This is a genomic window from Egicoccus halophilus (assembly GCF_004300825.1).
In the GTDB taxonomy this organism is placed as follows: Bacteria; Actinomycetota; Nitriliruptoria; order Nitriliruptorales; family Nitriliruptoraceae; genus Egicoccus; species Egicoccus halophilus.
In genome coordinates this window covers 457,532-685,653 of record NZ_CP036250.1, presented here as the reverse complement: position 1 = coordinate 685,653, position 228,122 = coordinate 457,532, and the positions used below count along the sequence as shown (strand labels likewise).

The 228,122-nt window shown below is 72.4% G+C and carries 214 protein-coding genes, 7 tRNA genes and 1 pseudogene (2 of these 222 running past the window's edge); 46 read left to right on the top strand and 176 right to left on the bottom strand.

Annotated elements, in window-relative coordinates; translation table 11 throughout:
* The 27 genes and pseudogenes from ELR47_RS03230 to rpsL form a co-directional block, all read right to left on the bottom strand.
* A protein-coding gene (locus ELR47_RS03230) for an adenylate kinase (protein ID WP_130648578.1) crosses the window boundary here: on the bottom strand, window positions 1-45 show its 5' end (the start). Its footprint begins 606 nt before the window's first position; the window shows 45 of its 651 coding nt (coding positions 1-45); its start codon is at window positions 43-45; its stop codon lies off the left edge, out of view.
* A gap of 76 nt (window positions 46-121) precedes the next feature.
* Entirely contained in the window at window positions 122-1,420 is a 1,299-nt protein-coding gene (gene secY / locus ELR47_RS03225) for a preprotein translocase subunit SecY (RefSeq protein WP_130648577.1), read from the bottom strand.
* Window positions 1,421-1,652: 232 nt separating this feature from the next.
* Window positions 1,653-2,093, bottom strand: a complete 441-nt coding sequence (gene rplO, locus ELR47_RS03220) for a 50S ribosomal protein L15 (RefSeq protein ID WP_130648576.1) — start codon at window positions 2,091-2,093, stop codon at window positions 1,653-1,655.
* A 1-nt stretch (window position 2,094) separates the two neighbouring features.
* A complete protein-coding gene (gene rpmD, locus ELR47_RS03215; RefSeq protein ID WP_130648575.1) occupies window positions 2,095-2,313 on the bottom strand; it encodes a 50S ribosomal protein L30 in 219 nt (72 codons plus the stop codon).
* Complete coding sequence (gene rpsE / locus ELR47_RS03210; RefSeq protein ID WP_130648574.1) at window positions 2,313-2,915, bottom strand: 30S ribosomal protein S5; 603 nt, start codon at window positions 2,913-2,915, stop codon at window positions 2,313-2,315. Before rpsE ends, rpmD begins: the two co-directional genes overlap by 1 nt.
* Window positions 2,916-2,955: 40 nt before the next feature.
* Window positions 2,956-3,315 (bottom strand): 50S ribosomal protein L18, encoded by a 360-nt coding sequence (gene rplR, locus ELR47_RS03205; RefSeq protein ID WP_130648573.1) that lies wholly within the window; start codon window positions 3,313-3,315, stop codon window positions 2,956-2,958.
* Window positions 3,316-3,488: 173 nt separating this feature from the next.
* Complete coding sequence (rplF, locus tag ELR47_RS03200; RefSeq protein ID WP_130648572.1) at window positions 3,489-4,031, bottom strand: 50S ribosomal protein L6; 543 nt, start codon at window positions 4,029-4,031, stop codon at window positions 3,489-3,491.
* 8 nt (window positions 4,032-4,039) lie between these two features.
* Entirely contained in the window at window positions 4,040-4,438 is a 399-nt protein-coding gene (rpsH, locus tag ELR47_RS03195) for a 30S ribosomal protein S8 (protein ID WP_130648571.1), read from the bottom strand.
* Between the two features lie 133 nt (window positions 4,439-4,571).
* Window positions 4,572-4,757 (bottom strand): type Z 30S ribosomal protein S14, encoded by a 186-nt coding sequence (locus ELR47_RS03190; RefSeq protein WP_130648570.1) that lies wholly within the window; start codon window positions 4,755-4,757, stop codon window positions 4,572-4,574.
* Between the two features lie 10 nt (window positions 4,758-4,767).
* Window positions 4,768-5,367 carry a 50S ribosomal protein L5 gene (gene rplE, locus ELR47_RS03185; protein WP_130648569.1) on the bottom strand — a complete coding sequence of 200 codons (600 nt, stop codon included), beginning with the start codon at window positions 5,365-5,367 and terminating at the stop codon, window positions 4,768-4,770.
* Between the two features lie 141 nt (window positions 5,368-5,508).
* Complete coding sequence (gene rplX / locus ELR47_RS03180) at window positions 5,509-5,838, bottom strand: 50S ribosomal protein L24 (protein WP_130648568.1); 330 nt, start codon at window positions 5,836-5,838, stop codon at window positions 5,509-5,511.
* Window positions 5,839-5,840: 2 nt separating this feature from the next.
* Window positions 5,841-6,209 (bottom strand): 50S ribosomal protein L14, encoded by a 369-nt coding sequence (gene rplN, locus ELR47_RS03175; RefSeq protein ID WP_130648567.1) that lies wholly within the window; start codon window positions 6,207-6,209, stop codon window positions 5,841-5,843.
* A gap of 90 nt (window positions 6,210-6,299) precedes the next feature.
* Window positions 6,300-6,569, bottom strand: a complete 270-nt coding sequence (gene rpsQ, locus ELR47_RS03170) for a 30S ribosomal protein S17 (RefSeq protein WP_130648566.1) — start codon at window positions 6,567-6,569, stop codon at window positions 6,300-6,302.
* Window positions 6,570-6,574: 5 nt separating this feature from the next.
* Window positions 6,575-6,790, bottom strand: coding sequence for a 50S ribosomal protein L29 (rpmC, locus tag ELR47_RS03165; RefSeq protein ID WP_130648565.1), 216 nt, complete (start codon window positions 6,788-6,790; stop codon window positions 6,575-6,577).
* Window positions 6,787-7,209 carry a 50S ribosomal protein L16 gene (gene rplP, locus ELR47_RS03160; RefSeq protein ID WP_130648564.1) on the bottom strand — a complete coding sequence of 141 codons (423 nt, stop codon included), beginning with the start codon at window positions 7,207-7,209 and terminating at the stop codon, window positions 6,787-6,789. The genes rpmC and rplP overlap by 4 nt, the downstream gene beginning before the upstream one ends.
* Before the next feature lie 107 nt (window positions 7,210-7,316).
* Window positions 7,317-8,369, bottom strand: a pseudogene (gene rpsC / locus ELR47_RS19300) (30S ribosomal protein S3); the annotation flags it as partial.
* Window position 8,370: 1 nt separating this feature from the next.
* Entirely contained in the window at window positions 8,371-8,721 is a 351-nt protein-coding gene (gene rplV, locus ELR47_RS03150; RefSeq protein WP_130648562.1) for a 50S ribosomal protein L22, read from the bottom strand.
* 38 nt (window positions 8,722-8,759) lie between these two features.
* On the bottom strand, window positions 8,760-9,047 hold the full coding sequence (rpsS, locus tag ELR47_RS03145) for a 30S ribosomal protein S19 (RefSeq protein ID WP_130648561.1): 288 nt from the start codon (window positions 9,045-9,047) through the stop codon (window positions 8,760-8,762).
* A 3-nt stretch (window positions 9,048-9,050) separates the two neighbouring features.
* Window positions 9,051-9,884, bottom strand: coding sequence for a 50S ribosomal protein L2 (gene rplB / locus ELR47_RS03140; RefSeq protein WP_130648560.1), 834 nt, complete (start codon window positions 9,882-9,884; stop codon window positions 9,051-9,053).
* 33 nt (window positions 9,885-9,917) lie between these two features.
* The gene (gene rplW / locus ELR47_RS03135) at window positions 9,918-10,208 is read right to left on the bottom strand and encodes a 50S ribosomal protein L23 (RefSeq protein ID WP_130648559.1); all 291 of its coding nucleotides are present in this window, start codon (window positions 10,206-10,208) and stop codon (window positions 9,918-9,920) included.
* A complete protein-coding gene (rplD, locus tag ELR47_RS03130; RefSeq protein ID WP_130648558.1) occupies window positions 10,205-10,864 on the bottom strand; it encodes a 50S ribosomal protein L4 in 660 nt (219 codons plus the stop codon). The genes rplW and rplD overlap by 4 nt, the downstream gene beginning before the upstream one ends.
* Window positions 10,864-11,514 (bottom strand): 50S ribosomal protein L3, encoded by a 651-nt coding sequence (rplC, locus tag ELR47_RS03125; protein WP_130648557.1) that lies wholly within the window; start codon window positions 11,512-11,514, stop codon window positions 10,864-10,866. Before rplC ends, rplD begins: the two co-directional genes overlap by 1 nt.
* 127 nt (window positions 11,515-11,641) lie before the next feature.
* Window positions 11,642-11,953 carry a 30S ribosomal protein S10 gene (gene rpsJ / locus ELR47_RS03120; protein ID WP_130648556.1) on the bottom strand — a complete coding sequence of 104 codons (312 nt, stop codon included), beginning with the start codon at window positions 11,951-11,953 and terminating at the stop codon, window positions 11,642-11,644.
* Between the two features lie 252 nt (window positions 11,954-12,205).
* Window positions 12,206-13,393, bottom strand: coding sequence for an elongation factor Tu (gene tuf / locus ELR47_RS03115; RefSeq protein ID WP_130648539.1), 1,188 nt, complete (start codon window positions 13,391-13,393; stop codon window positions 12,206-12,208).
* A gap of 53 nt (window positions 13,394-13,446) precedes the next feature.
* Window positions 13,447-15,567 carry an elongation factor G gene (fusA, locus tag ELR47_RS03110; protein WP_130648555.1) on the bottom strand — a complete coding sequence of 707 codons (2,121 nt, stop codon included), beginning with the start codon at window positions 15,565-15,567 and terminating at the stop codon, window positions 13,447-13,449.
* A 143-nt stretch (window positions 15,568-15,710) separates the two neighbouring features.
* Window positions 15,711-16,184 carry a 30S ribosomal protein S7 gene (gene rpsG / locus ELR47_RS03105; protein ID WP_130648554.1) on the bottom strand — a complete coding sequence of 158 codons (474 nt, stop codon included), beginning with the start codon at window positions 16,182-16,184 and terminating at the stop codon, window positions 15,711-15,713.
* Between the two features lies 1 nt (window position 16,185).
* Window positions 16,186-16,557, bottom strand: a complete 372-nt coding sequence (gene rpsL / locus ELR47_RS03100; protein WP_130648553.1) for a 30S ribosomal protein S12 — start codon at window positions 16,555-16,557, stop codon at window positions 16,186-16,188.
* 539 nt (window positions 16,558-17,096) lie between these two features.
* Here rpsL and ELR47_RS03095 point away from each other — a divergent pair.
* Window positions 17,097-17,300, top strand: coding sequence for a hypothetical protein (locus ELR47_RS03095; RefSeq protein WP_130648552.1), 204 nt, complete (start codon window positions 17,097-17,099; stop codon window positions 17,298-17,300).
* A gap of 255 nt (window positions 17,301-17,555) precedes the next feature.
* Window positions 17,556-19,298, top strand: a complete 1,743-nt coding sequence (locus ELR47_RS03090) for a zinc metalloprotease (protein WP_130648551.1) — start codon at window positions 17,556-17,558, stop codon at window positions 19,296-19,298.
* Between the two features lie 219 nt (window positions 19,299-19,517).
* Here ELR47_RS03090 and ELR47_RS03085 read toward each other — a convergent pair whose 3' ends face one another.
* From ELR47_RS03085 to ELR47_RS03010, 16 genes are all read right to left on the bottom strand, one after another.
* A complete protein-coding gene (locus ELR47_RS03085) occupies window positions 19,518-23,504 on the bottom strand; it encodes a DNA-directed RNA polymerase subunit beta' (protein ID WP_130648550.1) in 3,987 nt (1,328 codons plus the stop codon).
* A 214-nt stretch (window positions 23,505-23,718) separates the two neighbouring features.
* Window positions 23,719-27,201, bottom strand: a complete 3,483-nt coding sequence (gene rpoB / locus ELR47_RS03080; protein ID WP_130648549.1) for a DNA-directed RNA polymerase subunit beta — start codon at window positions 27,199-27,201, stop codon at window positions 23,719-23,721.
* 594 nt (window positions 27,202-27,795) lie between these two features.
* Entirely contained in the window at window positions 27,796-28,182 is a 387-nt protein-coding gene (gene rplL, locus ELR47_RS03075) for a 50S ribosomal protein L7/L12 (RefSeq protein WP_130648548.1), read from the bottom strand.
* A 74-nt stretch (window positions 28,183-28,256) separates the two neighbouring features.
* Window positions 28,257-29,027, bottom strand: a complete 771-nt coding sequence (gene rplJ, locus ELR47_RS19055; protein WP_130648547.1) for a 50S ribosomal protein L10 — start codon at window positions 29,025-29,027, stop codon at window positions 28,257-28,259.
* A gap of 378 nt (window positions 29,028-29,405) precedes the next feature.
* A complete protein-coding gene (rplA, locus tag ELR47_RS03065; protein WP_130648546.1) occupies window positions 29,406-30,128 on the bottom strand; it encodes a 50S ribosomal protein L1 in 723 nt (240 codons plus the stop codon).
* A gap of 102 nt (window positions 30,129-30,230) precedes the next feature.
* Window positions 30,231-30,656 (bottom strand): 50S ribosomal protein L11, encoded by a 426-nt coding sequence (gene rplK, locus ELR47_RS03060; protein ID WP_130648545.1) that lies wholly within the window; start codon window positions 30,654-30,656, stop codon window positions 30,231-30,233.
* Between the two features lie 136 nt (window positions 30,657-30,792).
* Window positions 30,793-31,968, bottom strand: a complete 1,176-nt coding sequence (gene nusG, locus ELR47_RS18795; RefSeq protein WP_130648544.1) for a transcription termination/antitermination protein NusG — start codon at window positions 31,966-31,968, stop codon at window positions 30,793-30,795.
* A 9-nt stretch (window positions 31,969-31,977) separates the two neighbouring features.
* Window positions 31,978-32,250 carry a preprotein translocase subunit SecE gene (gene secE, locus ELR47_RS03050; protein ID WP_130648543.1) on the bottom strand — a complete coding sequence of 91 codons (273 nt, stop codon included), beginning with the start codon at window positions 32,248-32,250 and terminating at the stop codon, window positions 31,978-31,980.
* Window positions 32,251-32,411: 161 nt separating this feature from the next.
* Window positions 32,412-32,485 (bottom strand) — tRNA-Trp (locus ELR47_RS03045).
* A 211-nt stretch (window positions 32,486-32,696) separates the two neighbouring features.
* On the bottom strand, window positions 32,697-33,086 hold the full coding sequence (locus ELR47_RS03040; RefSeq protein ID WP_130648542.1) for a MaoC/PaaZ C-terminal domain-containing protein: 390 nt from the start codon (window positions 33,084-33,086) through the stop codon (window positions 32,697-32,699).
* Window positions 33,083-33,604, bottom strand: coding sequence for an FAS1-like dehydratase domain-containing protein (locus tag ELR47_RS03035; protein WP_130648541.1), 522 nt, complete (start codon window positions 33,602-33,604; stop codon window positions 33,083-33,085). The genes ELR47_RS03040 and ELR47_RS03035 overlap by 4 nt, the downstream gene beginning before the upstream one ends.
* Before the next feature lie 132 nt (window positions 33,605-33,736).
* Window positions 33,737-33,901: a 50S ribosomal protein L33 gene (rpmG, locus tag ELR47_RS03030; RefSeq protein WP_130648540.1), complete on the bottom strand. Its 165-nt coding sequence runs from the start codon at window positions 33,899-33,901 to the stop codon at window positions 33,737-33,739.
* A 193-nt stretch (window positions 33,902-34,094) separates the two neighbouring features.
* Window positions 34,095-35,282 carry an elongation factor Tu gene (gene tuf, locus ELR47_RS03025; protein WP_130648539.1) on the bottom strand — a complete coding sequence of 396 codons (1,188 nt, stop codon included), beginning with the start codon at window positions 35,280-35,282 and terminating at the stop codon, window positions 34,095-34,097.
* A gap of 156 nt (window positions 35,283-35,438) precedes the next feature.
* A tRNA-Met gene (locus ELR47_RS03020) sits at window positions 35,439-35,510 on the bottom strand.
* A 74-nt stretch (window positions 35,511-35,584) separates the two neighbouring features.
* Window positions 35,585-35,657: transfer RNA gene (locus ELR47_RS03015), tRNA-Thr, on the bottom strand.
* Between the two features lie 97 nt (window positions 35,658-35,754).
* Window positions 35,755-35,836 (bottom strand) — tRNA-Tyr (locus ELR47_RS03010).
* Window positions 35,837-35,985: 149 nt separating this feature from the next.
* Between ELR47_RS03010 and ELR47_RS03005 the strand changes: the two genes are divergently transcribed.
* Complete coding sequence (locus ELR47_RS03005) at window positions 35,986-36,477, top strand: YajQ family cyclic di-GMP-binding protein (RefSeq protein ID WP_130648538.1); 492 nt, start codon at window positions 35,986-35,988, stop codon at window positions 36,475-36,477.
* Between the two features lie 46 nt (window positions 36,478-36,523).
* Here ELR47_RS03005 and ELR47_RS03000 read toward each other — a convergent pair whose 3' ends face one another.
* Complete coding sequence (locus ELR47_RS03000) at window positions 36,524-38,317, bottom strand: heparinase II/III domain-containing protein (protein ID WP_130648537.1); 1,794 nt, start codon at window positions 38,315-38,317, stop codon at window positions 36,524-36,526.
* Between the two features lie 188 nt (window positions 38,318-38,505).
* Here ELR47_RS03000 and ELR47_RS02995 point away from each other — a divergent pair, with 188 nt between their 5' ends.
* From ELR47_RS02995 to ELR47_RS02980, 4 genes are all read left to right on the top strand, one after another.
* Entirely contained in the window at window positions 38,506-39,222 is a 717-nt protein-coding gene (locus ELR47_RS02995; protein WP_130648536.1) for a DUF998 domain-containing protein, read from the top strand.
* 32 nt (window positions 39,223-39,254) lie between these two features.
* Window positions 39,255-39,722, top strand: a complete 468-nt coding sequence (locus ELR47_RS02990) for an HIT family protein (protein ID WP_205745414.1) — start codon at window positions 39,255-39,257, stop codon at window positions 39,720-39,722.
* Between the two features lie 125 nt (window positions 39,723-39,847).
* The gene (locus ELR47_RS02985; RefSeq protein WP_130648535.1) at window positions 39,848-40,699 is read left to right on the top strand and encodes an Fpg/Nei family DNA glycosylase; all 852 of its coding nucleotides are present in this window, start codon (window positions 39,848-39,850) and stop codon (window positions 40,697-40,699) included.
* A complete protein-coding gene (locus ELR47_RS02980) occupies window positions 40,696-41,397 on the top strand; it encodes a DedA family protein (protein WP_130648534.1) in 702 nt (233 codons plus the stop codon). The genes ELR47_RS02985 and ELR47_RS02980 overlap by 4 nt, the downstream gene beginning before the upstream one ends.
* A 106-nt stretch (window positions 41,398-41,503) precedes the next feature.
* On the opposite strand, the gene ELR47_RS02975 is transcribed toward ELR47_RS02980, so the two are convergent.
* The 31 genes from ELR47_RS02975 to ELR47_RS02825 all read right to left on the bottom strand — a co-directional run bounded on the left by ELR47_RS02975 (window position 41,504) and on the right by ELR47_RS02825 (window position 76,891).
* The gene (locus tag ELR47_RS02975; RefSeq protein ID WP_130648533.1) at window positions 41,504-42,424 is read right to left on the bottom strand and encodes a M48 family metalloprotease; all 921 of its coding nucleotides are present in this window, start codon (window positions 42,422-42,424) and stop codon (window positions 41,504-41,506) included.
* A 201-nt stretch (window positions 42,425-42,625) separates the two neighbouring features.
* Window positions 42,626-44,092: an NADH-quinone oxidoreductase subunit N gene (locus tag ELR47_RS02970; RefSeq protein ID WP_130648532.1), complete on the bottom strand. Its 1,467-nt coding sequence runs from the start codon at window positions 44,090-44,092 to the stop codon at window positions 42,626-42,628.
* Between the two features lie 61 nt (window positions 44,093-44,153).
* Window positions 44,154-45,692: a complex I subunit 4 family protein gene (locus ELR47_RS02965; protein ID WP_130648531.1), complete on the bottom strand. Its 1,539-nt coding sequence runs from the start codon at window positions 45,690-45,692 to the stop codon at window positions 44,154-44,156.
* A gap of 105 nt (window positions 45,693-45,797) precedes the next feature.
* Entirely contained in the window at window positions 45,798-48,335 is a 2,538-nt protein-coding gene (locus tag ELR47_RS02960) for an NADH-quinone oxidoreductase subunit 5 family protein (protein ID WP_165403809.1), read from the bottom strand.
* Window positions 48,336-48,346: 11 nt separating this feature from the next.
* Window positions 48,347-48,658, bottom strand: coding sequence for an NADH-quinone oxidoreductase subunit NuoK (gene nuoK, locus ELR47_RS02955; RefSeq protein WP_130648529.1), 312 nt, complete (start codon window positions 48,656-48,658; stop codon window positions 48,347-48,349).
* Window positions 48,655-49,272: an NADH-quinone oxidoreductase subunit J family protein gene (locus ELR47_RS02950; protein WP_130648528.1), complete on the bottom strand. Its 618-nt coding sequence runs from the start codon at window positions 49,270-49,272 to the stop codon at window positions 48,655-48,657. Before ELR47_RS02950 ends, nuoK (ELR47_RS02955) begins: the two co-directional genes overlap by 4 nt.
* Before the next feature lie 22 nt (window positions 49,273-49,294).
* The gene (locus ELR47_RS02945; RefSeq protein ID WP_130648527.1) at window positions 49,295-50,587 is read right to left on the bottom strand and encodes a NuoI/complex I 23 kDa subunit family protein; all 1,293 of its coding nucleotides are present in this window, start codon (window positions 50,585-50,587) and stop codon (window positions 49,295-49,297) included.
* Entirely contained in the window at window positions 50,587-51,693 is a 1,107-nt protein-coding gene (gene nuoH, locus ELR47_RS02940; RefSeq protein WP_130648526.1) for an NADH-quinone oxidoreductase subunit NuoH, read from the bottom strand. Before nuoH ends, ELR47_RS02945 begins: the two co-directional genes overlap by 1 nt.
* Window positions 51,694-51,733: 40 nt before the next feature.
* Window positions 51,734-52,921: an NADH-quinone oxidoreductase subunit D gene (locus ELR47_RS02935; protein ID WP_130648525.1), complete on the bottom strand. Its 1,188-nt coding sequence runs from the start codon at window positions 52,919-52,921 to the stop codon at window positions 51,734-51,736.
* Window positions 52,918-54,369 (bottom strand): NADH-quinone oxidoreductase subunit C, encoded by a 1,452-nt coding sequence (locus tag ELR47_RS02930; protein WP_130648524.1) that lies wholly within the window; start codon window positions 54,367-54,369, stop codon window positions 52,918-52,920. Before ELR47_RS02930 ends, ELR47_RS02935 begins: the two co-directional genes overlap by 4 nt.
* A 7-nt stretch (window positions 54,370-54,376) precedes the next feature.
* On the bottom strand, window positions 54,377-54,928 hold the full coding sequence (locus tag ELR47_RS02925; protein WP_130648523.1) for an NADH-quinone oxidoreductase subunit B: 552 nt from the start codon (window positions 54,926-54,928) through the stop codon (window positions 54,377-54,379).
* The gene (locus tag ELR47_RS02920) at window positions 54,919-55,302 is read right to left on the bottom strand and encodes an NADH-quinone oxidoreductase subunit A (RefSeq protein ID WP_229730552.1); all 384 of its coding nucleotides are present in this window, start codon (window positions 55,300-55,302) and stop codon (window positions 54,919-54,921) included. Before ELR47_RS02920 ends, ELR47_RS02925 begins: the two co-directional genes overlap by 10 nt.
* Before the next feature lie 226 nt (window positions 55,303-55,528).
* Window positions 55,529-56,134 carry a GNAT family N-acetyltransferase gene (locus ELR47_RS02915; RefSeq protein WP_205745413.1) on the bottom strand — a complete coding sequence of 202 codons (606 nt, stop codon included), beginning with the start codon at window positions 56,132-56,134 and terminating at the stop codon, window positions 55,529-55,531.
* Between the two features lie 10 nt (window positions 56,135-56,144).
* Window positions 56,145-56,828 (bottom strand): uracil-DNA glycosylase, encoded by a 684-nt coding sequence (locus tag ELR47_RS02910; protein WP_130648522.1) that lies wholly within the window; start codon window positions 56,826-56,828, stop codon window positions 56,145-56,147.
* 13 nt (window positions 56,829-56,841) lie between these two features.
* The gene (locus tag ELR47_RS02905; RefSeq protein WP_440588484.1) at window positions 56,842-57,876 is read right to left on the bottom strand and encodes a polyprenyl synthetase family protein; all 1,035 of its coding nucleotides are present in this window, start codon (window positions 57,874-57,876) and stop codon (window positions 56,842-56,844) included.
* Window positions 57,877-57,917: 41 nt separating this feature from the next.
* Window positions 57,918-59,564 carry an NADH-quinone oxidoreductase subunit N gene (locus tag ELR47_RS02900; RefSeq protein WP_130648520.1) on the bottom strand — a complete coding sequence of 549 codons (1,647 nt, stop codon included), beginning with the start codon at window positions 59,562-59,564 and terminating at the stop codon, window positions 57,918-57,920.
* 4 nt (window positions 59,565-59,568) lie between these two features.
* A complete protein-coding gene (locus ELR47_RS02895) occupies window positions 59,569-61,074 on the bottom strand; it encodes an NADH-quinone oxidoreductase subunit M (protein WP_130648519.1) in 1,506 nt (501 codons plus the stop codon).
* Between the two features lie 3 nt (window positions 61,075-61,077).
* Window positions 61,078-63,027: an NADH-quinone oxidoreductase subunit L gene (gene nuoL / locus ELR47_RS02890; RefSeq protein WP_130648518.1), complete on the bottom strand. Its 1,950-nt coding sequence runs from the start codon at window positions 63,025-63,027 to the stop codon at window positions 61,078-61,080.
* A 1-nt stretch (window position 63,028) separates the two neighbouring features.
* Entirely contained in the window at window positions 63,029-63,328 is a 300-nt protein-coding gene (gene nuoK, locus ELR47_RS02885) for an NADH-quinone oxidoreductase subunit NuoK (protein WP_130648517.1), read from the bottom strand.
* A gap of 3 nt (window positions 63,329-63,331) precedes the next feature.
* Window positions 63,332-64,129 (bottom strand): NADH-quinone oxidoreductase subunit J, encoded by a 798-nt coding sequence (locus ELR47_RS02880; protein ID WP_130648516.1) that lies wholly within the window; start codon window positions 64,127-64,129, stop codon window positions 63,332-63,334.
* Window positions 64,130-64,909 carry an NADH-quinone oxidoreductase subunit NuoI gene (gene nuoI / locus ELR47_RS02875; RefSeq protein ID WP_130648515.1) on the bottom strand — a complete coding sequence of 260 codons (780 nt, stop codon included), beginning with the start codon at window positions 64,907-64,909 and terminating at the stop codon, window positions 64,130-64,132.
* Window positions 64,909-66,159 carry a complex I subunit 1/NuoH family protein gene (locus tag ELR47_RS02870; protein WP_130648514.1) on the bottom strand — a complete coding sequence of 417 codons (1,251 nt, stop codon included), beginning with the start codon at window positions 66,157-66,159 and terminating at the stop codon, window positions 64,909-64,911. The genes nuoI and ELR47_RS02870 overlap by 1 nt, the downstream gene beginning before the upstream one ends.
* On the bottom strand, window positions 66,156-68,681 hold the full coding sequence (locus ELR47_RS02865; protein WP_130648513.1) for an NADH-quinone oxidoreductase subunit G: 2,526 nt from the start codon (window positions 68,679-68,681) through the stop codon (window positions 66,156-66,158). Before ELR47_RS02865 ends, ELR47_RS02870 begins: the two co-directional genes overlap by 4 nt.
* 5 nt (window positions 68,682-68,686) lie before the next feature.
* Window positions 68,687-70,111 carry an NADH-quinone oxidoreductase subunit NuoF gene (nuoF, locus tag ELR47_RS02860; protein WP_165403808.1) on the bottom strand — a complete coding sequence of 475 codons (1,425 nt, stop codon included), beginning with the start codon at window positions 70,109-70,111 and terminating at the stop codon, window positions 68,687-68,689.
* Window positions 70,112-70,113: 2 nt separating this feature from the next.
* Window positions 70,114-71,226 carry an NAD(P)H-dependent oxidoreductase subunit E gene (locus tag ELR47_RS02855; protein ID WP_130648512.1) on the bottom strand — a complete coding sequence of 371 codons (1,113 nt, stop codon included), beginning with the start codon at window positions 71,224-71,226 and terminating at the stop codon, window positions 70,114-70,116.
* A 63-nt stretch (window positions 71,227-71,289) separates the two neighbouring features.
* The gene (locus ELR47_RS02850; RefSeq protein ID WP_130648511.1) at window positions 71,290-72,630 is read right to left on the bottom strand and encodes an NADH-quinone oxidoreductase subunit D; all 1,341 of its coding nucleotides are present in this window, start codon (window positions 72,628-72,630) and stop codon (window positions 71,290-71,292) included.
* 61 nt (window positions 72,631-72,691) lie between these two features.
* Entirely contained in the window at window positions 72,692-73,402 is a 711-nt protein-coding gene (locus tag ELR47_RS02845) for an NADH-quinone oxidoreductase subunit C (RefSeq protein WP_130648510.1), read from the bottom strand.
* Window positions 73,399-73,887: a NuoB/complex I 20 kDa subunit family protein gene (locus ELR47_RS02840; protein WP_130648509.1), complete on the bottom strand. Its 489-nt coding sequence runs from the start codon at window positions 73,885-73,887 to the stop codon at window positions 73,399-73,401. The genes ELR47_RS02845 and ELR47_RS02840 overlap by 4 nt, the downstream gene beginning before the upstream one ends.
* A complete protein-coding gene (locus ELR47_RS02835) occupies window positions 73,878-74,237 on the bottom strand; it encodes an NADH-quinone oxidoreductase subunit A (RefSeq protein ID WP_130648508.1) in 360 nt (119 codons plus the stop codon). The genes ELR47_RS02840 and ELR47_RS02835 overlap by 10 nt, the downstream gene beginning before the upstream one ends.
* A gap of 197 nt (window positions 74,238-74,434) precedes the next feature.
* On the bottom strand, window positions 74,435-75,724 hold the full coding sequence (locus ELR47_RS02830) for a geranylgeranyl reductase family protein (RefSeq protein ID WP_130648507.1): 1,290 nt from the start codon (window positions 75,722-75,724) through the stop codon (window positions 74,435-74,437).
* 417 nt (window positions 75,725-76,141) lie between these two features.
* Window positions 76,142-76,891 carry a class I SAM-dependent methyltransferase gene (locus ELR47_RS02825; RefSeq protein WP_229730550.1) on the bottom strand — a complete coding sequence of 250 codons (750 nt, stop codon included), beginning with the start codon at window positions 76,889-76,891 and terminating at the stop codon, window positions 76,142-76,144.
* A gap of 185 nt (window positions 76,892-77,076) precedes the next feature.
* Between ELR47_RS02825 and ELR47_RS02820 the strand changes: the two genes are divergently transcribed.
* Window positions 77,077-77,643 (top strand): MerR family transcriptional regulator, encoded by a 567-nt coding sequence (locus ELR47_RS02820; protein ID WP_130648506.1) that lies wholly within the window; start codon window positions 77,077-77,079, stop codon window positions 77,641-77,643.
* Window positions 77,640-78,932: an isochorismate synthase gene (locus tag ELR47_RS02815; RefSeq protein WP_130648505.1), complete on the top strand. Its 1,293-nt coding sequence runs from the start codon at window positions 77,640-77,642 to the stop codon at window positions 78,930-78,932. Before ELR47_RS02820 ends, ELR47_RS02815 begins: the two co-directional genes overlap by 4 nt.
* A gap of 47 nt (window positions 78,933-78,979) precedes the next feature.
* Here ELR47_RS02815 and menD read toward each other — a convergent pair whose 3' ends face one another.
* From menD to ELR47_RS02795, 4 genes are read right to left on the bottom strand one after another with little or no spacing between them, the layout of a single operon-like run.
* Window positions 78,980-80,737, bottom strand: coding sequence for a 2-succinyl-5-enolpyruvyl-6-hydroxy-3-cyclohexene-1-carboxylic-acid synthase (gene menD, locus ELR47_RS02810; protein ID WP_205745412.1), 1,758 nt, complete (start codon window positions 80,735-80,737; stop codon window positions 78,980-78,982).
* Window positions 80,738-80,742: 5 nt separating this feature from the next.
* Window positions 80,743-81,723: an o-succinylbenzoate synthase gene (locus ELR47_RS02805; protein ID WP_130648504.1), complete on the bottom strand. Its 981-nt coding sequence runs from the start codon at window positions 81,721-81,723 to the stop codon at window positions 80,743-80,745.
* Window positions 81,720-82,616, bottom strand: coding sequence for a 1,4-dihydroxy-2-naphthoate polyprenyltransferase (locus ELR47_RS02800; protein ID WP_130648503.1), 897 nt, complete (start codon window positions 82,614-82,616; stop codon window positions 81,720-81,722). The genes ELR47_RS02805 and ELR47_RS02800 overlap by 4 nt, the downstream gene beginning before the upstream one ends.
* Window positions 82,616-83,548 carry a 1,4-dihydroxy-2-naphthoyl-CoA synthase gene (locus ELR47_RS02795; protein WP_130648502.1) on the bottom strand — a complete coding sequence of 311 codons (933 nt, stop codon included), beginning with the start codon at window positions 83,546-83,548 and terminating at the stop codon, window positions 82,616-82,618. The genes ELR47_RS02800 and ELR47_RS02795 overlap by 1 nt, the downstream gene beginning before the upstream one ends.
* Before the next feature lie 85 nt (window positions 83,549-83,633).
* Here ELR47_RS02795 and ELR47_RS02790 point away from each other — a divergent pair, with 85 nt between their 5' ends.
* Window positions 83,634-84,854: an AMP-binding protein gene (locus tag ELR47_RS02790; RefSeq protein WP_130648501.1), complete on the top strand. Its 1,221-nt coding sequence runs from the start codon at window positions 83,634-83,636 to the stop codon at window positions 84,852-84,854.
* 17 nt (window positions 84,855-84,871) lie between these two features.
* Here ELR47_RS02790 and ELR47_RS02785 read toward each other — a convergent pair whose 3' ends face one another.
* From ELR47_RS02785 to ELR47_RS02680, 22 genes are all read right to left on the bottom strand, one after another.
* On the bottom strand, window positions 84,872-85,606 hold the full coding sequence (locus ELR47_RS02785) for an anti-sigma factor (RefSeq protein WP_130651188.1): 735 nt from the start codon (window positions 85,604-85,606) through the stop codon (window positions 84,872-84,874).
* Entirely contained in the window at window positions 85,603-86,175 is a 573-nt protein-coding gene (sigK, locus tag ELR47_RS02780) for an ECF RNA polymerase sigma factor SigK (RefSeq protein WP_130651187.1), read from the bottom strand. Before sigK ends, ELR47_RS02785 begins: the two co-directional genes overlap by 4 nt.
* A gap of 179 nt (window positions 86,176-86,354) precedes the next feature.
* On the bottom strand, window positions 86,355-87,593 hold the full coding sequence (gene ccsA / locus ELR47_RS02775; protein WP_130648500.1) for a cytochrome c biogenesis protein CcsA: 1,239 nt from the start codon (window positions 87,591-87,593) through the stop codon (window positions 86,355-86,357).
* Window positions 87,590-89,365, bottom strand: coding sequence for a cytochrome c biogenesis ResB family protein (locus tag ELR47_RS02770; protein WP_130648499.1), 1,776 nt, complete (start codon window positions 89,363-89,365; stop codon window positions 87,590-87,592). The genes ccsA and ELR47_RS02770 overlap by 4 nt, the downstream gene beginning before the upstream one ends.
* Window positions 89,366-89,463: 98 nt before the next feature.
* On the bottom strand, window positions 89,464-90,213 hold the full coding sequence (locus ELR47_RS02765) for a cytochrome c biogenesis CcdA family protein (RefSeq protein ID WP_130648498.1): 750 nt from the start codon (window positions 90,211-90,213) through the stop codon (window positions 89,464-89,466).
* 2 nt (window positions 90,214-90,215) lie between these two features.
* Complete coding sequence (locus ELR47_RS02760) at window positions 90,216-90,815, bottom strand: TlpA family protein disulfide reductase (RefSeq protein WP_130648497.1); 600 nt, start codon at window positions 90,813-90,815, stop codon at window positions 90,216-90,218.
* A 173-nt stretch (window positions 90,816-90,988) separates the two neighbouring features.
* On the bottom strand, window positions 90,989-91,930 hold the full coding sequence (locus ELR47_RS02755) for a hypothetical protein (protein ID WP_130648496.1): 942 nt from the start codon (window positions 91,928-91,930) through the stop codon (window positions 90,989-90,991).
* Window positions 91,927-92,943 (bottom strand): c-type cytochrome, encoded by a 1,017-nt coding sequence (locus ELR47_RS02750; protein ID WP_130648495.1) that lies wholly within the window; start codon window positions 92,941-92,943, stop codon window positions 91,927-91,929. The genes ELR47_RS02755 and ELR47_RS02750 overlap by 4 nt, the downstream gene beginning before the upstream one ends.
* Before the next feature lie 18 nt (window positions 92,944-92,961).
* Entirely contained in the window at window positions 92,962-93,555 is a 594-nt protein-coding gene (locus ELR47_RS02745; RefSeq protein WP_130648494.1) for a QcrA and Rieske domain-containing protein, read from the bottom strand.
* Between the two features lie 52 nt (window positions 93,556-93,607).
* A complete protein-coding gene (locus ELR47_RS02740; RefSeq protein ID WP_130648493.1) occupies window positions 93,608-94,447 on the bottom strand; it encodes a cytochrome b family protein in 840 nt (279 codons plus the stop codon).
* A gap of 42 nt (window positions 94,448-94,489) precedes the next feature.
* On the bottom strand, window positions 94,490-95,260 hold the full coding sequence (gene extP, locus ELR47_RS02735; RefSeq protein ID WP_205745411.1) for a selenite/tellurite reduction operon b-type cytochrome ExtP: 771 nt from the start codon (window positions 95,258-95,260) through the stop codon (window positions 94,490-94,492).
* Window positions 95,261-95,342: 82 nt separating this feature from the next.
* Window positions 95,343-95,687 carry an NADH-quinone oxidoreductase subunit I gene (locus ELR47_RS02730; RefSeq protein ID WP_130648492.1) on the bottom strand — a complete coding sequence of 115 codons (345 nt, stop codon included), beginning with the start codon at window positions 95,685-95,687 and terminating at the stop codon, window positions 95,343-95,345.
* Between the two features lie 42 nt (window positions 95,688-95,729).
* Window positions 95,730-96,245, bottom strand: a complete 516-nt coding sequence (locus ELR47_RS02725; protein WP_130648491.1) for a hypothetical protein — start codon at window positions 96,243-96,245, stop codon at window positions 95,730-95,732.
* Window positions 96,246-96,510: 265 nt separating this feature from the next.
* Complete coding sequence (gene hemL / locus ELR47_RS02720) at window positions 96,511-97,791, bottom strand: glutamate-1-semialdehyde 2,1-aminomutase (RefSeq protein WP_130648490.1); 1,281 nt, start codon at window positions 97,789-97,791, stop codon at window positions 96,511-96,513.
* A 134-nt stretch (window positions 97,792-97,925) separates the two neighbouring features.
* Window positions 97,926-98,669 (bottom strand): glycerophosphodiester phosphodiesterase family protein, encoded by a 744-nt coding sequence (locus tag ELR47_RS02715; protein ID WP_130648489.1) that lies wholly within the window; start codon window positions 98,667-98,669, stop codon window positions 97,926-97,928.
* Complete coding sequence (gene hemB / locus ELR47_RS02710) at window positions 98,669-99,649, bottom strand: porphobilinogen synthase (RefSeq protein ID WP_130648488.1); 981 nt, start codon at window positions 99,647-99,649, stop codon at window positions 98,669-98,671. The genes ELR47_RS02715 and hemB overlap by 1 nt, the downstream gene beginning before the upstream one ends.
* Before the next feature lie 74 nt (window positions 99,650-99,723).
* On the bottom strand, window positions 99,724-101,022 hold the full coding sequence (locus ELR47_RS02705) for a YhjD/YihY/BrkB family envelope integrity protein (protein WP_130648487.1): 1,299 nt from the start codon (window positions 101,020-101,022) through the stop codon (window positions 99,724-99,726).
* A gap of 99 nt (window positions 101,023-101,121) precedes the next feature.
* Complete coding sequence (locus ELR47_RS02700; RefSeq protein ID WP_130648486.1) at window positions 101,122-101,895, bottom strand: uroporphyrinogen-III synthase; 774 nt, start codon at window positions 101,893-101,895, stop codon at window positions 101,122-101,124.
* Window positions 101,895-102,866: a hydroxymethylbilane synthase gene (gene hemC / locus ELR47_RS02695; RefSeq protein WP_130648485.1), complete on the bottom strand. Its 972-nt coding sequence runs from the start codon at window positions 102,864-102,866 to the stop codon at window positions 101,895-101,897. The genes ELR47_RS02700 and hemC overlap by 1 nt, the downstream gene beginning before the upstream one ends.
* Window positions 102,866-104,161, bottom strand: a complete 1,296-nt coding sequence (locus tag ELR47_RS02690) for a glutamyl-tRNA reductase (protein ID WP_130648484.1) — start codon at window positions 104,159-104,161, stop codon at window positions 102,866-102,868. The genes hemC and ELR47_RS02690 overlap by 1 nt, the downstream gene beginning before the upstream one ends.
* A gap of 186 nt (window positions 104,162-104,347) precedes the next feature.
* The gene (locus ELR47_RS02685; protein WP_130648483.1) at window positions 104,348-104,995 is read right to left on the bottom strand and encodes a redox-sensing transcriptional repressor Rex; all 648 of its coding nucleotides are present in this window, start codon (window positions 104,993-104,995) and stop codon (window positions 104,348-104,350) included.
* 111 nt (window positions 104,996-105,106) lie between these two features.
* Window positions 105,107-105,379 carry a glutaredoxin family protein gene (locus ELR47_RS02680; RefSeq protein ID WP_130648482.1) on the bottom strand — a complete coding sequence of 91 codons (273 nt, stop codon included), beginning with the start codon at window positions 105,377-105,379 and terminating at the stop codon, window positions 105,107-105,109.
* Window positions 105,380-105,475: 96 nt separating this feature from the next.
* Between ELR47_RS02680 and ELR47_RS02675 the strand changes: the two genes are divergently transcribed.
* Complete coding sequence (locus tag ELR47_RS02675) at window positions 105,476-106,381, top strand: sugar phosphate isomerase/epimerase family protein (protein WP_130648481.1); 906 nt, start codon at window positions 105,476-105,478, stop codon at window positions 106,379-106,381.
* 145 nt (window positions 106,382-106,526) lie between these two features.
* Here the strand turns inward: ELR47_RS02675 and ELR47_RS02670 are convergent, their stop codons facing one another.
* From ELR47_RS02670 to ELR47_RS02635, 8 genes are all read right to left on the bottom strand, one after another.
* The gene (locus ELR47_RS02670; RefSeq protein ID WP_229730546.1) at window positions 106,527-107,795 is read right to left on the bottom strand and encodes a lysophospholipid acyltransferase family protein; all 1,269 of its coding nucleotides are present in this window, start codon (window positions 107,793-107,795) and stop codon (window positions 106,527-106,529) included.
* Window positions 107,792-108,862, bottom strand: coding sequence for an NAD-dependent epimerase/dehydratase family protein (locus tag ELR47_RS02665; protein ID WP_188584390.1), 1,071 nt, complete (start codon window positions 108,860-108,862; stop codon window positions 107,792-107,794). The genes ELR47_RS02670 and ELR47_RS02665 overlap by 4 nt, the downstream gene beginning before the upstream one ends.
* An 82-nt stretch (window positions 108,863-108,944) precedes the next feature.
* Entirely contained in the window at window positions 108,945-110,144 is a 1,200-nt protein-coding gene (locus tag ELR47_RS02660; RefSeq protein ID WP_205745410.1) for an acetoin utilization protein AcuC, read from the bottom strand.
* Between the two features lie 82 nt (window positions 110,145-110,226).
* Window positions 110,227-110,442, bottom strand: a complete 216-nt coding sequence (locus tag ELR47_RS02655) for a hypervirulence associated TUDOR domain-containing protein (RefSeq protein WP_130648480.1) — start codon at window positions 110,440-110,442, stop codon at window positions 110,227-110,229.
* Window positions 110,443-110,550: 108 nt separating this feature from the next.
* Window positions 110,551-113,070: a putative bifunctional diguanylate cyclase/phosphodiesterase gene (locus ELR47_RS02650; RefSeq protein ID WP_130648479.1), complete on the bottom strand. Its 2,520-nt coding sequence runs from the start codon at window positions 113,068-113,070 to the stop codon at window positions 110,551-110,553.
* Window positions 113,071-114,897, bottom strand: coding sequence for a S8 family serine peptidase (locus tag ELR47_RS02645; protein WP_165403806.1), 1,827 nt, complete (start codon window positions 114,895-114,897; stop codon window positions 113,071-113,073). It lies immediately after the preceding gene.
* A gap of 366 nt (window positions 114,898-115,263) precedes the next feature.
* Window positions 115,264-116,949, bottom strand: a complete 1,686-nt coding sequence (locus tag ELR47_RS02640) for a catalase (RefSeq protein ID WP_130648477.1) — start codon at window positions 116,947-116,949, stop codon at window positions 115,264-115,266.
* The gene (locus tag ELR47_RS02635; protein ID WP_130648476.1) at window positions 116,942-117,376 is read right to left on the bottom strand and encodes a Fur family transcriptional regulator; all 435 of its coding nucleotides are present in this window, start codon (window positions 117,374-117,376) and stop codon (window positions 116,942-116,944) included. Before ELR47_RS02635 ends, ELR47_RS02640 begins: the two co-directional genes overlap by 8 nt.
* Before the next feature lie 127 nt (window positions 117,377-117,503).
* On the opposite strand from ELR47_RS02635, the gene ELR47_RS02630 reads away from it, so the two are divergent.
* From ELR47_RS02630 to ELR47_RS02625, 3 genes are all read left to right on the top strand, one after another.
* Entirely contained in the window at window positions 117,504-118,877 is a 1,374-nt protein-coding gene (locus ELR47_RS02630) for a pyridoxal phosphate-dependent decarboxylase family protein (protein WP_188584389.1), read from the top strand.
* Between the two features lie 95 nt (window positions 118,878-118,972).
* Complete coding sequence (locus tag ELR47_RS18115) at window positions 118,973-119,140, top strand: hypothetical protein (protein WP_165403805.1); 168 nt, start codon at window positions 118,973-118,975, stop codon at window positions 119,138-119,140.
* The gene (locus ELR47_RS02625) at window positions 119,137-119,556 is read left to right on the top strand and encodes a hypothetical protein (protein WP_130648475.1); all 420 of its coding nucleotides are present in this window, start codon (window positions 119,137-119,139) and stop codon (window positions 119,554-119,556) included. The genes ELR47_RS18115 and ELR47_RS02625 overlap by 4 nt, the downstream gene beginning before the upstream one ends.
* Before the next feature lie 455 nt (window positions 119,557-120,011).
* On the opposite strand, the gene ELR47_RS02620 is transcribed toward ELR47_RS02625, so the two are convergent.
* From ELR47_RS02620 to ELR47_RS02565, 12 genes are all read right to left on the bottom strand, one after another.
* Window positions 120,012-120,404, bottom strand: coding sequence for a plastocyanin/azurin family copper-binding protein (locus ELR47_RS02620; protein ID WP_130648474.1), 393 nt, complete (start codon window positions 120,402-120,404; stop codon window positions 120,012-120,014).
* 77 nt (window positions 120,405-120,481) lie between these two features.
* Entirely contained in the window at window positions 120,482-121,777 is a 1,296-nt protein-coding gene (locus ELR47_RS02615) for an MATE family efflux transporter (protein WP_165403804.1), read from the bottom strand.
* 104 nt (window positions 121,778-121,881) lie between these two features.
* Window positions 121,882-122,415, bottom strand: coding sequence for a CGNR zinc finger domain-containing protein (locus tag ELR47_RS02610; protein WP_130648472.1), 534 nt, complete (start codon window positions 122,413-122,415; stop codon window positions 121,882-121,884).
* Between the two features lie 140 nt (window positions 122,416-122,555).
* Window positions 122,556-122,933 carry a hypothetical protein gene (locus ELR47_RS02605; protein ID WP_130648471.1) on the bottom strand — a complete coding sequence of 126 codons (378 nt, stop codon included), beginning with the start codon at window positions 122,931-122,933 and terminating at the stop codon, window positions 122,556-122,558.
* An 88-nt stretch (window positions 122,934-123,021) separates the two neighbouring features.
* Window positions 123,022-123,486 (bottom strand): hypothetical protein, encoded by a 465-nt coding sequence (locus ELR47_RS02600; protein ID WP_130648470.1) that lies wholly within the window; start codon window positions 123,484-123,486, stop codon window positions 123,022-123,024.
* The gene (locus ELR47_RS02595) at window positions 123,483-123,842 is read right to left on the bottom strand and encodes a hypothetical protein (protein WP_130648469.1); all 360 of its coding nucleotides are present in this window, start codon (window positions 123,840-123,842) and stop codon (window positions 123,483-123,485) included. The genes ELR47_RS02600 and ELR47_RS02595 overlap by 4 nt, the downstream gene beginning before the upstream one ends.
* Before the next feature lie 31 nt (window positions 123,843-123,873).
* On the bottom strand, window positions 123,874-124,056 hold the full coding sequence (locus ELR47_RS02590; RefSeq protein WP_130648468.1) for a hypothetical protein: 183 nt from the start codon (window positions 124,054-124,056) through the stop codon (window positions 123,874-123,876).
* A 130-nt stretch (window positions 124,057-124,186) separates the two neighbouring features.
* Window positions 124,187-125,092 (bottom strand): type II secretion system F family protein, encoded by a 906-nt coding sequence (locus ELR47_RS02585; RefSeq protein WP_130648467.1) that lies wholly within the window; start codon window positions 125,090-125,092, stop codon window positions 124,187-124,189.
* Window positions 125,089-126,009, bottom strand: a complete 921-nt coding sequence (locus ELR47_RS02580) for a type II secretion system F family protein (RefSeq protein ID WP_130648466.1) — start codon at window positions 126,007-126,009, stop codon at window positions 125,089-125,091. Before ELR47_RS02580 ends, ELR47_RS02585 begins: the two co-directional genes overlap by 4 nt.
* On the bottom strand, window positions 126,006-127,349 hold the full coding sequence (locus ELR47_RS02575) for a TadA family conjugal transfer-associated ATPase (RefSeq protein ID WP_130648465.1): 1,344 nt from the start codon (window positions 127,347-127,349) through the stop codon (window positions 126,006-126,008). Before ELR47_RS02575 ends, ELR47_RS02580 begins: the two co-directional genes overlap by 4 nt.
* On the bottom strand, window positions 127,346-128,677 hold the full coding sequence (locus tag ELR47_RS02570) for a CpaE/TadZ family protein (RefSeq protein WP_130648464.1): 1,332 nt from the start codon (window positions 128,675-128,677) through the stop codon (window positions 127,346-127,348). The genes ELR47_RS02575 and ELR47_RS02570 overlap by 4 nt, the downstream gene beginning before the upstream one ends.
* Window positions 128,677-129,507, bottom strand: coding sequence for an SAF domain-containing protein (locus ELR47_RS02565; protein WP_229730555.1), 831 nt, complete (start codon window positions 129,505-129,507; stop codon window positions 128,677-128,679). Before ELR47_RS02565 ends, ELR47_RS02570 begins: the two co-directional genes overlap by 1 nt.
* A gap of 221 nt (window positions 129,508-129,728) precedes the next feature.
* Between ELR47_RS02565 and ELR47_RS02560 the strand changes: the two genes are divergently transcribed.
* Window positions 129,729-129,965 (top strand): helix-turn-helix domain-containing protein, encoded by a 237-nt coding sequence (locus ELR47_RS02560; RefSeq protein ID WP_130648462.1) that lies wholly within the window; start codon window positions 129,729-129,731, stop codon window positions 129,963-129,965.
* A gap of 17 nt (window positions 129,966-129,982) precedes the next feature.
* On the opposite strand, the gene ELR47_RS02555 is transcribed toward ELR47_RS02560, so the two are convergent.
* From ELR47_RS02555 to purF, 5 genes are all read right to left on the bottom strand, one after another.
* Window positions 129,983-130,606, bottom strand: a complete 624-nt coding sequence (locus tag ELR47_RS02555) for a hypothetical protein (RefSeq protein WP_130648461.1) — start codon at window positions 130,604-130,606, stop codon at window positions 129,983-129,985.
* A complete protein-coding gene (locus tag ELR47_RS02550) occupies window positions 130,603-131,496 on the bottom strand; it encodes a LysM peptidoglycan-binding domain-containing protein (protein ID WP_130648460.1) in 894 nt (297 codons plus the stop codon). Before ELR47_RS02550 ends, ELR47_RS02555 begins: the two co-directional genes overlap by 4 nt.
* Before the next feature lie 137 nt (window positions 131,497-131,633).
* Window positions 131,634-131,957 (bottom strand): DUF202 domain-containing protein, encoded by a 324-nt coding sequence (locus tag ELR47_RS02545; RefSeq protein ID WP_130648459.1) that lies wholly within the window; start codon window positions 131,955-131,957, stop codon window positions 131,634-131,636.
* 13 nt (window positions 131,958-131,970) lie between these two features.
* A complete protein-coding gene (locus ELR47_RS02540) occupies window positions 131,971-132,339 on the bottom strand; it encodes a YidH family protein (RefSeq protein ID WP_130648458.1) in 369 nt (122 codons plus the stop codon).
* A gap of 65 nt (window positions 132,340-132,404) precedes the next feature.
* Window positions 132,405-133,997 carry an amidophosphoribosyltransferase gene (gene purF, locus ELR47_RS02535; protein WP_370469414.1) on the bottom strand — a complete coding sequence of 531 codons (1,593 nt, stop codon included), beginning with the start codon at window positions 133,995-133,997 and terminating at the stop codon, window positions 132,405-132,407.
* Between the two features lie 182 nt (window positions 133,998-134,179).
* Here purF and ELR47_RS02530 point away from each other — a divergent pair, with 182 nt between their 5' ends.
* Both ELR47_RS02530 and ELR47_RS02525 read left to right on the top strand, forming a co-directional pair.
* Entirely contained in the window at window positions 134,180-135,004 is an 825-nt protein-coding gene (locus ELR47_RS02530) for a class I SAM-dependent methyltransferase (RefSeq protein WP_165403802.1), read from the top strand.
* Window positions 135,005-135,065: 61 nt separating this feature from the next.
* Window positions 135,066-136,085 (top strand): amidohydrolase family protein, encoded by a 1,020-nt coding sequence (locus ELR47_RS02525; RefSeq protein WP_205745408.1) that lies wholly within the window; start codon window positions 135,066-135,068, stop codon window positions 136,083-136,085.
* On the opposite strand, the gene ELR47_RS02520 is transcribed toward ELR47_RS02525, so the two are convergent.
* On the bottom strand, window positions 136,072-137,253 hold the full coding sequence (locus ELR47_RS02520; protein ID WP_130648456.1) for an endonuclease/exonuclease/phosphatase family protein: 1,182 nt from the start codon (window positions 137,251-137,253) through the stop codon (window positions 136,072-136,074). The genes ELR47_RS02525 and ELR47_RS02520 overlap by 14 nt on opposite strands.
* A 133-nt stretch (window positions 137,254-137,386) precedes the next feature.
* Entirely contained in the window at window positions 137,387-139,666 is a 2,280-nt protein-coding gene (gene purL, locus ELR47_RS02515) for a phosphoribosylformylglycinamidine synthase subunit PurL (protein WP_130648455.1), read from the bottom strand.
* A 102-nt stretch (window positions 139,667-139,768) separates the two neighbouring features.
* Between purL and ELR47_RS02510 the strand changes: the two genes are divergently transcribed.
* Complete coding sequence (locus ELR47_RS02510; protein ID WP_130648454.1) at window positions 139,769-139,975, top strand: hypothetical protein; 207 nt, start codon at window positions 139,769-139,771, stop codon at window positions 139,973-139,975.
* Between the two features lie 11 nt (window positions 139,976-139,986).
* Here the strand turns inward: ELR47_RS02510 and ELR47_RS02505 are convergent, their stop codons facing one another.
* The 4 genes from ELR47_RS02505 to purS all read right to left on the bottom strand — a co-directional run bounded on the left by ELR47_RS02505 (window position 139,987) and on the right by purS (window position 143,127).
* Window positions 139,987-140,937: a glutaminase gene (locus tag ELR47_RS02505; protein ID WP_130648453.1), complete on the bottom strand. Its 951-nt coding sequence runs from the start codon at window positions 140,935-140,937 to the stop codon at window positions 139,987-139,989.
* 406 nt (window positions 140,938-141,343) lie between these two features.
* Entirely contained in the window at window positions 141,344-142,021 is a 678-nt protein-coding gene (purQ, locus tag ELR47_RS02500; RefSeq protein ID WP_130648452.1) for a phosphoribosylformylglycinamidine synthase subunit PurQ, read from the bottom strand.
* A gap of 58 nt (window positions 142,022-142,079) precedes the next feature.
* Window positions 142,080-142,844, bottom strand: a complete 765-nt coding sequence (locus tag ELR47_RS02495) for a hypothetical protein (protein ID WP_130648451.1) — start codon at window positions 142,842-142,844, stop codon at window positions 142,080-142,082.
* A 19-nt stretch (window positions 142,845-142,863) separates the two neighbouring features.
* Complete coding sequence (purS, locus tag ELR47_RS02490) at window positions 142,864-143,127, bottom strand: phosphoribosylformylglycinamidine synthase subunit PurS (protein WP_130648450.1); 264 nt, start codon at window positions 143,125-143,127, stop codon at window positions 142,864-142,866.
* 150 nt (window positions 143,128-143,277) lie between these two features.
* Between purS and ELR47_RS02485 the strand changes: the two genes are divergently transcribed.
* A complete protein-coding gene (locus ELR47_RS02485; RefSeq protein WP_130648449.1) occupies window positions 143,278-144,477 on the top strand; it encodes an ABC transporter ATP-binding protein in 1,200 nt (399 codons plus the stop codon).
* Between the two features lie 135 nt (window positions 144,478-144,612).
* Window positions 144,613-145,815 (top strand): cysteine desulfurase-like protein, encoded by a 1,203-nt coding sequence (locus ELR47_RS02480; RefSeq protein ID WP_130651179.1) that lies wholly within the window; start codon window positions 144,613-144,615, stop codon window positions 145,813-145,815.
* A 60-nt stretch (window positions 145,816-145,875) separates the two neighbouring features.
* On the opposite strand, the gene ELR47_RS02475 is transcribed toward ELR47_RS02480, so the two are convergent.
* From ELR47_RS02475 to ELR47_RS02455, 5 genes are all read right to left on the bottom strand, one after another.
* Window positions 145,876-146,385 (bottom strand): RrF2 family transcriptional regulator, encoded by a 510-nt coding sequence (locus ELR47_RS02475; protein ID WP_130648448.1) that lies wholly within the window; start codon window positions 146,383-146,385, stop codon window positions 145,876-145,878.
* A gap of 118 nt (window positions 146,386-146,503) precedes the next feature.
* Window positions 146,504-147,808, bottom strand: coding sequence for a hypothetical protein (locus ELR47_RS02470; RefSeq protein ID WP_130648447.1), 1,305 nt, complete (start codon window positions 147,806-147,808; stop codon window positions 146,504-146,506).
* Between the two features lie 287 nt (window positions 147,809-148,095).
* Window positions 148,096-149,451, bottom strand: a complete 1,356-nt coding sequence (gene nirK / locus ELR47_RS02465; protein WP_188584348.1) for a copper-containing nitrite reductase — start codon at window positions 149,449-149,451, stop codon at window positions 148,096-148,098.
* A 299-nt stretch (window positions 149,452-149,750) separates the two neighbouring features.
* Window positions 149,751-151,151 (bottom strand): DUF418 domain-containing protein, encoded by a 1,401-nt coding sequence (locus ELR47_RS02460; RefSeq protein ID WP_130648446.1) that lies wholly within the window; start codon window positions 151,149-151,151, stop codon window positions 149,751-149,753.
* A 46-nt stretch (window positions 151,152-151,197) separates the two neighbouring features.
* Window positions 151,198-153,669 carry an efflux RND transporter permease subunit gene (locus ELR47_RS02455; RefSeq protein ID WP_130648445.1) on the bottom strand — a complete coding sequence of 824 codons (2,472 nt, stop codon included), beginning with the start codon at window positions 153,667-153,669 and terminating at the stop codon, window positions 151,198-151,200.
* Between the two features lie 40 nt (window positions 153,670-153,709).
* Here ELR47_RS02455 and ELR47_RS02450 point away from each other — a divergent pair, with 40 nt between their 5' ends.
* Window positions 153,710-154,306, top strand: a complete 597-nt coding sequence (locus ELR47_RS02450) for a TetR/AcrR family transcriptional regulator (protein ID WP_165403800.1) — start codon at window positions 153,710-153,712, stop codon at window positions 154,304-154,306.
* A gap of 4 nt (window positions 154,307-154,310) precedes the next feature.
* Here the strand turns inward: ELR47_RS02450 and ELR47_RS02445 are convergent, their stop codons facing one another.
* The 5 genes from ELR47_RS02445 to ELR47_RS02425 all read right to left on the bottom strand — a co-directional run bounded on the left by ELR47_RS02445 (window position 154,311) and on the right by ELR47_RS02425 (window position 161,456).
* On the bottom strand, window positions 154,311-156,635 hold the full coding sequence (locus ELR47_RS02445; RefSeq protein ID WP_130648443.1) for a SpoIID/LytB domain-containing protein: 2,325 nt from the start codon (window positions 156,633-156,635) through the stop codon (window positions 154,311-154,313).
* A 286-nt stretch (window positions 156,636-156,921) separates the two neighbouring features.
* Window positions 156,922-158,760 carry a metallophosphoesterase family protein gene (locus tag ELR47_RS02440; protein ID WP_130648442.1) on the bottom strand — a complete coding sequence of 613 codons (1,839 nt, stop codon included), beginning with the start codon at window positions 158,758-158,760 and terminating at the stop codon, window positions 156,922-156,924.
* A 392-nt stretch (window positions 158,761-159,152) separates the two neighbouring features.
* Window positions 159,153-160,901 carry an LVIVD repeat-containing protein gene (locus ELR47_RS02435; protein ID WP_165403799.1) on the bottom strand — a complete coding sequence of 583 codons (1,749 nt, stop codon included), beginning with the start codon at window positions 160,899-160,901 and terminating at the stop codon, window positions 159,153-159,155.
* Between the two features lie 370 nt (window positions 160,902-161,271).
* A tRNA-Arg gene (locus tag ELR47_RS02430) sits at window positions 161,272-161,346 on the bottom strand.
* Between the two features lie 17 nt (window positions 161,347-161,363).
* Window positions 161,364-161,456 (bottom strand) — tRNA-Ser (locus ELR47_RS02425).
* A 140-nt stretch (window positions 161,457-161,596) separates the two neighbouring features.
* On the opposite strand from ELR47_RS02425, the gene ELR47_RS02420 reads away from it, so the two are divergent.
* A complete protein-coding gene (locus ELR47_RS02420; RefSeq protein WP_130648440.1) occupies window positions 161,597-162,529 on the top strand; it encodes a YihY/virulence factor BrkB family protein in 933 nt (310 codons plus the stop codon).
* On the opposite strand, the gene ELR47_RS02415 is transcribed toward ELR47_RS02420, so the two are convergent.
* The 3 genes from ELR47_RS02415 to ELR47_RS02405 form a co-directional block, all read right to left on the bottom strand.
* Window positions 162,465-163,784 (bottom strand): GAF domain-containing sensor histidine kinase, encoded by a 1,320-nt coding sequence (locus tag ELR47_RS02415; protein ID WP_130648439.1) that lies wholly within the window; start codon window positions 163,782-163,784, stop codon window positions 162,465-162,467. The genes ELR47_RS02420 and ELR47_RS02415 overlap by 65 nt on opposite strands.
* Window positions 163,781-164,962, bottom strand: coding sequence for a GAF domain-containing protein (locus ELR47_RS02410; RefSeq protein WP_130648438.1), 1,182 nt, complete (start codon window positions 164,960-164,962; stop codon window positions 163,781-163,783). The genes ELR47_RS02415 and ELR47_RS02410 overlap by 4 nt, the downstream gene beginning before the upstream one ends.
* Window positions 164,963-165,012: 50 nt before the next feature.
* Window positions 165,013-165,100, bottom strand: a tRNA-Ser gene (locus ELR47_RS02405).
* A 193-nt stretch (window positions 165,101-165,293) separates the two neighbouring features.
* Here ELR47_RS02405 and ELR47_RS02400 point away from each other — a divergent pair.
* Together ELR47_RS02400 and ELR47_RS02395 are read left to right on the top strand one after the other, a co-directional pair.
* Entirely contained in the window at window positions 165,294-166,085 is a 792-nt protein-coding gene (locus ELR47_RS02400) for an ABC transporter ATP-binding protein (protein WP_130648437.1), read from the top strand.
* Window positions 166,082-168,937 (top strand): ABC transporter permease, encoded by a 2,856-nt coding sequence (locus ELR47_RS02395; protein ID WP_130648436.1) that lies wholly within the window; start codon window positions 166,082-166,084, stop codon window positions 168,935-168,937. The genes ELR47_RS02400 and ELR47_RS02395 overlap by 4 nt, the downstream gene beginning before the upstream one ends.
* 130 nt (window positions 168,938-169,067) lie before the next feature.
* Here ELR47_RS02395 and ELR47_RS02390 read toward each other — a convergent pair whose 3' ends face one another.
* The 6 genes from ELR47_RS02390 to ELR47_RS02365 form a co-directional block, all read right to left on the bottom strand.
* Window positions 169,068-170,333 carry a Gfo/Idh/MocA family protein gene (locus ELR47_RS02390; protein WP_205745406.1) on the bottom strand — a complete coding sequence of 422 codons (1,266 nt, stop codon included), beginning with the start codon at window positions 170,331-170,333 and terminating at the stop codon, window positions 169,068-169,070.
* Between the two features lie 23 nt (window positions 170,334-170,356).
* Entirely contained in the window at window positions 170,357-171,352 is a 996-nt protein-coding gene (locus ELR47_RS02385) for an ABC transporter permease (protein WP_130648434.1), read from the bottom strand.
* Window positions 171,349-172,380: an ABC transporter permease gene (locus ELR47_RS02380; protein WP_130648433.1), complete on the bottom strand. Its 1,032-nt coding sequence runs from the start codon at window positions 172,378-172,380 to the stop codon at window positions 171,349-171,351. Before ELR47_RS02380 ends, ELR47_RS02385 begins: the two co-directional genes overlap by 4 nt.
* Window positions 172,377-173,894: a sugar ABC transporter ATP-binding protein gene (locus tag ELR47_RS02375; RefSeq protein ID WP_205745405.1), complete on the bottom strand. Its 1,518-nt coding sequence runs from the start codon at window positions 173,892-173,894 to the stop codon at window positions 172,377-172,379. The genes ELR47_RS02380 and ELR47_RS02375 overlap by 4 nt, the downstream gene beginning before the upstream one ends.
* 118 nt (window positions 173,895-174,012) lie before the next feature.
* Window positions 174,013-175,104, bottom strand: coding sequence for a substrate-binding domain-containing protein (locus ELR47_RS02370; RefSeq protein WP_205745404.1), 1,092 nt, complete (start codon window positions 175,102-175,104; stop codon window positions 174,013-174,015).
* A 96-nt stretch (window positions 175,105-175,200) separates the two neighbouring features.
* Entirely contained in the window at window positions 175,201-176,403 is a 1,203-nt protein-coding gene (locus ELR47_RS02365; protein ID WP_205745403.1) for an ROK family transcriptional regulator, read from the bottom strand.
* Between the two features lie 330 nt (window positions 176,404-176,733).
* On the opposite strand from ELR47_RS02365, the gene ELR47_RS02360 reads away from it, so the two are divergent.
* The 10 genes from ELR47_RS02360 (at window position 176,734) to ELR47_RS02315 (ending at window position 189,300) form a co-directional block, all read left to right on the top strand.
* A complete protein-coding gene (locus tag ELR47_RS02360) occupies window positions 176,734-177,675 on the top strand; it encodes a sugar phosphate isomerase/epimerase family protein (RefSeq protein WP_165403798.1) in 942 nt (313 codons plus the stop codon).
* 140 nt (window positions 177,676-177,815) lie between these two features.
* Window positions 177,816-178,949, top strand: coding sequence for an inositol-3-phosphate synthase (locus ELR47_RS02355; protein WP_205745402.1), 1,134 nt, complete (start codon window positions 177,816-177,818; stop codon window positions 178,947-178,949).
* Window positions 178,946-179,827, top strand: coding sequence for an SCO3242 family prenyltransferase (locus ELR47_RS02350; RefSeq protein ID WP_130648430.1), 882 nt, complete (start codon window positions 178,946-178,948; stop codon window positions 179,825-179,827). The genes ELR47_RS02355 and ELR47_RS02350 overlap by 4 nt, the downstream gene beginning before the upstream one ends.
* The gene (locus ELR47_RS02345) at window positions 179,824-180,678 is read left to right on the top strand and encodes a sugar phosphate isomerase/epimerase family protein (protein ID WP_205745401.1); all 855 of its coding nucleotides are present in this window, start codon (window positions 179,824-179,826) and stop codon (window positions 180,676-180,678) included. Before ELR47_RS02350 ends, ELR47_RS02345 begins: the two co-directional genes overlap by 4 nt.
* Window positions 180,675-181,436, top strand: a complete 762-nt coding sequence (locus tag ELR47_RS02340) for an EboA domain-containing protein (RefSeq protein ID WP_188584344.1) — start codon at window positions 180,675-180,677, stop codon at window positions 181,434-181,436. The genes ELR47_RS02345 and ELR47_RS02340 overlap by 4 nt, the downstream gene beginning before the upstream one ends.
* Before the next feature lie 13 nt (window positions 181,437-181,449).
* Window positions 181,450-182,313: a TatD family hydrolase gene (locus ELR47_RS02335; RefSeq protein WP_130648428.1), complete on the top strand. Its 864-nt coding sequence runs from the start codon at window positions 181,450-181,452 to the stop codon at window positions 182,311-182,313.
* A complete protein-coding gene (eboE, locus tag ELR47_RS02330) occupies window positions 182,313-183,473 on the top strand; it encodes a metabolite traffic protein EboE (RefSeq protein ID WP_130648427.1) in 1,161 nt (386 codons plus the stop codon). The genes ELR47_RS02335 and eboE overlap by 1 nt, the downstream gene beginning before the upstream one ends.
* Entirely contained in the window at window positions 183,470-184,855 is a 1,386-nt protein-coding gene (locus tag ELR47_RS02325; RefSeq protein ID WP_205745400.1) for an alkaline phosphatase family protein, read from the top strand. The genes eboE and ELR47_RS02325 overlap by 4 nt, the downstream gene beginning before the upstream one ends.
* A 183-nt stretch (window positions 184,856-185,038) precedes the next feature.
* Entirely contained in the window at window positions 185,039-186,253 is a 1,215-nt protein-coding gene (locus ELR47_RS02320; RefSeq protein WP_130648425.1) for an ROK family transcriptional regulator, read from the top strand.
* Window positions 186,254-186,498: 245 nt separating this feature from the next.
* Window positions 186,499-189,300: a PQQ-dependent sugar dehydrogenase gene (locus tag ELR47_RS02315; protein WP_130648424.1), complete on the top strand. Its 2,802-nt coding sequence runs from the start codon at window positions 186,499-186,501 to the stop codon at window positions 189,298-189,300.
* A 302-nt stretch (window positions 189,301-189,602) separates the two neighbouring features.
* On the opposite strand, the gene serS is transcribed toward ELR47_RS02315, so the two are convergent.
* From serS to ELR47_RS02300, 3 genes are all read right to left on the bottom strand, one after another.
* Window positions 189,603-190,865 carry a serine--tRNA ligase gene (serS, locus tag ELR47_RS02310; protein WP_130648423.1) on the bottom strand — a complete coding sequence of 421 codons (1,263 nt, stop codon included), beginning with the start codon at window positions 190,863-190,865 and terminating at the stop codon, window positions 189,603-189,605.
* Between the two features lie 47 nt (window positions 190,866-190,912).
* Window positions 190,913-191,911, bottom strand: coding sequence for a prephenate dehydratase (gene pheA, locus ELR47_RS02305; protein WP_165403797.1), 999 nt, complete (start codon window positions 191,909-191,911; stop codon window positions 190,913-190,915).
* An 89-nt stretch (window positions 191,912-192,000) separates the two neighbouring features.
* Window positions 192,001-192,579 (bottom strand): DUF4446 family protein, encoded by a 579-nt coding sequence (locus tag ELR47_RS02300; protein ID WP_165403796.1) that lies wholly within the window; start codon window positions 192,577-192,579, stop codon window positions 192,001-192,003.
* A gap of 258 nt (window positions 192,580-192,837) precedes the next feature.
* Between ELR47_RS02300 and ELR47_RS02295 the strand changes: the two genes are divergently transcribed.
* From ELR47_RS02295 to ELR47_RS02270, 6 genes are all read left to right on the top strand, one after another.
* The gene (locus ELR47_RS02295) at window positions 192,838-194,184 is read left to right on the top strand and encodes a branched-chain amino acid ABC transporter permease (RefSeq protein ID WP_205745399.1); all 1,347 of its coding nucleotides are present in this window, start codon (window positions 192,838-192,840) and stop codon (window positions 194,182-194,184) included.
* The gene (locus ELR47_RS02290) at window positions 194,184-195,170 is read left to right on the top strand and encodes a branched-chain amino acid ABC transporter permease (RefSeq protein ID WP_130648420.1); all 987 of its coding nucleotides are present in this window, start codon (window positions 194,184-194,186) and stop codon (window positions 195,168-195,170) included. The genes ELR47_RS02295 and ELR47_RS02290 overlap by 1 nt, the downstream gene beginning before the upstream one ends.
* Window positions 195,163-196,161 (top strand): ABC transporter ATP-binding protein, encoded by a 999-nt coding sequence (locus ELR47_RS02285; protein ID WP_130648419.1) that lies wholly within the window; start codon window positions 195,163-195,165, stop codon window positions 196,159-196,161. The genes ELR47_RS02290 and ELR47_RS02285 overlap by 8 nt, the downstream gene beginning before the upstream one ends.
* On the top strand, window positions 196,158-196,886 hold the full coding sequence (locus ELR47_RS02280; RefSeq protein WP_130648418.1) for an ABC transporter ATP-binding protein: 729 nt from the start codon (window positions 196,158-196,160) through the stop codon (window positions 196,884-196,886). Before ELR47_RS02285 ends, ELR47_RS02280 begins: the two co-directional genes overlap by 4 nt.
* 232 nt (window positions 196,887-197,118) lie before the next feature.
* On the top strand, window positions 197,119-197,973 hold the full coding sequence (locus ELR47_RS02275; RefSeq protein ID WP_130648417.1) for a DUF4397 domain-containing protein: 855 nt from the start codon (window positions 197,119-197,121) through the stop codon (window positions 197,971-197,973).
* An 82-nt stretch (window positions 197,974-198,055) separates the two neighbouring features.
* Window positions 198,056-198,796, top strand: coding sequence for a class F sortase (locus ELR47_RS02270; RefSeq protein ID WP_130648416.1), 741 nt, complete (start codon window positions 198,056-198,058; stop codon window positions 198,794-198,796).
* Window positions 198,797-198,876: 80 nt separating this feature from the next.
* Here the strand turns inward: ELR47_RS02270 and ELR47_RS02265 are convergent, their stop codons facing one another.
* Window positions 198,877-200,238, bottom strand: coding sequence for an ABC transporter substrate-binding protein (locus ELR47_RS02265; protein WP_130648415.1), 1,362 nt, complete (start codon window positions 200,236-200,238; stop codon window positions 198,877-198,879).
* Between the two features lie 214 nt (window positions 200,239-200,452).
* On the opposite strand from ELR47_RS02265, the gene ELR47_RS02260 reads away from it, so the two are divergent.
* On the top strand, window positions 200,453-200,818 hold the full coding sequence (locus tag ELR47_RS02260) for a DsrE family protein (RefSeq protein ID WP_130648414.1): 366 nt from the start codon (window positions 200,453-200,455) through the stop codon (window positions 200,816-200,818).
* Window positions 200,819-200,988: 170 nt separating this feature from the next.
* On the opposite strand, the gene wrbA is transcribed toward ELR47_RS02260, so the two are convergent.
* The 3 genes from wrbA to ELR47_RS02245 all read right to left on the bottom strand — a co-directional run bounded on the left by wrbA (window position 200,989) and on the right by ELR47_RS02245 (window position 203,450).
* The gene (gene wrbA / locus ELR47_RS02255) at window positions 200,989-201,603 is read right to left on the bottom strand and encodes an NAD(P)H:quinone oxidoreductase (RefSeq protein ID WP_130648413.1); all 615 of its coding nucleotides are present in this window, start codon (window positions 201,601-201,603) and stop codon (window positions 200,989-200,991) included.
* 221 nt (window positions 201,604-201,824) lie between these two features.
* A complete protein-coding gene (locus ELR47_RS02250) occupies window positions 201,825-202,718 on the bottom strand; it encodes a phosphoribosylaminoimidazolesuccinocarboxamide synthase (RefSeq protein WP_130648412.1) in 894 nt (297 codons plus the stop codon).
* Window positions 202,719-202,829: 111 nt separating this feature from the next.
* Window positions 202,830-203,450 carry a nucleotidyltransferase family protein gene (locus ELR47_RS02245; protein ID WP_130648411.1) on the bottom strand — a complete coding sequence of 207 codons (621 nt, stop codon included), beginning with the start codon at window positions 203,448-203,450 and terminating at the stop codon, window positions 202,830-202,832.
* Window positions 203,451-203,492: 42 nt separating this feature from the next.
* On the opposite strand from ELR47_RS02245, the gene ELR47_RS02240 reads away from it, so the two are divergent.
* A complete protein-coding gene (locus ELR47_RS02240; protein ID WP_130648410.1) occupies window positions 203,493-203,990 on the top strand; it encodes a MogA/MoaB family molybdenum cofactor biosynthesis protein in 498 nt (165 codons plus the stop codon).
* A gap of 118 nt (window positions 203,991-204,108) precedes the next feature.
* Here the strand turns inward: ELR47_RS02240 and ELR47_RS02235 are convergent, their stop codons facing one another.
* From ELR47_RS02235 to ELR47_RS02190, 10 genes are all read right to left on the bottom strand, one after another.
* The gene (locus tag ELR47_RS02235) at window positions 204,109-204,879 is read right to left on the bottom strand and encodes an SRPBCC family protein (RefSeq protein WP_130648409.1); all 771 of its coding nucleotides are present in this window, start codon (window positions 204,877-204,879) and stop codon (window positions 204,109-204,111) included.
* 30 nt (window positions 204,880-204,909) lie between these two features.
* Window positions 204,910-206,049 carry an XdhC family protein gene (locus tag ELR47_RS02230; RefSeq protein WP_130648408.1) on the bottom strand — a complete coding sequence of 380 codons (1,140 nt, stop codon included), beginning with the start codon at window positions 206,047-206,049 and terminating at the stop codon, window positions 204,910-204,912.
* Window positions 206,042-207,334, bottom strand: a complete 1,293-nt coding sequence (locus tag ELR47_RS02225) for a vWA domain-containing protein (protein WP_130648407.1) — start codon at window positions 207,332-207,334, stop codon at window positions 206,042-206,044. The genes ELR47_RS02230 and ELR47_RS02225 overlap by 8 nt, the downstream gene beginning before the upstream one ends.
* Entirely contained in the window at window positions 207,327-208,337 is a 1,011-nt protein-coding gene (locus tag ELR47_RS02220; protein ID WP_205745398.1) for an AAA family ATPase, read from the bottom strand. The genes ELR47_RS02225 and ELR47_RS02220 overlap by 8 nt, the downstream gene beginning before the upstream one ends.
* Window positions 208,334-209,185 carry an FAD binding domain-containing protein gene (locus ELR47_RS02215; protein WP_130648406.1) on the bottom strand — a complete coding sequence of 284 codons (852 nt, stop codon included), beginning with the start codon at window positions 209,183-209,185 and terminating at the stop codon, window positions 208,334-208,336. Before ELR47_RS02215 ends, ELR47_RS02220 begins: the two co-directional genes overlap by 4 nt.
* Window positions 209,182-211,602: a xanthine dehydrogenase family protein molybdopterin-binding subunit gene (locus ELR47_RS02210; RefSeq protein WP_130648405.1), complete on the bottom strand. Its 2,421-nt coding sequence runs from the start codon at window positions 211,600-211,602 to the stop codon at window positions 209,182-209,184. Before ELR47_RS02210 ends, ELR47_RS02215 begins: the two co-directional genes overlap by 4 nt.
* Window positions 211,599-212,171, bottom strand: coding sequence for a (2Fe-2S)-binding protein (locus ELR47_RS02205; RefSeq protein WP_130651172.1), 573 nt, complete (start codon window positions 212,169-212,171; stop codon window positions 211,599-211,601). Before ELR47_RS02205 ends, ELR47_RS02210 begins: the two co-directional genes overlap by 4 nt.
* A 292-nt stretch (window positions 212,172-212,463) precedes the next feature.
* Entirely contained in the window at window positions 212,464-213,645 is a 1,182-nt protein-coding gene (locus tag ELR47_RS02200; protein WP_130648404.1) for a hypothetical protein, read from the bottom strand.
* 94 nt (window positions 213,646-213,739) lie between these two features.
* Window positions 213,740-214,765 carry a GTP 3',8-cyclase MoaA gene (gene moaA / locus ELR47_RS02195; RefSeq protein ID WP_130648403.1) on the bottom strand — a complete coding sequence of 342 codons (1,026 nt, stop codon included), beginning with the start codon at window positions 214,763-214,765 and terminating at the stop codon, window positions 213,740-213,742.
* Between the two features lie 41 nt (window positions 214,766-214,806).
* On the bottom strand, window positions 214,807-215,124 hold the full coding sequence (locus ELR47_RS02190) for a spore germination protein GerW family protein (protein WP_130648402.1): 318 nt from the start codon (window positions 215,122-215,124) through the stop codon (window positions 214,807-214,809).
* Between the two features lie 169 nt (window positions 215,125-215,293).
* Here ELR47_RS02190 and ELR47_RS02185 point away from each other — a divergent pair, with 169 nt between their 5' ends.
* Both ELR47_RS02185 and ELR47_RS02180 read left to right on the top strand, forming a co-directional pair.
* A complete protein-coding gene (locus ELR47_RS02185; protein ID WP_130648401.1) occupies window positions 215,294-215,989 on the top strand; it encodes a molybdenum cofactor biosynthesis protein in 696 nt (231 codons plus the stop codon).
* Window positions 215,990-216,087: 98 nt separating this feature from the next.
* Window positions 216,088-216,936, top strand: coding sequence for an NAD(P)H-binding protein (locus ELR47_RS02180; RefSeq protein ID WP_130648400.1), 849 nt, complete (start codon window positions 216,088-216,090; stop codon window positions 216,934-216,936).
* Window positions 216,937-216,958: 22 nt separating this feature from the next.
* Here the strand turns inward: ELR47_RS02180 and ELR47_RS02175 are convergent, their stop codons facing one another.
* The 8 genes from ELR47_RS02175 to ELR47_RS02140 all read right to left on the bottom strand — a co-directional run bounded on the left by ELR47_RS02175 (window position 216,959) and on the right by ELR47_RS02140 (window position 225,758).
* Window positions 216,959-218,008 (bottom strand): ABC transporter ATP-binding protein, encoded by a 1,050-nt coding sequence (locus ELR47_RS02175; RefSeq protein WP_130648399.1) that lies wholly within the window; start codon window positions 218,006-218,008, stop codon window positions 216,959-216,961.
* A 19-nt stretch (window positions 218,009-218,027) separates the two neighbouring features.
* On the bottom strand, window positions 218,028-218,897 hold the full coding sequence (locus tag ELR47_RS02170; RefSeq protein WP_130648398.1) for an ABC transporter permease: 870 nt from the start codon (window positions 218,895-218,897) through the stop codon (window positions 218,028-218,030).
* Entirely contained in the window at window positions 218,894-219,694 is an 801-nt protein-coding gene (modA, locus tag ELR47_RS02165) for a molybdate ABC transporter substrate-binding protein (RefSeq protein WP_130648397.1), read from the bottom strand. The genes ELR47_RS02170 and modA overlap by 4 nt, the downstream gene beginning before the upstream one ends.
* Window positions 219,695-220,744 (bottom strand): helix-turn-helix domain-containing protein, encoded by a 1,050-nt coding sequence (locus ELR47_RS02160; RefSeq protein ID WP_130648396.1) that lies wholly within the window; start codon window positions 220,742-220,744, stop codon window positions 219,695-219,697.
* Between the two features lie 50 nt (window positions 220,745-220,794).
* Complete coding sequence (purD, locus tag ELR47_RS02155; RefSeq protein ID WP_229730439.1) at window positions 220,795-222,069, bottom strand: phosphoribosylamine--glycine ligase; 1,275 nt, start codon at window positions 222,067-222,069, stop codon at window positions 220,795-220,797.
* Window positions 222,070-222,236: 167 nt separating this feature from the next.
* Window positions 222,237-223,547: an adenylosuccinate synthase gene (locus tag ELR47_RS02150; protein WP_130648395.1), complete on the bottom strand. Its 1,311-nt coding sequence runs from the start codon at window positions 223,545-223,547 to the stop codon at window positions 222,237-222,239.
* Window positions 223,548-223,761: 214 nt separating this feature from the next.
* Entirely contained in the window at window positions 223,762-224,133 is a 372-nt protein-coding gene (locus ELR47_RS02145) for a hypothetical protein (RefSeq protein ID WP_130648394.1), read from the bottom strand.
* Complete coding sequence (locus tag ELR47_RS02140; protein ID WP_165403795.1) at window positions 224,133-225,758, bottom strand: PspC domain-containing protein; 1,626 nt, start codon at window positions 225,756-225,758, stop codon at window positions 224,133-224,135. The genes ELR47_RS02145 and ELR47_RS02140 overlap by 1 nt, the downstream gene beginning before the upstream one ends.
* A 474-nt stretch (window positions 225,759-226,232) precedes the next feature.
* Between ELR47_RS02140 and ELR47_RS02135 the strand changes: the two genes are divergently transcribed.
* Together ELR47_RS02135 and ELR47_RS02130 are read left to right on the top strand one after the other, a co-directional pair.
* The gene (locus ELR47_RS02135) at window positions 226,233-227,663 is read left to right on the top strand and encodes an ATP-binding protein (RefSeq protein ID WP_130648392.1); all 1,431 of its coding nucleotides are present in this window, start codon (window positions 226,233-226,235) and stop codon (window positions 227,661-227,663) included.
* Window positions 227,660-228,122, top strand: the 5' portion of a protein-coding gene (locus ELR47_RS02130) for a response regulator (protein ID WP_130648391.1). The gene runs 188 nt beyond the window's last position; 463 of the gene's 651 nt are visible here — the first part of the coding sequence; it begins with the start codon at window positions 227,660-227,662; the stop codon falls past the right edge of the window. Before ELR47_RS02135 ends, ELR47_RS02130 begins: the two co-directional genes overlap by 4 nt.

Below are 228,122 nucleotides of genomic sequence, written 5' to 3'. Positions count from 1 at the left end.
CGTGCCTTTCCCGGCTCCGGGCGGTCCCAGCAGGATCACGCGCACGTGCTCGTCCTCTCGTGGATTACGGCGTGGCCGCGGAGTCTCCCATCCGCGGCCACGTGCGTCCAAGCTGCGCGGCTCAGCGCAGGAAGCCCTCGTAGTTGCGCTGCATCAGCTGGCTCTCGACCTGCTGCATCGTCTGCAGGGCGACGCCCACCATGATCAGCAGGCTGACGCCACCGAGCGGGAAGGCCGTGACGTTGCCGACGGCGAGCAGGATGAACGGCAGCACCGCCACCGCAGCCAGGTACAACGACCCCGGCAGGGTGATGCGCGTCAGCACGCGGTCGAGGTACTCCGCCGTCTGGCGACCCGGCCGGATGCCCGGGATGAAGCCGCCGTAGCGCTTCATGTTGTCGGCGACCTCGACCGGGTTGAACGCGATCGCGGTGTAGAAGTAGGCGAAGAAGATCGTCAGCGCCGCGAACAGGACGATGTAGAACCAGTTGCTGGCGTCGGCCAGGTAGGTCTCGGTCCACACCCGCATGCGTTCGGACCCGGCGACGTTGGCGATCAGCCCCGGCAGGTACATCAGCGACGAGGCGAAGATGACCGGGATGACGCCCGACTGGTTGACCTTCAGGGGGATGTAGGTCGACTGCCCGCCGTAGCTGCGGCGGCCGACCTGACGGCGGGCGTACTGCACGGGGATGCGCCGCTGGCCCATCTCCATGAACACGACGGCCACGGTCAGGAACACGCCCATGAGCAGCACGCCGGCCACCCATTCCCAGCCCTGGAACGGCGACTCGAGCTGCTTCTCGGAGCGCAGCGCGTACAGCTGCGAGGGGAACTGGCTGATGATCGAGACGTAGATCAGCAGGGACATCCCGTTGCCGATCCCGCGCTGGGTGATCAGCTCACCGAGCCACATGATCAGTCCGGTGCCGGCGGTCAACGTCAGCACCATCAGGATGATCGTGCCGGTGCCGGCGTTGGGCACGACGTTCACCCCGAACGCCACGCCGTTGCGCGCCAGGGTCACCAGCGTGGTCGACTGCAGCAGCGCGAGACCGATGGTGATGTAGCGCGTGTACTGCGTGATCTTGCGCCGTCCCTGCTCACCCTCGCGCTGGAGCGCCTCGAGCTTGGGGATCACCACCGCGAGCAACTGCATGATGATGCTCGCGGTGATGTAGGGCATGATGCCCAACGCGAAGACCGCCATCTGCTGCAGGGCGCCGCCGGCGAACAGGTTGATGATGCCGACGATGCCGCCCGCACCCGCGCCGGCCACGGCGTCGCGCAACAGGTCGATCTCGACCCCCGGGACCGGGATCCAGCCGCCGAGGCGGTAGAGGGCGATGATCCCCAGGGTGAACAGCAGCTTGCGCCGCAGGTCGGGGATCTTGAAGGCGTTGACGAACGCTCGGAGCATGGGGTCCTCGGGCTGCACAGGGAACTACACGGCCCGGGAGTCGCCGCTCACGAAGCGTCACTCCCCCGGGCGCCACACGACGATTCGCGGTCGCGGTCGCGAGCCTACCGGTTCGATCGGACACCGTCCTTCGCGCCGAACCGCCGGTGGCCGCGAGGCGCGCGGCCCGGTCCTGCCGGGTCGTGCACCCGCAGCCACCGGCGGTCGGTCGAACGGTGGAACCGGGACGGCGTCAGTCGCGGACGGTGCCGCCGGCCGCGGTGATCTTCTCCCGGGCGGTGCCGGTCAGCGCGTCCACGTCGACGGTGAGCGCCTTGGAGAGCTCACCGTGACCGAGCACCTTGACCGGGCGCTTCTTCTTGACCAGCCCCTTGGCGGTCAACGTCGCGACGGTGACCTCGTCACCGGCCTCGAACGCCTCCTCGAGCCGGGCCACGTTGATGACCGCGTACTCGATCTTGTTCGGGTTGTTGAACCCGGGGCGCTTGGGCTGCCGACGGATCAGCGGCATCTGGCCGCCCTCGAACCCGGCGGGCACGTTGCCGCGCGCGCCGGTGCCCTTGGTCCCGCGACCAGCGGTCTTGCCGCCCTTGCCGCGGTCACCACGGGCGACGCGCTTCTTGTCGGTCTTGGCGCCCTCGGCGGGCTTGAGGTGGTGCAGCTTGATGGTCATGTCAGGCCTCGTCCTGCGTGCTCGACGGCGCCGCGTCGAGAACTTCCCACTCGACGAGGTGCGGCACCTTGCGGAGCATCCCGCGGATCTCGGGGCGGTCCGGCTGCTCGACGGTGTGACGGATGCGCTTGAGGCCCAGGGAACGCACGGTGGCGCGCTGGTCCTGGGTGCGGCCGATGACCGACCGCGTCTGCGTGATGCGGAGCGTCTTGTCGGCCATCACTTCCCGCCCTGTCGCATGGTCTCGAGCATCTTCTTCGGGGCGACGTCCTCGACCGCCTTGTCACGCAGGGTGGCGATCTCATGGGCCGAGCGCTGGCTCTGGAGGCCGGCGACGGTCGCGTGCACGACGTTGATCGGGTTCGCGGTGCCCAGCGACTTGGCGAGCAGGTCGGCGATCCCGGCGGCCTCGATGACCGCACGGACCGGACCACCGGCGATGACCCCGGTACCCGGGGCGGCCGGCTTCAGCATGACCTGGCCCGCACCGGCGCGCCCGACGACCGGGTGCACGATGGTGCTGCCCACCATGGGGACCTTGAAGAAGTTCTTCTTGGCCTCCTCGACGCCCTTCTGGATCGCCGACTGGACTTCCTTGGCCTTGCCGTGACCGACGCCGACCATGCCCTTGCCGTCGCCGACGACGACGAGGGCGGTGAACTGGAAGCGACGACCACCCTTGACGACCTTGGCGACGCGGTTGATCGCGACGACGCGCTCGTCGTACTGCTCGCGCTCCTGCTCGCGACCCCGACCGCGACGGTCGTCCCGGCCGCGTCCGCCGCGACCCGGGCCCCCGCCTCCACGGTTGTTGGCTGCCATTGGTTGACTCCTTTGTACCCCGGGAACCGGGGAGACCTGTCTAGAACTCGAGCCCCGCCTCGCGCGCGCCCTCGGCGAGGGCCGCGACACGACCGGCGTAGCGGTTGCCACCGCGGTCGAACACGCAGGTGGTGATGCCCGCGTCCTTGGCCCGCTGGCCGACGAGCGTGCCGACCTGCTTGGCGACGCCGACCTTGCCGTCCTCACCCTTGGCGACGTCGGTCTCCAGCGAGGAGGCCGCGGCCACCGTGCGTCCGGCGACGTCGTCGATCAGCTGGGCGTAGATGTTGGTGTTGCTGCGGTAGACGGACAGCCGTGGCTTGCCGGCGGTGCCGCGTACCTGCTTGCGGATGCGCTGCTGCCGCCGCTGGCGGGCGAGGCGCTTCTTGCTCGCGTCCATGAAGGTCTGCTCCTCCTCGTGCAGCCACCGGTTGCTGCTCCGGTGGCCACGAGCCCGGCACCGGTCGGTGTCGCGGGCGGCGGCACCGCCGTCCGTTCCGGCGGCACCGCTGGTGGTGTGGTGTCGTGGTCGTTGCGTCGGCGTACCGGGCGCCGGTCCCGAGTGGGACCGGCTCAGCGGCCGGCGGCCTTTCCGGCCTTGCGGCGGATGCGCTCACCCTCGTACTTGATGCCCTTGCCCTTGTAGGGCTCCGGCGGGCGCACCTTGCGGATGTTCGCGGCGATCTGGCCGACGAGCACCTTGTCGATGCCGCTGACCTCGATACGGGTCGGGGCCGGCACGTTGAGGGTGATGCCCTCGGGGGCCTCGATCGTGACCGGGTGGCTGTAGCCGACCTGGAGCTCGATGTCCGAGCCCTTGGCGGCGGCGCGGTAGCCGACGCCGACCAGCTCGAGCGCCTTGCGGTAGCCCTCGGTCACGCCGACGATCATGTTGGCGATCAGGGTACGCACCAGGCCGTGACGCGACCGCTCGGTCCGGGTCTCGCCGTTGCGGGTGACCACGATCGCGCCGTCGTCGTCACGCGAGAGCGTGACGCCCTCGGGCATCGTGCGGGTCAGTTCGCCCTTGGGTCCGGTGACCGTGACCGTCAACCCGTCGAGGGTGACGTCCACGCCGTCCGGGACCGGGACGGGGAGCTTGCCAATGCGGGACATGGGTTCTCCTACCAGACGTAGGCGACGACCTCGCCGCCGCGGCCTTCGGCGCGGGCGGTGCGGTCGGTCATCAGGCCGGCGTTGGTGGACACGATCGCGACGCCGAGGCCGCCCAGAACGCGGGGCACCTCGTCCTTCTTGACGTACACGCGCAGGCCCGGCTTGGAGATGCGGCGCAGCCCGGTGATGACCCGCTCGCGGTTCTGCCCGTACTTCATCTTGACCGTCAGGTTCGGCTGCGGCGTCGCGTCGTCCACGGACCAACCGGTGATGTAGCCCTCCTGCTCGAGGATCCGGGCGATGTTCACCTTGATCTTCGACGAGGGCATGGTGGTCGTGTCGTGGTAGGCGATCGACGCGTTCCGGACACGCGTCAGCATGTCCGCCACGGGGTCGGTCATCGTCATGGGGAGTTCCTCCTGGGGTTACGGGCCCGACGCGGACCCGCACTTCCCGTCGTGGTACGCGCTCGCCGGCTGGCGGCGTGCGGTGGGATGTGGTCGGGCGCTGCTCGGTGGGGCGACTGCCTCCACCGGGCTGCTACCAGGACGCCTTCTTGATGCCCGGCAGCTCGCCGGCGTGCGCCATCTCGCGGAAGCAGACGCGGCACAGACGGAAGCGCTTGAACACCGCGCGCGGACGACCGCAACGGTCGCAACGCGTGTAGTTCTGCACGCCGTACTTCATGCCCCGTCGCTGCTGGGCGATCTTGGACTTCTTCGCCATCGTGTTTCCCTCAGGCCTGGTTGTCGCGGACGAACGGGAAGCCGTAGGCGTCGAGGAACGCCCGGCCGTGCTCGTCGTTGTCGGCGGTGGTGACGATGGTGATGTCCATGCCACGCACGGCGTCGATCTGGTCGTAGTCGATCTCCGGGAACACCAGTTGCTCGGTGAGCCCGAAGGTGTAGTTGCCGTTGCCGTCGAAGGAGGTCGCCTTCAGGCCGCGGAAGTCACGGATGCGGGGCAACGCCACGGACAACAGCCGGTCGAAGAACTCCCACATGCGCTCACCACGCAGGGTGACCTTGGCGCCGATCGGCATGCCCTCGCGGAGCTTGAAGGCGGCGATCGACTTGCGCGCACGGTTCACGCGCGGCTTCTGCCCGGTGATCGTCTGCAGGTCGCGCAGGGCGCCCTCGAGGGCCCGGGAGTCGTTGACCGCCTCGCCGAGACCGACGTTGACGACGATCTTCTCGAGCTTGGGGATCCGCATCGCGTTGACGCCGAGCTGCTCGAGCAGCTGCGGGCGGATCTCGTCGACGTAGCGCTGCTTGAGGCGCGGGGGAACCCGGGTGGCCGCGGTGGCCTCGCCGGTGGTGGTCTCGGTGTCGCTCATCGAAACGTCTTCCTCGTGGATCGCGGCCGACTCGGCCGCACCGCCGGGTCACGTGCTGGCGGTGTGGCGCCGATCCCGCTGCCATGGAAGGCCGGGCCGGCTCGCGGTGGGGTGTCGAAGCTGGTCAGGGCGTCGAGCGGCTCAGAAGGTGGCGTCGCACTTCTTGCAGACGCGGACCTTGCTGCGGCGCTCGTCCTGGTCCTCGTAGCGGTAGCCGACGCGGGTCGGCTGGTCGCACGAGGGACAGATGGGCTGGACGTTGGAGGCGTGGATCGCAGCTTCGGTCTCGATGATGCCGCCCTCCTGGGCGCCACCACGCTGGTTCTGGATCCGCTGGTGCTTCTTGACGTAGTTGCGACCCTCGACCAGCACGCGGTCGCGGTCGGTGTACACCTTGATGACGCGGCCCGACTTGCCCGCGTCCTTGCCGGCGATCACCTGAACCTGGTCGTCCTTGCGAATGCGGCGCATGGTTAGAGGACCTCCGGCGCGAGCGAGATGATCCGCATGAACTTGTTGTCCCGCAGCTCACGAGCGACGGGACCGAAGATACGGGTCCCGCGCGGGCTGCCGTCCGGGCGGATGATCACGCACGCATTGTCGTCGAACTTGACGTAGGAACCGTCCGGCCGCCGGCGCTCCTTGCTGGTGCGCACGACAACGCAGCGGACGACCTCGCCCTTCTTGACGTTGGACTGGGGGATCGCGTTCTTCACGGTGCCGACGAAGACGTCACCGACCGACGCGTACCGCCGTCCGGACCCGCCGAGCACCCGGATGCACAGCACTTCGCGTGCCCCCGAGTTGTCCGCGACCTTCAGCCGCGATTCCTGCTGGATCATCGTAGATCGTCTCTCTGCTAGTGCGGGTCGTCACCGCGCGGCGCGGACGTGGCGTCGAGACGCCGGCCGTCCGCGCCACCGGGACGAGATTTACTTGGCGCGCTCGACGATTTCGGCCAGCCGCCAGCGCTTGAGCTTCGACAGCGGCCGCGTCTCGATGATGCGGACCGTGTCGCCGACGCCGGCGTCGTTCGACTCGTCGTGGACGTGGTACTTCTTCGACGACTTCATCGTCTTGCCGTACAGCGGGTGGGTGGTCCGCCGGTCGACGCGCACGACGATCGTCTTGTCCTGCACGTCGGACACGACGACGCCCTGGCGCTCCTTGCGGGTGGTGCTGCGCTCGGTGGTCTCTGCCATGGGTATCAGGCCTCCGTGGTCCGTGCGGCGGCGATTTCGCGCTCCCGCATCACGGTCAGGATGCGCGCGATCTCGCGCTTGACGGTGTTGATCCGACGGGGGTCGTCGAGCTGGCCGGTCACGACCTGGAAGCGGAGGTTGAACAGCTCCTCTTTGCCCTCGGCCAGTGCCTGCCGGAGCTCGTCGTCGGGCAGCTCGCGCAGCTCGGTCGCGGTGCTCATTCGCCGGCCTCCTCGCGCTTGATGAACTTGGTCTTGACGGGGAGCTTGTGCGAGGCCTTTCGCATGGCCTCGCGAGCCAGGTCCTCCGGGACGCCGGACAGCTCGAACATGATCCGCCCGGGCTTGACCGCCGCGACCCAGTGGTCGGGCGAACCCTTGCCCGAGCCCATGCGGGTCTCGAGCGGCTTGCGGGTGATCGACCGGTCCGGGAAGATCGTGATCCGCACCTTGCCGCCACGCTTGATCGCGCGGGTGATGGAGATACGTGCGGACTCGATCTGGCGAGCGGTGATCCAGCCCGGCGTGGTCGCCATCAGGCCGTAGTCACCCACGTAGACCTGGGTGTGGCCCTTGGACAGCCCCTTGAGCGGGCGCGGCCGGTGCTGCTTGCGGTGCTTGACGCGCTTCGGAGCGAGCATCAGCGCTCCCCTTCCTGACCGGCCTCGGAGTCCGTGCCGGCAGCCGGGACGTCCCCGGCCTGCTCGACGTCGGTCACGGAGGTGGACGGCTTGTCGGTGTCGGCCTCGGCGTTGGTGCCCTCGGGCGTGCCCGCCGGGACGGCGTCGGCCGGTGCGGCCTCGTCGCCGGGGGTGACGTCGGGCTCGGTGACGCTCTCGACGGTCATCGGACCCGACTGCGGCGGCAACGACTCGGTCGTGGCCTGCTCGACGTCGGTCTTGGGGGTGTGGCCGGGCTCGGTCACCGAGGTCGGCACCGTGTGGCCCTGCCCGCCCGGCTGCGCCGGCGAGCCGGCGGTGTCGGAGGTGTCGGCCGGGGTGTTCTCCGCCTTGGCCGGCTGCTGCTGCCGCGAGCCGACGCCGGTGACCTTCTTGGCCACGCTGGCGGCCTTGCGGGCCGACTTGCGACGGCCCGGACGGTCGTCGACGGGACGACCCTCGGCGAGGGCGCGGGCGCGCTCCATGGCGCGCTGTGCCTCGGCCTCCTCACCGGTGCCGATCTGCTCACCGGTGTAGACCCACACCTTGACGCCGATGCGACCGTAGGTCGTACGGGCCTCGTCGAAGCCGTAGTCGACCTTGGCGCGCAGGGTGTGCAGCGGGACGCGCCCCTCGCGGTACCACTCGGTCCGGCTCATCTCGGCGCCGCCGAGGCGACCCGAGACCTGGATCCGGATGCCCTTGGCGCCGGCCTTCATGGCCGACTGCACCGCACGACGCATGGCGCGCCGGAACGAGACGCGGCCACGCAGTTGCTCGGCGACGTTGAACGCCACGACCTGCGCGTCGAGCTCGGGGTTCTTGATCTCGATGATGTTGAGCTTGACCTTCTTGGAGGTCAGCTTCTCGAGATCGCTGCGGATCGCGTCGGCCTCGGCGCCACGGCGACCGATGACGATGCCGGGGCGCGCCGCCTGGACGCTGACCTCGACGTTGTCACGGGTACGCGTGATGTCGATGCGGCTCACGCCCGCGTGTCGGACACGCTGACGCACGTACTTGCGCACGCGGTCGTCCTCGTGGAGGTACGCGGCGTAGTCCTTCTTGTCCGCGATCCACTTGGACTTCCAGTCGGTGGTGATTCCGAGGCGGAAGCCGTACGGGTTGACCTTCTGACCCATGTCAGTTCTCCTCCGCGGGCGAGACCACCACGGTGATGTGGCTCGTCCGCTTGCGGATGCGGTAGGCGCGACCGAGGGCGCGCGGCTGGAAACGCTTGAGCGTCGGACCCTCGTCGGCGAACGCGCGGTGGACGACCAGCTCGTCGGCGTCGAGGCCGTCGTTGTTCTCCGCGTTCGCGATCGCCGAGTTCAGGACCTTCAGCAGCGGCGCGGCGGCGGCCCTCTTGTCGGTGAAGGTCAGCACGCGCTGCGCCTCGGTCACCGGCAGACCGGTGATCAGCGGCGTCAGCTGCCGGACCTTGTACGGCGAGACGCGCACGTACTTCGCGGTCGCCTTGACCTTGGTGATCATGTCGAAATCCTTCGCGCCCCCCGGAAGGGGCGATTCTCCTACCGGCGCTTCTTCTGGGCCTGCTTCTCGCCGGCCCCGCCCCACTTGATGGCGCGGGTGGGAGCGAACTCACCCAGCTTGTGGCCGACCATCGACTCGGAGACGAAGACCGGCACGTGCTTGCGGCCGTCGTGCACCGCGATCGTGTGGCCGACCATCTCCGGGAAGATCGTGGATCGACGCGACCAGGTCTTGATGACGCGCTTGTCGCCCGCTTCGTTCTGGGCGTCCACCTTCTTCATGAGGTGGTCGTCGACGAAGGGACCCTTCTTCAGGCTGCGGGGCATGTGTCAGCGCCTCCGGTTCTTGCCGCGACGGCGGATGATGTACTGGTCGGAGGCCTTCTTGCCCCGACGGGTGCGGCGCTCGGGATTGCCCCACGGGTCGACCGGGTGTCGGCCGCCGGAGGACTTGCCCTCACCACCGCCGAGCGGGTGGTCGACCGGGTTCATGGCGACACCGCGGGTCTGCGGACGTTGGCCGCGCCAGCGGGTCGCACCGGCCTTGCCGTGGTTGAGCAGCTCGTGCTCCTCGTTGCCCACGGCGCCGATGGAGCCGCGGCAACGGGCGTCGACCAGGCGGATCTCACCGGAGGGCAGCCGCAGCGCGGCCATCTTGCCCTCCTTGGCGAGCAACTGGATCGAGGTACCCGCGGAGCGACCGAGCTTGGCGCCACCACCCGGGCGCAGCTCCACGGCGTGCACCGTGGTACCGACCGGGATGTTCGCCAGCGGCAGGGCGTTGCCGACCTTGATGTCAGCACCCGGACCGGACTCGACGAGCGCCCCGACGACGAGGTTCTTCGGCGCCAGGATGTAGCGCTTCTCCCCGTCGTGGTAGTGCAGCAGCGCGATGCGCGCCGAACGGTTCGGGTCGTACTCGACCGCCGCGACCGTGGCCGGCACGCCGTCCTTGTTGCGACGGAAGTCGATGACGCGGTACTTGCGCTTGTGCCCGCCGCCGCGGTGGCGGCTGGTGATGCGGCCGTGCGTGTTGCGGCCGGCCTTCTTGGGCAGCGGCGCCAGCAGCGAGCGCTCGGGCGACGACTTCGTGACGGTGCCGAAGTCGTTGACCGAAGCACCACGCCGCCCGGGCGACGTCGGCTTGAACTTGCGAATGGCCATGATGGAAAACCTCTGGGAGGTCGTCGGACGGACTTAGAGCCCGGCCTCGAAGAGTTCGATCTCGTCACCGGGCGCCAGCGTCACGATGGCGCGCTTGGTGTCGGGGCGCTTGCCGACGATCCAGCCCCGGCGCTTCTTCTTGCCGGGCCGGTTCAGCGTGTTCACGCTGACGACCTTGACCTCGAAGATCTTCTCGATCGCCTGCTTGATCTCGGTCTTGTTGCTGCGCGGGTCGACGACGAACGTGTACTTGTTCTCGTCGAGCAGCCCGTAGGTCTTCTCGGAGATCACGGGGCGCAGGATGATGTCGCGAGGGTCCTTCACTGGGAGACCTCCTCGGTGCTCTGACCGGCGAGGCGACCGGTGCCGATCAGTTCGATGGCGGCCTCGTCGATCACCACGGCGTCGCTGTTGAGCACGTCGTAGGTGTTGAGCTGGTCGACCGTCAGGGTGTGGACCCGTTCCAGGTTGCGCAAGGAGAGCAGCGTCCCGGCGTGCTTGTCGGCCAGGACGACCAGCACCTTGCCCTCGGCCAGACCGAGTGCCCCGAGCGCCGTGACGGCGTCCTTCGTCCTCGGCGAGGCGAACTCGAGGCCGCGCACGACCGTGACCAGCTCGTTGTTGACACGGTCGGCCAGCGCCGAGCGCAGCGCCGAACGCTTCATCTTCTTGTTGACCCGCTGCGACCAGTCGCTGGGGGTGCGGCCGTGGGCCACGCCACCGCCGACCCACTGCGGCGAGCGGATCGAGCCCTGACGGGCGCGACCGGTCCCCTTCTGACGCCAGGGCTTGGCGCCACCACCGGCGACCTCGCCGCGGGTCTTGGTCTTGTGGGTGCCCTGGCGGGCCGCCGCGAGCTGCGCGGTGACGACCTGGTGCATCACGTGCACCTTGACCTCGCCACCGAACCACTCGTCGGGCAGGTCGATCGAGCCGACCGTCGCGCCCTGCAGGTCCTTCACGTCAACCGTGCTTGCCATCAGGCCTCACCGCCCTTCCGCGCCTTGACCGCCGACTTGAGGAACACGACCTGACCGTCCGCCCCGGGCAGTGCGCCCTTGACGAGGATGAGGTGGTGCTCGGTGTCGACGTCCACGACCTCGAGGTTCTGCACGGTGACGCGTTCGCCACCCATGCGACCCGCCATGCGCTGGCCCTTGAAGGTGCGCCCCGGGGTCGAGGCGTTGCCGACCGAACCCGGGTGGCGGTTCTTCTTCTTGACGCCGTGCCCGTCACCCATGCCGCGGAAGTTGTGCCGCTTCATGACGCCGGCGTGGCCCTTGCCCTTGCTGGTGCCGGTGACGTCGATGACGTCACCCTTGGCGAACGCCTCGACCGACACGTTACTTCCCACCTCGGGAAGCTCGTCGGCAGCGGCCAGGCGCAGCTCGGCGAGCACGCGGGCGCTGTCGACGTTGGCCTTGGCGAGGTGGCCGGCCATCGGCTTGGTGGTGCGCTTGCGGGTGCCGTAGGCCAGCTGGACGGCGACGTAGCCGTCGGTCTCGCTGGTCTTGACCTGGGTCACGGTGTTGGGCTCGGCCTGGACCACGGTCACGGGGACGATGCGGTTGTCCTCGTCGAAGACCTGCGTCATGCCGAGCTTGGTCCCCAAGATGCCCTTGGAAGCCATGGAGCGTCTCCTACCGGTTGGCCGTCATACGGCCCGTGTGCCTGCGTGTGTGCACGGTGGCGCAGCGGGGCGGCGTAGCGGACGGCGTTGTACTCGTCGGGGGTCGTCCCCCGGTGACCCTGCAGGGTCAGAGCTTGATCTCGATGTCCACGCCGGCCGGAAGCGACAGACCCATCAGCTTGTCGATGGTCTTCTGCGTCGGCTGGTGGATGTCGATGAGGCGCTTGTGGGTGCGCATCTCGAAGTGCTCCCGCGAGTCCTTGTACTTGTGCGGCGAGCGGATGACGGCCCACACGTTGCGCTCGGTCGGCAGCGGTACCGGCCCGGTGACGTGCGCCCCCGTGGCCTCGACGGTGTCCACGATCTCGCGCGCGGATCGGTCCAGGACCTCGTGGTCGTACGCCTTCAGGCGAATGCGGATCTTCTGGTCAGCAGCCATGTCTCGTCTTCTTCGTCTCCACCTGCAGGAACTGAGCCGTGAGATGCCCAGCGCCCCGGTGGTTCGGCTGGTGTTTGTCAAAGCTGGGATGTCGCCGCGCCCCGGTGCGCTCCCCCGGACGTGCCGGTGTGGTGCAGCGGGTGCGAATGCCCGTGGGCAGCGCCGCCGGGCGGACGTCTCGGCCGACCGCGGGTATGTCCGCGGGGCCGTTGCCGGCCGGCGGTCCCTGACGGGCCGCCGGCCGACGTGGGACTACTTGTTGATGTTGGTGACCCGACCGGCACCAACCGTGCGGCCACCCTCACGGATCGCGAACTTCAGACCCTCGTCCATCGCGATCGGCTGGATCAACTCCACCGTCATCTCGGTGTTGTCACCCGGCATCACCATCTCCACCCCATCGGGCAACGTGACCGCACCGGTCACATCCGTCGTCCGGAAGTAGAACTGCGGCCGGTAGTTGTTGAAGAACGGCGTGTGACGGCCACCCTCCTCCTTCGAGAGGATGTACACCTGCGCCTCGAAGTCCGTGTGCGGCGTGATCGAGTTCGGCGCCGCGAGCACCTGACCCCGCTCCACGTCCTCCTTCTTCGTCCCACGAAGAAGCACACCCACGTTGTCGCCCGCCATGCCCTCGTCGAGCAACTTGCGGAACATCTCCACACCGGTCACCGTCGTCGTCGTCGTGTCCTTCAGACCGATGATCGCGACCGTGTCACCGACGTTGACCTTGCCACCCTCGATACGACCCGTGACCACCGTCCCACGACCCGTGATCGAGAACACGTCCTCGATCGGCATGATGAACGGCTTGTCCAGCGCCCGCTCCGGCTCCTCGAAGTACTCGTCGACCGCGCCCATCAACTCCATGATCGACGACTCGTACGACTCATCACCCTCGAGCGCACGCAACGCCGACACCCGCACCACCGGCGTGTCGTCACCCGGGAAGTCGTAGCTGTCCAACAGCTCACGAACCTCCATCTCCACCAGCTCGAGCAGCTCCTCGTCATCGACCATGTCGACCTTGTTGAGCGCCACGATCAACTTCGGCACACCAACCTGACGCGCCAACAACACGTGCTCACGCGTCTGCGGCATCGGACCATCCGCCGCACTGACCACCAGGATCGCGCCATCCATCTGCGCCGCACCCGTGATCATGTTCTTCACGTAGTCCGCGTGACCCGGAGCATCCACGTGCGCATAGTGACGCGCATCCGTCTCGTACTCCACGTGCGACACGTTGATCGTGATCCCGCGCTCACGCTCCTCCGGCGCCTTGTCGATCGCGTCGAACGCCATCGACTGCACATTCGGGTTGTGCTTGTGCAGCACATTCGTGATCGCCGCCGTCAACGTCGTCTTCCCATGGTCGACGTGACCGATCGTGCCGATGTTCATGTGCGGCTTGTTCCGCTCGAACTTTTCCTTGGCCATGGTGGCTGGCCTCCTCGTGCGTCAGGTCTGGTGCCGGCAGTGACGGGGGCTCGTCACTCGCCTCGGGTCTTGGCGACGATCTCTTCCTGGATGCTCGACGGCGCCGGTTCGTAGGCGCCGAACTGCATCGTGTAGCTGGCGCGGCCCTGGGTCATCGAGCGCACGTCGGTCGCGTAGCCGAACATCTCCGACAGCGGGACGCGGGCGTTGACGACCGTGGCGTGACCGCGGGGCTGCGAGCCCTGGATCAGACCGCGACGACCCGACAGGTCGCCCATGACGTCGCCCATGAAGTCGTCGGGCGTGGTGACCTCGACGTCCATGACCGGCTCGAGCAGCTGGATGCCGGCCTTGCGGGCGGCTTCCTTGATCGCCATCGAACCGGCGATCTTGAACGCCATCTCGGACGAGTCCACGTCGTGGTAGCTGCCGTCGACGAGCGTGACCTTGACGTCGACGAGCGGGTAGCCGGCGAGCACACCCGAGGCCAGCGCCTCCTGGATGCCCTGGTCGACCGAGCCCACGTACTCCTTGGGCACGGAACCACCGACGGTCTTGTTCTCGAAGAGGTAGTGCACGTCCTCCTCGAGCTCGAGCTCGGTCTTGAGGTCCGCGGTGAGCGGCTCGACGTCGATGACGACGTGGCCGTACTGACCGCGACCACCGGTCTGCCGGGCGTACTTGAGGTCGACCTTCTCGACCTTCTTCTTCACGGCTTCGCGGTAGGCGACCTGCGGGCGACCGACGTTGGCCTCGACCTTGAACTCGCGCATGAGGCGGTCGACGATGATCTCGAGGTGCAGCTCGCCCATGCCGCCGATCAGGGTCTGCCCGGTCTCCTCGTCGGTCTTGACGCGGAAGGTCGGGTCCTCCTCGGCCAGCTTCTGCAGGGCCACGGAGAGCTTTTCCTGGTCGGTCTTGGTCTTGGGCTCGACCGCGATCTCGATGACCGGGTCGGGGAACTCCATCGACTCGAGCAGCACGCGCGAGTCGGGCGTGGTGATCGTGTCACCGGTGGTGGTGTCCTTCAGGCCCACCAGCGCGACGATGTCGCCGGTCATGCAGGCGACGTTCTCCTCACGGTGGTTGGCGTGCATCTGCAGGATGCGGCCGACCCGCTGCTTGGAGTCCTTGGTCACGTTGACCACGTGCGAGCCGGCCTCGAGCGTGCCGGAGTAGACGCGGGCGAAGGTCAGGGTGCCGACGTAGGGGTCGGTCATGACCTTGAAGGCCAGCGCCGCGAACGGCTGGTCGTCGGCCGGCTCGCGGATGATCTCGTTGCCCGACTTCGGGTCGGTGCCCTTGATCGGCGGGACCTCGAGCGGCGAGGGCAGGTAGTCGACGACGGCGTCGAGCAGGGGCTGCACGCCCTTGTTCTTGAACGCCGAGCCACAGAACACCGGCACGATCTGGTTGTTGATCGTGGCCCGGCGCAGACCGTCCTTGAGCTGCTCGGTGGTCAGCTCACCGTTCTCGAGGTAGTACTCCGTGAGCTCCTCGTCGCTCTCGGCGACGCGCTCCATCAGCTCGGCGCGGTAGGTCTCGGCCTCGTCCTTGAGCTCGGCCGGCACCTCGACGTACTCGAACGACGCCCCGAGGTCCTCGCCCTTCCACACGATCCCGCGCATCTCGACGAGGTCGATGACGCCCTCGAGCTGGTCCTCGAGGCCGATGGGCAGCTGGGCCCGGACGGCGTCGGGGGTGAGGCGCTCACGGATGGAGTTGAACGAGTACTCGAACGACGCACCGGTGCGGTCGAGCTTGTTGACGAAGCAGATCCGCGGCACGCCGTACTTGTCGGCCTGGCGCCACACCGTCTCCGACTGCGGCTCGACACCGGCGACCCCGTCGAAGACGGTGACCGCGCCGTCGAGGACACGCAGCGAGCGCTCGACCTCGACCGTGAAGTCGACGTGGCCGGGCGTGTCGATGATGTTGATCGTCGTGTCGCCCCACGCACAGGTGGTCGCGGCCGACGTGATCGTGATGCCGCGCTCCTGCTCCTGCACCATCCAGTCCATGGTGGCGGCGCCGTCGTGCACCTCACCGATCTTGTAGGACTTACCGGTGTAGAAGAGGATGCGCTCGGTCGTGGTGGTCTTCCCGGCATCGATGTGGGCCATGATGCCGATGTTGCGAAGCTGCTCGAGCTTCACGGTGCGCTTGACGGCCATCGTCGTCGCTTCCTGATCTCGTCGTCGGAACGCTGCGTGTGGGAGGTCGCCGTCCCCCGGGTGCCCGGGGGACGGCGGTTACGCGTGCGGGTCTGGTGCGGCGGTGGACCGTGGGTCCGCCACCGGTCTCACGACCCGGTGGTTCACCACCGGTAGTGGGCGAAGGCGCGGTTGGCCTCGGCCATCTTGTGCGTGTCCTCGCGGCGCTTGACCGCGGCCCCGATGCCGTTGGAGGCGTCGAGCAGCTCGCCGGCGAGACGCTCGCTCATCGTGTGCTCACGACGGATCCGGGCGTAGCCGACGACCCAGCGCAGCGCGAGGGTGGTGGAGCGGGCGGGACGCACCTCGATGGGCACCTGGTAGGTGGCACCACCGACGCGGCGGGACTTGACCTCGAGCTGGGGCTTGACGTTCTCGATCGCCCGCTTGAGCACGGAGATCGGGTCGCCGCCCTGCGTGCGGTTGCCGATGTTGGCGAGCGCGTCGTACACGATGCGCTCGGCGACGGAACGCTTGCCGTCGCGCATCACGCGGTTGGTCAACTGGGTCACCAGCACGGACCCGTACTTGGGGTCCGGGGTGAGCTTGCGGCGCCCGGGGGAACCCTTGCGAGGCATGTCAGCCCTCCTTCTTCACGCCGTAGCGGGAACGCGACTGCTTGCGGTCGCGCACCGGGGCGGCGTCGAGCGTTCCACGGATGACCTTGTAACGGACACCCGGCAGGTCCTTCACACGACCGCCACGCACGAGCACCATCGAGTGCTCCTGCAGGTTGTGCCCCTCACCCGGGATGTAGGCCGTGACCTCGATGCCGGAGGTCAGCCGGACGCGGCAGACCTTGCGCAGCGCCGAGTTCGGCTTCTTCGGGGTGGTGGTGTAGACGCGCGTGCACACGCCGCGGCGCTGGGGCGAACCCTTGAGCGCCAAGGTCTTGTTCTTCTTGGCCTTCGACGTGCGGCCCTTACGCACCAGCTGCTGGATGGTGGGCATGCCTGGTGTTCTCCGTTCCGTGGCCGGGCACGATCGCTCGCGCGCGGCGCACCGGGGGGCGGGCGTGTCCGCTCGCCTCGGTCGTCGTTCGGATGGTTCGGTGGGTGGCGCAGCCCTGCACGGTCGGCCGCGCCGAGTGCGTGGACGCATCTCGCGGGCCGGGGGTCACGGAGCCGTCGCCGGGCGGGACGGTCCGACCCACGGGGCCGGGCGTTCCACTGTTGGTGACGTCGTCCAGGGCAGCACGATCCCCTGCGGTGCTGGGAGTGACGCGAACTGCGCCCGGACGCACGCCGGCAGGAAGCCTCCCGGCGAGATCAAGCACGGTACCGGCCCGGGCTCCGACGTGTCAACCGGGCGGCCGGCGTGCCGGCGTGCCGGCGCCGACCTGCCGACGTGGGTGCCGTGCTGCGCCGGCGACGGCCGGCCACCGCCCGTTGGACGTGAGGACTGGCCGAACCGACGGGGGCGGGGCTCCGGGCGCTCGTATTCGCTGTCCCGGCTGGCTTCAGCGACGTATCCCACAGGAGACACCGACGATGAAGCGCACCCTGATGCACCGGCTGACGATCGCGGCGAGCGCGTCCGCGCTGGCACTGGGCGCCGCCGCGTGCCAGGTCGAGGACGGTGGTGACGGACTGGACCCCGCCCAGGAGGACCCGCTCATGGACGACGGCATGACCGACGACGGCTTGGGCGGCGACCCGATGGGCGACGACACGCTCGGTGGCACCGAGGGCTGAGCGTCTTGCGGGGCGCTCGACGTCCGACTCCCCGATGAGCGACCGACGAGGTCGCTCGGACGGTCCCCGACGAGGGCCGCGCCGCACCCGGCGCGGCCCTCGTCCCGTCTCGTCCGGTGCCCGGGTCGATGTGCGTCCCGGGCGTCCCGGGCGTCGCGGGGGTCCCTGCCCGTGCGCGTCGTCGGAGGCGTCCGTCCCCGTGCACGTGGTCGCTGCGGACCCCGGGTGCCGGTCGGGCCGTAGCCTGTCGTCGCGATGAGCCCGCCGACACCGCCGCAGCCACCGCGCCGCGCCGCGCGGTCATCCGGTCGTCGCCTCGCCACCGGGTTCGCGGTCCTGGTCTTCGCGCTCAGCCATCTCGCCTTCACGGTCGCGACCCCCATCGCGGGAGGGCCCCGCGAACCGGTCGCGTCCTATGCGCCCGACGAGCGCTGGACGCCACCGCCCCCGGCGCGCAACGCCGACTTCGCGACCTTCCCCTACGTCGGCGACGACGGCCGCTCGGGCCTGTGGGCGCTGCCCAGCTCGGCCGTCCCGCTCGAGTTCGTGGTCGAGCAGGAGGTCTTCGACCGGTTCGGCGAGGACGCGGTCCGTCAGGCGATCGAGGTCTGGAACGGCACGCCGGGCTCCCGCTTCGGGGCCCGGGCGACCCGGGCGGTCGAGGCCGGGGTCGACGAACGACGGCGCGACAACGTCAACCGCGTGTTCATGGACCGGCGGTCGTGTGGCGGCCGCTACCTCGCCCGGGCGCACCTCTGGCCCGGCGAGGTCGTGATCCGTGACGGTCTGCTCGCCCGCGCCATCGGTGAGGTCGACCTCGGGCTGTGCGACCGGTTGCGGCCCGGGCAGATGGCGCGCGTGGTCCGCCACGAGCTCGGTCACATCGCCGGCCTCGACCACCTGTGCGACGAGGGCGAGGACTGCTGGCACCCCGAGTTCGACACCGACAACACCTGCCGGATCATGAGCCCGCGCGCCGACCCCTGCCAACAGGTGACGGAGGGCGACCTGCTGGGCCTGGTCCACCTGCACCCCCGCCTGCCCCGGGCGAGCGGCACCGACGCGCGCAGCACCAGCGCGTCGGTGTCCTTCGCGACCCATCCAGCCCCTCGCTCCGCGTTCACCGCGGTGTTGTCCCCCTACGACGGCGAGCTCGCCCACCGGGTGGCCGCGGCGACGTTGGCGGGACACCTCGGCGCTCCGCTCCTGCTCGTCGACGAGGACTGCACCGCCGGCCCCGACGGACGGGCGCTGGACCGCGTGCTTGCGGTGGCGGGACGCGCCGTGTCCGTCGGACCGGTCGCGGGCGCGTGCCTGGCGACACTGCGGGGCGCCTGGGCGCTCGAGGTGGACGAGCTGCCGACCACCGCAGCGGTCGAGGACCGCGTGGTCGAGATCCTGCGCGACCGGCAGACCCCACCCACCCGGGTCGTCGCGGCGTCGCTGGCGGCACCGGCCCGCGGCACGCCGGTCGCGGCGGTCGCGGCCAGCGCGGCGGTCGCCCTGGACGCGCCGATGACCGTCCTCGAGGAGCCGGACGACCCGGCCGCGATCGAGCGTCTGCTCGAGGCGTACCCGGAGCTCGAGGAGGTGCTGCTGGTCGGGGACGGCACGATGGTGCGGGCGTCGGTGGCGCTCGACCTCGCCGACAGCGGCGTCCGGGTGCAACGGATCCGGGCCGCCGACGCAGCGGCGGCCGCGGCCGCGCTCGCCGAGGACCCTGGTGTCGGGCTACCGGCCGAGCTGTCCGCGGTGCTCGCCTCGACCGAGCATCCCGAGCACACCATCCCGGCGATCTCCCTGGCGGCCTCGCTCGGCGGGTTGCTGGTCCCGATCGAGGCGCAACTGCGGGACTCCCACGTCACGCTGCTGCGCGACCGGGTCGTCGATGGCGCGATCGTGGGGAGCCGACAGGCCGTCACGACCGGGCAACAGCTCGCGCTCTCCCGCCTCGTCGACGGCGACACCTCCGGCCTGTCCGTCCTCACCGGCTCCTGAAGCTCGGTCTCCGGACAGCCACCGCAGACCGGGGCGGGCGCGTGTCACCGTCCGGGGACGCCGCGAAGCCGCGGCCCTCGTCCGGACCGGGCCGGCGCCCACGTCCGATCTCCTGCCGCCGTCCCAGCCCCTGACGCGGGCAAGGGCGCCCCGTCGGGGCGCCCTTGTCCGCGTGACGTGGCGTCGTCCGGCCGTGGGGCCGAACGACGCCACGAGGTGCTACTGCTGCTGACCGGCGTCGCCGGGGAAGTCGTCGAATCCCCAGCCGCCGTCGAAGCCCCACGACCCGTCGCCTTCGTAGGACTCGGTCGACGCGAGGAACTCGGCGATGTCGGCGGGCAGTGCCTGCTCGGGCATCTCGGTGTGACCCACCTCGATGGCCCGGTAGTCGGCCAGGCCGGTCCCTGCGGGGATCAGCTTGCCGATGATGACGTTCTCCTTGAGGCCGACCAGCGGGTCCGACGCGGACTCGAGGGCGGCTTCGGTGAGCACGCGGGTCGTCTCCTGGAAGGAGGCCGCCGACAGCCACGAGTCCGTGGCCAACGACGCCTTGGTGATGCCCATCAGCATCTGCCGGCCGGCCGCGGGCTGCCCACCTTCGGCGAGCACGCGGTCGTTCTCCTTCTTGAACTTCACCCGGTCGATGTTGTCCCCCGGCAGGAAGGTCGTGTCGCCGGGGTCCACCACGTTCACGCGGCGGAACATCTGGCGCACGATGAGCTCCACGTGCTTGTCGTGGATCGGCACACCCTGCGAGCGGTAGACGTCCTGCACCTCCTGCACCAGGTGCAGTTGGGCGGTGCGGACACCGAGCACCTCGAGCAGTTCGTGCGGGTCGATGGCACCCATGGTGAGCTGCTGGCCCACCTCCACGCTGGCGCCGTCGGCGATCTCCACCGAGCCGTCGTCGGCCCGGAACAACCGGGCACCACGCAGCAGTTCGTGCTCGTCGACCTGGTCACGGGCGCCGAGGATGCGCAGGATGCGACCGCGATCGGTCTCCTCGATCTCGACGCGACCGGCGATGCGGGCGATCTCGGCCTTGCCTCGTGGCGAGCGGGCCTCGAACAGCTCGACGACACGCGGCAGACCCTGCGTGATGTCGTCCGCGGAGGCGACACCACCGGTGTGGAAGGTACGCATGGTCAGCTGCGTACCGGGCTCACCGATGGACTGGGCGGCGACGATGCCGACCGCCTCGCCCATGTCGACCATGGCGCCGTTGGCGAGCAGCTCGCCGTAGCAGGCCCGGCAGACCCCGATCTCGGTCTCGCAGGTCAGCACGGAGCGGACCCGGACGACGCGGTCCTCGTCGGTGGCCGGCTGCGCGAGCGCCTCACCGGTCTCCGGGTGCAGGTTCTTGACCAGCGCGGACCGCAGGCGACGAACACCGGTGTCGACCACCAGCGAGCCGGCCGCCATCAGGACCTCGTCGGTCCCCGGCAGCATCACGTCGCGGGCCAGCACCCGGCCGTAGAGCGTCTGCGAGTCGTGCTCGCCGACGATCGCCTCGACGCCGCGGTCGGTCCCGCAGTCGTCCTCACGGATGATGAGGTCCTGCGAGACGTCCACCAGACGCCGGGTGAGATACCCGGAGTCGGCGGTGCGCAGCGCCGTGTCGGCCAGACCCTTGCGGGCACCGTGGGTCGCGATGAAGAACTCGAGGACCGAGAGCCCCTCGCGGTAGTTGGCCTTGATCGGCCGCGGGATGATCTCACCCTTCGGGTTGGCCACGAGCCCACGCATGGCGGCGATCTGCCGCAGCTGGGTCATGTTCCCTCGGGCGCCGGAGTTGGCCATCATGAAGAACGGGTTGGTCGGCGCGAACGACTGCTCCATCGCGTCGGCCACCTCGGCGGTCGCCTCGGTCCAGATCTCGATCAGTTCCTGTCGCCGCTCGGAGTCGGTGATGACCCCGCGGGCGAACTGCTTCTCGATCTTGGCCGTGCGCTGTTCGGAGCGCGAGAGCACGTCCGCCTTGATGGCGGGCGTCTCGACGTCCGAGACGGCGATGGTGACGCCGGCCTTGGTGGCGTTGCGGTAACCCAGGTCCTTCATGGCGTCGAGGACCTCGACCACCTGCCAGCGCGGGAACTGGTCCGTGCACTGGTTGATGATGTCGCCCGCACGGGCCTTGGTCACCGTCTCGTTGACGAACGGGTACTCGGCCGGCAGCGCCTCGTTGAAGATGGCCCGCCCGGCGGTGGTGATCACGCGCACCGGTGCCCCGGAGTCACGCAGTTCGGCCCATGCCTCGTCGTCCTCGCGGTAGGCCGCGGGACGGTCCTCGGGTGCGAGGTCCTTGTTGCGCAGGCGCAGCACGATCGGGTCCTGCACGTGCACGACCTTGTCGTCGAGCGCCCGCTCGACCTCACCCATGGAGCTGAACACGGGCAGGCCGGTCAACTCCCGCTCCGCCGAGGCGTCGGCCTCGGTGAAGGTCAGCCAGTAGATGCCCAGCACCATGTCCTGGGTCGGCGACGCGATCGGACGACCGGTCGCCGGCGACAGGATGTTGTGCGGCGCGAGCATCAGGATGCGGGCCTCGGCCTGCGCCTCGGCCGACAGCGGCAGGTGGACCGCCATCTGGTCACCGTCGAAGTCGGCGTTGAAGGCGGTGCACACCAGCGGGTGCAGCTGGATGGCCTTGCCCTCGACCAACGTCGGCATGAACGCCTGGATGCCCAGACGGTGCAGGGTCGGCGCGCGGTTGAGCATCACCGGGTGGTCCTGGATGACCTCTTCGAGGACGTCCCAGACCTGGGCGCGCTGCCGCTCGACCATCCGCTTCGCGCTCTTGATGTTCTGCGCGTAGTTGAGGTCGACCAACCGCTTCATGACGAACGGCTTGAACAGCTCGAGCGCCATCTGCTTGGGCAGACCGCACTGGTGCATGCGCAGTTGCGGACCGACCACGATCACCGAACGACCGGAGTAGTCGACGCGCTTGCCGAGCAGGTTCTGACGGAACCGGCCCTGCTTGCCCTTGAGCATGTCGGACAGCGACTTCAGCGGACGGTTACCCGGTCCGGTGACCGGACGCCCACGGCGGCCGTTGTCGAACAGCGCGTCGACGGCCTCCTGCAACATCCGCTTCTCGTTGTTCACGATGATCTCGGGGGCACCGAGGTCGAGCAGACGCTTGAGGCGGTTGTTGCGGTTGATGACGCGGCGGTAGAGGTCGTTGAGGTCGCTGGTCGCGAACCGGCCACCGTCGAGCTGCACCATCGGGCGCAGGTCCGGCGGGATCACCGGGATCGCCTCGAGCACCATCGCGCCGGGCTTGTTGGCGGTCTTGCGCAGGGCCTCGACGACCTTCAGGCGCTTCGTCGCGCGCTGCTTCTTCTGCCCCTTGCCCTCGGCGATGATGCCGCGCAGCTCCACGGCCTCGCTCTCGAGGTCGAGGTTGTCGAGCAGCTGACGGACGGCCTCGGCACCCATGCCACCGGCGAAGTAGTCGCCGAACCGGTCGCGCATGTCGCGGTAGACCAGCTCCTCCTGGATGAGCTGCTTGGGCGAGAGCTTCTTGAAGGTGTCCAGCACCTTGTCGAGGTGCTCGAGCTCGTTGGTCGCGCGGACGGAGACCGTCTTGAGCTGCTTCTCGATCTCCTTGCGTTCCTTCTTGACCACGTCGGCCTTGGCGCCCTCGGCCTCGAGCTCGGCCAGGGTCGCCTCGAGCTGCGCGAGCAGCTCGCTGCGGTCGACCTCGAGCTGCTTCTCGATCTCCTGCTTCTCGAGACGCAGCTCCTCCTCGAGCTCGGGCAGCGCGTCGTGGCGCTTGTCGTCGTCGACCGACGTGATGACGTAGGCCGCGAAGTAGATGACCTTCTCGAGGTCCTTGGGCGACATGTCGAGCAGGTAGCCCAGCCGCGACGGCACGCCCTTGAGGTACCAGATGTGGGTCACCGGCGCGGCGAGCTCGATGTGGCCCATCCGCTCACGGCGGACCTTGGCCCGGGTCACCTCGACGCCGCAGCGCTCGCAGATGATGCCCTTGAAGCGCACGCGCTTGTACTTGCCGCAGTAGCACTCCCAGTCCCGGGTGGGACCGAAGATCTTCTCGCAGAAGAGCCCGTCCTTCTCCGGCTTGAGCGTGCGGTAGTTGATGGTCTCCGGCTTCTTGACCTCACCGTTGGACCACATACGGATCTGCGGCGCCTCCGCCAGCGAGATCCGAAGCGAATCGAAGTGGTTCACGTCCAGCATGTGCCGACGTCCTCCCCTACTTCATTTCCCTCGACGCCTGGAGTGGCGACCAGGGGCGACCGTGTCGGTCGCAGAACAATGTGCAATGTGGATGGTGCGAGCCGGGTGCCGGCGACCCATGGCGCTGATCCAGACGACTCTGAATGCGATGCGAAGCGAGCAGAGTGGAGTCTGGAGCAGTGTCTGGGGCGCCGGCGACCGGCGGGAAGCGCGATCAGCCTTCGGCAGTCGGACGCTCGGGACGTGAGAGATCGATGCCCAGCGCCTCGGCCGCCCGGAAGGCGTCGTCCTCGGACTCCCGGAGCTCGATCTCCTGACCGGTGGCGTTGAGCACCTCGACGTTGAGGGCCAGCGCCTGCATCTCCTTGATGAGCACCTTGAAGGACTCGGGGATGCCCGGCTCGGGGACGTTCTCGCCCTTGACGATCGCCTCGTAGACCTTGACGCGCCCCACGGTGTCGTCGGACTTGATCGTCAGCAGCTCCTGCAGGGCGTAGGAGGCGCCGTAGGCCTCCAGGGCCCACACCTCCATCTCCCCGAAGCGCTGACCACCGAACTGCGCCTTCCCGCCCAGCGGCTGCTGGGTGATCATCGAGTACGGCCCGGTGGAACGCGCGTGGATCTTGTCGTCGACGAGGTGGTGCAGCTTGAGCACGTACATGTAGCCCACGGTGACCGGCGCATCGAGGGCCTGCCCGGTGCGGCCGTCGTAGACGGTCGCCTTGCCGTCGATGCCGACGAGGCGCACGCCGTCGTCGGTGGTACGGACGTTGGCGAGCAGGTCGGTCAGCTCGTCCTCCTGGCACCCATCGAACACCGGGGTGGCGAGGCGGACGGGACCCTCGACGTCGGCCAGCTGCGCGTCCCAGTCGACACGCTCGAACCAGTCGGGGGCGGTCTCGAACTGCCAGCCGTTGGCCGCGGCCCACCCGAGGTGGGTCTCGAGCACCTGACCGATGTTCATGCGCGAGGGGACGCCGAGCGGGTTGAGCACGATGTCCAGCGGCGTGCCGTCCTCGAGGAAGGGCATGTCCTCGACCGGCAGGATCTTCGAGATGACGCCCTTGTTGCCGTGGCGTCCGGCGAGCTTGTCGCCCTCGGAGATCTTGCGCTTGGTCGCGACGTAGACGCGGACCATGTCGTTGACGCCCGGGGGCAGCTCGTCGCCGTCGGCCCGGCTGAAGCGCTGGACGCCGATGACGATGCCGCGGTCACCGTGGGGCACCTTCAGGGAGGTGTCACGGACCTCGCGGGCCTTCTCGCCGAAGATCGCGCGCAGCAGCCGCTCCTCGGGCGTCAGCTCGGTCTCCCCCTTCGGGGTGACCTTGCCGACGAGGATGTCACCGGGCTGCACCTCCGCGCCGATGCGGATGATGCCCTCCTCGTCGAGGTTGGCGAGCACCTCCTCGGACACGTTGGGGATGTCGCGGGTGATCTCCTCGGGACCGAGCTTGGTCTCGCGGGCATCGACCTCGAGCTTCTCGATGTGGATGGACGTGAGCACGTCCTCCCGCACGAGCCGCTCGGAGAGGATGATCGCGTCCTCGAAGTTGTAGCCCTCCCAGGACATGAAGCCGACCAGCAGGTTGCGGCCCAGCGCCAGCTCGCCGTCCGAGGTCGACGGACCGTCGGCGAGCGGTTCGCCCACCTCGATGCGCTGTCCCTCGGTGACCAGGGGCTTCTGGTTGATGCACGAGCCCTGGTTGGAACGCTGGAACTTGGTCAGGTAGTACCGGTCGATCTGGTCGTCGTCGGTGCGTACGACCACGTGGTCGGCCGCGACCTCGACGATCTGTCCGCCCCGACGCGCGACGACCACGTCGCCGGCGTCCTTGGCGGACTTGCCCTCGATCCCGGTGCCGATGAACGGCGACTCGGCCCGCAGCAGCGGCACGGCCTGCCGCTGCATGTTGGCGCCCATGAGGGCGCGGTTGGCGTCGTCGTGCTCGAGGAACGGGATCAGCGCCGCCGAGATGGACACGGTCTGGCGCGGCGAGACGTCCATGTAGTCGACGTTGACCGGCGGGACCTCACGGACCTCGCCGCCCTTGGCGCGCACGAGCACGAGGTCGTTGACGAAGGACTTCGCCGCCTCGTCGACCGGCGCGTTGGCCTGGGCGACGACGTAGCGGTCCTCCTCGTCGGCCGTGAGGTACTCGATCTCGTCGGTGACCGAGCCCTCGAGCACCTTGCGGTAGGGGGTCTCGACGAAGCCGTACTCGTTGATACGGGCGTACGAGGCCAACGACCCGATCAGGCCGATGTTCGGGCCCTCCGGCGTCTCGATCGGGCACATGCGCCCGTAGTGCGACGGGTGGACGTCGCGGACCTCGAAGCCGGCGCGCTCACGCGACAGACCACCGGGGCCGAGCGCGGACAGACGCCGCTTGTGCGTCAGGCCGGCCAGCGGGTTGGTCTGGTCCATGAACTGCGACAGCTGCGAGGTGCCGAAGAACTCCCGGATCGCCGAGACGACCGGACGGATGTTGATCAGGGTCTGCGGCGTGATCGCCTCGAGGTCCTGCGTGGTCATCCGCTCACGGACGACACGCTCCATCCGCGACAGACCGATGCGGACCTGGTTCTGGATCAGCTCGCCGACACTGCGCAGACGACGGTTCCCGAAGTGGTCGATGTCGTCGACGTCGTAGCCGCTCTCGCCGGCGTGCAGCTTGACGAGGTAGGACATCGTCGCGAGGCAGTCCTCACGGGTGAGGACGTGGTCCTCACGCCGACCGAAGCCCAACGCGTCGAACTCGTCGGTGAGCTTGCCGTGCTTGACGTGGCCCTCGGCGTCCGCCTCGAGACCGGAGATCTTGTAGCGGCCGACGCGGGCGAGGTCGTACTTCTTGTTCTGGAAGAACATGCCCAGCAGCAGCTGACCGGCCTGCTCGGCGTTGGGCGGCTCGCCCGGACGCAGCTTGCGGTAGATCTCCTCGAGTGCCTGCGCCGGCGTGCGGCCGGTGTTGTCCTTCTCCAGGGTCAGCGCGATGGACTCCGCGCCGCCGAAGAAGTCGAGGATCTCGTCGTCGGGGACCTCGGTGGTGAGCACGTCGGTGGGGGCGAGCTCGTAGCGGCCGTCCTCGTCGTTCCACGCGAACGCCTTGAGGGCGCGGTAGAAGACGCTGATCGGCTGCTTGCGCTTGCGGTCGACGCGCACGGCCACGAGATCGCGCTTGTCGACCTCGAACTCGAGCCAGGCACCGCGGGCGGGGATGACCTTGCAGCCGTAGACGTCACGGCCGGTGGTCTTGTCCACCGAGGCGTCGAAGTACACGCCGGGCGAGCGCACCAACTGCGAGACGACGACCCGCTCGGTGCCGTTGACGATGAACGTGCCCTTGTCGCTCATCACGGGGAAGTCCCCCATGAAGACCGTCTGGGACTTGATGGTGCCGTCTTCCTTGTTCAGGAACTCGGCGGTGACGAACAGCGGCGCGGCGTAGGTGTAGTCCTTCTCCTTGCACTCCTCGACGGAGTACTTCGGGTCCTCGAACCGGTGGTTGAGGAAGGACAGCGCCATCTTGCCCTGGCTGTCTTCGATCGGCGAGATCTCGTCGAAGATCTCGCCGAGGCCCTGGTCGATGAGCCACTCGAACGACAGTCGCTGGATGGCGACGAGGTCGAGTTCCTCGATGGGAAGCGCCTCACGGATCTTCGCGAAGCTGAGACGCGAGTTGACGGCGGTGCCAGCCAACAGGGACCTCCCTGGCGTGGTGGTCGGTGCGTCCCGGCGGGGACGGGACGCCGGTGGATGGCGCGTGTGCGCTGGAGTGCGCTGCGCGAAGCGCGGCTGAAGGTGGGGCGCCGGCCCGCCTTCAACGGTGGTGGGGTCACGTCGGGGGGCATCGACGAGCAGCTCGTCGGGCGGCCCCCCTCCCGGGTGTCGAACGTGCGGTGCTCCGCGCGTCGCCGTCGACGACGACGCCAGGGACCGACCTGCCACGGGCACGATTCGTCCACGCCAGCAGACGCGGCGGGACGACGTGGGAGATGGCGAGGACCTCGGTCAGCAGGCGGCGCCTCGAACGCGATCGCGCACGGGGCAAAACGCAGGGCACACGGCAGCCGGGCAGTGTAGGCCCGGACGACGCGTCCCGTCAACCGCGAGCGCGCGCGCGTTCCGCACGCACCGCGGGTCGGTGCGCGTTCGACGACGGCCCGTCGGCGGCGGGACCGGAGGTTTCCGGCCCGTACCGCCGACGAAACGCCACCGCCGCCGGGGCTTGCCCAGCGGCGGTACGAGGTGTCGGTGCGCCGCTGGGGCGCACCGGACACCGCGGCGTGGTGCCTACTTGAGCTCGACCGAGGCGCCGGCGCCCTCGAGCTTGTCCTTGGCGTCGTTCGCGGTGTCCTTGTCGACCCCCTCGAGGATCGCCTTGGGCGCACCCTCGACGAGCTCCTTGGCCTCCTTGAGGCCCAGGCTCGTGAGGCCGCGGACCTCCTTGATGACCTGGATCTTCTTCTCGCCCGCGGCGGTCAGCACGACGTCGAAGGAGTCCTTCTCCTCCTCGGCCGCAGCCTCGCCACCGGCGGCGCCACCGGCGGCGGCGACGGCGACCGGCGCAGCAGCGGTGACCTCGAAGGTGTCCTCGAACTTCTTGACGAGCTCGCTCAGCTCCATGAGCGTGAGCTCCTTGAAGGCGTCGATGAGCTCGTCGGTGGTCAGCTTGGCCATGGTGGTGGTTCCTCTTGCTGTGGTCTGGTCTGGGAGAACGTGCGACCGGCCGGGCCGGTCAGGTGCGTGGTGGCTCAGGCCTCGTCGTCACTCGGCGCGTCCGCGGTCGCCTCGGCGTCCTCGGTGGCCGGCGCGTCGTCGGCGGTCTCGGCACTCGGCGCGTCCGCGGTCGCCTCGGCGTCCTCGGTGGCCGGCGCGTCGTCGGCGGTCTCGGCACTCGGCGCGTCCGCGGTCGCCTCGGCGTCCTCGGTGGCCGGCGTGTCGTCGGCGGGCGCCGTCTCGGTGGCGGACGCCTCCTCGGTGTCGGAGGCGTCGGCGGGAGCACCCGCATAGCCACCGGCATCGATCAGGGCCTGCACCAGACGGGCCTGCTGGGACAGCGGCGCCTGCAGCAGTCGGGCGGTGTTCGCCAGCGCGCCGTACATCAGGCCGGCGAGCTTGGCGAGCAGCTCCTCTCGGCTCTCGAGGTCGGCGAGCTTGGTCGCGTCCGCCTCGGACAGCACGGCACCGTCGAGGTAGCCACCACGGATGACGAGCTCCGGGTGGTCCTTGGCGAAGTCGCGCAGCGCCTTGGCCGGACCCACCGGGTCCTCCTGGCAGAACACCAGGCCGGTCGGACCGGTCAGCATCTCCTCGAGACCCTCGATGCCGGCGTCGGCCGCAGCACGACGGGCGAGGGTGTTCTTGGCGACCCGCATGTCCGCGTTGGCCTCGCGCAGCTTCGCGCGCAGTTGGGCCAGCTCGGTCACGGACAGGCCGCGGTAGTGGGTCAGCAGGGTCGCTGCAGCGTTCGACAGGCCCTCACGGACCTCGTCGACCACGGCGACCTTGTCGGGACGGGGCACGGGTTCCTCCGTCGGGGGGGTTGGTTCCACCGGCGCCGTCGAGGTCCGAGGTGCCACGCCAACGCCCGCGAAACGAACGATCCCCCTGGCGCACCGCGCAAGGGGGAGACGGAGCCGGTGCGCCTCGTGGCGCCTCCGGGTCGCGACTTCCACCTGCGCGGGACGCACGGGACGCTCGTGGTTGCTGGCGTCGCCGTGACCTTCGGCCCGAAACGGGGCATCCGGCGGTCTTCGGCTTGAAGTGGGAGTGAGCGTACCGGCTCGCTCGCGACCTGGCCAACGCCAGGTGCGCCGTGCCGGCGGTCCGGCGCCGGACGCGTCCGGGCGACGACCGCTGGCGGCGGTCACCCGGACGCGTCGGCACCGGAAGGGGGTTCGTCAGGCCTCGTCGTCCTCGAGCAGGTCCCGGGACTTGGCCGGGTCGAGCGGGACACTGGGGCTCGAGGAGGTCGAGACCGCCACGGTCTGCAGATAGCGGCCCTTGGCGGCCGAGGGGCGTTGACGCATGATCTCGTCGAGCAGCGCGGCGTAGTTCTCCACCAGCTGCTCGGTCGTGAACGACGCCTTGCCCAGGATGGCGTGCACGTTGCCGTTGCGGTCCGAGCGGTACTCGATCCGGCCGGCCTTGATCTCGCGCACGGCCTGGGCGACGTTCATGGTGACCGTGCCCGACTTCGGGTTCGGCATCAGGCCACGCGGACCCAGCACCTTCCCGAGGCGACCGAGCTTGCCCATCATGTCGGGCGTCGCGATGACGGAATCGATCTCGTCGATCAGTTCCCCGCTGGCGAGCTGCTCGACGATCTCGTCGGCGCCGACGTGGTCGGCTCCGGCGTCACGGGCCTCGGCGGCCTTGTCGCCACCGGCGACGACCGCGACGCGGACCGACTTGCCGATGCCGTGCGGCAGCGACACCGCACCGCGGACCATCTGGTCCGCCTTGCGCGGATCGATGCCGAGCCGGAACGCGCAGTCGACCGTCGCGTCGTAGCTCGACGAGTCGATCTCCTTGAGCAGCTTCAGGCCCTGCTTGGGACCGTAGAGACGCTCGACGTCGATGCGCGACAGCGCCTGCTGGTACTTCTTGCCTCGCTTGGCCATGAGGTGGTGCGCTCCTCGTGGTCAGACGACGGACGCGTGTCCGTCTCCCACGGTAGAAGGGTCGTCCGTGCCCCGGTGCCCGGGGCGCCGGGGCATGCGGTGTCAGTCCTCGACGTTGAGGCCCATCGAACGGGCCGTGCCCTCGATGATCTTGACGGCACCGTCGATGTCGATCGCGTTGAGGTCGGGCATCTTCTTCTCCGCGATCTCGCGGACCTGGTCACGACTGACCTTGCCGACCTTGACCGTGTTGGGCGTACCCGAGCCGCTCTGCAACCCGGCGGCCTTGAGCAGCAGCTGTGCCGCCGGCGGCGTCTTCATGATGAAGGTGAAGGAGCGGTCCTCGTAGACCGTGATCTCCACCGGGACGATGTCGCCCATCATCGGCTGGGTGCGCTCGTTGAACGCCTTGCAGAACTCCATGATGTTCACGGAGTGCTGACCGAGCGCCGGACCGACCGGCGGGGCGGGGTTGGCCTGGCCGGCCGGGATCTGCAGCTTGATGAAGCCTGCGACCTTCTTCGCCATGTGTCTGTCTCCTCGCGTGGTCCGGCGGCCGCAGTGCGGCCTCCCACGTCGATGTGCACCTGCAGCGGTGCCTGGTGGTGGTTCGCGCGGCGCAGAGCGCCGCGACGTGTGGTGGGGTCGTCGCCCGGGCGGCGGGCTACAGCTTGGCGACGTTGTCGAACGGCAGCTCGAGCGGGGTCTCCCGCCCGAAGACGCTGACGAGCACCTTGAGCTTGGCCTGGTCGAGGTTGATCTCGGCGATGGTGCCGGTGAAGTCCGCGAACGGCCCGCCGGTGACCCGGACGGTCTCGCCGACCTCGAGGTCGATCTCCGCCACGACCTTCTCGGGCTGCGCGGGCGCAGCGCCCTCCTCGGCCGCCACTTCCTCGACGTACTCGTCGGGCAGCTTCAGGGTGTCGGCGACCTCACGCAACGGCAGCGGCACCGGCCGGGTCCCGGGGGACCCGACGAACCCGGTGACGGCCGGCGTGTGCCGGACGATGCCCCAGACCTCGTCGTCCATCTCCATGCGCACGAGCACGTAGCCCGGCAGGAACTTCTTCTGCGACGTGGTCTTCTTGCCCTTCTTGTACTCGGTGACCTCTTCGGTCGGGATGTGCACCTCGTAGATGCGGTCCTCGGCCTCGAGCGCCTCGACGCGGCTGTGCAGGTTGTCCTTGACGCGCTGCTCGTAGCCGGCGTAGGTGTGCACGACGTACCAGTCGCCCAGGAGGCGGCCGAGCTCCTTCTTGTCGCGCACGTCCTCGAGCGACCGGGGACGACCGCGGCGGACCGGCGCTGCGGCCTGCTCGTCCTCGGTCGCCTCGCCGGTGGCCTCCACCGGGGCGTCGCTGGCAGCGTCCGACGGATCGGCGGTGGGCACGTCGACGGCGTCGAGGGGCTCGCCGCCCGCGTCGACGTCCTCGTCGCCCACGGCGATCCCGAGCAGGTCGTCGAGGTCGTCGGCGGCGAGGGAGTCCTCGTCGGTTCCGGCCGCGTCCTCGGTGGTCCCCGGAGCGGTCTCGGTCGCGCCGACCTGCTCGAGCTCGGCCGCGTCCTCACCGGTGGGCTCGGCGTCGACGGCGACGACGGCCTCGGCCACCGTGTCCAGGTCCGCGTGCGTGGCCACCGGCTCGGCGATGCCGGGCAGGTCGTCGGCCACGCTCAGGCTCTCGCCGGACGCCGGCACGTTGTCCGGGTTGTCGCCACGCCCGGCCGAGCGCAGCTCTGCGTCGGGCGGGGTGTCGGGCGCCTCGACCGGCGGGAGCTCCTCACGGTTCGTGGCGGTCTCGCCCTCGAGGTCGAAGTCGGAAGTGGTGGTCTCGTCGGGCACGGTTACCTCTCAGCCCAGGGTGTTGATGACGGCGCGACGGAACACCTCGTCCATGCCCCACACGATGGCGACGAGGACCAGGGTCACGACCAGCACCACCATGGTGTAGGAGGCGACCTCCTTGCGGTTGGGCCAGGCGACCTTGCGCAGCTCGCTGCGGACCTCCCGGAGGAACTGACCCGGTGAGGTGCGCTCGTTGGACGAGCTCTCGTCGGCAGCGCTGACCTGGCCGGCCGTGCGGCGTTCCTCACGGTCGGCATTGCGCTTGGACTCGCGACTCATGTGTGGGACTCCTGCCCGCAACGGGTGGGCGAGGGAGGACGCGACGTCGACGGGGACGTTGGGCCCCGTCACGTCCTACGGCGGCCACCACCCCACCGGGCGTACTGGTGGGGCGAGCGTGGCCTGGACGGCACACCGTCGCGGATCGCGTCAGTGCGTCGCACGGGAGGAGGGACTTGAACCCCCAACCGCCGGTTTTGGAGACCGGTGCTCTACCAAATTGAGCTACTCCCGTCCGTTCCCGGGTCCGGGACGGACACGCGTGAGCGCACCGTCCCCGACAAGGGAACGCTGCCTCACCGGGAGGCAGCACGACGAGGGTAACCCGCCGACCCGCCCGACGACAACCGGACCGGCTGCGGGGGCGCGCGCCGGGGCCACCGACGGGCCGAGCCGAGCGGCGCCGACCGGGGTGGCGTCACCCACGCCGTCGGCGAGGCGCCGCGTCAGACGCGGATGCGGCCGACGCCCTTGAGGATCTGCTCACCACGGTCGTTGCGACCCCACAGTTGCACGGTGGCCACGTCACCGTCGACGTTGGTGACGGTGCCACCGAAGGTCGAGGTGGTCTGCAGCGGCCAGGGGCGCGTGAAGCGCACGTTGACCTCCGCGACCCGCTCGGGTCCGCCGGCGAAGGCGGTCAGCACCCGTGAGGCGAGGCCCATGGCGTACATGCCGTGCGCGATCATGCCTCCGGTGGGACTGACGCCGGCGGCGAAGTCCGGGTCGTAGTGCAGGGGGTTGAGGTCCCCCGACGCGGCGGCGTAGGCGACCGAGGTGGTCAGCTCGGCACGCTGGGAGATCTCCGGGAGCTCGGTCCCGACCTCGACGTTCATGCCGCTCCCTCCTCGTCGGCCGCCGGCGCTGATCCGTCGCCGCCGGCGTCAGCCGCCGGCGCCGAGCCGTCGCCGCCGGCGTCAGCCGCCGGCGCTGATCCGAGGAACACGATGACCGCGCGCGAGAGCACCGCGCGGGTGTCGTCGTCGGCGAACCGGCAGTCGACCTCCATGGTCATCAGCTCGTTGCGTCCGCGGACCGAGATGTCCGCGATCCGCGGTGTGCAGGTGAGCACGTCCCCGGGGCGCACGGGTCGCTCGCCGAAGGCGTAGCTCTGGGAACCGTGCACCAACGTCCAGTGCGCGCCGAGCTCCGGGTCGGCGAAGGCCGCACGCCCACCCTTGGTCACGGTGAACGCCGCCGCGAACGTCGGGGGGGCGACGCAGTCGTCACCGGCACTGAAATAGCGCGGGTCGGACTCGCCGAGCGCCGACGCGTACTCGTGGATCTTCTCCCGCGACACCTCGTAGGTGTAGGGGGGATAGGTGGTCCCCGCCTTGTCGGTGTTGAGCGCCATGCACTCCCTCGTAGCCGGCGACGACGACGATCCTAGGCCGCGCGCACGCGCCGACCCGGAAAACGACGACGACCCGCCGGGCGGGCACGCAGGCCTCGTGGCGGGTCGTCGACGAAACAGCAGGGGCGAGACTCAGCGGGTCTCGCGGTGCACCTGGTGCGTGCGGCAGCGCGAACAGAACTTGCGCAGTTCGATGCGCTCGCGCTGGTTCACGCGGTGCTTGGAGGTGATGTAGTTGCGCTCCTTGCACTCGGTGCAGGCGAGCGTCACCTTGGGACGGTTGTCGTTCTTCGGCATGGTGGTGTCTCCTCCCCCGTCGCGGCCGCGTGGAGTGCGTCCTGCCTCGGCCAGCGCCAGAGGACGGGGATGGTGGTGGGGAACAGGTGCGCGGACACGCGCTGCGCGACAGGGTACGACCCCCGGCGCGCGACGGCGAGCGCAGGACACGACCGGGTCCCCGCTGCTCGAGCGGGGACCCGGTCGCGAGGAGCTACTTGTTGATGTTGGTGACCCGACCGGCACCAACCGTGCGGCCACCCTCACGGATCGCGAACTTCAGACCCTCGTCCATCGCGATCGGCTGGATCAACTCCACCGTCATCTCGGTGTTGTCACCCGGCATCACCATCTCCACCCCATCGGGCAACGTGACCGCACCGGTCACATCCGTCGTCCGGAAGTAGAACTGCGGCCGGTAGTTGTTGAAGAACGGCGTGTGACGGCCACCCTCCTCCTTCGAGAGGATGTACACCTGCGCCTCGAAGTCCGTGTGCGGCGTGATCGAGTTCGGCGCCGCGAGCACCTGACCCCGCTCCACGTCCTCCTTCTTCGTCCCACGAAGAAGCACACCCACGTTGTCGCCCGCCATGCCCTCGTCGAGCAACTTGCGGAACATCTCCACACCGGTCACCGTCGTCGTCGTCGTGTCCTTCAGACCGATGATCGCGACCGTGTCACCGACGTTGACCTTGCCACCCTCGATACGACCCGTGACCACCGTCCCACGACCCGTGATCGAGAACACGTCCTCGATCGGCATGATGAACGGCTTGTCCAGCGCCCGCTCCGGCTCCTCGAAGTACTCGTCGACCGCGCCCATCAACTCCATGATCGACGACTCGTACGACTCATCACCCTCGAGCGCACGCAACGCCGACACCCGCACCACCGGCGTGTCGTCACCCGGGAAGTCGTAGCTGTCCAACAGCTCACGAACCTCCATCTCCACCAGCTCGAGCAGCTCCTCGTCATCGACCATGTCGACCTTGTTGAGCGCCACGATCAACTTCGGCACACCAACCTGACGCGCCAACAACACGTGCTCACGCGTCTGCGGCATCGGACCATCCGCCGCACTGACCACCAGGATCGCGCCATCCATCTGCGCCGCACCCGTGATCATGTTCTTCACGTAGTCCGCGTGACCCGGAGCATCCACGTGCGCATAGTGACGCGCATCCGTCTCGTACTCCACGTGCGACACGTTGATCGTGATCCCGCGCTCACGCTCCTCCGGCGCCTTGTCGATCGCGTCGAACGCCATCGACTGCACATTCGGGTTGTGCTTGTGCAGCACATTCGTGATCGCCGCCGTCAACGTCGTCTTCCCATGGTCGACGTGACCGATCGTGCCGATGTTCATGTGCGGCTTGTTCCGCTCGAACTTCTCCTTGGCCATCGGAGGTGCTCCTCGTGGGGACTTCGGCGGCCGGCGGATCCGGCCCGCAGCGTGGCGTGGTTGTTGGTGCGGTTGCGGTGCGCTTGACGGTGCCGGTTACGACGATGGCCCCTCGGCTGCCCACCGGGGCGTGTTCCGAAGGGCCAGGTCGGTTCGTAGCGGCGGGTGGACTCGAACCACCGACACAGCGATTATGAGTCGCTTGCTCTACCTCTGAGCTACGCCGCCGTATGGCGTCGCGTCCACCGGCAACTCGCACCCGGGTGGATGCGGCACCGAATGCCGGGTCCGGATGGACCCAGAGCCCTGGCGCGGAATCGAACCGCGGACCTCTTCCTTACCATGGAAGCGCTCTGCCGACTGAGCTACCAGGGCGGGCTTGGCGGGGCGCAGCGTAGCCAGCACCATCCGGCGCGTCGAACCCGACGTGCGTCCGTGCGTCGAGATGGTGCTGGTCTGCTGTGCCTGCCGGTGGTGGGAGCAGGATTTGAACCTGCGAAGGCATAGCCGCCTGATTTACAGTCAGGTCCCTTTGGCCACTCGGGCATCCCACCGTGGCGCCCGGCGAGCCGGGCAGGCGCGAAGCGTACGCAGAGCGGGCCCCGGGGGCAAAGCGGGACCCGGGCAACGCCCCTGGCGCCCGGGCGCAGCGGCAGTAGGCTGACCGATCCGCCCACGCCCCCGAGTCCGCGAGGAGCCCGCCGTGGCCGAGTCCAGCTTCGACATCGAGGCCGGCGTCGACCGTCAGGAGGTCGACAACGCCATCAACCAGGCCGCCCGCGAGGTGGCGACCCGGTTCGACTTCAAGGACACCGACACGGTCATCGAGTGGTCGGGCGAGGAGGGCATCCGCGTCGAGTCGGTGTCCGAGGACCGCGCCCGGGCCGCCCTCGAGGTGCTGCGCGACAAGATCGTCAGGCGCAAGGTCTCGCTCAAGGCCCTCGACGTGGCCGACCCGCGCGACGTCTCCGGGGGGCGCAGCCGCATCGACGTGTCGCTGGTCGACACGCTGCCGGCGGACCTGGCCAAGACCATCGTCAAGGACATCAAGGCGACCAAGCTCAAGGTCACCCCGACCAACATGGGCGACCACGTCCGCGTCGCGGGCAAGAAGCGCGACGACCTGCAGGAGATCCAGGCGATGGTCCGCTCGAAGGACTACGACGCCCCGCTGCGCTTCGCCAACTACAAGTGAGCCGGGTGGCGGTGGGCGCCGGACGCCCACCGCCACGGCGCGCCGATCAGCCGACGACCCACATGCCTCCGCCCGACGAGATGCCGTAGCGGCGGACGCTGGCGCCGGCGGTGATCCGGACCTCCCAGTGCTGGCCGCTGCGGCTCACCGTGCTCGACACCCGCGTGCCCGGGGTGACCGGCACGATCGCGGTGACCATCCGCACCGAGGTGCCCGACCGCGTCGTGCGCACCACGGGTGCGGGGTGCCAGGTGTCCACCGCGGGTGCCACCCAGCCCAGCAGCGGCGTGCGCTGGCCGGTGACCACGCTGGTGGCGCCGGCGGCGAACGTCTCGCCGGCGAGCGGGATCTGCAGGATGTGCGTCTCGAGCCGACCGTTGGGATCGCGGGCGATGGCCCGACTGCGGCTGGTGATCTCGACCCGGCTGCCGCGCGGCAGGTGCCACAACTGTTGGAAGGGCCCGCTCCGGGCACGGCTGGCACGGTCCTGCACCAGCAACGACTGGCGCGCGGTGTCGGCCAGCACCCCGCGTGTGCGAGTCCGCCCGCCGTAGGCGTCGTCGCGGACCTCGTAGAACTGCCAGGCAGCCCGCTGCTCGGCACGCACCAACGTCGTCGGACGTCGGGCACGGAAGGCTTCGCCGGGGACGATCAACAGGTTGTGCGCCTCCGGAGCACGCAGGTGCGCCCGCTGCTGCGGCTCGGTGTAGCCCACGTGACCGGAGTCGACCAGGACCGGACGCCCGAAGGCCGACAGCGTGACCGACTGGTGGTCCTCGTGCCCGTGGAAGTTCATGCCGGGGCCGAAACGCAGGCTGTAGTGCATCCCGGTGGCGAACGGCGACCAGGTGTTGCGACCGAACGCGTACCCGGACTCGCGGTAGATCCGGGAGGTGCCACGCGGCGCCACTCCCCGTGCGCCGGCGGTGGTGACGAACTCGGTGGCGGTGCCGGGGACGTTGCCGGGCGGGGTCTGGTAGGTGTCGCCGATCTGCACCATGTTCCCGTCGGGGAGGGTGGCCCACGCCGCGAACTCGAGCAGCAGCGGTCGACGCACGGCGATCGCGGTGGGCACGGGTTGGCGGCACTCGCGCAGCTTGTCGGTCACCACCCCCCACCGGTCGTGGACGAAGCGCGCGTAGCCGGGCGCCTGCTCGTTGATCGCCCCCTCGGCATCGATGTTGACCTCGATCAGCCGCGAGAAGCGGTCGGTGGCCGACCGCCGCCAGTCGGCCCGGTCGAGCCGGCAGCCGGCGGCGAGCACCCCGAGCGAGGCATCGATCGCCTGGTTCCAGTCGCCGGGGTCGTTGGCCGGATCGGTCAACCAGCTCGCGTGTCCGGCGAGCACGTTGGCGACACCGGCGTCCCGTCCGAGGGTGTCGAGGCAGGCGAGCACGGTGGCGCGCTGCCCGGTGTACATCGCCGTCCAGGTGTCGACCGGACGCGGACCACGCCCGACGGGGTTGTCCCGGTCGAAGTCGCGCACGATCGCCCGGGCGCGCGCGAGGATGGCCGGGTCGTTGGTCCGCCGGTACTCGCGCACGAGGGTCTCGAGCCAACGCAGGCTGGTGAAGAACCGGTGGCTCTCCGACCGCAGCTGGGACTGTGCCCAGTTGACGTCCCCGGTCGTGCCGATGTTGACGCGTTCGCCGTAGGGCAGCACCACCGTGCCCCCCATGACCTGCGCCGGCGGGTTGGGCTTGACCATCCCGTTGGTGGGCAGGCAGGTGAACGACTCGCGTGCGGCTTCGGCGGGGACGTCGCCGACGCCGGGCACGGCGAGCAGGGCGGCGGCCAGGACGAGGCACAGCACGGGGCGCAGGACGGTGGTCGGGGACATGGGTCGATCGATCCGCGTCGAGAGTGGACGGGCAGGCCCCGGTGACGACACCGGAACCGGACATCACGGACCTGGTCGGCCGCCAGGCTCGATCGCTTCAGCGGACGGGCTCCCGGCACGCGACACTGCCGCCGCCACCGCACGCGCGGCCGCGGGCGACGGCACCGACCGAGCCGAGGACCCGTCGCATGAGCGTGCGCAGCCCGACCGCGTCCCCGCCGGGCGCGGGCCGATCGCTGACGACCCGTGACCGGTGGACGACCATCGGCGCCGTCGTCGCGCTGGGCTGGTACGTGACCGCGTGGGTCGTGGCCGGTGCCCTCGAGCCCGGCTACGACCCGGCGAACCAGGCCATCAGCGAACTGTTCGACCTCGGCGCCTCGCGCGGGCCGCGGCTGCTGCTGGTGTCGGGTCTGCTGGTCAGCGCCGTCGCGCTGGTCGCCTTCGGCTGGGTGCTGCACCGCTGCCTGCCCCGGCGGACGCCGGCGGGGACCGGCCTCCGTGACCTCGCCGGCCCGGCCGCGGTGATCGGTTCGGGGACGGCCACCGGCCTGATCCTGCTGTTCCCCTGCACGCAGGGTTGCCCCGGGTTCGGCAGCAGCGTCACCGACACCGGCCACGCGATCGCCGCGAGCCTCGGCTACGGGCTGCTCGTGCTCGGGCCGCTGTTGATCGGCTGGCGGGTCCGCCCGTCGCTCCCCCGACTCGCCGCGTGGTCGTGGGTGTTGGGCGGGGCGGCGGCGACGCTGTTCGTCGCCGACCAGACCTGGCTGATCGGCTGGGGATCGGGTGTCGCGCAGCGGGTCTTCAACACCGTCGCCGACGTCTGGTACGTGTTCGCGGGCGTGTGGCTGCTGCGGGGACGTCACCTCGGCGGCCGGGGCGGACACCGGAGGCGGATGTGACGACGAACGTGACGGCGGACGTGACGGCGGACGTGACGGCGAACACGACGGCGGACGGGGTGACGGACGGCCCGACGGACGCGGCCGACTGCATCTTCTGCGCCATCGTGGCCGGGCAGGCTCCGGCCCGCGTGGTCCACGAGACACCACGGACGCTGGCCTTCCTCGACGTCGCCCCGGCGACCCGGGGGCATGCCCTGGTCGTGCCGAAAGCCCACGCGCGTGACCTGCACGACGTCGCGGTCGACGATCTGCGGGAGGTCGCGACGACGGCGCAGGCGCTCGCCCGCGCGGCGGTGGCCCGGCTCGGCGCCGCGGGGGTCAACCTCGTGCAGTCGAGCGGGGCGGCCGCGTTCCAGACGGTGTTCCACCTGCACGTCCACGTGATCCCGCGGTACCAGGACGACGGGCTGGTGCTGCCCTGGACACCCTCCCCCGGTGACGCGACGACCATGGAGGGCGCCGCCCGGTCGTTGCGCGAGGGGTTGACCCGGGGCTGAGGCGCACGGCCGACCTCCGTGCTCGCCGTTCGGTTCCGGCGTCGGCGACGTACCCTGCCGCCGAAGGCGAGCAGCGCCGAAGGCCAGCAGCGCCGTCGACCGCCCCGCACACGTCGAGGAAACCCGTGCCCGAGGGTCACACCATCCACCGCCTCGCGCGTGACCACGGCGCCTGGCTCGGCGGCCACCGGGTCGCCGTTTCCTCCCCCCAGGGACGTTTCGCCCGGGGGGCCCACCTCCTCGACGGCAGCCGGTTCCTCGGTGCCGAGGCCCACGGCAAGCACCTGTTCCACCGCTACGACGGCGAACGGGTGGTGCACATCCACCTCGGCCTGTACGGCACGTTCTCCCGACACGACGTCCCACCACCCGAGCCGCGACCGACCGTGCGCTACCGGGTGGTGAGTGACGAGTTGGCGCTGGACCTGGTCGGCGCGACGCAGTGCGAACTGCTCGATGCCGACGAGGTGCACCGCGTGACCGACCGTCTCGGCCCGGACCCGTTGCATGACGACGCCGACCCCGAGGCGGCCTTCGCCGCGCTGCAGCGGCGACGCAGCGGCATCGGCCAGGCCCTGATGGACCAGTCGGTGCTGGCCGGCATCGGCAACGTCTACCGGGCCGAGATCCTCCACGTCCACGGTGTGCATCCCGAGACCCCGGCCAACGCCATCGACCGGGACCTGTGGCAGTCGATGTGGCGGACCCTGGTGACGTGGCTGCGTTCCGGGGTCGAGGAGAACCGGATCATCACCGTCGACCCGGCCGAGGTCGGGGTGCCACGCTCGAGACTGACCCGCGAACAGGCGACGCACGTGTACAAGTCCGACCGCTGTCCCCGCTGTGAGACCGAGATCCGGCGGTGGGACATCGCCGGCCGCTGGGCGTACGCCTGCGAGACCTGCCAACCGCGACCGCCCCGGACCGGCGCGGCGTCCCCCGGCCGCACCCCGGCTGCACGGCGGGGTGCCTCGTGAGCGCGGTGCCGCCGGAGGCCGCCCCGGTCCCGCAGGACCGGGTGCCACTGCGTCGCGCACTGCTGGCCGTGGCGGTCCTGCGTTTCGTGATCCCGATCGCGATGCTGCCGCTGATCCCGGTGATGCTGGGCGAACGCTTCCTGCTGCTGCTGGCGCTGCGACCGGGCAAGGAACTGCTGCTGCTCGGCGGGGCCCGGGCGCGGTTCGGGGACGTGACCGTGCTCGAGCTGTGGCTGGCGGTGTTCCCGTTCCTCGTCGTGGGCGTGTGGGCGTTCTTCGCCCTCGGCCGGCTCTACCGCGACGCCCTGCGGACCGGGGACGGACCGGCCTGGCTGCACCGGGCGGTCCCCGCCGACAAGCTGCTGCTCGCCGACCGCATCCTGGCCAAGCGTGGACCGGCGATCGCGATCCTCGGGCGTATCGCCACCGTGCCACCGACCGTGCTCGCCGCCGCCGCGGGGGCCTCCGACGTGTCCACCCGCCGCTACCTGCTCGCGGACCTCGTCGGCTCGATCGCCGGCTTCGGGACGGCGGTGGGGGCCGGCTACGCGCTCGGCCAGGCCTACGAGGACGGCGGGCCGTGGCTGACCGGGCTCGGGATCGCCATCGTGTTCGTGCTGGTGACGCTGCTGACGAGCTGGATCCAGCGCGAGGCCGAGGCGATGGCGCCGGCCGCTCCCGTCGAGGGCGAGGGCTGACCGCGCGACGCCGGCAGCACCACGACGAACGCCCGCCGCAGCGCTGCGGCGGGCGTTCGTGGCCTCGCGCGCCGGCCGACCGCGAGGGTCGACGCGGCCGGCGAGGTCAACGCCAGCCGGCCGGGAACGACTGGCCGGGACCGAGTTGTCCCATGCGGCGGGCCTGCTCCTCGAGCGCGGCGATGCGCTCGGGGATCGGCGGGTGCGTGGAGAACAGCTTCGCCGCGGCACGGCCGCCGAAGGGAGCGGCGATGTAGAGGTGCTGCATCGCCGGATTGGTCTCCGCCTTCGTACCGCCCGCCCGCAGCAGCTGCGGGTCGTTGGCGCCGCGCTCGAGCTTGGCGAGGGCGCTCGCCAGCGCCAGCGGCTTGCCGGTCAACTCGGCACCGGTGTGGTCGGCGAGCGACTCACGCGACCGGGTGATCGAGGCCTGGATGACCATCGCGACGATCGGGGCGACGATCGACGCGGCGATCATGGCCAGCGGGTTCGCACCACCCTCGCGGTCGTTGCCGCCACCCATGATCGGGATCCAGCGCAGCATCAGCGCCAGGTAGGTGATGGCGGTCCCGATCATGGCCGCGACCGAACCGATGAGGATGTCGCGGTTGTAGACGTGCTGCAGCTCGTGACCGAGGACACCCTCGAGCTCCTCGGGGGTCAGCGCCCGGTAGAGGCCCTCGTTGACGCACACGGCGGCGTGGTCCGGGTTGCGGCCGGTGGCGAACGCGTTGAGCTGCGGGGAGGGCGAGACGTACAGCCGCGGCATCGGCTGACCGGCCCGCTGCGAGAGGCTGCGCACCATCGCGTACACGTCGGGATAGCGCGCCTCGTCCATCGGCTGCGCCTTGGCCATCTTGATGGCCATCTTGTCCGAGTAGAAGTAGCTGAAGAAGTTCATGCCGATCGCGACGACCAGCATGATGGTCAGGAACCCGCCGCCGCCGCCGTCGAGCATCGCGCCGATCACCAGCAGCAGACCGGACAGGGCAGCCAGCAGGACGAACGTCTTCGCGCTCTTGAACATCTCATCCGTTCTCGTGAAGGGGGGCGGAGTTCGAAAGGGTACGAAGGGTGCATCCGGGCGACCAGCCGACGGACACTGCCCGCACCGAAAACCTTCGTGCCTCCGGCGCAGGGGCTGCTCATCGCCACCGCCGTGGCCGACCGTTCGCCACCGCCACCCCCGCCCGTCTGCCCGCCCACCCGCAGGCCGCGGCAGCGGAGGTCAGTTGGCGGCGAGGAAACCGGTGACGGCGGAGTAGTCGGTGACCAGGCCGGGCAGGACGCCGAGCAGGACGGTGCCGGCCATGAGCACGAGCACCACCAGCGACAGCTGGAATCCGGGCTGGAGCACGGGCAGACCCTCGCGGGCCGTGTCCATCCACATCGCCTTGACGATGCGCAGGTAGTAGAAGAACGCGATCACCGAGTTGATGGCCAGGAACACCATCAGCACGATGCCGAAGACGCTGACCTCGACCAGCGCGGCCTCGATGATGGCGAACTTGGCCCACAGCCCGACGGTCGGCGGTGCGCCACCGAGACTGAGCAGGAACACCGTCATCGCCAGGGCGAGCATCGGGCTGCGCGACGCCAGACCGGCGTAGTCGGCCAACGAGCGCAGGCCGGTGCGGCGGTTGACCGCGATGGCCACGCCGAACGCGCCGATGTTCATCACCGCATAGGCGACCAGGTAGAAGACCACCGCCTGCACGGCGGCGTCGTTGACCTCGGCACCCCCGGGACGGGCGAGCCCGAACGGGATCAGCATGTAGCCGGCCTGCGCCACCGAGGAGTAGGCGAGCAGCCGGACCAGGTCGCGCTGCTGCAGGGCGACGAGGTTGCCGATCGTCATCGTCAGGATCGCCAGCACCCCGAGCACCGGGGCCCACACGTCGGCGACCGGCTCGAACGCGACGAAGGCGATGACGAGCAGGCCGGCGAACCCGGCCGCCTTGGAGGCCACGGCCAGCATCGCCGCGACGGGCATCGGCGCACCGGCGTAGGTGTCGGGGGCCCAGAAGTGGAACGGGACCGCGGAGATCTTGAACGCGAAGCCGACGAAGATGAGCATCACGGAGGCGAGCAGCAGCGGGGTGAGCTCGGCGTCCCCGGCGATCGCCTCGGCGATGCCGGCCAACGCCGTGGTGCCGGTGAAGCCGTACACCATCGACATGCCGAACAGCATCAGGGCGACCGACAACACCCCGATGAGGAAGAACTTGAGCGCCGCCTCGGAGCTGTACAGGTCCCGCTTGCGCAACCCGGCCATCACGAACGCCGGGACCGACACGGTCTCGAGCGCGATGAACAGCAGGATGAGGTCGCGGGCCGAGGGCATCAGCAGCATGCCCAGGAAGGAGGTCAGCAGCAGGAAGTAGTACTCGCCCTGGAAGTAGCGCCCCTCGGCGAAGTAGCGCCAGCTGATGCCCAGGATCGCGAGCAGGCTGCCGAGGAACACCAGCTTGAACACCAGGGCGAACTCGTTGACCACGAACGTGCCGCCGAAGGTGGTGCGCTGCTGACCCCACAGCGCCACCGTGAAGCCGATCGCCACGAGCGTGCCGAGGGACGCCAGCGGGTTGACCAGCTGCTTGGCCTCGCCGCGCAGTGCGAGGTCGGCCGCCAGCACGACCAGCGCCGTGACCGTCAGCGCGATCTCGGGAGCGATCGCGAAGAAGTCGATGGCCATGAGCTCGCTTCCGTCTCGTTGGTCGTCGCCGGCGCTCCGGCGACCGGTGTCGGGGGCGTTGTCAGCCCCCGAGCACCCAGCCCATCAGGTTGTTCACCGCCGCGTCCTGCACCCCGAACACCAGGCGCGGGTAGACGCCCAGCGCCAGGATCAGCACCAGCAGCGGCATCCACGACACCCACTCGACCCGCATGACGTCCTGCAGCGGCTCGTCGGCCCAGCGGGCGGTGGGACGACCGAGGTTCATGCGCTGCAGCAGCCACAGGAAGTAGCCGGCGGTCAGCACGGTCCCGATGGCGGCGACGACGACCAACGCCAGGTAGAGGCCGCCGTAGGTGTCGGCGAGCCCGCCGCCGGGACTGATCGCCGCCCACATGGCGGTGAACTCTCCCCAGAACCCGGCCAGACCCGGCAGCCCCAGGGACGCGACCGCGACGTAGGTCAGCAGCACCCCGTAGCGGGGGATCTTGGTGAACATGCCGCCGCCGATCTCGGCGATCTCGCGGGTGTGGTAGCGCTCGTGCAGGGACCCGGCGAGGAAGAACAGCATGCCGGTCACCACCCCGTGGGCGATGTTGCCGAACAGGGCGGCCTGGATGCCCGCCTCGTTCATGGCGGCGATCCCCAGCATCACGAAGCCCATGTGCCCCACCGACGAGAACGCGATGAGTCGCTTGACGTCGGTCTGGGCCAGGCAGCACAGCGAGCCGTAGATGATGCCGATGACGGCCAGCACCCCGATGATGGGGGCGAAACGCATCGCACCCTCGGGCAGGATCGGCAGGGCGATGCGGATGAACCCGTAGGTGCCCATCTTCAGCAGCACGCCGGCCAACAGCACCGAGCCGACCGTCGGCGCCTCGGTGTGCGCGTCGGGGAGCCAGGTGTGGAACGGCCACATCGGCACCTTGATGGCGAAGCCGAGGAAGATGCCGGCGAACGCCCACGTCTGGAAGGTGACCCCGCCGACGCCGCCCGCGGCGGACAGCGCCTGGATGTCCCAGGTCGTCGCCCCGCCCTGGAAATAGATCGCGAGGAAGGCGACCAGCATGAAGATCGAGCCGAACAGCGTGTAGAGGAAGAACTTGACGCTGGCGTACTCGCGGCGCGGACCGCCCCACATCCCGATCAGGAAGAACATCGGGACGAGCACGAGCTCCCAGAAGACGAAGAACAGGATCAGGTCGAAGGCGACGAACGTGCCGGCCATCCCGGTCTGCAGCAGCAGCATCAGGCCGAGGAACGCCTTGGGGCGTCCCGGTGCGGGCAGGATGCGGGTGGTGTAGATCGCACACAGCAGCGGCAGCAGATAGGTCAGGAAGAACAGCGGCAGGCTGATGCCGTCGAGCGCGACGTGGAAGTTGGCGTTGATCGCGCCGATCCAGCTGACATCGGTCTGGAACTGCAGCTCACCGGACGCGCCGAAGTCGAACGCCGCGGTGATCGCGACGACGAGGGCGAAGGCGACGGCGGTGATCCCGACCCCCGCCCAACGGATCTCGCGGTCCAACCGGGCGGGCATCAGCGCCAGCAGTCCTGCCCCGGCCAGGGGCAGGAACAGGGCGACGATCAGTGCCCAACCTGCGGTCTGCGGGTCCATCGTGTCGTTCCCTCCTGGCCGGCTCCGTCCGGAGCGAGCGCGCCTCCCGGTCCCCCGGGTCCCACCATCTGCGTTGTCGTTGCTGGCCGCGAGCGGCCGGTGTCACTACCGGGCCACCGCGAAGGCGAGCACCAGGACGATCGTGCCGGCGACGATCGCGCCGGCGTAGCGCTGCACGTCACCCGACTGCAGCCGCTTGAGGCGGTCGCTCCACCACGCCGCGCTGAGGGCCGCGCCGTTGACGCCGCCGTCGATGACGCGCTGGTCGAGGACCTCGTAGGTCGACGTGGCGGCCGCCCGCGTGGCGGCGCCCACCCCGGCCACGATGCGGTCGAGACCCTCGTTGCTGCTGCGCGAGGCCCAGACGGCGAGCTGGTCACGCACCGGCACGACCACGTAGCGGTAGCCGAACGTGTCGAGGCCGTACTTGGCGACCAGCACCTTCGTCAGCGCTCCCATCTTGAACGTCGGGTCCTCGGCCGGTTGCCCCTGCCCGTAGAACTTCCAGGCCAGCGCGACCGCGGACAGGAACGCCAGCAGGGCGAGCCCGAGCACGTCGAGGTGCCACGACGGTGGCCCGTGCAGGACCTCCGGGTGCGCCCCCTCGGCGGCCGCGAGCACGTCGGGCCCGGCGGCCAGGACCCCCGCGCCGCGCAGTGCACCGGTGCTCCCCCCCGGGGTCCCGACCGCGCCCGCTTCGGCGTGGTCGACCTCGTCGTCGTGGTAGCCACCCTCGACGAAGGGATAGGTGGCCTCCTCGAGGACCGGTGTCGCGGTCCAGGTCTCGAAGTTGTTCTCGGCCGTCCACAGCGGTGAGCCGATCAGGCCGACCGTGAGCGAGAGCACGGCGAGGATGATCAGCGGGAGGACCATCTGCAGGCCCGACTCGTGCGGTTCGGCGTGGGCGCCGTGGGCGCCGTGGTCGTCGGTCCCGTGCCCGCCGCCCATCGCGTGCGAGCCGGCGCCGTGTGCGGCGACACCCGCACCGACCGCGTGCGACCCGGCGTCGGAGGCGTCCCGGTCGGTCCCGGACGTCGCGGTCCCGGACGCGGCGTCCCCGGACGTGGCGTGCCCGGCGTCGTGGGAACCGGCGCCCTGGGCCGCAGGCGCGTGGCCACCGGCCACCACGGTGACGGCGTCGTCGGCGGCCCGGTCGTCGTCCTGCGCGTGGGCGGCGTCCACCGTCACGCCGTGGCCGGCGAGCACGGGGTCGACGCCGGCCGACCCGGCCGCCTGGTGCCGGACGTCCGGGTCGCCGTGGGTGTCGTGGCCGCCACGGAACTCGCCGGCGAAGATCAGCAGGCAGGCACGCGCCATGTAGAAGGTGGTCACGAACGCCGCCGCGAGCCCGACCCAGAACACGAGGTCGCCGGTGACGAAGCCGTTGCCGGCCCAGATCTGTCCGGACACCAGGATCTCGTCCTTGGAGAAGAACCCGGCGGTCATCGGGAACCCGGCCAACGCGAGCGAGCCGACGATGAAGGTCCAGAACGTGTGCGGCATGTACTTCCGCATGCCGCCCATGTCGGACATGTTGTTGCTGTGCACCGCGTGGATCAACGACCCCGAACCGAGGAAGAGCAGCGCCTTGAAGAACCCGTGGGTGAACAGGTGGAAGATGCCGGCGGTGTAGCCGCCCACACCGAGCGCAGCGACCATGTACCCGAGCTGGGACACCGTCGAGTAGGCCAGCACCTTCTTGATGTCGTCCTGGACGAGCGCGACCAGCCCCCCGAAGAACAGCGTGACGATGCCGACCACGGCGATGACGGTCATCACGACCGCCGACTGCGCCAGCACCGGGTACAGGCGGGCGAGCAGGAACACGCCGGCGGTCACCATCGTGGCAGCGTGGATCAGGGCCGACACCGGGGTCGGACCGGCCATGGCGTCGGGCAGCCACACGTGCAGCGGCATCTGCCCCGACTTCGAGATGCAGGCCAGGAAGATCATCAACATGCCGAGCACCACCGTGCCCGACCCGAGCTCGCCGTTCACGGCCGCCTCGTTGAGCAGGCGGATGTTGAAGACCTGGCCGCCCTCGGCGAGGGTGAACATGGGCACCGACAGCACGATGACGCCCACGATCAGGCCGACGTCACCGAACTTGGTGACCAGGAAGGCCTTGTTCGCCGCGTCCTGGTTGGACTTCTCCTCCCAGTAGAAGCCGATCAGCAGGAAGCTGCACAGACCGACCAGTTCCCAACCCAGCAGTGCCTGCAGCGTGTTGTTGGCGATCACCAGCACCAGCATGGAGAAGGTGAACAGGCTCAGCATCGCGAAGAAGTAGGTGAAGCGCGGCTCGTGCGCCATGTACTCGCGCGAGTAGACGTGGACCAGCAGCGACACCGTGGTGACCAGCACGAACATCATGGAGGTCAGGCCGTCGACGAGCATGCCCAGCTCGAGCACGAACCCGCCGCCGAGCGGCGACCACGCGAAGGCACGCTCCAGCGGTTCGCCGACACCGGTGGAGAAGGTCTCCCAGGCGATCAGCAGCGAGATCACCAGCGCGATGCCGACGGCGGCGATGCCGAACTCGCTGCCGCGCAGCGGCATCAGCCGGCCGAAGAACGCCGTCAGCACGGCCGAGGCGAACGGCAGCAGGACGACCAGCCACGCCAGGTCCAGGACAGATTCCACGAGTGTGCCCCCTACCAGCGCATCAGGTCGACGTCGTCGACGTTGACCGACGCACGGTTGCGGAACAGGTTGAACAGGATGGCCAGCCCGACGCCGACCTCGGCCGCCGCGACCGCGATGATGAACAACGCGAACAGCTGCCCGCTCACGAACGCCGTTTCCGGCCACAGCAGGTTCTGGAACGCGACGAGGTTGATGTTCACCGCGTTGAGCATCAGCTCGACGCTCATCAGCACGAGCACGGCGTTGCGGCGGGCGATGATCCCGTAGACGCCGACGCAGAACAGCAGCGTCGCCAGCAGCAGCGGGCCGATGGGGCTCATCGGGACTCGCTCCCGGACTCGCCGGCGCCGAGCTCGACCGGCTCGGTCGCGGCGCGGCCCTGCTCGGTCGACGGGGCGTCGCCGAACTCGATGCGCGTCTGGTCGACGGTGTCGCCGGAGTCACCGGCCTCGCGTCGGGCGAGCACGATCGCCCCGATCAGCGCGGCGAGCAGCAGCATCGAGAGCACCTCGAACGGCAGCACCCACTGCGAGAAGATCACCATGCCGATCGCCTCGGTGGGGATCCGCTGGGGCAGCACGCTGGGGTGGCCGGCGTAGGCCTGCACGATCAGGGCCGCCAGCGTCACGAACAGACCCCCCGCCACCGCCAGACCCAGCCCGCGGTTCTGGCTGTCGAGCGCCTCCCGACCGATCGGCGCCCGCGTGAGCATCAGACCGAACAGGAACAGGACCGTCACGGCCCCGACGTAGACGATGAGCTGGACCAGCGCCAGGAAGTCGGCGTGCAGGACCAGGAACACCCCGGCGATGCCGGCCAGGGTGACCGCCAGGTGCAGGGCCGCGTGGACCAGGTTCTTCGAGGTGACCGTCAGGATCGCCGCGCCCGCGGTCACCAGCCCCACGAGGGCGAAGACGACGTCGTATCCCGTCACGGTGTTCCCTCCGGGCCGCCGTTCATGCCTCGTCTCCCGCGTCGAGCTGCTCCTGCTTGCGCTTCTTCACCCATGCGGCCTTCGCCTTCGCCCGCGCGATGCGGTCGGACTTGCCCTCGGCGATCAGGCGGTCGTAGGTCTCCTGGTCGATCTCCCCGGCACCCTCGACGTGGACGTCACCGAGCTTCTTGCGAGGCGTGGTGGCAGCCGCTTCGCCCTGCGCGTCGGTGGGAGCGGCAGCGTCGGTCGCCGGACCTGCGCCGCCGACGGGTTCACCGGTGCGATCAGCGGGCTCGGCGGCCGGTGTGTCCACCTGAGCGGCGTCGCCGCCGGCCGCCGCCTGCTGGGCGCGGTCTTCCTGCTCCGCGCGCAGCCGGGCCTTCTCCTTCTTCACCCAGGCGGCCTTGGCCTTGGCCCGCGCCATCCGCTCCGGCTTGCCCTCGGCGATGAGCTGGTCGTAGGTCTCCTGGTCGATCTGGCCGGCCTCGACGTGCACCTCCGCCGGCTTGGGCGCCGGCTGGGACCCGGCCGCGCCGCCATCGTCCCCGGCGGCCGCCTGCTGCTCGCGGAGCTTGGCCTTCTGCTTCTTGACGTAGGCCGCCTTGGCCTTGGACCGCGCGATGCGCTCGGACTTGCCCTCGGCGATCAGCTGGTCGTAGGTCTCCTGGTCGATCTCGCCGGCCTCGACCTTCGGTTCATCGGCCTTGGCGACGCCCGCGGACGGGCTCGCCGCGGCCGACGCCGCCTGCTCGGCCTGCTGTGCCGCCTGCTGGGCCGCCTGCTGGGCCTGCTCGAGCTCGCGCTCGGCCTTGGCGATCGCGTCGGCGACCTCGGCCGGGACCTCGGCACCGGCGTCGAGCGCCGGCGGCGGCGGGACGGTGTCCATCCACTCCCGCAGCTTGGTCTTCTCGTGCAGCAGCCCCGGCATCTGGTACTCGGCGTACTCGAACTCCGGGGACCAGAACAGCGCGTCGAAGGGACACACCTCGACGCAGATGCCGCAGTACATGCACAGCGCGAAGTCGATGGCGAACCGGTCGAGCACGTTGCGGGTGCGCGCCCGGCCCCCCTCCTTGGCGGGGGGCACCGTCTCCTTGTGCGAGTCGATGTAGATGCACCAGTCGGGGCACTCCCGGCTGCAGAGCATGCAGACGGTGCAGTTCTCCTCCATCAGGGCGATGACGCCCCGGGCGCGTGGCGGCAGGTCGGGCCGCACGTCCGGGTACAGCTGCGTCGCGGGGGTCTTGAACAGGTGCTTGAGCGTGACGCCGAGCCCCTTGAGCAGCCCGACACCCGGTACGGAGGTCGTTGCCATCAGAACACCACCTTGGCGACCGCGACGATCGCGAGGTTGAGCAGCGACAGGGGCACGAGCACCAGCCAGGACATGCGCTGCAGCTGGTCCTCGCGCAACCGCGGGTAGGCCACCCGGGCCCACACCATCACGAAGGTCAGCAGCACGATCTTGCCGAGCGTGACACCCAGCCCGAGCAGCGTGCCGAGCACGCCGCAGTCGAACAGGCCGCCGGCGCCCTCGCAGCCGGGCAGCGGCACCCCCGGCAGCAGCTGCCAGCCCCCGAGGTAGAGCACCACCATCAACGCCGACATCGACACCATGCCGGCGTACTCGGTGAGCAGGTACATCGCGAACTTGATGCCCGTGTACTCGGTCATGTAGCCGAACACGAGCTCGGAGTCGGCGATCGGCATGTCGAACGGCGGCCGCGACAGCTCGGCCAGGGCCGCGAGGAAGAAGATGCCGAAGCCGAGCAGCTGCGGGAAGACGAACCACACGTTGATGTTCGTGCCCGGCAGCAGGAAGTTCGCCTGCGACTCGACGATGCCCACCAGCGACAGGCTGCCGGCCTGCACGGCGACCGCGATCGCCGCCAGGATCAGCGGCAGCTCGTAGGCGATCAGCTGCGCCGCGGCGCGCAACCCGCCGTAGAGCGAGAACTTGTTGGCGCTCGCCCAACCGCCCATCATCACGCCGAGCACGGAGATCGACGTGATCGCCAGCGCGTAGAACAGCCCGAGCTCGAGGTCGGCGGCCCACACGCCCGGCGCGAGCGGCAGCACGAAGAAGATCAGGATGGCGGGCACGAGCGCGAGGCCGGGAGCGAGCGCGAAGACGTGCTTGTCCGCCGCCCGCGGGATCACGTCCTCCTTCTGGAGGAACTTGATGCCGTCGGCGACGAGCTGCAGCGAGCCGGCCGGACCGGCGAACATCGGTCCGCGCCGGTGCTGCAGGCGGGCCATCGCCTTGTGCTCCATGTAGCCGACCGCGAGCGGCACGACGAAGAACAGGCCGAGCACGAGCGCGACCTTGAGGGCCACCGAGAGCAGGAACGTGTCGGTGTCGAGCAGGCCGGGCGTCTGCGCGACGAAGCCACGCGAGACGACGGTGAACGCCTCGATCATCGGTCGATCCCTCCGGCGACCCCGCCTGCTGGCCGTGCGCTCATCGGTCGACGTCTCCCACGACGAAGAAGACCGAGCCCAGGACGCTGATGGCGTCGGGCACGAGCACCCCCTCGAGCAGGTACGGCAGCACCTGCACGTTGGAGAACGACGCGGTGCGCATCTTCAGCCGCCACGGTGTGCGACCGCCGTCGGACTCCAACCAGTAGCCCAGCGATCCGAGTGGGTTCTCCACGCGGGCGTAGGTGGCGCCCTCGGGGGCCTTGACCATCTTGGGCAGCTTCACGTTGACCGGCCCCGGAGGCAGGTGGTCGTGGATCTGCTCGATGATGTGGCAGGAGGCCTTCATCCGGCCGAGCAGGCAGTAGAAGCGGTCCCAGCTGTCGCCGTTCTCCCCGACCGGCACCGGGACCTCGACCTCGTCGTACTTGAGATAGGGCTCCGAGACCCGCACGTCCTCGGGGATACCGGTCGCCTGCAGGGTCGGCCCCGACACGCCGTAGGACAGCGCCACGTCGGTCGACAGCGGCCCGACCCCCTTGGTCCTGGCCTGGAAGATCTCGTTGCCCAACAGCAGGTCGTCGAAGTCGCGCAGACGCTTCCTGACGTCGGCGACCAACTCGACCGACTGGTGCAGGAACCCCTTGGGCAGATCGATCTTCACCCCGCCCGGCTGGTTGTAGGTGTAGTGCAGCCGGCCGCCGGTCGCCGACTCGAGCAGGTACTGGATGCGCTCGCGTTCGCGGGTGGCGTAGAACATCGGCGTGATGGCGCCGAGCTCGAGGCCGTAGGAGCCGACGAACAGCAGGTGGTTGAGGATCCGGTTGTACTCCGCCATCAGCATGCGGATCCACTGCGCCCGCTCGGGCACCTCCATCTCGAGCATGCGCTCGACGGTGAGCATCAGTCCGATCTCGTTGGACATGCCCGACAACCAGTCGTGCCGGTTGACCAGCGCGGCGTTCTGACGGAAGTCGCGGTGCTCGGCGAGCTTCTCGAACCCGCGGTGCATGTACCCGATCACCGGGTGCGCGGACTTCACGCGCTCGCCGTCCATCTCGAGCACGACCCGCAGCACCCCGTGCGTGGCCGGGTGCGCCGGTCCCACCGACAGCGTCATGTCGGCGGTCGTGAACGCGCCGTCCCCGACGATCTCGAGGTTGAGGCTCTCCCCCGGGGCGCTCGCCGGGTGGATGGTCTGCTTGGCGCTGAGGTCACTGACGCTCATGCGCGCTCCTCCCCGTCGTCGGTGCCGTCCCGGTCGCCGCGGTCGTCGCCGACCGCGTCCGACGAACCCGGGGCGTCGGCGTGCTCCTCGGTCCCGCCGAGCGCGTCCGCGACGGCGCCGCCGGTCCCCGCGGCCTCCTCGCCCTCGCGCTCGGCGAGGTCCTCGCTGGCTCCCGCGCCCTGGTACGGCGCGTCGGCGTCGGCGGGATCGGCGGGATCGGCGTCGGCGTCCTCGCCGGGGAACGTCGCGCCGGGCGCGACCGGCGTGGCCGGGCTGTCGGCCGACGTGGCCGGTGCGCCGGAGGTCTCACCCGCCCGGGTCGGCTCGCCGTTGCGACCGGCCGGCTCGCCGGCGACGGCCTCGTCACCCGGCGCGCTCGGCTCGTCCTGCCCGCGCGAGCCGGGCACCGGACCCTCGGTGCCGTGGGCGTCGGCCTCGTTGCCCCAGCTGGTGGCCTCCGGCTGCCCGGCGCTCACCGGTGGCGCGTCGGCGTTCGCCTCGGCCGTCGCCGACTCCGGGAACTGGTCCTCCCCGGGCGCGACCGCACCACCGGCGGCCTCGGCCGCCTCGGTCCCCGTGGCGGCGGCCGCACGCTCGGCCGCCTTGCGGGCTCGGGCCTCGGCGGCGGACTTGCGCTTGGCCTCGGCCCGCACCCGGGCCTCGGACTTGACGTCCTCGTGCTGCTCCTGGGAGTGCTCGGCGTCGCCCGCGAGCACCGCACCACTGTCGGGCGCGAGCTCGGCCGCACCGCCGAGCGCGTCCTCGACCTCCTCGCCCTCGCGGGTGGCGGGATCGGACACCGGTTGTGGGTTGGCGAGCTTGGCCTGTTCGGCCATCGCCTTGTCGAGCTCGTAGGGACCGGGCGCGTCGCCGAGCTGCGGCTGGCGCTCGATGACGTTGCCGTCCTCGTCGAGCTCGGCCGGCTCCTTCACCCCCGGCCAGGGCTTGGCCACCCGCGACGCGAGCGGGAAGTCCTTGCGCAGCGGCCAGCCCTCGAAGGTCTCGATGGTGAAGATGCGCGGCTCGAGCCCCGGATGGTCCGGGAACTCGATGCCGAACATGTCCCAGGCCTCACGTTCGTGCCAGTTCGCCCCGCGGTAGACCGCGGTCAGCGAGGGACAGGTCGGCGTCTCGCGTCCGCCGGGGCACCGGGTGCGCAACGCCACCCGGTTGCCGGTCGAGGTCGAGTACAGGATCGCGACGATGTCGAAGCCCTCGTCACGCGCGTCGATCCCGAACAGGCAGTCGAAGAAGTCGTAGGCGAGGACCCGCTCGTCCCGGCAGACGCGGGCCACCTCGGCGAAGTGCTCGTTGGCGACGTACAGCGTGAAGGTGCCGTACTCGACGGTGGAGCCGACCACGGCCGCGTCACCGGCCCGCACCCGGACCAGCTCGGCGGTCTCCTCCGGGCTGAGCGCCCGATCCCTGCGTGCCAGGACGTCCGTCACGGTGACCTCAGCCCTCCGCGGTCTGGAGCTCGGGTGCCACGTCGGGCCCCTCGGAGCGGATCACGATGGGGTCACGTCGACGCTGGGCCATGCGGTCCTTGACGCTCTCGCCCTGGATGCGGTCCTGCAGTGCCACGATGCCGTCCAGCAGGGCTTCCGGACGGGGAGGACATCCCGGGACGTACACGTCGACGGGCAGGATCTGGTCGACGCCCTTGGTGACCGAGTAGCTGTCCCAGTACGGGCCGCCGCAGTTGGAGCAGCTACCGAACGAGACCACGTACTTCGGCTCGGGCATCTGTTCGTAGAGCCGGCGCAGCGCCGGGGCCATCTTGTCGGTCAGCGTTCCCGACACGACCAGCAGGTCGGCCTGACGGGGCGCGTGGGCGAACGGGATCACGCCGAGGCGGATGAAGTCGTGCCGGGAGCCCGAGGCCGCGATGAACTCGATCGCGCAGCACGCGAGACCGAAGTTGAAGCACCACAGCGAGTACTTGCGGCCCCAGTTGAAGACGTACTTGACGGGCTTGGGGAGCTCGACCTGGTCGATCAGTCCCATTGCAGTACCCCCTTCTTCCAGGCGTACATCAGGCCCTCGAGCAGCGTGGCGATGAACAGGAACATCGCGACGAGGGCGAACAACGCCGAGGGAGTCGTGGTCCCGTCGAGGTCACCGATGACCAGCGCCCACGGGAACAGGAAGATCGCCTCGACGTCGAAGATGACGAACAGGAACGCGAAGACGTAGTAGCGGATGTTCATCTGGGACCAGCCGGTCCCGACCGCCTCGACACCGCACTCGTAGGTCGTCAGCTTCAGCGGTGAGGGAACGGTCGGACGCACCAATCGGCTTCCGAGCATGATGATCGCGTACAGCGCGCAGCCGACGATCACGAGGATCGCGAAGGCGCCGTACTGCTCGGTGAAGCTCACCCGGTCCTCCTGTCGAGGGTATCCCCCGGCGTTCCGGCCGATCCGCCACTACCTGTCGGTGCTGCTCCCGTTCACCTTCCCGCCTCCCGGCGGTGCCTTCCGAGGGCCGGTGACGGCTCCCATCCGCGCGCCGGCCGGTCGGGCCACACCCACCATGCGGACGACCGGGACGAACACCGCGGGCGGCGATGCTAGCAACCGGGCGGACACCGACCCAACGAACGGGTCACGCCAGGCGGCGACCGAACCAGACCACGCCCGGATCCTCACCCAGACACTGGTAGCCGAGCGCGGCGTAGAAGGCCTGCGCCGCCGGATTGTCGGCCGCGACCCCGAGATGCACCCCGCCGGCGCCGCGGGCCGCCACCGCGGCGGTGAAGCGGTCGAGCAGCGCGCGGCCGAGCCCGCGACCGCGGGCCGACGGCAGCAGGTTGACGTGCAGGTGGGCGGGGTGGGTGGCGACCCACCGGGTGCGCATCGACTCGGGCGTGTGCAGGGTGCGCACCAGGCGGGCCTGGTCGGCGTGGTCGACGGCGTCGGGGGCGGGGTGGCGTGAGGCGGCGACCGGCAGCCAGCGTGCGCGCCACGCCGCGACGAAGCGCTCGGTGTCGGCCGTGCCGAGCACGTAGCCCACCACCTGTCCGGCGGCGTCCTCGACGACGGTGGCGAGCGAGGGCTCGAGGACCACGTACGGCTCGGCGTAGACGTCGGGGAGGATGCCGACGTCGGGCAGCGTGCCGGTCGCATCCCGTCCGGCCGCGCCGGTGGCGACGCAGACGTGGCGCAGCGCCGGCAGGTCGGCCGGGGCGTAGGCCCGCAGTCGAGCGCTCACGGGCGGCGGCTCACGGCAGCCGCCAGTCGACCCGTTCGGCGCCCTGGTCGGCGAGCAGCGCGTTGGCGCGGCTGAAGGGCCGGGAGCCGAAGAAGCCGCTGCGTGCCGACAGCGGGCTCGGGTGCGCCGACTCGATCCGCGGCACGGCACCGAGTCGTGACACCAGCGAGCGGGCGTCGCGGCCCCACAGGATCGCGACCAACGGGCCTCCGCGGCCGACCAGCGCGTCGATCACCGCCTCGGTCACCTGCTCCCACCCCTTGCCTCGGTGCGAGGCGGGCGCGCCGGGTGCCACGGTCAGGCACCGGTTGAGCAGCAGCACCCCCTGTCCCACCCACGGGGTCAGGTCCCCGGTGGCCGGCTCGGGATGGCCGAGGTCGGCGCGGTACTCGGCGTAGACGTTGCGCAGCGACGCCGGCAGCGGCCGCACGTCGGGCGCGACCGAGAAGGCGAGCCCGATCGGATGACCCGGGGTCGGATACGGGTCCTGACCGACCACCAGCACCCGGACGGCGTCGAACGGCTGCGCGAAGGCGGCGAAGACCTGCGACCCGCGCGGCAGGAAGCCGCGTCCCGCCGCCTGCTCGGCACGCAGGAAGTCCCCCATCGCCCGGATGCGCCCGTGCACCGGCGCGAGCGCCTCGGACCACCCCGGGCCGAGCAGGGCCGCGAGATCGGTGTCGGGTGTCGTCATGGCTCGCGAGCCGTCAGCCGACCCGGTCGAGGGAGTACTCGGCGAGCCGGGTCAGCGCCGTCACCACCGGGCGCTCCCCGAATCCGGCGAGCTCCCCGACCGCGTCGTTGACGTACCCGGCCGCCGACGCGCGCGATCGGGCCAGCGCATCGCCCGAGCGCAGCAGCTCGAGCGCCCGGGCCACCTCGGCGTCGCCGAGCTCGCCGTCGAGCAGGGACGCGAGCTCGCCGTCGGGGTCGTCGGCGAGCGCGTAGAGGACCGGCAACGTGCGCACGCCCTCGCGCAGGTCGGTGCCCGGCGTCTTGCCCGACGCCTCGTGCTCCGAGGCCACGTCGAGGATGTCGTCGGAGAGCTGGAACGCCATCCCGACGTTCCAGCCGTAGCGGGCCGCGGCCTCGACCTCGTCGGCGGACGAGCCCGACAACAGCGCGCCGTACCGGCAGGAGGTCTCGATCAGCGACGCCGTCTTGCCGGAGATCACCTCGAGGTAGTGCGCCAACGTCGGCTCGATCTGCGGGACGTCGGGCAGCGCGCCCAGGGAGGTCTGCACCTCGCGGATCTGTCCCTCGCACAGACGGGCCAGCGTGCGCGCCATGATCCGGGTCACGTCGACGCCGAGATCGGCCGACAGGTCCGACGCCCGGGCGAACAGGTAGTCCCCGGTCAGGATCGCGACCGTGTTGTCCCACCGCGAGTTGGCCGACGGCGTGCCGCGCCGGGCCGGTGCCTCGTCGATCACGTCGTCGTGGTAGAGCGTGGCAAGGTGCACCAGCTCCACGATCACCCCGGCGTCGACCAACGCCCGCCGGGTCGCGTCCTCGGCGACGCCGGCGACGGGCGGGTTGGGCCCGAGGTGACCGGTCAGCGCGACCATCAGCGGCCGGAAGCGTTTGCCGCCCGCACTGATCAGGTAGCGGGCCACCTCGTCGACGAAGGCGTGGTTCGACGTCACCTGCTCGTGCAGGCGCTGCTCCACCCCGTCGAGGACGTCGGCCACGGGCAGCCCGTGGGCCTCGAGCTCGTCGAGGACCGGGGCAGGGATCGTCAGCCGCGCGGCGCGCGGCGGGTCGCCCGGGCGGGTGGAGGCCGTCACCGAACCACAGCCGCGGCGTACTCGGACAGCTGCAGCAGCAGCTGCGGCCAGATCCCGAGGAACAGGACCAGGACGGCCGATGCGTACACGCCGGCGGAGAGCCCGGTCGTGACCAGCGGGATGGCGCGCCCCTCCTCGACGTCCTCCAGGAACATCATGCCGGCCAGGCGCAGGTAGAAGAACGCGGCGATCACCGAGCTCAGCACGCCGATGACGACCAGCCAGGTGTGCCCGGCGGCGACACCGGCCTGGAACACCACCAGCTTGCCGATGAACCCGGCCGTGGCCGGCACCCCGGCCAACGACAGCAGGCACAGGGTGAAGATCCCCGCCAGCAGTGGCGAGGTCTTGCCCAACCCCCGCAGGTCGACCAGGGTCACCTCACCGCGACGCACCCGCTCGATGGCGAGCACGCACCCGAAGGCGCCCAGCGTCGCGACCGCGTAGGTCAGCAGGTACCACAGGGTCGCCGACAGGCCGGCGTCGGAGTTGCTCACCACCCCGATCGTGGCGTAGCCGGCATGGGTGATCGACGAGAAGGCCAGCATGCGCTTGACGTCGCGCTGGACGATCGCGACCCAGGCGCCGTAGAGCATCGAGATCGCGGCCAGCACGCTCAGCACCGGGATCCACAGCTGCTCGAGCGCCGGGAACGCGACCAGGTACAGCCGCAGCAGTGCGGCGAACCCGGCGGCCTTGACGGCGGCGGCCATGAACGCGGTGACGTTGGTGGGCGCGCCCTGGTAGACGTCGGGCGTCCACAGGTGGAACGGGGCGAGCGCGACCTTGAAGCCGATGCCGACCGTCACCAGCGCGAGCCCGAGGGCGCCGACGACCGACGGGGTGGTGACCAGGCCCAGGCCCGCCCCGATGGTGGGCAGGTCGAGCGAGCCGGTGGCCACGTACAGCAGCGCCATCCCGTACAGCAGGATCGCCGAGGCGACCGAGCCGAGGATGAAGTACTTCAGCGACGACTCCTGCGAACGGCGGTCGCGCCGGGCCAGGCCGGTGAGGATGTAGAGCGCCATCGACAGGACCTCGAGGCTGATGAACAGCGTGATGAGGTCGTTGGCCGTCCCGAGGAACGCCATGCCGGCGACACTGAGCAGCAGCAGCGGCTCGACCTCGGCGCGACCGATCCGGCGGTCGCGCAGGTAGCCGTAGCCGATCGGGATCACCAACAGGGCCGACAGGTAGACGGTGATGCGGGTGAAGAACCCGATGCCGTCGTTGGCCAGGGCGCCCTGCATCGCGGACTGGGGCGCGATGAGCCCGCCCTCGGGCGCCAAGACCTCGGCGTACTGCCAGAAGGTGAGCACCAGCGCCGCGAGCAGCGACAGTCCGGCACCCCACGACTGGGTGAGCGAGGGCCGGCCCGGGAAGGCGACGACCAGGGCCGGCGCGGCCGCCCCCAACGCGATGGTCACGGCACCGGGGACCACGAAGCCCTCGGTGACGAGCCACACACCGGCGGCGATGGCGGGCACGCCGGCGACGATGCCGACGAGCAGACGACGGGATCCGGCCACGGCGAGCAGCAGGAGCACCAGCGAGGCGCAGACGACCGCCAGCTCCGGTGCGAAGCTCGACCAGGCGATCTGCGGCCCGTCGGCAATGGTGGACTGGGCGAGGAACACGGGCACGCTCCTACTCCTCGGAGACTGCGGCGGCCGGCTCGACCGCCGGCGCGTCGGCGACGCCGACCTCGGTCAGCACGCGGTCGACCGCGGGCTCGACGAGGTCGAACAGCGGCTGCGGGTACACGCCGATGCCGACGATCAGCACGACGAGCGGAGCCAGGACGCCGATCTCCCGGGGCTTGAGGTCGGTGGTGTGCTCGTTGTCGGCACCCACGAGCGGACCGTGGAACATCCGCTGGTAGGCCCAGAGCAGGTAGAGGGCGGCGAGGACGGCACCGAACGCGGCGAGCACACCGGCCCACCGTGCCGTCTGGAACGTGCCGAGCAGGATCGGGAACTCCCCGACGAAGCCGTTGAGACCCGGCAGGGCCAGCGACGACATCGACACGAGCAACCACAGTCCGGCCATGATCGGCACCCGCTTGGCCAGACCGCCGAACGCGGCGATCTGCCGGGTGTGACGCCGTTCGTAGAGGAAGCCGATCAGCAGGAACAGCGCGCCGGTGGACAGACCGTGGTTGACCATCTGCACGACCGAGGCCGTGGTCGCCGTGGCGTTGAGGGCGAACGTGCCCAGCACCACGAAGCCCATGTGGGCCACCGACGAGTAGGCGATCAACCGCTTGATGTCCTTCTGCATCAGCGCCACGACCGAGCCGTAGAGGATGCCGACCACCGAGACCACCAGCAGCGCCGGGGCCCAGTCGATCGTGGCCTGGGGGAACAGCGGCAGCGCGTAGCGCAGCAGCCCGAAGGTGCCCATCTTGAGCAGGACGCCGGCCAGGAACACCGAGCCTCCGGTCGGCGCCTCGGTGTGGGCGTCGGGCAGCCAGGTGTGGACCGGGAAGATCGGCACCTTGATGGCGAAGGCGAGCAGGAACGCGGCGAAGAGCCAGTACTGCTCGTTGGCCGTCAACTCGACGGCGCGGATCGCCTGGTAGTCGAAGCTGCCGGCCTGGGCGTACAGGTACAGGATCGCCACCAGCATGAGCAGACCGCCCAGCGTGGTGTACAGGAAGAACTTGACCGCGGCGTACTTGCGCTTGGCGCCACCCCAGATGCCGATGATGAAGTACATCGGGATCAGGGTGAACTCGAAGAACACCGCGAACAGCAGCAGGTCGGTCGCCGCGAAGACGCCCAGCACGGCCGTCTCGAGCGCGAGGAACGCCGCCACGTACCCCTTGAGGTTGACCTTCACGCTGTCGAAGGACGCGATCAGGATCAGCGGCACCAGGAACGTGGTCAGCAGGATGAGCGCGAGACTGACCCCGTCGACGGCCAGGGCGAAGTCCGCCCCGATCGCCGGGATCCAGTTCACGCGCTCCTCGAGCTGCAGCGCCGGGTTGGCGAGGTCGAAGTCGACGAGGATCAACAGCGACGCGACGAAGGCGGCAGCGGAGGCGACGAGCCCCACGATGCGCACCACGCGCGGGTCGTCCGCGACGAAGGCGAGGACCAGCGCGCCGAAGAGCGGCAGCGCCAGGGTCAGGGTGATCGATCCGAGTTCCATCGCCTACCTCACCGAGAACACGAGGAAGCCGACCAGGACCAGCGCCCCCAGCAAGAAGCTGGCGGCGTAGCCCCGGACGAGCCCCGTCTGCGCGCGCCGCGTGACCCGCCCGAGGGCGAGCGAGCCGGCACCTGCGCCGTTGACGACACCGTCGACGATCCGCGTGTCGAACCACACCATCGCGTCGGCGATCCGACCCCCGATGCGTACGAACACCAGCGAGTAGACCTCGTCGACGTAGAACTTGCGCTCGAGGACCTCCGCGGCCGTGCCGCGGATCGGCTCGAGCATGCGACCGCGCGACAGGTCGCCCTTGACGTACACCAGGAACGCCAGGCCGATGCCGATGGCCCCAGCGACCACCGCCGCACCGATCAGGCCGAGCTCCGGGATCGGGCCGGCCGCCTCGTAGCCGATGGCCGAGACGTCTCCGACGACCGGTGCCAGGAAGTTGTACAGCGGGCCGTGATGGACCGGGTTGAGCAGCGAACCGGCGACCGAGAGCACCGCCAGCACGATCAGCGGCGCCGTCATCGACGCGGGCGACTCGTGCGGGTGGACGTCGTGGCCGAAGCGCGGCTTGCCCAGGAAGATCAGGAAGAACCAGCGCGACATGTAGAACGCCGTCAGCACCGCACCGAGCAGGCCCAGCAGCCAGATCCCGAAGTAGCCGTGCATGTAGGCCTCGGTCAGGATCTGGTCCTTGGAGAAGAAGCCCGACAGCGGTGGCACGCCCGAGATCGCCAGCCAGCCGATCGCGGAGGTCCAGAAGGTGATCGGCATCACCTTGCGCAGGCCACCCATCCCCCAGGCGTCGGTGCGGTTGGCCATGGCGTGCATGACCGACCCGGCCGCCAGGAACAGCAGGCCCTTGAAGAACGCGTGCGTGACGAGGTGGAAGATGCCCTCGCGGAACGCGCCGACGCCGACGCCGACGAACATGTAGCCGAGCTGCGACACGGTCGAGTAGGCCAGGATCTTCTTGATGTCGTCCTGCCGCAGCGCGATCAGCGCCCCGAGCAGGACCGTGGCCACGCCGATCCAGGCGATGACCTCCATGCCCGTCACCGACTGCACCAGGACGGGCGAGAGCCGCACCGTCAGGTATACGCCGGCGGTGACCATCGTCGCCGCGTGGATCAGGGCCGACACCGGGGTCGGACCGGCCATGGCGTCGGGCAGCCACACGTACAGCGGGATCTGCGCCGACTTCGCCGCCGCACCACCGAGGAACAGCAGCACCAGCGCCAGCGCCGTGCCGCTCGCCAGCGTCTCGGCGTTCTCGATGATGCCGAGGAAGTCGAGCGTGCCGAAGACGCTGAACGCGAGGAACATGCCGATCATGAACGAGACGTCACCGACGCGGTTGGTGATGAACGCCTTCTTGGCCGCCGAGGCGTACTCGGCCTTCTCGAACCAGAACCCGATCAGCAGGTAGCTGGACAGACCGACCAGCTCCCACCCGACGAACAACGTCACCAGGTTGGCGCCGAGCACCAGCACCAGCATCGAGAACAGGAACAGGTTCAGGTAGGCGAAGAACCGCGCGAAGCGGACGTCACCGTGCATGTAGCCCAGCGAGTAGATGTGGACCAGCAGGCCGACGCCCGTGACCACGAGCAGCATCACCGTGGTGAGCTGGTCGATGTAGAGGTCCCAGGCGACCTCGAAGCCGCCGACCTCGATGAAGGTGCCGATGGGCCGTACGTAGGTCGCCGGGTCACCGAGCATCTGCGCGGCCACGCCGACCGAGAGCAGGAAGCTCACGGCGGCGGCGGCGATCGCCACGAAGGCGGCGCGCTCGCGCAGGGTCTTGGTCAGGGCCAGGACGAGGACGAAGCCGAGCAGCGGCACGACCGGGATCAGCCACGAGAGTCCGAGCAGACCGGTGGTGGCCTGCACGACCTCGTTGACCGCCTCGCCGTGGCCCTCAGCTGCGAGCAGGAGCGTCACGTCAGTACCTCAACAGCTGGGGGACGTCGACGTCGACCGTCCCGCGGCGGAAGAAGAGGTTGACGATCAGCGCGAGGCCGACCACCACCTCCGCCGCGGCGACGACGATGACGAAGAAGACGAAGACCTGCCCGTCCGGGCCGCCCCACATGCGGGCGGCGGCGGCCAGGGTCAGGTTGATGGCGTTGAGCATCAGCTCGATGCACATGAACAGCACGATGGCGTTGCGCCGGATGAGCACACCCACGAGCCCGACGCAGAACAGCAGCGCCGACAGGGCGAAGTAGTAACCGATCTCCACGACTCAGCCCTCCCGTTCGTCGCGCAGGGGTGGGGTGCTGGAGGCGTCCGGCTCCCCGAAGGCGGCCTGCTCGCCGCGCAGGTCGGCAGCGCCGACGTCGGCACCCTCCTCACCGAGGTGGTCACCGCGGGCGAGGACCTCGGCGTCGGAGAAGACGTGGTCCTCGATGTCGTCGGGGGCCAGGTCCTTGCGGCGCGCCATCACCACGGCGCCGATCGTGGCGACCGTGAGCAACAGCGCCGAGAGCTCGAACGGCAACGTGTAGCGGGTGAACAGGCGCCGGCCGAGCAGCGCCACCCCGGCGTCGTCGTCGGCGTCCTTGGCCTGGGCCAGTCCGACGCAGCTCACGCCGTCGCCGGTCGCCGGCGCGGCCACCGCCTCACCGTGCGGACACACCGATGCGTCCCCGGTGTAGGGACCGACGAAGCCGAACAGCAGTGCGCCGGCCAACAACGCCCCGCCCGCACCGGCCAACACCCGAGCACGGACGTCGGTCGCCAGCAGCAGGTCGTCGCGGTCGACGCCGAGCAGCATGATGACGAACAGGAACAGGACCATGATCGCGCCGGCGTAGACCAGCACCTGGATGATCGACAGGAACGGCGATTCCAGGCCGAGGTAGAGCCCGGCCACGGCCAGCAGGTTCACCACCAGCATCAACGCGCCGTGCACGATGTTGCGCATGGTCACCACGCCGATGGCCGCGCCGAGCGCGATCACCGCGAAGATCCAGAACAACACGACCTCGGCCGTGCTGCCTCCGACGGCCGCCCCGTCGGCGGCCTGGGCAAGCAGGGACATCTAGCGCTCCCCCCATGGGTCGGTGTTGCCCTGGCTGGGCGCGGACGCCCCGTCGCGGCGCGACGGGTCGGTGGAGTTGGCACGGCTGACGATGGCCGAGTCGACCGGGTCCTCGCTGGTCGAGGGCAGCTCACCCGACGGGATGACCTGTCCGGCCCGAGCGGACGGTGCGTTGGCCGCCGGCTCGAAACGCCCACCATGGAGGTTGGGCGGCGTGACCGCCAGACCACCGTAGTAGTTGAGCCCCCGTTGACGCACCTCGCGGTCGGTGTGCGGGGTGTCCTCGCCGCCGGGCGCGACCGGGACCAGCAGGTTCTCCTTGGTCCAGATCAGCCCACGGCGGGTGTCGGCCGAGAACTCGTAGTCGTGCGTCATGGTCAGCGCCCGGGTCGGGCACGCCTCGATGCACAGGCCGCACAGGATGCAGCGGTTGTAGTTGATCTGATAGTCGTCGGCGAAGCGCTCACCCGGCGAGTAGCGGGCCTCGAGCGTGTTGTCGGCGCCCTGGACGTAGATCGCATCCGCCGGACACGCCCACGCGCACAGCTCGCAGCCGATGCACTTCTCCAGCCCGTCCGCGTATCGGTTGAGCTGGTGCCGCCCGTGGAAGCGCGGCGTGACCGGACGGGGCTGCTCGGGGTACTGCGCCGTCTCCGCCTTGCGGACCATCGCCTTGAGCGGCACGAGGAATCCGCGCCCCCAGTGCGTCTGGGTGAGGAACAGCGCCAGCAGCGCGACGATGACGACGAAGAACAGCAGGGTGACGAGGGGGGCAGGCATCAGCCGTTCCTCCCGGTGGTGGTGGAGTCCGCGGGCGGCGCCACGGTGTGGGCGGGCGTGTCGATGTCGCGTGACCGGTCGGTGGACGCGGGATCCGACGGTGCGTCGTCGTCGCCCTTGGGGCGGACGAACAGCAGCAGGGCGAGGATCAGGACCGCACCCACGGCGAGGCCGACACGGGCCTCGGTGGCCAGGCCGCCCTGCTCGGCGAGGAGCACGAACACGGCCGTGACCATGGTCCACACCAGGGCGATCGGGATCAGGATCTTCCAGCCCAGCTCCATCAGCTTGTCGTAGCGGTAGCGCGGCAGCGCACCACGCAGCAGGATGAAGAAGAACACGAAGAACAGCGTCTTGAGCGCGAACCACACGAAACCGAGCAGACCGGCCGCCGTGCCCTCGAGCCCGAACGTCGGACCGCTCGGGCCACCGAAGAACAGCGTGACCATGATCGCCGACTGGGTGATCGCGCCCATGAACTCCGCGATCATGAACAGGCCGAACCGCAGGGCCGAGTACTCGGTGACGAACCCGCCGACGAGCTCCCCCTCGGCCTCGGCGAGGTCGAACGGGGTGCGGCCGGCCTCGGCGACCATGCCGACGAGGAAGACCACGAACGCCGGGAACAGCGGGACCACGAACCAGCCGGGCATGCCGGCCCACAGCCCGTCGCCGGCCTGCGCGTTGACGATGTCGCTCACCCGCAGCGAGCCCACGTAGATGAACACGCTGGCCACCGCGAGACCCTGGGCGATCTCGTAGCTGATCATCTGTGCGCTGGAGCGCACGCCACCGATGAGCGGGTACGGCGAGTTCGACGACCAGCCGGCCAGGAACAGGCCGTAGACGTGGATCGAGCCGATCGCCAGCACCCAGAGCACCCCGACCCCGAGGTCGGCGACCTGCAGCGGGAAGATGTAGCCGCCGATCTCCAGCGGCCCACTGATCGGGATCACCGCCATCGAGGTGATGGCCGCGACGACACCGATCAGTGGCGCCAGGCGGAACAGCGGCCGGTTCACCATGCCCGGCGTCACGTCCTCCTTGAACAGCATCTTGACGGCGTCCATCAGGAACTGGCCGACGCCCAGCGGGCCGATGCGGTTCGGACCGAGTCGGGCCTGCATGCGACCCAGCAGGCGGCGCTCGCCCCAGGTCAGCAGGCCGGTTCCGGCCAGGAAGAACAGGAAGACCGCCAACACCCGGATCAGGTGCGCCCAGAGGGGCAGGTCCTGCGAGGTCTCGATCATGCGACGTCCCCGGCGGGCTCGAGTGCGGACACGGTGACCTGACCGGCGCGGTCGGTGCCGAGCAGCACCGCAGCCGGTTCGTCGGTGGAGTTGGCGGGCACGACCGCGGCGCCCGGGACCACGTCGTGGCCGACCCGGGCGGTCAACCGCAGCGTGGCGCCGTTGCCGGACAGCTCGACCGGCGCACCGTCGACGATGCCGAGGCGCTCGGCGTCGGCGGTGTTGAGGTCGACCACCGGGGTGCGGGCCGTCGCCAGCAGGTCGCTGGCTCCCGTCAGCATCGTCCCGCGGTCCAGCAGCAGCGGACGCACGACGAGTTCGAGCGCGGCCGGGTCCCCCGTCTCGCGCGGTTCGCTCGCGCCGTTCCCGCCGGCCGGCGAGCTGCCGGCGGTGGTGACCGCGTCGTCGGTCGCGTCGCCCGCGCGTTGCTCCCCGGCAGGCGCGAACACGCTCGCAGGCGGGAAGGCGTGGGGTTCGGTGCGCAGGCCGAGCGTGGCGATCTCGTGGCGGAGCTGGTCGAGGTCGCTGAAGCCGAGGTCCTCGCCGAGCAGCGCGGCGAGCTGGACGATGATCTCCCAGTCCTCCTGCGCGAGCTCGGGACCGTCGACGACCTTGGCGAACCGCTGGGTGCGGCCCTCCCAGTTCGTCGTGCTGCCGAAGCGCTCCTGCGTGCCGGTGGCCGGCAGCACGACGTCGGCGTGGCGGGTGACGGTCTCGGTCGCGGCCAGGTCCTGGGCGACGACCAGCTTGACCTTCTCCAGGGCCCTGCGCGCCAGCTCCGGTGACGCGCAGTCACGGGCCAGGTCGACGCCGATCAGGTGCAGGACGTCGATCTTGCCGGCCGCGGCGTCGGTCAGGATCGCGTGCAGGTCGCGGCCCGGCTCGGCGGGCAGGGACACGCCCCAGTGCGCCTCGAGCTCGGCACGGTCGGCGGCGTCGGTCAGACGCCGGCCACCCGGCAGGATCCCCGCGGCCAGTCCGGCCTCGAGCGCCCCGCGGGCGTTGCCGCGGCGGGCGACGTAGCCGGCCTTGCCACCGGCAGCGGCGGCCAGGGCGGCGCCCGCCGTCAGCGTGCCGGCACCGGCCCGCTCGCCGACGAGGACCACCGGCGCACCCTCGGCGCGCAGCGCGGTCGCGATGTCGTCGTCCCCGTCGAGCAGGCCGGCGATCGCCGCCGCCTCCTGGCCGGGAGCGGTGGCGACGCGCCGCCACGCCAACTCGCCGAGCGAGCCCAGGTGCGGGCCGACGACGACGATGCGCGCCTTGTGGGCCCGCCACGCCTTGCGGATGCGCAGGTGGAGGATCGGGACCTCCTCCTCGGGGTCCAGCCCCGCCACCACGATCACCGGCGCGTCCTCGACGTCGCGGTACTGCGCGGTGTCGGCACCGACGAGCGCGGTGAGCTCCTCGGTCTCGCCCGGACCGGCGAAGCGGGTGCGGTGGTCGAGATCGTCGGTGTGCAGGACGGTGCGGACGTACTTGGACACCGCGTAGGCGTCCTCGTCGGCCAGCCGCGACCCGGTCACCACGGCGACGCGTCCCGGGCCGGCGTCGCGCGCCTCCTGGATCGCGCCGGTGACGCGCAGCAGCACGTCCGACCACGACGCCGTCTCGAGCTCGCCGGCGGCGCCGGCTCCGCCCGTCGAGGGGACCCGCAACCGGGGCTCGGAGATGCGCAGCTCGCCGGTGAGGTGGGTGAAGCCGAAGCGACCCTTGTCGCAGTTCCACGACTCGTTGACGGCCATGTTCGTGCGGGCCAGCTGCCGCTGGATCTCCCCGCGACGCGACTGCACGGTGAGCGTGCAGCCGGCCGAGCAGTGGTCGCAGACGCTGGGCGTGGTGACGACGTCGAACGGACGCGCCTTGAAGCGGTACGACGCCGAGGTCAGCGCACCGACCGGGCAGATCTGGATGACGTTGCCCGAGAAGTAGCTCTCGTAGGGCTCGTCCTCGTAGATCGCGACCTGCTCCAGCGCACCGCGCTCGAACAGCTCGATGAACGGGTCGCCGGAGACCTGCTCGGAGAAGCGGGTGCAGCGGGCACACAGCACGCAGCGCTCGCGGTCGAGCAGGATCTGCTGGCTAACCGCGACCGGCTTCTGGTAGCGGCGCTTCTGGTCCACGAACCGCGACACGTTCGCGCCGTGGGCCAGCGCCTGGTCCTGCAGCGGGCACTCACCGCCCTTGTCGCACATCGGGCAGTCGAGCGGGTGGTTGATCAGCAGGAACTCGAGCGTGCCCTCCTGCGCCTTCTTCGCCATGTCGGACGTGAGGTGGGTCCTGACCACCATGTCCGGGGCGACCGGCATGGTGCACGACATCACCGGCTTGCGCTGTCCCTCGACGTCGACCACGCACTGGCGGCAGGCGCCGACGGGGTCGAGCAACGGGTGGTCGCAGAAGCGCGGCACGATCGTGCCCAGCTGCTCGGCGGCCCGGATGATGAGCGTGCCCTTGGGGACGCTCACCTCCTGACCGTCGATGGTCAGCGTGACCAGATCCTGGTTCTCGGAAGCACTCATGGACGTCAGGCCTGTCCGGCGACGGTCTTGTCCGTCGCACCGGTCGTGGCGGCAGTGCTGCGGCCCGGCATCGCCGGAATCTCGGCGGCGCCGGTCTCGGGGGCATAGCCACCCCCACCGTGCGTGTCGAGCACCGCGATGTCGCGACGCGGCTCGGTGGTGCCGAGCGGGCAGCGCGCCTCACGGATGTGGGCCTCGAACTCGTCACGGAAGTACTCGAGCCCCGAGGTGATCGACGAGGTCATGCCGTCACCGAGGGCGCAGAAGCTGCGACCGAGGATGTTGTCGCAGATGTCCTGCAGCAGGTCGAGGTCCTCCATGCGGCCGTTGCCGGTCTCGATGCGGCGCAGGACCTGCGAGAGCCAGTAGCCACCCTCGCGGCACGGGGTGCACTTGCCGCAGGACTCGTGCTCGTAGAACTCGGTGAAGCGCAGCACCGTGTCGACGACGCACGTCTGGTCGGAGTAGATCATCAGGGCGCCGGTGCCCAGCATCGACCCGGCCTCCATGATGTCCTCGTAGGTGTAGGCCACGTCGGCCTTGGACGCCGGCAGCAGCGGGGTGGACGAACCACCCGGGCAGAAGAACTTCAGCGCACGACCCTCGAGCATCCCGCCGCAGGCGTCGATCATCTCGCTGACCGGCGTGCCGAGCGCGAACTCGTAGTTGCCGGGCCGCTGGAGCTCGCCCGAGATGCACATCAGCTTCGGGCCGGGCGACTTCTCGGTCCCCCACTGGCGGTACCAGTCCACCCCGTGGCGCAGGATGAACGGCACCGAGGAGATCGACTCGACGTTGTTGACGGTCGTCGGGCAGCCGTAGAGACCGTGCGTGGCCGGGAACGGCGGGCGCAACCGCGGCTGACCACGACGCCCCTCGAGCGAGTCGAGCAGCGCCGTCTCCTCGCCGCAGATGTAGGCGCCCGCACCGCGGTGCACGGTCAGGTCGAACCGCTTGCCCGAGCCGAGGATGTCGGCGCCGAGGTAGCCCTTGGCGTACGCCTCGCGGATCGCCCGGGTCAGCTGCCGACCGGCGTGGGCGAACTCCCCGCGCAGGTAGATGTAGCCCTGCACCGAGTTGAGCGCGAGGCCGCCGACGACCATGCCCTCCACCAACTGGTGGGGGTCACGCTCCATCAGCTCGCGGTCCTTGAAGGTGCCCGGCTCGCCCTCGTCGGCGTTGCAGACGATGTAGACCGGCTTGCCGGTGTCCTGGGCCACGAACGACCACTTCATGCCGGTCGGGAAGCCCGCGCCGCCGCGGCCGCGGACGCCCGCCTCCTTGACGACGTCGATGATCTCCGACGGCTGCATCTCGAGCGCCTTGCGCAGCCCGACGTAGCCGCCGTGCTGCTCGTAGACGTCGATGCCGTCGGCGCCCTCGATCGCGTAGCGCTCGCTCAGGGCGACGCAGGGTCCGGTGGTCCCCATGCTCAGCCCTCCTCGTCGGTGTCGTCGGTGCGCCGCTCGCCCTGGTAGGTCCGACCACCCAGTGGCTGGTCGTCCCCGCCGGCGACGTCCGGATCGGTGTCCGGCTGGCGGTCGGTCGGCGGGTCGGTGGGCGTCTCGGCGCCCTTCTCGCCCGCCATGGAGTCGCTCGGGTCCTGCTCGGTGCCGGCCGGGGCGCGGTCGCGCTGCGCCTCGGAGGGCTTGGCCGATCCGTCCGCGGCCGTGACCGAGGGCTGCTCCTGGGCCGAGGGCGTGTCCGGCGTGGGACGCAGGACCTGCTCGGCGAGCTCGCTGGCCGCGCCAGTCTGCTGCTCGGCGAGGTCCTCGATCTTGGACGCGGTGACCGGGTCCATCTCCCCCGCCTTGGTCTCCGGGCGCTCGGCGGTGTCGCCGAGCCTGGCCTGGTTGCGGAACGCCTCGCCGCCGTGACCGAACGGGTCGCCGCCCGGGTGGGTGACGGGCAGGTCGGTCTCGCCGGTCCGGTAGGCGGGCGGCACGTCCGCCATCGCCTGCAGCCGCGCGGCCTCGATCAGGTACTCGTCGACGCCGTCGTCGATGCCCGACAGCTGCCGCTCGACACCGCGGAAGTGCTCGGGGACCTCGTCGGACCAGTTCGACGCCGGCGGGTCACCCGCCTTCGCGCGGTCGAACAGACCCATGGCCTCGTCGTGGGTCACCGGGCCGTACATCTCGTAGTTGATCTGCACGACCGGCGCCGCGTCGCAGATCCCGAGGCACTCGGCGTGCTCGACACTGACGCCCTCACCCTCGGTGGTGGCGTGCGCACCGCCGCAACGCTCGACGTAGGACTCGTAGATGGCCTGGCCACCGGCGATCTTGCAGGTCGGGTTCGTGCAGACGCTGAGCAGGTAGTTGCCCACCGGCTCCCGCTTGAACATGGTGTAGAAGGTCGCGACCGCACCGACCTCGGCCTTGGTCAGGCCGAGCGTCTGCGCGCACAGGGCGACGCCGTCCTCGCTGACGAAGCCCTCGTCGGACTGCACGAGGTGGAGCATCGGCAGCAGTGCGGAACGCGCGACGGGATAGCGCTTGGCCAGGCGCCGCGCTTCCTCGCGCGTGGTCTCGGAGATCGGCACGGGGGCGTGCTCCTCGGGGTGAAGGCTGGTGCGAGGGGAGATCGAAGGACGTGGGCGAGACGACTAGCGGTCGCAGCCGCCCATGACGGGGTCGAGGCTCGCGACGACCACGATCACGTCGGAGATCGAGTGGCCACGGCTCATGTGGTCCATGGCCTGCAGCCCGACGAACGACGAGTCGCGCAGGTGCAGTCGGTACGGCTTGTTGGTCCCGTTCGAGGTCAGGGCGCACCCGAGCTCGCCGCGGGGCGACTCGGTGGCGATGTAGACCTGTCCGGCGGGAACCGTGAAGCCCTGCGTGACGAGCTTGAAGTGGTTGATCAGCGACTCCATCGACTCACCCATGATGTGGCGGATGTACTCGGGGTCGTTGCCACTGCCGTCGGGGCCCAGCGCCTGCTGGGAGGGCCAGCGGATCTTCTTGTCGCTCACCATCACCTCGCCGCCGGGCAGGGTGTCCAGCGCCTGCCGGATGATCTTCATCGACTCGCGCATCTCGGCGATGCGCACGAGGTAGCGGGCGTAGGAGTCCCCGGCGGTCTCGGTCGGCACGGCGAAGTCGTACTGCTCGTAGCCCGAGTGCGGCTGCGCCTTGCGCAGGTCGTGCGGCACGCCCGCGGCACGCAGCATCGGTCCGGTGACCCCGAACGCGAGCGCCTCCTCGCCGGTGAGGACGCCGATGCCCTGCGTACGGTCGACGAAGATCGGGTTGTGCGTGAGCAGGTCCTCGAGCTCACCGATCTTGCCCGGCAGGTAGCGCAGCAACGACTCGCAGCGCTCGACGAAGTCGTCGGTGACGTCCTGCGCCAGCCCGCCGGGGCGGTAGTAGGCGTGGTTCATCCGCAGCCCGGACTGCGACTCGAACAGGTCGAGGATGTGTTCACGCGCGCCGAAGCCGTTGGTCATCACGGTGGTGGCGCCGAGCTCCATCCCGCCGGTCGCGACCCACACCAGGTGGCTCGAGATGCGGTTGAACTCCGAGAGGATCACGCGCACGGCCTGTGCCCGCTCGGGCACCTGCACGTCGAGCAGCCGCTCGACGCCCATGCAGTACACCCACTCGTTGAACAGCGGGGCCACGTAGTCCATGCGGGTGACGAACGTCGAGCCCTGCACCCAGGTGCGGTACTCGGCGTTCTTCTCGATGCCCGTGTGCAGGTAGCCGATGATCGGGGAGACCCGCAGGACGGTCTCGCCGTCGAGCTCGAGCACGAGCCGGAGCACACCGTGCGTCGACGGGTGCTGCGGGCCCATGTTGACCGTGAGGGTGTCGTCCTCGATCGCGTCGACGACGGTCTCCCAGTCGGCGCCCTCGACGAACAGCTCGTTGGGATCGTCCGCCGACGTGCCGGTGGCCGGCACCTCGGCGGAGGCCGGCTCGGTGCTGTGCTGGTCGATGCTCATGACCGCTCCTCTGCGACCGCTGCCGGGCGCCGGGGCCCGCTCAGGGGGGCGTGGGCGCCGCTCATTCGACGACCTCGCGCAGGTTGCGCTCGTGCGGCGGCGGGATGAACTTGTCGTTCTCGTAGTTGATCTCGACGCCGCCCAGCGGGTAGTCCTTGCGCTGCGGGTGGCCGAGCCAGTCGTCGGGCATCAGGATGCGGACGAGGTTCGGGTGGCCGGGGAACTCGACCCCGAACATGTCGAACACCTCGCGCTCGTGGAAGTTCGCCGTCGGCCACAGCGAGGTGACCGAGGGAATCCGCGCCGCGTCGTCCGGTGTGCCCACCGAGACCCGGAAGCGGTGGTTGCGCCGCACCGAGCGCAGCAGGTAGTTGACCTCGACGACGCCGTGCTCGCGGGAGGTGCGGTACTCGGGCCACCCGGTGGTGGAGATCTGCCGCTCGATGACGTGGTCCCCGGCGGGCCAGTGCACCGCGGAGAGGTCGCTGAGCAGCTCGCAGGCGATCTCCTCGTCGTCGCGGCAGTAGGTGGCCACCTCGAGCAGCTGCCCGGGCTCGACGAACACGGTGAGCTCACCGCGGTACTCGTCGGCGCGCAGGTCGGGGAACCGGGTCAGGAGCCGCTCACGGAGCTGCTCGTTGGTCAGCGAGCTGCCGTTGGTGCCACGACCGGGGGCGGGCACGTCGGTGCCGAGCCGGCCGGCGGCCGACGCCAGCGGCAGTCCCGAGGTGTCGTAGGCGCTGCTGCCCGAGGAGGTGTGGGCGCTGCTCATGAGCGCGCCGCCTTGTCCGCGAACTGCTCACCACGGACCTTGGCGTGCAGCTTGAGGATCCCGTCCATCAGCATCTCCGGTCGGGGTGGGCAGCCCGGCACGTACATGTCGACCGGCACGACGTGGTCGACGCCCTGCACGAGCGCGTAGTTGTTGAACATGCCGCCCGAGGTCGCGCAAACGCCCATGGAGATGACCCACTTGGGGTCCGACATCTGGTCGTAGATGCGACGCAGCACGGGAGCCATCTTGTTCGACAGGCGACCCGCGACGATCATCAGGTCGGCCTGACGCGGCGAGGCGCGGAAGACCTCCATGCCGAAGCGCGCCATGTCGTGGCGCGGGCCGCCGGCGCTCATCATCTCGATCGCGCAGCAGGCCAGGCCGAACGTCGCCGGCCACATCGAGGTGGAGCGCCCGTAGTTGACGAACTTCTCGAGGTTCGTCAGCAGGACGCCGTTGGGGAGCTTGCTCTCTAGTCCCATTCGAGGCCTCCACGGCCGAGTTCGTAGACGAACGCCACGCCGAGGATCACGATGAAGATCCCCATCTGCGCGAGCCCGAACCAGCCGAGCTCGCGGAAGACGACCGCCCACGGGTAGAGGAACACCGCTTCGACGTCGAAGATCAGGAACAGCATCGCCACCATGTAGAACTTGACGGTGAAGCGGGTGCCCTTGATCTTCGCGAGCGGCTCGTTGCCGGACTCGTACGCACCGAGCTTGGTCGGGTTCGGTGACTTGGGTCCGATGAAGGTACTGGTGACCGCGCCGCCGGCGGCGAACAGCAGCGCCAGGGCGAACAGCAGCAGTACCGGGAAGTAGTCGGCAAGCACGGGTCAGTCTCTTTCGGCGTGCGACCCGACCGGAGTCGGGCCCAGGCTGCACAGCGGGGACAACCCCTCGGAAACGGGATCCACGGTAGGGCCGTGTGGACGGGGGCCGCAAGACAGCGGCCGGTCGGCCGTCCGGGGCCGCCGCACGGCGGCACCGACCCGGGCCGGGACCGTCACACGTGATGGCGAGAGGACGTTCATGCCGCCGGTGCCAGACGCTGGAGCGTGTTGATCAGCACGTCCTTGGTGTCGGCGGGGCGCGCGTCGGTGAGGTGGGCCATCAGCTTGAACACCAGCTGCATCAGCGGCCGGTGCGGCATGCCGTACTCCGTGCACACGTGCATCACGGCCGGGTGCCCGACGAGTTCGGCGAAGACCTTGCCCAGCGTGTAGTAGCCACCCCACCGCTGCCGCAGCTCGGCGTCGTAGGCGTCGAGGTCGGCGGTGCGCTTGGTGACCAGCGCGCCGTCGACCACCTCGGCGGCCAGGCGGGCGGCCTCCATGGCGTAGCTGATCCCCTCGCCGTTGAAGGGATTGACCATGCCCCCGGCGTCGCCGACGAGCAGGACGCCCCGCTGGTGCAGCGGCGTGCGGTTGAAGCCCATCGGGATCGGCCCCGAACGGATCCGTTCGGTGCGGTTGTTCTCGGTGGTCTCCCACTCGTCGGCCAGCCCGCCCGCCCACGAGGTGAGCAGCTTGCGGTAGCTGACGGCCTGGAAGTCCTTCGAGGTCGACAGCAGCCCCAACCCGACGTTGAGCGTCCCGTCGTCGAGCGGGAAGATCCAGCCGTAGCCCGACAGCAGGTCACCCTCGGCGTCGCGCAGGTCGAGGAACGAGCTGATCCACGGGTCGTCGGCACGCGACGAGCGGTAGTAGGTGCGCGCGGCGACCGCCATCGGACGGTCCTCGCGTCGCTTCACCCCGAGGGCGCGGGCGAGGCCGCCACTGGCGCCGTCGGCGGCGATCACGACCGGCGCGCGCACGATGCCCTCGCGCTCGTCGGCGTCCTTCCAGCGCACCCCCGCCACGCGGGACTCGCTGCCGTCGCGCCACACCGGGCCGGTCACCGTCACGCCCTCGTGCAGGCGGGCGCCCCGACGCTCGGCCAGGCGGGCGACCGCCTCGTCGAACACCTTGCGGGTCGCGGTGGCGCCCCAGCCCGGCCAGTCGTCGAGCTGTGGCCAGGGCAGCTCCATCACCGTGTGACCGCCGTGGATCCGCAGCCCCTGCTGCGTGGCCCAGCCGTCGACGCGACCGTGGGCCTCGTCGCGCATGCCGAGCTCGAGCAGTTCCTTGACCACGCGTGGGGTGAGCCCGTCGCCACAGACCTTGTCCCGGGGGAACGGGTCCTTCTCGAGCAGGACGACGTCCCGGCCCAGCTCGGCCAGGTGCGCCGCGGCGGCCGCACCACCCGGTCCCGCACCGACGACGACGACATCGGCATCGGTCACCGGGGCCAGCGGCCCTCCGGTGGCGTCGCGCGACATGGTCGGCTCCTTGGCGGAACGGGGTTCGGCACGGGCGGTCCCGTGGGTGCTGCGGCGACGACCGGGACGGCGCTCGCCGTCCCCGGTTGTCGGTGGTTCGAGGACGGACGGGGTGGCGTCCGCCTGCCGTACGCCGGGGCCGCCGCGCGACCGTCACGGTGCGCCGCACCGCGACGAGGCACGCGGGGGGACCGGGACGGGGCGACGGGCGCCCCGCGGGCGGACGCGTCCACCTGCGAACACGCCCACTCGTGAACGCGTTCACAAGCTCGGTGCCCAGTCTAGCTCTTCTCGCGCCGACCGTGGAACGCGGCCCTGGCGGGAGGGGTCACCCGGCCCTGGACGGCTCGACCCGCACCTGCGGTTCGTGACGCACCGGCGCGGTTCCACCGTCGCCCGTCCGCCCCCGGGAGGCGCTCAGGCCCGCACGCCGCGATGGACCGCCACGATGCCGCCGGCGAGGTCCTTGACCCGCACCTCGGCGTAGCCGGCCGCGACGATCCAGTCGGCGACGGCGCGCCGGTCGGGCCAGGCCAGGATCGAGTCCGCCAGGTAGCGGTACGCCGAGGGCGAGGAGGACACCACCTTGGCCATCGCAGGCAGGGCCCCCACCAGGTAGCGGCGGTAGACGGCTCGGAACGGCGCCCAGGTCGGGTTGGCGAACTCGCACACCACCACCCGCCCGCCGGGACGCGTGACCCGGGCGAACTCGCGCAGTGCCCGGGCCGGGTCCGGGACGTTGCGCAACCCGAAGGAGATGGTGACCGCGTCGAAGCTCGCGTCGGGGAAGGGCAGCGCCTGCGCGTCGCCGTTCACCCAGTCGATGTGGTCGTGTCCGCGGCGGGCACCTTCGGCGAGCATGTTGAACGACAGGTCGAGCGCGGTCACCCGCCGAGCACCGGACGCGACCAGCTCGACGGCGACGTTGCCGGGCCCGGCCGCGACGTCCAGCGCGTGCGCACCAGCCGGCTGCGCCGCGCGGGCGGTGACGCGGCGCCAGTGGGCGTCCTGCCCGAGCGAGAGGGCCGCGTTGGCGAGGTCGTAGCGGGGCGCCACCTGGTCGAACATCGCCTGGACGAGGGCGGCTTCCTTGCCCTCGCGGCCGGCCGCCGGGAGTCGTTCGCCGTCACCGCCGCCGCTGCGACGGGCCTCGGAGGTGGTGGTCACGGCGCGACGGCTCCTGCACGGGTGCGGACGAGGGGTGCGGCTGCACGCTGGCCCGCGAGGCTACTGCACCCGTTCCCGCCCCCCGGTGCCGGTGGTCGCGGCGGTCGCCGGTCGGCCGGCGACCGCCACCGGGCACCGGGACGGGGTCGCCTAGCCTGTCGGGCGTCCCCGAGCGCGAGCGCACCATGGCAGGCGAGCACGACCTCGACCCACCCGACGCCGCGCTCGCGCGGGCCGTCGAGCGGCCGCCCGCGCCGTGGTCGAGCGACGACGACCGCGAGGCGCCGTTCACCCTCGACGACGTCGCCGAACAGGTCGGCGCCGGCCGGGCCCTGCTCGACGCGGTCGCCCGGACGGGGCTGCTGCTGCCCCACTCCGTCGACGAGGACGGCGTGGCGCGCTACTCGGCCGCCGACGTGGCGTCGGTCCGGGCGGGGCTGACCCTGCTCGAGGCCGGCCTGCCACTCGGTGAACTGCTGGACCTCGCACGACGGACCGACGCGGCGGTGGGCGAGATCGCCGAGGCCGCCGTCGACGCCTTCCTGCAGTTCGTCCGGGATCCCGTGCGCGGGACGGCCGCCAGCGAGGACGAGGCGACGCAGCGGCTGGTCACCGCCTACGAACGCATGCTGCCGGCGACCGAGCGACTGGTCGCCCATCACCTGCGTCGACGGGTCCTGCACGACGCGGCCCGCCGGATCCCGGCAGCGCTCGCCGACGATCTCGGCGCCGAGACCGGGAACGGCGGATGAGGCTGCGGGTGCGCACGGTCGCCCTCGACGACGACCGGCCCCTGCTGTCGCTGCTGCCCCGCGCCGACGACGGCACGGGACCGGCCGACGCGGTCGCCTGGGTACGCACGTCGGCCCGGGCCGGGGACGCACCCGCCGACGAGGGGCTGGTCGGCTGGGGCACGGCCGCGCGCCTGTCCCCGGGCGCCGGCCCGCACCGGTTCGCGGCCGCCGAGGCCGCGCTGCGCGCGCTCGACGTCGACGAGCGCGACGAGGTGTCCGACTTCGGTACGGGGCTGGTCGGGTTCGGCACGTTCGCGTTCACCGACGCCGGTGAGGGGTCGCTGCTGGTGGTCCCGCGGGTCGTGATCGGACGCCGGGACGGGGTGACGTGGCGCACCACGGTCGAGGTGGTCGACCGGGTCCTGCCCGCCCTGCCGGGCCTGCCCGCGGCGGGTGCGGCGTTGGCCGACCCGGCCCGTGACCGGGCCCGGTTCGCCGGTTCGTCGCAGCCCGACGTCCACTGGCTCGAGGCGGTGGCGCGCGCGGTGGAGCGCCTCCGTGCCGGCGAGGCCGCCAAGGTGGTGCTGGCCCGCGACCACGCGGTGTGGTCCGAGCAGCCCTTCGACGCCGGCGACCTCGCCCGCCGTCTGGCCGCCCGGTTCCCGCGCTGCCACACCTTCGTCGTCGACGGGTTCGTCGGGGCCACCCCCGAACTGCTGCTCGCGCGACGGGGGCGGGCGGTGTTCTCCCGGGTGCTGGCCGGCACCACCGGGCGCAGCGACGACGAGGCGCAGGACGCCGCGCTCGGGGCGGCACTGCTCGCCTCGGCCAAGGACCTCGAGGAACACCGGTTCGCGGCCGAGTCGGTGCGCGACGTGCTCGCCCCGCGGTGCGCCGACCTCGTCCACGACGACACGCCGCGGCTGCTGCGGCTCGACAACGTCCAGCACCTCGCGACCGCCTTCGAGGGGACGCTGGGCGCGGACCGCTCCGCGCTCGAGGTCGTGGCCGCGCTGCACCCCACCGCGGCGGTCGGCGGCACCCCGCGTGGGCGTGCCGTGGCGATGATCGCCGAGCTCGAGGGGATGGACCGGGCCCGCTACGCCGCCCCGGTCGGGTGGACCGACCGCGACGGCGACGGCGAGTGGGGCATCGCGCTGCGGTGCGCCGAGCTCAACGGTGCCCGGGCGCGCCTGTTCGCGGGTGTCGGCATCGTCACCGCCTCGCTGCCGGAGGCCGAGCTCGAGGAGACCCGGCTCAAGCTGCTCGCGATGCAGGCCGCGCTCGGCGAGGACCCGGCACGCTGACCCGGGTCGCGCCGCCCGTCACGGGGGCGGCGCGCAGCGGGCGGCGCTCAGGCGAGCGCGTCCAGGGCGGCGTGCACCTCGGCGGTGAGGCGGCGGTGCAGGGCGAGGTTGTCGGCCCGGTCGGTGCGCACGTGCACGAGCCCGATCCCGCCAGCCCGGCGCGCGGCGTCCACCGCCGGGACCAGGTCGGCCGCCGCGGCGACCGGCGTGTACCCGAGCCGGTGCAGCCGCGCGAGATCGGCCAGGTCGCGTCCGTGCGGCGTGCCGAAGACCCGCTCGAACGCGGCCGGGAACCGGTGCTGGGGCAGGAACGAGAAGATCCCGCCACCGTCGTTGTCGACCACGACGATCGGCAGGTCGATCCGTTGCGCGTCCGGGGCGAGCAGGAAGCCGTTGGCGTCGTGCAACAGCGACAGGTCACCGGTGAGCGCCACCGTCGGCCGCGTCCCCGCCAGCGCGACCCCGAGCGCCGTCGACACGAACCCGTCGATGCCCGACGCCCCGCGGTTGGCCAGCACGCGCAGGTGCTCGCGTGGGGCGAGGAACTGGTCGAGGTCGCGGATCGGCATCGAGGAGGCGACCACCAGGGTCGTGCCGTCGGGCAGTCCCGCGGCGAGGTCGCGGGCGACGCGTGGTTCGCTGGGGGCGGCCTCCGCGTCGAGCACGCGGTCGCCGACCTCGCGCACCCGCGCGTCGGCCGTCCGCCAGCGCTCCGACCACTCGGAGCTCGCCGACACCGCCAGCGCGTCGCGCAACGTCGCCGCGGTGAGGCCGACGTCGGCGACGAGCAGTTCCGCGACCGCCCGCTCGGGGTCGTGCCAGGCACCGTCCGGGTCGAGCAGCAGCTGCGGCACGTCCGGACCGAGCAGCCGCGCCAGGTTGCGCGACAACCCGGTGCGACCGACCCGCAGCACGAACTCGGGCCGGTGCGCCGCCGCGAAGCCGGCGTGTCCGAGCAGCAGGTGCGCCGAGGCGACGACCTGGTCGCCGTACCGCACGTTCGAGGTCGGTTCGGCGATCACCGGCCACCCGGCACGACGGGCCAGGTCGAGCACCGGGGCCGCGTCGGCGGCGGTCTGCCCGACCACGACCAGACCGCGTTCGGTGCCGGCGATGCGGCCGGCGAGTGCCTCGAGCTCCGCCGCCGGCGCGTGCCGCGGCGTGCGGTCGACCACCAGCCACGGCCGCCGCCCCGAGCGGCCCGCGAGCGGCCCGGCGAACGGTCCCGCCGCGGCGGTGCGTCCGTCGTCGGTCAGCGGGACGGTCGGCTCGCGGAAGGCGAGGTTGACGTGGACGGGGCCCGGCGGGCCCGACAGGCCGCGGGCCTCCGCGAGCGCCCGGCAGGTCGTCGCCCGCCAGTAGCCGACCACCCCGGGCCGGTCCTCGGGCACCCCGACCTCCACGAACCAGCGCACCCCCCGGCCGAAGACGCCGAGCTGGTCGATGGCCTGGTTCGCGCCGGTGCCGCGCAGCTCGGGTGGCCGGTCGGCCGTCAGCAGCACCAGCGGCACCGCGCCGGTGTCGGCCTCGACGACGGCCGGATGCAGGTTGGCGACCGCCGACCCGCTGGTGACCACCACGGGGGCCGGCCGGCCGGTCGCCCGGGCCAGCCCGACGGCGAGGAAGCCGGCGGAGCGCTCGTCGACCTGGACGTGCAGGCGGATGCGCGGGTCGTCGTGCAGCGCCAGCGCGAGCGCGGTCGAGCGCGAGCCGGGCGCGAGGACCGCGTCGGTGACGCCGTTGCGCGCGAGCTCGTCGACCAGCACGAGCGCCAGCGCGTGGGAGGGGTTCGCGGCCGCGTCCACGGGTGTCAGGCCTCCCCGTCGCCAGCGCGGCCCTCGAGCACCGCCGCGGCGGCCTGCAGACGCTCGAGCAGGTCCGCCATCCGTTCGGGCCCGGGCGCCGCCTGGTCGAGCATGGCGGGCTCGGGTGCCACCCGCCGCACCGGCAGGAACCCGTCCTCGGGCACCAGCGGCCGGTCGGTGACGTCGGCGGCCAGCAGTGTCGCCGTGCCGAGCCCGCAGGCGTGCGGCAGCTCGGGCAGCGCCGCCGCCAGGGCGACACCGGCCGCCAGGCCGACGGAGGTCTCGAGCGCCGAGGACACCACGGCCGGCAGCCCGGCGGCGTCGATCACCTCCAGCGCCCGGTGCACGCCGCCGAGCGGCTGGACCTTGACCACCACCACGTCGGCGGCGTCGAGGCCGGCCACCCGCAGCGGGTCCTCGGCCGTGCGCACCGACTCGTCGGCAGCCAGCGGGACCGGCACCCGGCGACGGACCTCGCGCAGCTCCTCGAGGGTGACGCACGGCTGCTCGGCGTACTCGAGTCCGCCGGCGACCCGGTCGAGTCGCGTCAGTGCCAGCACGGCGGTCTCCACGTCCCAGGCACCGTTGGCGTCGACGCGGACCCGTCCGCCCGGTCCGAGTGCGTCGCGGACCGCGGACACGCGGGCGAGGTCGTCGGCGAGGTCCTGTCCGGTCTCGGCCACCTTCACCTTCGCGGTCCGACAGCCGCTGGCCGCCACCAGGGCGTGCGCCCGTTCCGGGTCGACCGCCGGCACGGTGGTGTTGACCGGGACCCGGTCGCGCACCGGATCGGGGAACCCGACCGTGGCCGCCTCCCGTGCCGCGGCCAGCCACCGCGACGCGTAGGCCGGCCCGTAGTCGGGGAACGGCGAGAACTCGCCCCATCCGGCCGGCCCCTCGAGCAGCACGCCCGCGCGCGAGGTCACCCGCCGGAAACGCAGCCGCATCGGCACCTCGAACAGGCGCAGGCCGGTGAGCGCGCTCATGTGCGCGACTCCGTGAGCCCGGTCGCCACGGCCAGCGCGAGCGCGAACAGCACCGCGTACGCGAGCTGTCCCTTGGCCGTCCGTTCCAGCGCCTCGATCAGCCGCGGCCCGAGGGCCGCGTGGCGTACCAGCTGCACGCCGGGCCACAGCAGCGGCAGGCTCAGCAGCGGCAGCGCCAGCCACCCCTCACCGGTGAGGAGCGCGAGCGGCAGCAGCACGACGAGCGCCGCGGCGACCAGCCCGACGTAGAGCCGGCGCGTGCCGGACTCGCCCAGCCGGACGGCGAGCGTGACCTTGCCCGCCTCCCGGTCGGTCGGGATGTCGCGCAGGTTGTTCACCACCAGCAGAGCGGTCGCCAGACACCCCATGGGGATCGCGGCGAGGACGGCCACCAGTCCGAACCCCTCGTCCTGGACGTAGGTCGAGCCGACGGTGGCGACCAGGCCGAAGAACACGAACACGAACACCTCGCCGAGCCCGGCGGAGGCGTACGGGCGCGGACCGCCGCTGTAGCCGAGCGCGGCCAGCATCGCCGCCAGCCCGACCAGCAGCAGCTCCCACCCGACGAGTACGGCCAGCCCGAGCCCGGCCACCGCCGCGACGGCCAGCGCCGCGGCGATGGCGCGCTTCATCGCGCCCGGCGCGACCAGGCCGCTCGCGACCGCCCGGCGCGGACCGACCCGTGCCTCGGTGTCGACGCCCCGGACGCCGTCGAAGTAGTCGTTGGCGTAGTTCACCGCCACCTGCAGGGCCAGCGCCACCAGCAGCGCGAGCGCGAACCGCAGCCACGACACGTCCGTCAACGGCGTGCGCGCGGCCGCCGTACCGACCAGCACCGGCGCGAGCGCCGCCGGCAGCGTCCGCGGCCGCGCCGCCTCGACATACGGCGTCATCAGTAGTGGTACGGGTACGGCGACCAGTCCGGCTCGCGCTTCTCGAGGAAGGCGTCGCGGCCCTCCTGGGCCTCGTCGGTGCCGTAGATCAGGCGCGTGGCCTCGCCGGCGAACACCTGCTGGCCCATCAGGCCGTCGTCGGTGAGGTTCATGGCGAACTTGAACATGCGCAGCGCGGTGGGCGACTTGCCGTTGACGGTCGCGGCCACGTCGAGGGCCGCGGCCTCGAGCTCCGCGTGGTCGACCACGCGGTTGACCATGCCCATGCGGTGGGCATCCTCGGCGGTGTAGGTGTCACCGAGCAGGAAGATCTCGCGGGCGAACTTCTGCCCGACCTGCCTGGCGAGGTACGCCGAGCCGTAGCCGCCGTCGACCGAGGCGACGTCGAGGTCGGTCTGCTTGAACCGGGCGTGCTCCCGGCTGGCGATCGTCAGGTCGCACACCACGTGCAGCGAGTGGCCACCGCCGGCGGCCCAGCCCGGCACGACGCACACCACCGCCTTGGGCATCGTCCGGATCAGCCGCTGGACCTCGAGGATGTGCAACCGCCCCGCCCGGGCCGGGTCGATCGTCTCCGCACCCTCGGCGCTCGCGTAGCGGTAGCCGTCGCGGCCGCGGATGCGCTGGTCCCCGCCGGAGCAGAACGCCCACCCGCCGTCCCGGGGCGAGGGGCCGTTGCCGGTCAGGAGCACGCAGCCGACGTCGGGCGTCATCCGGGCGTGGTCCAGTGCCCGGTACAGCTCGTCGACGGTGTGCGGACGGAAGGCGTTGCGGACCTCGGGCCGGTCGAACGCGATACGCACCGTGCCCCGGTCGACCACCTCGCCGTCGGGACCGGTGCCGACCTCCCGGTGGTAGGTGATGTCGGTGAGGTCGAAGCCCTCGACAGCGCGCCAACGGCTGGCGTCGAACAGGTCGGAGACCACGCGCATCCTTTGCGTACGGGGCGACGGCGCTCCCGCTCTACGCTAACACCGGCGCGGAAGGGCTCCGCGCGTCAGCTCGGGAGGATGTCGGGTGCCAGCACGCCTGGTCGCGCTGCGGGCCACGCCCGAGCGGTTCGTGACCGAACTCGACCGGATCTGGGCCGACGGCGACGCGGTCCTGCCGATCCCGGCCAACGCCCCGGCCGCCACCGTGCAGCGCACGCTGCGGGCGCTGCGACCGGCACGCTTCCGCCATCTCGACGACGACGGCGGGTTCGTCGACGAGCCGCTGGGTGACGCGCCCGACGTCGCCGAGGGCACCGCCCTGGTGGTCGCGACCTCCGGGTCGACCGGCCGGCCCAAGGGCGTCGTGCTGCCCCACGAGGTGCTGCAGGCGTCGACCCGGACCAGCGTCGAACGGCTCGGTTGCCGCGACGGCGAGTCGTGGCTGCTGGCCCTGCCGATCCACCACGTCGCCGGCATCCAGGTGGTTCTGCGCTCACGTGCGCTGGGCACCGAACCGGTCCTGAGCGCCCCGGGTGGGAACGCGTCCGACCCCGGTGGTGCGGCGCACGTGTCGCTGGTGCCGACCCAGCTCATGCGTCTGCTCGAGGCGCGGGCGCCGCTGTCCGACTTCCGCAACGTCCTGCTCGGCGGGGCCCGACCGGAGGCGTCGCTGCTCGACGCGGCCCGTGACGCGGGCGTCCACGTGGTCGTCTCCTACGGCATGACCGAGACCGCCGGTGGCTGCGTCTACGACGGCCGGCCGCTCACGGGGGCCGAGGTCGAGGTGGTCGCCGCCGGCGGAACCGGCGCCGAAGGCGGAACGGTCGCGGCCGACGGGGACACGGGCCGCATCCGCATCCGCGGCACGCTGCTCGGGTCGGGCTACCGCACCCGCACCGGGACCGTCCCCCTGGTCGACGACGACGGCTGGTTCCTCACCGGCGACCTCGGTCGGTGGCGTCCCGACGGCACCCTCGAGGTGTTCGGGCGGGTCGACGACGTCGTGGTCTCCGGCGGGGTCAACGTCCCGGCCGGCGCGGTCGCCGCCTCGCTGCGCAGCCACCCGCAGGTGCGTGACGTCGCCGTCACCGGCCGACCCGACGCCGAGTGGGGCGAGGCGGTCGTGGCCGTGCTCGTCCCCCGGGACCCGCAGCGGCCGCCGACGCTGGACGAGCTGCGTGAGCACGTCCGCCGCGAGTACCCGGCGACCTACGCCCCCCGCGCCGTGGTGGTCGTGGAGGCGCTGCCCCGGGACGCGATGGGCAAGCTGCCGCGCACGGCCGTGAAGCTGCTCGCGGAGTCCTGAGCCGCGGCCGGCGTCGGTCAGGTGTCGAGCTCGAGCACCATCACCGGGTCACCGCTGGGCTGCGGTGAGCCGCCGTCGGGCTCGATGGTGACCCCGATCGCGGCCGTGCCGGCGAAGTCGCCGTCGAGCATCCGGCTGACCCGGCCGTCGTCGTCGACGTCGAACAGGGCGGCCGGTGTCGCGCCCGCGTCGTCGATCAACCACAGCTCGTAGACGTGCTCGTGGGGCGCCGGCGGCATGTTGTCGACCAGCAGCATGGCCTCCCCCCGGCTCGGGGCGACCACCACCCGCACCAGCGCCCCGCCCTCACCGGCGTGCTCGACCCACTGCGCGTCGGGCGCGGCCATGAGCTCGGCGACCCGGGTCTGGTCCTGCTCGAGCGCGTCGAGCCGACCGCGCAGGTCGCCGACCAGCACGCCGAGGCCCACGGCGACCACCGCGACGATCGCGGCGGCCGGCACCAGCAGTCGCTGCCACCACGGCGCGCCGCCCGCCGGTCCGGCGTGCTCCTCGCGCGGCGGCGGCGCCTCCTGCCGGGTCTGGTCGATCTGCGCCAGCACCCGCGCCCGCAGTGCCGGCGGTGGCGGCTCCGCGGCCGCGGCCCCGAGCCGGGCGGCGGTCGCCTGCAGCTCGGTGACCTCCTGGGCACAGGCGGCGCACACCCCGAGGTGCTGCTCGAAGAAGCGCCGCTCGTCGTCGGGGAGGGCGTCGGCGGCGTAGGCGCCGGTGAGCAGGTGGATGTCGGCGGTCACGAGGCCACCCCCAGCGCGTCGCGCAGACGGATCAACCCGTCGCGCATGCGGGTCTTGATGGTCCCCAGCGGGGTGTCGAGCAGTTCCGCGACCTCGCGGTAGGTGTAGCCCTTGTAATAGGCGAGCTCGACCGCTTCGCGCTGCAGGTCGGTCAGGGCCCCGAGCGCGGCACGCACCTGTTCGTGCTCGAAGCCCACCTCGACCTCCTCGGCGACCTCGTCGAACGCCCGTTGGTGCTGACCACGTCCCACCCGCTCGGTCCGGCTCCGGCTCGCCTGCTCGGAGCGGACCCGGTCGATCGCCCGCCGGTGGGCCATGGTGAGGATCCAGGTCGACGCACTGCCCCGATCGGGGTCGAAGCGCGCCGCCGTCCGCCACACCTCCACGAGCACCTCCTGCGCGACCTCCTCGGACTGCGCCGGGTCACGCACCACCCGCCGGATCACGCCGTAGACGACGCCGGCGACGCGGTCGTAGAGCCGGGCGTAGGACTGCTGGTCGCCGCGGGCGACCTCCACCAGCAGCTGCTCGACGCTGACCGGCCCGTCGCCGGGCACCACCGACTCCAGGCGTCGGCTCCGACCGTCGGGCCCGACGGAGGGTTGCTCGTCGCTCACCCTGACCTCGTGTCTGGGCGGTCCCGCGCGGGACCTTCCGTCACGGGTTCGTCGTCACCCGCCGGCAGGGTTGCTCCGGAGCCCCGACGCCTGGGCCGACGCGCGTCGGGCGTGGCACCGGACACGGGCGCTCAGGACAGTCCGGCGTAGGAGTGCAGGCCGACGAACACCAGGTTCACGGCGTAGTAGGTGAACATCAGCACCGCGAACGCACCGATGCCGATCCAGCCGGCGCCACGTCCGCGGGTCCCCTTGGTCGCCCGCGCGTGCAGGTAGGCGGCGTAGGCGATCCAGGTCAGGAACGACGCGGTCTCCTTGGGGTCCCAGCCCCAGAAACGACCCCAGCTCTGCTCGGCCCACATCGCCCCGGCGATGACCCCGAAGGTCCAGGCGAAGAAGCCCAGGGCGATGATCCGGTAGGCGAGCCCGTCGAGGGTGGACGCCTGGGGCAGGAACGGCACGAACCAGCGCGCCACCAGCGCCAGCGCGACCAGCACCAGGTTGACCGTCAGCGCGCGGGTGAGGCCCTCCTGGAGGGTGGTCGTCGGCGTCGCCACGAAGACCCACGACACCGTCGAGGTACCCAGGAACGTGCCCACGGCCAGCCGCAGCGGCGAGATCGCCGCCCGCATGGCGTTGCGCTCCGCCTCGCGCGGCAGCGTCGCGACCTCGTGGTCCTCGTCGGGCGCGACGCGGCCGGAGACGTCGCGTCCGGGGTCGTCGGCACCGCGGTCGCGCTCGTCGTCGACGACGCCCGGTGCGAGGTCGTCGATGTGGGCCGCACCGACCGTCGACCGGCCGGTGGGCACGGCCCTGGCCGCCGCGAGCCCCTGCTCGGCGGTGTCGCGCAGCAGGTGCAGTCCGTTGAACAGGAAGCCGACGGTGAAGATGCCGGCGGCCACGACGATCACGGTGACGTGGAAGGTCCGCCACCAGGTGTCGAGGATCGGCATCAGCGGACCCGGGTCGGCGTAGGTCAGCATCGCCGAGCTGACCACGACCGCCGCCGCCAGCATCACGAAACCGACCAGCTCCGGCTTGCGGCGCACGAGCGTGAGATACACCAGACCGACCAGGGCGCCGGCGAGCGCCATCGCCGAGGTGAACTCGAACATGTTGCCCAGCGGCAGGCGGTTCTGTGCCAGGCCGCGCACGATCTCGTGGGCGACGTGGGCGGCGACCGCCGTCCAGGCCAGGGCGATGCCCAGCCGCTGCAGGCGTTCCCCGACCGGCCTGCCGCTGCGGGTCTCGTGCAGCGCCACCCGGGTCGAGAGCGCGTAGAGGCAGACGATGGCCGCACTGACGTAGAGCAGCAGCGTGACCGGGCTGTAGAGCAGGCGCGACAGGTCGGCGAGCTGGTCCTGGCTCATCTTCTCTCCGGTGCCTCGTCCCCCGCGGGGGCGGTGTCGGCGGTCACGGTGGGCGCGGACGACGCTGCGGCGCTTGCCGCACCGACCGGGCGCCCGTCGGGGTCCCCGGCCGGGCCGTGGGCCGGGGGGTGGGCCGGCTGGCGGACCAGTTCCCCGTCCAGTTCGCGGGCCAGACGTCGGACGAACGCGGCGTGCTCGTCGTCGAAGGCCTGCGGACGCTGGAAGGCGCGCCCCGCGACGGTGACGATCGTACGGCCGTCCGTGACGTCGCGCTCCGCGACCACCCACAGGCGACGACGGTAGGCGTACAGGGCCGGCCAGAGCCCGCCGAGCAGCAGCGCGCTGGCGAGCAGCAGGTACGGGATCTGCGGCCGCACGCTCATCTGGAACCCGACCCAGCGCCGCAGTTCGACGAACCGGATGGTCACGCCGTCGCCCATGTCGACCTCGGCACCCTCACGCAGCCAGGCGCCCCCGGCGCTGTCGAGCGCCGACGTGTCCAGCTCGTTGATGGTCTGCTGGGTCCGGCCGAGCTGCAGGTCGCCACGGAACATCTGGAACAGCACCAGCGGCGCGTCGGCGAACGGTGCGCCGGTCGGCACCGGGTTGCCGTCGTCGCCCTCGGGGGCGTAGGGGTAGAAGAACACCGACAGGCCGAGGTCGGGGTTGGCGGCCGGCGCCTTGACGGCCGCGCGGAAGTGGCCGCCGTCGGTCGCGGTGGCGGTCAGGAAGTCCTCGAAGACCACCTCGCCGTCCACCTCGACCTGGACCAGTGGCGCATAGCCCCAGTCGAGCTGGTGGATCTTCATGCCGTCGACGACCAGCGGACGGTTGCCCTCGACCACGGCCTCCTCGACGGTGCCGTCGGCATGGGTCATCCGCACGTCGGAGCGGAACAGCGTCGGCTGCCCGGCACCGGGCGCGAGCGGGTCGCGGACCCAGTCGACGTGGAACTCGTCGAGGTCGAGGACCCAGCCGCGGTGGGAGTCCTCGGTCCACCAGCGGCCCGGCTGGTAGGTCCAGTACGACACCGGTGTGTCGGCGAAGCGGGCACCCTCGACGACCGCGCGCTGGCCCTCGAAGGTCAGCAGCTGACCGAACACGATCGCCGCGAGCAGCACGTAGAAGCTGAGATGGAACAGCAGGCTGCCACCCTCACGGGACCACAGCCCCTTCTCCGCGGCGACCTGCGCCGGCGGCCCCGCCGCGGCGAGCCCGTCCGCCGCCGCCGTCCGCTGGGTACGCACCCGCCAGCGCGAGCCGCGCAACAGCTCGGCGGCCGTGGCGTGCGCCTCGTCGGCCGGCCGGTCGGTGGTGAGCCGGGCGACGACCTCCTGGCGGCCGGCGTTGCGGGTCAGCGGCGGCTGGCTGTGGCGCACCAGGCGGACCCAGCCGCGGATGCGCGGGACCAGGCAGGCGGTGAGGCTGAGGAACAGCAACAGCAGGGTGGCCAGGAACGCCGGGGAGCCGTAGACGTCGAAGGCCCCGAACGCGTCGAGGACGGCCGAGACGGCCGTGCCCGGGCCCTCCACGCCCGTCCGCCAGTCGTCGACGGTCTGCCCGACGTTGGGTTCCTGGGGGACGACGGTCGCCACCAGCGTCCACAGCCCCAGCAGCGCCAGCAGGTACAGCGCCGTGCGCATCCGCACCAGCCACCGCCAACCCATGACGACCGACGACCAGACGAACGCGAGCGGGCCCGTGCCGCGGCGGCGCGGCGGTCGGACCTTCGGGTTCGCCTCGGGAGGCGTGGTGGAGTCGGTGCCGGTCACGGCGGGGGCTGCCTCGGGTCGACGGGGTGGGGCGGGAGGAGACGGGCAGGAGGTGGTTCCTAATTTTCTTTGGGGGGGGACGACCGCCGGTCGTCGGCTCAGATCGGCGGCTCGAACCCGACGATCAGTGGCCGCAGCAGCCGGATGAACTGGTCCCACGCACCGGTGGCGATCGCCACGCCGACCAGCGCGAGCAGCGAGCCACCAGCGACCTGCAGGGTCCGGGCGTTGCGCTTGAGCACGTCCAGCGCACCGGACAGGCGGCGGAACAACAAGCCGAAGACGATGAACGGTACGCCCAGGCCCAGCGCGTAGACGAAGCCCAGGAAGGCCCCGCGGGCGGAGACGCCCTCGGTGACGCTGGCGGACATGGTCAGGATGGCGCCGGCGGCCGGACCGATGCACGGCGTCCACCCGACGCCGAAGACGAAGCCGAGCATGGGCGCGGACGCGAGCCCGGTCGGGGCGCGGTCCAGCAGTCGGAACTCGCGCATCAGCCGACCGCTGGCCATCAGCACCCCCAGCACGGCGACCAGGCTGCCCATCGAGACCCGCGCCGCCGTCGAGCGGGCGAGCACGTCGAACGCGGCCACGAACGAACCGAGCATCACGAACGGGATCGCGAAGCCGATCACGAACAGCAACGAGCCGAGCGCCACCCGGCCGCGGGCGCGCGCGCCGGCGTCGGCGAGGTCCTCGCCCGACAGGCCGGTCATGAACGACAGGTAGCCGGGCACGAGTGGAACGACGCACGGACTGGCGAACGACACCAGCCCGGCCGTGAACGCGATCGCCGCCGCCACCAGGACGTTCGCGTCGAAGATCAGGACCTGGACCGTCTCTCCCATGGCTACGGCCCCGCCGGCGCGGCGTCGGCCGACGCGCCGGAGGCCAGGACGGCCTCGGCCAGCGCGACCACCTCGATGGCGTCCCGCGGCGAGCCGAACAGGCGGGCGGCGACCCGGCCCTGCTCGTCGAGGAACAGCGTCGTGGGGATGGTGCGGGCCCCGACGCCGCCGTAGCGCGAGGCGTAGACGTTGTCCGGGTCGAACAGGCTCGGGTAGGGGATGTCGAACTCACGCTCGTGGGCGAGCGCGTTGGCCCGGGCATCCTCGATGTTGACGCCGACGAACGCGACCTCGTCGTCGGGCAGCATCCCGTGGGCGGCGTTGAGGTGGGGCTGCTCCACCCGGCACGGACCGCACCACGACGCCCAGAAGTTGACGACCACGACCCGTCCCCGCAGGTCGGCGATGGTCACCTCGCCGCCGTCCTCGCCGAGCACCGGCATGGCGTCCTGCGGGGCCGGCTGTCGGTCCTCGGCCGCGATCGGGCAGACCCCCGGGCGCACGCCGGGGATGTCCTCGCAGTCGGCGGCGCTCGACGAACTCGTGCACGCGGTGGCGACGAGGGCGAGCGCGGCCAACAGACCGGTCAGGACACGGGACACGACGGGGCGTTCCTGTTCACTTCGGCGGACCAGCCACGGACCCCCAGGGTGCCCGGCCGTTGTCCGAACTGCCAACACCGCGCGCCCCCACGCTCCCGGCGGCCGACCACGACGCGCGCGGCGACGACGACGCCCGCCGCGAGGGAGCGGCGGGCGTCGTCGAGGTGGTGCGTCTACTGGGCGATCGGCACGGCGAGGTCCTCGGGCTCCTCGACCTGGTCGGCCAGCAGGCGCTTCTCGCGCATCTCGAGCCGGTCGAGCCAGAACAGGCTGGCGAGAAAGCCGAGCAGCGACACGATGGTCCACAGCGCCGAGGGCAGCCAGCGCATGCCGGGATCGAAGAAGGAGTACCAGGCGCCGGGCTCACCGACCGCGATCGGGTCGGTGACCGGGACGCCGTCGTCGTCGACGAAGTTCGCGAAGGTCTGGAACTCGGCGGTCAGCAGCCGCAGCCCGGTCTCCGGGTCGTCGGCGATCCGCGGTTCCCCGACCACATCGGCGGTGTAGAAGGGGTTGGCACGCCGGGAGTCCTCCGGCTGCACCTCGGCGACCTCCTCCTCGAGGGCGCTGCGCCGCTCGACACCGATCTGCGCCACCCCGTTGCCGTCGATGGGCAGGAACTGGTCCTGCATCTGCTCGACCGCGGCGTTGACCGAGCCGGACAGGCTGGCATAGGCCGGATCCGCGAGGATCTCCTCCTCGTCCTGCCCCTCGAGGCCCAGGTACTGCTCGACGGAGACGAACTCGGCCTGCTCGGGCGCGAAGAACTCCCCGCGCTCGGCACCGGGCTCGAAGGCGAACCAGTTCTCCGCGTAGTGGGCGTTGTTCTGTCCGGGCAGATGGGTGATGCCGAGGTAGGGCGGGATGCCGGGCCCGCCGAACCACCAGAACACGCCGATCAGCAGCCCGAAGCCGAAGAAGGCGACGCCGTAGATCGCGCCGGCCTTGCGGGCGCCGTAGTTGGACCACAGCAGCGCGTACACCGAGCCGCCGAAGAACAGCAGCCCGAGCGGCACCGCGAGCCAGGCGGCCGGGTGGGTCGACGGGATGGCCTGCTCGACCGCGACGAGCGGGCCGTCGAGCAGCGGCAGCAGGGAGCTGAAGAGCTGGTTCATTCCTCGTTGCCCTCCGTGACGGGGTCCCCGCCGATCTGGCCGAAGCGCGGACCGCCGGTTTCCTGCAGCCCCTCGATGTGGTCGATCACGGCCTCGATGGCGTCGTCGCTCAGGACACCGGCGAAGCTGGGCATGGGCGCCTTGCCGGGCACGAGCCGGCCGTTCTCCACCGCGTCGCGCACGACCGCCCGGACCTGCTCGGTGTCACCCTCGCCGTCCCAGCCGTAGCGCTCGAACACGTTGAGCAGCTGCGGGCCGACGTAACCCTCGGCGTTCTCGCCGTGGCAACGGGCGCAGTTGGCCCCGAAGATGTCCTCGCCCGAGGCGCCTTCGAAGGCCTGGGCCTCGTCGATGTCGCCCTCGGCGGCGTCGACCTCGCCGGTCTGCACCGACAGGATGTAGGCCAACAGCGCCTGCAGTTGCTGGTCGGAGTACTGGCCACCCTCACCGACACCGAACGCCGGCATCGGGGTGCCGGGGCGTCCGTTGACGAGCGTCATGTGGATGAACTCGGCCACGTCGTCGACGATCTCGGACTCCTGGTAGCGCGCCACGATGTTGTTCAGCGCGGGCGCGGGCCAGGGGGCCTCGATCTCCTGGTTCGGGTGGGGTGCGGACCCGCCCTCCAGGTTGGTGCCGTGACACGACGCGCAGGCGTCGGTGAACAGTTGCCGGCCGGAGGCCACGTCCTGCTCGTAGAACTCGTCGACCCGGTTGTTGATCCGCCCGGGCTCGATCAGCCAGTACAGCGGCAGGAACAGCGACGCGAACACGGCCAGGGCCACGCCCCAGGCCATGGCGCGCTCCATGCCGGTGGTCTCGAGCTCCTCGTCGGAGTGGTACGGGCGCATCGCCAGTGGGATGTCGCCGAGCCGGTGCGGGCCCTTCTTGCCGCGGCCGGGGCCGACGACGAAGTAGGCGACCGCGAACGCGGCGAGCGCCGCCAGCAGGATGACGATCGGCACGTTGCCGCCGCTACCGCCGCCCTCGGCGAGGATGAACAGACCAGGCATGGACGAACTCCGTGAAGCTCAGGCGTCGACGCAGGACGGGCCCTCGGGCGACTGCTCGAGTGCGTTGGCCGTCCGGGCCGGACCGGTGATGAGGTTGCCGAAGTCGACGACGAACAGGCCGTCCTCGATGAACGAGGCGTACCGGTCCAGGCCGCGGGGCGCCGGACCGCCGGTCCACTCGCCGTAGCGGTTGTAGCGCGAGCCGTGGCAGGGGCACTCGAACCACTGCGAGCTCTGGCACCACGGGACGGCACAGCCGAGGTGGGGGCAGGCCTGGGTGAACAGCGCCATCAAGCCGACGCCGCCGTCGAAGGCGTGGTCGGGGCCGTAGTTGCGCTCGGCCGCGGCATTGCCCGGGTCCCAGCGCACGATGGACAGGCCACCCTCGGGAACGCGGTACGGCGCACGGTCGGCGTCGATCTCCGCGGCGATCTCCGCCGCCGGCCCGATCGGGACCTCACCGGTGAGCTCGTCACCGGGGCGGGGCCACAGGAAGCCGAGTGCGCTCAGGGCGAACCCACCCAGCCCGGCGCTGACGGACCCGATGAGTCCGTAGCGCAGGAAGGTGCGCCGTTCGACCGGTTGGAGTCGGCGCTTGTTGTCGTCTGCCATTGGTTCCTCGACTCGTCTCGTGCCCGTCGCCGGGCACGGTGACGTGTGCGGCTTACAGCGTGAAGCCCAGGCCCTGTGTCCACGGCCACACCCACTCGTAACCGGCGCCCCGCAGGAACGAGCCGATGATCACGAGCACGCCCCAGAAGGCGAGGAAGAACGTGAAGGCCATGTTGGCGACCTTGCGGTTCTCCGGGCGGGCGGAGGGGTTCTTGTCCAGGTACGGGACGGCCATCAGGATCACCACGGCCACACCGGGCAGCGTGACGCCGGCGACCATGGGGTGGAAGTAACGCAGCAGCTCCTGCAGGCCCATGAAGTACCAGGGGGCCTTGTTGATGGCCGGCACCTCGTTGGGGTTGGCCAGCGACCCGAGCGGCGCGTCCAGGAAGAACGACGCGACCAGCAGCAGCGAACCGACGGCCAGCAGCGCCACGAACTCGACCAGCAGCAGGTGGGGCCAGGTGTAGACCTTGTCCATCTGCTTGGACTGCACCTGCTGGATGCCGGCGGGCGGGACCAGGGCGAGCAGCCGGTGGGTGTGCGAGCTGGAGGTCGGCACGCCGATCGACGTGCTGCCGTTGCCACCCAGCGAGGCCGCGACCCGCGCGGAACGCTCCTCGGGGGTCAGTCGGCCACCGTTGCCGGCGCTCTCGTCGGCGGCCGTCTTGGTCGCGACGGCGCCGCCGCCACCTCCGCCCTGGTTGGCGCGGAAGTCCTCGAGCGCCTTGGACGCCTGCTCGGCCGGCCGCGGACCGAGGTTCTGGCCCTCGGCGATCTTGGCCTTGCGCACGGCGGCGGCCTTGGCCTTCGCCCGCGCGATGCGCTCGGACGTGCCTCCCGCGATCAGGCGGTCGTAGACCTCCTGGTCGATCTGCACCTCTTCGGACATGTCAGCCTCGTTCCTGCGCCTGGGACCGGTTCGTAGCCACGATCACAGCGGGCCGGAGATGCCGCCGTCCTTGCGGATCCGCCAGAAGTGGACCGCGAGGAAGATGACGGTGATGAACGGGATGAACAGCACGTGCAGCACGTACCAGCGCAGCAGCGTGTTGGGACCGATGGTCACGCCGCCGAGCAGCACGAACTGGACCTGGTCACCGAAGACGGGCGTGTAGCCCATCATGTTGGTACCGACCGTGACCGCCCACAGGGCCAGCTGGTCCCAGGGCAGCAGGTAGCCGGTGAACGACAGCAGCAGCGTCAGCAGCAACAGGATGACGCCGACCACCCAGTTGAACTCGCGCGGGGGCTTGTACGCACCGTGGTAGAAGACCCGCGCCATGTGGAGGAAGACGGTGAAGACCATCGCGTGCGCCCCCCATCGATGGAGGTTGCGCACCAGGTTGCCGAACGTCACCGATGCCGAGATGTCTCGCATGTTGGCATAGGCGAGCTCGGTGCCGGCACCGGCGGCCGGCGTGTAGAAGAACATCAGGAAGATGCCGGTGATGGTGAGCAGGATGAACAGGAAGAAGCTCAACCCACCCAGGCAGTAGGTGTAGGTGAGCTTGAGCCCGTGCCGCTTCACCTTCACCGGGTGCAGGTGGTAGAGCACGTTGTTCATCGCCGCCAGCGCCCGGTCACGCGAGGTGTCGCGGTAGCCCTTGCGGTAGATCGAGCCCGGCCGGAAGATGGACTTCCAGATCACGTTGTCCTGGACGTTGGTCTTGACGTCCGAGAAGCTGGGGGGCTTCCTGGCCACGTTCTCGTCCTCTTCTTCCTCGTCGGACCCACCGGCGGTCCGTGTGCCGGTGTGGGTGCGCGTCTGGCGGGGTGTACGGCGGCTAGTTGTCGACCCGACCGAGCCACAGGGCGTCGGAGGGGCAGCGTTCGACGCAGATGGCACAGCGTGTGCACTCGTTGTCGTCGATGATGAACACCGCGTGTGACTGCGACGCCAGCGTCATCAGCGACGGGCTGTCGGCGTCGCGCACGATGTCGGGGGACATCATGTAGATGCACTCCCAGGGACAGACGTCCTCACAGGCCCGGCACAGGATGCACAGTTCCGGGGTGAGCCCGATGTGCCGCTTGGGCTTGACCCGTTCCTGGAGCCACTGCGGGTCGACCTGCTGGACGACGTAGTCGTCGAACATCAGCGGGTGTTCGCCCTTGTCCGTCTTTCCCACGTCGTCCCTCCTTCCTGCCGCGTCCGGTGGATGGCTCGGTGGCTACTTGTAGCCACCGGCCTCGGGCTTGGTCTCGCCGGGGGCGAGGGTCTTGGGCAGCGACTTCTGCACGCGCAGCGCGAGCCAGCACGTGAGCACGATGCCGATGACCATCATCGCCCCGACCACGCCCTCGGTGATGACCGAGTACAGGTTGGAGGCGATGTCGAGGCGGTAGTCCGGGTTGATGTCGATGCCGGCGGTGGCCGGGATGATCGTCCCGGACAGGACGTTCTCGTTGGACTCGGTGAACTGGATCCAGGCGTGCGGGATGACGCCGTGCAGCCACCACAGGAAGCTGCTGCCGGCCATGACGCCCATCGCCGCGGACAACCACTCGCGCTTGCCGCGGAAGATCTTGGCCAGCCACAACGGCAGGATCATCAGCGGACCGACCCACAGCACCATGACCACGAGTCCGACCCAGCCGCGGCCGAGGTCGTACGGGTCACCGAACTGGTAGGCCGCGCGCAGCGCGTCGGGCAGTGCCGCGCCGAACTCGCCGAACCACTCACCCACGTCTGACTCTCCTTGCACGGTGCTGCGACGCCTGGGCCGCCTCGCATTTCCCACCATCGGCGCGGTGCGCCGCGGCCACGCTGGACGACCCCGTGCCGCCCACGAGAGGCGTCACGCTGAGCTCCCGACGAATGTCCTGCTCCGGCCGGAGCGGGACAGGCCCGGCCCCGCCCGTACAGATGCATGCCGGCCGGGACCCGGAGGCTACCAATCGCCGCGTAGCCCGAACAATCGACCCGGGTGGGCGCGCGTCACCGCGTGCGCGTCACAGCATGCGCGCCACCTCGTCGGCGGCCGTGACGATCCGTTCGACGTGGGCGTCGGACAACGCCGTGGAGGGGAAGATCACCTCGTAGCCCGACGGGGCCAGGTAGACGCCGCGCTCGAGCATGCCGTGGAAGAACCGGGCGTAGCGGGCATGGTCGGCGGCGGCGACGTCCTCGTAGCGGCGTGGCGCGGTCTCGGCGAACAGCACGCCGGCCAGCGTCGCGTGCCGCAGCACCTGTGCCGGCACGCCGGCGGCGTCGAAGGCGGTCCGCAGCCCGTCGACGAGCCCGTCGGTCACCACGCCGAGCCGGGCATAGACGTCGTCGGTCAGCAGGCGCAGCTGCGCGAGGCCGGCCGCGACGGCCACCGGGTTCCCCGACAGGGTGCCGGCCTGGTAGACGGGCCCGGCGGGGGCGAGGGCGTCCATCAGCTCGGCGCGGCCACCGAAGGCCGCCAGCGGGAAGCCGCCACCGACGATCTTGCCGAGCACGGTGAGTTCGGGCGTCACCCCGTGCAGTTGCTGGGCGCCACCGCGGGCGACGCGGAAGCCGCTGATGACCTCGTCGAACACCAGGACCGCGCCGCTGGCGTCGGCCTGCGCGCGCAGGAAGGCGAGGAAGCCGTCCTCGGGCGCCACCAGGTTCATGTTCGCCGGCACCGGCTCGCACAGGATGGCGGCGAGGTCGTGGCCGTGGACCTGCACCGCCTCGGCCACCGCGTCGCGGTCGTTCCACGGCACCAGCACGGTGTCCTCGGCGGCGCCGTCGGTGACCCCGGGGCTGCCGGGGATGCCGAGGGTGGCGACCCCGGATCCCGCGGCGACCAGCAGCGCGTCGGAGTGCCCGTGGTAGTGCCCGACGAACTTCAGCAGCTTGCGTCGGCCCGTGGCGCCGCGCGCGAGCCGGATGGCGGACATGCCGGCCTCGGTGCCGGAGTTGACCAGGCGCACCTTGTCGACCGAGGGAACGGCGTCGACGATCGCCTCGGCGAGCGCGATCTCGCCCTCGGTGGGGGCGCCGAACGACGAGCCACGGCCGATGGCGTCCACGGCCGCCTCGCGCACCTCGGCGGGCACGTGGCCGAACAGCAGCGGCCCCCAGGAGTTCACCAGGTCGAGGTAGCGGTTGCCGTCGGCGTCGACCAGCTCGGCGCCCTCGCCGCGGGCGATGAACCGCGGGGTGCCCCCGACGCTGTCGAAGGCCCGGACCGGGGAGTTCACCCCACCCGGGATGACGGCGCGGGCGCGCTCGAACAGGCGCGCGGAGATCTCGGTGTCCATGGGGACTCCTGGCGGGTGAGGCCGGCGAGCGGCCGACGACCGGCGCTCGCGGTCGAGGCTAGCGGCGCCCGCACCCGCCCCGGCCCGGCGACGCTCCCCGGTCCGGCGACGCTCGCTCCCGCCCGCGGGACGGCTCAGGGACGGACGTGCTCGAAGATGACGTTGTCGGCCAGCGCCCGGGCCCGGGCGAGGTCGTCGGCGTCCGCCACCGTCCAGGTCACCAGCGTGCCGCCGGCGGCCCGCCAGGCGTCGGTGGCGGCGTTGGGCAGTCCGGCGAGGTCGTAGGAGATGGCGTGCGGACGGACGGTGGCGGCGTCGCGCAGCTGCGCCAGGCGGCGGCGCACGACCGCGGGCAACCGCTGGTCCTCGGCCGCGGTGGCGGTGAGCACCCGGGTCAGGGCGGGCCGGCGACGGGTGAAGAAGCCGACCGTGGCCGGGTTGAAGCTCGCCACGCACGCCGGACCGTCGTGGGCGTCGAGGACCTCGGCGACCGCGCGCTCGAGCCGCCCGGCGCGCAACCGCACCGACTTGACCTCCACCATCGCCGGGTGACCGTCGAGCGCCGCGAGTGCCTCGGGCAGGGTCGGCACGGTCTCGTCGGTGACCGCGCCGTCGCCGTCGCGCAGGCGCAGGGTCCGCAACGTGGCGAGGTCGAGCTCACCGACCCGGCGACCGTCGCCGGTGAGGCGCGTGAGCACCGCGTCGTGGACGACCACCGGCGTACCGTCGCCCGCGAGCATCACGTCGAGCTCGACGCCGTAGTCGGCGGCCGCCGCGGCCCGGAACGCCGCCAGCGAGTTCTCCGGCACCTGCGGCCCGTGCAGGCCGCGGTGGGCCAGCGGGACCTGCCGCAGCCAGTCGGGTGCCGACGGCTCCATCAGGCGTCCGCGGTGGTGGCGAGCTCGACCGCGGCATAGGTCAGCACCAGGTCCGCGCCGGCGCGGCGGATCGAGACCACCGCCTCGCGCATGGCGCGGGGGCCGTCCAGCCAGCCGCGCTCGGCGGCGGCGTGCAGCATCGCGTACTCCCCCGACACCTGGTAGGCGGCCACCGGCACGTCGAAGGACACCCGGGCGTCGGCGATGACGTCGAGATAGGCCAGCGCGGGCTTGACCATCAGCACGTCGGCGCCCTCGTCGACGTCGGCGGCGAGCTCGAGCAGCGCCTCGCGCCGGTTCGCGGGGTCCATCTGGTGACCGGCCCGGTCGCCGTCGACCATGGTCGACTCGGCCGCCTCGCGGAACGGGCCGTAGAACGCCGAGGCGTACTTGGCCGCGTAGGCGACGACCACCACCTCACCGAAGCCGCCGGCATCGAGCCCGGCGCGGATCGCGGCGACCTGCCCGTCCATCATCCCCGAGGGCGCGACGACGTCGATGCCGGCGTCGGCGTAGGTCAGGGCGTCGCGGACGTAGGCCTCGACGGCGGCGTCGTTGACGACCTGACCGCGCGCGTCGAGCGGGCCGCAGTGGCCGTGGTCGGTGTACTCGCACTGGCAGACGTCGGCCCACACGACCAGGTCGTCACCCAGGGCGTCCTTCATCGCCCGCGCCGCCCGGGGCACCGGCCCCTGCGGGTCCCACCCGCCGGTGCCGTCGGCGTCCTTGGTGGCGGGGATGCCGAACAGGATCACCCCGCCGACGCCGACGTCGGCGGCCCGCCGGGCGAGCGCGAGCGCCGAGTCGACGTCGTGCTGCGCGACGCCGGGCATCGAGGAGATCGGCACCTCCCCCTCGACCCCGTCCTTGACGAAGATCGGCAGGACCAGCCCGGCGGGGTCGATCCGGGTCTCGGCGAAGGCGCGCCGCAGCGCGGGCGTGCGGCGCAGGCGACGCAGGCGGGTCTCGGGGAAGGGCACGGACGACCTCGACGGCGGCTCGGGAGCGGGACCTCGGCGAGTGTAGGAGCGGTTCCCCCGTCGCCGTCCGTCGGTCAGCGACCGTCGCGCCACAGCTTCCAGGCCGCCGCGACCGCGGTCGCGGCCACGCCGTAGGCCGCGACCGGAGGTGGTGACGCGTTCGCCAGCACGCGCCCGACGCGGTCCGCCGGGGGCGGGACGGCGGCGGCCTGCAGCGCGCCGACGACGGCGACGGCCCCGGTGCGGCCCGCGGCCGGCGCAGCGTCGGTCCTCGTCGCGGACGACCCGACGGTCGGGTGCCCGGCCGTCTCGCTGTCGGCGCTCGGAGCGCGGACCTCGTCGTCGAGCGCGGACTCGGGCGCGCGCCCGGCGGCGACGTCCTGCGGCAGCGGCCGGTTGCCGGCCACGACGCTGGGGAGCTGGCGGGTGTCGGCCGCGTGGGCGGCCCCCATCCCCTCGGCCTGGGCGTCCGACGGCGCGCCGTCGACGTCCTTGTCGTCGACGATCGGCACCCCGTGCACCTCCGGCGAGACCAGGATCCCCCGCCGCCGCTCGGTCAGCAGGGCGTTGAGCTCCGCGCCGTACAGGTAGAGCCGACCGGCGAGGTAGAGCAGCAGCAGCAACGCGATGATGCCGCCGAACGCGCCGTAGAGGGCGTTGGCGTCCTCGGCCTGGTTGGCGACGTAGGCCGCGCCGGCGATCTTGAGCGCGGCCCAGCCGAGCGCCCCGAGTGCGGCGCCGGGCAGCAGCCGGCGCAACCCGAGCTCGGAGGTGGGCGAGAACATCCGGTAGGCGGCCAGGAACAGCAACAGGTCGAGTGGGAAGGTGGCCAGCAGCGCCACCGGGGTGGCGGACCAGCCGGGCAGGTCGAGGAAGCCGACGAGGCTGGAGGCGCCGGCGGCGGCGAGCGCGACCAGGCCCAGCACCGGCAGGGCGACGACCTGCAGCAGCTTGCCCCTGACGCCGGACGGCAGGGCCCCGCGGAACACCATGGTGGTGGCCACCATGGCCGAGTTGATCACCTTCAGACCGGTGACCAGCAGGGTGACGGCACCGACGCCGGCGATCGCGCCGCGGTTGGCGACCACGGTCTGCACGAACCCGTCGACCCCCTGGCCCGTGGCCTCGAGCGCGGCCTGCAGGCCGGGCACGGCCGAGGTCATCGTGCGGGCGATCTCGGCCTGGTCGGCGGGGTCTTGGAACACGAAGCCGGCGACGGCGACCGCCAGCACCAGCAGCGGGACCAGCGAGAGGAACCCGAACAGCGCGATCGCGGCGGCGAACTGGTCGGCGGCGTCGAGGCGGTAGCGCTGCTGCATCTGCCACGCGGTACCGATCACCGGTACCCGCTCGAGCTTGTCCGTGAACGCCATGCGGCCCTCCTGCGCCCGACGCGGGCTCGCCGGAGGTTAGGAACCGCCCGCACCGGGGATCGCCGACGAAGGGGCAGGCGGACGGAGGGTTCCGGCGGCTCAGGCGCCCGGGACCGCGGCGCACAAGGCGTCGACGAGGCCGTCGAGGTCGTGGGGGTCGGCCTCGACGGCGACCGGTACGTCCAGCTCCCGGCAGGTGCGCGAGGTGACCGGGCCGATCGAGACGACCCGGCCCTGCCACGGCCGCTCCCCCACCAGGGTGACGAAGTTGCGCACCGTCGACGACGAGGCGAACGCCAGCAGGTCGATCCGGCCGGCGGCGAGGTCGTCGAGGACCTCGTCGGGCAGCGCGTCGGGCAGCACGGTCCGGTAGGCCACGACCTCGACCGGCTCGTAGCCCTTGTCGGCCAGCAGCGTGTGCAGGATCTCGCTGGCGATGTCGGCCCGCGGCAGCAGTGCGCGGCCGCTGCCGGGCGGGATCGCCTCGCCGAGCGCCTCGGTGGTGGCGCGCTCGGGCACCAGGTCGGCACGCACCCGCAGCCGGTCCCACAGCCGTCCCGCGGTCCCCGGCCCGACGCAGGCGACCGTCGGCACGCCGGCGAACACCCGGGCATCGAGGCCGTCCTGCTCGATCGCGTCGGCGACCGCGTCGACCCCGTTGGGCGAGGTCAGGCACACCACGGTGAACGCGCCGCCGGCGAGGTCGTGCAACGCGGCGCGCAGGGCGCCGGAGTCGCCGTCCTCGATGCGCAGCACGGGCGCCTCGACCGGTTCGCCCCCGAGGACGCGCACCCGCTCGGACAGCGCCGACGCCTGCGCGCGCGAGCGGGCCACCAGCACCCGCTGGCCCGCCAACGGCGGTGCGCCGCCCATCAGCCGGCCTGTCGCCGCAGGGTCTCGAGGACCTCGTGCCCCCCGGCCTCGAGCAACGTGGCCGCCATGACACGACCGAGCAGCTGCGGTTCGTCCGCGGCGGTCTCGTGCGACGCGCGGTACAGCCGGGTCCCCGACGGGTCGGAGAGCAGGCCCAGCAGCTCGAGCCGCTCACCGCCGTCCGGTCCGGGCAGCAGCGACGCGTGGGCGCCGATCGGTGCCGTGCAGCCGCCCTGGAGCTGCAGCAGCAGCTCGCGTTCGGCGGCGACCACGGTCCGGGTGGGTGCGTGGTCGAGCCGGCGCAGCCCCTTGCGGGTGGTGGCGTCGTCGACCCGGCACTCGATCGCGAGCGCGCCCTGCGCCGGGGCGTGCAGCAGCTCGCCGTGCTCGAGCGGGACCACCGTGAGGTCGAAGCCCTGCGGCCGCAGGCGCAGCAGGCCGGCCAGGGCCAGCACGATGCCGTCCACCTCGCCGTTGACGACCTTGCCCAGGCGGGTCTCGAGGTTGCCGCGGATCGGCTGGACCAGCACGTCGCGGCGGGCCTTCTGCAGCTGCGCCCTGCGGCGTGGCGAGGAGGTCCCGATGGTGACCTGGCGGTCGCGGGGCAGCTCCGCCAGGCGGTGTCCGGCCCGGGTCACCAGGGCGTCGCGCGGGTCGACGCGCTGGGGGACGGCGCCGATGACCAGGCCCTCGGCCGGCTCGGTCGGCAGGTCCTTGTAGGAGTGCACGACGAGGTGGCAGTCACCCGAGAGCACCGCACGACGGGTCGAGTCGACGAACAGGCCCTTGGAGTCGAAGGCCTCCAGTGCCCGGTCGGGGTGGTCGTCGCCGGTGGTCGCCATCGGCACCAGCTCGAACGGCCGTCCGGTGGCCTCCTGGAGCGACTCGCCGACGTGGCGCGCCTGGGTCTGCGCCAGCGTGGAGCGGCGGGTCGCGATCCGCCAGGGACCGCGGTCGGACGCGCTGGCCATCAGGTGTCCGAGTCGGACGCGACGTCGTCGAGCGCGAACAGGTCGCGCAGCGCGTCGGCCTGGTCGTGCGCGCCGGTGCGGTCGGCCAGCTCCTTGAGCCGGACCGTCGGCGTGTGCAGCAACGTGTTGACGATGCCGCGCGTGAGCGCCTCGACCGCCTCGCGCTGGCGGTCGTCGAGCGTGGACAGCTTGCCGGCGAGCCGGTCGAGCTCGTCGGCGCGGACCTGTTCGGCCTGGCGACGCAGGTCGCGGATCGTGGGCTCGACCGCGCTCGCGCGGGTCCAGGCCAGGAACCGCGCGGCCTCCTCCTCGACGATGTCACGGGCGGCGGCGACCACCTCGCCGGTCACGCCGCGGTCGGCGACCGCGCGCACGTCGGCGATGTCCACGACCTCGACCCCGGCCACGTCCTCGCAGCGCGGGTCGACGTTGCGCGGCATGGCGAGGTCGAGCAGCACCAGCGGCGACGCGTCGCGCGCGGCGAGACGCTGCTGGCGGGCGGCGAGCACCAGGTCGAGGTCGAGCACCGGTTCGGGTGCGCCGGTCGTGCACACCACCAGGTCGGCGGACGCGACCGCGCATTCCAGGTCGCCGGCCTCGACGACCACCCCGCCGGTGCGCAGCGCCAGGCGCTGGGCCTTGTCGGCCGACCGGTTCCAGACCGCGACGTGACCCGCACCTTCGTCGACGACCCGGCTGGCGGTCAGCCCGCCCATCTTCCCCGCGCCGACGAGCAGCACGTTCCGTCCGGCGATCGGCCCGCCGAGACGCTCGGTCGCGACGTCGATGCCGACGTCGACCATCGAGGACGCCCCCCGGGCGATCGCGGTGTCGTTGCGGACACGGCGACCGACGCGGACGGCCTGACGGAACAGCCGCTGCAGCATCCGCCGGGCGGAGCCCTCCCCGCGGGCCGCCTCCATCGACTGCTTGACCTGCATCGCGATCTGGCGCTCGCCCACGACCATCGAGTCGAGGCCGGCCGCGACCGCGAACAGGTGCGCCGCCGCCCGGTCGTCGTGGTAGCTGTACTGCAGGTCGTCGAGGTCCTGCGGATGGATGTCACCGCGCTCGGCGAGCCAGCCGCGCAGCTCCTGCAGGCCCGGGTGGAACCGGCTGACGGAGGCGTAGATCTCGACCCGGTTGCAGGTCGAGAGCACGACGGCCTCCTGCACGTGCTCGAGCCCGACCAGCGACTTCAGCGCCTTGGGCAGCTCGTCGGCGGGCACGGCGAGACGTTCCAGCAGCGACAGATCGGCGCTGCGGTGGTTGCACCCGACGACGAGGAGGGACATGGGCCCGATCGGTTCGACGATCCGCGGACGGACGGCACAGCCGGTGCCGAGGAGGGCGACGCGGCGGGCCACCGGCCCGCGTGTCCCCACGAGGGGGCGAGCGTACCCGCCGGCGCCCGTCGCGACCAATGCGCGCCGCGGCCGTGCGGCCTCGGCGGCCAGCCGCGCCGTCGGCGGCCCGGCGGCTCAGCTCGCGGCGGCCGACACCTGCCCGAGCTGCTCGTAGAAGGACAGGATCTGCAGTTCGGTGGACAGGTCCACCGTGCGCACCGAGACGTGCTCGGGAACGTCGAGGTGGACCGGCGCGAAGTTGAGGATGGCGGTCACGCCGGCCGCGACGACCTCCGCGGCGACCGCCTGGGCCCGCCCTGCCGGGGTCGCGAGCACCGCGATGGTGATGCCGCGGTCACGCACGAGATCCGGCAGCTGCGCGGCCGGCTGGACGACGTGGTCGCCGACCTGCGTGCCGATCTTGGTGGGATCGGCGTCGACCAGCGCCTCGACCCGGAAGCCCCGGCGGCTGAACCCGTCGTAGCTGGCCAGGGCCCGACCGAGGTTGCCGATGCCCACGATGACCACGGGCCGGTCGTCGGTCAGCCCCAGCACGGTCGAGATCTCCGTGGTGAGCTCCTCGACCGCGTAGCCGACGCCCCGGGTGCCGTAGCTGCCGAGGAACGACAGGTCCTTGCGCACCTTCGCCGAGGTCAACCCCGAGGCGCGGGCCAGGTCCTCGCTGGAGACCGTGCGGCGGCCCGCGTCGGCGGCCTCCACCAGCGCCTGCAGGTACTGGGGCAGACGTGCCACCGTGGCCTCGGGGATGCGGCGAGCCGTCACGCTTCCGCCTCCTGGTCGTCGCCCGACGCCGTCCGTACCGATGCACGCGGCGCCGTCGAGGCTACGCCGCCGGCCCGATGCGGCCAATTCGGACCTCTGGACGCCCGGCCGTCAGTTCGGGCGCCGGGCGTCGCGGACGGCCCGACGGACGGTGCCCGGCGCCACCTCGAGTTCGGCGACCTCGGTCCCGTCCACGACCACGACCGGCACGCGTACCCCGTAGCGCCGGACGAGGTCCTCGTCGGTGTCCACGTCGACGGCCCGGATGACGGCGCCCCGCGCCTCGCGGGCGACCAGGTGCTCCGCACGGCGGCACAGGCCGCAGCCGGCGCGGGTGTAGACGACCACCTCGGGACGGGTGCGGCGCGAACGTCGGAACGGCATGCCGCGAGCCTACGTCAGCCGGCGTCGGGGACGGGCGCGGGCGGGGTCGCGGGCGAGGACGGATGGGGTGGCCCGGAGACGACTACCCTCGCCGGCATGCGTGTCCTCGCCTCGACCGGTCCCCTGTTCGCCCGTCCTCTGGACTGGGCGCTCGCGGTGATCGCCGAGGCCGGCTACGACGGCGTCGAGCTGATGGTCACCCAGGACCCGGCCACCCAGGACGCCGAACGCATCGTCACCGCGGCGGCCACCGAGGGCGTGGGCATCCCGGTCGTCCACGGCCCGTTCCTGCTGCTCACCCGGCGGGTGTTCGGTACCGACCTCGTCGCCAAGGCGCGCCGCACGCTCGAGCTCGCCGACGACGTCGACGCCGACCTGATGATCGTGCACCCACCGTTCCGGTGGCAGCGACCGTTCCACGAGTGGCTGCTGAGCGAGGGGGACGCGGAGGCCGAGGAACACGGGACCCGCATCGGGGTGGAGAACCTCTACCCGGTGTCGGTCGCCGGACGTCCGGTGCGCTTCCACCGCTACACCGTGCCCGAGCACCTGCTGCCCTTCCGGCACGTGGTGCTCGACACCAGCCACTTCGGGGTCGCCAACGTCGACATCACCGCGGCGTACCGGCGGCTGCGCTCGCAGGCCGTGCACCTGCACGTCTCGGACAACCGTGGCGGCGGCCGCGACAGCCACGCCCCGCTCGGGCACGGGCGGCTGCCCCTGGCGGGGTTCCTGCAGGCGGTCGGCGAGGACCACGCCGAGCCCGGTGGTGCCCGGGCGTCGATCACGCTCGAGCTCGACTGCCGCCGCTACCTCGACGACCGCAGCGCGCTGGTCGGCTACCTGCGCCAGGAACGCGAGAAGTGCCTGGCACTGCTGGACGGCGCACCGGCCGAGGAGGTCCTCGGCCGACCCGACGTGGTCGCGGTCGCCCCGGGCGCCGACGAGGACGACCCGGACCAGCCGACCGTCCCGCCCCCCGGGGCGGGCGAGCCGACCTGACCCACCCGACGAAGGAGCAGTCCCGTGCGACCCGGCACCTCGTTGGCCCTCGTCGTGCTGCTGGCCGTCATCGTCGTCGCGGCCGTGGTGCAACTGACGCGGGCCGCCGGCCTGTGAACCGCACTCGCCAGCCGGTGGACCGCGCCTAGAGGAACACCGAGCGCCGCCCCATCAGGTTGCGGTGCAGCATGCGCTGGATCGTGTCGCGCACGTGGTCGGTCAGCTCGAACACGACCATCGGGTCGTCGGCGGCCTCGGGACCGTAGGCGCTGGTGTCGATCGGCTCGCCGTACTCGATCACCCACTTCGAGGGCAGCGGCAGCAGCGCCAACGGGCCGAGCACCGGCAGCGCGAACAGCTGCGGCACGATCGGGAAGTACGGCAGACCGAACAGGCGGGCGACGACCCGCAGGTCGTAGAGCAGCGGGTAGATCTCCTCGCTGCCCACGATCGCCGTCGGCACGATCGGGACCTGGGCCCGCAGCGCGGTGGCGACGAAGCCGCCCCGCCCGAAGCGCTGCAGTCGGTAGCGGTCGCGCCATGGCTTGCCGACCCCCTTGAAGCCCTCGGGCCACACGGCGACGAGTTCGCCCCGCTCGAGCAGGCGGTCCGCGTCGGGGCCCGAGGCCAGCGTCGCGCCGGTCTTGCGGGCGAAGGGACCGACGAAGGGGGTGCGCAGCGCGAGGTCCGCCGCCAGCTCGCGGGCGTGGCGACCGGTCTGCTCGAGGATGTCGAGCCGGGTGATCAGCGCGTCCGCCGGCAGCGTGCCGGCGTGGTTGGCCACGACCAGGCCACCGCCCGAGGAAGGCACGTTGGCCGCGCCGTGGCTGGCCACCCGCCACCAGTGACGGTGCAGGGGGCGCACCAGCGGCATCAGCACGGAGTTGGTGAGGTCCTCGTCGAAGCCGAACTCGTCGACCTCGTAGTCACCGGTCAGGCGTCGGCGCAGGAACGCCGCACCCTCGCGCAGGTGGTCGGTCCACGAGGCCCCCGCGACCTCGTGCAACGCCCCGAGCGCATCCACCGGCGGCTGCCAGCCACGCTTCTGCGCCTCCCGGGCGACGCGGGCGGCCGCCCGTGCCGCCTCGTCGTCGGCCCGCCGGATCCGGGCGCGTGCGCCCGACGACGTGGCGTGCCCGGCATCGTCGCTCGCCCCGGGATCGGCCCCGGGATCGACACCGGGGTCGGCCCCGGGATCGACACCGGGATCGACACCGGGGTCGGCGTCGGTGGTCGCCGCCGGCCGCGGTGCGTGGACGCGGCACCGGCCCTGGTCGACGGCGTAGTTGCGGCAGGGGCGGCCGTCGGCGGTGGTGGCCGCGCACCGCTCGCGCGCGACACCGGTGGCGCGGGAGCGCGCGGCCCGCTGCTCGGCGATGGAGATCACGTCGGCGTCCCGGGAGGCGGCGTTCACGAGGTCGGCCCCTCCGAGCGACCGGCGAGGAAGCGCCGCTGGTCCTGGCGGGCCAGGAAGGCGTTGACCTCGCGCTCGAGCCGCTCGACCTCCTCGTGCGGGACCAGGCCCCGGATGCGACGCCGACGCACGAAGTCCTCGAACGCCGAACGGCTGGTGTGCCGCGGCTCGTACCCGAACTCCTCGCGCAGACGGGTGATGTCGACCGCCCGCCCGAAGCGCAGGAAGCGCAGCTGCTCGGGCGAGAGGTCGACGTGCCGGTTGCGCCGCACCAGCGAGGCGACCGCGTCGACGAACGGCTGCGGGACCGGGGCCGGCAGGCGCCCGGCGAGCCGGATCGCCTGGGACAGGTACACCACGCCCTCCCCGGCGACGTTGTAGATGCCCGGCGGCGCGCCGGCGACGGCCCGTTCGAGCACCGCCACGGCGTCCTCCTCGTGGCAGAACTGCAGCCGGGGGTCGAAGCCGAGCACCGTCGGCACGGCCGGCAGGCTGAACAGGGCGTGGAACGAGCTGTCGATGCGCCCCCCGAGCAGGTTCGCGAAGCGCAGGATCGTCAGGTCGACGTCGCGACGCCGGCGGGCGAAGGAGCGCGCGTAGCCCTCGATCTCGCTGGCGTCCTTGGCGTACCCGTGCCGGGGGGGCGTGCGCGGCAGGTCGGTCTCGCGGAAGCTGACCGGGTCGGTGTGCTCCGAGCCGTACACGGCCGTGCTGGACTTGAGCACGAACCGGCGGACGGTCGGGGCGTTCTGACACGCGGCGAACAGCTGCATCGCGCCGATGACGTTGCGTTCCTTCATCAGCGACCGGCTGCCGGAGGGCCCCGGCGTGCTGGCCGTGCTCAGGTGCACGACCGTGTCGACCCGGTGCGCGTGCAGTGTCGCGCCGACCAGCGGGTTGCGCACGTCGGCGCGGACGAACTCGTCGACGGCCAGCTCCGGGTGCGGGTCCCGGACGTCGACCCCGACGACGAGCTCGACGTCCTCCCGGCGAGCGAGCGCCGTGGCGAGGAGACCGGCCAGGTCGCCGGCGGCGCCCGTGAGCAGCACCCGACGTCCCTCGGTCACCTGCAGCCTTCCTCGTACGCGGGTCTCCTCGTGGCCGAGTGAACCAGACGGCCCGCGTCGCCCGCGACGTCGCCCCGGCCCCTCAGCCGTGCACGGGCGGTGCGGCCACCCCGTGGTGCGGCAGCACCAGGCGCCGGACGGCCTCGACCGATTCCTCGGCGGCCCGACGCGCCTGCGCGTGCAGCTCCGCACCGACGTCGACGGGGTCGTCGGTGAACGAGCGTGGAGGGGTTCGCCCGGTGCGGGCGACGGCGAGCTCCTGCCAGGTCATCGGCGTGTCGACCGGCACGGCGCGTCCGCTCATCTCGGCGAAGGCGAGCGTCCAGGCGCGCGGGACCACCTGCACCACCTGGTAGCCACCACCGCCGAACGCGACCCAGCGGCCGTCGCAGACCTCGTGCGCCAACTCGTGCAGGCGTCGGTAGATGCGCGCGTCGTCGTCGACCGTCAGCGCGAGGTGGGCGAGCGGGTCCGACGCGTGGGTGTCACAGCCGAGCTGGGTGACGAGCACGTCGGGCGCGAACGCCCGCACGAGCGGCTCGACGACCGCGTCGAAGGCCCCGAGCCAGACGTCCCCGGTCGTGCCGGGGTGCAGCGGCACGTTGGCGGCGGAACCGGGAGCACCGGCGCCGCCGATGTCGGTCGCGTGTCCCGTCCCGGGGAACAGGAACCGTCCCGACTCGTGCAGCGAGATGGTCAGCACCCGCGGGTCGTCGGCGAACAGCACCTCGACCCCGTCACCGTGGTGCACGTCCACGTCGACGTAGGCGATCCGCTCGGCGCCGTGCTCGAGGAGCCAGTCGATGGCGACGGCCGGGTCGTTGTAGATGCAGAAACCCGCCGCGCGGTCGGGCATGGCGTGGTGCAGCCCTCCCGCCGGGTTGAACGCGTGGTCGGCCTCGCCCTCCCACACCTGCCGGGCGGCCTCCTTGGACGCCGCGCAGACCAGCAGGGAGGTCGCGTGCATGCCCACGAACGCCGGGGTGTCCCCCGGGCCGAGGCCGTAGACGTCGTCGGCGCGGGCGGTCGCGTCGGCCGAGAGCCGCTTGACCGTGTCGACGAAGTCGGGTCGGTGCAGCCGCAGCAGTTCCGCCTCGTCGATCGGGCCGGGCGCGACCTCGACCGCTCCGCCCCCGACCAGTCCGCTGTCGCGGATCAGCGCCATCGTGAGCTCGACCCGCACCGGGGCCAGCGGATGCTCGGGACCGAGGTCGTAGGCACCCAACCGGTCGTCCCAGAGCAGGGCGACCCGTCCGGCGGCTCGTGCGCTGCGTCCCGCCACGCCGCTGCTCCTCCCGGTCGGCAGCAACGGCAGCGTATCGGCGTGACCGGTGGGGTCCCGAAGTCGCCGACGTGTCGGCGGTTCAGTCCCCGACGCGCCGCAGGGCACCCTGCTTGTGGGCGGCCCGGGCACCGGTGTCGTCGGACTCGACGATGTAGACCGGGTCGTCCTCGGAGCCGTTGAAGGCCTGCCCCTCGAACTCGATCCGCTCCTTGTGGATCTGCTTCACCCGGCCGGTGCTCTCGCCCTGGGCGTGGTTCCAGGCGACCTCGTCGCCCTGGCGGAAGGGTCCGGACATGTACTGCTCCTGCTCGGGGTCGTCGCCGGAGGTTCGGTGCCCGACGCGGCTCGGGTGACCGGCCGGCCGACCAGGGGCCCCGGGCGGACAGCCGCACGCCATCGCGGCTCAGACCGCCAGGTAGGCACCCGTGTGGCGGAACCAGCGTTCGAGGTCGGCCGCCGCCAGCGGCCGGCTGAACCAGTAGCCCTGGCCGACGTGGCAGCCGAGGGTCGCGAGCCGGCGCATCGTCTCCTCGTCCTCGACGCCCTCGGCCACCACGAGCAGGCCGAGGTTGCGGCCGAGGTCGATCGTCGACTGCACGATCGCGCGGTCGTCGGCGTTGACCATCATGTTGCTGACGAACGAGCGGTCGATCTTGAGCTCGTCGACGGGCAGGTTCTTCAGGCGTGCCAGCGACGAGAACCCGGTGCCGAAGTCGTCGATGGCGAGCTTGACGCCCATGCCGGACAGGCGCTCGAGGATCTCCTTGGTACGCAGCGAGTCGAGCAGCATCGCCGTCTCGGTGATCTCGAGCGTGAGCACCTCGGCCGGCATCCGCGACTCGTGCAGCAGCCGTTCGACGAGGTCGGGGAAGTCGACGTCGAGCAGGCTGCGGGCGGAGACGTTGACGGCCATCACCACCCGCGCGTTGCGGGCGTGCCAGGCCCGGCACTGCTGCAGGGCGGCCCGCAGCACCGCCTCGGTGAGCGGCAGGATCAGGCCGGTCTGCTCGGCCAGCGGGATGAACTCGTCGGGCGAGATCGGTCCGTGCCGGGGATGCTCCCAGCGCACCAGCGCCTCCAGCCCCCGGATCCCGCCGGTGAGCAGGTCGACCAGCGGCTGGTAGTGCACGTCGAGCGCGGCGGCCTCGATCGCGCCGCGCAGGTCGTTCATCATGGCCAGGCGTCGAGGGCTGTAGGGGTCGCGCTCGTGCGCGTACACCTCGACGCCGGTGCGGTGCTCCTTGGCCTGGTACATCGCGACGTCGGCGCGCTGCACCAGCACCTCGGGCTGGTCGCCGTGGTCGGGGGCCAGCACGAGGCCGACACTGACCGCCACCTCCAACGACACCTCGTCGATGCGGAAGGGCACCTCGAACGCACCCAGGACCTGGTTGGCGACGACCCGGGCCGAGGCCTCGTCGCCGTGACCGGGGGCCAGCACCGCGTACTCGTCGCCGCCGAAGCGGGCGACCACGGCGCAGTCGGGCGTACAGGCCCGCAGCCGCTCGGCGACCTGTCGCAGGAGCTGGTCGCCGGCGTGGTGACCCAGCGTGTCGTTGACCTCCTTGAACCGGTCGAGGTCGAGCAGCAGCACGGCGGCCCGTCCCCCGTCGGCCAGCGCCTCGCGCATGCGCTCCTGGAAGTGGGCCCGGTTGGGCAGGTCGGTCAGGTCGTCGTGGCGGGCCTGGTGCAGGGTCGCCGCGCCCTGGCGCCGCAGCTCGTCGACCAGCCGCCGGTTCTGGAAGGCGACGGCCGCCTGGTTCGCCAGCGTCTCGAGCAGCCGCAGGTCGGCGGTCTCGAAGTTGCTGACGTCGTCGAGCCGGTCGACCGCCCACAGCTCACCGACGATCTGTCCGTCGTCGCCGCGCAACGGCACTCCCAGCGCCTCGTCGTGCCCGGGCCAGGCGGTGGCCAGCGCATCGGCCGTCGCCGAGTCGGACGCGGCGAGATGCACCGGGGTGGTCAGCCCCGGCCCGTCGGCCGACGGGGCACCCGACACCTGCACCCGATCCTCGCGACGACGCCGCCGTTCGGGACCCTCGGCCCCATCGGCGAGACGCACCTCGACCAGCTCGGCGCGCAGCAGGTGGGCGCTGTGCTCGAGCAGGACGTCCACGACCGCCTCGGCGTCCGCGCAGGCCTCCACGGCGCGGCCGAACGCGTGCACCTGTTCCATCTGCGTGTGGCTGCGCTTGAGCTGGTCGTAGGCCCGGTAGGCCAGCACCAGGGTCACCGCGACCGCGGCCAGCGCCCACACGCCGCGCCAGTCGACCGCGATGACCGTCGCGACGATGACCCCGAAGCTCGCGTTGGTGAACGCGGTGCGCAGCCCGGCGACGAACAGCCCGTCGAGGGTCTCGCGCTGCAGCGACCCCTCGTGCAGCGAGAGCACGACCACGAACGCCAGCGTCGAGAGGGCGTCGGCGGCGATGACCGCCAGCAGCGCCGCGATCCAGCCGCGGGGACCGAGCGGATCGGCCGTGCCGACCACGGCGTGCCAGACCAGCAGGCCAACGACCGTCTCGAGCCAGCCGACCGCGAGGTTGAAGCCGAGTTTCATCGGCGGCACGCGGACCTTGAGGGTCAGGGCCGCGAAGGAGCCCAGGAGGCGGGCCGCGATCAGCCCCAGCGGGTGCAGGAAGACGAACCCGACCACCAGTGGGGTCTCGCTGAACGACAGTGCGTGTGCCGAGCGACCGAAGTAGAGGTGGACGACCAGCAGTTCGGTGACCAGGAAGATCGGGACGAAGACCCAGAACGGGATCTGGAGGTGGTCACCGGGCAGGGTGAGCGGCGCGACGTAGCGGACGGTGAGCGCGAGCGCGACGGCAGCGAGCAGCAGGGTGAAGATCCACACCCGCTGCTCGCCACCGAACCGGACCCGGCCCCGAAGGGCCGAGCCGGCGCCGTCTGCTCGTCGCACCTAGTTCGTCCAGTCCTCGGCCCGCCAGGAGCGGGTGTACCACCCGGCATCGCGCCACGAGCGGGTGTCCCACCCGGCCTCACGCCACGACCGGGTGTCCCAGTCGCCGGTGCGCCAGCTGCGGGTCGCCCAGCTGTCGTCGCGCCAGCTTCGGGTGCGCCAGGTCCGACCGGTCCAGCTCTCGGCACACCAGCAGTCGTCGGACCACTCCTGGCCGAGCCACGCACCATCACGCCAGGACCGCGTCGCCAGGCTCTCGCGGGCCCAGGCGGTGCTGTCGAACGGCCCGAGGATCGTGTGCTCGCCGACGAGCGCCTCGTCCCCCTCACCAAGGGTCACCGACCCGCGTGCGGCCTGCAGCGAGCCGGTGCCCGTGCCGAACTCGTGGGTCTGTGCGACGCCGTCGGCAGGCAGCGGCGCGCTCACGGCCGCGCGCAGGTCGAGCAGACCGGCACCGGCCTCGGTCGCCGGCGCCGCCAGCGGTGTGGCGTGCGCGGTCAGCAGGTACTTGACCTCGTCGGGGGTCAGCTCCGGGCGCTCCTGCAGCAGCAGGGCCACCGCACCCGACACGACCGCCGCGGCCTGCGAGGTCCCCGAGCCCTTGAGGTAGCGCTCGGCGACGTCGGGCTGCGGGTTGCGCACGTCGATGAAGGAGCCCGGGCTGCGCAGCGAGAGCACCGAGCGCCCCGGCGCGAGCAGGTCGGGGTTGCGGACCCCGTCACCGCGGTTGGAGAACGCGGTCACCTCGTCGTCGTCGGTGCGCAGCGTGCCCCTGGTGTCGGCGGCACCGACGGCGATCACGAACGGGCTGATCGCCGGGTTGGCGAGCCGGCCGTAGTCGTCGCCGTCGTTGCCGGCCGACACGACCACCACGATGCCGTGGCGCCAGGCCACCTCGACCGCGTAGGCCAGCGGGTCGAGCCGGTAGTCCTGGGCGCCGTCGGTGCCGAACGAGAGGTTGATCACCCGTACGTTGAGGCCCTCGTCGTCGCGGTGCTGCACCACCCAGTCGATCGCGGCCAGGACCTGCGACACGTCGGTCGCGCCCTCGAAGCTGGCGAGCTTGAGGCTCAGCAGTCCGGCGTCCGGGGCCACACCGAGGTGGCGGCCGGAGGTGTGCGCCGCGTCGAATCCGCCGGCGGCGTTGCGCGGGCCCGGGTCCTGCGCGGCGATGATCCCGGCCATGGCGGTGCCGTGCCCGTAGGTGTCGAGGTAGGCGAGCTCCTCGAGCTGCGACTCGAACGACAGGTCGGGACCGTTGCGGACGTTGCCGGCGGTCAGCCCGTCGACGGGCACGACGCCCGAGTCGATCAGGGCGACGCCGACGCCGGCACCGGTGACGCCGCGGGCCCACAGCTCGCGGGCGCCGATGACGCGGGTGACGTGGTCGAGGCTGACACCACGGGCCGGGTCGGTGTAGGCCTCGTCGTGGTCGAGCGGGCTGTCCACGACACCCTCGGCGATCGCCTCGGCCGGCACCGCGGCCGGGGGGACCACGCCGTCCTCGGTGGCGGCGATCACCGACGACAGCGCGGTGAGACCGTCGACCTGACCGGCCGCCACGTCCACGACCAGCGTCTCGAGCGCCGGCAGCTGGGCGGCGACCCGGCCGCCCGAGGCCGTCACGGCCCTGGCCGCGGCGTTGAGCTGTCCCGGTGCGGCCTGCACGTTGACCCGGACGGTGTCGTCGGCGGCGGCCGGCTGCGGTGTGGGCAGCAGCGAGGCGGCGAGCGCGGCGGTGAGCGCCGTCGCGGTCAGGCGCCAGCTCCAGGAGCGTCGGTGCGCCGCGACGGCGGGCACGGACGCGCCCCCCTCGTGGTGTCCCATGGTCGTTCCTTCCTGCCGCTTCCGTGCGGCCGGGGCGAGCCGCCCACGGGCGCGTCGGCACGTCGACCCGAACGGAGCGGCGGGACCCCCACGTCTTGAAGGCCCCTGGGACGACATCGGCGCCCACCGCCCGGACTTGAGCGGTTTTCTCCGCGCTTTCTCTCGGAGCGCGTTCATCCGCAACGGAGAGTGGTCGGGCGGGGCGGTGAACGCACGGAACCAAGCCGTCAGGACGCCGCAACACCGGGTCACGCTGCTCCGCCCGCTCCGGGGTCCACGTCGCGTCCCGGACGCGACGCGGCCCCGGACCACAGGGGTCCGGGGCCGCGAGAGCCGGGGTGTCGCCCGGGCGTGGCCGTCAACAGGTCAGCCGACGGCGTCCTGCATGGTCCCACCGACCTCGCCGAGCTGGCCCGACAGGACCTCCTCGGCGCTCGCCCGGTAGTTGGTCACCGAGCTGGTGTGCGTACCGAACGGCTCGGCCGTGAAGTCGTCGCCGTTCTTGCCCAGGGCGGCCACCCGCTGCTGGTCGGCGTCGGTCAGGACCTGGCCGGGCAGCGGCTCGAGGTCGCGCACGTCGTCGGCGCTCAGCCCGATCGCCTCCCCGACGCGGGTGCCGTAGTCGTCGTGGATCAGGAACAGGTGCCACAGCATCCGCTCCTGCACGTCACGCTCGCAGTCGCCGAGCAGGTCGCCCAGGTTCTCGACCAGGTCGTCGCGCTCCCAGTCCTGCATGGTGACGTAGCGACCACGGGCCTGCCAGTAGTCGTTGCGACGCTCGAGGACCGATCGCGTGAGCCGCCCGGTGACCTCCGGCGCGTCGTTGGGCTCCTCGCGCGGCGACTCCTGCAGGCCGTCGTGCAGCGAGGGCTCGAAGTTGACGTGCGGGTTCTGCCCCGGTGCGAGGTCGACGCCGTAGGACATCGACCCGCCGCGCTGGTTGGTCGCGACCGTGGCGTGCTTGGCCTGGTTGACCGGCAGCTGGAGGTAGTTCGCCCCGACGCGGTAGCGCTGGGTGTCGGAGTAGCTGAAGGTGCGGCCGACCAGCATCTTGTCGTCGGAGAAGTCGAGGCCGTCGACGAGCACGCCGGTGCCCATCGCGATCTGCTCGTTCTCGTTGTGGAAGTCCTGCACGTTGCGGTTGAGCGTCATGACGCCCACGTGGCGCAGCGGGAACGCGTCCTCGGGCCAGATCTTGGTGTCGTCGAGCGGGTCCCAGTCGAGCTCCGGGTGCGGGCCGTCCTCCATGATCTGGACGTAGAGGTCCCACTGCGGGTGGTCACCGCGCTCGATGGCCTCGTAGAGGTCCTTCGACGCGTGCCCGAGGTCGGCGCCCTGGACCTTGGCGGCCTCCTCCTCGGTCAGCGACGCGACGCCCTGCCGGGGGTGGAAGTGGTACTTGACCAGGACGGTCTCGCCCTGGTCGTTCACCATCTTGTAGGTGTTGACGCCGAAGCCCTCCATGTGGCGGTAGGTCGCCGGGATGCCACGCGGGCTGAACAGGTGCGTCAGCATGTGCATGGACTCGGGCGTCTGCGACATGAAGTCGAAGATCCGGTTGGGCTCCTGACGGAACGTGACCGGATCGGGCTTGAGCGCGTGGATGACGTCGGGGAACTTGATCGCGTCCCGGATGAAGAACACCGCGAGGTTGTTGCCCACGAGGTCCCAGTTGCCGTCCTCGGTGTAGAACTTGACCGCGAAGCCGCGCGGGTCGCGGGCCGCCTCGGAGGAGTCGCGACCGCCGATGACCGTCGAGAAGCGGATCGCGAGGTCGGTCTTCTTGCCGGCCTCCTGGAACAGCTTCGCGCGGGTGTAGTGCGACGCCGGCTCGTCGCCGATCCTGCCGGTGGCCTCGAACTCGCCGTAGGCGACGAAGCCGCGGGCGTGGACGACCCGCTCGGGGATGCGCTCGCGGTCGAAGTGGCTGATCTTCTCGAGGAACTGGTAGTTCTCGAGCGTCGCCGGCCCGCGGTCGCCCACGGTGCGGGTCGACTGGTTGTCGGTGACGGGATGGCCCTGTCGGGTGGTGAGGATCCGGTCCTCAGCCATGCGCAGCTCCTTGTCGGCAGTCGGGGCACAGGCCCCAGTAGGTGATTTCGGCTTCGGTGATCACGAACCCCGCGGGGTCGGACGCCGTCAGGCAGGGGGCCGCCCCGACGGCGCAGTCGACGTCGGCGACGGCGCCGCAGGAGCGACACACCACGTGGTGGTGGTTGTCGCCGACCCGGGTCTCGAACCGGGCGGGGCTGCCGGCCGGTTCGATGCGTTGGACGAGACCCGCGGCGGTGAACGCGGCGAGGATGTCGTAGACGGCCTGCGTGGACAGGCTGCCCAGACGCTCCCGCGCGGCCGCGGCGATCTGGCTGACCTCGGCGTGTCCGGCGGACTGCAGTGCGGCGAGCACGGCGAGCCGAGGGGCGGTGACCTTCAGCCCGCCCGACCGCAACCGGTCCCGCATTCGTTCCTCGGTGATCATGTCACCCACCGTACCGACAAACTTGAATCGTTCAAGTTTGACGGGAAGCGATCGGCCCCGGCCGCGCGCGGACGAATCCGGTCCGTAGGCTCCCGCCGCTGGCGACACCCGACGGGGAGCGAGCCTCGTGGACGAGATCCGAACGCTGCTGACACGCACCGCCGAGCTGGCGGCCGACCATCTCGCCGCCCCGGTGGACACGCCGGTCTCCCGGCCCGTGGACCCCGCCGCGCTGGTCGCCGTCCTCGGCGGACCGCTGCCCGACGGCCCGTCCGACCCGCTGGCGGTCGTCGAGTCCCTGGCGCGCGACGCCGCGCCGGGACTGGTGCGCACCAACGCCGGCCGGTACTTCGGCTTCGTCGAGGGCGGGGTCCTCCCGGCGGCACTGGCGGCCGACTGGCTCGCCTCCACCTACGACCAGAACCCCGGGTTCGCCGTGCTGTCACCGACGGCGGCCGCGCTCGAGACGGTGTGCCAGGGGTGGCTGCTCGAGTTGCTGGGACTGCCGTCGCACGCCTCGGTCGGCTTCACCACCGGCGCGCAGGCGGCCAACGTCACCGGGCTGGCGGCCGGACGCGGCGAGGTGCTGCGCCGCGTCGGCTGGGACGTCGACGCGGACGGGCTGTTCGGGGCACCGCCGGTCACCGTGGTCGTCGGCGAGGAACGCCATGCCACGATCGGCCGTGCCCTGCGCTTGCTCGGCATGGGGGAGCGCCGGGTGGTCGTGCAGCCCGCCGACGACCAGGGACGCATGACGGTCGCGGGCCTGCGCGAGCGGATCGGGGACGGGCCGGCGATCGTGTGCGCACAGGCGGGCAACGTCAACACCGGCGCGTGCGACCCGATGCGTGCCGTCACCGAGGTGGCACACGACGCGGGGGCCTGGGTGCACGTCGACGGGGCGTTCGGGTTGTGGGCGGCCGCGTCACCCGACCACCGCGACCTGGTCGACGGGATCGGGCTCGCGGACTCGTGGGCGACCGACGGGCACAAGTGGCTGAACGTGCCCTACGACAGCGGGTTCGTGATCTGCGCGTCGCCGGAGGCGCATCGGCGTGCGATGACGCTGAGCGCGTCGTACCTGGCACGTCAGGACGGCGGCCGGGACGGCACCGACTGGACCCCGGAGAGCTCGCGGCGGGCGCGGGCCTTCGCGGTGTGGGCGGCGCTGCGCTCGCTGGGCCGCACGGGCGTCGGCGACCTGGTGGCCCGCTGTTGCACGCTGACCGCCCGCTTCGTCGACCTGCTGGCCGAGGAGCCGGCGGTCACGGTACTGAACGACGTGGTGCTCAACCAGGCGCTGGTGCGCGTCGGCGACGACGACGCCCGGACGTTGGCGGTGGCGGCCGAGGTGCAGCGGGCGGGGGTCGTCTGGCTCGGGACGACCGTGCGTCGCGGGGTCACCTCGCTGCGGATCAGCGTGTCCGACCACGCCACCACCGAGGGCGACGTCGAGGTTGCCGCCGCGGAGGTCCGTCGGGCGATCGCCGTCACGGCCTGACCGGCCGGCAACGAGGTCGGGCGACGATTCCGCACGTCGCCGAGGTACCGTCGTTCGCGCACGGCGGGCGCCCGGCTCGCCAGGAGGAACACTCCGTGGTCGTGATCGTCGTACTGATCGCGCTGGTTCTGCTCCTGGTGCTGCGGTTGTTCGGCGGCGGCGGCGGCGGCGGTGGCGGCCGCGGATGGGAGCCGCACGGCCCCGACGGTCCCGACGGCGGGGTGGCAGCCGTCCCGGAGCGCGAACGATCCGACGTCCGGTGAGCGACGTCCGCCGATACCGGCTGCTGGGTCTCGTCGCGGCGGTCGTGGCCGCCTACTCGGTCCTGTGGTTGCTCGGGCAGGGTCCCCTCGATCAGGTCTACACCGCCGAGTGGGCGTCGCGTCGCATCGCGTGGATCTTCGCTCCCGTGACCCTCCTCCTCGCCGTCCGGTACCGCCGAGCGCTGCCTCCAGCGCTCAGCATCACGGGTCTGGTGCTCGGCGTCCTCGTCGGTGAGGTGATCGGGATCCGCCTGTTCCTCGCCCAGGCAGCACGCCTGGAGCGTGAGCTGGCGACGGGCGGGCTGTCGTCGTTCGAGCCCGCCCACCCGGGGTGGTGGATCGCCTCGCTGGTCTTCGTCGCGCTGAGCGCTGCCGGTGCCGTCGTCGCTCGGCGCAGACCTCCTGGCGTCGCCTAGCCCTGACCGAGCGGACCCGCTGGCCGACCGTCAGGCGAGCCAACGGGCCAGCACCGGCTCACCCGACGGCGAGGTCGGCAGGTGTTGCCACGATCGGCCGACGTTGGTGCGCAGAACACGGCCGTAGCTCGACGGGCCGGCCCGTCGGTCGTGATGCGTCCCGCCCGCCCGACCCGGCGACACGCGACCCAGCCGGCACGTTCGGTGCGGACGCACGTGCGCCGAAAGCCGGCCGTGTGCAGATGAGTACGCACGGATCGTGCGGTCGCGGTGGCGCTGATCGCGATCCGTGCGTCCGGACGTCGGGCGGTGCGGACCAGGGCGCACGGATGGCGCCGACCAGACCCTGCCGTCGGCACCCGGGCGGCCACCGGCGTCGGTGCCCGGTGCCGGTCAACGCCGAGGGCCGTCATCCGCGGCCGTGCTGTCGGCCTGTCCAGCGCCCCCTGCCGTCCTCACTCGACGGTGAGGTCGAACTCCATGCCGGAGGAACGGTGGCCCGGGATCGAGCAGTAGACGACGTAGTCGCCGGGCTCGAGCGCGATCTCGCCGGCGTCCTGCTCACCGCCACCGGCGTAGGCGACCTGGCCGATGCCCCGGTCGAGGACGACGTCGTGGGGCGCCCGGCCCTGGTTGTCGATGCCGATCACGTACGTGCCGGCGGCGAGGGTGGCCGGCGGGTCCTCGTAGAACATGTCCCCCGCGACGAGCACGAGGTCGGCGTCGGCGAAGTCGGCGGCCGCGGCGGACGCCGCCGGGGTGGTGTCGGGGCCGGCGCCACCGCAGGCGGCGAGGCCGACGGACGCGGCAGCGGCGACGAGGAGGTGCGACGGGCGGAGGCGGGACATGACGCGACCTTCGACGGGAGGGAGCGGTGACGCGGGGGCCGGGCAGGGCGCCGGATCGTGCGACGGGGTGGTGCGGTTCAGGGCTCGACGACCAGTCCGGCACCGGTACGCGTCCAGGCGGTGCCGCGGACGCGGGCCACGAGCGAGACGAGCCGGACGAGCATCATCGCCTGCACGGCGACCCAGAGGCCGAGCAGACCGCCACCGAAGGTGGCGACGAGCTGCCCACCGAGACCGCCGACGAGTGCTGCCAGCACCGTCCAGGTCCGAAGGTACGCGAAGTCCTCGGCTCCCATCAGCACCCCGTCGAGCGCGAACACGGGACCGTTGACCACGTGCCCGAGCGCGGCGAACCACCAGGCGGTGGCGATGACGGCCAGCACGGTCGGGTCGTCGGTCAGCAGGCGCGGCAGCACCCCGCCGCCGGCGAGCAGCAGCGCGGCGATGACGGCACCGCCGCCCACGCCCCACCGGACGAGGTCGCGGCCGTAGGCGCGGGCCTCCTCGATGCGTCCGGCCCCGAGCGCGGTGCCGACGATGGCCTGGGCGGCGATCGCGAACCCGTCCATCAGGAACGAGACCAGCAGGAACGTCTGGTAGAGCACCTGGTGGCCGGCGGCGGTGACCGCGCCCGTGCGTCCGGCGGCGGCGGTGACGGCCAGCAGGCCGGCGAGCAGCCCACCGGTGCGCAGGAACAGGTCGCGACTGACGACCACCAGCGCGGCGAGCTGGGTGCGGTCGGGCCGCCCGTGCCCGATGAGTGGCAGCCCGGTGCGCCGCAGTCGCAGCAGCAGCGCACCGGCGGTGAGCGCCTCGGCGACCACGGTCGCCCAGGCGGCGCCGGCGATGCCGAGCCCGACCGGGAACACCAGCACCACGGTCAGCACGGCATTGACGACGTTGGCGGCGACGACGATGCCCATCGGGGTGCGGGTGTCGGAGACGCCACGGAACGCGCCGTGGCCGACGTAGGTGAGCAGCAGCAGCGGCACGCCGACGGCCCGGACCTGCAGGTAGACGACCGCCGGAGGCAGCAGCTCCTCGACCGTGCCGAGCGCGCGCAGCAGCGGGCCGGCGGCGACGAACAGCACCGCCCCGACGACGACCCCGATCGCGAGCCCGACCTGCACGGCGTGGCTGACGCGGCGTCCGGCGGCCTCGGGGTCGCCGGCGCCGACGGCGCGGGCGACGGTGGAGGTGGTGCCGAACACGAGGAAGTTGAAGATCCACGACACGGCGCCCAGCACGCTGACGGCGAGCCCGAGCGCGCCGAGTTCGGCGGCGCCGAGCCGGCCGACGACGGCGGTGTCGACCAGCCCGAGCAGCGGGTCGGCGACCAGCGTCGCGACGGCCGGGATCGCGAGCCCGAGCACGCGCCGTCGCCGCTGCCGGCGGGACGGGACGGCGCCCGACGCGACGCCGCTCCCGTCGCTCCCGCGGGAACGGCCCCTGCCGGGAGCGCTTCCGCGGAAGCGGTTCACGCGGAGTCCGGAGCGTCGCGGCGCCGCGAGCGGTGCTCGGCGACGTGGGTGCGGTTGGCACAGGCGGTCGAGCAGAACCGGCGGCGTCCGTTGCGCGACACGTCGACGTAGACGACCTCGCAGTGGGCGGCGCCGCAGCGGCCGAGGCGCCCCGGGCCGGCGTCGGCGACCACCGCGGCGATGCCCATCAGGCAGTTGACGCGCAGGCGCGTGACGGTGTCGGCCCCGTCGGGCTCGAAGTGCAGGTGCGGGTCGCGCCCGTCGTGGGTGGTCAGCCGCGGACGGACGTCGAGGGCGGCGAGTCGGGCGTCGACCGCCGCGACGGTGGCGTCGGCATCCGCGCCGAACAGCGGGTCGAGTTCGGCGGCCAGTTCGGCGGCCGGTGCGACGTCGGTCTCGGTGACGACGACGGGCAGGTCGAAGTCGTCGACGACCGCGGCCAGCCCGTCAGGGGTGAGCCCATCGTGGGCGGCAGTGACGAGCGCGGCCGCGACCTGCGCGGCACGGTTGTCGTAGCGGTCGAATCGCAAGGCGGGGTCCGGGTCGGGTCGGGTGACGCCACGCTACGTAAGTCACGTTCGACATGACAACCCTTACGTCAGGCGGCGGGTGGTCTGTGGCAGCCCGAGCACGACCGGTGCGCCGGCCGTGGCCGCCGCCCGCGGCGGCCTCAGCTGACGGCGGCGCGGGCGGACTCGACGGCGCGGACGCGGTAGGTGCCGCGGTCGGGCGCCAGGGCCCGCCCGAAGGTGGCCCGGACGACGGCCTCGCAGCTGACGGTCACCTGGCTGCCGTCGACCGCCGGCGTGCAGTGGACGTCCTGCAGCGTCCGGTCGCGGCCGAAGGCCGCCAGACGGGCGTGGGCGAGGTCGGCGGCCCGACCGGGATCGATGTCGGGATCGCGGACGGTGTCGTACAACGAGGCCGGGTCGAGTCCGGCGACGACGTCGTTGGCGAGGCTGGCGGCGAGGTCGGCCAGACGCCGCTGCTGGAGGTAGACCGCGGCACCGTCGAAGGCGATCGCCGCGAGGACCAGGAGGACGAGCACGGCCGCCGGCATGAGGACGAGTGTGTTCCCGTCCTCGGCGCGCAGCCGCGCCGTGGCCGGCTCGGTAGCGTCGGCAGGCGGACGGGGGTCAGAAGCCACAGGCCGGTGCCTCCCCCTGGGTGACGGCCAGGCCCGACCGGTACGGGTCGACGACCTCGCGGTGTTCGCTGCTGACGACGAAGGGCCGCACGCGCGCGGTGATGCCCGGCAGGAGGAGCGCGGGCACCTCGGTACGCACCCGGTAGGCGACCTCCTGACAGCGGGCCAGTCCGACCACGACGGGCACGATCTGGGCGGGATGCTCGAGACCGTGCCCAGCGAGGGCGGCCCGCGCCGCCGCCTCGGCTCGTGCCGGCTGAGCGCCGGCGTCGGGGCTCTCGACCGCGGCGCGTACGGCCTCGCGGGCAGCAGCGCTGGTGGCGAACTTCGCGTCGATGACGGCCCAGGCATTGACGACGGCGAGCGTCCCGAGCACGAAGACCAGCACCCCGAAGGCCAGCGACTCCAGCCCGGCCACGAAGCCGGCTTCACCCGATCGGTGCGACGCGATCACCGGACCCGCTCCACCCGCACCGTCGCGGTCCGAGAGATGCCACGGGCGTCGACGACCCGCAGCAGCGACGCCGGCGAATCGGCGGTGACCGCGACGTGCAACTGCTCACCGTCGTCCGTGCACGTCACCCGTGCCGCAGCGCCGTGCGACCCCAGGCGTGCCCGCACCTGCGCCGGCACCTCGTCGCAGCCGAGTCCGTCCTCGGCCGCCGCCCGTCGCGCCGCGTCGAACGTGGCGCTGGAGACGATCGAGGTGGCGTACAGGTGCAGCAGCGTCTGCGTGGCCAGCAGCAGGAACGCGAGGAAGATGCCGACCCCGAAGACGGCACCGATGGGGCTGCTGCCCTGCTCGGTCACCGTCCGCACACCGGTACGGGGCACGCCGGTGTCAGCCGATCGACTCCACGGTGGTCTGGATCTCGTTGGTGGCGCTGGTGAAGATGCCGTTGAAGGCCGCCCACATCGCGGCGCCGAGCAGCGCCATGATGAGCACCACGATGGCCGCCGAGATGACGCCCTCGCCTGCCTCGTCCGCGAGCCGCGCCAACGTCTGCCGTACGTACACCACCATCTGGAATCCCCCGTTCGGTCTAGTTCTGGAGCATGGTGCCCGAAAAGCGCTCGTTGCGCACGCACAATTTCTCCGGGCGGTGGAAAACTGCGCGTGCACCGGCGCGGAAGGCGCCGTCCCCGGGTGTCGCTCATCGCAGGAACCCGTCCAGCGCGCGGGTGAACGGGATGGCGATGAACAGCACGCCGGGGAGCAGCGTCGCGACCGTCACCGGGATCCAGACCTGCTGCCCGCGCCGCTCGAGCCGCTCCACCAGGTCGCGCTGCACGTCCTGACGGATGGCACGCGCCTCCTCGGCGATGAGGCGGCCGAGATCGCTCGCCTCGCGGTTGAGGGCCAGGACCGCGACCAGACGGTCGACGGACGCGACGTCGGCCAGCTCGGCCCACTCCTGCAGCGCCTGCTCCTCGCTGAGGCCCTGGCGGACGCGGCCGAGCACCCGACGCAGGTCCCTGGACGCGGTTCCCTGGCCGCGGCGAGCGACACGGTCGAGCGCGCCACCGAGCGAGTATCCCGCCGCCAACAGCATGGCGACCTGTTCGGCGACGACCGGCAGCTCGAGGTGCAGCGAGCGCTTCCAACGGTTGGAGGCGGCGCCGATCTGCTGTTCGAGCACCAGGAAGGCGAGCAGCATCCCGCCGAGGCAGAACAGCACCGCCACGGGTGCCGGTGGCCGGACGAGGACGCTCAGCAGGCCACCCACGAGCAGCGTCGCCAGCGACCAGCCGACCTGACGGACCCGGAACTCGGTCGCGTCCATGTCGGCGTGGACACGCCGCAGCTTGCGCTCGAGTTCCTCGCTGACCCCGAACAGCCGGGAGGAGACCTCGCCGACGCGGCGGGCTGCCGGGCCGATGGCTTCCCGGAAGGTCTCCGCCGACAGCACGCCCGACCAGCGCTGCGCGCGCATGCCGCCGGGGACGTACGGGCCGAGCCGGGCGACCAGGGTCGGGCGGGAGAACCACCGCAACTCGGCGAACAGCATCGCCAGGCCCACCCACAGGGCCAGCCCGGAGAGGAGCACCAGCCCGGTCATCGGCCTGGTTCCTCGACCGCGACGCCGACGAAGACCCGCTGTTCGTCGGGCAGACGCAACAACTGCCCGGCCCACGCCCAGCAGCCCGCGATCATCGCGAAGGCGAGCAGAACGAGTGCCTGTCCGGCGTCACTGGCATACGCGGCGCGGCCGTCACCGATGGACAGGCCGACGAAGGCCATGCCCAACGGCACCACCAGCACGAACAGGCGGGCGAAGCGGACGCCCGCCTGCTTGGCGCGAGCGTCCTTGCGGCCCTGCAGGTCCTGCACGCGGTCGGCCACCAGGGCACGCAGCCGTCGGTCGACGTCGGTGCCACCGACGTCGTGGGCGATGAGCAGCGTCTCGCAGACGGCGTCCGCGGTCGGGTCGGCGAGCCGGGTCCGCAGCACGTCGAGGGTGCGCTCGAAGTCGGTCGAGATCTGCCACTCGCGTTGGGCGGCCGCGAACGCCGGCCGGAACTCCTGCGGCCCACGCATCCCGACGGTCAACAGCGACTGGGGGATCGACCGCCCCAGCGTCACCGCGTGCAGCCGGATCTCCTCGATGAGTCGTGGCCATGCCTCACGCGCGAGTTCCCGGCGCGCCTGGCGGCGGGCACGGGCCGACCAGACGGGAACCGACGCCGCGATGGCACCGACGGCCACCGGCACGAGCCGCCCGCCGTAGACCGCCCAGCCCAGCGCGGCGGCGACGCCGAACAGCACGACCATGACGGCGGCCAGTTCGACGGGCCGGAGGCGTTCGAGGCCGGCCTGCACGAGGAACTCCCGGAGGCGGCCGGTGCGTCGCCGTCGCCCCAGGGGTGAGGGACCGAGTCCGAGCCCGCGCCAGCCGAGCGCGAGCGCCGTGTAGAGCAGGAAGGCCCCGTAGCCAGCCACGACCGCGAGCACCAGCGCCACGGTGCCCTCACTCACGTCGCGCCTCCCGGCCCCTCGGTCGCGCAGCCGGCACCGTCCTCGAGCAGGGTGCGCACGTCGTAGCCGGCCGCGTCCAGGGCCAGCGCGCACCGCACCGGCAGGTTCCCCGACCACGTCAGCGTCCCGTCCGGCCCGCTGCGGCGGAAGAGCTCCGTGACGGTGAACCGACCGGCCGCGTCGCCGGTCTGCAGCTCCTCGACGGCGACGATCTCCTCCACCCGCGGTCGGCCGTCGACGCGGGCGCAGTGCACGACCACGTCGACCGCCTCGGTGACCAGCGAGGTCAACGCGAGCATCGGCAGCTCTGAGCGCGTGTCGGCCAGCTGGCTGATGAAGCGCAGCCGCGAGAGTGCCTGTCGTGCCGAGCCGGCGTGGATGGTGGTGTAGCCCTTGACCCCCGAGGACAGGGTGAGCAGCAGCGGCAACGCCTCGCGGTCGCGCACCTCCCCGACGATCGCCACGTCCGGCGCCATGCGCAGGAAGCCGGCGACGAGCCGGCGCAGGTCCACCGCGGGGCGATCGGGTCGTGCGGCCCGGGTCTGCATCGAGGCGACGTTGGGCAACGGAACGTCGACCTCGAACACTTCCTCGGCCGTCACCACCCGCAGGCGGGGGTCGAGCTCGGCCGTGCAGCACGACAACAGCGTCGTCTTGCCCGAGCCCGGTGGGCCCGCGAACACCATCGAGAGCGTGGCCCGAGCGGCAGCCCGCAGGAACGCCGCGACCGCCGGCGTCAGCGAACCCCGCTCGACGAGCTCGTCGAGCGAGCGGATGGCGACCCCGGTGAACTTGCGGATGTTGACCAACAGGTGGCCACCACGACCGACGTCGCGGTGGACGATGTGCAGTCGGGCACCCGAGTCGAGTTGCGCGTCCTGCAGCCCCTCGGAGGCGTCCAGCTTGCGGTGCGACTGCGAGGCGTCGTCGAGCAGCTTGGTGAGGGTCCGGGTGACGTGCTCGTCGTCGTGGAACGCGTCGTCGTGGTAGCCGGACACGCCGAGGTGCCGCTTGACGAAGATCTCGTCGGGGGCGTTGATCATGATCTCCCAGACGTCGTCGTCGTCCAGGAGCGACTCGAGCGGGCCGTACCCGAGCAGGTTGCGTTCGACCCGCTGTGCCACCAGGTCGGGATCGGGCAGGTCGAAGTCCCGCAGCCCGTGCTGGTAGTCCGACCGCCAGCGAGACACCTCGTCGGCGACCAGGGCGCGCACCCGGCCGGTCGCGTCGGCACCCTCGAGGTCGAGGGTCTCGTCCTTCGCGCGTCGCAGGACCTGCCGCTCGATCTCGATCAGGGGCGAGTCGAAGGCCGGCCGGGACGCCACCTCTGTGCGGCTCACGGGGTCGGCTCCGGCCCGGAGAACGCCGACAGGCTGCCGGGCGCGATCGGCACGGGTTCCGGTTCGACCGGCTCCGCAGGAGCGGCGGCGCGGTCGAGCACCGCCTGCACGGCTCGCGCGACCAGTGCCGGCAGTGGTGCGGGAAGCCCGACCCCGTCACGCAGCGCCTCGTCGACCTTGCGGCTCGGCAGGTACAGCGGGTTGGCCAGTCGGTCGCCACCAGCGTCCGCGGACGCCGCGAGCAGAGTCGCGATCGACGTGGTCAGCTCCGCCCGCTGTCGGGGTGTGCGCGGCGCGCGGTTCACCACCGGGAGCACGCGGGTCGCGTCGACACCGAACTCCAACAGCTCCCCCAGCGTACGGACGAGCGCGAAGCACCCCTTCATGGACGGTTCACCGACGACCACCACGACGTCGGCCCGTCGGAAGGCCGTACGGGACAGCGCGTGCCGGTCCTCGACGTCGACCGAACCCGTCTCGAGTTCGCCTTCCACGTCCGCCTCGACGTCGACGACCAGCAGATCGGCGAGGCGCGTGAGTCCGCCGAGGGCGGCCTCGACCGCGCGTGGGCGCAGCGCACTCCAGTGCCGCGGACGCCGCAACCCCAGCAGCAGCCGGTACCCCCGTTCGGGGACCTCGAAGGTCTGCTCCCGCAGCTCCGCGGCGGACGGCGTCCCGCTCCGGTGGGCTTCGACGACCTCCTGGATGCCGGGGACGAGCGACCGGGCGTCGTGGAGCATCGCCTGGTCGGCCCGCCGGCACAGGTCGGCGAGCAGGACGTCGGGGACCGGGTCGGCCGACCCGTTGCGCCGAGGGATCCCGTGCCCCGCGGCGGCGCCCTGTGCGAGGGCGATGGCCGTGGTCGAGGCCCCGGTCCCGCCGGGACCGGTCACCGCGACCAGTCGTCCCGACGGCTGGTCGACGGACGGCGTCCGGTCCGGACGCAGGTCGGGTTCGGCGCTGTCGACGGCACGGGCGCAGGCGCCCAGCACCTCGAGCAGCTCGTCCCTGGAGAACACCGGTGCCAGGACCGCATCGACGCCGATGCCTCGCCAGTCGCGGGACGCCTCGAGCGAGTCGACGACCAGGACCGCGCAACCGGCCGCCCGGGCCGCCGCCACCAGATCGCGGTCCAGACCCGGGACGTCGGCGTCCACCAGCAGCGCCGAGAACGCCCGTCCCGTGTCGAGACGGGCGCGGACCTCGTCGGCCGAGACGCACCGCAGGAACTCGACGGGGAGCGAGGCCGACGCCGCCCACTGACCGACGGCCCGGAACCAGGGCACCCGTGCCCGGGCCAGGCCCAACAGGACGTAGCGCTCCCGCATCACTCGACCTCCCCGTCGTCCGACGGCACCCTCGACCCCGCGTCCGGGCCGGCGTCGCCCCTCGCGTCCGCCGCACCGGGCCCGGCCGGCACGGCAACGTCGCCTCCGGGTCGGAACGGCGCCGGTACCGCGTCGCGGACACCGTCCTGGGGCGAGCGGATGACCACGACGTCGGCGACGGAGACGGCGTGCGCCAACGCCTGGACCTGTCCCGGTTCGGCGAGCGCGACGGTGAGCGTGCGTTGGTCGGCGGCACCGAATCCCGTGTCGCCGCCGCCTCCGACGGCGACCAGTGGCACGCCCACCACGACGTAGGTGGTGTACGCACCCTCACCACTGCCGTAGGTGGCCAGGACGTCGACGAGCTGTCCGCGTCGCAGGTCACCGGCGACGGCGTCCGCGGCCGCGACGGGGAAGGACATCGCGTAGCCGTCCCCCACGCCCCCGTCGTCGGCCACGTCCGAGCGGGAGAGCAGGTCGCCTCGGGCGATCGGTGCCGTCACCACCTGCCCAAGCAACGACTCACGCTGTTCGACCAGCACACTGCGATCCGCGACGGCGGGCGCGAGTTCCAGTGGGAGCGCGCCGAACAGCAGCTCGAGGTTCGACGCGTCCACCCGCGTGCCCGCGTCGACGTCGCGGCTCGCGACCAGATAGCGCGTGGCCGGCTCGGCGGTCGCCCGCAGATGCGCTCCGAAGACCCCGACGGCAGCGGCGGCGACGAGCAGTGCGCCGATCACCGCCCGCCCACCGGGCAGGCCCCGTTGCCGGCGTACCCGACGTCGTCCGCCCGACGTCGTCGCGGTTGGTGCCGACGCGAGGTCGACCATACTCACCTCCATGCCCTTTGCTGCATGGACGCTACGTTCGCGTCCCTTCCGGGCAACGCTATGCCGTTTCCGCAATTCCCGGAACCAGGAAGGGCTTCAGGCGCACGCCGTCGTGCGAGTGGCCGCCGGCGTCGCGCACGCGACCGCCGTCCACAGGTTCCCGTGGCGTGCTGCGGCCACCGGGACCGCGCACCTAGGCTGCAAGCGTCGGAGGGCATGAGATGGCTCGGGAAGAGGTCACCTGGCTGAGCACGCGCGAAGCGGCTCGTCAGCTCGGCATCACCACGCGCACGCTGTACCGGCTGATCGACAGCGGCCAGGTGCCGGCGTACAAGTTCGGTCGCGTGATCCGGCTCAAGGAGGCCGAGGTCGACGCGTTCGTCGAGCAGGCCCGTATCCGGCCCGGCGCCCTCGAGCACCTGTATGCCGACGGCGGTCCGGACGACGAGGAGCTGTGACCCTCCCGACGCCCGGATCACGCGATCACCACGGCGTCCACGGCAGCGAGGGGGAGGTAGACGGTCGCCGGCCTGGGGCCCTCGAGTCGCAGCGTCACGACGTCCTCACCGAGCGCCAGCACCCGCCCCCGCACGGGGTCGCGGAGGTCGCGGACCGCGAACACCACGTCGGTCACCTCCTCGACCAGGACGTCGACCACGTCGGCCAGCGTGGCATCCGCAGGCACGGGCCGGTCGCCTGCGGCGACGGGAACGGCAACGGTCGGTTCCGCCCGGACGGTGCGTACCGCCGTCAGGCGCAGGTGCACCCGCCCGGTGGCCGGCAGTTCGAGATGGAGGTGGTCGATGCTGAGCCCGTGCAGCGTCCCCGCGTAGGTGCGTTCACCGCGAGCCCCGACCACGACCGACAACCGGCGTTCCGCCAGGTCGCGCAGGGTGCCGACCCAGGTCGCGGCCTCGGCGGCCCGTGCGGCTCGCTCCCGACGGGCGACACGCTGCTCCACCGCCGCGAGGTGCGTGGCATCGTCGAGCAGGTCGACGTAGGCGTCCGCCACGACGCCGTCAGCACCGTCGGGTCGGCGCAGGCGTCCGGAGTCGCTCGTCGCCGCGGGGGGCCACGCCCGGCCGTCGCCGGCGCTCACCGGCCGCCTCCGACGACCACCTCCAAGGGCGGCAGCACGATCCGCTGCCCCGGGAAGAGCAGGTCCGGGTTGTGCGGATCCGCCAGCCGGGAGCGGTTCTCGGCCACCAGGCGACGCCAGTACCGGGCCACGTCGGTGTCGTCGGTGGCGTGCTCGCCCCCACGCACGCGTGCTTCGGCGATCGACCAGAACGAGTCACCGACCAACACCTCGTGCTCGACGGCCGCGGTCGTCGCCGGCGTGTCGGCGACCCGACGTTCGCGCGCCGTCGAGGCGTCGCCGGCTCCCGTCCCGCCCGTCCCCGCCTCGTCGGCAGCACCGTCGTCCGCCGTTGCGGCCGCCGCTTCGGGCGCCAGCAGGTCGAACAAGGGCAGCGGCACCAGCGGCGGCGACGATCCGCGGGTGTCGTCGGCACGACCCATCTCGTCGGGGTCGGCTGCCTCGGCCTCGGCCCCCTCGGCATCGGCCCCCTCGGTGTCGTCGAGTCGGGACGTCGCCGCGTCCAGCAGTTCCATCGGCAGCGGCACCGCCTGCGCCGGGGTGGCCGCCGCGGCCATCCCGGTCGCGAGCGAGAGACCCAGGGCCGACTGCAGCAGTCGCCGCACCGCCGGCACCGTCAGCGCGTCGGCGAACCGGACGAGTCGCGCCGCCGAGGTCAGCCGGGCGAGGACGCCGATCGTGGTGACCCCGACCAGGTACCACGCCAGGGCGAGCACCACCAGGCGCAGCAGGCTCATCGTCGCCACGGTGGGGTCCGTGGTCGCCAGCCAGGCGGCGAACGCCGAGGGACGCCATGGAGGCGCGGCCAGACCGCCGCTGCCCAACGCGTGGAACGCCCACGTTCCCAGGCCCAGCGACGTGAGCCAGGCTCCCAACCCCAAACGCGACACCGTGCGGTGCATGTCCGACCCCCGTCCGACAACAGCAGCACGCTAGACCGTCCGGGCCACTCCCGGCAGGGAAAACTTCCACCGGGTTGTGGACGCCGACCTCGGTGCTGCGGCGCTGGACGGGACTCCGGTGGCGTTCAGCCGGTCCCGACGACCAGCAGCAGTCCGCTGCCGGCGAGCCCGACGACCGCGGCGACCAGGCCGATCGCGGCACGTGGCAGGGCCCGCGCACCGCCCTGGTCCAGCAGCCAGTCCGTCCGCCGCTTGCCGCGCACGCCACCCTCGACCAGGACGGCGAGCGCCAGCACCGCGACGAGCAGGCCGATCGCCGCCAGCACCGGCGCGCCGCGCAGGCTCGCCAGCCGCGCCAGGGTCAGCGCGCCCGCACCCGTCGCCAGGCCGGTGCGCGACCACGCCAGGCCGGTGCGCTCGGCCTGCAGCCCGGGCGGTCCGTCACTCATCGCCGAGGTGTCCTCACCGGCCGGTGACCAGCAGCGCCAGCACCCCGAGCAGCGCCAGGAGCAGGACCCCGGCCAGCACCACCACGGCCCCCAGCCCGGAGGGCAACGGTTCACCGAGCCGCATGGCCCGCTCCGCGCGGGACCACTGCCGCCAGCCCAGGACCGCCGTCGTTCCTCCCGACAGGAACGCGACCCCGGCCACCACGTCGACCAGCCACAGCGGCTCGACCAGTTCGGCGAGCGCGATCACGGCGATGCCCGCGACGACCAGGCCCAGCGCGGTCCGCAGCCAGGCCAGCAGGGTGCGTTCGTTGGCCAGGCTGAAGCGCGGGTCGGGATCCGTGCCCGCGTCGTAGACCGACCGTGGCCGCCGCTGCGCCATGCGCGTCCTCACCTCGGTGCCGCGGGCACCGACGCTACTGCCCGCGCCGGTCCCGGGCGGGGCGGTCACTCGACGGTACGGCCCTCGTGGGCGTTGGCGAGGCGTTCGCGCTCCCGCTCGTCCATCGCTCCGGTCGCTGTGACGGGCGACTTCACGCCGCACACACCGGCGTCGAGGACGACCTCGTCCGCTCCCCCGACCCTCTCGCCGGACGCGTCGGCGGCGTCGAAGTCGAACTTGATCTGTGCCAGCTGCTCGTGCTCGCCGGGCACGGGGATCGGGTACTCGCCGGTGAAGCAGGCCGTGCACAGCCGCTCGCGCTGGTGCGGGGTCGAGGCCACCAGCCCCTCGAGCGAGATGTAGTGCAGCGAGTCGGCCCCGATGAAGTCCCGGATCGCGTCGACGTCGAGGTCGGCGCCGACCAGCTCCGCGCGGGTGGCCATGTCGATGCCGTAGTAGCACGGGTGCGCGATCGGCGGCGAGGTGATGCGCATGTGGACCTCGCGCGCCCCGGCGGCCCGCAGCATCGCGACCAGCTGCCGCGAGGTGTTGCCGCGCACGATCGAGTCGTCGACCACGACCAGCCGGCGGCCCTCGACGACCTCGCGCACCGGGGAGAGCTTGAGCCGGATCCCGAGCTGGCGCAGCGTCTGGGTCGGCTGGATGAAGGTGCGGCCGACGTAGCGGTTCTTCACCAGCCCGTCGGCGAAGGGCAGCTTCGCCTCGGCGGCGTACCCGGCGGCCGCGTCCCGGCCGGCCTCGGGCACCGGGATCACGATGTCGGCGTCGACCGGTGCCTCGCGGGCGAGCTGGCGGCCCATGCTGCGCCGGGCGAACAGCACGCTGCCGCCGTCCTGCCGGTGGTCGGGACGGGCGAGGTAGACCCACTCGAACAGGCAGAACGACGACTCGGGCGCGGCGAAGCGGCGGCTGCGCAGTCCGTCGGCGTCGATGGTGACGAGCTCGCCGGCGGCGACGTCGCGGACGTACACCGCCCCGACGATGTCGAGCGCGGCGGTCTCGGAGGCGACCACCCAGCCACCGTTGGGCAGTCGGCCGATCTGCAACGGCCGCACCCCGTGCGGGTCACGGAAGGCGTGCAGGCGCTGCTCGTCCATCACGACCACGGAGAACGCGCCGTGCAGCTCCGGGGCCAGCCGGGCGATGGCCTCCTCGAGCGACGGCGGTGCCCCGTTCGCGGCCGCGGCGGCCCGGACCTCGGCGCCGAGCAGCCCGGCCATCACCTCGGAGTCGTTGGTCGGGGGCAGGTCGATCCGGCGGGCGAGCTCGGCGGTGTTGACCAGGTTGCCGTTGTGCCCGAGTGCGAGCCCGCAACCGCGCACGGTCTCGCGGTACTGCGGCTGGGCGTTGACCCACGACGAGGCGCCGGTGGTCGAGTAACGGCAGTGCCCGACGGCGACATGCCCCTGCAACGCGGCCAGCGACGTGTCGGTGAAGACCTGGTTGACCAGGCCCATGTCCTTGTGCACCACGATGCGGCGGCCGTCGGACACGGCGATGCCGGCCGACTCCTGTCCCCGGTGCTGCAGCGCGTACAGCCCGAAGTAGGTCAGGGTCGCGACGTCCTCACCGGGGGCGTAGATGCCGAACACCCCGCACTCCTCGCGGGGACCCTCGGCCAGCGCGGCGAGATCGATCCGTTCCGGCGACGATCCGTCGACGTGGACGGGCCGGGCCGGAGGCGTCGATGGGCGGGCGGCGGCCGACGGTCGGTCTTCGAGGGGCACGGCCACAGACTCCACAGGCAGCGAGCCGAGAGCGTACCGCTGGGCCGCCGGGGGCAGTAGCGTCGTGGCAGCGCACGAACAGGAGCACGCCGATGGGACGCGCGATCTCCGCCGCGGACCGCGTGGCGGCCATCACGGGCCTGTGGAGCGACGGCGACTACCGGCGCATCGCGGCGCTGTTCGCGCCGATCAGCGAACAGCTCGCCGCGAACTGGGCCGGCCCGGGTCTGCGGGTGCTCGACGCGGCGACCGGGACGGGCAACACCGCGCTCGCGTTCGCCCGTGCCGGCGCGGAGGTCGACGCGTTCGACCTGACGCCCACACTGCTCGACATCGCCGAGCGTCGGGCCGCCGAGCAGCGCCTGCGCGTGCGATTCCGTCAGGGCGACCTGGTGGCGATCCCGTACGACGACGCCACGTTCGAACTGGTGGTGTCCACGTTCGGTGCCTTCCTCGCCGACCAGCAGCAGGCCTGCGCCCGCGAACTGGTCCGGGTGTGTCGGCCCGGCGGGACGATCGTCACCACCGGCTGGAGCGGCGAGGGGGCGATCGGCGTGTTGACGGCGGTCACCGTCGAGCACCATCCCGACCTGCGCGACCCGGCGGCACCCGACGTACGGGTGTGGTCGGACCCGGACCGCCTGCCCGGACTGTTCGCCGGCTGCGACGTCGAGGTGTCCCTCGAGCGGCGCACCGCCGAGTTCACGTTCGCCTCCGCCGAGCAGGCGATGGAGGTGTTCGAGACCACCTCCGGCCCGGTCCGGGCGCTGCGCACCAACGTCGAGCGAGCCGGACGCGACTGGTCCGCACTGCGCCAGGAGATCGTGCGGCGGTGGACGGCGCTCGCCCGGCCGACCGGGGACGGGATCGCGCTGCCCAGCGTCTACGGCGTCGCGGTGGTCCGCCGCCGTTCCTGAGCACCGGGGCCGGCCTACGCTGCCGCCGGGAACGGGAGCCGACGGCGACAAGGAGCCCCAGTTGGGAGCCGACGCGGGAGCCGATGCCGGAGCCGACGCGAGAGCCGACGCGGGTGCGGACACCCGCGAGGCGGTGCCGCTGACGGCCTTTCCGTCGACCGACGACGAGGTGGCCGCGTTCGCGCGGTCGCTGGGCCTGCCGGGCTACCTCGACGTGCACGTGCACCTGCTCCCCGAGGCGCTGCAGCAGGCGGTCTGGCGCTACTTCGACGGGCTCGACGACCCGCCCTGGCCGGTCACCTACCGCGCCGACGAGGAGGCGCGGCTGCGAGCGCTGCGCGATCTCGGCGTCGTGGCGCACACGGCGCTGGCCTACGGGCACCGGCCCGGCGTGTCGGCCTGGTGCAACGAGCACACCCTGGCCGCCGCCGAGGCGCACGCGCAGGTGATCCCCACCTTCACCTTCTTCCCCGAGGACGGCGTCGGCGCCTACGTCGGCGACGCGTTGGGGCGAGGCGGCCGGATCGCGAAGGTCCACGTCCAGGTCGGCCGGTTCCACCCCGACGACCCGCGCCTCGACCCGGCGTGGGGACAGCTCGTCGACGCCGGCGTGCCCGCGCTCGTGCACGCCGGCGCCGGCTACGGCGTCGACGGCGGCGACCAGTGGTGCGGCCCCGACGGCGTCCGCCGGCTGCTGCGCCGCTTCCCGGACCTGCGGCTCGTGATCGCCCACCTCGGCGCCCCCGACACGCGCGGGTTCCTCGCACTGGCCGAGGACCACCCGGGCGTCCACCTCGACACCTCGATGATGCTGACCGACCCGCCCTACCTCGACGCGGTCGACCCGGACCTGTTGCCTCGCTACGCGGCGCTGGGCGCCAAGCTGCTGTTCGGGTCGGACTTCCCGACCATCCCGCATCCCTACGCGGCCCAGGTCCGGGGCCTGGCCGCGCTCGGACTCGACCGCGCGGGCCTGCGCGGGCTGTTCCACGACCACGCCGCCCGGCTGCTGGGGCTGCCCGCGGCCGACGCGACCGCCGAGGCGGGCGCCGGCCGCGGGGCGGCGGTCAGCGAGCGGTGATCTGGACCCGGGCGACGACCCCGGCGTGGTCTGACGGCCACAGACCGCTCGGGGTGCGCAGCGCCGGGTCGAGGCCGACCCGTTCGGCCTCGCGGACCCGCACCCCGTCACCGACGAGCACCAGGTCGATGCGGCTGCGCAGGGTCGAGGTGTCACCACGCAGGTCACCGGGCAGGCAGCAGGTCAGGCCCGGCTCGCCCGGACGCGCCACCGACCAGGCGTCGGTCAGCCCGCCGGTCCCGGTCAGGACGCGGTAGGCGAGCCCACCCGTCACGGCGTCGGAGTTGACGTCACCGACGACCACCACGGGCAGGTCGGTCGCCAGCGGACCGGCCAGTAGCTCGCGTGCCTGCTGGACCCGGACGACCTCGCCCGGGTCGAACGCCTCGAAGTGGGTGTTGACGAACCGGAACTCGCGGTTGCGCACCCGCACGTCGACGTACTGCCAACCGCGGTCGATCCGCAGCGTCGCGCCGGGGCCGGCACCCGGCAGCGGCAGGGTCAGACCGGCGTCGAACAGGCCGTGGTCCTCGCGCAGCACCGTCAACTGTGCCGGCGGGACGTCGGCGCGGGCCAGGATCACGTCCCGGTCGAACAGCGTCGCCTGCACGAACCCCAGGGTCGGATCGATCGCGGGCAGCGTGCCTTCGAACGCGGGCGAGACCGAGGCCACCTCGTAGTGCAGGCCACGGTCGGCCAGCGCGTCGAGGAACAACGCGAGGAAGTCGATGTCGATCGTGCCGGCGGCGCCGACGGCGGTGAAGCGGCTCACCTCCTGCAGCCCGAGCAGCAGTGGACGCTCGCGCGCCACCTCCTCGGCCAGCACCGTCGCACGGGCCGGGAAGTCGGAGGCCAGCACGTTGGCCCACACCTGACTGGCCGCCGCGACGAGCTGTTGCTGGTCGGCGGCCGCGAACAGCGGCCCCAGCTCCGCGCCGAGGTAGAGGTTGCGGGTCATCACGGTGACCGGCGGACCTCCCTGTGGCTGGTCGGCCTGCGCCGGTGCGCCGCGGCCACCGGCTGCGGCCGCCGGCCCGCGGCCCGGTGCCGCCTCGGCGACCCCTCCGGCCAGCAGCGCCAGCAGCGCCAGCAGCGCGACCAGGCCGGACGCCGCTCGGCTCCGGCGGTGCGTGCCACCTGCGGGCACGCGCATCGAACGTCCCATCATCCGGTTCTCCCTCCGGTGACGGCCGGCTCCACGCGCCGGCCGATCGACGGATGCTAGGGCCCCGGGGGACGGCGCGGGGCCGGATGCGTGCAGCCGCCGGTCGACCCGCCGGTCCGGACGCCAAGTCCCACGGTCAGTCGAGCAGGTCCCCGAGGCCGTGCAGACAGGCGTGCTCGAGGTCGTCGAGGGACAGCTCGACCAGGCCGCGGACCGCCAGGCGCTCACCGCCGACGGTGCCGATGTCGGTCAGCGGCACCTCGGCGTCGGCACACAGCTGGGCGAACGCGCGCACGTTGATGCTCGCGACGGTGACGACCACCCGGCCGGGCGCCTCGCTGAACAGCACCTGCGCCGGATCGAGGTCGGACGCGACCGCGACGTCGACGCCGACCGCACCCGCCACGCACGACTCCGCCAGCGTCACCAGCAGACCGCCGGCCGCGACGTCGGAGGCCGTCTGCAGCAGCCCGTCCCGTGCCGCCAGTTGCAGCACCTCGCCGATGGCGGCCTCGCGCTCGAGGTCGACCGGGGCGAGCCGGCCGCCCAACGGCAGGTCGAGGTAGCGCTGCAGCTCGCTGCCGGCCAGGCCGGGCTCGATCGGTCCGCCGAGCAGGAACACGATGTCGCCCTCGTCCTCGAAGGCCAGGCCGACCGCGTCCTCGGCGTCCTCGATCACCCCGAGCACGCCGACGACCGGGGTCGGGTGGATGGCCGACCCGCGGGTCTCGTTGTACAGCGACACGTTGCCGCCGGTGACCGGGATGCCGAGCGCCTCACAGGCCTCGCCCATGCCGGCGATCGCCTCGGCGAGCTGCCACATGATCTCCGGTCGTTCCGGGTTGCCGAAGTTGAGGCAGTTGGTGGTGCCCAGCGGCCGGGCGCCGGTGCAGGCCACGTTGCGGAACGCCTCGGCGACGATGCGGCGGGTGCCCTCGCGCGGGTCGAGCTCGCACCAGCGACCGTTGCCGTCGGTCGCGCACGCGACGGCCTTGCGGCTGCCGGGCAGGCGCACCACCCCGGCGTCGGCCATGCCGGGCCCCAGGACGGTGCCGGACAGCACGTGCTGGTCGTACTGCTCGAACAGCCACCGCTTCGAGGCGACGTTGGGCGAGGCGAGGAAGGCGAGCGCGAACGCGTCGAGGTCGTCGGGCAGGGTCACCGACTCGGCGTCGACCGCGGCGTAGTCGTCGAGCCAGTCGGGACGCGCCATGGGCCGCTCGTAGGTCGGCCCCTCGTCGGCGAGCGAGCGGGCCGGCAGGTCGGCGACCACCTCGCCGCCGCGCGTGAGCACCAGCGCGTCGCCCTCGACCACCTCGCCGATGACCGACGCGGGCACGCCCCACTTCTGCGCGATGGCCAGCACCTCGTCGACCAGCTCGGGCGAGACCAGGGCGAGCATCCGCTCCTGCGACTCGGAGCACAGGATCTCCCACGACGCCATCGACGGCTCGCGCAGGTGGACGGCGTCGAGGTCGACGTCCATGCCCATCGACGCCTTGGAGGCCAGCTCCGCGGTCGAGCAGGCGATGCCGGCGGCGCCCATGTCCTGGATGCCGGAGATCAGGTCGCGCTCGTAGAGCTCGAGGCAGCACTCGATCAGCAGCTTCTCCGCGAACGGGTCACCGACCTGCACGTTGGGTCGCTTGTCGTCGAGCGCGTCGTCGAACTCCTGGCTGGCGAGCACGCTGGCCCCACCGATGCCGTCACGGCCGGTGGCGGACCCGAGCAGCACCGCGACGTCGCCGGCCTGTTCCGCGCGGGCGAGCTGGAGCCGGTCGCGGCGCAGCACCCCGATCGCGAGCACGTTCACCAGCGGGTTGCCGGCGTAGGTGTCGTCGAAGACCGTCTCGCCGCCGATGTTGGGCACGCCGACGCAGTTGCCGTAGCCGCCCACGCCGCGCACCACGCCGTCGACGAGGTGGCGCTGGAACAGGTCGACGGGGCGTTGCCGCCCGGCACCGTCGGTCCAGCCGCCGGGGTCGCCGAACCGCAGCGGGTCCATCACGGCGATCGGGCGGGCGCCCATGGTGAAGATGTCACGCAGGATCCCGCCGACGCCGGTGGCCGCTCCCTGATAGGGCTCGACGTAGCTCGGATGGTTGTGCGACTCGATCTTGAAGGTGACCGCCAGGCCGTCGCCGACGTCGACCACACCGGCGTTCTCCCCCGGCCCGACGAGCACGTGCGGCCCGTCGGTGGGCAGCGTCCTGAGGTGCACCTTGGACGACTTGTAGGAGCAGTGCTCGGACCACATCACCGAGTACATGCCGAGCTCCGACACGGTGGGGGTGCGTCCGAGCGTCTCCGCGATGCGGTCGTACTCGTCACCCCGCAGACCGAGTTCGTGACCGAGCTCGCGGGCACGGTCGGGCGAGAGTGTCTCGTCCGCGGGGAAGGAGCGGGTCTCGGGCACGGCGGCGCCTTGGTCGCAGGTGCGGTCGGCGGGCGCGCAGGAGCCTACTGCCGGGCGCGGATACCCTCGCGGTCCCACCCTCGGACGTGATCGAGACCGCACATGGACGCGCTCAACACCCTGCGTGCCATCCTCGTCGGCTGCGCCTTCGTGGCCGCGCTGCTGCTCGCCTTCGACGGGCAGTGGGTCCCTGCGGCGGTGCTGTTCGCCGGCATCCTGGCCCACTTCGGCCTGTGGGGGTACCTGCGGGCGCAGAGGCGCCGCGACGCCGCGGCCAACGGCGGCCTCGGCGACGTCCCCCGCGCCTGAAGGGGCCCCGCTCAGAACACCGACAGGTCGAGGCGGTCGGTGAGCTCGTGGAGGGCGGCCTTGCCCGCTCGGGAGTTGCCGGCCTGGTCCAGCGGCGGCGACCACACCGTGACGCCGTACCGGTCCGGCACCACCCCCATGATGGCGCCGGCGACGCCGGACTTGCACGGGATGCCCACGTCGAAGGCGAACTCCCCCGCCGCGTCGTAGGTGCCGCAGGTGAGCATGAGGGCGTTGACGCGCCGGGCCAACGGCGGTCGGAGGATCTGGCGGCCGGTGGCGGGGTCCACGCCGTCGTTGGCGAGGAAACGGCTGGCACGGGCCAGCTGACGCGCGGTCATCTTCACGGCGCACTGGTGGGCGTAGGCCTTGATCACGTCGTCGACGGGGTGGTGCAGGTTCCCGAACGACTGCATGAGGTACGCCATCGCGCGGTTGCGGCCGCTGGTGCCCTCCTCGGAGCTGGCGATGCGCTCGTCGACGGTGACCTCCTCACCGGCGAGCTCGCTGACCAGCGCCTGCATCTCCTCGTGGTGGTCGGTGCAGTGGTCGAGCAGCACGTCGTCGACGACCAGGGCGCCGGCGTTGATCATCGGATTGCGCGGGATGCCCTTCTCGTGCTCGAGCTGGACCAGCGAGTTGAACGGGTCGCCGGAGGGCTCGACGCCGACGCGGCCCCACAGCTCCTTGCGCACCCCGTCGGCGGCGTCGGCCTTCTGCATGGCGAGCACCAGGGAGAAGACCTTCGAGACGGACTGGATGGCGAACGGCCGGTCGACGTCCCCGACGACGTGCTCGGTGCCGTCGAGGTCGACGACGGCGAGCCCGAAGCTGTCCGGATCCTCTTCGCGCAGTTCCGGGATGTAGTCGGCGAGCTCGCCCTCGCTGGCCTTGGGCCGGGCGATCTCGGCGACCTCCTCGAGCAGGGCGTCGAGGTCCTTCGACGCGTCGTCTCCACCCATGCGCGACGTTCCTCCGGTGTCGTGAGCTGACGGGCCGACAGGCTGGCACACGCCGGCACGGCCACCGCGCCCGTCCGGACAGTGCGGCGGGCAGGATCGGCTCCCGGTCGCGGCGCCCGGACGAGCTCGGGTCGTGCGACTCAGCGCGACAGTCGGCGGGTGAGGACGCCGCGCAGCAGCCGGCGCCCCAGCACCGTGTTCGCGAACGCGACGACGATCCTCGCCACGGTCGCGGCGATCCACCTGGGCACGAGCGTTCCTACCGGTCGACGACGCGGTCAGTCTCCTGCAGCGGCGCCGGTCGGCGGACCGTCCGTGCGTCCGCGCACGGCGGGCGGCCGTCGGTACCACGCCGGCAGGTGCCACGCCGGCAGGTGTCAGCGCGGTGCGGGGACCGGTCGACGCGTCACGCCGGTGCCGCGCGGCCTTCCAGCACGCTGCGGAAGAACCCCTGTCCGTCGGCGCCGCCGATGAGCGTGGGGTCGACGGCATGTTCGGGGTGCGGCATCACGCCGACGACGTTGCGCCCCTCGTTGGTGACCCCGGCGATGTCACGCAGCGAGCCGTTGGGATTCCGACCGTTGGCGTAGCGCACCACCACCCGGCCCTCGTCCTCGAGGCGGTCGAGCGTGACCTCGTCGGCGTAGTAGCGGCCCTCGCCGTGCTTGGCGGGGACCACCAGCACCTCCCCCGCCGCGTAGTCCGCGGTCCAGCGGGTGTCAGCGGCCTCGACGACCAGCGGCACGTCCTTGCAGACGAAGCGCAGACGCTCGTTGCGCAGCAGGGCCCCGGGCAGCAGGCCGGCCTCGCACAGGACCTGGAAGCCGTTGCAGATGCCGAGCACCGGGCCACCGTCGGCCGCGAAGTCGGCCACGGCACGCATCACCGGTGCCCGGTGCGCGACGGCACCGGTGCGCAGGTAGTCGCCGTAGCTGAACCCGCCCGGCAGGACGACGGCGTCGACGCCCTTGGTGTCGGCGTCGTCGTGCCACAGGGCGACGCCCTCGCCGCCGCACCGCTCGACGGCCCGGACCGCGTCCTGGTCGTCCAACGATCCGGGGAAGGTCACCACACCCACGCGCATCCGCGTCTCCTGCCACCATCGGTCGGTCGGAAAGGTACCGCGCGCCCCCGCGGGCTCCTCAGCGCGGCCAGCCGGCCTCGACGAGCTCGGCCAGCGGGTCGGGCGCGGCGAGCAGTTCGTCGACGTCGTCACAACCGCGGGGGCGCAGCTCCTCGGGAAGCTCGCCGCAGGCCTGCTGCTGCAGCCGGGCGGCCTCGAGCTCCCGGGCCGCGGGGATCGGCTCGCCGGGGAACCCGGGGGTGCCGAGCAGGACCAGCTGGTGGATCAGCGCCGGCGCCGCCGCGGTCGCGTCCTCGAACTGGAAGATGGCGTTGAGCTCGATCACCAGCCGGTCACCCTCCAGCCGGGCGCTCGACTCGACACCGGAGAGCTCGAAGACCGCGATGCGCACGCGCCCGTCGCTGCGGGCCCACGCGCGCAGCCCGTCGAGTGCCGGCTCGTAGCCCCCGCCGGCCAGCAACGCGCAGGCACCCTGCATCGCGACCCGCGCGGCGGCACGGGATCCGGCGTCACCGATGATCTGCCCGCCCTGGAAGCACGCCGGCCCCTGCTCCACCTCGTCGGTGGGACTGAGCTGGGCGTCGCCGCGCTCGACCGTGACCTCGGCGCCACCGGGTGGACGCCGCTCGGCGGCGGACAGCTCCTCGCGGCCGAAGGTCGTGCTGGCGGCCCAGATCGTGACGCCGATGGCGATCGGCACCAGCAGCAGCATGGCGATCACGAACCAGCGGTGCAGGACCGGCTCACCGGTCGGCAGCGTGGGCAGGCCGTCGTCGCGCAGCGGCGGCAACGAGGAGGACGCGCCGCGGCGCTCGTCGCTCACGAGGCGGACCCGATCGGGCTCACGCGTCCGCGCGCTCGTCGTCGCCGATGACCCGCCAGGTGTAGGACTCGATCACCGGGTTGGTGAGGAAGTCGGCACACATGCGTCGCACCCGGTCCGCGAGCTCGTCACCCTCGGCGTCGACCTCGAGCTCGAGGTGCTTGCCGACACGGACCTCGCTGACCCCGTCGTAGCCGAGCCCGGGCAGGGCCCGTTCCACCGCACGGCCCTGGGGGTCGAGGATCTCGCGCTTGAGCAGGACGTCGACGGCGACGCGGGGCATGGGGCGCTCCGGCGGGAGAGGACGGGGATCGACGGCGCGGAGCCTACCGTCCGGGTTCCCCTCCGAGCCGCCCGGCGACGACCTCGCCCTTCCCGGCCCTTCCTTCCGTACGATCGGTGCAACCGACACCGGACGAGGGAGGAGCCGCAGATGGCGGGCGTGGTGTTCGAGGATGTCCAGAAGGTGTATCCGGACGGGACCCAGGCGATCTTCGATCTGTCGTTGCAGATCGAGGACGGCGAGTTCGTGATCCTGGTGGGGCCGTCGGGGTGTGGGAAGTCGACCGCGTTGCGGATGGTCGCGGGGCTCGAGGAGATCTCGGGCGGCAAGCTCTACATCGGTGATCAGGTCGTCAACGATCTGTCGCCCAAGGAGCGCGACATCGCGATGGTGTTCCAGTCCTATGCGCTGTATCCGCACATGTCGGTCGCGGACAACATGGGGTTCGCGCTCAAGTTGGCCAAGACGCCCAAGGAGGAGATCGACCGGCGGGTCAACGACGCGGCGGACATCCTGGGGTTGACCGAGTACCTGCACCGCAAGCCCAAGGCGCTCTCGGGTGGGCAGCGGCAGCGGGTCGCGATGGGCCGGGCGATCGTGCGCTCGCCGCAGGCGTTCTTGATGGACGAGCCGTTGTCGAACCTGGACGCGAAGTTGCGGGTGCAGATGCGTGCGGAGATCGCGGCGTTGCAGAACCGGTTGGGGGTGACCACGGTGTATGTCACCCACGACCAGATCGAGGCGATGACGATGGGGGACCGGGTCGCGGTGTTGATGCGCGGCAAGCTCCAGCAGGCCGACTCGCCCCAGACGTTGTACAACGAGCCCAAGAACCTGTTCGTGGCCGGGTTCATCGGTTCGCCGTCGATGAACATCGCGCAGGCCACGTTGGTCAAGGCCGACGGTCGGGTCTGGATCGAGCTCGATCGGGGTCAGACCCGGTTGTTGGTGCCCGATGCGGCGTTGGACCGGTATCCGGGTGCGGCGCAGCGGGATGGTGGGCCGGTCGCGATCGGGATGCGTCCGGAGCACTTCGCGCCGGTGGACGAGGTCGCGCCCGAGCAGATCTGGCGGGACCGGGAGGTCACGCTGGTCGAGATGCTCGGGGCGGAGATGCTGGTCCACTTCCGGACCGACACGCCGCCGATCGTGACCGATGACATGAAGGAAGCGATCGACGACGACGAGGCGTTCGAGGAGCTCAAGCGGCAGGCCGCCTCGGGTGGACAGACCTTCACCGCCCGGTTCGAGCCCGGGAACCCGCCCAAGTCCGGGACCCGTATCGACGTCGGTTTCCGTACCGAACGGCTCCACTTCTTCGACCCCGAGACCGGCCTCGCCCTGCGCTAGACCCACCGGCACCACGTCTTCCCACCGGCATCACGGATCACGGCCAGCGGCTCACGCCGCTGGCCGTCGCCGTCGCTCGCGTGCCCGCCCGTCCGGGTAGCCGTCCCCCCCGTGTCGGCTGCTTCACTGCCCGCCATGAACTACGACCTCGCCGCTGTCCGTGCCCAGTTCCCGGCGCTCGCCGAGGGCGCCGCCCACTTCGACGGCCCCGGTGGCTCGCAGGTGGCGCGTCCCGTCGCCGACGCCGTGGCCGCCACCCTGATGGCCGCGGTGGCCAACCGCGGCCATCGCACGCTCGCCGAGCGCCGCGCCGAACGGATCGTGCTCGACGCCCGACAGGCGATGGCGGACCTGCTCGGCGTGGATCCACGTGGCGTCGTCTTCGGTCGGTCCATGACGGCGCTCGCGTTCGACTTCGCCCGCACGCTGGCCCGCACCTGGCAGGCCGGCGACGAGGTGGTGGTCACCCGGCTCGACCACGACGCGAACATCCGTCCCTGGGTGGTGGCCGCCGGAGCCGTCGGCGCCGAGGTCCGCTGGGCCGACTTCGACCGGGACACCGGCGACCTGCCCGTCGAGGCGGTGACGCGGCTGCTCTCGCCACGCACCCGGCTGGTGGCGGTCACCGGCGCGTCGAACCTGCTCGGGACCCGCCCCGACGTCGCCGCCATCGCGGCCGCGGCGCACGAGGTCGGCGCGCTGGTGCACGTCGACGGGGTGCATCTCACCCCGCACGCGCCGGTCGACGTCGCCGCGCTGGGGGCCGACCTCTACAGCTGCTCGCCGTACAAGTTCCTCGGCCCGCACCTGGGCGTGATGGCCGGTGACCCGGCCCTGCTCGAGCAGCTGCACCCCGACAAGCTGCTGCCCTCCACCGACGCGGTGCCCGAACGCTTCGAGCTGGGCACGCTGCCCTACGAGTTGCTGGCCGGCGTGACGGCCACGGTCGACTTCCTGGCCTCGATCACCGGGGACACCGGCCCGCGCCGCACCCGGGTGCTGACGGCGATGTCACTGCTCGAGGCGCACGAGTCCGCCCTCGCCGAGCGCCTCGAGGCCGGGCTGCGCGACATCGACGGCGTGCGCCTGCTCGGGTCGGCGCCGCAGCGGACCCCGACGGTCGCGTTCACGGTCGCCGGACGCTCGCCGCAGGAGATCGCCCAGGACCTCGCCGACGTCGGGGTCAACGCCCCCGCCAGCCACTTCTACGCCATCGAGGCCTCGCGGTGGCTCGGCCTCGGCGACGACGGCGCGGTTCGTGCCGGCATCGCCCCCTACAACGACAGCGACGACGTCGACCGCCTGCTGCGCGGGGTCGCGACCGCCGCACGACGCTGACAGCGACGAGCGCCGACGGCGGCGGGCGCTGCGGCCCCCGGGCGCGGACGCGCCCCGGGGTCAACCGGCCGCTCCCCCCGATCCCGCGCCCTCGGGGACCGTCTCGGCCGACTCGAGCTCTCGGTCCCGTCGCACCAGCTCCGCGAAGGTGGCGCCCGCCAGGGACGCCCGCAGCGCCTCGCGGGCCTCACCGAGTGGTTCGTGGACCGCACAGGCATCCTGCCAGCGGCACGGTCCGCCCCGCAGCACGCACTCACGGGGCGGGTCCTCGTCGACCGCCTCGATGACCTCGAGCAGCGAGATGGTCTCCGGCGCCCGCGCCAGTTCGTAGCCACCGCTGCGGCCGGCGACAGAGACCACGAGCTCGGCCCGGACCAGTTCCGCGAGCAACGCGGGCAGGTACGTCGCCGGGACGGCCATCTCCGCCGCGATGGCCCGCGCCGTGCGCCGGCCGCGGCCATGGTGCCGGGCGAGGTCGAGCACGGCACGGACGCTGTAGTCCGCCCGCCGGCCGAGCGTGAGCTTCATCGCCGGGGGCGATCGTCGTCGGGCGCGGAGGCCGACGGACACCGGTGCTCCTGCGCCGGACCCTCGACGAGCGCGCCGCAGCGGTCACACACGCGGTCGAGCCAGCACGCCGGGTCGCCCACCTCGCCCTCCTTCGTCTCCACGCCGCAGCGTACGGCCGTCAGCGCCCGTCACCACGGACGGCGGAGCCGGGCTGCGGGATTCCTCCGGGGGACCGGATCGGCCAGAGCGCGGTTGCGAGCGTGGCCACGACCGTGGCGGCCAGCAACGTCCAGCCCAGCGCGACCAGCGGCAGCCCGACGGCCACACGCGCGGCGGCGACGGTCACGGCCGTGGCGCCGAGGGCGAGCACCGCCGCCCTGGTGCGCGCACCGACCTCGAGCCGACGCGTGATGACCTCCCGTGCACCGGTGCTGCGGCCCCGCAGCATCGGGGCGAGGTAGACCAGCGTCGCGATCACCGCCTGCGCCAGCACGGCGGTCAGGGCCGCGGCGCCGACCGCGTCCAGCCAGCGCCAGGTGCCGGTCGCGAGCACCGCGGCGTCGACCCAGGCGACCAGGGGGAAGGCGACGGCGACGCTCCACACCAGCGGCTGGGCGGCCGTACGACGCGGTGCGCGGGCGACGGCCCGCGCGACCGGGACGCAGACGACCGTGGCGGCGAGGGCGTACACCGCGACCGCCGCCGCAGAGGCCAGGCGCGCCGCCGTGCCGCCCCAGCCGACCAGCCCGGTGAGCAGCAAGAGCAGCACCGCGGCGCTCAGGCCCGTGGCGCCGGGTCGCAGCCAGCGTGCGGCCCGCGCGTCGGCGCCCTCCTCGATGCGGGTGCGCGCCATCGTCGGACCGAAGAAGACGAGGGTGGCGAGCAGGGTCAGGCCGCCCCAACCGAGGATGTTCGCGTGCAGGTGTGCGATCCGGCCGGCGCCGTACCAGCGTCCCGTCAGCACGCCGCTGCCGAGCAGGGCGCCCAGGATCGCCCCGTGGATGAAGGCGCCGTGCGCGCGCTCGTAGACACGCGCGATCCAGCCGAACCGGGCGCCGACGGCGGCATGGCGCATGCGACGGATGCGCCAGTAGGCGACGAACACGGACACGGTCAGCGTGGTCGCGCCCGCCACCAGCAGCCAGCGTCGCCCCGACGGCAGACCGACCAGCACGCCCAGGATGCCGGCGTTGGTGATCAGCGGCCACCAGGCCGGCCGCTCGCCGACCGTGCGGGTGACGGTACGGCCGAAGTGCTCGCTGAAGGTCAGCACCAGGTTGGTCAGCACGCCGAGCGTGAACAGGTGCACCGAGAACCAGCGCCCGCCGGGCAGCGCGTCGCCGAACGCGAGCCAGACGAGCAGTGCCAGCAGGTAGCCCAGCGCGAGCACGATGCTGGGTGCCGCCGCGCCGAACGGCGACGCGCCACGGCGACGGCCGTGGCCGGCGGAGAAGGCCGGCAGGGACGCGGGAAGGGTCGTCACGTCGGGACTCCGGGGACGGGGACGGGGACGGCGTCGCGGCGCGTCGCCGCGCGGACGGTGAGGACGACGAACAGGACGAGGGCGGCCACGTTGGCCGTGCAGCGCCGGCTCGCGCAGCGGATGCGAGGCCGCGAGGTCCGCGCCGATGCGGACGACCACCGAGACGTGCAGCAGCACGAGGGGCACGTAAGGCGGAGCGGCGGAAGACCGGTGGCCGGCGCAGTACGGCCGGGCGGCAGCGACGAGGCGCCGGCGGCAGGTGCCCCCGCCGCCGGCGCCCACCGGGGTCACTGGACCTCGAGCGTTCCTTCCATCATCGCGCGGTGACCCGGGATACTGCAGTAGAAGGTGTAGGTACCGGGTTCCAGCGTCACCGTGCCGGTGACGGTCTCGCCGCCGGCCGCGTGCGCGACGTGGAGGTCCCCGAGCTCCTCGATCACGATGTCGTGCTCCGCGACCCCGACGTTGTCGAGGGTGACCGTCACCTCCCCCGCCGTCGCCCGCAGGTCCCCGGGGGCGAAGTACAGGTCGCCCGCCTCGACCTCGAGGGCCGCGCCGGCCACCGCGGGGGCCGCCGAGGCGTCCGGCGCGCCGTGGCCGTCGTCGTGGCCGTCACCGGTGCCCTCGGGGGCGTCGAAGACCGCGGGGTTGGCGTCACCGGTCACCGTCAGGGTCGCGACGGCGCCGCCGTCGATCGCGCGGGTCAGGGCGTGGTCGACGAGCAGGTAGTTGCCGGGTACGTCGGCGAGGAACTCGACGTAGGTCGCGCCCCCGGCCGGGACCAGGGTGGTCTGCACGTTCTCGTTGACCAGCGAGCCGCCCTCGACGCTGGCGCGGTCGAACACCTCGCCGATGACGTGGAAGCTCGAGGTGAGGTTGGGGCCACCGTTGCCGACGTAGATGCGCACCGTCTCGCCGACCTCGGCCTGCAGCGCGCGGTCACCGGCGAGCGAGCCGACGGCGCCGTTGAAGACGACGTGGGTCGGGTCCTCGGCCATCATCCGGTCCATGTCGTAGGACAGCAGCCCTTCGGTGCCGCGGGCCTGGGCGGTGTAGACCTCGCCCTGCACGACGTAGAACTCGCGGTCGACCGGTGTCAGGCCGCCCTCGGGCTCGACCACGATCAGGCCGTACATGCCCATCGCGACGTGCGTGGGGATGTGCGGCGTGGCGCAGTGGTAGACGTAGACGCCGGGGTTGAGGGCCTGGAAGCTGAACGCTCCCGACTCGCCCGGGGCGAGCTGCGTGGCACCGGCGCCGCCGCCGGGGCCGTTCACGGCGTGCAGGTCGATCGAGTGGGGGTTGGCGCTGCCGGCGTCGTTGTGCAGCGTGAACTCGACCGTGTCGCCCTCGCGGACGCGGATCAGCGGTCCGGGCACCGTGCCGTCGAAGGTCCAGAACGTCGTGGTGGACCCGTCGGCGAGCTGGCCCTCGACCTCGATGGTGGTGAGCTCGACCGGCACGGTGGTGGCGCCGCGGCTGCCGACCGGTGCGGGCACGGTCACGCCGTCGTGCCCGATCGCCTCGGCCGTGCGGGGCCCCGGCTCGAGCGGCTCGACGGTGGCCGGTGCCGCGGCGACGGCCGGGTCGGCGGCCACGGTGGTCGGCGCGTCCCCGCCGCCGACGGCGAGCGCGACCGCCATCGCGGCGAGCACGGCAGCGGCGACGAGCAGCAGCGCCCGACCGGACGAGAGCACCACGGGTGCCGGCTCGATCGGGCGCGCCGTCGGAGACGGCGCTCGTGGGGGTGCCTGGGTGGTCATGGCCCCTACCTCCGGGGAACAGCGCCTCGGCGCCGACGGAAACGTTTAGGAGTTCAGTAAACGTTTCGCCCGGGAGGGTCGTCAGGGCCCTTCGGCCCCAATGCGTGTGTCGCCATCCCTCGACGCGGCCGCCGGGAGCGAGCTCGGCTGCCGCCCCGTGACCGCGGTCGGGACCGGGCTCATTGGTCGCGTCCCGTCGCGGCGGCCGGGTCGTGGCGCAACGCCGGTCGCCGGCCGTAGGTGAGCCACCGCCACAGCCACTCCGCCGGGCCGAAGCGGAAGTGGCGCAACCACCACGGAGCGAGCACGAGCAGCACGCCCCAGATCCCGACCACGACACCCAGCGACGCGGTCGCGCCCCACTGCCCGTAGCGCGAGAAGCCGGTGAAGACCACCAGCGCGAGCAGGCTCTGCAACAGGTAGCCGGTGAGCGCCGTACGACCGACGGCGGCCAGTGGACGCGGGACGCCGAAGCGCAGGCACAGCAGGGCCAACGTGGCCAGATACCCGACGGCGAGCACCGGTGCCCCCAGCAGCTGCGCCGGCAGGGCCAACGCCTCGGCCCACCCACCACCACCGGTGCCACCGAGGGTGCCGACCAGCCCCAACGGCACGTTGAGCGGCAGACCGACGAGGATGCCGACGACCGCGGCGCGGCGCAGCCAGCCGCGGTACGCCGCCAGGTCCCGGACCAGGCCGCTGCGTCCGGCGGCGAACCCGAGCAGGAACAAGCCGAGGATCCACGGCAGCACGAACAGCTGCCCCCCCTGGACGAGCAGCGCCTCCCAGGCGTTGACGGTCAGCACGTCGCCGGGCCCACCGCCGGTGCGGGCGGCGAGCGCCGCGTCCGCACGGTCGGCGAAGAAGCCGGCGAACCCGCCCATCGCCCCGGTCGAGCCGGTCGCGCCGGCCGACGCGGCGCCCGGCACCGCCAGCGCGAGGGCCGCGAAGCCCAGGGACCCCAGACCGAGCACCGCCAGGATCCCGGCGCCCCACCCGGCCACGACGCGCACCGGCAACTGCACGAACGCCAGCAGCACCAGACCGGTCAGCCCGTAGGCGAACAGGATGTCCCCGGGGAACAGCAGCAGCATGTGGGCGAGACCGAAGCCGAGCAGCCAGCCGTAGCGCCGGGCGAGCAGCCCGCGCGGCGAGCCGCCCCGGTCGAGCACCCGCCCGGCGATCAGCGCGGCGCCGAGCCCGAACATGAGCGAGAAGCTGGAGACGAACTTGCCGGTGGCGAGCCAGCCGACCACGACGTCCACCACGCCGTCAGCACCGGTGGGCGTGGGACCGGGCTGGCCGGCGAGCGCCGCGTACAGCCCTGGGCCGCGCATCAACTCGACGTTGACGAGCAGGATGCCCAGCAGCGCGAACCCCCGCAGAGCGTCGAGCACCGGCTCGCGCTCCCGGGGCGTGGTCGGACCGAACGCCGCCGTGTCCGTCAGGCTCGTCGGTGGTGGCGGTGCGGGCCGACCGCCGTCGACCGGCGGCGCGGGCCGGGCCCCACCGACCGGCGGCGCGGGCCGGCGATCACCGGCGGGTGGCGGTGGCGGCATGGGTCGGGGGTCACGGGTCACGGCGGACGGGTCCTCGCACGGGGTCGCCACGCATGGTCGCAGACCCTCACCCGGCCCGCTGTCGCCGGTCCCACAGGGCCAGCAACGAGGGCAGGACCAGCGTCGCGGCGATGCCGGACAGCACGATCGCGTACACGATCACGTACCCGAGCTGTTCGAACGGCAGCAGGGTGGAGGTGGTCAGCACCCCGAACCCGATCGCGGTCGTCAGCGCCGAGCCGACCACCGCCCCGCCGGTCTCCCCGACGGCGCGCCGCAGCGCCTCGATCCCGTCACCCCCGTCGCGCCCGTCACCGTCGGCCCGGTCGCGCTCCTCCAGGAAGCGGTTGGCGACGTGGATGGTGAACGGGACGCCGATACCGATCGAAAGCGCGGCCAGCGTGGCGGTCACCGGGTTGAGCGGAATGTCGGTCGCGGCCATCATCCCGAAGGTGGCGGCGAGCACGAAGCCGATCGGGAGCACGGTGAGCACGCCGATCAGCGGTTGCCGTCGGCGCCAGCCGTAGAACACCGCGAGCAGCAGCATCACGGCCGCCAGCGCCACCAGGATGGAGACCAGCTGCGCCGCCTCGATCTCGTCGGCGACGCTGGCCTGCACCAGCTCCTGCGAGGTCGGGAACACCTCGACGCCGGCGTCGGTCGCCGGGTCGAACGCCTCGAGCAGGTCGTTGCGCAACGTCAGCGCCTCGGCCTGCTCGACCGAGGTGCGCAGCTCGACCCGGGACCGCCATCCGTCGGCCACCTCGGCGAGCACCTGCTCCCCGCCGGGCGCCTCGAGCAGCAGCTCGTAGACGGCGTCGACGTCGGCGTCGTCGGCGACCTCGGGCCCCTCGGTGACGCCGAGCTCGCCGAGCGCACCGGCGAGTTCCTCGGTCGCCAACGCGTCGTCGAGGACCGAGACGACCGAGGTCGCGTCGGGTGCACCGGCGACGGTCCGTACGCCGTCGACCTGGCCGGCGCGATCCAGGGAGGCGACCAGCGCGTCGAGGGCCTGCGGGGTGGCCAGCTCCCCGGTCAGCAGCACCTCGGTCTGCTGCCCGAAGCCGCCGCCGAAAGCCTCCTCGACGAAGGCGAACACCTCCAGCTGCGGCTCGTCCTGCGGGACGAAGTCGGTCAGCTCGAACCGGCTGTCGAGCTGGGTGAACCCGTACACCCCGACCCCGGTCAGGGCGAGGGTGACCAGCAGCGTGGGCACCGGCGCCCGGTCGGCGAGCCAGACGGTGCGCCCCATCAGCCGCGGGATCGTGGCGCTGCCCGATGCGCTCAGCGCGTCGGTCGGCAGCCGGTCGCGCGCGACCGCACGCCGGTCGAGCAGGATGCGGGCCGCGGGCAGGAACGTCATGGTCAGCACGAACGCGGCGAGGATGCCGCTGGCCGCGAGCACCCCGAGGGTGGCCAGGAAGTCGACCGGGCTGAACAGGTTGGTGAGAAACCCGATCGCGGTGGTGGTGCTGTCGAGCAGCAGCGCGACACCGACGGTGGCGAACGTGACGACGTAGCCACGCCCCGGATCACCCGACACGCCGGCCTCGGTGCGGTAGCGGGCCAACAGGTGGATGGCGAAGTCGACGCCGAGCGCCACGACCAGGATCGGCACGATCTGCGTCTGCGAGTCGAAGTAGCCGATCAGCCCGGCGTGGTCGGGACCGAGCAGCACACCGAGGCCCTGCATCCAGACCACGGCGAACAGGATCGTGACCAGCGTCAGCCCGACGTCGGCCAGCGTGCGTCGCAGCATCGTGCCGCGGCCGCTGCGGCCGGGCCGGCTCCAGTACACCAGTGCGAGCACCAGCAGGATGATCCCGAGCGCGGTACCGAACAACCGACCGATCTCCGGGCCGATGTCGTTGTCGTCGAGCAACAGCGCGAGCGACAACGGCGCCACCTCGAGGGTGGCGGGGACCTCGACCTGCTCGATCACCTCGACGAGCTCGGCCTGACGCGCGACGACCTCGTCCTCGTCGAGGTCGCGCGTGTCCTGGAACACCAGCACCAGGCCGGCCCCGGGCGGATCCCCTTCGGCCAGCAGCTCCTCGGTCAGGGCGACGACCTCGTCGGGGAGCTGCTCGGCCGCCTGCGCGAGCAGGTCACGGACCTCACCGTCGTCCAGGCCGTCGGGGTCACGCTCCTGCTGCGCGAGTGCCTGTTCGGCCGGCGTGAGGAAGCTCAGGATCGGTGGCCGTCCGGGTTCCTCGGCCAGCGTGTCGGCGACGTCGGATCCCTCGACGGCCTCGCGCAGCGCCCGGGTCACCGCCAGTGCGTCGGCCGAGCGCACGTCGTCGCCGTCGCGGGTGCGGACCACCACCTGCAGGACCGACTGGGGGTCGCCGAAGGTCTCGTCGAGGACGTCGAGGGCCTCGCTGTACTCGTTCTCGACCGCGACGCCGTCCTCGACGACCGACTGGCTGGCGAAGGCACCCAGCACGCCGGTGACGAGCACGGTGAGCAGCAGGACGAGGACGGGGCGGCGAGGAACGGCCGAGCGAAGGGCGGTGATGGAAGGACCTCCGGGTTTCACGACACGACGTCGTGTACTTCGGAGAAGCTACCATCGGCGGATGCCGTCGCTCTGGGCCGAGAACCTGGTCGAACACCGGTCGTTGGTGCTCGACCGGCTGCTGGACGCGTTCGGAGAGCAGGTCGAGGCGCACGGCTACGCGCACGTGACGCTGGCCGCGGTGGCCCAGCAGGCCGGCCTCGCACGCAGCGCGGTCTACAACTACGTACGCGACCGCCAGGACCTGCTGGTCGCCCATGCGCGCCGGGACCTCGAGGTGGCCGCGCGACACCTCGACGCCGCGTTGAGCGCCGCCGGGTCCCCGGTCGAGCAGCTGACGACCTACGTCGCGGCGGCGTTCGTCGGCTTCGCCAGCGGCCCGCTGCGCGGGCACGACCCGATGGGGCTGCTCGACGAGGCCAAGCAGCGCGAGCTCGTCGAACACCTGCGCCCGATGCGCGACGCCCTGACGAAGATCCTGTCCGACGGGCTCGACGACGGCAGCTTCGGTGGCGGGTCGGTGGCGGAGCTGGCCGAGTTCGTGGTGGCGACCATCAACGGCTACCGGGTCGCGGTCGCCCGCGGCCAGCTCGATCCGCACGAGGTCGCCGCCCGCAGCACCCGCCTGTTGCTGCGGGCGCTGCGGCCGGCGACCTGACCGGTCAGCGGGGCCGCGGCGAGGTCGGGCCGTAGACGATGGTGAGATCGGCCGGGCGCGCCGGCAGGTGGCGGGTGATCAGCCAGCGTTCGCCGCGGACCACCAGCGGCGTGTCGCGGCGGTCTCGGTCGAAGTCCCCGACCAGGACACGGTCACCGGACGCGCCGTAGCTGAACGCCCGGGTGGCAGCACCGGGCGTGGGCGTGTCGCGCAGCAGCCAGCGGGTGCCGCGGACGACTCCGATCCCGTCGGCCCCCCTGGCGGTCCAGTTGCCAACCACCGGCCGGTCCCCCTTCCGGGTGCCGTAGGTGAACGTCACCTGCGCGATCCCCGGGGTGGCGGTCTGGCGCAACTGCCAACTCCCGCCCCGGAAGACACCGATCCCGTCACGCCCGTTGCCGTCGAAGTCCCCCACGACCGGGACGTCACCGGCGCGCCCGAAGGCGAAGGTGAGCTCGGCCGCGCCCGGGGTGGCGGTCTGGCGCAACTGCCAGTTCCCGCCCCGGAAGACGCCGATCCCGTCACGCCCGTTGCCGTCGAAGTCCCCCACGACCGGGACGTCACCCGCCCGCCCGAAGCCGAACGCGACCGTGGCGCCGTTCGCACCCGTCGGCAGGTACCACCAGCCGGCGGCGTACCAGCCGACCTGACTGCGCCCGTCGCCGTTGAAGTCCCCGACGACCGGGGTGGCCTGTGCGGCGGTCGGCCGGGGCGCCGGCGTCGGCGCCGGCGGTGCGGGCGTCGGCGCCGGCGGTGCGGGCGTCGGCGCCGGCGGTGCGGGCGTCGGCGCCGGCGGTGCGGGCGTCGGCGCCGGCGGTGCGGGCGGTGCGGGCGTCGGGGCCGGCGCGAGCGTCGGCGTCGGGGCCGGCGCGGGAGCCGGCGTCGGCGCGGGAGCGGGCGCCGGGGTCGGGGTCGGCGCCGGTGCGGGCGTCGGCGCGGGAGCGGGCACCGGGGTCGGCGCGGGGATCGGCGTGGGCGTGGGCGTCGGCGTCGGCGAGGCGCGCGTGACCGAAGTCGCGAAGACGGTCGAGCGGACGCCGAGATCGCCCAGTACGGAGCGGAACCGGTCACCGGAGACGGTGACGCGCCCGCTGGTCCCGGTGACGGTCACCCCGCCGAAGCCGTGGCGTGGGTCACCGACCCGCCCGCCGGGGCCGGCCGGCTCGTTGACGGTCACGGCGGTCACCGTCCCGACACCGAAGCGGGTGCCGAACACCGACCGGTCGATCACCGTGGCCCAGGCCGCGTACGGGTTCGCCCCCGCCTGTTCCCACCGGGAGTCGTCGACGGCCGGCAGGTAGCCGATCTGCCGGCCGGCCCAGAACTGGTACGAGGTGCCTGTCCCGCCGGTCGACGACGAGTAGAAGGCGGAGATCGGGGCCGTGCCGAGCCGCAGCACCTGCGCCGAGCCGGCGGTGGCACCCCGGGTCGCGTCGACCGCGGCGACCCAACGGGCCCCCCACTGGCCGGTGGTGCCCTCCGACTCCTTCTCGTAGCCGGTGTAGTTCTGGTCCGCCGTCGTCGCGTACACGTCGCATGCGCAGCCGGCGCGGGCGCCGCGGTGCTGCAACGCCTTCTCGAGCGCGTAGGTCCGGCCGGCGACCGCCTGCGCCTTGAGCGCCTCGGCCGGCCAGGAGGCCGGCATCTCGGCCAGACCGTAGAGGTAGTCGTCGAACGGCAGTTGCAACACGACGTGCATGCCGGTCGTGTCGGTCCGCCCGGTCAACTCCAGCAGCCCGCGCCGGTAACGCAGGTTGCGGCCTCCGGCATCGACCCGGGTGGTCCGGTCCGTCACGTCGGCCTGGAGCCTGACCGCAGGACCACCGAAGACGACCGTGGTCCCGTCGAACAGCGACACGCCGCCACCGGCGGCCGCCACGGCGGTCCAGGTCCGGCCTGCCGGTTGGGTCGCCACGGCCACCTGGGCGCCCGAGGCGTCGCGAACGGTCCACGTCAGCGCGGCTTCGAGGGCGGCGACCGGCACCCGTGTCGCGGCGGTCGCCAACGACACCCGCACCGTCGCCGGGAGCGCGACCGTGTCGAGCGTCGTCCCCGGGTAGTAGGTGGCCAGGATCTCCCGGTGGGTGCAGCCCAGCGTCGCGGCGCCGCGCGCGCCGTACTGGCTCATGCCGACCCCGTGTCCCCAGCCACGACCGCGGACCACGACGCCGTCGGTCGGGGACGGGGACGGCAGCGGCGGCAGCACCCCACCGGCGGCGGGCGGGCACGCCGACGTCGGCGCCGACGAGGCGACGGCCGGCGCGGTCGGGACACCGGCGAGCGCGACCGCGACCGTCAGCAGCAGGGCGAACGCGCGGATCCCGGACATGGCAGCCCTCGACGGGTCGGCGCCGCCGTCCGGAAGGACGACCGCGCGAGGTGGCCGTCCAGCGTGATCGGCACGTCCCGGCCGGACCTGACGGATCCGGGCCGACCCGCGCGCCTGGACGCACGACGACGCGCGTCGCGTCGCTGTGGACCACGACCCGCCCGGCTGCCGGGCGCCGACGCGTCGGCTCCGGCGGCAGACCGACCACGGCGCCCCGCCGTCCGGCGGGGCGCCGCGCAGCTGCCGCGGTCACGCACGCCTCGTCGCGTGCGTACGTGCCACGTCGTCAGCCCGTGACGACCCGCCCGTCGGCGTCGAGGTGCACCACGACCTGGTCGTCGTAGACCCGACGCTCGGCGCGCACGAGCTCGTAGTCGGCGTCGAGCACGGGGAAGACGTGCACCGGACGGAAGGTGACCTTCGCCACCGCACCGCCCTTCGCGGGACCGTTGCCGCGACCGCGGTGCGGAGCGAGTCGCTCGACGTCGACCTCGAGGTGCCCGTAGTGCTTGCCGCCGGCGACGAGCTGTCGGACGCCGTCGACGTCCTGCCACACCTCGGGCTCGTCCTGGTCGGCGGTCCACTGGCGGTACGGGTTGTAGCGCAGCAGCGGGTCGTGCAGCGAGGGGCCGTTCCGACGCTCGCCGCGCAGCCCGTCTCCCGCCACACCGACGTCGTAGTAGTGCACCCCGACACCATCGCCGTCGGTGTCCACGAACGAGCGCTCGAACATCTCGCTGTGGCCCGAGAGCACGGCCGTGACGCCGTGGCGTTCGAACAGCTCGTGGTACTGACGCATCGGCGTGCCGCCCTGGCCGGAGCTGAGCGCGTGGTACATCGGCAGGCCGTGTTCGCCGCTGCTGAACGGCGCGTGGTGGAACTGCACGAACACGATCTGGCCCGCGGCGCGGGCGTCGGCGAGCTCGCGCTCCGCCCACTGCCACTGCGGGCTGCCCGGGTTGAGGTCGGCCAGGTCGGTGCCGCCGGCGGCCTCGTACTCGGCGCGGGTGACGTTGTCCTGCGTGTCGGTGCCCGGGCCGCGGTACTCGCGGCCGGTGGCCCGCTGGTCGGCCGGCACGTCGGTGCGGCGCTCGTCGGGCTCGCCGTTGGAGCTGTCGAGCGTGATCAGGGTGACGGGGCCGTAGTCGATGCGGTGGTAGTTGCCGGCGTGCGCCGGGGTGTCGTTCGCCGGCGGGTCGAAGTAGGCGTGGTACTTCGCCCGTGCCCGGACCACGGGGCTGCGGTCGGCCGGCGTGCCGTAGCCGCCGTTGAGCGCACCGAAGTTCTCCCAGTTGCCGATCGCCGGCACGATCGGCCGGCTCGAGAGCACGTTGCCGAGCTCGCCCGCGTTCTGGCGGAAGAACTCGTCCCAGCCGGGCTGGTAGCCGCCACCCTGCACGAGGTCACCGGGCATCATCACGAAGTCCGGGCGGCGCGACTCGACGACGTCGAGGTTGCGGCGGTAGCCCTCGTCCTCGGTCAGTGCGTAGCGCAACACCGGCACCTGCGACAGCGTGGTCGTGCCGAAGCTCGCCGCCCACGGGCTCGCGTCGCTGCTCTCGGCCGACGGGCGGGGCCGGCTGCCCGGGGCGAGCGACCCGGGTGCCCACTCGCGACGGTTGACCCGACCGAGGGGCTCGGTCTCCGCATCGGCCATCGCGACGAAGCGGATCCGCCGCCAGCCGTCGACGGACGGGGCGGTCTGGAACACGTCGGTGAAGACCTCGCCGCCCTGGCGCACGGTGTAGACGTAGCGCGTGTCGGGGCGCAGGCCGGTGACGTCGACGGCGTGCTTGTGGTTGCGACCCGGATGCAGCCAGGATCCCTGCGGCAGCCCGGCGATCTGCTGCTGACGTTCGGCCTCGGTGTAGTCGAGTGCGGGTTGCCGCTGCGGGGTCGTGCGGTGGACCTGGCCACGGCCGAGCCCCGGTCCGCGCACGGTCAGCTCACCCGGTGTGGCCGAGGTGCTGAACCAGGTGACGGTCATGCCGTCCCCGGACGGGTTCTGCAGGTACGGCTCGACCCGCAGGTCGGTCGCGGGGGCCGCGGCGGCGTCCGGGGCCGCGGCCGCGGTCGGTGCTGTGGCCAGCGCGAACAGCGCGGCCACGGCGAGTACTCGACGCATGATGGCGTCCTCCTCGAGGCATCGGTGGACGCGGTCGCGTCCGGCGTGGCGCGCAGCCTCGTCCGGGCAGGCGACGGCGGCCCTGCCGTCCGATGAGCAGCGGGTGACACCTCGGTGACGACGACCCCGTCGCTCTACGCTCGTGTCCCGCGCCGTGGCTCGCCTGGACGCTACGGACACGCAGCAGGATCGACGCCGCCGTGTGGGCACTCGAGGACTGGCCGCCACGTCGGACGTCGAGCGGCGCCGCTGAGCCGACGCACACCGCGTCGCCTCCGTCAGCGGACCCGCGCTCCGCCCCTCCGGAAGTCGGCGGGTGTCCACGCGGGAGGGGGCGCCCGCAGGCGCCCCCTCCGTGTGTGCCGCTCGTCAGGCGAGCAGTCGTTGCGGCGTCAGCCGAGCGTCGCCAGCAGTTCGCGCAGCGACTTCGCGACCTGCTCCGCACCCTCGGTCCGCTCCAGCTGACCGGCGAGCGCGGTCAGGGTCGAGACCGCGGCACGCCGCTGCGGACCCGAGGAGAACTGCTCCGCGCGATCCACGAAACGATCGACGCGCTCCCAGGTCGAACGGTCGAGCGCTCCGGAACGCAGCGCCTGGTCGTTGTAGGCCCGCGTCACGTTGAAGCTCGGCCGCCACGAGACCGTGGTCTGCATCATCGGCATGTGCTGGTCGTAGACCACCTCGTTGGCCGCGGCGATCTCGTTCGCGGTCAGCTCGTCGGTCGGGGTGAGGTCGAACACGTCGAACCCACGGGCGATCTCCGAACCGTAGACCTGGCCGTTGTACCAGTACCCGGACCAGTAGCCGCCCAGCGTGAGCTGGTTCTCGAAGATCGGACCGCGGTCGAAGTAGCCGATCTCCCGCGGGTTGGCGGTGTCGGTCCAGTCGAACATCGACAGACCGCCCTGGTACCACGCCTGCATCATGATGTCGCGACCCGGGACGGGCACGATGTTGGCCTGGTGGGCGACGCAGTTCTCCGTGCCGGTCTGCACGGCCGGCATCTTGTAGTAGCTCGCGAACTCGAGTCGCTTGCCCTGCGGCGTGTCGACGATGTCGTAGATCGCGTTGGCGCCCCACTCGAGCCGGTCGGTGGCCCGGCAACGTGCGCCGGAGCCGCCACCCCACTCGTCGGTGAACATCACGGCCGAGCCGTCGTTCTTGAAGTTCGCCGAGTGCCAGAACGAGAAGTTGTCGTCCTGCACGTAGGTGATGCGCTCGGGGTTCGCCGGGTCCGAGATGTCGATCAGCAGGCCGTTGCCCATGCAGGCGCCGGCGGCCAGGCCGAGCTCCGGGTAGGCGGTGATGTCGTGGCAGCCGTTGGTGTTGCGGTTGCGCTGGGTGCCCGACGGGTGCATGTTCGGCTCGTTGAGCAGGCCGTTGAGTGCGCCGGTCTCCTCGTCCATGAACAGGCGCGCCTCGTTGACGACCTCGGCCTGCTCGGGGGCGTCGAGGGGCACCTCGATGACCTCGATCTGGTAGCGGCCGGACTCGAAGATCGGCTCTGCGCTCGGACCGGTGTCCACGCAGCCGATGCGCGTCTGCATCGGCGAGTTGTAGCCCGAGTTGTAGACGTACACCGTCGACGGGTCGTTGACGTCCTCGACGACGCGGTGGGTGTGCGACCCACGGCAGGTACGGACGGTCGCGACCTGCTCCGGGTTGCGGACGTCGGAGATGTCGAAGATGCGTACGCCGACGAACATGTCCGGGTCGTTGTTGCCGCTGGTCCCCTGCGTGCCGCAGTCGTAGCGGGCGCGGGTCTGCTCGACGGAGAAGAACAACAGGTCCCCGTGGACGCTCGGGTCACCCTGCCCCCCCGGGCACAGCACCTCGGTCACCAGTGCCGGCGACGAGGGGTCCGAGAGGTCGAAGATCTGGAACCCGGCGAAGTTGCCCTGCACGGCGTAGTGGTCGAAGAAGGTGAGGTCCGAGTTGGCCCAGCTGAACGACCCGACGTTGTTCGGGTCGAACAGGCCACCGTCGGGCTTCTGGAACTGTCCGACCAGGTCCATGCCGAGCGAGGTCTCCTCGGCGTCCAGGAACCCGGCGTCGAGGCCGACCCGGGGGTCGTCGGTGATCGGTTCGCCGGAGCCCGGCACGTCGGCCAGTGCGGCGGCCGGCAGCAGACTGGCGACCAACGCCGTGGACGCGAAGACGCCGAGTAAGCGCCGGACCCGCGTCCTGCGGCTCGAGCGCGATGAACGGTTCCCCATCGTGGTGCTCCCTCCAGAGTTCGGTGACCGCGGGCTCCCAGGGCGGCCGGTACACCGACGGGCCCCACCTGCGGTCCGGCACGCCTCCTCCCGAGGCGCCCTGACTAGACCCTACTGGGCGTTCGGCCGGCCGGCCACGGGTCCGTACTCCAGCCAGGCCACGCGTCCGCGGACCGCGCTCTCACGAGCTGCGGTTCAGGCGGTCTCGGCGCGCCCGACTCGCGGACGACCGTCCCGGCGCCGGCGGCCAACACGGCGACGGCCCGCCACGTTCGTGGCGGGCCGTCGTGTGTCGCGCGCGGGGAGGGATTCGAACCCCCGGCCGCCTGATCCGTAGTCAGGTGCTCTATCCGGACTGAGCTACCCGCGCAAGTTGTGAACTGTTCCTGGCGGAGGCTGAGGGATTTGAACCCTCGAGGGCCTGAAAGACCCAACGGGATTAGCAATCCCGCGCCATAGACCAGACTAGGCGAAGCCTCCAGGCGCCCGCGAACCGGGTGCGGCTCGCGCAGAATAGCAACGGATCCCGGATCCCGCGATCCGGGCCCATCGAACGGCCGTCGTCGCCCGGCCGGACGCCGCGTGCCCGCCCGTAGGCTCGGTTCCCTCCCGAAGGCCGGATGCCGATGCATCCCCTGTCACACCGTCTGCTCGACTCCACGCCCCGCCGTCTGCGGCCCGGGGTCGACTTCGCGGTGGCGACCGCCGAGCGCGCCGGCCGGGAGCGCCTGCCCGGGCTCGCGGCCGAGATCGCGTTCTGGACCGTGCTGTCGCTGCCCTCCCTGCTGTTCACCGTCCTGGCCGTCGGCACGCTCGTCGGCGACGCCATCGCCGACGACTGGCGCCAGACGCTCGTGGACCGGCTGGTCGAGGTCGCCAGCGTCGCGCTCACCGCCGACACGCTGCAGACGGTCCTGCGTCCGCTGCTCGAGGGACTGGTCGAGGAGGGCGGCTTCGGGCTGGCGTCGTTCGGCTTCCTCACCACGCTGTGGGTCGCCTCGCGTGCGGTGAAGGTCGTGCTCAACCTGTTGGCCATCGTCTACAACCGTCCGGGAACCCGTCCGGCGTGGAAGACCCGCCTGCTCGGCCTCGCGTTGACCGTCGGCGCCCTCGCGGCCGGCATCGTGCTGCTGCCCCTGCTGCTCGCCGGCCCGAACTTCGGTGAGCAGCTCGACGACTGGCTCGGCGACGGGGCGCTCAACCTCGCCGAGGTGTGGCGGGTCGGGTACTGGCCGGCGACCGTGGTCACCGCCGCGCTCGCGATCGCGCTGCTGTACCACCTCGGCGTGCCCGGCCACACCTCGTGGTTGCGTGATCTGCCGGGGGCCGTGGTCGCCACGCTCGGGTGGCTGCTCGGCAGTGCGGCGCTACGGCTCTACGGCACCTGGGTCGTCGACGGCGACAGCGCCTACGGGCCGCTCGCCGGCCCCATCGTCGGCCTGCTGTGGCTGTGGGTCACCGGGTTCGCGGTGCTGTTCGGGGCGACCCTCAATGCCCAGATCGAACACCAGTGGCCGCCCGGGGGTGAGAGCCGGTCGGAAGACGAAACGTGAACGTCGTCCCCTCCCCGGGCACGGAGCTCGCCTCGAGCCGTCCGCCGTGGGCCGCGACGATCTGGTTCGCGAGCGCGAGGCCCAACCCGAGTCCGCCGGTGGTGCGGCGGGTGGGGGCGCCACCCCGGTGGAAGCGCTCGAGCACGTGCGGCAGGTCCTCGGGAAGGATCCCCGGTCCCTGGTCGGCGACCCGGACCCGGACCATCTCGCCCTCCTCGACCGCGTCGAGTGCGACCGGGGTGCCCGGTGGGGTGTGCTTGGCGACGTTGGTGAACAGGTTCTCCAGCACGTGGGCCAGCAGTCCGGCGTCGGCACGCACCGACAGGTGATCCGGCACCGACACCGTCACCGGATGGATCGTCGTCACGGTGGTCAGTCGGTGCAACACCGCCTCGACCAGCGGCGCGAGCACCACCGTCTCGACCCGCAGGTCCAGCCGACCCTCCTCCAGCGCGGAGCTCTCCAGCAGCGAACGCACCATGCCGGCCAGGCGTTCGCCGTTGGCGTCGATGCGCCCCGACAGGTCGGCGCGCCGCTCGGCGCCGAGATCGTCCCACCGCTGGGCCAGCGTCTGCCCCAGCCCCTGGATGACCGTCAACGGCGTGCGCAGCTCGTGGGAGACGATCGACACGAAGTCCTGCGTGCGGGCGTCGAGCACCCGCAGTTGCGCGACGGTCTGCGCGGCCTGCTCGAAGCGCAGCGCCCGGTCCAGCGCCCGTCCGGCCTGCTCGGCCAACAACAGCGCGGCCTGGTGCTGCGCCCGGGTGACCGTCCCCTCCAACCGGGCGGCCAGCATGACCGCCACGGGTGCCGCCGCCGGCCCGAGCGGCACACCGATCGTCCCGGCGAACCCGAGCGCCGGCGTCAGCACGCCCGGGGTCGAGCCGTAGTCGTCGAGCACCAGCGGGCGTCCTGCCCGCAGCACCTGGCCGGCGAAGCCCGTCCCCAGCGGGATGTCGGCGACGATCACCTCCCCGGCGACACCGCGCCCGGCGACGTAGCGCAGGTGCCCGGCCGCATGGTCGATCAGGCGGATCGAGACGGCATCGAAGCCGGCCTCGCTGAGCCCGTCGACGACCGCGGCCAGCACGTCCTGGGTGGCGAGCCGATCGGTGCGCAGGACACTGACGAGCAGCTGGGCGCGACGCTCGGCGGCAACCCGGGCCCGCTCGTGCCCCCACCGTGCCGTGGCCAGCGTCACCAGTCCCGCTGCGACGCCCACCGCGACTCCGTACGCGAGCAGCTCCTCGATCACCGCGCACCGTCCTGCCCGTCGAGCGGCAGCTCGACCGACCGGGCGACCGCGGAGCGCAGGCGTCCCCCGGCGGCCAGGACGAGCTGACCAGCCAGCGACGTGGCCAGCCCCTCGGGGATGCCCCGGGCCTCGGGAGCCCCGCGGCTCGGCGGCCGGCCCGACACCGCCACGGCGACGGCAGCCGGTCCGACCGTCGTGACCTCGAGCGCCCGCTCGGGTGCGGTCGACAACAACAGGTCGAGGGCGTGGCGGACCAGTTCGGCGTCCACCCGTACGGCACGGCCCGGCAGGGTCGGATGGGCCCAGGCCAACCGCTCGCCCGCGAGCGGCGTCAACAGTTCGTGCAACCGCACCGGCGCGAGGACCGGCTCGCGCCGGGCCGCCTGGAAGCGCGAGAAGTCGAGCAGGGCGTCGATCGTGTCCCCGAGCTGGGTGGCCTGCCGCCCGAGCCCGGCGAGCAGGGCGACCCGCTGGTCGCCGGGCAGGTCCTCCCCACGGCTGGCCAGGGTCTGGGCGATGCCGCGTACCACCGTCAGCGGGTCGCGCAACTCCTCGGACACCTCGGCCACGAATCCCGAACGCATGTCCTCCAGGCGCCGCATCCGGTCGAGCAGCTGCTGCTGGGTCCGTACGGTGGCCTCGGTCGCGAACACGTGTCCGAGGTGGGCGGCGACCGCCTCGACCACCTCGACGTCCTCGTCGTCGGCGGCACCGACGGTGCGGCGCACGGCGAGCAGGCAGGCGGCGCGGTCGTCTTCGGGGATCGGGGTGAGCACCACCGAGCCGACGTCGGGCCGTTCGGGGCGGCGCAACGGCTGGTTGGTGTAGTCGGCGACCACCAGGGTGCGGCGTTCGGCGATGCAGCGGCCGGCGAGACTCCCGGCCGCCGGGATCGTGGTCCCCTCACCGGGCAACCCGTCGAGGTGCAGCGGCACGATCGTCTCCCCGCGGCGCTCGACGACCGCCGCGGCGTCGAACCCGAGCGAGCGCAGCCCCCGGCAGGCCACCCGCGCTGCATCGGCGAGGTCACGGCCCGGCAGGGTGCGGGCCGTCTCGAGCAGCTCGACGCGCCGTTCGGCGGCACGACGTCCACGCAGCGCCGTGCGACGCCGCCGCTCGAGCGGCGGAACCAGGACCACGATGGCCACCGCGGCGGCCAGCAGGACTGCCGTCAGCACGTCGTTCCCCTGACGTGGCGCCGGGCCGCCGGCCCGAGCTCCCGTGTCGGCGGAGGGTGAGGGATTCGAACCCTCGGGACGCGCGAGGCGCCCGCCGGTTTTCAAGACCGGTGCATTCGTCCGCTCTGCCAACCCTCCAGGTCCGGGCACGCTACCGCCCGCCGCGGCGACGGGCACGGTGGACGGCCACAGGGCCCTCGTGGTCAGGGTCGGCCCGGAGACCGGTCTCGGGGTCCGACCGGGGTGCGGTCCGGGGACCTCCCCGACGGCAGCGGTACGCCGCGTCCTTAGCGTCCGGAGCGATGTCTCCACCGACGCGAAGGACTTCGTCATGCACGCCTCACCAACCCCGCTGCTGTCGGCCGCGGGCGTCACCAAGACCTACCGGACCGGCAGCCACGAGGTCGCCGCCCTGCGCGGCGTCGACCTCGACGTCCACGCCGGGGAGCTCGTGATGGTCATGGGCCCGTCCGGCAACGGCAAGACCACGCTGCTCAACTGCCTGTCCGGGCTCGACGACATCGACGCGGGCACCGTCCACGTCGACGGCGCCGACCTGTTCGCGATGTCCGACGCCGCACGCACCGCCCACCGCGCCCGCTCGATGGGCTTCGTGTTCCAGTCGTTCAACCTCATCCCGGTGCTCTCGGCGGTCGAGAACGTCGAGCTGCCGCTGCTGGTGACGGGCACCCCTGCCCGACTCGCCCGCGAACGGGCCCGGGCACGGTTGGCGCGGGTCGGTCTCGACGCGCGGGCCGACCACCGTCCCGGCGAGCTCTCCGGCGGCGAGCAGCAGCGGGTCACCATCGCGCGGGCGCTGGTGGCCGAGCCGGCGATCGTGTGGGCCGACGAACCGACCGGGGCGCTCGACAGCACCACCGCCGGCGAGGTGATCGAGCTGCTGCGGGAGGTCCACGCCGCCGGCCAGACCCTCGTCGTGGTCACCCACGACGACCGGCTGGGTCGGTCCGGGCAGCGGCTGGTGCAGGTGCGCGACGGCCGGGTCGTCGCCGACGGCCCACCGTCGAGCGACGCCCCCGCCACCGACGCCCCCGTCACCGACGACCCCGCCGCCGACCGGCGGGCCGTGCTCGCCGCGGTCACCGCGGAGACGGCCCGATGACACTCGCGATCCTCACCGGTCTCGTCCTGGTCCTGCTCGCGCCGCTGGTGGTCGCGGCGGTACGCCACCGCGAGATACCGCGCCTGGCCGCACGCAACCTCGCGCGTCGTCGCGCCGAGGCCACGCTCGTGGTCGCCGGCTCCCTGCTCGGCACCGCCATGCTCACCTCGTCGTTCGTCGTCGGCGACGTCGTCGACGGCGCCATCGCCGACGTCGCCCGCACCCAGCTGGGGCCGGTCGACGTCACCCTCACCCCGGCCGACGGCGACCTCGACGCGGTCACGACGGCCGTCCGGGCCGCCGACGTCGACGGCATCGACGGCCTGCTCGCGGTCACCCGGGCGACCGCCACCCTCGAGGTGCCCGCCACCGACGACGTCGAGGCGCGCGCCCTGCCGCGAGCGGACCTGGTGGCACTCGAGCTCGCCGACGCCAGGTCGTTCGGCGGCGACGCCGCGATCACCGGACTCGACCTCGTCGCCGGCGAGCTCGGACGCAACGAGGTGGTGCTGCACGAACGCACCGCCGACCGCCTCGCGGTCGCCGCCGGAGCGCGCCTGCGACTGCACGCCTACGGCGGCACGCGCGAGCTGACCGTCTCGCAGGTCGTGCCGGAGGTGGGATTGGCCGGCTACGGCAACGCGCTCGTCGCCCCGGCCCTGCTCACCGAGCTGGCCGCCGGCGCGGACGACGACGCCGCGCCGCCGCGCCCGCACCTGCTGGTGTCCCTCGACGGCGGGGTGTTCGACACCCGCGACCGCTCCCCGGGCGCCGTGGCCGCGCTGCGCGCGGCGACCACGGACCTCGGCGGCGTGGAGGTCGACGGCGTCAAGGCCACCCTGCTCGACGACGCCGAGCGCCAGGGCGCGTCGCTGGCGGAGCTGTTCACCACCATCGGTTCGTTCAGCGTGCTGGCCGGCATCCTGCTGCTGGTGAACCTGTTCGTGATGCTCGCCGAGGAACGCAAGACCGAACTGGGCATGCTGCGGGCACTCGGGTTCAGCCGTCGCCGGCTGAGCCAGGCGTTCACCTTCGAAGGGGCGCTGTACGCGATCACCGCGGCCCTCACCGGCACCGTGGTCGGCGTCGGCGTCGGCTGGCTCGTCGCCCGTCTCGCCGGCAGCATCTTCGGCCTCGCCGACCAGGGCATCGCGTTCCGACTGGTGCTCGAGCCGTCGAGTCTCGCGCTGGGCGGCCTGCTGGGGCTGACGATCTCGCTGGTGACGATCTGGGTCACCAGCGTCCGCATCGGCCGGCTCAACGTCATCCGTGCCATCCGGGACCTGCCCGAGCCGCGACGCGACGGGGTCGGCGTGCGCCGCGTCGTCGCCGGCGCCGTCGGCGTCGTCGCCGGTGGGGCGGTCAGCCTGCTGGGTCTGGTCGGCGAGCAGCCGATCCCGCTGCTCGTCGGCGTGCCGGTCGCGGCGTTCGCCGCCGGTCCGCTGCTGCGACGGCTGCTCTCCGAACGCTCGGCCCGCATGCTGAGCGCCGGGACCGCCCTGGCCTGGGCGGTGGCCGTCTTCCCACTGTTCGGCGACGTGCTGCGCCAGGCCGAGCTGCCGGTGTTCGTCGTCCAGGGGGTCGTGCTGACCACCGCGGCCGTGTCGCTGGTCGCCACGCTCGACACGGTCTGGTCGCGGCTGTTGTCGCGGCTGGTACCGGGCGACGCCGGACTGGCGGTGCGGCTCGGCCTGGCCTACCCGCTGGCCCGACGGGTGCGCACGTCGCTCCTGCTCGGGATGTTCTCGCTCGTGATCTTCACCATGACGTTCATCGCCTCGCTGACGGCCGCGTTCGACGCCCAGCGCAGCGAGATCGCGGTGGCGGCCGGCGGCGGCTTCGACGTCCTGCTGGACTCCAACGTCGCCAACCCGCTCGCCGGCAGCACCCTGCTCGCGCGCCAGGAGGTGACGGCGGCAGCCGGGCTGCGCCGGGGGTACGCCGAGTTCCTGACGGCCGGCGCCGACGAGGCCCGGGGATGGACGGTCACGGGCGTGGACGCCGACCTGGCCGCGTTCGGTGGACCGGAGCTGACCGAGCGGGACGCGGCGTACGCCGACGACGCGGCCGCCTGGCTGGCCGTCGCGGCCGACCCGACGCTGGCGATCGTTCCCGACGGCTTCCTGGGGGACGGAGGGCCACAGCCCACGGCCGTCGGCGTCGGCGACCGGTTCGAGGTGCTCGACCCGCACGGCGGACCGTCGCGCACGTTGACCGCCGTCGCCGTCGGCCCGGTCGACTTCCCGTGGAACGGCGCGTTCGTCTCCTCGACGTTGACGGCGGACCTGCTGGGGGCGCAGGACGTCGTCTCACGCCACTACCTCGCCGTGGACGGGGTGACGCCCGACGTCCTCGCCGACCGGCTGAGCGCCGCCCATCTCGCCAACGGCGTCGAGGCGCAGAGCTTCACCGCGCTGGTCGACGCGGGGATGCGGCAGGAGAACGCGTTCCTGCAGTTGCTGCAGGGCTTCCTCGGACTGGGTCTGCTGGTCGGCATCGCCGGTCTCGGTGTGGTGATGATCCGTGCCGTGCGCGAGCGACGCCAACAGATCGGCATGCTGCGCGCGATGGGCTTCGGCACGGCGCTGGTCCGCCGCGCGTTCCTCACCGAGGCCGGTCTGATCGCCGCCCAGGGCACCGCGATCGGGGGCGCACTCGGGTTGGTGACCGTCCGGCAGGTGCTGACCAGCTCCGAGGCGTTCGGTGGCGGGACGGTGCCGTTCACCATGCCGTGGGCGGGCCTGCTGGTGATCGGGACGCTGCCGCTGCTCGCCGCGCTGCTCGCGACCGCATGGCCGGCGATCCGCGCGGCGCGCATCGCCCCGGCCGTGGCGCTGCGTGCCAGCGACTGACGGGACAGCGACGGACGCCCAGCGCCGGCGCCTCCGAGACGGGCACCGGCGCTGCGCCCCGAACGGGAGCGCCGGCCGGCGGACCCGACCGGCCGCTGCGTCGGACGGCCGGTCGGGCGGGAGCGGGAGGTCAGCGGCGCCGGCGGCCGGCCGTGCGCGGGTCCCAGGTGCCCTGGGCGACCTGGGGCACGAAGTCGGACAGGTCGACGCCGTCGAGCTCGATCGTCTCGCCGCTCTCGGCGGAGAGGTAGGCGGCCATCATCAGCTCGGTGATCACCAGGCCGTCGCGCACGTTCTCGCGCGGCGTCGTGCCGGCGCGGAACGACGTGACCATGTGCCGGTTCTCGTCGGTGTAGCCGTAGGTGACGGCCTCGTCCTCGAGCAGCGGCATCAGGCCCTGCTCGGCGTTCTGCTTCTCGACGAGGTCCTCGCCCTGCTCACCCTGCAGCTCCCGGCTGAGGAACAACTTCGCCGGGGTGTCGAGCGTGTTGACCTGCATGGAGTACTCCGGACCGAGCAGCTCGAACGACAGCCGCAGGCCGGCGCCGACGTAGCTCCACGACGTGGTGGCCTCGATCACGACCAGCTCACCGTCGCCGTTCTCGAGGTGCACGACCGCGTGGGCGTAGTCCTCCGAGGGGTGGTTGCGGTAGTCGACCTGCTGGTCGTACTCGGCCGCGAGCCGGTCGGCGTAGGCGGGGCGCGTCCACTTCAGCCCGGCGATCGAGGCGCTGACCGAGATCGGCGTGAGCCACGTGTTGGCGTCCTCGCCGGGCGGGGTGAGCAGGAACCGGCCGGCCTCGACCGAGTGGCACATCATGTCGCTGAGCACGCCACCGCCCTGCTCGGTGCCGTTCCAGAACCACGAGCGGTGCGGGCCGGCATGCTCCTCGCTGGCACGCGCGAGGTAGGGCGACCCCGCCAGCGCGGCACCGCGCGTCCAGACGATCTCCTTGGACCGGGTCAGCCCGGGGGCGAACACCTGGTTCTCGAGGTACCCGCCCAGGATCCCGGCGCCCTCGATCGCGTCGACGACCCGCCGGGCCTCGGCCAGCGTGCGCGCCAGCGGCTTCTCGATCGCGATGCCGACCAACTCGGCGCGCCCGGAGGCCACCTCCTCGCAGATCCGCTCGATCATCTCCACGCGCACGTGGTTGGGCGCGGTGACCCAGATCGCCTGCACCCGCGGGTCGCGGACCAGCTCGACCAGGTCGTCGGTCGTGGTCGGGTCGCCGACGCCGAGCTGCCGGCAGCGCTCCGCCAACTGCTTCGCGGTCGCCTCGTTGCGGCTCTGCACCGCGACGATGTCCGCCCCGCGGACCCCGACCCAGCTCTGCACGTGGAAGTTGCCGATGAAGCCGCTCCCGACGATCCCGACTCCGAGCGGTTGGTTCACACCAGTCTCCGTTCCCTCGCGTTTCATTGCCTGAGCCGCCGTTGACGGCCGTAGGCGGACAGCAGGACGATGAGGATCAGGCCGTTGACGATCTGGCGTCCGGCGGCCCCGATGTTGAGCGCCACGAGCAGGCTCGTCAGCGCCTGCAGCACGACGGCGCCGATGACCGTGCCCAGGTAGCCGCCGACGCCGCCCGCCAGCGTCGTGCCCCCGATGACGACCGCGGCGATGGAGATCAGCTGGTACTGGTCGGCGAGGCTGATCGAGGCCGCGCCGCTGTAACCGATCAGCATGACGCCGCCCAGTGCCGCGAACAGGCTGGAGGCCACGTAGACCAACACCAGGTTGCGCTGCACGTTGATGCCCGACAGGTAGGCCGTCTCCCGGTTGGCACCCAGCGCGTAGACGCGGCGCCCGAACGTCGTGCGACGCAGCAGCGCGACGACGCCGACCGCGATGATCAGCCAGATCCACACCGATCCGCGGATGCCGAGGACCGTGCGGGCGTTGACCAGCTGTGACAGCGCTGCGGGCGCGCGACCCTCGGGCTGCCCGCCGGAGTACACCCGGATGATGCCCTGCACGACGGCCACCATGCCCAGCGTCATCACCAGCGGCGGGATGCGCAGGTAGGCCACGCCGACGCCGTTGACCACCCCGACCAGCCCGCAGAACAACAGGGCGGTGGCGACGGCGAGCAGCAACCGGCCGTCCTCGCCGCCGCTCACCTGCGCCACGACGATGGCCGAGAAGGTCGCGATCTTGCCGACCGACAGGTCGATGCCCTCGCCGCCGGCGAGGATGACGATGGTCTGTCCCGCGGCGATCACGCCGAGGAAGGCCGCGACGCGCAGCACGTTCATGACCGTGCCGTAGGAGCCGAAGCCCGGCACGAGCAGGTTGCCGACCACGAACAGGAGCACGGCCACGATCCCCGCCAGGACCACGGGGTTGCGCAGCAGGTCCCGGACGTCGGGTCGTCCGCCCGAGTCGGTCACGCGTGTCTCGGTGGCGCTCATCGTCCGCCCCTCCGGTTCGACCACAGCCCGGCCAACGCCAGCGCCGCGATCACGAGCAGGCCGTCGATCAGCTGGCGCATCTCGGTGGGTGGCCGCAGGGCCACCACGATGTTGCTGAGCAACTGCAGCACCAGCACGCCGACCACGGTGCCCCCGGCGCCACCGGCGCCACCCGACAGGCGCGTGCCGCCGATGACCAGCGCCGCGATGGAGATCAGGGTCAGCCCGCCGCCCGAGAGCGCGTCGCCCGAGCCGCTGTTGGCGAGCATCGCGAACGCGGCCAGGCCGGCGAACGCGCCACCGACGACGTAGGTGAGCACCTGCACGCCGACCACCCGCACGCCGGTGGCGTAGGCAGCCAGCTCGTCCCCGCCGACCGCGTAGACGTGGCGCAGGAAGCGGGTGCGCTTGAGCAGCAGCCACAGGCCGACCAGGCCGAGCAGCAGCCACGCGCCGTTGGGGATGCCGAGCGTGGTGTCGCGGAAGCCCTGGGTGAAGCCCTGCGGCATGCGCGGGGCGGCCTCGCCGGACCCGGCCGGCGGCAGGACCCACAGCGCGAGCCCGGCCCACACGAAGCTGGTGGCGAAGGTGGCCACGATCGGCTGGAGTCGCACGATGCCCACCAGCACCCCGTTGACCAACCCACAGGCCGCGCCGGTGGCGAGGCCGACCGCCATGGCGGGCAGCAGCCCCAGCGGTTCGACGAGGGTGACCGTGACGACGCTGGCCAGCGCGGCGGTGACGCCGATGGAGAGGTCGATGCCCCGGCCGATCACGATGATCGTCTGCCCGACGGCGACGGCCGCGAGCGGCAGGGCGTTGGCCATGATCGAACGGATGTTGAACGCGGTCAGGAAGTTGTCGTTGACCACGACGTTGATGGCGAAGGCGATGGCCAACAGGACGAACGCGGTCGCCGTCGGCAGCCGGCCGGCCATCAGCCAGGCCATGGCGTCGCGGGCCCGGTCGCCGGCGTCGGAGCTGCCGGTCGCGTCGGGCTGCGGTGGTCGCACCTGGGTGCCGCTCATCGGTCCACCACCTGCAGGGAGGAGGCCACCAGCCGGTCACGGCTGAGGTCGGCACGGTGCAGTTCGTCGACGACCCGGCCCTCGTAGAACACCAGCACCCGATGGCTGAGCCCGAGCAGTTCCTCGTCGTCGCTGGAGTTGAGGATCACGGCGACCCCTTCCTCGGTGAGTCGGGCGATGACCTCGTAGAGCTCGTCCTTGGCCGCGACGTCGATGCCCTTGGTCGGGTCGTCGAGGAGCACCACCCGTGGCTGCTCGAGCAGCCACTTGCCGACCACGACCTTCTGCTGGTTGCCGCCCGAGAGCGTGCTGACCGGGTCGTTGACCGAGCCGAGCTTGATGCGCAACTGCTCGACGGCCTGGTCGGCCGCGGCCCGCTCGCGCTTCTGGCTGAGCACGCCGGGGACGACGGCCCGGCCCCGCATGCTCGCCAGGGTCAGGTTCTCGAGGATGGGACGCACGGGCAGCAGCCCCTCGCGGGCCCGGTTGCCCGGGACGAAGGCGATGCCCTCGGCGACCGCGTGGCTGGGACGGCGGATGCGCAGTTCGCGTCCGTCGAGCAGCAGTCGTCCCGATCGACGGCGTTGGGCCCCGAAGATGGCCGCGAGCAGGGCGGACTGCCCCTGGCCGGCGAGACCGCCCAGGCCGAGCACCTCGCCGGCGTGGACCTCGAGCGACACCCCGGCGAGCCGGTCACCGACGACGTCCTCGACCTGCAGCACGACGGGCTGTCGTTCGGCCGCCATCGGGATCGTGGCCCCGGTCGACTCGGCCACACCGGTCTGGCGCCCCACCATCATCTCGACCAGTTGCGCCTCACTGGTCTCGGCGAGTTGCACCGCCCCGGCCACCTCGCCGTTGCGCAGCACCGTCGCGCGATCGCACAGGGCGTAGATCTCGCCCATGCGGTGGGAGGTGAACAGCACCAGGATCCCGTCGTCGCGCAGTTGCCGCACCACGTCGAAGAGCACCTCGACCTGGGCGGCGTGCAGCGAGGCGGTGGCCTCGTCGAGGACGAGCACCCGCGGCTCACGGGCGATGGCCTTGCAGATCTCGATGACCTGCTGCTCCCCCGGCGAGAGCTGGCCGACGGGGACGTCCACCGGCAGCCGATCGCCGGAGAACGCGCCGGCGAAGCGTCGCAGCACCGCCTCGGCCCGGCTGCGGATGGCCCGCGGACGCAGGAAGCCGGCCGTGGTCGCCTCGAACGCCAGGCCGACGTTGGCGGCCACGGTCAGGTCCGGGATCAGACTCAGTTCCTGGTAGACGGCGGCGATGCCCAGGCGGTGCGCGTCCTGGGGACGCGTCACGCGCAGCGGCTCCCCGTCGAGGCGCAGCTCGGCCTGGTCGGGGGCGGCGATGCCGGTCAGGATCTTGTTCATCGTGCTCTTGCCGGAGCCGTTGGCTCCGAGCAGCGCATGCACCTCGCCGCGCTCGGCGAACAGGTCGGCGCCGTTGAGGGCGCGGACCCCGCCGTACCGCTTGTGCACGTCCCGCATCTCGAGGAAGGACACCAGGGGCTCCGTCGCTCACGCCGTCGTCGTCGACGACGGCGGCTGCCGGGCAGGAGGAGGATGGCGGGGCACCGGTGGCGCGGTGGGTGGGATGCGGCACCGGTGCCCCGTCGTGCGACTACTGCAGGTAGTCGCGGACCTCGTCCTCGGAGAGGATCACGTCGACGGAGTAGCCGTCGGGCTGCCCCTCGACGTCGGCGAGCCACGCGTCGAGCTCGCTGCTGGTGACCGAGTCGGGCAGCGGCAGGAAGACCGTGTTGCCGTTCTCGAGCTGCGACTCGTCGATCGACTCGCCCTGGAGCTCGAGCAGCGCGAAGCGCAGCGCCGTGGCGCCGACACCCGGCGGGTTCACCACGCCGATGGTGTCGATCCCGGCCTCGTCCCACAGCCGCAGGTACCCGGCGCGGGCCTCACCGGTGGTGGTGATGTCGAGGCGGTCCTCGTCGATCAGGGCCCGCAGCACGCCCTCGGCGACGCCGTCCTGCGCCCACACCCCGTCGATCGTGTCGCCGTACTGGCCGAGCAGCTCCTGCATGACGGTCTGGCCCTCGGCCTGGCTCCAGTTGGCGTTGCCCTGGGCCACGACCTCGATGCCGTGCTCCTCGAAGACCTCCTGCGCGCCGCCCCAGCGGGCCTCGTTGGCAGGGTGGCCGGCGATGCCGTTGACGCCGACGATCTGGGCACCCTCACCGAGTTCCTCGGCGAGCCACTCGGCGCTGATCTGCGCCCATTCCGACTGGTCGATGACGATGTTGCGGACGGCCTCGCTGGTCACGGCCTGGTCCACGGCGTAGATGTTCACGCCCTCCGCCGCGGCCTCCTCGAACGCCGCGTTGAGCGCGTCGGGCGAGTTCGGGTTGATGATGATCGCGTCGACGCCCTGGTTGACGAGGTTGCGGATCTGTTCGATCTGCCCCGCCTCGTCGACGTCGTCGCTCTCGATGATGAGCTCGTCGACGAGTCCCTGCTCCTCGTACTCGGCGAAGACCTCCTCGATGTTGGCGATCATCTGGGTCCGCCACTCACTGCCGGTGAACCCGTTGCTGACGCCGATGGTGAACGGACCGGCCGCAGCCTCCCCGCCCTCCTCGCCACCGGTTCCGGCGGTGTCCTGGCCGTCGCCGCCGTTCCCGCCGTCGCCGCCGTTGCCGCCGCACGCGGCGAGCGCCAACGTGGTCGCGGCGCCCATGGCGAACAGTCGACCCCTCACTCGTGTCCTGCGCATCCCGTATCTCCCTGTTGGTTCCGCCGGTGCGGATGGTTCGGCCAGGACCCGCAGCGCTCGAGGCTCCGGGTCCTGCAGTCGTCAGGTCACCCCGTTGACGAGGCGGTCGACCGCCGAGGGCGCGAGCACCTCGGCGAGCACCATGGCGCTCGCCCCGGTGATCCCGGCCCGTTCCCCTTCCTGCGCGGGCACCACCCGGAGGTGGCGCGTCGCGAGTGGCAGGGAACGTCGGTAGACGACCTCGCGGACGCCCGCGAGCAGTTGCTCGTGGGCGTTCGCCAGGTCCCCGCCGATGACGATGACGGCGGGATTGAAGAAGTTGACGGCCGCGGCCAGCACCCGACCGAGCTCCCGGCCGGCTTCGCGCACGGCCCGGGTCGCCTCGCGGTCACCGGCCTTGACCAGCGCCACCACGTCACGGGCGTCGTGCGCGTCGCGGCCCAGCGCGCGCAACCGGTCGGCGATGGCCTGCCCACCGGCGACCGCCTCGACGCAGCCGGTGTTGCCGCACCGGCACAGTGCGTGGTCGGCGTCGGGGACCCGGACGTGGCCGATGTCGCCGGCCGCCCCCTGCGCGCCACGATGCACCCGACCGGACGCGATCACGCCGCAGCCGATGCCGGTGCCGACCTTGATGAACAGCAGGTCGTCGACCTGTGCGCGCCAGGCGGTCCAGTACTCCCCGAGCGCCATGATGTTGACGTCGTTGTCGACCAGGACCGGCACGTCGAAGTCGGCGAAGTGCCGGGGCACGGGGAAGCCGTCCCAGCCCGGCATGATCGGCGGGGAGACCGCCCGCCCCGAGCCGTGTTCGACCGGTCCGGGCAGACCGATACCGATGCCCCGGACCTCGTCGCGGCTCCGGCCGATCCGGGTGAGCAGGGCGTCGAAGCACGCCCGGACGGCGTCGAGCACGGGTTCCGGCCCGTCGGCCACGGCCCAGTTCTCGGCCTGCTCGGCCAGCACCGTCCCGGCGAGGTCGGTGACGGCCAGTTGCGCATGGGTGGCACCGAGGTCGGCGACCAGCACGAGCCCGTTCTCGTGGTGGAACCGGAGGCGGACCGCGGGGCGTCCACCGGTCGAGGCACCTGCCCCGTCCTGGACCACCAGGCCGGCAGCGAGCAGCGCCTCGATCCGCTGGCTGACGGCTGACCGCGAGATGCCGCTGAGCTCGACCAACTGCGGCCGCGTGCAGGCGTCGCTGTCGCGCAGCAACTGCAGCAGGTGACCTGCCGAACCCGGTGCGGGCATCGGCGGTCGCACGGTCGTGGTGGCGTCGCTCATGGGCGTAGTGTTAACCGACCGAACTTCCGTCTGTCAAGAACAAAAGATGCGCTGGTCGGGATTGCAAGTCCCTTCGACACGACCGCCGACTCGACGATCTGGGCAGGTAGAACCGGGCAGGCCGCCCGAAGGACCCCCCTCTCCCCTGCTGGCCCTGCCTCATTGTGACCATCTGGCGTTGACCTTGCGCTTTCAATGTGGCATAACTTCGGCCGTCAACTGACCGAAGTTCACGTGACGGCGAGTCGGATCGGCACGGGTGGGAGACCCGCCGTCACGTGCATGGAGAGGACCTTCGATGCACCTGCACGTCTCTGGGAGGAACACACGATGACGACCGCGACATCGGCCCTGCGACGGGCCTGGCTGGGCCTGTTCGCCCTGGGTCTCGCTCTGGCGATGACGCTGAGCACCACCGCTTCCGCCGAGGCCGCCGCCCCCGAGCGCGCCAACGGCAACCGGCCCGCCCATGCCGCTTCCTGCGGCCGGGGCGTGCCGCTCAACCACGTGTCGATCCAGCTGTGGACGTTCAACAGCGCGATCAACCAGCACGGCATCGAACACGTGCTGACCGAGCTGTCGCGGATGGGCTACCGCAACATCGAGCCCTACAACTACCACGGCCTGTCGGCCACCGAGTTCAAGGAGCTCGCCGACAGCCTGCACCTGCGCATCCGCAGCCGCCACGGCAGCACCAACGAGGCGAACTGGGACACGCAGCTGGCCCAGGCCCGGATGTTCAACCAGCGCTGGACCGGTTCGGGCGGCTTCGCCTCACCGGGCATCGGTAGCTACGAGAACGTGCTGGCCACCGCCGAGACCCTCAACCGGCTCGGGCAGCGCTCCGTGCGCAACGGCACCGGCAAGGTCTTCGGCCACAACCACGCCAACGAGTTCACGACCATGTACGTCGACGCCCAGGGCGACGGCACGCTCAAGAGCGCCTGGCAGCTGCTGGTCGAGAACACCGACCCGCGCTGGGTCACCTTCCAGCTCGACGTCGGTTGGGCCGAGGCCGCCGGCGAGGACAGCGTCGAGCTGCTCGAGCGGTTCGGCGACCGCATCGAACTGCTGCACGTCAAGGACCTGGTCTGGAACGCCAACGGCAGCCACTCGTGGGTGCCCGTCGGTGACGGTGTCGTCGACTGGACGGCCGTCTTCCAGGCCGCCCAGGGCAACGTGCGGCTCTACGTCGTCGAGCAGGACTTCCCTGCCGACGCGTTCGAGACCGCACAGCGCAGCATCGACTACCTGAGCTGCCTGAACTACTGAGCACCACGACGGCCCCGCCTCCGATCGACGGGGGCGGGGCCGTCGCCGTCGGATCGCGTTGCGCCGGGTCGTCGACGCACGACGCCCCGCAATGCGGACCGGGCCGTACGCCGGCCCCGAGCGCACTGGAGAGCGGAAACGTGGGAGACATCGGGATCTGGCTCGTCGGCGGTCGCGGCTCGGTCGCCACGACCGCGATGGTGGGCGCGGCGGCACTCGGCGCCGGGGCCGCGACGGCGCAAGGCATGGTCACCGCGACGCCGGGGTTCCCGGCCGACCACCTGCCCGACGTCGACCGCTTCGTCTTCGGTGGGCAGGACGTGGGCGAGCTCCCGCTGGTCAAGCAGGCCGAACGGCTCGCCGGAGCCGGCGTGCTCCCGAGCGTCCTCCCGGGCGTGGTGGTCGACCGGCTGATCGAGATCGAGGCCCGCATCCACCGCTGTGCCGCCCCGGGCGAGGTGCCGCCCCGCACCGCGATCGAGGCCATGGTGCGCGACCTCGAGCGATTCCGGCGCGAGCACGCGCTGGCGCAACTGATCGTGATCAACCTCGCCTCGACCGAGGCGCCGCCCGCCTGGACGATCCCGCCGGTGGACGACGACGCCCTCGAGGTCGCGCTCGACGACTGGTCGAGCTGCCCGCCGAGCCTGGTCGCCACCCTGGCGGCCCTGCATGCCGGCGCGGCCTACGTCGACTTCACCCCGGGTGCGGCGCTCACCGCTCCCGCGGTGCTCGCCCGGGCCCGCGCCACCGGACTGCCGGTCGCCGGCCGCGACGGCAAGACCGGTGAGACGCTGCTCAAGTCGGTGCTCGCGCCGATGTTCGCCCACCGCAACCTGACGGTGCGCTCGTGGTCGGGCACCAACCTCCTCGGTGGCGGTGACGGCGCCCGGCTCGCCGACCCGGAGCACGCCGCCAGCAAGCTGGCGAGCAAGGGGCGCACCGTCGCCAACCTCCTCGGCGAGGACGTGCACCAGACCGTCCACATCGACTGCGTCCCTGACCTCGGGGAGTGGAAGACGGCCTGGAACCACATCTCCTTCGCCGGCTTCCTCGGCACCGCGATGTCGCTGCAGCTGACCTGGCAGGGCTGCGACTCCACGCTGGCGGCACCGCTGGTGCTCGATCTCGCCCGGCTGACCTCGCTGGCGCTCTCGCGCGGCGAGTCGGGTGCGCTGACCCCACTGGCCTACTTCTTCAAGGACCCGGTCGGCAGCGACGACCATGCCTTCGCGACCCAACTGCTCGCGCTCGAGCGGTGGGCCGCGGCGTGAGCCCGACCCGGGCCACGGCCGCCGACCTGGCCGACCTCGTCCGACTCCCCGCGGTGCTCAGCGTCCCCGGCGACGTCCTGGCGGGCGCCAGTCTCGCCACCGACCGGCCGCCTGCGGCCCGCACCGCGGCGCTCGCCGGCGCCTCCTGCCTGCTCTACCTCGGCGGCATGGCCCTCAACGACGTCGCCGACGTGGACGTCGACCGCGACGAGCGGCCGCACCGTCCGATCCCGTCCGGACGCGTCCCGCTGCCGCTGGCGCGCCGTCTCGCGCTGGGCCTGCTCGGCGCCGGTGTCGGCCTGGCCGCGGCCGGCGGGCGTCGGTCCGTGGCCGTCGCCCTGCCGCTGGCCGGCGCCGTCGCGGCCTACGACCTCGGGCTGAAGAACACCGCCGCCGGCCCGTTGGCGATGAGTGCCTGCCGCACGCTCGACGTGCTGCTCGGCGCCTCCCTCGGGTCGCCGCGCCGGGCGGCGCCCGCCGCCGCCGCGATCGGCCTGCACACCTACGCGTTGACCACGGTCAGCCGCCACGAGACGACCGGTGGGCGGCCCGACGTCGTGCGTGGCGCCGCGCTGGCCGGACTGCTCGCGACCGCCGCGACCGCCCATCTCGCGTTCTGGCGGGCCCGCCCCGGACGCCGCGCGCTCGGCCTGCTGCCGTTGGTCGCCCACGCCGCCGTGCAGGTGCGTGCCGCCGGCGCCGCCGTGCGCGAGCCCACGCCCGCGACCGCCCAGCGCCTGGTCGGTACCAGCGTGCTCGGCTTCGTTCCGCTGCAGGGCGCCCTGACGCTCGCACGCGGTCCGCGCCTGGCCGGCGCGGCGTTGACCGCGCTGTGGCCGTTGGCGCACCGACTGGCCCGACGGCGGTCGGTGACGTGAGCGGGCTGACGTTCGCCTACGGCACCAACGGTCTGAGCGACCACCGGCTGGGCGAGGCACTGCACCTGCTCGCCGAGCACGGCTACACGGGCGTGGCACTCACCCTCGACCATGCCCACCTCGACCCGCTCGCCGACGACCTCGCCGTCCGGGTGCGGGCCGTGCGCCGCGAGCTCGAGGCACACGGACTGGCCGTGGCGGTCGAGACGGGTGGACGCTTCGTGCTCGACCCTGCCCGCAAGCACGAGCCGACCCTGCTGCACGACGCCGCCGGACGCGACCGGCGACTCGCGCTGCTGCACACCGCGATCGACGTGGCCGCCGAGCTCGGCAGCGACGTCGTGCACCTGTGGTCGGGACGGACCCCGGCCGGCACCCCCTCCGCGCTCGCCTGGTCCCGACTGGTCGCCGGCGTCGCCGACCTGCTCACGCACGCCGAGCGCAGCGGGGTGACGCTGGCCGTCGAGCCCGAACCCGGCATGCTGCTCGACCGGCTTGCGGGCTTCCGACGTCTGCGCCAGGAGCTCGGCGAGCACCCGCGGCTCGGTCTCACCTACGACCTCGGCCACGGGGTGTGCCTCGAGGACGCACCCGTCGCCGACGGGATCCTCGCCATGGCCGACGTGCTGCGGCACGTGCAGATCGAGGACATGCGTCGCGGCGTGCACGAGCACCTGCCCTTCGGGGAGGGCGAGCTCGACCTCCCCGCGGCGCTGTCCGCCCTGCACGACATCGACTACCGCGGGCTGGTCGCCGTCGAACTGCCACGCCACGGCCACACCGCCCACACGATGGTCCCGCAGGCGATCGCCGCGTTGCGAGCGGCCGACCGGGAGGTCGCACGGAGATGAACGAACCAGCGTCCGCCGCCACGCCACCTGCGCCGCTGCTCGACCCGGCCGAACGGCTCGCGACCCTGCGTCACCGTCTCGCGCCCGACGCCCTGGCGCGCCTCGAGGCGGCCGTGAGCGCGATGCGTACCGACCCGACGGCCGTCCGCACCCGCTTCCCGGCCGTGGGCCGGGAGCTCGGTCGTGGCCCGCTCGACCCGACGGGTGACCCACACGATCCCTTCGCCTGGCAGGTCGAGGACGCCGGCCGGACCGCACTGCTGGTCGCCCTCGGTCCCGCGGTCGAGGACGAGCTCGCGTCGCTGTACCGCTTCGGGGACGCGCCCGAGCGTCGCGGGGTCCTGCGGGCCCTGCCGTACCTGCCGCTGGCCGACGCGGGGCTGGCACTGGTCGACGACGCCCTGCGGACCAACGACCTGCGGCTGGTCGCCGCCGCACTCGGACCCGTCGCCGCGGCACGCCTCGACGACCACGCCTATCGCCAGGCGGTGCTCAAGGCCGTGTTCGTCGGACTGCCACTCGACGGGGTCGCCGGCCTCGACGAGCGCACCGACCCGGAACTGTCCCGGATGCTCGCCGGCTACGTGCACGAGCGGGTGGCCGCGGGACGCGACGTGCCCGCAGGGATCTGGTCGCTGATCGACCGCCATCCGCCCGCGCAGCAGCTGGCCGCCATCACCGCGGAACTCGACCACCCGGTGCCCGACCGCCGACAGGCGGCCCGCGCCGCCCTGCGCCACCGCACGCTCGACCGCTGATCAGGAGGCCGCCATGCGCCTGTTCGACCCCCACATCCACATGACCTCCCGCACCACCGACGACTACGAGGCCATGGCCGCCGCCGGTGTCGCCGCGCTGGTCGAGCCGGCGTTCTGGCTCGGGCAACCACGCACCAACGTCGGCAGCTTCCTGGACTACTTCGACGGCCTGCTCGGCTGGGAGCCGTTCCGGGCCTCGCAGTTCGGGATCGTGCACCACTGCACCATCGCGCTCAACCCCAAGGAGGCCAACGACCCGGGGTTGCGCCGTGACGTGCTGGAGGTCCTGCCGCGCTACCTCGCCAAGGACGGCGTCGTGGCCGTCGGCGAGGTCGGCTACGACAGCGTCACCCCGGGCGAGGACGAGGCGCTCGCTGCCCAGCTCGAGCTCGCCCGTGCGCACGGGCTGCCGGTGATGGTGCACACCCCGCACCGCGACAAGCTGGCCGGGACGCGCCGGACCCTCGACGTGGTGCGCGAGGCCGGGATCGACCCGGCCGACGTGATCGTCGACCACAACAACGAGCTCACCGTCGACCTGGTGCGCGACGCCGGCTGCTGGGCGGCCTTCTCCATCTACCCCGACACCAAGATGGACGAGGCGCGGATGGTGCGGCTGCTGCAGGAGCACGGCACCGAACGCATGCTGGTCAACTCGGCCGCCGACTGGGGCCGCAGTGACCCGCTGAAGGTGCCCAAGACGGCGGCGGCGATGCGCGAGGCGGGCTTCGACGCGGCCGCGATCGAGCAGGTCGTGTGGACCAACCCGGTCGAGGTGTACGCACGCTCCGGCCGACTCGAACTCGACGCGGTCGCGACCGACCGCACGGCGACCTTCGCGGGCAACTCGGTGCTGCGTGGCGAGCGGCCGGCCTGATGCGGCTGCGTGCCCGCGACGGTTCGACCCTGCACCTGGCCTACTGCAGCAACGTGCACGCCGAGGAGTCCGCGACCGCGGTCGCGGACCGGCTCGAGGGCATCGCGGCCCGACTGCGGACGCACCTCGCGGTGCCCTCGATCGGCGTCGGGTTGTGGTTGGCCGCACCGGCCGCCGCCGCGCTGTGCCGCGACGACACCGCTCGCGCCGCCTTCGCCCGACGCCTCACGGACGCCGGCGTCGAGATCGTCACGTGCAACGCGTTCCCGTACGCCGCCTTCCACGCGCCGGTCGTCAAGCGCGAGGTGTACCGACCCGACTGGGCGGACCCGCGCCGCCTCGCCTACACCCTCGACGTCGCCACCGTGCTCGCCGACCTGCTGCCCGGCGACGTGGCCGAGGGGTCGATCTCCACGCTGCCGCTCGGGTGGCGGGCCTGGCTCGACGCCGACGGGCGGGCCGCCGCGGCCCGCGCGTTGCGGGAGGTCGGCCAACGGCTCGACGAGCTCGCCGAGCGCACCGGCCGCCGCATCCGCCTCGGCCTGGAACCCGAGCCCGGTTGCACGCTCGACACCGCGCTCGCGGTCACCGAGTGGGTCGCCGAGCTCGGTCACCAGGCCATCGGGGTCTCGCTCGACGCCTGTCACCTCGCCGTGGAGTTCGAGGACCCGGCCACGGTGGCGCGACGGCTGCGCGAGGCCGGCTGCCCGGTGGTCAAGCTCCAGGTCGCCAACGCGCTGCGCTCCCCGGGCGGCTCCGCCGACGAGCACCACGACCGCCTGGCCCGCTACGCCGAGCCGCGCTTCCTGCACCAGACGCGCGCCGTCGACGCCACCGGCACGGTGCTGGGAACCGACGACCTGCCGGAAGCCCTGCGCGGTGGCCTGCCGACGGGGCCGCAGTGGCGCTCGCACGTCCACGTCCCGGTCCACCGCGCCGAGGGCACCACCCGTGACGTGCTCGAGGCGGTCCTCGACGAGGTGGTCGGCGGCGCGGCACCGCTGACCTCCCACCTCGAGGTCGAGACCTACACCTGGACGGTGCTCCCGCCCGGCGAGCGCCCCACGACCGACGTCCAGCTCGCCGACGCGCTCGCGCGGGAGCTGGCCTGGACCCGCGACGCCCTGCTCGCGCGGGGATGCACCTCGGAGGCCCCATGACCACGCCCGTCGTCGTACTCGACGTCGTCGGACTGACCCCGACCCTGCTGCAGTCCATGCCGCGGCTGCGGGCCCTGGCCCGCGACGGCTTCGCGGCGCCGCTCGACACGGTGCTCCCGGCCGTGACCTGCACCGTGCAGTCGACCTTCCTCACCGGCCGTCTGCCACGCGATCACGGGGCGGTCGGCAACGGCTGGTACTTCCGCGACCTCGGCGAGGTGCTGTTCTGGCGGCAGCACAACGCCCTGGTCCAGGGCGAGAAGGTCTGGGAGCGGGCCCGACGCGCCCGGCCCGACCACCGCTCCGCCAACCTCGGCTGGTGGTACGCGATGGGTGCCAGCACCGACCTGACGTTGACGCCGCGGCCGGTCTACCACGCCGACGGCCGCAAGTCGCCCGACTGCTACACCTGGCCCCCGGAGCTGCGCCGGGACCTGACCCGCGAGCTGGGGCCGTTCCCGCTGTTCCAGTACTGGGGCCCGACGGCGGACCTGACCTCCTCCCGGTGGATCGCCGACGCCGCCCGGCACGTGCTGCGCACGGAGGCCCTCGACCTGCTGCTGGTGTACCTGCCCCACCTCGACTACGACCTGCAGCGCTACGGCCCCGACGACCCGCGGGTGCTGCGCGCCGCCAGCGACATCGACGAGGTCGCCGGCCGGCTCGCCGAGGAGGCCCGGGAGGGCGGCGCGACGGTGGTCGTGGTCTCCGAGTACGGCATCACCGCCGTCGACCGCCCGGTCGACCTCAACCAGCACCTGCGCCGGGCGGGACTCCTCCACGTCCACGAGCAGCAGGGCATGGAGTACCTCGACCCGTGGACGTCGCGGGCGTTCGCGGTCGCCGACCACCAGGTGGCCCACGTCTACGTCGACCGCCCCGACGACGTCGCCCGGGTCGCCGGCCTGCTGCGCGGCATCGACGGGGTCGACGAGGTGCTCGACGCCGACGGCAAGCGGGCGGCCGGGCTCGATCATCCCCGCGCGGGAGACCTGGTCGTCGTGGCCGAGCCGGGGGCGTGGTTCACCTACCGCTACTGGCTCGACGAGGAGCGCGCCCCCGACTTCGCCGCGACGGTCGAGATCCACCGCAAGCCCGGCTACGACCCCGCAGAGCTGTTCTTCGACCCTGACGACCGCCTGGCCAGGCCGCGCGCCGCCCTGACGCTCGCCCGACGCAAGCTCGGCTTCCGCGGGGTACTCGACGTCGTCCCGCTCGATCCCTCGCACGTACGCGGCTCCCACGGGCGTCTGCCCGACATCGACGACGACGGTCCGGTCCTGCTGTGCAGCGATGCACGGTTCGGTCGTGACCGCTTCGCCGCCACCGACGTGGCCGACCTGCTGCTGGAGATCTCAGGAGGCCCGGCGCCGACGCCCTGAACCCGGCTTCTGCCGACCGAGTTGCGAAAGACCGTCGACTTCTCGTGGTTTTCACGCCGAAGCGTGCGGCCTGTCGGCATCTGGTCGGACTCCGGCAACGTTCCCGACGGGTGGGCCGGTCACCTGGCTTACGCTCGCGCGGGGCGGCCAGGGGACGGTCGCCCGCCGGAGGACGGGCGAGGCATGGCGGTCGGCAGGGATCGGGCTGGACGACGCACACCGGGCTCGCCGGGCGAGCTGCTCTCGCTGATCGTCGACGGGCGCGCCTCCACCCGCACCGCCCTGGCCGAGGCCACCGGTCTGTCCCGCTCGACGATCGCGCAGCGCCTGGAACCGCTGATGGCCGGCGGGCTGGTGCGCGAGGTCGAGACCGGCGTGTCGACGGGGGGCCGGCCGCCGATGGCGCTGCGCTTCAACCACGAGGCCGGCATGCTGCTGGTCGCCGACGTCGGCGCGACGCTGGTGCGCGCCGCGGTGACCGACCTGGCCGGTGGCGTGCTCGCCCGGCGGGTGCACGACCTCGACGTCGCCGACGGCCCCGAGCCGGTGCTCGGCGAGGTGCTGGCGTGCTTCGACGCCCTGCTCGAGGAGGTCGGGCGCCCGGACGCCGACGTCCGCGGGATCGGCCTCGGTGTCCCCGGACCCGTGGAGTTCGCGCGCGGCGTGGCCGTCAGCCCCCCGATCATGCCCGGCTGGAACGAGTTCCCGATCCGTGACCACCTGGCCCGCCGGTACGACGTCCCGGTGCTGGTCGACAACGACGTCAACATCATGGCCCTGGGCGAGTACGGACAGATCTGGGGCGACCGGGTCCGCGACCTGCTGTTCGTCAAGGTGGGCACCGGCATCGGTGCCGGGATCGTGGTCGACGGACACATCCGGCGCGGCGCGCAGGGCGCGGCCGGTGACATCGGCCACATCCGCGTGGCCGGCGCCGAGGAGGTCCTGTGCCCGTGCTCCAACGTCGGCTGCCTCGAGGCGGTCGCCGGGGGTGGCGCGCTGGCCCGCGAGCTGCGCGCACTCGGACGCCCCGCACAGCGCCCGGCCGACGTCGTGGAGCTGGTGCGCCAGGGCGACGCGGACGCCGTCTCGCTCGTGCGGGACGCCGGCCGCCAGCTCGGCGTCGTCCTCGCCGGGCTGGTCAACCTGCTCAACCCGGCCGTGATCGTGGTCGGCGGCCGGATGGCGACCGTCGACGAGCAGCTGCTCGCCGGCGTGCGGGAGTCGATCTACTCCCGCTCCCTGCCGCTGGCGACGCGCAGCCTGCAGATCGTGCGCAGCCAGCTCGGTGAGGACGCGGGCATCACCGGCGCGACCAACCTGGTGCTCGACCACCTGCTCACGCCCGCCGCGGTGGACGCGCAGCTGGCCGCGGGCCGCACGGTCGCCGTCGGCTGACGGGCCGTCGGCTGACGAGCCGCCCATCGCCGCGGGCGTGTGGTCGGGGTGAAACTCCGGCCCTGCCCGCCGCCCCCACTTGTGCGCGCGCCGAAGACACATGATCGTGCGCTTTCGCGATTGATCGCAGCACTTTTGTTTGCTCTTCGACACAAGCCGCTCTAGCGTCTGGTCACAACGGGTCATCCGTTTCCGTCGGTATGGCTACGACGGGTCATTCGCGTCTACCAGGGAGAGGAGCGCGCATGTCGATCAGCAGACACCGATGGTCTGCGGTGCTCAGCATGTTCGTCGCCGCCGTCATGGCTCTGGCCATGCTGCCGTCGACACCCGCCAGCGGACAGGACGCCGGCACCCCGGATCCAGAGAACTGGGACAACTTCGCGAAAGTGACGCTGACCTCGGAGGTCGGCGAGCCGATGTCGATGGCCGTGCTGCCCGACGGCCGTGTCCTGCACACCAACCGCCAGGGCCAGTTCCGGCTCTACGACCCGCTGACCGCCTCCACGCGGATCATCACCAGCCTGCCCGTCTACTCCTTCTCGGAGGACGGCATGCAGGGCATCGCCGTCGACCCCGACTTCGAGGACAACGGCTGGGTCTACGTCTACTACTCGCCGGTCATCGAGGGCTTCCCGTCGGGCGCCGCACCCGAACAGGTCGAGCCCGGTGGCGACACCAGCGTCTTCGACGACTACCTGGGGCACAACAACCTGTCCCGGTTCCAGTTCGTCGACGACCCGGTCAACCCCTACATCGACCTCGCCTCCGAGCAGGTCATCCTCGAGGTCCCGATCAACCGCGGCATCTGCTGCCACAACGGCGGGGACATCGGGTTCGACGCCGAGGGCAACCTGTTCCTGTCGACCGGTGACGACTCCAACCCGTTCGCGTCCAACGGCTACGCGCCCATCGACGAGCGCGAGCACCGCAACCCGGCCTACGACGCCCAGCGCACCTCCGCCAACACCGCCGACCTGCGCGGCAAGCTGCTGCGGATCACGGTGCAGGAGGACGGCTCGTACACCGTTCCCGAAGGCAACCTGTTCAACGACGGCGAGTGGGACCACCTGTTCCCCGACGGGGTCTACGACCCCGAGCTCGCCCTGCCCGAGATCTACGCCATGGGCTTCCGCAACCCGTTCCGGTTCTCGGTCGACCCGGCGACCGGCCACGTCCACCTCGGTGACTACGGTCCGGACGCCAGCCAGCCCAACCCCGACCGCGGTCCGCGGGCGACGGTCACCTGGCACCTGATCGACTCGCCCCGCAACGTCGGCTGGCCATACTGCATCGGCAACAACTTCGCCTACGTCGAGTACGACTTCGCCACCGGCGAGTCCGGTGCGCCCTTCGACTGCGCGGGCGGACCGGTCAACGACTCGCCCAACAACACCGGCCTGGAGCAGCTGCCGCCGGTGACCCCGGCCGACGTCTGGTACCACAACAACACGGTCATGGAGGAGTTCCCGGAGCTCGAGAGCGGCGGTGGCGGCCCGATGGGCGGCCCGGTCTACCGCTACGACCCGGACGTCGACTCGTCCTACGCCTTCCCCGAGTACTACGACGGGGTGTCGTTCTTCTACGAGTGGACCCGCAACTACCTCAAGCAGTTCCACACGCAGGACGGCGAGCTCACCGACATCCGCGACTTCCTCGCCCGCGGGGACTTCCGGGCACCGATGGACATGGAGTTCGGTCCCGACGGGTCGCTCTACGTCCTCGAGTACGGCGGTGGGTTCTTCGTCGAGCACCCCAACGCCCAGCTCTCGCAGGTGATCTGGGCCCCGGACGGCCGTCCCCCGGTGGCCCGGGCCTCGGCGCAGCCGATCTCCGGGCAGCAGCCGCTGGAGGTGTCCTTCACCAGCCAGGGCAGCATGCACCCGGAGGAGGGCTCCTCCATCGTCAGCTACCACTGGGAGTTCGGCGACGGCGCGGGCTCCGACCAGGCGGACCCGACCCACACCTACACCGAGCCGGGCCGCTACGTCGCGACCCTGCGGGTGACCGACGAGCAGGGCCGCACGGCCCGCGCCGGCGTGACCGTGGTGGTCGGCAACACCGCTCCGGAGGTCGACGTCCGCTGGCCGGTCGACGGCGGCTTCTTCGACTGGGGTGACGAGATCGACTACGTGGTGCGGGTGACCGACCGCGAGGACGGTCGGATCGACTGCGACCGGGTCGGGATCTCGAGCGCGCTCGGGCACGACGCGCACGCGCACCCGATGGAGGTCATGTCCGGCTGCGAGGGCAGCTTCGTCACCCCGCTCGAGAGCGGTCACGGCGCGGACATGAACCTGTGGTGGCTGCTCTCGGCGCGCTACACCGACCTCGGTGCGGCGAACCTGCCGAGTCTGACCGGTGAGGACCAGTCGACGCTCAACCCGATGCGTCGTCAGGCCCAGCACTTCACCGCCAGCTCGGGCATCACGACGCAGAACGCCCAGGACAGCCAGCAGGGCGGCGGCCAGCGGGTCGCCAGCATCAACGACGGGGACTGGATCGCGTTCGACCCGGTCCACCTCGCCAACATCGACGCCCTGACCTTCCGGGTCGCGGCCGCCGGGCCCGGCGGGACGATCGAGGTCCGCAGGGACGCGGTCGACGGCGAGCTGCTGGGGGCGGCGACGGTCGAGACGACCGGCGCGAACACCAGCTGGACCGACGTCACCGTCGACGTCACCGATCCGGGCCGGACCTTCGAGCTCTTCCTCGTCTTCACCAACGACGAAGCGGGCCAGGACGACGACCTGTTCGTCCTGAACTACTTCGAGGCGCAGGGCGAGGGTGTGGCCGGGGAACCGACCGCGCCGGTCTGCGACGGGACCATCACGGTCGGCGGCAGGCCGACCGGCGTGCAGGACCGCCCCGCGGGCGGTCTGGACTGCGCGGGTGAGCGGATCGACGACGGTCGCTCGTGGCCCAGCCACGGCGCGCTCGTGTCGCACGTCAGCCAGGTCACGCAGCAGCTGGTCCGGGACGGGGTGCTGACGCGACCGGAGCGCCAGGCGATCATCCGCATGGCCGCCCAGTCGCACCGTCCGTAGCTCCCGACGCCCCGACCCGACGCCCACCCGGTTCCCTCCACCGGGTGGGCGTCAGCCGTCGGGGCCCGTTCGAAGCCACGGATCCGGGCGGCCGCCCGTCCAACACGGGCACCACGCACGAACGCTGCGGACGACGGTCATCCGCCGACCACCTTCGCGCCCGCCGCATCGCTGCAGCGTGACCAGGCCGCCTCGATCATCGCGCGCAGCCTCGCCCTCGACTGACCCCGGACCGCTCGAACGACACGAGGCCTCCCCGCTCGCCGGGGAGGCCTCGTGCCATTCACCGCGTCCACCGACCGTCAGCGGGCGAACAGCACCTCGCGACCGAGGTAGGGCTGCAGGGCGGCGGGGACGACGACGGTGCCGTCGGCGCGCTGATGGGTCTCGACCAGCGCGATGATCGCCCGCTGCACCGCCAGCGCGGTGCCGTTGAGCGTGTGCACCAGCAGGTTGTCGCCGTCCTGACGCCGGATGCGGGCCTTGAGCCGGCGGGCCTGGTAGTCGGTCGTGTTCGAGCAGGAGGTCACCTCACGGTAGGCGTCCTGCCCGGGCAGCCAGGCCTCGATGTCGAACTTGCGGGCCGCCGAGGCGCCGAGGTCACCGACGGGGATGTCCACCACCTGGGCGTGGACCTCCAGCCCGGTGAACACCTCCTGCTCGATCGACAGGATGCGCTCGTGCTCGTCGTCGGCGAGTTCGGGGTGCACGAAGCTGAACAGCTCGACCTTCTCGAACTGGTGCACGCGCAGGATCCCGCGGGTGTCCTTGCCGTGGGTGCCGGCCTCGCGGCGGAAGCACGGCGAATAGCCGACGTAGCGGATCGGCAGCTCGTCCTCGTCGAGCAGTTCGTCCATGTGCAACGCGGCGAGCGGCACCTCGGACGTGCCCACGAGGTAGTAGTCGTCGTCGCGGGTGAGGAAGATCTGCTGCTCGTCGGTCGGCAGGAAGCCGGTGCCGTACATCGCGTCCTCGCGCACGAGCACCGGCGGGATCACCGGCGTGTGCCCGTGACGCATGGCGATGTCGATCGCGTAGCGGACCAGCGCGAACTCGAGCAGCGCCCCCTCGCCCTTGAGGTAGGCGAAGCGGGCGCCCGAGACCTTGGCGGCGCGGGCGAGGTCGAGCGCGTCGGCCGACTCGAGCAGTTCGACGTGGTCGCGCACCGGGAAGTCGAAGTGGGGACGCTCGCCGAAGGTGTGGCGCACGACCCCGTCGCCCTCGTCGCCGTCGGGCGCGTCGGGATGGGGCAGGTTCGGCACGGCAGCGAACCGGCGGGTGTGCTCGGCCTCGACCTCGGTGAGCTGCTGCTCGAGCCGCGCGACCTCGGCCTTGCGTTCGGCCGCGGCCTCGATCAGCGCCGGGCGCTGGTCGGGCGACGCCCGGCCGATCCCCTTGGACGCGCTGCGCTGGTCGGCGCGGGCGCGGTCGACCTCGGCGACCAGCGCGCGCCGGCGCTCGTCGAGGTGGCGGAGCGCGGCGAGCTCGTCACGGTCGTAGCCGCGGCGGGCGAGGGCGGTGGCGACGGACGCGAAGTCGTCGCGGAGCAGGCGCAGATCGATCATGGCGCGAGGCTAACGCCTCGGCCGGTCGGTGCGTGGACCGGGGCCGGTCAGCCGCCCGTGCGCGCGTTCCTCACCGCTGTCGCCACCTCGGTCGGATCCACCGGCGGGGTCGCCGAGCGGTCGATGCGTCCCCGCCAGTCGGCGAGCCAGCCGGCCGCGTCGCGGTAGGCGGCGTCGTCGGCCGCGATGCGTTCGGCCTCGGTGGTCCGGCGGGCGCCCGAGCGCCGGTAGGAACCGAGCAGCTTGACGTCACGGTGGGTGCGCTTGACCGCGGCGAGGGCGTCACCGACCCGTTCGTCGGCGAGGTGGCCCTCCACGTCGAGGAAGAAGCAGTACTCCCCGAGCTCGTGCTTGGTCGGGCGGCTCTCGATCTTGGTGAGGTTCAGTTCGCGCTCGGCGAAGATCTCGAGCAGCTGCAGCAGCGCACCGGGCCGGTTCTCCTCGATGAACACCACCACGGACGTCTTGTCCCATCCGGTCGGTGCCGGCAGGGTGCGTCCGACCACGACGAACCGGGTCGAGTTGCCGCTGCGGTCGGCGATGTCCCGCGCCACCACCTCGAGGCCGTAGCGCTCGGCGGCGAGTGGGTTGACGATCGCGAGCCGCGGCCCCCCGACCTCCGCGACGGTGGCGGCGGCTCGGGCGGTCGAGGCGGCCTCGAGGCGCTCGGCGCCACCCAGCGACTTCGACAGCCAGCGCCGGCAGGCCGACAACGCGACCGGGTGCGAGTGGACCTCGGCGACCTCGTCGAGCGACACCGCCTCGCGTGCGGCGGCGACCAGGGCGACCGGTAGCTCGAGCTCGCCGGAGATCAGCAGGTCGGTGTCGAAGGCCAACGCGTCCAGCGTGGCCGTCACCGATCCCTCGAGCGTGTTCTCGATCGGTACCACCCCGCGTTCGGCGTCCCCGACCTCGACCGCGCGCAGGACCTCGATCACGTCCCCGCACGGCAGCAGCTCGTCGGCGTCCGACGACGCGGTCACCAGCCGGGCGGCGCTCTCGGTGAACGTGCCCTGCGGTCCGAGGTAGGCGATGGCGGTGGTCACGACGGCCCTTCCACGACGGGTACGGCGGCAGACGGCTCCCGGGCTCGTCCGGGGTGCCGTGCCGATGGTGATGGCGGGAAGAGGTGGGGTCAGGAGACGCGACGGCGGCGCCGGGCGCGCACCGGCGCCACCAGCGCGGGGCCACGTCCCTCGATCGCTGCGGCGATGGCCGCCTCCTCCTCGCTGGACAGGTGGTGCTCGCTCTCGCCGTCGACGACCGGCTTGGCGTAGCAGCGGGCCTCGGAGCGGCCGTTGATCGCCGTGACGACCACGCCGCAACCGCGCTCGTCGAGCAGGGCCGTGGAGAACGAGAGCGCACCGCCCATGTCGTCGAAGGCGTCGTAGCGCAGCACCCCCACCCGCGACACCGTGCCGCGCACCAGCTCGCGCAGGTGTTCGGTGTTGGCGTGCACGGTCGTCAGGTCGCGACGCAGCCCGGCGACCTCGGCGTCGACACGTCCGAGCGCGCTGACGACGTCCTCACCCGAACCGACGTCGAAGGCGCGCCGCTGGTCCCTGCGCAGCGCACGCACCTGCACGGCCAGGACGACGACCACGACGGCCAGCACCAGGCTCAGACCCGCGCCGAGGAGCACGAGCCAGGTCTGCAGCTGCGGATCGAACGGCATCATCGAGCCCCGGTCGAGCGCCGGACGGCCGGCGGCCATCGGACGGCGGCGGTGCCCCGGCGCCGTCGCCCGTCGGAGGGCGTCCCCCGACCGGCGCCGCAGCGTAGCGGTGCACCCACGCCGATCGATGGCGGCGTGACACGGACCCCAACGATTGGACATCCAAGTATTTCGATCATGCTTCGTGGCCAACAGCGCACGGTGCGCGCGCGAACCAGGGCACCGCCTGCGTACACCGGTCGGCTGGACACCTAGACTCCGCCGACGTTTGTCCGGGACTCCAGGGGAGGGAGCAGGGTGTCTGCCCGCCTGCGAGCGTTCGTGCTCGCACTGTGCGCCGTGTCCGCCATCAGCACGATGGCCGGCCCGGCGCTGGCCCACGCTGCCGTGGCCACACCGATCAACGATCCCGCCGTCGCCGCGGGTGACGCGCTCGTGCTCGCCCAGGGTGGCGAGTCCGTGCGCGGCACGCTCCGCGACGGCGAGGGCGAGCCGGTGGCCGACGTGGCGATCGAGGTCGCGACCACCGACGGCGCTGTCGTCGGCGAGTCGCTCACCGACCCGGAGGGCAACTGGGAGGTGGAGCTGCCCGCTGCCGGTGACTACCTGGTCACGCTCGACGAGGGGACCTTGCCCGACGGCGTCGACCTGCGCGACGCCGACCGCAACCCGCTCGAGGTCAACGTCCGGTCCGGTCAGGCCCGCACGCTGATCTTCGCGCTCGGTGAGGGGGCCGCGACCGGCCAGTTCACCACCGCGTTGATCCAGCAGACCGTGTCCGGGCTGCGTTTCGGGCTGATCATCGCGATCACCACCATCGGCCTGTCGCTGATCTTCGGCACCACCGGCCTGGTGAACTTCGCGCACGGGGAACTGGTCGCCATCGGCGCGATCGTCGCCTACTTCTTCAACGCGCCGAGCGCCTCCGGTGGCCTGGGGGTCACGCTGATCCTGGCCGGTCTCGCGGCCACGCTCGTGTCCGCCGCGGCCGGTGGCGCCATCGAGGCCGGCCTGTGGCGTCCGCTGCGTCGCCGTCGCACCGGCCTGATCCAGATGCTGGTCATCTCGATCGGTCTGGCCCTGCTGCTGCGCAACGGCCTGCAGGTGTGGTTCGGCGGCTCGAGCCGGCCGTACTTCGACTACACGATCCAGCAGGCCTGGACCCTGGGCCCGATCCGCGTCACGCCTCGTGACGTGACGGTGATGGCACTGGCGACCCTGGCACTGGTCGGGGTCGCGACGATGCTGCAGCGGACCCGCATCGGCAAGGCCATGCGCGCCGTCGCCGACAACCGTGACCTCGCGGAGTCCTCCGGGATCGACGTCCAGCGGGTCATCCTGGTGGTCTGGGTGCTCGGTGCCGGGCTGGCCGGCTTCGGCGGCGTGCTCTACGGCGTGGTCGAGAACGTCAGCTACCTGATGGGCTTCCGCCTGTTGCTGCTGATGTTCGCCGGGATGATTCTGGGTGGCATCGGCACCGCCTACGGCGCGATGTTCGGCTCGATCGTCGTCGGTCTGATCACCGAGCTGTCGACGCTGTGGTTCTCCACCGAGCTCAAGTACGTCTGGGCGCTCGGGGTGCTCATCCTGATCCTGCTGGTCAAGCCGCAGGGTCTGCTCGGTCGTGCAGAGAGGCTCGGTTGATGGACGTCGATCTGCTGCGCGTCGTCGTCGACGGCCTGCGGACCGCCATCGGTCCGGTGGCCGCCGTCTACGCCCTGGCCGCCATCGGTCTCAACGTCCACTACGGCTACACCGGCCTGCTGAACTTCGGTCAGGTCGGCTTCATGCTGGTGGGCGCCTACGGCATGGGCATCGCGGTGTCCATCCACACCCTGCCGCTCACCCTGGGCATCCTGCTCGGCATCCTCGCCGCGGTGGCCCTCGCGCTCCTGCTCGGGTTCCCGACCCTGCGGTTGCGGGCCGACTACCTCGCGATCTGCACCATCGCGGCCGCCGAGATCCTGCGGTTCATCTTCCGCTCCAGCCCGATGGCCGAGGTCACCGGTGGGGCCTTCGGCATCCCGAGCCAGGTCGGCGGGTCGGGCTTCACCGGCTCGTTCGTCCGCGCCAACCCGATCCCCGAGGGCACCTACGGCGTCGGCCCCCTGACCTTCTCGCACACCCGCCTGTGGGTCATGGTCGTCTGCTGGGCCGTCGTCGCCCTGTCCGCGCTCATGGTGTGGGCGCTGATGCGCTCGCCGTGGGGCCGGGTCATCAAGTCCATCCGCGAGGACGAGGACGCGGCCCGCTCGCTGGGCAAGAACGTCTTCGCCTACAAGATGCAGTCGCTGGTGCTCGGTGGTGTCCTCGGCGGCGTGGCCGGCATCCTGCTGGTGCTCAACCAGGGCGCCATGACGCCGGACCAGTTCCTGCCGCAGATCACCTTCTTCGCCTACACCGTGCTGCTGCTCGGTGGCGCGGCGACGGTGACCGGACCGATCCTGGGCAGCGTGCTGTTCTGGTTCGTCCTGCAGGCGATGGACAGCCTGCTGCGCCAGACCGGGGCCGGGAACGCGGCCATCGGTGCGGTGCGGCTCGCCATCGTCGGCCTCATCCTGATCCTGCTGATGGCGTTCCGCCCGCAGGGGATCATGGGCAACAAGCAGGAGATGATGCTCGATGCGTGACACCCCCGCGTCCCGGGCACTCGCCGGCGTCGAGCCGCGACCCGGGGTACCCAAGCCGGATCCGATCCTGGTCGCCGACGGGGTCGTGCGCGCCTTCGGCGGCCTCAAGGCCGTCGACGTCGGGCACCTCGAGTTGCAGCGTGGTGCGATCACCTCGCTCATCGGCCCCAACGGTGCCGGCAAGACCACCTTCTTCAACCTGATGACCGGCTTCGACCGGCCCGACCAGGGCACGTGGAACTTCGACGGTCACGACCTGTCGAAGGTGCCGGCCCACAAGGTCGCCAACTACGGCATGGTGCGCACCTTCCAGCTCACCAAGGCGCTCACCCGCCTGACGGTGATGGAGAACATGAAGCTGGGTGCGACCGGACAGCGCGGCGAGAAGTTCCTCGCGTCGATGTGGCCGGGGGCCTGGAAGTCCCAGGAGCGCGACATCGAGCAGCGCGCCGACGAGCTGCTGGTGCGCTTCCGCATGGACCACATGCGCGACGAGATGGCCGGCACGCTCTCCGGCGGTCAGCGCAAGCTGCTCGAGATGGCCCGCTCGCTGATGGTCCAACCGTCGATGGTGATGCTCGACGAACCCATGGCCGGCGTGAACCCGGCGCTGACCCAGTCGCTGCTCGAGCACGTCAAGGACCTGCCGAAGTTCGGCATGTCGGTGCTGTTCGTCGAGCACGACATGGACGTGGTCATGGACATCAGCGACTGGGTCGTGGTCATGGCCCAGGGGCAGATCATCGCCGAGGGCACGCCCGAAGCGGTCGCCAAGGACCCCAACGTCATCGACGCCTACCTCGGCGCCGACCACGGTGACGAGAGCCGGTTCACGCCGGTGCCCTTCGACGGCGCACCCGCGGCCACGGCCGCGTCCGGGGCGGTCCCCGAGGCCCCCGTCGACACGCACGAGGGCGAGCAGGACCTGGCACACGGCAACGGGCCGACCGGTCCGACCACCGGGAGCCACGACGCGGAGGAGCAGGCGTGAGCGAGCCGCTGCTGATCGCCGAGGACGTCACCGCCGGCTACCTGCCCGGCATCGACATCCTGACCGGCTGCAACCTGACGCTCGCCGAGGGCGAGTTCGTCGGCATCATCGGCCCCAACGGTGCCGGCAAGTCGACGCTGCTCAAGTCGCTGTTCGGCCTGGTCGACGTCCGCTCCGGCTCGGTCCGGTTGCGGGGGCAGGACATCGGCAACGCCCCGGCGAACAAGCTGGTCGCCCAGGGCGTCGGCTACGTCCCGCAGACCCGCAACGTCTTCCCCAGCCTCACCATCGAGGAGAACCTCGAGATGGGGCTGTACCTGAAGCCGAAGGACTTCAAGGACCGGTTCGCCTACGTCGCCGACCTGTTCCCGCTGCTCGCCGATCGCCGCAAGCAGCGGGCGGGTGGTCTGTCGGGCGGCGAGCGGCAGATGGTCGCCATGGGCCGGGCGCTGATGATGAAGCCGTCGGTGCTCCTGCTCGACGAGCCCTCCGCCGGCCTGTCCCCGGCGCTGCAGGACGAGGCGTTCCTGCGCTCGCGCGAGATCAACGCCACCGGCGTGTCGATCGTCATGGTCGAGCAGAACGCCCGCCGCTGCCTGCAGATCTGCCACCGCGGGTACGTGCTCGACCAGGGACGCAACGCCTACACCGGCACGGGTCAGCAGCTGCTCAACGATCCCAAGGTCATCGAGCTCTACCTCGGCACCCTCGCGCAGCACACCTGACGAACGGCGGCGCACCGCCCGTCGCGACCAGCGCGCACCACGACGCGACGTCTCCGACCCCCGCGATCCGGTTCCGGCCGGCGCGGGGGTCGTTGTCGTCCGTGCGCCGCCGAATTCGGCCGTTCGGAGGCCTCGGATCCGGGGTTTGGTGCGCCGGACGCTCCCGTCCGCCCGTCGGCGCGCGTTCGAAGCCCGGGCACACGTCCGCTCTGCACCAATCGAAGGACCTGCCATGAGATTCCGGGTGTCTGCCGCCGCTGCCGCGGCGATGCTGGTCGCCGCACCAGCCGCGGCGATCGCCGACAACCACGACGACCACGACACGGCCGAGGTCGTCGCCGTCCACGGTCTGCCGCAGAGCGTGTTCGACACGCTCGGCGCCGACTCCACCGCCGTCGACGTGTACGTCGCCGGGAGCTACGACGACGCGCTGACCACCTTCGAGTTCGGGGACGTCGGCACGCTCGAGGTCCCGCCCGGCGCCTACGACCTCGAGGTCTTCCCGGCCGGTGGCGACACCTCCGGCGACCCGGTCCTCACGCTGAGCACGCCCGAGCTGGCCGCCGGCGTCAGCGCCTCGGTCGTCGCCCAGCTCGACGAGGCCGGTGAGACCCCGTCGCTCGCGGCCTACATCAACGAGAACGACGCCACCGGCATCCAGGTCTTCCACACGGCCGCCTTCGGTGCGGTCGACATCGTCGCCGGCGGCGAGGTCGCCCTGGCCGGTGCCGCCAACGGTGACACCGCCCGCATCGACGTACCCGGCGGCACCACCGTCGACGGCGTCGGCGTCGCTCCCGCCGGTGGGGACGTCGCGATCGACCTCGGTGCGGTCGAGGTCCCCGAGGACACGCTCGTCCTCGCCTACGCGATCGGCTCGGCCGACGACGAGACGCTGCAGGTCGTGACCGCCACCACCAGCGTCGCCGGTGGTGAGGACGGCGAGATGCCGACCCGCGTCGACGCCGGATCGGCCGGACTGGCCGCCAACCAGGGCATCGGTCTGGGCGTCGCCGTCCTGCTGCTCGCCGGGGTCGCGCTGCTGACCGCTCCGGTCACCGCGTCGGTGGTCCGTCGCCGTCGCTGAGCCTTCCGCTCCGAACGGGGGAGACGCGGCCGCGGCCGCGTCTCCCCCGCGGCGTTCCCGGCGCCGTCCGCGCCGCTGGGAGGTGCTGTCCACGCTGGCGGGGCTGGCGCTCGTCGGCGGTGCCCTGCCCGGCGTCCCGGCCGACGACACCGTCGGCGAGGTCCCCGACCCGGCCGGGCCGACGTCCTCGCGCGTGGTCGCGGACGCGCCACGCGCCTTCGCCGCCCCGACCGACGACGCGTCGGCGCCACCCCGCACCCGGGCAGCGGCCCCCCTGCCGGACACGGCAGCCGTCGCCGACGGCGTTCCCGACGCCGGTACCGGCTCGTCCGCCGAACGGCACGCGTCACGCGGCGACGCGCCGGCCGCGGCGCGCGCGGGCGTCGTCCCGACCCGGGTCGCGGTGCCGGCCCTCGGGGTGGACGCGCCGGTGACACCGGTCGGCCTCGAGCCCGACGGCGCCATGGAGTTGCCGGACGACGTCTCGCGTGTCGGCTGGTTCGCTCCCGGCGCCCGTCCCGGGGCCAGCGGGTCGGCGGTCCTGGCCGGCCACGTCGACGCCGCCTCGCAGGGCGCCGGCGCGCTGTTCGGGCTGGATCGGCTCGAGCCCGACGATCTCGTCCGCCTCGTCGGCGAGGACGGCACCGAGCAGGCCTGGCGGGTCGTCGGGCGCACGAGCTACGCCAAGGACGAGCTGCCGATCGAGGAGCTGTTCCGGGGCGAGGGCGAGCCGCGTCTCGTGCTGATCACCTGCGGTGGCGCCTACGACCCCGTGGCCCGCCACTACGAGGACAACGTGGTCGTCGTGGCCGAGCCGGCCTGAGTACGACGTTCGGCCGCCGGAAGCAGAAGGGCCCCGCCGTTGCCGGCGGAGCCCTTGCTGATGGTGCCTGGAGCGTCGGATCAGAAGTTCGATTCGACGGTGTCGATCACGGAGAGGGCACCCTCGCCGTCGAGCTCCCAGACGTCGTACATGCCCGACTCGGGTTCACCGTTGCCGGTCTCCGTCTCGGTCAGCACGACACCGGAGGCGGTGTCGTAGGCGATGGTGTCACCGGCCTCGAGGGCGTCCCGGCACTCCTCGAAGGAGGTGCAGGCGGTGTCACCGGTGGTGACGCCGACCATCTCGGCGGCGATGGCGGAGCCCTCGTCGCTGCCGGCAGCCTCGGCGGCCAGCGCGATGATCATCGCGCAGTCGAACGCCTGGGCGGCGTACGTCGTGTCGCTCAGACCGGTCTCGTCGGTGAAGCGCTGGATGAAGCCCTCGTCGGCGTCAGCCGCCGGACGGGTGCCCTTCATGCCGTCGAGGACCGACGGGTCGTTCGGGTCGACGTCCTCCCACAGGGTGTCGGAGGCGACGCCGTCAGCGCCGTACACCATGATGTTCTGGGGGCCGAGGCCCGCCTCGATCATGCTGGCCAGGATCTGCGCGCCCTCGTCGAAGGCGATCAGGGCCACCGAGTCGGCACCGGACTGCGCGACCTGGTTCACCTCGGCCTCGAAGTTCGCGGCCTCGGGGTCGTAGGTGATGGAGGCGGCGACGGTCGCGCCCTGCGCCTCGAGCTCCTCGACGGTGGCGTCGAGCAGGCCCTGGCCGTAGTCGTCGGCGCGGGCGAGGATCGCCGGGTTGGTGTTGCCGTCGGCAACGATCGTCTCGGCGAGGACCGGGCCCTGCAGGGCGTCGGTCGGCGCGGTGCGGAAGTACAGACCGCCGTAGTCACCGCCGGTGAAGGTCGGCGAGGTGTTGGACGCCGAGCACTGCACGACGCCGGCGCCGGTGAGGGCGTCGACGAACGACAGCGACATGCCCGAGGCGGCCGCACCGACGACGGCGTTGACGCCGGCACCGATCAGACGCTGCGCGGACTCGGAGGCGATGGTGGTGTCACCGGCCTCGTCGCCCGACTCCAGGGTGACGTCGTTGCCCAGCACGCCGCCCGCGGCGTTGATCTCGTCCACGGCCATCTGCACGGCCTGGATCTGCGGGGGGCCGAGGAAGGCCAGCGGCCCCGACTCCGGCAGGATGTAGCCGAGGTTCAGCGTGCCGTCACCTTCGACGGCCTGCTCCTCGTCGGCCGGCTCCTCACCTTCCGGCTCGTCCGTGGGCTCGGTCTCCTCGTCGGCCGGCTCGTCGGTGGTCTCCTCGGTGGTATCCGTGGGCTCGGGCTCGTCTCCGGTCGTGTCGCCATCGCCGCCACAGGCGGCGGTGGCGAGCGCGAGCGCGGTGACAGCCGCCATACGGCGCAGCCACAACGAACGCTTCATGTAACTCCCTCCCCAATTGGGTGGTCTCGCCGCCGCACCGTTGGATCCCCACCGTGGTGCGACGATCAGTGGGTTGCGTGCGGTCGCACACAACCGTGCGGGACGCTACTACGCAGGTAGGAGACTGGGAAGCGCAAACGCGCGCACTGCGTCCGCCGGTTGCCGACCGGCTCGCCTACGGTTCGGGCGACCCGTTCGCATCCGAGGAGCCCCCATGTCCGAGACGCTGCTGTTCTGCAACTCCCACGGAGCCGACGACCCCGAGCGCGCGACCGTGCCGTTCATCGCCGCGGCGACGGCCGCCGTCAGCGGCAGGACCGCGGTCGTGGTCTGCACCGTCGAGGCGGTCAACCTCGGGGTGCCCGGGGTGGCCGACGGCATCGAGGAGCAGGGGATGCCCCCGCTGGGCGACCTGGTGCGACAGTTCACCGACGCGGGCGGCGAGATCTGGCTGTGCAGTGCCTGCGCGCTCAAGCGCGACATCACCGGCGACATGGAGCTCGTACCCGGTGCCACGATCGTGGGCGCCGCCCGCATCGTCGAGGCGCTCACCGAGGGACGCGCCATCACCCTCGCCTGAGCACGTCCGCAGCGGACAGAGTGCCGCCCCCGGCTGGGAGGGGCCGGGGGCGGCGAAGGCGCTCGGCGGGAGATGCCGGCGCGGGAGCGCGGCGTCGGTGTGGGAGAGCACCGGCCGCGGCGCGCGGTTCGGTGTGGGAGCGCACCGAACCGCGGGTCTGGAGAACGAAGTCAGGCGGCGAGCTTGTCGGCCACCTGGTTGAAGTGGGCGGCGTACTTCAGCGCGATCTCGCGCTCGTCGTCGTCGATGCCCTGCTTGTCGCCCCCCATGGGGCTCCAGTGCGTCGGGCCGTACGGGCTGCCGCCGGTGCGGGTCGAGCCGACCTCCTCGGCCAGGCCGTAGCCGACCGGCACGATCACCATGCCGTGGTGGTAGGCGAAGGTCGACATCGACAGGATCGTGGTCTCGTGCCCGCCGTGGATGGTGGCGGCGCCGGTGAAGAACCCGGCCGGCTTGCCGACCAGCCCGCCCTCCGACCACAGCGCACCGGTCTGGTCCCAGAAGTTCTGCAGCTGCGCGGTGTTGGACCCGTAGCGCGTCGGTGAGCCGAACAGGATCGCATCGAACTCGGGCAGTTCCTCGACGGTCGCCTCGGTCACGTCCTGCTGCTTGTCGATGGCGGCGGCGACGCCGTCCATCTGCTTGACCTCGTCGGGCAGCAGCGGATCGGGGACCCGGCGCAGGTGTGCCTCACCGCCGGCCTTCTCCACGCCCTCGGCCAGGATGGTGGCGAGGTCGTGCGTCGAGCCGTACATGGAGTGGTAGACGATGCCGATGCGGGCCATGCGCGGGATCCTCTGGTTGCGTTTCCGTGGAGATCAGACAACCGGGATTCGCATCTGCGGGGGAGCTGTCCCACGGTCGGACGGCCAGACCCCGTCCGACCCCCGCCGAGCGTCGGGACGCCGTCGGGGAACGCTCGGGTGTGCTGCGGGCGCCCTCGCCCGGCACCGCCAGGTGCCTGGCCGCCGACGGATCGAGCCGGACGTGCGTGCGCCCGCTCGGGTCAGGCGCGCGCCAGCCACTGCGCGAAGGGGTCGCCCGTCAGCCGCTCGTAGGCCTCGACGTACTTCGCCCGCGTGGCCTCGACGACCTCCTCGGGCAGCGCCGGCGCCGGCGGGGACTTGTCCCAACCGGTCGAGGTCGCGAAGTCGCGCACGTACTGCTTGTCGAAGCTCGGTGGCGTCGTCCCCGGCCGCCAGGCGTCTGCCGGCCAGTACCGCGACGAGTCGGGCGTGAGCACCTCGTCGGCCAGCACGAGCTCTCCGTCGAGCAACCCGAACTCGAACTTGGTGTCCGCCAGGATGATGCCCTGCGCCGCCGCGTGCGCGGCCGCGGCCACGTAGATGGCGATCGAGCGGGCCCGCAGCAGCTCGGCCAGCTCCGTGCCGACCCGGTCGGCGACCACGTCGAGGGCGACGTTGAGGTCGTGCTCCCCCGGTTCCGCCTTCGTGGCCGGGGTGAAGATCGGCTCGGGCAGGCGGTCGGCCTCGACCAGCCCGTCGGGCAGCGCGACACCGCAGACGGTGCCGTCGGTGCGGTACTCCTGCCAACCGGACCCGGCGAGGTGACCCCGCACGACGCACTCGAACGGCACGATCTCGACCTTGCGCACCAGCATCGAGCGGCCACGCAGGTGCTCGGCGGCGTCGGCGACGACGTCGGGCAGGTCCGCGACCGCGGTCGACACGAGGTGGTTGGGCGTCAGTTCGGCCAGCCGCGCGAACCAGAACGCCGACAGCCCGGTCAGCACCCGACCCTTGTCCGGCACCGGCGTCGGATGCACCACGTCGTAGGTCGACACGCGGTCGGAGGCGACCAGCAGCAGGTGGTCCTCGTCGACGTCGTAGAGGTCGCGGACCTTGCCGGAACGCAGGTGGGGCAGGGCGTCGAGGGGCACGGCGGACTCGTTTGGCGGTGGCGGCACGCTGGCGTGCGGAGGGCCGCGTCGGCCGTGCGCCTGCGCCGGCAGGACAGCCGCCGGCAGGCGAGGGGCGACGCCGACGCCAGCCTACTGGCGGGGGCCATCGCCGCGATCCCGCCGGACGAGGTCCTCGACGGTGTCGACGTCGGGGGGGAGCCGGTCGTCGACCCGCACCAGGGCGACGTCGTGGCCGTCGAACAGCTGCCGGGCACCGGCGTCACCGTCGAGATCGGCGAGGCGCGGCCACAGCCGGCGTGCGAGCCCGACCGGGTGGCCCGTGCCGTCGGCGTAGCGGACGCGCGCGATGCCGTCGGGGGCGGCCTCGGCCGCGTCGGCCACGGCGGCGACGGCGGCGGGCCGCAGCCCGGGCTGGTCGGCGAGCAGCACCACGACCACGTCGACGTCGTCGGCGGCCTCGACGGCGGCGAGGCCGGCGCGCAGGGAGCTGGCCTGACCGCTGCCGTGATCGGGGTTGTGGACGACCTCGACCGCACCGCCCCGGGCGGCGGCCGTCGCGACCGCGTCGGCGTCGTGGCCGACGACGACCACCACGCGGGCGAGTCCGGCCGCGTGCGCGGCCGCGACCGCGTGCGCGACCAACGGCAACCCGTCCACCTCCACGAGCTGCTTGGTGGCACCGAACCGGGTGGCACGGCCGGCCGCGAGCACGAGGCCCACGGCCACGGACGGGACGACGGGGACGGTCACGGGCGACCTCTAGGCTCGGTGCGTGCGAAGGAGTGTGCCGACATGGACCAGGATGCCCGCCGCCGTGCCGCCGTGGTGACCGCCTCGGACGGGGTCACGACCGGCCACCGCGAGGACCGCTCGGGTACGGCGGTCACCGAGACCCTGACCGCCGCCGGGTTCGTCGTGCGCGTCCGGGAGGTGGTCCCCGACGAGCGCGAGCGGATCGCCGAACTGCTGCGGCGCCTGTGCGACGAGGACGACGTCGCGCTGGTCGTGGTCACCGGCGGCACGGGGTTCGGGCCCCGCGACGTGACCCCGGAGGCGACCCGCGACGTGCTGGACCGGGAGGCGCCCGGCCTGGCCGAGGCGATGCGGGCCGCCGGCCGGGCGGTCACCCCGCTGGCCGACCTCTCGCGCGGGGTGTGCGGGGCCCGGGGGACGACGCTGGTCGTGAACCTGCCGGGCAGTCCGACGGGAGCGACCGAGTCGCTCGACGCGGTGCTCGGGCTGCTCCCGCACGCGCTGGACCTGTTGGCGGGTGACACGCAGCACCGCTGACCGCCGCAGGGCCGGCGGCGCCGAGGCCGACCGGCGTGCGCGGCCGGCGTGCGCGGCCGGCGTGCGCGGCCGGCGTGCGCGGCGGTGGCCGGCGCGTGCTTGCGGTGGCGGCAGTGGATCAGCCCGCTCGCCGGCGCCAGAGCACGACCGTCAGGATCGCGACGAGTGCGGCGGCGAGGACCGGCAGCAGACGCTTGAGGGTCGCGCTGCCGGCGACGTCGACCAGGTCGAGCGCGTCGTCGGCCCGGAACGGGTCGGGCGCGATCCGGCGCGGTCCACCGACCACCGGCGTGGCCGGCGCCGCCGCCCCGACGGCCGCCGCCCCGGTCAGCGCGGCCTCGCCGCGGCCCGGGACGGTCGGCGCGTCGTCCGCCGCCGGTCCTGCCGCCGCCGCGTCGGGGGGTGCGGCCGGGGACGTGGCCGGCTCGGCGGTGTCGGGCGCCTCGTCCTCCCCGAGCAGTTCGCGCAGGCGTTCGGCGAACGCGTCGATGATCTTGGTGCCGACCTCGGCCATCACCCCACGGCCGAACTGGGCCGGCTTGCCGGTGACGGCCAGGTCGGTCACGACCGTGACGAGCGTGTGATCGCCCTGCTGGCGCAGGTCGGCGGTCACGTCGGCCCTGGCCGTTCCCGTCCCCCGGGTCTCCTTGCCGCTGGCCTCGATGCGGGCGTGCCTGGCGTCGGCGTCGGCCTCGACGAGGCGGGCCTGCCCCCGGTAGGTCATCGAGATCGGGCCGACCTTGACCTTCACCCGCCCGGTGTGGACGTCGCCGTCGACCTCCTCGAGCTGCGCGCCGGGCAGGCAGGGCGCCACGCGTTCGAGGTCGGTGAGCGTCGCGAAGGCGGTGTCCACGTCGGTCGGGACGGTGAACTCGTTGGTGAACTCCACGGGGTCGCTCCTGGTCGGCTCGGACGGAGGTCAGACGTGCAGCGGGGGCTCAGGTGCCGGCCGCGGGTCACCGCGGTGGATGTCGCCGTCGGTGTCGGTCAGCGGGCGACCGCTGCCGCCATGGCGCAGCGCGACGATCTCGGCGGCGATGGACACGGCGGTCTCCTGCGGGGTGCGCGCGCCGAGGTCCAGCCCGATCGGTGAGCGCAACCGCCGCAGCGCCGCCTCGTCGACGCCGACCTCGCGCAGGCGCCGCAGCCGGTCCTCGTGCGTGCGACGGCTGCCCATCACGCCGACGTACGCGGCCGGGCTCCGCAGCGCGACCTGCAGCACGGGCACGTCGAACTTCGGGTCGTGGGTCAGCACGCAGATCACCGTGCGGGCGTCGACGCGGGTCTCGGCGAGATAGCGGTGGGGCCACGCGACCACGACCTCGTCGGCGTCGGGGAAGCGCAGGTCGGTCGCGAACCGGGCGCGCGCGTCGCAGACGGTGACGGCGAAGCCGAGGTAGCGGCCGATCGAGGCGACCGCGGCGGCGAAGTCGATGGCGCCGAAGACGAGCATGCGCGGGCGCGGCGCGAAGGACTCGACGAAGACGGCCACCTCGTCACGACGGCGCTCACCGCGCGGGCCGACGTGACGGAGGCCGGTCCCGCCCTGGGCGAGCATGCCGCGGGCGTGTTCGGCGATGGCCCGGTCGAGGAAGGCCTCCCCGGTGGCGCCGGTCACCCCGAGGTCGTCGACCACCAGCGTGCGGCCGACGAGCCGGTCGTCCTCGGCGTGCTCGACGACGGTGGCGAGCGCGACCGGATGGTCCGCCTCGACCTGTGCGGCGACCGCGGCGAGGTCGAGGTCGGCCGGGGTGACCGGGCGGACGAACACCTCGATGGTGCCGCCGCAGGTGAGCCCGACGGCGAAGGCCTCGTCGTCGGCGATGCCGTAGCGCACCTGTCGGGGCCGCCCGGTGGCGAGCACCTCGGTGGCGACCTCGACGACCGCCCCCTCCACACAACCGCCCGAGACGCTGCCGAGCACGGTCCCGTCGGGGTGCAGGGCCAGGGCCGCTCCGGGACGGCGGGGCGCGCTGGCGCTGGTCGCGACGACGCTGGCCAGCGCGAACGTCACCCCGTCGGCCTGCCACCGGCGCAGGACGGACAGTTCGTCACGCATCGCGACCCCCTCGCTCCTGAGCGGACAACGTAGGACCGGTGGCCACGTCGTGCTGCCGTGCGGGCGGATCGGTCGCGGCGCCGGCGACCACGGCGGCGAGCGCCTCGAGCGACGCGAGGGAGTGTCCGGCCTGGAAGGCGTCGCAGTACGGCAGCGCGGCGGCCATCCCACCGGCGGTCGGCGCGAAGCCGGGACGTCCGGCGCGCGGGTTGGCCCACACCAGCCGGTGCGCCAGCCGCGACAGGCGCCGGACCTGGGTCGCGAGCTCGTCGGGGTCACCGGTCTCCCAGCCGTCGGAGAGCACCACCACGACCGCGCCGCGGGCGACGCCACGCTGGCCCCACCGGTCGAGGAACTCGCGCAGCGTCGCCCCGAGGCGGGTGCCTCCGGACCAGTCCGGGATCGCCGCCGACACGGCGCGCATGGCGGTCTCGGCGTCGCGGTGGGCGAGCTCGGACGTGACCCGGGTCAGCCGGGTGCCGAGCGTGAACACCTCGGTCGGGGCGCGGCGCGCGCGGACGGCGGCGTGGGCGAAGCGCAGCAGCGCATCGGCGTAGCCGGCCATGGAGCCGCTGACGTCGACCAGCAGCACCACCCGTCGTGGCCGTGGACGTGGGCTGGTGCGGTGCAGCCGACCGGGTTCACCGCCGGCCGCGAGCAGCGCCCGCACCGTGCGGCGCCGGTCGACCGGGCCGCGGCGGGCGGGCTGGCGACGGCGGGTGCGCCGCAGCTCGCCGGGCAGGGAGAACGCCCGCAGCAGCCGGTGCAGCTCGGCGCGTTCGTGGTCGTCGAGGCGCGCGACGTCGCGGTGGCGCAGGGTCTCGTACGCGCTGGCGTGACGGGTGACGGCCGTCACCGTCGGTGCCTCGTCGTCGGCCGTGCCGGAGCCGGGCGTGGCCAGCGCCGCCGCGGTGACCTGCACCCGGCGGGCCGTGCGGGCCCGGCCGGGCACGGCCACGCCGGCGAAGAACGCGGCGAACACCCGGTCGTAGCGGGCGAGGTCGTCCGGCCCCGAACACAGCGTCAGGCGGCCGGCCCAGTAGACGTCACGGGTGCGCTCGGGTGCCAGGACGTCGAGGGCCGCCACGAAGGCGTGCACCCGGGTCGGGTCGGCGTCCACCCCGGCGGCCCGCAGCGCGCGGGCGAAGCCGACCGCGACCGGCGCCAGGCTCGTCGCTGCGCCCCCGCCGGGCGTCGCGCCCCCGCCGGGCGACGCGACACCGCCGGACGACCCGGCACCGTCGGGTTGCTTCCCGGCCCCGTCGGGTGGCGCGGCGTCAGCCATCGGTGACCGCCCGACCGACCAGCGTGGCGACGTCGATCGCCCGGGCACGGTCCTGGTCCTCACGGAACTTGCACACCGCCCCGAGGGTCGCGACGACCCGGTCGGCGTCGAGGGCGTCGGCGCCGAGCGCGACCAGCGCCGCGGTCCAGTCCAGCGTCTCGGCGACGCCGGGTGGTTTGAGCAGGTCCTGTCCGCGCAGGGTCTGCACCGCCGAGACGACCTCGCGGGCGAGCCGCTCGGTCACCCCCGGCAGGCGTGTGCGGACGATCGCGACCTCCCGCGGATAGCTCGGATGGTCGAGCCAGTGGTAGTAGCAGCGCCGCTTCAGCGCGTCGGAGACCTCGCGGGTGCGGTTGGACGTCAGCACGACGACCGGTGGGACCGCCGCCCGGATCGTCCCGAGCTCGGGGACGCTGACCGTGAAGTCGCCGAGGACCTCGAGCAGCAACGCCTCGAACTCGTCGTCGGCGCGGTCGACCTCGTCGACGAGCAGCACGACCGGGTCGGTCTCGAGCGCCTGCAGCAGCGGCCGGGCCACCAGGAAGCGTCGGTCGTACAACTCCGCCTCGAGTGCCCGTTCGTCGCGGGGGTCCGCGTCCCGGCCGCTGCGCCGGGCGGCCGCCTCGGCGGTCCGCAGGTGCAGGACCTGGGCCGGGAAGTTCCAGTCGTAGAGCGCCTGGGTGGCGTCGATGCCCTCGTAGCACTGCAGGCGCAGCAGCGGCGCGTCGAGGACCTCGGCGAGTGCCGCCGCCGTGGCGGTCTTGCCCACGCCGGCGTCACCCTCGAGCAGCAGCGGACGACGCAGGGCGAGCGTGAGGAATGCCGCCGTCGCCAGTCCCTCGTCGGCGAGGTAGCCGGCCTCCGCCAACCGCGCCGCCAGCGCCGCCGGGCCGTCGACGCCGAGCGGCAGCCGACCCGCGGACGCCGCAGGTGCCGGGGATGGCGCGGGAACGCGCGGCGGACGTCCCCGCCCCTCCTCCGTCCCGGCTGCGGCGTCGCTCAAGAGGCCGCGGCCTGCAACGCCCGGCGGGTCAGGACACGTGCCAGGTGCTCGCGGTACTCCGGGCTCGCGTTGAGGTCACCCGAGGGGGTGGTGCCCTCCGCCGCAGCGGCGGCCGCGTCGGGGATCGCGTCCGGGGGCGCACCGGCGAGCGCCTGTTCGACGGCGTGGGCACGCACCGGCACGGTCGCCATGTTGGTCAGACCGACCCGGGCCTCGGCGATGCTGCCGTTCGAACGGCGCACCAGCGCGAGCGCCCCGACGATCGCCCAGGCCTGCGAGACCCGGGTGAACTTCTCGTAGCGCCAACCCCAGTCGTCGCCGAGCTTGGGCACCCGGACCTCGGTGAGGATCTCGTCCTCGGCCAGCGCGGTGTCGAGGTAGTCGACGAAGAAGTCGGCGGCCGGGATCTCCCGGCGCCCCTCGGGACCGGCCGCGACCAGCGTCGCGTCGAGCGCCACGGCCAGCGCGGGCAGGTCCCCGGCCGCGTCGCCGTGGGCCAGCGCCCCACCGATGGTGCCGCGATGGCGGACCTGCGCGTCACCGACCATCTCGGTGACGGCCGCGAGCACACCACAGTGTTCGCGCACCAGCGCGGCGTCGAGCACGTCCTGGTGACGGGTCATCGCCCCGATGGCGAGCCGGCCGTCGTCGGTCTCGCACACGCCCTTCATCGCGTCGACGCGCCCGAGGTCGACCAGCACCTCGGGCACCGCCAGCCGGAGCTTCATCAGCGGCAGCAGGCTGTGCCCGCCGGCGAGGACCTTGGCCTCGTCGCCGTGCTCGACCAGGGTCGCCACGGCGTGGTCGACCGACTCGGCGCGGACGTAGTCGAACGGTGCCGGGATCATGCCGGACCTCCCTGGGTACCCGCCGGCGCGCTGCTCTCGGCGCCCGCTGACGCGGAACGGATCGCCTCCCAGACGTTGCGTGGTGACGCGGGCATCGGCACGTCGTGCACGCCGAGCGGCCGCAGCGCGTCGACCACCGCGTTGATCACGGCCGGCGTGGACGCGATCGTGCCGGCCTCGCCGACGCCCTTGACGCCGAGCGGGTTGGTGGTCGCCGGGGTCTCGGTGCGGTCGGTCACGAACGTCGGCAGGTCGGCCGCCGAGGGGACGTAGTAGTCCACCAGCGAACCGGTCAGCAGGTTGCCCTCGTCGTCGTGCACGGCCTCCTCGAACAACGCCTGGGCGATGCCCTGCGCCAGACCACCGTGGATCTGGCCCTCGACGATCTGCGGGTTGATCACCTTGCCGACGTCGTCGACGCAGACGTAGCTGCGCAGGTGCACGCGGCCGGTCTCGGTGTCGACCTCGACCGCGGCGAGGTGGGTGCCGTGCGGATAGGAGAAGTTCTCCGGGTCGACGGTCGCGTCGGAGTCCAGCGACGGTTCCATGTCCTCCGGGTAGTCGTGCGCCGCGAACACCGCCAGCGCGACCTCCTGGATGGTCTTGGCCGCGTCCGGGGAGCCCCGCACGCTGAACCGGCCGTCGGCGAACTCGAGGTCGTCCTCGCTGGCCTCGAGCAGGTGCGCGGCGACCCTTCGCGCCTTGGCGACCACCTTGTCACAGGCGACCTGGACCGCGTACCCACCCACGACCAGCGACCGCGAGCCGTACGTGTCCATGCCCTTGTGCGCGACCGCCGTGTCGCCGTGGCGGACCTCGACGTCCTCGTAGGGCACACCGAGCGCCTCGGCCGCGATCTGCGACCAGGCGGTGACGTGCCCCTGCCCGTGCGGCGAGGTCCCGGTCACCACCTCGACCTTGCCGCTGGGCAGCATCCGCACCCCGGCGTACTCCCAGCCGCCCGCGCCGTAGGCGAGCGAGCCGAGCACCCGCGAGGGGGCCAGCCCGCACATCTCGGTGAAGGTGGAGATCCCCAGGCCGAGCTGCACCGGGTCGCCGGCCTCGCGCCGACGCCGCTGTTCCTCGCGCAGCCCGTCGTAGTCGAACAGCTCCTTGGCCCTCGCGGTCGCGGCCTCGTAGTTGCCCGAGTCGTAGGTGATCCCGGCGATGGTCTCGTAGGGGAACTCCTCGTGACGGATCCAGTTGCGCTCGCGCAGCTCGAACGGCTCCATGCCGAGCTCGTGCGCGGCCTCGTCGACGAGCCGCTCGATGGCGAAGGTCGCCTCGGGCCGTCCGGCGCCGCGGTAGGCGTCCGTCGGGGTCTTGTTGGTGAACACCCCGGTGCAGGTGAACGACAGCGCGTCCATCTTGTAGATCGCGTTGAACATGAACGCGCCCAGCAGCGGTACGCCCGGGGTGACCAACTGGAGGTAGGCGCCCATGTCCGCCAGCAGCTCCACCCTCAACCCGCGGATGCGGCCGTCGGCGTCGAGCGCCATCGACAGGTCCTGCACCTGGTCACGGCCGTGGACGGTGGCCTGGTACCCCTCGGAGCGGGTCTCGGTCCACTTCACCGGCTGGTCGAGCAGCTTCGCCAGCACGAGGCAGATCGCCTCCTCGGCGTAGACGTTGAGCTTGCTGCCGAACCCGCCGCCGACGTCGGGCGCCACCACCCGCAGCTCGTGCTCGGGGACGCCGCAGGTCAGCGCCAGCATCAGCCGCAGGATGTGCGGCACCTGGGTCGCCGACCACAGGGTGTACTCGCGCTGGTCGCGGGGCGGCGCACAGACGACCGCGCGCGGCTCGATCGCGGTCGGGATCAGGCGCTGGTTGACGAACCGGCGGCTGACCACGTGCGCGGCGCCGTCGAACGCGGCGTCGATGTCGCCGTTGACCAGCGGCCAGGTGAAGCATTCGTTGGAACCCAGCGTCGTGTCGGCGAGGTCGGCCCCGTCCGCCAGTGCCGCCTCCATGTCGGTCACGACCGGCAGCGGGTCGTACTCGACGTCGACGAACTCGATGGCGTCGGCGGCCTGGTAGCGGCTGCGGGCGACCACCACGGCGACGGCGTCGCCGACGTAGCGCACCTCGTCGGTCGCGATCGGCAGGTGGACCGGGGCACGCATGTCCTCGGTGACCGGCCAGGCGCACGGCAGGCCGGCAGCCCAGTGCTCCTGCAGGTCCGCGCCGGTGTAGGCCGCCACGACGCCGGGTTGATCGAGCGCGGCGGACACGTCGACCCGGGTGACCTTGGCGTGCGCCATCGGCGAGCGGACCACCGCCAGGTGCAGCATGCCGGGCAGGGCGAGGTTGTCGGTCCAGCGGGTGCGGCCGGTGACGAGGTGGGCGTCCTCCTTGCGCAGCTTGGTCACGCCGACGACGGCGTCGGGGGTGGCGGGGGCGTCGAGTGTCGTCACGGCGTCACCTCGACGTTGCGCAGGTCGTCGACGTGCTGCGGGTCGTCGACCACGTCCGCCTCCCCGACGGTGCCCTCGGCCGGGTCACCGACGTCCTCGCCCCGCAGTTCGGCCGCCGCCCGCAGAACCGAGCGCACGATGTTGACGTAGCCGGTGCAGCGGCACAGGTTGCCCTCGAGACCGAGGCGGACCTCCTGCTCGGTCGGATCGGGGTTGCGCTCGAGCAGGTCGAGCGAGGACATGATCATGCCGGGCGTGCAGTAACCGCACTGCAGGCCGTGCTCGGCGTGGAAGGCCTTCTGCAGCGGGTGCCAGCCGCTGGTGGCGTCGCCGTTCGTCGGCGGTTGTGCCAGCCCCTCGATCGTGCGCACGTCGCTGCCGTCGGCCTGGACCGCCAGCATCGTGCAGCTCTTGACCGACTCCCCGTCGAGGTGGACCGTGCACGCGCCGCAGTTGGACGTGTCACAGCCGATGTTGGTGCCCGTCCTGCCGAGCACGTCACGCAGGTAGTGCACGAGCAGCTGCCGCGGTTCGACGTCGTCGTCGTACCGGGCGCCGTCGACCGTCATCTGGACCCTGGTCACGCTGGCCTCCCGTCGTCGCCGAGCCCGTGCGCGGGCCCGCCGGCGCAGGTCGCCCTCCGGCGCGACGTCGTCCACGAGCGTGCGCTCCGTGCTGCGGGGCTCCCGACCCGCCTGCCTGGTGAGCGCGGGCCGAACCGTAAATCCGGACGCCGAGCCGCGCGGCGGAGACCGGTGGGTCGTCTGTTCCGCGCGCACCGTCCGTGCGCCCGCGCACGTGGCCGCGTACGTGGCCGCGTACCTGGCCGCGTACCTGGCCGCGTCGGTGCCTGCGTACGGGTCAGTCCGCGGGGTAGGCGACCGCCTGGCCGTCGGGGACGCCGACCAGGCTCGCCGGGAGCTCGTCGACCGGCGGGAGCCGGTCGCGGTCGACGGCCAGCACGAGGCGGTAGGGGTTGTAGTCGTCGGTGCAGGCGCCGGCGCCGGCCGACGCGCGCTCGACGGTCACGACGTCGCCGTCGACGGTGGACAGGTCCGCGAGGTAGTCGGGGCAGCTGCCCGACTCCCCCGAGGACCACACGACCAGCACCTGCCGGTCGAGGTCGACGTCGTCGAGCTCGCCGTAGCGGCCGGGCGTCACCGGCGGCTCGTCGTCGACCGGCGTCAGGTCGTCGGGGACGTTCTCGGCCCAGGCCCGCGCCGCGGTCTCGGGGTCGGCGGCGACCTCGAGGACGGCGAACGCCGTGCCGTCGAGACCGTCGCGCCACCCATCGACCTTCGCGAGGGTGATCACGCCATCGGCGGGAGCGGGCGGGGGGTCCTGGATCTCGAAGCAGATCGCGTCCGCGCCGTAGGCCGCCGACAACTCGGCGAGCCGCTCGTCGGACGGCGCGTACACGCCGACGGTCGTGCGGTTGATCATGACCTGGACGCCGGACGAGGTGACCGCCCCCTCCTGCTGACCGCCGGCCTCGTTCGCCATCAGCCGGTCCTGGAGCCCGCGCAGCTCGTCCTCGGTGTGGGCGGCCTCGGCCACGGCGACACCCGGGTGGACCTCGGCGCGGATCGCCTCGGCGTGCGCGTCGACGTCGTCGGTGAACGCGACCGCGACGCCGCCGAGCCCGTGGTCGATCCACACGCCGGCGAACGCGTCGGCGGCGTGCTGACGGGCCCAGGCCTCGACCTCCTGGGCGAGGCCGCCGGGGTCGGGTCGGGTGACGCCTCCCGCGGTTCCCTCGCCGGGCAGTTCCCCGCCGTCGAGCGGGGCCGCGGTCGTCCCGGTCGGCTCCCCGTCCGGTGGCGGCTCGGCGACGAGGTCGTCGACCTCCTCGCAGCGCGGCGCGAGCGCACCGTCGTCCGCGGAGCCGGCGGCGCCGGGCTGGTCCCCGGTCGCGCCCCCCGGCGCGTCGCCCGCCGTGCCCTCCCCCGGCGCCTCGCCACAGGCGGCCAGCAGCAGGGCGACGGCCGCCAGGCCGACGGCGCCACGTCCGAGGCGGTCGCATCCTGCGTGCACGCGGTGCATCGCCGCTCCCTCTCGCTCGCGTCCGGTGTCGACGGTAGGACGTCGCGCCGGGCGGCGGAGTTGCACCGGTGCTCACCGATGCGCCGACGCCCCGTCAGCCGCCGATGTAGGACATCTCGACGCGCGGGCCGGTGAGTCCCGCCTCGGCGCGCAGCTCGGAGGCACGGTCGGTGCGGGCGGACCACACGGCGCGGACCGCGTCGGCCAGCGCGTCGTCGTCGGCACCTGCGCGGACGAGCGCCCGCAGGTCGGTCCCCGACGCCGCGAACAGGCAGGTGTAGAGCTCACCGACCGCGGACAGCCGGGCCCGGGTGCAGGTGCCGCAGAACGGCCGGCTCACGGAGGCGATGATCCCGACCTCGCCGGCGCCGTCGCGGTAGCGGAACCGTTCGGCGACCTCGCCCGGGTGGGAGGGGTCGACCGGCTCGATCGGCCAGCGGGCCGCGATGCGCTCGGCGACCTCGGCGGCCGGCACCATCCGGTCGCGCAGCCAGCCGTTGGTGGTGCCGACGTCCATGAACTCGATGAACCGCAGGGTCACGCCGGTGTCGCGGGCCCAGGCCGCGAGGTCCTCGACCTGGTCGTCGTTCACCCCGCGTTGGAGCACGCAGTTGACCTTCACCGGGTCGAGGCCGGCCTCCCGGGCCGCGGCGATGCCGTCGAGCACCGTGCCGACCGGCGCGTTGGTGTCGGCCAGCTGTCGGAAGGTCGCGTCGTCGAGCGCGTCGAGGCTGACGGTGATGCGGCGCAGACCGGCCGCGGCCAGGGCCGGGGCGAAGCGGCGCAGCAGGACCCCGTTGGTGGTCAGGGCGAGGTCCTCGAGCCCGTCGATCGACGCCAGGCGCGACACCAGCTCGGGCAGGTCGCGGCGCAGCAGCGGCTCCCCGCCCGTCAACCGCAGCTTGCGCACCCCGAGCCTCACGAACACGCGGGCGAGGCGGGTCAACTCCTCGAAGCTCAGCAGCTCCTCGCGCTCGAGGAAGGCGTGGTCGGGGCCGAACACCTCGCGCGGCATGCAGTAGCGGCAGCGCAGGTTGCACCGGTCGGTCACCGACACGCGCAGGTCCTCGACCGGCCGGCCCAGCCGGTCGAGCAGCGGTGTGGTCACGTCCGTCCCCATCGTCGGCACCGTACCCGGGCGCCGGCGTGCCGTGACGCCGGTCAGCGGCGACGCCGGCGCAGCAGCCCGGCGACCACCACCGCCGCGACCGTCGCGACGAGCCGGTTGACGTCGACGGCCGGCACCCAGCGCACGGCGCCGTCCCGGATCACGTAGGCACCGGCCGGCCGTGCCCCGAGGCCGAAACCACCACCCTCACCGGCGTCGCCGGCGCTGTCCTGCCCGCTGCCGGCGCCGCCACCGCCGCCGACCAGGGCGACCGGGATCACCGTCGTGCCGTCCCGCTCGACGGGTTCGCCGAAGACGCGCTGGACGTGCAGCGTGTCGCGGACGAGGTCGGTGATGCGTTGCAGTGGCACGGTGCGTCTCCTTCGTGGCTCGGCCCGAGTCTGCCGGCGCCAGCCGGCCGGCGCCGGTGCCAGAGGTCACGAGTTCGGCGCGAACGTGCCCGCAGTAGCCTGCCGGGGCGGGCGCGGGCGCGGGCGCAGACGCAGGCGCAGGCGTGAGCAGCGGTGAGCGGAGCGGACAATGGAGATCGAGGTGCGCCTGTTCGGCGGCCTGGCCGAGCGCGCCGGCGGCCAACGCACCCGGGTCGAGGTCGCCGACGACGCCACCGTTGCCGACCTGCGCTCGGCGTTGGCGGCGAAGCACCCGCCGTTGGCGCCGCTGCTGGCGCGGGTCAACGTGGCCGTCGACCTCGAGGTCGTCGACGAGCGCCATCCGCTGGCCGGCGCGCGTGAGGTGGCCGCGTTGCCTCCGGTGGCCGGCGGTGCCGCCGACGACCACGACGCCCCGCGGGTCCTGACCGGACTGCGCCGCCCGCCCCTGGCGGTCGAGGACGCGCTCGCCACGATCGCCACACCCGACGTCGGTGCCACGGCGGTGTTCCTCGGCACCGTCCGCGACCACGCCGGCGACCTCGACGACGTCGTGCGCCTCGACTACTCGGCCTACGAGGCGATGGCCGAGAAGGTGCTCGCCGACCTCGCCGCCGAGGTGGTCCGCGATCATCCGAGCGTGCGCGGCATCGCGCTGCTGCACAGCGTCGGCGCGTTGCCGGTGGGCGCCCACACCATCCTGGTGGCGTGCACGTCACCGCACCGGACCGCCGCCTTCGCCGCGTGCGAGGACGCCCTCGAGCGCGTCAAGGACCGCGTACCGGTGTTCAAGCGCGAGGTGACCGGTGACGGTGCCCACCGCTGGGTCGGTCTGCCCGACGCCTGACGCGGGAATGGCCCGGTCGTCGTCCGCCGTTGTCGTCCTACAGCCACCACACCAGCCGGCTCGCTCGCGGGTCGACGTCCTGTGCAGAGAGGTCCTCCATGATCGCGGTCACCGGCGCCACCGGAAACCTCGGCGGCCTCGTCGTCGCCGACCTGCTCGAACGGGGGGTTGCCCCGGCCGGGATCGTGGCCGTGGTCCGCTCCCGCGACCGGGCCGCGCACCTCGCCGCCGCCGGCGTGCAGGTGCGGGTCGCCGACTACGACGACCCGGTCGCGCTGGTGTCGGCGTTCACCGGCGTGGAGCGGCTGCTGCTCGTGTCGGGCAGCGAACCCGGCCGTCGCGTCGGACAGCACGGCAACGTGATCGACGCCGCGGTCGAGGCCGGCGTGCGCTCGCTGGCCTACACCAGCATCACGAAGGCCGAGACGTCCGGGATCGCGCTCGCCCCGGACCACCTCGCCACGGAGGACCTGCTGGCCGACGCCCCGCTGGCCACCACGGTCCTGCGCAACAACTGGTACTACGAGAACTACACCGCCGGGCTCGAGTCCACCCTGTCGCAGGGACAGCTGCTCAGCGCCACCGACGGGGCGAGCTTCAACCCGGCCGCGCGACCCGACCTGGCCGCCGCGGCGGCCGGCGTGCTCACCGGCGAGGGTCACGAGGGACGGATCTACGAGCTGGCGGGACCGTCCGTGACCCTCGCCAAGCTCGCCGCCACCATCGCGGAGACGAGCGGGACGCCGGTCACCGTGGTCGAGCTGCCCGCCCCGGCCTACCGCGAGGCGCTGCTGGCCGCCGGCCTGCCCGCGCCCGTCGCGGCGATGCTGGTCGACGCCGACGAGGGCATCGCGCGCGGCGACCTCGAGGTCGAGGAGTCCGATCTGGAGCGGCTGGTCGGCCGGCCGCTCATCCCCTTCGCCGAGGTCGTCCGCGCCGCCCTCTGACCCGCCGACCACGACCGCTGGCTCAACGCGGGTGGACGGTCAGCTCGACCGCCTTGACCGCCGCCCAGACCCCGACGCCCTCGGCCAGGCCGAGCTCGGCGACCGCGGCGTGCGTCACCTCGGCGACCACCGGGAACGGACCGTCGAGGTGGATGCGGACGCGGGCGCCCTCGACGTCCATGCCCTCGACGACCGCCCGCCAGGTGTTGCGCGGACTGCCGTGCGGCCGTTCGCGGTGCAGGGCGATCGCCTGCGGCGGGAACAGCACGTCGACCGGACCGTGGGCGGGCTCGGGAACGGTGAGCTGCGCCGCACCGACGGCGACGGTCGTGTCGGCGGCCTCGCCGGATAGCAGGTTGAGCCCCACCAGTCGGGCCACCCAGGGCGAACGCGGACGGCGTGCCACCTCGGCCGGCGTGCCGGACTGGCGGGTCCGGCCCTGTTCGAGCACCACCAGGCGGTCGGCCAGCGTCAGCGCCTCGACCGGGTCGTGGGTGACCACCACCACCGGCCCGTCGAAGGACTGCAGATGGCCCCGCAGCTCGCGGCGCACGTCCTTGCGGGTGTCCACGTCGAGCGCGGCCAGTGGCTCGTCGAGCAGCAGCATCGACGGGTCCCCTGCCAGCGCCCGGGCCAGCGCCACGCGCTGGGCCTGTCCGCCGGACAGCTCACGCGGCCGGTCCGCGGCCCGCTCGGCCAAGCCGACCCGCTCCAGCAGGCGCCGGGCCCGCTGGCGTGCCTCGGCCTTGGGCACCCCCCGCGCGCGCGGCCCGAAGGCGACGTTCTCCAGCACCGACAGGTGCGGGAACAGCAGGTAGTCCTGGAACACCACGCCGACGTCGCGGCCGGCGGCGGGCACACGTACCCCCTGCCGGGGGGCATCGACGACCCGGCCGGCGAGGGCGACCCGACCGGCGTCGATCGGGAGCAGCCCGGCGAGGCAGCGCAGCAGGGTCGACTTCCCGGCCCCGTTGGGACCGAGCAGCGCCACCACCTCGCCGTCGGCCACCTCGAGCGTCGTGTCGAGCACGAAGCCGCCACGCCGGACCCGGATCTCGGCCTCGACGCTCACGTCGGTCCCCACCGCGGTCTCATGCCCGCCCCCCGCCGCCGAGGTAGCGGTCGCGCAGGAGCACCAGCACCGCCACGGAGACGCCGAGCAGCACCATCGACAGCGCGATCGCGGTGTCGGCGTCCCGTTCGAGCTCGAGGTAGACCGCCAGCGGCACCGTCTGGGTGCGTCCGGGGAGGTTGCCGGCGAAGGTGATCGAGGCGCCGAACTCGCCCAGCGCCCGTGCCCAGGCCAGCGCCATGCCGGCCAGGAGCGAGGGCGCGAGCAGCGGCAGGGTCACCCGCCGGAAGACGGTCAGGCGTGAGGCCCCCAGGGTGGCGGCGGCGTCCTCGAGGCGACCGTCGACGGCCCGGAAGCCGGCCTCGACGGTGACGACCAGGAACGGCATGGCGACGAACGTGACCGCCAGGACGACGCCGAGCGTGGTGAACGGCAGGCTCACGCCGGTCCACCGCTCCAACGGTGCGCCGACGACGCCACGGCGACCGAAGGCGGTCAGCAGCGCGACGCCGCCGACGACCGGCGGCAGCACCATCGGCAGCACGCACAGCGCCCGCAGCAGCCGCTTGCCGGGGAAGTCCGTGCGTGCGAGCAGCCAGGCGAGCGGGACCCCGAGCACGACCGACAGCGCGAGCGACGCCAGGCTCGTGACCACCGACAGCCGCAGCGCCTGGAGCACTCGCGGCTCGCTCAGCAACGGACCGAGGCCGGACCACGGCGTGCGCAGCAGCAGGCCGAGCAGCGGCAGCAGGAACAGCGCCAGGCCGGCGACCAGGGCCAGGGCCACGAGGACCGCCAGGACCCGGTCCGCGCGTCGACCGTGGAACGGTTCGACGACCGGCCGCTCGGTGTCGGTGTCCGCATCGGCAGGGCGTTCGACGTGGCTCACGGCGCCTCGAACCCGTGACGACGCAGGACCGCCTGGCCGTCCTGCGAGCGCAGCAGGGAGACGAAGGCGTCGGCGGCGGCCGGGTTGGGCGCGTCGAGCAGTCGGGCGACCGGGTAGGTGGCGACGACGTTGGCCCCGTCGGGGATCACGACCCGTTCGACGCCGTCCCCGGCGGCGACCACGTCGCTCGCGTAGACGATGGCGGCGTCGGCCTCGCCCAGCCGCACCTTGCCCAGCGCGGCGCGCACGTCGAGCTCGAGGCTGGCGGGGGTCACCTCGACCCCGGCCCGCTCCAGCGCCTGTGCCGCGTACTGCCCGGCCGGCACCTGTGGCCCGGGCAGCACGAGCACGAGGTCGTCGTGCGCGAGGTCGGCGAGTCCGGTGATCCCGTGTGGGTTGCCCGGCTCGACGACGATCGCGAGGCGGTTGGCGGCGAACGGCTCGCGGGCGGCGACGCGACCCGTGTCCTCGACGAGGTCGAGCGCAGCGCCGCTGGCGGAGGCGAAGACGTCGGCCGGTGCGCCCTCGACCAGCTGCGCCGCCAACGTCTGCGAGCCGGCGAGGTTGGTCGTGACGGTCAGGTCGGGATGGCGGGCCTCGAGCCGACCGGCCAGCTCCTCGAAGGCGTCGGTGAGCGAGGCCGCGACGAAGACCACCAGCTCCCCGGTCAGCGGCTCGCTGCCCACGGCGCCGTCCGTGTCGGTGGTGTCGGGCTCCCCGGCCGTGGGCGACGTGACGCCGGCGTTGCAGGCGCTCAGCAGCGCCAGAGCGGCCAGCCAGGCGACCAGGACGCGCATCTAGGCGACCGCCAGGTCGTAGCCGGGCAGGACGGCCAGGCGCCGACGGAGGCGTGCGGAGGCGAGCACCTCACCGAGGACACGCGCACCCGGGTGGTCGGCGGCGCCGGCGTCGATCCACACCTCGACGCGGTGGGTCTCGAGCGGGCGGAACACCAGGCCGAGGGCCAGGGCGACCGGCTCGATCGTGACGGCCGGGACACCGGTGGTGGACGCCTGCCGTGCCGCGTCGAGGTGTCCCGTCGCGAGCGGGCCGGACGGCGTCGCGTGTCCCTCGTCCCGCAACGCCCGTTCGAAGGCGAGCTGCGCGCCCGCGCCGGCATCGCGTTGGACGACCGGGCCTCGGCCGGCCAGGGCCGCGTCGAGTCCGGCGGCCGCGCCCTCGGGGGCGGCCAACCCGGTCCGCCAGCTCGCCAGCGTCAGGCGGTGCACCCGGTCGGGGTGCACGGGCTGCGCCGGGTCGACGTCGTGGACGACGGCCGCGTGCGCGCGGCCGGTGACCAGGGCCAGTCGGGCGGCGGACGAGGAGGCCAGGACGGGCACCAGTCGGCCACCGCCGCGCCCGGGCCCGAGCCCGGCGACGACCCCGAGCGCGGGGTCACAACCGGCGACCAGGAAGCCGTCGGGCTCGGCGCCCGGGAGCAGCTCCACCCGCCCGTCGCGCACCACCGCGTCGGGGCTCGGCCAGACCTCCCCGTCGTTGAGCCCGGGCAGGGGCACGCACACGTGATGGTCACCGACCTGGGCGACCCGCACCGCCTGGCCGTCGGGCAGCTCACCGCCGAGCACGTGCAGCGCACGTGGTGGCCCCACCGACAGCAGGTCCTCGACCGTGGTGCCGAGCGCCGCCGCCAGCTTCGCCGCCGCGTCGACCCGCGGCAGATGGTGGCCGGCCTCCAGCGCTCCGAGCGACTGCCGGCTGATGCCGGCTCGATCGGCGAGCTCCGCCTGGCTCAGTGCCAGACCACGACGCCGCCGGCGTACCCGCCGTCCCAACCCCTCCGCGTCCACGACGTCCTCGCTGCCGTCCCACGCCGACTGCGCGGACATGCCGGTTGCCTGGCACAGGATGCCAGAGTCCTGGCTCCCCGTCAGCGCGGTCAGCCGCCGGCGGCGATGTCGGCGCGGTGGTGCATGCCGTCGAAGGTGATCCGGCCGACCGCGTCGTACGCGCGGGCACGGGCGTCGGCGACCGACGTGCCGCGGGCGGTCACGTTCAGCACGCGCCCCCCGGCGGTCACCAGCCGACCGTCCGCGTCGCGTCGGGTGCCCGCGTGGAAGACCTGGACACCGTCGAGCGCGTCGGCCTCCTCGACCCCGGTGATCGGCACGCCGGTCGGGTACGTGCCCGGATAGCCGCCGCTGGCCAGGACCACCGTGACCACGGCCGCGTCGTGCCAGCCGACGTCGAGCTCGCGGACCGACCCGGTGGCCGACGCGGCGAGCAGGTCGCCGAGATCGCTCGCGAGCCGCGGCAGGATCACCTGCGTCTCCGGGTCGCCGAACCGGGCGTTGAACTCGAGCAGCCGTGGGCCGGTCGCCGTGTCGACCAGGCCCGCGTACAGCAGCCCGCGGTAGGGGGTGCCGCGGTCGGCCAACTCGCGCAGCACCGGCAGGAACACCAGCTCGCGCAGCCGCTCGACGTCCTCGAGCGCGAAGCCCGGGACGGGCGTGAAGGCGCCCATGCCACCGGTGTTGCGCCCCTCGTCTCCGTCGAGGGCACGCTTGTAGTCCTGCGCCGGGGAGAGCAGCACCACGTCGGCGCCGTCACAGACACCGAACAGCGACCGTTCCGGGCCGTCGAGGAACTCCTCGACCACGAGGTTCGCGCCGGCCTCACCGAAGATGCGGCGCACCAGCGCGTCGTCGACCGCCTCGCGGGCCTCGTCGAGGTCGGTGCAGATGCGCACGCCCTTGCCGGCGGCCAGCCCGTCGGCCTTGATCACGTAGGGCGGGGCGAAGCGTTCGAGCGCGGCCTGGGCCTGGTCGCGGTCGGCGGTCGCGACGTAGCCGGCGGTCGGAGCGCCGGCGGCGACCATGATCTCCTTGGCGAACGCCTTGGAGCCCTCGATCCGGGCGCCGGCGGCGACCGGTCCGAACGCGGGGACGTCGCGCTGCTGCAGGTGGTCGACCACGCCCGCGACCAGCGGTGCCTCCGGACCGACGACGACCAGGTCGATCCGCCGTTCCTCGGCGAGCGTGGCGACAGCGACGGGGTCGGCCGGGTCGATGTCGTGCACCGGGCCGAGCTCGGCCAGGCCGGGGTTGCCCGGCGCGGACTCGACGACGTCGACCGACGGCGAGGTGGCCAGCCGCCACCCGAGCGCGTGCTCACGCCCGCCGCCACCGACCACCAGCACCCGCCTGCCCAACAACGTGCCTCGCCTCGACGTCCACGACCGGGGAGAGCCTACGCGCGCCGCGTCGGCCGCCCGTCCACAGGCCGCGGCCCTCCGCAGCGTCGGGATCGGAGCCGCCCGTCCGGATGCGTGTCTCCCGGAGCGGCACGGTGCACGCCAGGGAGGCGGCTCGCCACCGCAGGTCAGGAACCGGCGGCGGGCGGAACCAGCGGCACGTCGCGGCGGATCAGCGTCTGCGAACGCTTCGGCCCGACCGACACCCAGGTGATGGGTGTCTCCGCCTGCTCCTCGAGCAGGTCGACGTAGTCCCGGGCCTCCCGGGGCAGGTCGTCGTAGCGGGTGACCTCGGAGATGTCGGTCCCCCAGCCGGGAACGTCGGTCCACACCGGCTCGGCGTGGTGGAAGATCGACTGGTGCGGCGGGAAGTTGTGGAACTCCTCGCCGTCGTGGCGGTAGGCCGTGGCGACCTTCAACGTCTCGAACTCGCTGAGCACGTCGAGCTTGGTCAGGAAGATGTCGGTGAACCCGTTGACGCGGTTGGCGTAGCGGGCCAGGACCGCGTCGAACCAGCCCACGCGGCGCCGACGTCCGGTGGTGGTGCCGTACTCGCCGCCGACGTCGGTCATGCGCTCACCGACCTCGTCGAACAGCTCGGTCGGGAACGGGCCCGCGCCGACCCGGGTCACGTACGCCTTGGTGATCCCGATGACGCGGTCGACGTGTCGCGGTCCGAGCCCGGCACCGGTCAGCGCGCCGCCCGCGACCGGGTTCGAGGACGTGACGAACGGGTAGGTGCCGTGGTCGAGGTCGAGCAGCGTGCCCTGCGCGCCCTCGAGGATGATGTGCCGGCCGGCCTCGAGCGAGGTGTGGATGAGGTCGGTCGTGTCGGTCAGCGTGCCCCGCAGCCGCTCGGCGTAGCCGAGGTACTCCTCGGCGATCTCGTCGGCGTTCATCGGCAGACGGTTGTAGATCTTGGCCAGCTGCTCGTTCTTGTGCTCGAGCGCGGCCTCCAGCTTCTGCCGGAAGATCTTCTCGTCGAACAGGTCCTGGAAGCGCAGACCGATGCGGGCGGCCTTGTCGGCGTAGGCGGGGCCGATGCCGCGCTTGGTGGTGCCCAGCTTCGCCTTGCCCAGCCGCCGTTCGGTGAGCAGGTCGAGCTCGCGGTGGTAGGGCATGATCACGTGGGCGTTGCCGGAGATCTTCACCCGGGCGAACGCGTCGAGGCCGCGGGCCTCGAGCCCGTCGAGCTCCTCGAGCATGACCTCGGGGTCGACCACCACGCCGTCGCCGATGACCGGCGTGACGTGCGGGTAGAGGATCCCGCTCGGGATCAGGTGCAGCTTGAACACCTGGTCGCCGACGATGACGGTGTGGCCGGCGTTGTTGCCACCCTGGTAGCGCACGACCAGGTCGGTCGTGTCGGCGAGCAGGTCGGTGGCCTTGCCCTTGCCCTCGTCGCCCCACTGGGCGCCGACGATGATCGTCGCAGGCACGCTGTCGTCCTTCACACGAAAGTGGCGGAGCGCGCTGCCTTCCGGCACGACTCCGGCGGCCGGACCCCACACCGGGGATGCCAGGAACTGGCGGACCACCGTGTCGGGATCCTACCGGCCGGATCGGCGGCCGTGCTCAGCCCGGGCACCCGCTGGGGGTCGCGGGGCCGGACGGCGCTGGCCGGCCCGGTACTCGGACCGGCCCCGGGCCGCGTCAACGTGGGTCGCGCTCGTCGGCGCCGTCCTCGCGCCGATCGGGACGGCGCTCGCGCAACGCCGTGGCGGTTGTGCCCGTCCGTGCCGCGTCCGGGTCGGCGTCCGGGTCGGCGTCCGGGTCGGCGCGGTCGGGCGCCGCGGGACCGTCGCCCGGCTCGGTGTCCGTGACCGCCGCGTGCGCACCGCCACGCTCGTCGCGCCGGGCGGCGGACACGACCAGCACGAGTCCGAGCAGGACGAGCACCCCGGGCGCCAGCCACCGCAGGTCCGCGAGCGTGAGCAGCGCGAGGCCGGTCACGCCGAGCACCCCGACGGCGGCGAACATCGCGCCGAAGACGAAGGCGAGCAGGTCGAAACGGTGGGTACGCATCAGGACTCCGTTCCCGCGTCGAAGGTCGTGCCGTCGAGGTCGTCGAGGTCGTCGGTCGGGAACTCGTCGGTCGGGAGCTCCTCGGTCGGGAGCTGCTCGGGCCAGGACTCGTCGGACCGGTACTCCTCCGACCAGGCGCCGTCGGAGGAGGCGTCCTCGGACCGGCGCTCCCCCGTGGCGGACTCGTCGTCGAAGCCGTCTGGGGGAGCCTGTCCGTCGACCGGCAGCCGGTCGACGAACACCTGGCCGAGCCCCACCTCGACCTCGACGCGCAGGAGATGCTCGCTGCCGTCGACCTCGTCGACGACCTCGCGGTCGATGCCGACGCCGTCCGAGCGCAGGTCGATCAACCGCGCCTCGCCCGCCCCCAACCGGGCCACCACCTCGACGCTCACGTCCTCCGGGACCAGGACCTGCACGGTCCCGAACCCGACCTGCACCGCGACGTCGCGGTCCTCGGTGAACTCGATGCCCGAGAGGTCGAGGCGGAGCTCCCCCGCGCCGAGCTGGTAGCTGTCGCGGAGCGCATCGAGCTCCGCCGGGGACTCGAAGCGCTGACCGACGGACGGTCCCCCGGCCTCCATGCCGGCGAGGGACGGCTGCACCAACTGCAACAGCAGCACGACCGGCAGCAGGACCAGACCGGCGACGATCAGGCCCCGGGAGCGGCCGATCATGCTGCCGACCAGCAGCCCGAGACCGAGGACGAGCAGCGCGGCGGAGGCGATCTGCCCCGGACCGAGCGCGAGCACGTCGGCCACGGTCAGCAACCACAGCACCCCGACGGTCAGCACGGCTGCCCCGAGGGTGATCCGCGTCAGCGGATTGCGTCGCGGGGGCACCGGCGGCGGTGTCCAGGACGCTCCCCCGCCCCCGGCACCCCCCGGCGCGGACGGCGGTGGACCCTGCGGAGGTGGCCCCCACCCGGGCGGCGGCGGTTGCCAACCGTGTGGGGGTGGCAGCACCTGGGTGCTGCCCGGGCCGCCGCGCGGGAGCCCGCCGGGGCGATCGAGGCGGACCGTGTCGGTGCGCGTCGGGTCGTCGTTGCTCATGGTGGCCTCCGGAGGTGCCGGAACGGGTGAACCCGGGACGGTCGGAACGTTGGGCGCGGCGGCCGCGGACCAGCCGCCGGCGGACCCCGCACCCGGCGACGGAGCCGTCGGGGCGCTCGGGTACGGCGCCGGACCGGACGGGCCGTACGCGGTCGGGGGGCGGGGCTCGGCCGGGCGGTCGGCGTTGCGCCACAGGGCGATGCCGAAGGCGATCAGCACCAGCGGGACCATCACCGAGCGGTCCGCACCGATGCGCAGCAGGCCAGGACGGTCGAAGGGACCGTCGAGCAGCCACACCGCGCCGACGATCAGCGTGCCGATGCCGACCCAGAACAACGGGTCCCGACCGCCGAGATCGTCCCGGCGGGGGGCACGCGGAGCGGCCGCCTCGGCCGGGCTCTCCTCCGGCACGAAGATCCAGGCCAGCACGTAGGCGAGCAGGAACAGCCCCTGCGTGACCAGCACGAGCACGACGAACAGGATGCGCACCACCGCCACGTCGAGTCGGAGGTGGTCCGCGACGCCGGCGAGCACGCCGGCGAGGAGCTTGCCCTCCCGACGACGGCGCAGCACCGGACGCGGTGGCGCACCGCCGGGACCGGCGGGACCGGCGCTCCCGGGGCCGGCAGACCCTGCACCCGGACCCGGTCGCGACGACCAGGGCGGGCCGGAGGAGGGAGGCGGGACGTAGGACACGGCGACACTCGTCGGATCGGGGCCGGGGTGGGCCCCGGCAGCCGGCGGAGACCACCGGGGCCGGGGTCGTCCCACGGCCGGGGACGGCAACCAACGACCCCACGTTGCGCCTCCGCGGCGCCGCCGACCATCGGGGAGCACCCTGGCCCGACCCTGAGAGCCCGCTCACGGACCGGGGCAGGCCACCGTGCCGCTCGGGGTGCACGTGTGCGACGCTGGTGGCTCGGTCCCCGAGGTGTCCCCATCGACGAACGTGCCCACCGCCCGTCGCCGCCCCCGCGTGGGGCGGACGTCGCGGCGCCCGCGGACGGGGCGGACGTCGCGATGCCGGCGGACGGGGCGGACGTCGCGATGCCCGCGAGGGGGACGGACCCGGCGACGGGCACGAGCGACGTCGCGGCCGTACCGCCCTCGAACGGGTCGGACACGCGACCGCCGGCGGCCGGCACCGTCGGTGACCGGCGGCCGCCGCCCCCGCCGCCGTACGGCCCACCGACCGGCCGGCGTCCGGACGCGACCACGCTCGACGGCGTCATCGGCCGCGGCCGGGTCATCGGCGGTGTCGCGGCCGGCCTCGGCGCACGGCTGGGCGTCGACCCGGTCCTGATCCGGATCGCCTTCGTCGTGCTGAGCCTCGCCGGCGGCACCGGGGTCCTGCTCTACGGCGTGCTGTGGGCCTTCACCTCCGTCGCCGCCACCGGACCGGTCGACGCCCGACGCCCCGCCACCCTCCAGCAGGCGACCGCACTCGGGCTGATCACGCTCGGCGTGCTGTTCCTGCTGCGCTCGCTGGGTCTGTGGTTCGGTGACGCGCTGGTCCTCCCGGTGACGCTCGCGGCGGTCGGCTCCGCGATCGTGTGGACCCGCGGTGACGACGCCGACCGCAGCCGCTGGGCGCGCCTCGGTGGTCGGATCCCCGGCGGCCACGCCCTGGTCAGCGTCACCGCCGGTCCGGCCTCACCGGTGCGGCTGCTGATCGGTTCCCTGCTCGTCGCCGGTGCGGTGGCCGGCTTCCTCGCCGCCCAGGACGGCCTCGGTGCCCTCTCCGACCTCGGGTTCGCCGTCCTCGCCGCGCTCGGCGGCCTGGCGTTGCTGTTCGGCCCGTGGCTGTGGCGCCTGGTCGACCAGCTCGGCCTCGAGCGCCGCGAGCGGATCCGACAGGAGGAGCGCGCCGAACTCGCCGCGCACCTGCACGACTCCGTGCTGCAGACCCTTGCCCTGATCCAACGCAGCGCCGACCAGCCGCGCCGCATGGTCGCGCTCGCCCGCCGCCAGGAACGCGAGCTGCGCGGCTGGCTCTACGGCCAGCGCGACGGCCAACGTGACGGCCAACGTGCCGCCCTCGACGAGCCCGCCGACCTCGCTGCCGCCGTCGACCAGATCGTCGAGGAGGTCGAGGCCGTCCACGACCTGCAGGTCGACGTCGTGGTCGTCGGCGACGCCCCGATCGACGAGCGCGTCCGGGCCCTGCTCGCCGCGATGCGCGAAGCCTGCGTGAACGTCGCCAAGCACGCCGGCGTCCCCACCGCCTCCGTCTACGTCGAGGTGGAACGCGACCAGGTCACCGCGTTCGTCCGTGACCGGGGCGCCGGCTTCGAACTGGGCCGCGTCCCCGACGACCGGCGTGGCGTGCGCGACTCGATCATCGGCCGGCTCGACCGCCACGGCGGGCACGGACGGGTCTGGTCCCGCCCCGGCGAGGGCACCGAGATCGAGCTGTGCGTCCCCCGCCCCCGCCCCGCCTCCCCGCACCACCACCCGTCACCGGAGCAGCAGGCATGACCCGCGCCATCCGCGTCTTCCTCGTCGACGACCACCGGCTGTTCCGCGCCGGCGTGCGCGCCGAGCTCGGCCCCCACGTCACCATCGTCGGTGACGCCGGCGACGTCGACACCGCCATCCAGGGCATCCGTCAGACCAAGCCGGACGTGGTGCTGCTCGACGTCCACATGCCCGGCGGGGGCGGCCGGGCCGTGCTCCAGGCCGTCCACGAGACCACGCCCGACGTCCGCTTCCTCGCCCTGTCGGTCTCCGACGCCGCCGAGGACGTCATCGCCGTGATCCGCGCCGGCGCGCGCGGCTACGTCACCAAGACCATCTCCCCCGACGACCTCGTCAACGCCATCGGGCGCATCCACCAGGGCGACGCGGTGTTCTCGCCCCGGCTGGCCGGCTTCGTGCTGGACGCCTTCGCCGGTGAACTGCCGCCCGGCGTGAGCAGCGAGGACCCCGAACTCGACC

Bases quoted from the DNA above. Each gene is read 5' to 3' on its own strand.
- ELR47_RS02275 (WP_130648417.1), top strand. From the start codon at position 197,119: ATGAGATTCCGGGTGTCTGCCGCCGCTGCCGCGGCGATGCTGGTCGCC.
- rpsS (WP_130648561.1), bottom strand. From the start codon at position 9,047: ATGCCCCGCAGCCTGAAGAAGGGTCCCTTCGTCGACGACCACCTCATG.
- eboE (WP_130648427.1), top strand. From the start codon at position 182,313: ATGCGGCTGCGTGCCCGCGACGGTTCGACCCTGCACCTGGCCTACTGC.
- rplO (WP_130648576.1), bottom strand. From the start codon at position 2,093: ATGACCATCAAGCTGCACCACCTCAAGCCCGCCGAGGGCGCCAAGACC.
- ELR47_RS02340 (WP_188584344.1), top strand. From the start codon at position 180,675: ATGAACGAACCAGCGTCCGCCGCCACGCCACCTGCGCCGCTGCTCGAC.
- ELR47_RS02325 (WP_205745400.1), top strand. From the start codon at position 183,470: ATGACCACGCCCGTCGTCGTACTCGACGTCGTCGGACTGACCCCGACC.
- fusA (WP_130648555.1), bottom strand. From the start codon at position 15,567: ATGGCCGTCAAGCGCACCGTGAAGCTCGAGCAGCTTCGCAACATCGGC.
- secE (WP_130648543.1), bottom strand. From the start codon at position 32,250: ATGAGTCGCGAGTCCAAGCGCAATGCCGACCGTGAGGAACGCCGCACG.
- ELR47_RS02205 (WP_130651172.1), bottom strand. From the start codon at position 212,171: ATGACGGTCGACGGCGCCCGGTACGACGACGACGTCGAACCGCGGCAG.
- ELR47_RS02450 (WP_165403800.1), top strand. From the start codon at position 153,710: ATGCCGTCGCTCTGGGCCGAGAACCTGGTCGAACACCGGTCGTTGGTG.
- ELR47_RS02690 (WP_130648484.1), bottom strand. From the start codon at position 104,161: ATGTCCCTCCTCGTCGTCGGGTGCAACCACCGCAGCGCCGATCTGTCG.
- ELR47_RS02335 (WP_130648428.1), top strand. From the start codon at position 181,450: ATGCGCCTGTTCGACCCCCACATCCACATGACCTCCCGCACCACCGAC.
- rplF (WP_130648572.1), bottom strand. From the start codon at position 4,031: ATGTCCCGCATTGGCAAGCTCCCCGTCCCGGTCCCGGACGGCGTGGAC.
- rplD (WP_130648558.1), bottom strand. From the start codon at position 10,864: ATGGCAAGCACGGTTGACGTGAAGGACCTGCAGGGCGCGACGGTCGGC.
- ELR47_RS02750 (WP_130648495.1), bottom strand. From the start codon at position 92,943: ATGCCTGGTCTGTTCATCCTCGCCGAGGGCGGCGGTAGCGGCGGCAAC.
- ELR47_RS02315 (WP_130648424.1), top strand. From the start codon at position 186,499: ATGTCGATCAGCAGACACCGATGGTCTGCGGTGCTCAGCATGTTCGTC.
- ELR47_RS02215 (WP_130648406.1), bottom strand. From the start codon at position 209,185: ATGATCCCGGCACCGTTCGACTACGTCCGCGCCGAGTCGGTCGACCAC.
- ELR47_RS02850 (WP_130648511.1), bottom strand. From the start codon at position 72,630: ATGAGCATCGACCAGCACAGCACCGAGCCGGCCTCCGCCGAGGTGCCG.
- ELR47_RS03040 (WP_130648542.1), bottom strand. From the start codon at position 33,086: ATGAACGTCGAGGTCGGGACCGAGCTCCCGGAGATCTCCCAGCGTGCC.
- ELR47_RS02520 (WP_130648456.1), bottom strand. From the start codon at position 137,253: ATGATGGGACGTTCGATGCGCGTGCCCGCAGGTGGCACGCACCGCCGG.
- ELR47_RS02970 (WP_130648532.1), bottom strand. From the start codon at position 44,092: ATGGCCATCGACTTCTTCGCGATCGCTCCCGAGATCGCGCTGACGGTC.
- rplL (WP_130648548.1), bottom strand. From the start codon at position 28,182: ATGGCCAAGCTGACCACCGACGAGCTCATCGACGCCTTCAAGGAGCTC.
- rpmC (WP_130648565.1), bottom strand. From the start codon at position 6,790: ATGAGCACCGCGACCGAGCTGCGCGAGCTGCCCGACGACGAGCTCCGG.
- ELR47_RS02935 (WP_130648525.1), bottom strand. From the start codon at position 52,921: ATGAGCGTCAGTGACCTCAGCGCCAAGCAGACCATCCACCCGGCGAGC.
- ELR47_RS02845 (WP_130648510.1), bottom strand. From the start codon at position 73,402: ATGAGCAGCGCCCACACCTCCTCGGGCAGCAGCGCCTACGACACCTCG.
- ELR47_RS02840 (WP_130648509.1), bottom strand. From the start codon at position 73,887: ATGGGACTAGAGAGCAAGCTCCCCAACGGCGTCCTGCTGACGAACCTC.
- ELR47_RS02380 (WP_130648433.1), bottom strand. From the start codon at position 172,380: ATGAGCGGCACCCAGGTGCGACCACCGCAGCCCGACGCGACCGGCAGC.
- ELR47_RS03085 (WP_130648550.1), bottom strand. From the start codon at position 23,504: ATGCTGGACGTGAACCACTTCGATTCGCTTCGGATCTCGCTGGCGGAG.
- ELR47_RS02180 (WP_130648400.1), top strand. From the start codon at position 216,088: ATGATCGCGGTCACCGGCGCCACCGGAAACCTCGGCGGCCTCGTCGTC.
- rpsH (WP_130648571.1), bottom strand. From the start codon at position 4,438: ATGACGATGACCGACCCCGTGGCGGACATGCTGACGCGTGTCCGGAAC.
- serS (WP_130648423.1), bottom strand. From the start codon at position 190,865: ATGATCGATCTGCGCCTGCTCCGCGACGACTTCGCGTCCGTCGCCACC.
- rplP (WP_130648564.1), bottom strand. From the start codon at position 7,209: ATGCTCGCTCCGAAGCGCGTCAAGCACCGCAAGCAGCACCGGCCGCGC.
- ELR47_RS02545 (WP_130648459.1), bottom strand. From the start codon at position 131,957: ATGAGTGACGGACCGCCCGGGCTGCAGGCCGAGCGCACCGGCCTGGCG.
- nirK (WP_188584348.1), bottom strand. From the start codon at position 149,451: ATGGCGGTCGCGCTCGCCGTCGGCGGCGGGGACGCGCCGACCACCGTG.
- ELR47_RS02290 (WP_130648420.1), top strand. From the start codon at position 194,184: ATGGACGTCGATCTGCTGCGCGTCGTCGTCGACGGCCTGCGGACCGCC.
- ELR47_RS02755 (WP_130648496.1), bottom strand. From the start codon at position 91,930: ATGAACCAGCTCTTCAGCTCCCTGCTGCCGCTGCTCGACGGCCCGCTC.
- ELR47_RS02230 (WP_130648408.1), bottom strand. From the start codon at position 206,049: ATGCGTGACGAACTGTCCGTCCTGCGCCGGTGGCAGGCCGACGGGGTG.
- ELR47_RS02160 (WP_130648396.1), bottom strand. From the start codon at position 220,744: ATGTCCGCGCAGTCGGCGTGGGACGGCAGCGAGGACGTCGTGGACGCG.
- ELR47_RS03090 (WP_130648551.1), top strand. From the start codon at position 17,556: ATGAGCCCGCCGACACCGCCGCAGCCACCGCGCCGCGCCGCGCGGTCA.
- nuoK (WP_130648529.1), bottom strand. From the start codon at position 48,658: ATGAGCCCCATCGGCCCGCTGCTGCTGGCGACGCTGCTGTTCTGCGTC.
- ELR47_RS02795 (WP_130648502.1), bottom strand. From the start codon at position 83,548: ATGCGCGTGGTCTCCGACCTGTTCGACGCCAGCCGTTGGCGCGCTGTC.
- ELR47_RS03035 (WP_130648541.1), bottom strand. From the start codon at position 33,604: ATGGCGCTCAACACCGACAAGGCGGGGACCACCTATCCCCCCTACACC.
- rpsJ (WP_130648556.1), bottom strand. From the start codon at position 11,953: ATGGCTGCTGACCAGAAGATCCGCATTCGCCTGAAGGCGTACGACCAC.
- ELR47_RS02145 (WP_130648394.1), bottom strand. From the start codon at position 224,133: ATGCGTACCCACCGTTTCGACCTGCTCGCCTTCGTCTTCGGCGCGATG.
- moaA (WP_130648403.1), bottom strand. From the start codon at position 214,765: ATGGGGACGGACGTGACCACACCGCTGCTCGACCGGCTGGGCCGGCCG.
- ELR47_RS02400 (WP_130648437.1), top strand. From the start codon at position 165,294: ATGCACGCCTCACCAACCCCGCTGCTGTCGGCCGCGGGCGTCACCAAG.
- ELR47_RS02420 (WP_130648440.1), top strand. From the start codon at position 161,597: ATGCCGATGCATCCCCTGTCACACCGTCTGCTCGACTCCACGCCCCGC.
- nuoI (WP_130648515.1), bottom strand. From the start codon at position 64,909: ATGCCTGCCCCCCTCGTCACCCTGCTGTTCTTCGTCGTCATCGTCGCG.
- ccsA (WP_130648500.1), bottom strand. From the start codon at position 87,593: ATGAGCCAGGACCAGCTCGCCGACCTGTCGCGCCTGCTCTACAGCCCG.
- rplB (WP_130648560.1), bottom strand. From the start codon at position 9,884: ATGGCCATTCGCAAGTTCAAGCCGACGTCGCCCGGGCGGCGTGGTGCT.
- ELR47_RS02135 (WP_130648392.1), top strand. From the start codon at position 226,233: ATGCCCGCGAGGGGGACGGACCCGGCGACGGGCACGAGCGACGTCGCG.
- ELR47_RS02510 (WP_130648454.1), top strand. From the start codon at position 139,769: ATGGACGCGCTCAACACCCTGCGTGCCATCCTCGTCGGCTGCGCCTTC.
- secY (WP_130648577.1), bottom strand. From the start codon at position 1,420: ATGCTCCGAGCGTTCGTCAACGCCTTCAAGATCCCCGACCTGCGGCGC.
- ELR47_RS03190 (WP_130648570.1), bottom strand. From the start codon at position 4,757: ATGGCGAAGAAGTCCAAGATCGCCCAGCAGCGACGGGGCATGAAGTAC.
- ELR47_RS02570 (WP_130648464.1), bottom strand. From the start codon at position 128,677: ATGCGGGAGCGCTACGTCCTGTTGGGCCTGGCCCGGGCACGGGTGCCC.
- rpmD (WP_130648575.1), bottom strand. From the start codon at position 2,313: ATGGCCGACAAGACGCTCCGCATCACGCAGACGCGGTCGGTCATCGGC.
- ELR47_RS02715 (WP_130648489.1), bottom strand. From the start codon at position 98,669: ATGGAGCCGTCGGCACCCGACTGGCTGCGGCAGGTCCCGCTGGCCCAC.
- rplR (WP_130648573.1), bottom strand. From the start codon at position 3,315: ATGGACGCGAGCAAGAAGCGCCTCGCCCGCCAGCGGCGGCAGCAGCGC.
- ELR47_RS02700 (WP_130648486.1), bottom strand. From the start codon at position 101,895: ATGGGCGGCGCACCGCCGTTGGCGGGCCAGCGGGTGCTGGTGGCCCGC.
- rpsL (WP_130648553.1), bottom strand. From the start codon at position 16,557: ATGCCCACCATCCAGCAGCTGGTGCGTAAGGGCCGCACGTCGAAGGCC.
- hemL (WP_130648490.1), bottom strand. From the start codon at position 97,791: ATGGACACCGAGATCTCCGCGCGCCTGTTCGAGCGCGCCCGCGCCGTC.
- purS (WP_130648450.1), bottom strand. From the start codon at position 143,127: ATGCCCCGCGTCGCCGTCGACGTCCTGCTCAAGCGCGAGATCCTCGAC.
- ELR47_RS02395 (WP_130648436.1), top strand. From the start codon at position 166,082: ATGACACTCGCGATCCTCACCGGTCTCGTCCTGGTCCTGCTCGCGCCG.
- ELR47_RS02590 (WP_130648468.1), bottom strand. From the start codon at position 124,056: ATGGTGGTGTACGTACGGCAGACGTTGGCGCGGCTCGCGGACGAGGCA.
- ELR47_RS02965 (WP_130648531.1), bottom strand. From the start codon at position 45,692: ATGGACCCGCAGACCGCAGGTTGGGCACTGATCGTCGCCCTGTTCCTG.
- ELR47_RS02820 (WP_130648506.1), top strand. From the start codon at position 77,077: ATGGCAGGCGAGCACGACCTCGACCCACCCGACGCCGCGCTCGCGCGG.
- rplK (WP_130648545.1), bottom strand. From the start codon at position 30,656: ATGGCGAAGAAGGTCGCAGGCTTCATCAAGCTGCAGATCCCGGCCGGC.
- rpsG (WP_130648554.1), bottom strand. From the start codon at position 16,184: ATGCCTCGCAAGGGTTCCCCCGGGCGCCGCAAGCTCACCCCGGACCCC.
- ELR47_RS02680 (WP_130648482.1), bottom strand. From the start codon at position 105,379: ATGCCGTTCCGACGTTCGCGCCGCACCCGTCCCGAGGTGGTCGTCTAC.
- rpsE (WP_130648574.1), bottom strand. From the start codon at position 2,915: ATGGCAGCCAACAACCGTGGAGGCGGGGGCCCGGGTCGCGGCGGACGC.
- ELR47_RS02815 (WP_130648505.1), top strand. From the start codon at position 77,640: ATGAGGCTGCGGGTGCGCACGGTCGCCCTCGACGACGACCGGCCCCTG.
- nuoH (WP_130648526.1), bottom strand. From the start codon at position 51,693: ATGATCGAGGCGTTCACCGTCGTCTCGCGTGGCTTCGTCGCGCAGACG.
- ELR47_RS02620 (WP_130648474.1), bottom strand. From the start codon at position 120,404: ATGTCCCGCCTCCGCCCGTCGCACCTCCTCGTCGCCGCTGCCGCGTCC.
- tuf (WP_130648539.1), bottom strand. From the start codon at position 35,282: ATGGCCAAGGAGAAGTTCGAGCGGAACAAGCCGCACATGAACATCGGC.
- ELR47_RS02910 (WP_130648522.1), bottom strand. From the start codon at position 56,828: ATGACGACACCCGACACCGATCTCGCGGCCCTGCTCGGCCCGGGGTGG.
- ELR47_RS02560 (WP_130648462.1), top strand. From the start codon at position 129,729: ATGGCTCGGGAAGAGGTCACCTGGCTGAGCACGCGCGAAGCGGCTCGT.
- ELR47_RS02880 (WP_130648516.1), bottom strand. From the start codon at position 64,129: ATGTCCCTGCTTGCCCAGGCCGCCGACGGGGCGGCCGTCGGAGGCAGC.
- modA (WP_130648397.1), bottom strand. From the start codon at position 219,694: ATGCGCGTCCTGGTCGCCTGGCTGGCCGCTCTGGCGCTGCTGAGCGCC.
- rpsQ (WP_130648566.1), bottom strand. From the start codon at position 6,569: ATGGCAGAGACCACCGAGCGCAGCACCACCCGCAAGGAGCGCCAGGGC.
- ELR47_RS02260 (WP_130648414.1), top strand. From the start codon at position 200,453: ATGTCCGAGACGCTGCTGTTCTGCAACTCCCACGGAGCCGACGACCCC.
- ELR47_RS02895 (WP_130648519.1), bottom strand. From the start codon at position 61,074: ATGGAACTCGGATCGATCACCCTGACCCTGGCGCTGCCGCTCTTCGGC.
- ELR47_RS02185 (WP_130648401.1), top strand. From the start codon at position 215,294: ATGGAGATCGAGGTGCGCCTGTTCGGCGGCCTGGCCGAGCGCGCCGGC.
- ELR47_RS02360 (WP_165403798.1), top strand. From the start codon at position 176,734: ATGACGACCGCGACATCGGCCCTGCGACGGGCCTGGCTGGGCCTGTTC.
- ELR47_RS02225 (WP_130648407.1), bottom strand. From the start codon at position 207,334: ATGGCTGACGCCGCGCCACCCGACGGGGCCGGGAAGCAACCCGACGGT.
- ELR47_RS02240 (WP_130648410.1), top strand. From the start codon at position 203,493: ATGGACCAGGATGCCCGCCGCCGTGCCGCCGTGGTGACCGCCTCGGAC.
- ELR47_RS02675 (WP_130648481.1), top strand. From the start codon at position 105,476: ATGCGTGTCCTCGCCTCGACCGGTCCCCTGTTCGCCCGTCCTCTGGAC.
- nuoF (WP_165403808.1), bottom strand. From the start codon at position 70,111: ATGGGGACCACCGGACCCTGCGTCGCCCTGAGCGAGCGCTACGCGATC.
- rpmG (WP_130648540.1), bottom strand. From the start codon at position 33,901: ATGCCGAAGAACGACAACCGTCCCAAGGTGACGCTCGCCTGCACCGAG.
- hemC (WP_130648485.1), bottom strand. From the start codon at position 102,866: ATGGCCAGCGCGTCCGACCGCGGTCCCTGGCGGATCGCGACCCGCCGC.
- ELR47_RS02365 (WP_205745403.1), bottom strand. From the start codon at position 176,403: ATGAGCGACGCCACCACGACCGTGCGACCGCCGATGCCCGCACCGGGT.
- ELR47_RS02640 (WP_130648477.1), bottom strand. From the start codon at position 116,949: ATGGCTGAGGACCGGATCCTCACCACCCGACAGGGCCATCCCGTCACC.
- ELR47_RS02655 (WP_130648480.1), bottom strand. From the start codon at position 110,442: ATGTCCGGACCCTTCCGCCAGGGCGACGAGGTCGCCTGGAACCACGCC.
- ELR47_RS02480 (WP_130651179.1), top strand. From the start codon at position 144,613: ATGAACTACGACCTCGCCGCTGTCCGTGCCCAGTTCCCGGCGCTCGCC.
- ELR47_RS02200 (WP_130648404.1), bottom strand. From the start codon at position 213,645: ATGCACCGCGTGCACGCAGGATGCGACCGCCTCGGACGTGGCGCCGTC.
- rplX (WP_130648568.1), bottom strand. From the start codon at position 5,838: ATGCGCCGCATTCGCAAGGACGACCAGGTTCAGGTGATCGCCGGCAAG.
- tuf (WP_130648539.1), bottom strand. From the start codon at position 13,393: ATGGCCAAGGAAAAGTTCGAGCGGAACAAGCCGCACATGAACATCGGC.
- purQ (WP_130648452.1), bottom strand. From the start codon at position 142,021: ATGCGCGTGGGTGTGGTGACCTTCCCCGGATCGTTGGACGACCAGGAC.
- ELR47_RS02565 (WP_229730555.1), bottom strand. From the start codon at position 129,507: ATGGTCGACCTCGCGTCGGCACCAACCGCGACGACGTCGGGCGGACGA.
- ELR47_RS02445 (WP_130648443.1), bottom strand. From the start codon at position 156,635: ATGTCCGGGATCCGCGCGTTCGCCCTGCTGCTGACGGTCGCGGTCGCG.
- ELR47_RS02995 (WP_130648536.1), top strand. From the start codon at position 38,506: ATGAGCGTGCGCAGCCCGACCGCGTCCCCGCCGGGCGCGGGCCGATCG.
- ELR47_RS02320 (WP_130648425.1), top strand. From the start codon at position 185,039: ATGGCGGTCGGCAGGGATCGGGCTGGACGACGCACACCGGGCTCGCCG.
- ELR47_RS02870 (WP_130648514.1), bottom strand. From the start codon at position 66,159: ATGATCGAGACCTCGCAGGACCTGCCCCTCTGGGCGCACCTGATCCGG.
- ELR47_RS02385 (WP_130648434.1), bottom strand. From the start codon at position 171,352: ATGAGCGCCACCGAGACACGCGTGACCGACTCGGGCGGACGACCCGAC.
- ELR47_RS02265 (WP_130648415.1), bottom strand. From the start codon at position 200,238: ATGAAGCGTTCGTTGTGGCTGCGCCGTATGGCGGCTGTCACCGCGCTC.
- ELR47_RS02300 (WP_165403796.1), bottom strand. From the start codon at position 192,579: ATGGCCGCCGGCCGTCCGGCGCTCGACCGGGGCTCGATGATGCCGTTC.
- ELR47_RS02745 (WP_130648494.1), bottom strand. From the start codon at position 93,555: ATGGCAGACGACAACAAGCGCCGACTCCAACCGGTCGAACGGCGCACC.
- ELR47_RS02505 (WP_130648453.1), bottom strand. From the start codon at position 140,937: ATGGGTGGAGACGACGCGTCGAAGGACCTCGACGCCCTGCTCGAGGAG.
- rplE (WP_130648569.1), bottom strand. From the start codon at position 5,367: ATGAGCGACACCGAGACCACCACCGGCGAGGCCACCGCGGCCACCCGG.
- ELR47_RS03095 (WP_130648552.1), top strand. From the start codon at position 17,097: ATGAAGCGCACCCTGATGCACCGGCTGACGATCGCGGCGAGCGCGTCC.
- rplA (WP_130648546.1), bottom strand. From the start codon at position 30,128: ATGGCCAAGCGAGGCAAGAAGTACCAGCAGGCGCTGTCGCGCATCGAC.
- ELR47_RS02540 (WP_130648458.1), bottom strand. From the start codon at position 132,339: ATGGCGCAGCGGCGGCCACGGTCGGTCTACGACGCGGGCACGGATCCC.
- ELR47_RS02530 (WP_165403802.1), top strand. From the start codon at position 134,180: ATGGGACGCGCGATCTCCGCCGCGGACCGCGTGGCGGCCATCACGGGC.
- ELR47_RS02645 (WP_165403806.1), bottom strand. From the start codon at position 114,897: ATGGGACACCACGAGGGGGGCGCGTCCGTGCCCGCCGTCGCGGCGCAC.
- ELR47_RS02705 (WP_130648487.1), bottom strand. From the start codon at position 101,022: ATGGCGTTCACGGACAAGCTCGAGCGGGTACCGGTGATCGGTACCGCG.
- ELR47_RS02925 (WP_130648523.1), bottom strand. From the start codon at position 54,928: ATGGGACTGATCGACCAGGTCGAGCTCCCCAAGCCCGTCAAGTACGTC.
- ELR47_RS02485 (WP_130648449.1), top strand. From the start codon at position 143,278: ATGGCGGGCGTGGTGTTCGAGGATGTCCAGAAGGTGTATCCGGACGGG.
- ELR47_RS02800 (WP_130648503.1), bottom strand. From the start codon at position 82,616: ATGACGCCGTATGTCGAGGCGGCGCGGCCGCGGACGCTGCCGGCGGCG.
- ELR47_RS02585 (WP_130648467.1), bottom strand. From the start codon at position 125,092: ATGACCGGGCTGGTGCTCCTCTCCGGGCTGGCCCTGTGGGTGGGCCTG.
- ELR47_RS02440 (WP_130648442.1), bottom strand. From the start codon at position 158,760: ATGCGTCGAGTACTCGCCGTGGCCGCGCTGTTCGCGCTGGCCACAGCA.
- ELR47_RS02285 (WP_130648419.1), top strand. From the start codon at position 195,163: ATGCGTGACACCCCCGCGTCCCGGGCACTCGCCGGCGTCGAGCCGCGA.
- ELR47_RS02765 (WP_130648498.1), bottom strand. From the start codon at position 90,213: ATGGGAGAGACGGTCCAGGTCCTGATCTTCGACGCGAACGTCCTGGTG.
- rplN (WP_130648567.1), bottom strand. From the start codon at position 6,209: ATGATCCAGCAGGAATCGCGGCTGAAGGTCGCGGACAACTCGGGGGCA.
- wrbA (WP_130648413.1), bottom strand. From the start codon at position 201,603: ATGGCCCGCATCGGCATCGTCTACCACTCCATGTACGGCTCGACGCAC.
- ELR47_RS02805 (WP_130648504.1), bottom strand. From the start codon at position 81,723: ATGAGCGCGCTCACCGGCCTGCGCCTGTTCGAGGTGCCGATGCGGCTG.
- ELR47_RS02740 (WP_130648493.1), bottom strand. From the start codon at position 94,447: ATGTCCGAAGAGGTGCAGATCGACCAGGAGGTCTACGACCGCCTGATC.
- rplC (WP_130648557.1), bottom strand. From the start codon at position 11,514: ATGGCTTCCAAGGGCATCTTGGGGACCAAGCTCGGCATGACGCAGGTC.
- ELR47_RS02865 (WP_130648513.1), bottom strand. From the start codon at position 68,681: ATGAGTGCTTCCGAGAACCAGGATCTGGTCACGCTGACCATCGACGGT.
- ELR47_RS03000 (WP_130648537.1), bottom strand. From the start codon at position 38,317: ATGTCCCCGACCACCGTCCTGCGCCCCGTGCTGTGCCTCGTCCTGGCC.
- ELR47_RS02975 (WP_130648533.1), bottom strand. From the start codon at position 42,424: ATGTTCAAGAGCGCGAAGACGTTCGTCCTGCTGGCTGCCCTGTCCGGT.
- rplV (WP_130648562.1), bottom strand. From the start codon at position 8,721: ATGATCACCAAGGTCAAGGCGACCGCGAAGTACGTGCGCGTCTCGCCG.
- ELR47_RS02830 (WP_130648507.1), bottom strand. From the start codon at position 75,724: ATGTCGCGCGACGCCACCGGAGGGCCGCTGGCCCCGGTGACCGATGCC.
- ELR47_RS02945 (WP_130648527.1), bottom strand. From the start codon at position 50,587: ATGGCAACGACCTCCGTACCGGGTGTCGGGCTGCTCAAGGGGCTCGGC.
- ELR47_RS02635 (WP_130648476.1), bottom strand. From the start codon at position 117,376: ATGATCACCGAGGAACGAATGCGGGACCGGTTGCGGTCGGGCGGGCTG.